A 230,686-nucleotide genomic window follows, 5' to 3' on the forward strand; every position below is an offset into this window, starting at 1 on the left:
GGAAAGTCGTTGATCTCGTTGGTGGAAGACCACGAAGCGACGACGATCCATTCCCTTGACATCGATCCCCAAACGAAGGTTGCGACGCTGAAGTTCACCTACAACGCGCCCGTCCGCCCGGCCGACACGCTGGTTACCGGTGGCACGATTTGCCTGGCGACCGATGACGACTGGCGGATTCTTTCCTACGACTGCGAGACGCGCTGGGGCACGCTCGCGGGACACGTTCAGTATCAAACGTTTCGCAGTAGCGTCGTTCCGAGTCACGTGACGGTGACCGTTCGGCCAGGATCGGCGATGCATGTCGGCGTCAGCACGTACGAGCTCGAATCGATCGAGCCGCTTCAGGCGGGCCAGCTTAAGAACTGGCTGAAAGACTATCGCCTGGAAGAGCCGACGCCGTAATCGATCCGCGCACGAAAAAGGACCGGCGGTTGGGCCGATCCTTGATCGTTTGTTTTGTCACTTCCACCAGGCTTAGAACTGGCGTGGGCCACCCGAAACTGGAGGCGTAGCCATACGGAAGTAGGTGTGCTGGGTGGCGTCCCAAGGTACATTCGACTGGTGAGCCGAGTAGCGGTACATCATTGGAACTGCATTGGCCGTTGGGCGAAGGTTGTTGATGCCGTACCACTGCTGCGAGAACATCCGCGAACGACGAGCGGCGGCGGTCAGTTCCGCACGACGACGGCGAGCCGCCGATGGATCTTCATAGCGTCGCAGTTCTTGCAGGTAGAACCACATCTCCGGAGTGGCGTTGCCCAGCGACGGCATTTCTTCCACCGTCGGGGTCTCCGGCTTGTCGTGATCGACAACCTTCAGCTCTTGAGCGTTGACCTGCGAGGTCAGGGCGACAATCGCCAAAACAAAGGTGAAGGGGATCAGCTTGGTCATTCTGTACGTACTCCAGGATGATGGTTGTCGTCGCGCAGTCTCGGCGCGTTTCTGGTCGCGTCGATTCGGCAACCTGACACACTTACGTCTTCTAGAGTCGGCCAATTGGGCCTCGGAAAATCGGCAAAATCGAAATTTCGCCCCATACCGTTCCGACGGCCTCGTCAAGCTCTGACCAGCTTTCCTACATCACCATGCATGCGGCAGCAGTGCTGGCACGCAATCGCTTTAAGATGCCCCTTTCTTGGGGCGCGGGATCTTGCCGCCACCGCGGGTCCGACGTCCCTTCTTGCGGCCTTTACCGCCATCTTTGACATCGACTTCGCTCTTCTTTTTGCCGATTGAATCTTCCATCTTCGAGATTCGGTCACGAATGGCGGCGGCTCGTTCGAACTCAAGATTCTCGGCCGCGTCCATCATTTCCTTTTGCAGCTCGGAAATGTATTCCTGGGTGATGATCTCGGAATCGTCGGTCAAGCCAACAGCCTGGTTCGCTTTGCGATGGGCGTCCGCTTCCGCCTCGATCCCCCGGCGAATGTTCTTTTTGACCGTTTCCGGCGTGATGTTGTGCTCTTCGTTGTATGCCTGCTGGATCTCGCGACGACGGGCCGTTTCATCGATGGCACTTTGCATGGCGGCCGTAATCCGGTCGGCATACATGATCACCTTGGCATTCACATTACGAGCCGATCGACCGATCGTCTGAATCAGCGACGTTTCGCTACGCAAGAAGCCTTCCTTGTCGGCATCCAGGATCGCCACCAAAGAAACTTCCGGAAGGTCGAGACCTTCGCGCAGAAGGTTCACGCCGACCAGGCAGTCGAACTTGCCTTCTCGCAGGTCACGCAGCAACTCGACACGCTCGAAGGCGTCGAGCTCGCTATGGAGCCACTTGCATGGAATTCCTTGTTCCGAGAAGTAGTGCGAAAGGTCTTCCGCCAGGCGTTTGGTGAGGGTCGTGACCAGAGTTCGTTCACCGGCTGCCACGCGTTCCCGAATCTGCTCGAGCAAGTGCGGCACCTGACCACGAGCCGGGCAGACTTCCACCACCGGATCAAGCAGCCCAGTCGGACGAATGATCTGTTCGACCACTTCACCGGCGGTCTTTTCCAGCTCGTAATTGGAAGGAGTCGCCGAGACGAACACGGTTTGGTTGAGGATGTTTTCCCATTCCGCAAACTTCAGCGGGCGATTGTCCAGAGCACTTGGCAAGCGGAAACCATGTTCGACCAGGTTCATCTTGCGGCTGCGGTCGCCGTGATACATGGCTGAAATCTGCGAGACCGTCACGTGCGATTCGTCGACGAACAACAGGAAGTCGTCGGGGAAGAAGTCGTACAGCGTGCTTGGCGGAGCCCCCGAAGGACGGCCCGAAAGGGGCTGGCTGTAGTTTTCGATCCCAGGGCAGAAGCCGACTTCCTGCATCATCTCGAGATCGAAGCGGGTTCGGGCATTCAATCGCTGGGCTTCCAGCAGTTTGCCGGCCTGTTTCAGCTCTTCCAGGCGACCGTTCAGTTCGGCTCGAATCTTTTGAACCGCCTTCTCGATCCGCTCTTCCGGCATCACAAAGTGCTTGGCCGGATAGATAAACAGTTGTTCCTGGTGCGAAATGATCTCGCCAGAGGTTGGGTTGATGATCGCCAACTGCTCGACTTCGTCTCCCCATAACTCGATCCGGTAGGCGAACTCTTCGTACGATGGCCAGATCTCCAGGCAGTCGCCGCGGACACGAAACTTCGAGCGTTCAAACGAGACATCGTTTCGTTCGTAAAGAATGTCGACCAGCTTGGAAAGGATGTCATCGCGATCGACGATCTGTCCTTTCCGGATGCTGACCATCATCTTCTTATAGTCGTCTGGCGAACCCAAGCCATAGATACTCGAGACGCTGGCGATGATCACCACGTCGCGACGGCTGACCAGAGCACTGGTCGACGCCAGACGCAACCGGTCGATCTCGTCGTTGATCGAGGCATCTTTTTCGATATAGATGTCTCGCTGCGGAATGTAGGCTTCCGGCTGGTAATAGTCGTAATAGCTGACGAAGTAATGGACCGCGTTATTGGGGAAGAACTCTTTGAACTCGGAATAGAGCTGCGCGGCCAGGGTCTTATTGTGCGAGATCACCAGCGTCGGACGCTGCATGTTTTGAATGACGTTCGCCATGGTGAACGTCTTACCGGAACCCGTCACCCCGAGCAGACACTGGTGCTTCTTGCCCGATTTGATCCCTTCGGTCAAAGCCTCGATCGCGGCAGGCTGATCCCCGGCTGGTTTGAACGCGGACGCTAGCTGGAATTGCACTCCGACTCCCTTTTCTCTGCTCGCTTTTCTCGGCTCGGCAGGACGAGACCGGTTGCCAGCGTCTTGTTGGATCGCTGGACCTGGCTGCCCTCGGCTTGGATGCCCCAACGCAACCAGCCGATTCGTTTTATTCTAACCGGTTTACCACCTGGGCGTGGAGTTACTCGCCGAAACTCCCCAGCGATGCCAGCAATTCGCCCATTTCTCCGGCGGCATGGGCATCTCCTTGCTGGCGAGCAATTTCGATCCCTTCGCGGAGGACAGTTCGGGACTCTTCAATTTCGTCCATTTCGGCCAACATTTGCCCACACATGAACCAGGCCGCCACGTGCGGCGGATTGCCACGCATCAGCTTTTCAAACTCGGCCCGAGCCTCGGGATAACTGGCTTCTTTGCGGAGTTCCATCGCCAGCCCGTACCTCAAAAAGGCGTCATTTGGGTCCGATTCCAGCAGGCTGAGGATCTGTTCTTTGCGTGAAGTGGTCACGAAGTAGTTGCTTTCAATGGAGTTACATCAAACCGGAACATCCGGAAAAGGGTGCCCAAACCATCCATTTTCCAAAATCCGAACAATTTCCTAAACCGGTAATCTCCGAATAACCGATACCGAGAGTGGAATCCAAATATTGTTTTGACGGACGACAGGAAATTCAATGATGCATCGTAGCGCAATTCTGGGAACCGCGGGACTGATTGTCCTGGCTGCCCTTGGCCACGTTGTCATTTCAGGTTTGATGCCCCAGCGGGAAGTTGCCGCCGAAGGCAAGCAATCTACCGTTCACGACATGTCGTCCCCGGCGCCAAGTCGCTTCAGCGCTCCCGATAGCTCGGTACCGCTGCAACCGATGCCGGCTCGGATCGATTCCGCCACGGGCGATTGGCCCGAAACGGAAACGATTCTAACCTCTGGCGAGTCGGGCGCACGTCAATCAAGCCGTCGTCGGTATGGCCAGCTGACCAGTCCCGCTCTGGAACCTGTGCCATCCAGCCCCAGTCCCGCCCCAACAGGGCTTCCTTCGTCGCTAGATGAAGCACTACGTCGCCTCCGCACCAATCCACCAGCCGCCGCTCCGGAAGAAGCACCTCAGCAATCTCCGGAACTGGAAGCTCCCCAGTCGCATCCACAAGCGATGCCGAATCAGCCAACCAACTCGGCTGCCGCGGCTCCGTTTCGTTATATGCCAGCATCGACCACGCCAGCCGCCAACGGCGCCGCATCGATTGGTTCCGGCCCGAAGCCCAGTGAAGCTGGCAGGCCTCAGCCATGGCCATCGACCGAACCAGCCGCTCCGGCACGCACCGCGATGCCACAACGCTCGCCAGCCACGACCAGCGTAGAAGCAACGCTACCAACCGCCCCCAGTGGTCCGGTTTCGGCGAATAGCTTGTTCGCTGTCAACAATCCAGCCGTGGCCATCGAAACCACCGGTCCGAAAACCATGGTGCTGGGCAAACCAACCAACTACCGCATCTACGCTCGCAACTTGGGCAAGGACGATGCCCGCCAGTTAACCATTCATGTCCCACTGCCGCAAGGGATTCAACTGCAAGATCTGCGAGGCACCTTGGGTTCGCCTCGACAAATCGCCACGCAAAGTGGTGGGCAGGCAGTCGAATGGGACATCCCCGTTCTACTCGGGCGTAATGAAGGCTACCTCGAACTGACCCTGATCGCGACGCAGACGCGTTCGTTTGAACTGGGTCTGGAAGTTGCCTTCGCTCCATTGCAGATGAAGTCGCAACTCTCGGTTCTCGAACCGAAGCTGGAAATGGTGATCGAAGGCCCGAACGATATTTTGTTCGGCGACTCGCAGATCTTCAAAGTCATCGCTCGCAACGCGGGTAGTGGCCCGGCCGACAACGTTTCGATCACGATCATGCCGATCAAGAAGGGGCAGAACCCAACGGTTATCGATTCAATTGGCACCATCGGTCCTGGCGATCAGAAAGTTCTGGAACTGGAACTGACCGCCAAGCAGGCCGGCACTTTGTCGCTGCGAGCCGAAACGGCTGCCGAGAACGGGCTCTTTGCTCAGGCTCAGCATGACGTGTTGGTCCGTCGCGCCGAGTTGGCTGTCAACGCTCAGGGGCCAGCCATCAAGTACGCCGCTACCACGGCCAGCTACGCCGTGATCGTTGCCAACGCTGGTAACGCTCCGGCAAGTGCCGTTCAAGTTGAAGCTCGACTGCCAGAAGGCTCGAAGTTCCTGTCGGCCTCGCATGGTGGTGAATATGACGAAGCCGCCGGCAAGGTGGTCTGGAGCATGCCAACCTTGGAACCAAATTCCGAGAAGGCACTGCAGATCATCGCGACGCTGATGACCGAAGGGAACAACGTTCTGCAGGTCGCTGCCAACGCCGATCAAGGCCTCAATAGCCAGCATGAAATGGTGACCCGTGTCGAGTCGGTCGCCGACTTGAAACTGGCCGTCAACGATCCAACCGGTCCGATCCCAGTCGGACAGGAAGTGGAATACGAATTCCGCCTGAACAACCGCGGTACGAAAGAAGCCCGCGGCGTGATGATGACGATCAGCTTCGGCAACAGCATCGAACCGATCGCCATCGAAGGCGGGAAGGGGACCATCCAGGGCGACGTGGTTCAGATGAGCCCTGTCGCATCGGTCAACGCCGGCCAGGAAGTGGTCGTGAAAGTGAAAGCTCGCGGTCGCAGCGAAGGCAACCACACCTTCCGTGCGGAAGTTCGCTGCGAAGACCCAACGACCCGATTGGCCATCGAAGAATCGACCCACTTCTATGGTGCGGTTATTCAAACGGCCTCGCCGCAGATGCCAGCCCAGTCGCAACGGTTCCAGCCGCCAGCTGGTGGCCCGGCCAATCCGCCGGCCAGCCCCAGCCCAGCACCGCTGAGCCCAACCCCATTCAGCCGCTACCAATAAGCTTCGCTTCGCGAACCTGACGAGATCCAACCAAGGCCAGGCCCCTCGAGCCGATCGAGCGGCCTGGCCTTTTTTCGTGCGCAATCATCCCAATCGGCAAGCAGAGGAACGAATGATTGACGACCGCTGAAATCGGAACGATATTTGAAGCGTCGCGGCGACGCGGCAAACGGTTGGTTGGCCCGCTTGTGACGCGGGCCCTCTGGCTGCAGCCAAGGCAAGTCGTGACCGGCGTCTGGCTTGGCGTCGCTGATGTTCCCTCCTGGACGCTTCGGTCTGTCCGGCAACGTAGCGTTGTCCCATGGTATGCGAGAACTAATGTACGCCTTGCCAACCATCGTGATTGTGGCCATCCTCTTCGCGACTATGGCAGCGATTGTCGAGATCGGCTATCGCTGCGGTCGTAAGTACGAGTCGGCCGTTTCGGAAGCAACCCGCGGCCACGTCTCTTCGATCCAAGGCGCGATGTTGGGGATCCTTGGCTTGCTGCTGGGGTTCACCTTCTCGTTATCGCTCCAGCGGTACGACAACCGTAGCGTGGCAGTCGTGAAAGAATCGAACGCGATCGGCACTGCTTACCTTCGCACCGAGCTTCTGCCAGACGATATCCGTGATTCGGCACGGGCCAACATTCAGAACTACCTCGACCTGCGTATCGAGGAAAGCACTGTCGACCTCTCGCACGGCGATGTCCGCAAGGAGCTGACCAAAGATATCGCCGACGCTTTCGAGGCGACGTGGAAGCAGGCCACCGATGCGGCCAAGGCGAATCCGAATCCAGTGCTGACGGGACTCTATGTTCAGTCGCTGAACGATGTCGCCGACTCGTTTGGCGAACGAGACGCGGCGCTCGGTCGGCATGTTCCTGAGTTGGTCTTAATCCTGCTGTACATGACCTTTTTGATGACCGGGCTGGTCGTCGGATTCTCGGCCGGCCTATCGGGCACGCGAGCCTCGATCGCCATCTATGTGCTGACCCTGTTAATCGTGCTGCTGGTGTTCATTGTCGTCGACCTCGATCGACCACGTCGCGGCATTATTGAAGTCGATCAGCAGCCGATGCTCGACCTGCAACGATGGATGCATACCAATCCGCTTGACTAGACCGATCCCAGAAAGAGCAGGCCGTTACGGAGCGTGGCGGCCAATCAGCGGGCGAAGATCGTATCGATAGATTGCTTCTTTGCTGGGGATCGACATCAGTAAGGCGTCTTGCCACAACGTCAGACCGAACACGCGATCGCTGCCGCATGGGATCAGCTCCAACAACTTGCCGCTGGTAGTATCGATCACGGCAATCTCGCCTCGATCCCACAAGGCGACATACAACCAACCACGTCGGTCAAGCGTTACATGCCCGAGACGACCAATCTCTTTGGCGTTGTCAACATCGAGCATCACGGTCAGAAAGTAGGTGGCGATCTTTTCAGCCGAGGCATCGTCTTTAAATTGGAAGACCGCGATACGGGCCTGAGCCGACTCGGCCACGAGCAGCGACTTGCCATCCGACGAAAGCACCATGCCGGTTGGCTGATGCAAGCCATCCGCCAGAAGCTGCGGACGATTGGTGGCGACATCAAAGCGGTATAGTGCGCCGTTGGCACCATCTCCGGAAGAACGCTCCGGCTCGGTGAAATAAATATTTCCGCCAGGCCCGACGTCGACCGCGAACAACGAATCGAAACGGCGACCCTGATATCGATCAGCCAGGATGCCGACCATCTTGGTTTCGGGGTTCCAACGCAATAGCCGGCCATGCTCCGCATCGAGCGTCAACACACGCTGGTCGTCGTCGATCGCCAGTCCGACGAGAGGGAAGGGTTCCTCCTGGTCGGCATTCGCTTTAGGAGCATCCCACAGAACCAGAGCGCCGAGTTCGGTACTGATCTTTCCGACCGAACCGAGATGGCGATAGTTGGTCACTAGGACGTTGCCATTACCATCGCAGCACATTGCACTGTGCCCGGCCAGCCCGGTGGCAAACAGCTGCAGCGGCGGCTGGCTGGTCTCGACGGCTTCGTCCGCGGCGAATACCACAGAAGCAAGGCAGCATCCAAGGACGAATGCCAGGGCCGGGAAACATACTAATCGAAATACAGACATTGGCTCAGGAAGATCGTCGGGGGCAAATCACGACAATCCTTGTCCTTCACAGTCCAGCCCTGGAAATGAAACGGCTTCTCTATTCAGCCTGATTGGAGTGCTGCTCGAATGCCAGTGGTTCGTCGGCCCGAGGGTCCCCAATTTTGACCACCAGGGTCCCATCCAGCAGGTCTTCAAAGGTGCGACCGATAACTTCGGCACGCCACCCCTTCGCCAGGGGAGGTACCTCACCCGCTCCATCTAAATGATAGGCCACCAAATCGCGCACATCTTGAATGGTACATGCGAGACTTGGGGCAATCCGGGCTTCGCGGCAGATACTACCCAGAGCGGCGCTGAGAAACTGCCCCAGAACGGTGTATTGCGAACTGGCCGTCCCACGATGATTCACGGGGCATTGATCGTCTGGAAGTTCGATCGCCCGGCGAACGCAGTCAGCGAGATCTTCAATGTAGGGGTCGAGGTCGCGACGGTTCATGCCGCGCAGGGCTTTGATCTGCGAAACCTTGGCCGACTTTCGCTTCGCCAGTTCGACCATCAGGTCGTCGCGAAGGATGCGGCGTGGTGGCACGTTCTGCGACTTGGCGTGGTGATCTCGCCAGGTCCAGATTTCACGGACGATCGCCAGGGCGCGACGATTCAAGTTGCCGATGCCAGAAACGCTCCGCCAGCCAGGCCGGGTCGAATAGTCTTCCCACGCGTTCTGGAAACGGTTCATCTCGTCGGTCATCCACGACATGCGGCCGAGGCTTTCGAGCTGCTCGACCAACTGCCGGTAGATCTGATCGAGGAAGATCACGTCGTTCAGGGCGTATTCGATCTGCTGTTTCGACAGCGGTCGGCCACGCCAATTGGTGCGAGTTTCTCCCTTGGGCAAGTGTTCACCCAGAAGCCGCGTCAGCAGATTGCTGAGCGAAACAGGGAACTCCATCCCGATCAGTCCGGCAGCAACCTGGGTATCGAATAGCCGAGTCGGCCATTTTCCGTTTGCGCGGAAACAGAACAGAAACTCTTCGCGGGCCGCATGGGCCACCACCGTCACCTGGTCGCTGGTAATCAGATCCCAAAATGGGGTCAGATCGATCATCCCTTTCGGGTCGATTACAGCAAGACCAGAGCGGCTAGCCACTTGGATCAGGCACAAATCGGGCAGGTACACATCCTCCGAGATGAACTCGGTATCGAAGAAGATGTGCTCGTCCGAAGCCAACGTTTGGCAAAGAGCTTGTAAGTCACGGTCGTGACGGACGTAGGTGTAGTCCACCGTCGGTATCGCTTCTCATCCGTGGAAAGTCATCGAAACTACGCGGTCCGGTCCTCGCAGCTACCGTCCATAGTATCGGATAATCTTCCCCACGCCGCAAAGGGTGAACTTTCCCAATGCGGCGTTTTCTGCCAGTCCGCGTTTTTACAGCAGGAAGACCAGCGAGACGATTGCCAGGATCGGCAACAGAATCGGGATGCTGAAAAACAGGATGTAGCCGAAGAAGCTTGGCATTTTCACGCCACCTTCTTCTGCGATTGCCCGGACCATGAAGTTTGGACCGTTGCCGATGTAGGTCATAGCCCCCATGAACACGGCCCCCAAGCTGATCGCGACCAGCTCGAAGTGATTCTTGCCGGAAGCATCGGCCAAAGCGGCCTGGATCATGCTGGCATCCATATTCGGGAAGGCGGTCTTGAAGAACACCAGGTAAGTCGGGGCGTTATCGAGCACCGACGAGAGACCACCGGTAATCCAGTAGAACTTCATCGGGGTGTCGATCCCCAGGCTTGGGCCTTGTTCGTTCAAGATTTCCAAAGCTGGCTGCATGCAGATGAAGATACCCACAAACAAGGCAGCCACTTCCACGATGGCGTGGTAATTGAAGCGATTGGCTTCGCGAATTGCTTTGCTACCAAGCCAGACGCTCAGACCGACCAGTGCCAACTGCACGACTTCCCGCAGATAAACAAACGGGTACCAACCGATGCCAGGCAGTGGCTTGGTTGGATCGAGCAGCGCGACCGAGAAGATCACCCCCAGAAGCAGGAGAGCGTTCGGCATCAAGCCGCGAATTTGCAAAGGAGTCGTCCGGAATTCATCCTGCAGGACGTCTTCCTTCGATTCTTTCGGGTAGTAATAAAACTTGTCGAGCAGCAGGTAGACAACCAGCAACAGGAAGTTGGTCAACAACCAAGGCTTCCACAGTGCCGTCATCGTCCACAAGAAGTCGACCCCCTGGAGATAACCCAGGAAGAGTGGTGGGTCGCCGATCGGCAGCAAGCAACCACCACAGTTACACACCACGAAGATGAAGAACACGACCGTGTGTTGACGGTAGCGACGTTCTTTGTTGGTTTCAAGCAAAGGACGAATCAGCAGCATCGCCGCACCGGTCGTACCGACGAAGCTTGCCAGCAAACCACCCACCAGCATAAACGCGGCGTTGGTCGAAGGATGTGCTTTCAAGTCGCCGGAAATTCGGATACCGCCCGAGATCACATACAGTGAAAAGAGCAGCACGATGAACGGAATGTATTCGCCTAGGATGGCGTGATCGATCCGATGCCAGACAGCCGACAGGCTCGCCTCTTCGTAGATCGTCATGTAATAGAACAAGGTGATACCGGCAAGAACCACCGCCACAATCAAGCGATTGGTGTTGCTTTCCCACCAATGCTCGGTTGCCTTGAGCAGCGGGAAGACCGCGATCGCTCCGAGCAACATCACAAACGGGGCCACCGCCCAAACATGTGGCAAAGCATGATGTGTGCCATGACCACCGCCATGTTCGGCAACGGCATGTTCGCCATGCTCGTCATGGTGTTCTTCTGCATGGGCCCCCTCGTCGTGGGCAGCCGCTGCTGCTTCCGGCCCGGCGATCGCTTTGGGCGAAGCTGTCCACCCAAGGGCCGAGGCCACCACGTAAGCCACCAAGATAACAACGATGCCGATCAGCAAAGGTTTGTCCGAACCTGAGCCGCCTGAATGATGATCGCTCACCGCCGGGTGTCCTCCGAGAATCCCTGGAATGTCGTCAGTAGATTGAATTTCAGCCTGCCCCATTTTGCACCTATTTGCTCGACTCAGAGGGATGCTCTGGCCTTGCAATCCTGTTGACCAAACGTGCGAAATCGCCGTTAAACGACGGGAATGGTACGAGTGCCAAACGGTAGGTTATGCTGAAGGGATTTAGGCTATCAGAGCCAAGTTTTCGTGCCAAGGTGGCACGGCCGCGGGAACCCGGTGTCAATCGAAACGAATGTGCCGGTCCTTCGTGTGTGCAATCGAACCCATTTCTTTACGTTTTCGCGAGTTGCGTCGCTGCCGAAGAAGCCTGTCATGCAATTGCTGGTAAGTGTCAGAAACGAGAAAGAAGCGACTATAGCGGCTCAAAATGGGGTCGATCGCATCGATTTGAAAGAACCGAATCAAGGCTCTTTAGGCGCGACGACCAGCGTTATCTGGCAGCAAGTCGTGGAGCAGTGGCACCAAGGCTTCCCCATCAGTGTTGCGTTGGGGGAACTGCATGAAGCGACCTACGGCGATGTCGTGCCGGCCGAAACCAACAGTGTAAAGGTCGGCCTTTCACGCTGTCGCACACGCAATGATTGGCAACAAGAGCTGAAGAACGTCTACGAGCGCATGCCGGCGTCGATCACGCGTGTGATGGTCTATTACGCCGACGAGCACCTCGCCGAGTCGCCTGACTTTGTCACGCTGCTGCGACTGTCGCAACAACTGCTATGCGGAATTTTTTTGATCGATACCTTCGACAAGTCCGCCGGCAATGTGTTCGCCCATCTGTCCATTACGCGGCTGATCGAAATGCGAAAACAAGTCGCCGATATCGACACTTCCTTCGCACTTGCCGGTTCGCTTCGAACCACGGATTTACAACTAGTGGCGAGAATCAATCCAGACATCGTGGCTGTACGGGGTGCCGTTTGTCATGGTGAACGTACTGGCGAGGTCTGTGCCGGCGCGATCCAAAGCTTTCAAGCATCGTTACGCCAACAGTCGATCTGCATTAGTACGCAGACGAATTGAGATCGACACCAACGACTCGTCCAGTTCCGCCGAACGACGATCCTCGATTTCGTTTGACAACTTGCTTGACTTTTGCAAATTGGGCTTCGATACTGGCGGATCGTCTGGTGCGGCTTATCCCGATACTGCCGGACACAATCGACGTTTAGATTGCTCTTGTTGCCTCCCAGGAGAATTCGACCGTGCCAAGTTCCGTACTCGATGCGATTCGCTTAGGTATTTGGGATTACGAACCGGAAAAGGTAGATTCGCAGCGATTTGATCCAACGGGTGCTCTCCCGGGATCGAACGAGAAATTGGACATCTTGGCAAGACGTCTCGCCACGGGCCTTCCACTGTGGCACCCTGAAGATCGTCGCTCTTACGACGACATCGTCCGCATGGAAGACTAGTTTCTTTCGTGCCTTAGGGCGGCGGGTTGAAATCTGGGGCCAATCGGCGAAGATTGGCTTAGTGCAATTGCCACCCTAAGTCCTTTCACGAAGAGAGACATCATGCCTGGATTCAAGGTCGAAGTTCCCCATTCCCTCGGTCAAGAAGAAGCCGCAAAGCGGGTTAAGGACTTGCTCGAGCATTTGCGCGGCCGCTTCGAAGGCCAGGTCAAAGATATGCAGCAGACCTGGACCGAGGACGATGTGATGCAGTTCTCGTTCAAGACCGCTGGCTTGACGATCAAAGGGGAAATGGACGTGCAGCCAAGTTCGGTGGTTGTGCATGGCGATCTTCCGTTCGCCGCCATGTTGTTCAAAGGCCGGATCGAAAGTTCGATCAAAGAAGAACTGGTGAAGTGCCTCGCTGGCTAAGCCACACGGCAGGCTCGCATTACTCGAGCCACACTTTCACTTCCCGCTGGGCATCGACCAATCCGAAGACGTCGCCAGGCACATAGCCGCGGCGTCGCACGTTGCGGACGATCTCTTTCAGGTCGATTTTTTCCTGCTCAATCCGCTCTAGCGTTTCGGGGTCGAGCAAGGTTTCTAAGCGTTCGATCGCGGAAGCTCCCAGCACGATGCTGGCCTTCACCATGCCATCCCGTTTCACTTCCACCTTTAAGTGCCGTGCGAGCGAACTGAAGTCCTGTGCCGGCAACTTTGGCACCGCCAGTCGCGCGGCTTGAGGTTGGTAGCGTGCCAGGTAAGGCTCGACAGCGCGCCCCCACATTACCTTCGCATCAAGTCCGCTCAAGTACTGGATGATTGCCTGAAACGACCGCAGCAAGTAAACCAACTTCGGCGGTCCTGCCATGCGGAAGTTCATCCGGTGGTCGGCCAGCAAGTCGTTCAGTCGCGTGCCAAGTTGCCACTGCTTGACGTCATAAGGAAACTCGGCCTGAAAGGGTTCGAAAAGCAAACGGCACATCGCCGGCAAACGTTCCGACATCGGTTCCAGCAAATCGAAACGGAACCCCAGCGAAACGAACAAGGGAAGGGGGGCTTCGCTTTGATCGCGCGTGGCTTGGATCAATCGCAGCAAAGCCCACCGCTCGGTGTCCTCCATGCGATAAATCGAACCGAAGTCGTACAACACGATCTTCGGACCATCGCTTGTACGAAGAAAACGAATATTGCCAGGGTGCAAATCGGCATGCAGTTGTCCGTACTCGAACAGGCAATCAACAAACCAGAACAATAGTCGGCGACCGAGCTCCTGCTTCTCGTCCTGACTCCAGGTCGCTTGCACTTCCTCCCAAGTATCGCCATCGACCCAATGCGAAACGAGGATATTCTCGGTCGACAATTCGGCTTCGACGGCAGGCACGACGATCCAGGGATGTCGGCCAGGACCTTCAGCGAACGCATGCTGAGCGGCCGCTTCGCGGCGATAGTCGAGTTCTTCTTCGAGTCCGCTGAGGATTGTCTGCCGATAGCCATCCAGATCGAAGTCGCGCGAAAGACTGCCAAATGGACTCGCCAACCAACCGAGCGATTTCAGGTCGCTCATCACGGCATCGCGGATGCCCGGGTATTGGATTTTGATGGCAAGCTTGCGTCCATCTTGCATCGTGGCGGCATGCACCTGGCCAAGGGACGCCGCTTTCGCGTTGGGATCGATCTCGCGGAACAACTCTTCCGGATCGATTTCCCAGGCCGCCGTCAGAAGCGGACGCATCGTTTCCCAGGGCAGGGGCTCGGTCGACTCGTATAGCTCCGAGAACGACTCGGCTGTGGCAGGGTTGGCTCGGAAGGCAATCATCTGGCCTACCTTCTGGGGCAAGCCTCGCATCTTTCCGAGTCGCTGGGCAACCATCTTTTGCGCGGCCTCGCGCGATTTGTCATCGCGTGACCAACGCAGCTTGAGTGAGTCTTTCGCCAGTTGGGCGTAGTCCCATGTTCGCTTGATAGCCTGAGATGCCATGCCATTCGTCCCGCGTCGTAAATCAGAGCCAGATGGGAAGGCAAACGAGATCGCCCCGAGCGATCATCGACGTCTGCCAGGCAGGCGTGTGAATCGCGGGGCGACAATTCCGAATCTACCGATGGTAGTGGCGTTACTGGGCCGACTGCAGGGCGTCGCCAATTTTTGGGTTCGGGATGAACAGGATATGCCAGTTCAGCTTCTCTTCCCCTTTAAGGAAGGTCGTCTGGCAGATCAAAACATCGTACGAGCATTGAGCCTGAAGCATCAAAGCCTGTTCGAGGACACACGGGCCATAGTCCTGCAGGAAGGCAGGGGGCGACGGTACGAATTCGGCCTGAACCAGTCGAGCGATCGCATTGAAGTAAGCACATCCGAGGATGTTGCCGGTCTCCATCAAGGCCGACTTTTCGGTTTCCGTCCATTCAGGATCGGTCGACACTTCTTGCTTGAACAAGGAAGCCGCCAGGCCGCGGCCGTTCTCTTCGTCGAACGTGAGGATCATCGTGCCGCCAGCATCGCCATCGATTGTCAACACGACCATCGTCAGCGGTTCCATCCCAAGGTCGAACTCTTCCGAGATCGATTCGAGCGGAACTTCTCGCACGCAGTCGAGCGTGAGCGAGATTTTGCCGCCGGTCCAAACGCTCATGGCCGACGACGCCTCGTAAGTGGCGGCCGTCAGCACGTCGTGAAGCACGTGCAAATGCGGCGAGTGATTGGTACTAGCAGTATCCATGAAATCATTCCTTAGCAAATGGCTTCTTCCACTTGGCTGCGGACAGCCAGATCGATGACGGCTGCAGGATCGAGGATCAGGGCAACCCGACCGTTCCCCAGCACACATGCTCCCGAGATACCTTCGACGTTCTGGTAGTTCTCGGCCAGCGATTTGACGACCACGTCTTCTTCGCCCAGAATGCCATCGACCACCAAACCCATCTCGCGACTGTCGTTGCGGATGATGATCATCGTGACATCGTTACTTTGGACCGTGCGAAGCGACGGTTGTCCCCATGAAAACGTATCATGCAATTCGCAAATCGACACCGGACGGCCACGAACCAAGGCAGTTCGTTTGCCATGCACGGTCGTAATGTCGTCGCGACGGAAGCATACAATCTCGACAATCGATTCAACCGGAATCGAGAACAGGTCGCCGTCGATCTTGGCCATCAGGCTTGGCAAAATCGCCATGGTGAGTGGCAACTTGATCGTGAAGATCGTTCCTTGGCCCAGCTTGCTATCAACTTCAACGACGCCGTTGATCGATTCGATCTTGGCTCGGACGATGTCCATCCCCATGCCACGACCTGAGATCTCGGTGATCGCTTCGGCCGTGCTGAAGCCAGGCTCCCAGATCAGTTGATAGATCTGCTGATCGGTCATGCGTTCGAGATCGGATGGCGTTGCCAGGCCTTTCTCGATCGCCTTCTTGGTGATCTTTTCGCGGCTCAAGCCTCGACCATCATCGGTGACCTGAATCACGATGCTGTTTCCGCGATGGAACGCATTGAGCGTGATGACACCGCACTCGGGCTTACCGGCGGCCTTACGCTCGCTTGGGGTTTCAATCCCGTGATCGGCCGAGTTGCGAACCATATGGATCAGTGGATCGCCCAGTTCGTCGATCATTCGCTTATCAAGTTCGGTCTTCTCGCCGAAGATCTCCAGCGTGATTTCCTTACCGTTGGTGCGCGAGATGTCGCGCACAACACGACGGAAGCGGCCAAACAGCGGACCGATCGGAACCATGCGGGTATCCATGATCGTCTTCTGGATGCCATCGGTCACTCGGTCGAGTTGATGAACGGCATCGAAGAAGCTTGTCAGGCCGGTCCGGATCGAATCGATACGCTGCATTTCCTTGCCGATCGAAGCCAGGTTCTGCTGCATCTTGCGGATCTGGCCATGCATGGTGGCCAACTCTTTGTTGGCGATGCCATCTTCCGCTTCCCGCAACATCTTCTGACAAGTCAGATCAATTGCTTCCATCCACTGATGACACTGCTTGTGCGGGATGGCGTCGCGAAGGTTTTCGCCCAACTGGTTGAAGCGTGCCTTGCTGATCACCAACTGGCCGGCCAGGTTCATCAACTGATCGAGCCGTTCGATATCGACCCGCAGCGTTTCCGCTGGCTTGGCGTGGGCCTCGACTTGCTTGCTGGCTTCTGCGGGAGGTTTCGCAGCAGCGGCCACAGGTGCCGGAGCAGCCTTGGCGGCTGGCTTCGCAACCACCGGGGCAGGTTCAACTTTGGGCGGCGTAGCAATCACCGGGACAGGTTCCGGCGGCAGTGCGACAACGGGAGCCTCAATGACCGGTGGCACGACCATCCCAGGTGCTTCGGCTTCCGCGACCTCTTCCGGCATTTCTTCGTTGATCAGCGACTGAACCAGCTCTTCGGCCTGGGTAACCGCTTGTTCGACTTCTTGCTCTGCCGTTGGCTCGGCGACCGATGTAGGCAGGCTGCCACCTTCACGAGGCAGACGATCCAGCTGAACATTGTTCACGCCTGAGACATTCAGGACGCTGCCTAAAGTGATATCTTCGGCGGCGGTAACCATCCCGATGACCACTTCCGACAGATCGCTCAGGTTCTCCAACATTTCGCGCGGGGGTTCGGTCAGTAAAACCACACCTTGGCGGCTCAACTTTTCGCATAGCAATTGAGCTTTCAAGCCAACCAGCGGAGTCGCTGGGTTGAGGGCGACCCGAGCCAGGACCAGGTGGTCCGCGTCGGTCTTGTAATGGGCGTTGGCCAACTGTTGCAGTTGGGCCAGATCAATTCCGCCCGATTTGTTTTCCTCGGCAGCCGCAACAGGCTCGGCTGCACCGCCATCGGTCGATTCACAAGCTGCTTCCGCGGCGAGCAGTTCGCCGGCGAAATTTGGAAAGTCGACGTCGACCGGTTCGCCACTCCGCAAACCCTTGAGATAGGTCCGCAAGGCATCGGCACAGCCGAGCAGGGCGTCGATCAACACGGGTACGAGTGCCTTGCCGGCATCGCGATGCTGCTGCAAGACATCTTCCATCAAGTGGGCCAGCTTGGCAGGTCGGTTCAAACCGATCGATGCCGCGGATCCTTTGATTCGGTGAGCGGTGCACATCATCGTGCGAACCGACTCTTCCTGCTGGGCACTATCATTACCCAGCAACAAGTCGACCATTTCGTCGAGAGACAATTCCGTCTCGTCCAGGAAAATGGCCAGGTACTTGGCAGGGATCTCCGATTCATCGTGAACATCAGCGAACATTTCGCGACAGTCGACTTGAACCGGAGAAGAGGCGGAGGCACTGTTCGATTCAGCAGGTTCCATGATCGGCTCACTTACGCTGGATTGGCTCGGCTGGGTGGATGACGAATCGGGCACATCACTGAAAGCTGACTCGACGTCATCTTGGGCTCCCTGCTTCTTCAGAGCGCCGCCAGCTTCTAAGATCTCGGTGATGGCGTTTAGCTGCTTTTCGCAATCTAAGTCGTCATTTTGATTGTCACGCAGATGATCGATGATTTCGCTAAGGCGATCCACGGCGACGTAGACCACCTTCACGGCTTCATGATCGATATGCAGCTGGCCTCGACGAGCTGCATCAAAGACATTTTCGATGTTATGCGTCAGTTCGTTGATTCGCGGCAGCCCCAGCATGGCCGACAGGCCTTTGATGCTGTGGGCCGAGCGAAACATGTCGTTCAGCAACGCCTCGTCGATGGGAAGGTCGCGTGTCTCTTCGTTGCGAGTCCACTCTTCCAGCTCCATCAGACGCTCGTTGATTCGCTCGATCAGCTGGTTAGACTCATCGAGAAAATCCGCCAACAAATCGTCGGAGCAATCGTCGCGTGTAGCACTGTTGTTGTTCATGTTACTGCCCCAGTTTCACTGCGGAGGAAAACGCCTCCACTCCTTGGCAATTAGGTTCGTCGGTAAAGCCAAGGATGGATACGTTCGAATCCGTCCATCAGATCACTAATTCCTTCCGCGGCACCAGCCACCAGGAAACTACCTGGCTTCATGGCCTTCTGGATGTTGGCAATCACGCGTCGTTTCGAGTCCGCGTTGAAGTAAATCAAGACGTTCTTCAGGAACACCAGATTGAACGGTCCATCTGGCATGCGATCCAGCAAGTTGTGCTGACGGAAGCGGGTCATGGCTCGCAGTTTCGAGTTCGGCTCCCAAATGTGAGCGCCACCCATCTGGTTGAAGTGCTTCTGCTTCAAGTCGGCCGGAACCAACCGCATGGAGCGTTCACCAAACTTGGCCTGTTGAGCCTCTTGAACCGCACCGATGCCGATGTCAGTTCCCAGGATGTCAATTTTCCAAGCGGCTGGGTTTCGCAAACCGTCCGCGGTACAGCAAGCGATCGTGTAGGCTTCATCCCCGGTGCTGCACGCGGCAGACCAGACTTTCAACGAACCCTTCCCATCCTTCTGTAACTGCGGCAGAAACTCTCCACGAAGCCATTTCCAATTCGACTCATCGCGAAAGAGATAGGTCTCGTGCGTGGTAACTTCCTGCAGAAAACCGTCCCATTCCGGGTGCGACGTCGGCAGCTTGCTCAAAAACTTAAAGTACTGTTCGAAGTCGGCGATGCCAGTTTCTTTCAGACGACGACGAATTCGGTTGGAAAGCAATTGCTTCTTGGCCGGCGAGATTTCAATCCCCGCGACTTCGTAAATCATCTTGGCGTAGCGCCGCATTTGATCGTCAGTAACTTGCGATGTTGCGGAGAATGCGGTCATTCCTGCCTTCCTTTTCCTGTCGGTCTTTCCTGAGAAACACGAGTAACGCGTCGTCCCGTGCGACCAGGCAAGGGACGACCGTAGATAACTTGTCGTTCCGATTTAGATGCGGAACCGGCTTACCAGTTCGCGAAGCATGGTTGCCTGGGCTCCCAGTTCTTCGCTGCTGGATGCCATCTCTTCGGCAGCGGCCGCCGACTGTTCGGTGACACCAGAAACCTGCTGGATGGCACCAGCGACTTCGTTGGCGTTCTGAGCCTGTTCGACTGTCGAGGTCGCGATCTCCGAGATCTTGTTGGCGGTCGAGCTGACGCCGGCGATGATCTTCTCGAGGGCCGCCCCCGTCTGAGCACTGAGCATTGAACCGTCCGAAACTCGTTGCGTCGATTCTTTGATCAACGACGAGATCTCTTTGGCAGCTTCGCTCGAGCGTTCCGCCAGCTTGCGAACTTCGTCGGCGACAACGGCAAACCCCAGACCATGTTCACCGGCACGAGCGGCTTCGATGGCGGCGTTCAAGGCCAACAGGTTGGTCTGGCTGGCGATCTCCGAAATGACCTGGATGATTTCGCTGATCTGCTCCGAAGAGGTCTTGATCAGTTCCATCGCTTCGATCGATTTCTGAACCGCGTTGCCACCGTCTTGTGCCATGCGGCTGGTGTCGCCGGCCATTGCATTGGCTTCGCTGGCGTTGTCTTTGACCGAGTCGATACTGCGGGTCAATTCTTCGATCGACGCACTCATTTCTTCGACCGAGGCACTCTGAGTCTGGGCACCACTAGCCATCGACTGCGAGCTTTCCGCAATCACGGTCGCACCTTCAGCGAACTGCGAACCACTGTCGACCACCTGGCTAATGATGTCACGCAGGTCGGCGATCATGCGATCGATCCCTGCAGCGAGCTGACCGATTTCGTCGGCACGTTCGATGTTGGTGCGTTTGGTGAGGTCTCCCTCGGCAGCAGCGCTGACGACTGTCAGTATGGCATCGACGCTATGTTTTAGTTCGGCTTGTTCTTCACGTTCGCGGACGGCACGAGCCTGTTCGGCCTTTTCCGCATTAATGCGATCCGTAATCAGCGACCAGGCCACCATCGGACCGGTGTATTTGCCTTGTTTGTCGTAGATGGCACTCGCCTGCAAGTCGAGGTATTCGCCTTCCAGTTCGATCTGCGTCTTGATCGGCAAATTTGCCGGGTCGGCCAACAAGCTACGCTGATGGGCTGGGTTTTTGTGGAAGATGTCGTACGTGTTGCCAATGATTTGGGCAGCCGGAACAGGCAGAACATGTTCGATGGAACGCAGCGTTTTTTCCGAAGCTGGGTTCATGTAGGTGATAACGCCATCGAGATTCGCCAACAGGATGTTGATCGGAGCGTTCTCGACGATGGCGGACTTTTCGGCAGCGGCTTGTTCCAGGGCCTGCTTTTCCGTAACCACTTCCCAGGTCACCATCGGACCGAGGTAGTTGCCATCGTGATCGTAAGTGGCCGAAACGAGCAGGTCGGCGAGTTGATCGCCAACATTGATCAGCGTGCGGACCGGCAGGTTATTGGGATTCTCCAAGACGTTCCGCTGCATTGAGGGGTCTTTGTGAAAGATGTCGATCTTCTGGCCGATCACTTCCTCAGGTTTGCAGGGAAGGTAAGCAGCCAGGCTTTTCAAAGTCGTGAGGCTGGCTGGATTAACGTAGGTGATCGTCAGATCTTTGTCGGCCATCATGATGTTGACGGGCGAGTTCTCGCTCATCGCGCGGGCGACCGACAGTTCTCTCTGAAGGTTCTGTACGTTAGCTGGCTTGCTAGTTGCTTTGGTCGAAGTCATGGTCAGATATCTCGTAAAATTCAAGGAACGTATTATTTGAAGCTGCCCCCTCCAATGAATTTCGTCTGCTCCATGCATTCGTGTCCTGCCAGGCGTGCGTGGCAGGACTCCCCTTTATCGATCGCCGAGCCGAGACTCTTTCCGAACCTTAGCTGGTTCGAGATTCGAGCATTTCGACGTCTGCTTTGCCGAGAATCTTGTCGATGTCGAGCAAGATAAGCAGGCGTTTGTCGAGCTTCACCAGGCCGGTGAGGTACTCGCGTCCCAGACCGGCAACAGTCGGAGGTGGCGAGGAAATCTGGTCTTTCGAGATACGCAGGACTTCGCTGACCGCGTCGACAATGATGCCGACCGTCTTGCCGCCAACGTTCATGACCATGATGCGGGTTTCGTCGTTTGCGTCCTGCACCTGCAGGCCAAAACGGAGCCGCAAGTCCACGATCGGGATGACCGTGTTGCGGAGATTGATCAGCCCCTTGATATAATTCGGAGTTTGAGGAACACGGGTGATTTCGCCCATCAGGATGATTTCCTGAACGCGGGTGATCTCGATCCCATATTCTTCCTTGGCCAGTTGGAAACTGACCAGTTGCATTGAGTTCAGCCCTTCGCGCCGCTGTGATTCGTGGCCCGAACGTTCTTCCTTCTGCAGATCTTCAGTTGTGACGGACAAAGCTCAGTCTCCCGATCAGTGTGCTGGAACGAATATTTCGATCCGATCCGCTGCCCCGAGAAAATCGGGCGGGACGACCTTGTCCCTATGGAGTGCTCCGTCACTTTCGGATTTACGTCTTTGGTCAAAAGGTGCAGCCAGCCAACTGCGTACCTGCGACGTTCACGTATAAAGGTCGGTCTGTGTTAGCGAGAATGTTTGCCCAGGTGTCATTTTTTCTTCAGGTGTTTTCCACATCCTGCGTAACCTAGACGTAACAAACCGAACAATCGCACCACGCAAAGGTGCTTAACCGCACCACACTATCTCAGGGGAAATCGAACCGGCTGCGGCAGGCCCGCAATCCGGCCTTTGACCTTCTTATTAGCGGTCTGAGCGAGCCAAATCTATTTGGCGAATTTTTTAATCAGCACGTTTGACCGCACCCCGGAACAACCTATCGTTCGGTAGAAATTTTTATTTCCAATCGGCAATCTCAACCGACCACATCATGGTCGTGAGGGCAGGCTACTAAGAGGAGCTATACGAATCATGGCTGTACGCGTTCTCGTCGCCGACGACTCCAGCACAATGCGAAAAATCATCCTTCGATCCTTGCAAGCGGTCGGTGTGCCGAGTGCTGTCGAAGCGGCCGACGGCGAAGAAGCCGTCAAAATCTTCAAGCCAGGCGAGTTCGATCTGGTTCTGACCGACTGGAATATGCCAGGCAAGAGTGGCCTGGAAGTGATTCAGGAGATTCGCAAGATCGACAAAGACGTGAAGATCATGATGGTCACCACGGAAGCAGAAAAGTCGCGCGTGATGGAAGCGATCCAGGCCGGTGTTTCCGACTACCTGGTGAAGCCATTCACGGCGGACACGCTTCGCGAAAAGCTGGAAAAGCACGGCTGCTAAGCACGAAGGGCATCCCCACGGGAAACCCTCACGAACTTTGCAATGCGACGAAGTCCATTATTGGCACTTCGTCGCATTTCGCTGTTTCGAAAGGTGGCCAGGCATGGCCACTATTCTTTTTTCGACACGACGATCTTGTCGCCATCGATCTCGTAGGTGAGCGGCGAGTCGCTGAACACGGCATCGAGCAGCGCCGTCAGATCGGCTTCTTTGACGTTGTAAGAGATCCGCGTCTTCATTTGCTCGCCGAGACCGCTGGGAATCTCAAACTCCATTCCCAATTGTTGCCGGAGCGAGTTCACCACAAGTTGAAGTGGCAACTGCTCGACCTTCATCGTGTACTGTTTCTTACCTGGCATCACGACCGTGCTGCGGGCCGTGCCTCCCTTCAGCAGCTTGGCGACTTGTTCCTGGATCTGCTGCGATCCAGTGACGGCCAGTTGGCTCTTGCCATCGGATTCGACCTTCGCGTCGGGGAATAGTTGGCGAATCTTCTCGATCGCCTCGTTATGTTTGCCAGCAAAGCGATAGACGCGGGTCAGCGTCAGCTCTTCCGGGATCGGCACCAGAATCATCTCGACGCCATCGCCTGCTTTCGCCAATCGGTACGAAGCGTGATAGCCAGCAAGGACCAGCGTCAGATAGTCGGTCGTTCGCATCGCCGGAAAGTCGGCCGCTGGCCACAAGTCGTTCTTGATCGCCGCGTCGAGATTCGGAATCGTCATCCCGGCCTGCTGGGCAACCGACGTCACAATCTCGGAAGGCTTCGACAAACGTTCCCAGCTACGTGGCTTGCGATCCAACAGTTCGAGCGCCGCGGGCAAACCGCAAGTCTTCGCGAACTCGGCCTGCAACTCGGCAACGGTTGGCAATCGTGAAGCGGTTTCTTCCGGCCCGAGATAAATCACGTCCCCCACACGCGACATGCCGACACCCACGGTCGCTGCGATGCGCTGCAGCCCAAGGCCAAGCTGCTCGTTGCTGAAGGTCATTTGAATCGGCTGGTCTGGGTCGATCCGACGATCGAGAAAGATTGCCACGCGATGCGTCCGCGATAGACGTGTTAGTCCATCCCGCAGCGGCACCTGATCCCACGTCAAATCGAAGGTCGACAAGAGCTGCTTATCGAGATCAGCTTCGGTCCGCCAGTCAACCCTTTCTTGCCCCAAAATGGGCCCCGTTAATAGCCAGAAACTGGCTGTCAAGAGTGCAAAAAAAAGGTTCGGAACTTTGTATAGAGAGAGGGTCATCGAGGGTTTGCTCCCGGGTACCTCGTGATTACACTCGGAACTTATTCAATGGATTGACCATAAAGGATTTTCGTACTCAGGACGAGTGGAATGTGCCCCAATTGCTTTAAGATCGAACTGTGAGCGAGAGCCCGGAACGTAAACCTGTCCTGCTTTCTATCTTCCAAAAGTATCTTGCGGAAGAAAACACCGCCTTGTTTATTCATCGGGTCGCTGCGGTCTATACGTGTGGCACTTTGGAACGACTTTCATTGCATGGCTCGCCCGAAGTTCGTCGGGCCGCGGTGATGGCACTGTGTTTTGTAAGCGACTACTCCTCGAACCATACCGTAGGCATGGCCCTGAACGATTCCGATCGTGGGGTTCGCTTGATTGCCGAGAACGGGATCCGCTCGCTGTGGATCCGCGCCGGCACGCAAAGCCAACGGCATCGGCTGCGTAAAGTCATGTCGCAAATCCAAGGCAACTCGCTCGAGTGTGCCCTGGAGGAAGCCGATTCTTTGATTGTCGATGCTCCCTGGTATTCGGAAGCGTACAACCAGCGAGCCCAGGTCCACTACAAGCGAAAGAACTTCGAGCGGTCGCTGCGAGACAACCACCAGACGCTGGAAATCAATCCGTATCATTTTCCCGCCGCCATCGGCATGGGGCAGTGTTACTTGCGTCAGGGGGAAAATGTCATGGCCCTGGATAGTTTTCGCCGAGCTTTGCGTTTGAATCCGAACCTGGAATCGATCCGAACTCAGATCAGCTACCTGGAACGCCAGTTGGAAGAAATGTAGCGGTCACCAGCACCACAACCGCAGGCCAGGGGGGCTGTTCGTTGTGGAAAGCTGGCCATAGCGTGCAATAATAGAGAGACATCTCACCCTTTGCATGCCGCCTTGGCAAGGACTGCGACTATGCCCCCCCAGATTAACCCTGTTCTAATCCTTGGGGCCGGTATCAACGGCGCGGCCCTGGCTCGCGAGCTTCTGCTGAACCATATTCCGGTGGTTCTGGTCGATCACGCCGACATCGCTTCTGGCACGACAAGCTGGTCGACGCGTCTGATTCATGGCGGACTTCGCTATTTAGAGCATGGCGAAACGTCGCTCGTTTACGAATCTCTCGCGGAACGGGAACGCTTTCTGCGCAATTCCCCGGAGCATGTCGCCCCTCTCGAACTCATGATTCCGGTGAAGTCTCAGTTTGCCGGACTGGTTTCTTCCGCAGCGGGGTTCTTTAACTTGCCGATCTTTCAGTCTGGCAATCCGTCGCGTGGCTCTTGGGCGATTCGCAGCGGGCTGACAATGTACGACTTCCTGGCGGGCAGTCAGCAGCTTGGCAAACACAAACGACTCAGCAGCCAACGCTGGAAACCTATCGGCTTCGATCCAAGTTTCATGGATGTGTTCAGCTACTACGATGGTCAGATTGAATTCCCGGAGTTGTACGTCTCGACGCTGATTCGCGATGCCGAAACGATCGCTCAGCAGAATAGTGTCCGCTTCACGCTTCGTACCTATCGACGACCGAAACCCAATGGCGAACACTTTGAATTCGAGAACTTGCTCGACTTCGACTCGCCGACCGATCCGATCACACCGTCGGCACTCGTGAATGCCTCGGGACCGGCAGGAGACGAAACGCTCGAGCAGTTGGGCATTCCTTCCAATCGTTTGTTTGGCGGCACGCGTGGTTCGCATCTGATTTCGCATAAGCCCGTCCTGGTCGAGAAGCTCGGACGAACTGGCATCTATGCCGAGGCCTTCGATGGACGCCCGGTCTTTATCTTGCCGTGGAACGGCGGAGCGTTAATTGGCACGACCGACCTTCGCCACGATGGCGATCCTGAAGTCGCCACGGCCACGCCAGAGGAAATTGATTACCTGCTTCGCTGTGTGAACTCGGTGCTCCCCGACGTTGAACTGAAGCATGAAGACATCACGCAGCATTACAGCGGCGTGCGACCTTTGCCTTTCGTGCCCGAGGGCTCGACCGCATCGATCCCGCGCGGCCATTGGCTGCATACGCACGAAGGCACACCTTGGCCGTGCTACACGATTGTTGGTGGTAAGCTGACGACCTGTCGTTCGCTGGCAGAGCATTCGGCCGAAACGATCTTGAAACAACTCGGTCAGAAGCAGGTTGCCAATTCGCAGGATCGGAAGACCTACGAAGGGGAGAAGCCGCAGATCTCGCCCGGCGGTCGCGCCCGTTTTGTGCTTCAGCACCTGACTGGTGTCGCCCCGGAAGCCGATACAAAAACGGCAGCGGCCGCTTCGATCGAAAAATTGAACGCCAAGACGATGGCCGACGTGATCGAACGTCGTTTGATGCTGGTCTTCGATCCGACGCTTTCAGTCGCGCATCTGGAAGCGGTGGCGGACGCCTTAATCGAAGCTGGCAAGCTTTCAGCCGATGCCCGGCAAACAACCATCGACCAATACATTCAGCGGATGGATACCCGATTTGGCAAACAGGTTCTTCCCGCCTAGCCCCACCTGAAGGACTTTTTCATGGCCCAGTATATTCTTGCCCTCGATCAGGGCACGACTTCCAGTCGCTCGATTCTGTTCGATCGTGACGCCAAAATTGTCTCAACCGCCCAGGAAGAGTTTCGCCAGATATTGCCGACGCCTGGCAATGTTGAGCACGACCCGAACGATATCTGGACGAGCCAACTGAACACCGTGAAGGGAGCAATCGGCAAAGTCGATCTCGCCCAGATCGCGGCGATCGGGATTACCAACCAGCGCGAAACAACCGTCGTCTGGGACAAACGCACCGGCGAACCGATTCATCATGCGATCGTCTGGCAAAGCCGTGTTTCCAGCTACATCTGCGATCGACTTCGCAGCGAAGGGCTGGAAGACACCATCCGCCAGAAAACAGGTCTGGTGCTCGACGCCTACTTCTCGGCGACCAAGCTGATGCATCTGCTCGAAACGGTTGACGGGGCCCGGGAAGCGGCAGAGCAGGGGCATCTGCTGTTCGGTACGATCGACTGCTATCTGGTTTGGAAGCTGACCGGCGGCAAGCGTCACGTTACCGACTTCAGCAATGCGTCGCGCACCATGATGCTGAATTACGAAACGCTCGATTGGGACGACGAACTTCTCGCTGCCTATCACATTCCGCGCGGCATGTTGCCAGAGATCGTCGACTGCAGCGGCAAGTTCGCCGAGACCGATCCGGCCGTCATCGGCCATGCAATCCCAATCGCAGGCATGGCTGGCGATCAACAGGCGGCTTCGTTCGGGCAGACTTGCTTCGATCAAGGGATGGTGAAAAACACCTACGGAACCGGCGCATTCGCCTTGATGAACATCGGCGACAAACCTGTCCTCTCGACAAACAATCTATTGACCACCGTCGGTTGGAAAATCGGCGATCAGGTCAGCTACGCGTTGGAAGGTTCGATTTTCATCGCCGGCGCGGTGGTGCAGTGGCTGCGTGATGGGCTGGGAATCATCGAAAGCTCGTGCGAAGTCGAACCGTTGGCCGAGACGGTTTCCGACAATGGTGGCGCTTACTTCGTGCCCGCCTTCGTCGGCTTGGGTGCGCCCTATTGGGATCCGAACGCTCGCGGAACGATCATCGGCATCTCTCGTGGCACGACCGCCGGTCACATTGCCCGGGCAGCCTTGGAAGCGATGGCCTTCCAAACACGCGATCTGATTGAAGCGATGCAGCGCGACTCAGGCGTGCCGCTGCAAGTGCTGCAGGTCGATGGTGGTGCCAGCGTGAACAACGCCTTGATGCAGTTCCAAACCGATTTGCTGGGTACGACCGTTCGCCGACCGAAGATCAGCGAAACGACTGCCTTGGGCGCCGCCTTCCTGGCAGGCCTGGCCGTTGGCTTCTGGGAATCGCAGGACGAACTGCGTAAACTGTGGAACCTCGACCGCGAATTCACACCCCAAGGCGATCGCGAATCGATCGACCGCATGTATACGAAGTGGCTGGAAGCGGTCAAACGAAGCCAGAACTGGGAGGGAGGAGCCTCTTAATGCTGTTGAGCGAATGGATCATGACGATCTTTACCGGGCTGATCGGTATCGGAGGCATGTGGGCCGCAATTTTTGACGTGCCGGCCGTCTTTCAATCGAATAAGATCGGGTTTCTTGATCGTCGCCTGGGGCACTCCGCGACGCGGCTTGTCGTTGGCGTCGCTGGATTCTTGATCGTGCTGCTGGCGATTAGTTTCGTCCTGATTCCGCCGAGATAGCGCAGCGATTGGGAAGAACGCCAGACTTTCTTGAGCTTCCCGCCAAGATCGCCCCCCGAACGGCGAATACCCGTTCAACCTTCCTGCTCCTCGTTCCGCATGGCCCCATGGTATTCATCCCTCACGGCACCGACGCCCCGATCTACCATCCGCCGATCGCGACGCTCACGATCGTCGTGCTGAATGTCCTGCTGTTCTTCGCCACCCCGCTGGTCCATCACTACCAAGAGTTCGATCAGGCACATCGCCGCCTGGGGCATACGATCGTGGATTGGGCGTTTGAAGGGGGTGGCTACGACGGGCCCGACGCGTACAAACTTCAATATGGTGCCGGTCTGAAGCCTTGGCAGGGGATCACTTCGACCTTTCTGCATGCAAACATGATCCACCTGCTGATCAACATGGTCTTCCTGTGGATGTTCGGCATGATCGTCGAAGGCAAGATCGGCTGGCCGCGTTTCCTGGCAATCTACTTTGGAATCGCGCTTTTGCGTGGCATTCTCGCACAGCTTTTCTGCATCATCTTTTTACCCAACCTGCACACCGCCTCGATGGGTGCATCCAGTGTTGTATTCGGCCTGATGGGGATCGCCTTGGTATGGGCTCCTCTCAATACAATTCAAGTCACATTTGCCGGCAATCGATATCGTGTTCAGCATGAGGTCTCGGAAGTCGATATCCCGATCTACGGCTTCGCAGGCTGCTTCCTATTGATTGAAGCGATCTACACGCTGGCCATGCTGCAACGTCACGGCATAATCGCCCCCACGGCGCACACGCTCCACCTTCTCGGAGCGATCCTGGGCCTGGCAATTGGCGTGGTGATGGTCAAACGCAACTGGGTCGATTGCGAGCACTACGATATCTTCTCGGTCTGGGCGGGTCGCCACACGATGAAACCGGAGGAACGTGATCCAGAAGGCGTTGCCCGGAAGCAGGCCAAAATAGTCGAGCGAGGCGTCAAGCAGATTCAAGAGATCCTGGCCGCAGGGGACAACCCGCAACTCGCCTATCGGGCTCACATCAGCATGCGCGAGAAATACGCCAGTTGGAGTTTGCCCGAGAAAGAGTTCCTGCTCATCATCAAGCAACTTTGCGACCACCAGCACGACAACGACGCCGTGACCGCGATGGAAGAATACTTGAAAACAGGCCGGCCCAAACAAAACCAGGTTCGCCTCAAACTTGCCTCGATGCTTGTTGGTTCGATGGCCCAGCCAGGCCAGGCGATGCGAACCCTGGTCGCGATCAATTACGATAAGCTAAGCCATCGCGAACGTCAGATCTATGATCAGATCTCGGCGAAAGCCAAAGCTCGCAGCATGCACAATGCCGCCGAGAACGAACTCGAATTCTAGACTCATCTTTCCCTCCAACTGGTCTGCCTCGTGTCTTTCGATCTGTTTGAACGTCGTCGTGGGATTCGCATTCCGCACGACATCTACCCCAGTGCCAAGCATCCACCGGTGATCTCGGTCGCGATCATTGTGCTGGTCGGCCTTTGCGTGATCGTCGATCCCTATCTGAACTTTCGCCTGCCATCGCAGTCGAACTTTATTCCGCCGTTAACCGAAGCGGAAGAAGCGAGACTCAGCGACCTGCAGTTTCATGTCGCGAGGCTTCAACAGAACCCTAACGCCACCCGAATGCGTGATCCTTCCGGCGTTGGGCAGCTTTCGCTGAAAGAGGCAGAGACACAGCTCGATGCATTGAAGAAGCAAGCCCGCGAGCATGAATCCCACAAACCGATGCATCCCTTCACGCTCCATCTGGGCAATGGGCTGCATCCGGTGCAGTGGTTCACCGCGCCCTTTCTGCATACCAGTTACGTCGCTTTGCTCTTCAACTTGTACATGCTGTGGATGATGGGACTGATCGTCGAAGGAAAGCTTGGCTGGTGGAAATTCGGCTTGCTATTCCTGCTGCTGGAAGCAATCAGTAACGGCCTGATTCAATGGAACTCGTTGGGCGTCACGAATCCCATTCCGCCGATGACCTGCGGTATGACCACAATCATCTTTCTGCTGATGGGAATCGCGTTCTTTATCTCACCAAGCCGCAACATCCTGGTCGCGACACTCACGCGCAGTCACTGGCGGGACGACCCAATGGATGACGACGTCACCTTCAGCTTTCAATCCCCCTTCTTCCATTTCGGGATCCTGATCGGGTACGGCTTTATCCTGTATCTGTTCGACGTGAGAGCGACTTGGTGGATCGTTACCCCAATGCTCGGCTGGTTTGCCTTGGGCATGGCGATCGGCGCAATCATCTCTCGATTGAATATCCCTGGCGATGACGAACCGGACTTGCTGGACTTTGTCATCGGCGCATGAAAAAAGCCCCGCTTTTTACATGCGAGGCTTTTTCGTGGAGAATGATCGGTGGTCGTCGACTAGCGGTGCATATTCTGCGAAGCCATGGCTTGCTGAACCATCGACGAGTAACGCTGTGGATCGCCCCAGAAGGCCTGCAGGCTTTCTTCGCTGCTGAACAGATAAAGCGTGCCGCGATAGGTCAAACCGAAGCGACGATCGCCAGGAACGACTTGCCCCTTGCCGAGGTAAGCGACAGGATCGATCCCCGACATGACCGGGCTGAACTTGTTAGGGTTCGACAGAAACTTCTGCTGATCGGCTTGCGACGAGAACAGGTAGACCTGACCTTGGTGCTGAGCACCCCAGCGTGGATCACCCTTCTGCCACTTCATCTGCTCGACCAAAGTCACTGGGCAGTAACCATCCATGGCGAACTTTGGCTGGCCTGGCTGAGCAGCCGGTGCTGCAGCAGGAGGAACCGATGGAGCAGGGGCCGACTGGCGTGGTGGCATTGCTGGCGGAGCGACTGGCTGCTGGTTCGAGGCAAACTGCGACGAAGCGGGAGCAACTGCCGGGCCTGGTGCCGAGGCGGCTGGATGGGCCGGAGCAAAGCGACTTTGTGGTGCCGATTCAGCTGGCATGCTTGGCTGGGCGTTGCCGCCATTGGAAGCGAATCGCGAGTAGTTCGACTGCGGAGCCGCTGGCTGCTGAGGAGGAGCCATGCCATTAGGAGCGGCCGCTGGTGGTGCGGTGCTGTTGCCCGAGAAGTTCGAGTAACGTGAACCGCTGGCAGCGTCAGCCGCAGCAACACTAGGTTCTGGGTGCTGTGGTGGTGCTGGCGAAGTGACCGGGGTGGTGTTCGCGGCCTGGGCAATCATGCGGTCCGCTTGAGGACCAGCATTGGGATTCATCTTGGCGGAGACTTGAGCCAGAACCGCCGTGTAGCGATTCTGATCCTGAGGGCTGATCATGCGATAGACGATCTGACCGGCAGGCGTGATCACCACGTCTTGCGGCCAACGATCGACGCCGAATTCTTTGGCGACTTCTGGCTCGCTGCTGGCGTTCACCTTCACTGGAATGTAGTTACGTTCCAGTTCTTGTGCGAAGCTGGCTTGCGAAAAAACATTCGCTTCCAGACGACGGCACGGCGGGCAGTTATCCCCGTAGAAGTGAATCAGCACGAGTTGATTCTGAGCCGCGGCAACACGCTTGGCCAGATCAACACTCGGTGCCCAGCGAACGGCGTCCTCGGCGAGAATCGTCGTCTGCATCGCCAACAAGAGGACGAGGGCGGTATTTCGGATAATGGACGACATGAATGAACGAGCCCCGGTAAGCGAGTTCCAAAGATTGGCTTGGTTCGGTTTTCCATAGGGTGATATCGGGACGGTTGCAAAGGGAAATGCATCGAAAATGCCGGTTTTGCGGAATTTCCTGAATGAAATTGCCGAGACAGTCGCGTGGTAGCTACCAGTTAGGGAAACTGGCGCGGCGATAAGTCACCTGAGCACAAAGGTTTGCTACGACTCCGCAAAAATGCTTGCAGAAAAAGAGAATGTATGTCGATGGAATAAGAATGATAGCTTGACAGGTTCTGGTAAATCCTTATGATTCCAGTAGTTTGATCGTCATTGGTCTTTCCACGAAACTTCGCGTTTCACCCCTACTGGAGCCAACGACCATCCTTTCTGCTCAACGGCGTGGAACTGAAATGATCAGTTAACGTCAAGTTCTTCGAGCAGGTACGGTTTTCTTTTTGCGGCCACGGCGTTAGGTGGCTAGTTTGAGAACCAAGGAAGCTTTCAGTTCTTCAGGGAACTGTTTCGGTTACCATTCGACCTCACTAGGGTAACTAGCTCTTGCCAGGCAACTAGCAACGGCTTCTCCGATGTGGGCTTTGAGTAGCCACCAATTTTTCATTTGTGACTCGATTGGTAACGGAATTACCTCTCGGCAATCATACATGGCCAGCCAGCTTGCTCTCGGGCACACGGCTTGGTCGTAAGTCGCAATTCTCACGAGCAACTTCGCTTTCGATGAATTGCAACTCGGATACCTCTCACGCAGCGACATTCCAGGCGGAATGTTCCGTCCCCAGGCTGAGAGAGGTTTGTGGGCAAATTCGCCACCGTCAGATGCCGAACCTCGGCGATGTCAGTGCGAGTTTTTCCAGCTCCCAAGGCAAAAGGAATCTTTCAAACACGTTCAGGTCGTAGTCCCTTACCAGGGATGCAACCTCAGGAATCTGTACCCGCGATCCGGTCTACTTTCTAAAGTCCCGGGTCGAACCTGACTTCTGTGATTAGGTAGTTTTCATGTCAAACAAACGGCAGACCCGCTCGAAATCGGGTGGGCGACGGCGCGGCAACAGCGGCGGTTCTCAGTCTGGATCCGGAACGGGCCCGAAGGGTCGCGGACGATCCGGAGGAGGACGTCGCCGATCTTCTCCGCCAAGCTCGAATGTGCCACGTAACAATCTCGACAACGAAGAATTTGAACCAGGCGAACCAATTCCATTGGAACCTGGCTATGGTCTTCTCGAGATGCACCCTAACGGCTACGGGTTCCTCCGCAGTCCCGCCAACAACTATGCTCGCGAACGCACCGATCCATTCGTGCCTGGCACGATGATCGAACGTTACGGACTTCGCGAAGGGGTGATGATTCGCGGCATGATCCAGCGGTTCCGCCGCGGCCAGGGTCCTCGCCTGCGAGACGTCTTCGATGTCGATGGCATGCTGCCAGAAGACTATTTGAATGTGAAGTCGTTCGACGATCTGACTCCGGTCAATCCTTCCCATCACTTGAGGCTGGAATTCGACGGCGGCCCACTTACCAACCGCATCGTCGATCTGTTGACTCCGCTTGGCAAAGGCCAGCGTGCGTTGATTGTCGCTCCGCCACGTACCGGCAAGACGATGCTGCTGCAGAATGTCAGCCGCGGTATCACCGCCAACCACCCCGATGTGAAACTGGTGGTACTTCTGATTGACGAACGTCCGGAAGAAGTCACCGATATGCAGCGTAGCATCAAGGGCGAGGTCATCGCGAGCAGCCTCGACCGCGATATCGAAAGCCACGTTCGCTTGTCGCAACTGGTGATCGAACGTTGCAAACGTCTGGCCGAAGCAGGTCAGGACGTCTTCTTGCTGCTCGATTCGATTACGCGTCTGGCTCGTGCTTTCAACAAATGGGTTGGCGATAACCGCGGCAACAATGCCATCATGTCGGGCGGTATTAACGTCAAGGCCATGGACATCCCGAAGAAGCTGTTCGCAACGGCTCGTTCGTTTGAAGAAGGTGGTTCGCTGACCATTCTCGGTACGGCCCTGGTCGACACCGGCAGCAAGATGGACGAAGTGATCTTCCAAGAGTTCAAAGGAACCGGCAACATGGAACTGGTTCTCGATCGCAAGTTGGCCGACCGCCGTGTCTGGCCGGCGATCGACATTTCGCAGTCGGGCACCCGTCGCGAAGAACTGTTGCTTGATCCAGAGACTCATAACGCCGTGATTGCTCTGCGTCGTACATTGACCTCGATGCACCACATCGATGCCATGGAACAACTGACCAAACAGTTGACCAAGTACGAGAATAACGACCAGTTCGTGAGCTTGATCGCCAATAGCCGCGATCGGTATCAATAGGCTTGTTCAGTAGCGCCGCGGCGAGAACGACTTCACCGCGGCCTTGCCGGCACAAAGCAAATCAACGAGAGCCGTCCGATATGGGCGGCTCTTTTGCTAGGGCATCCAGTTGCTGCTGATCGCGCCAGATCAGAAACGCAAACAAAGGAATCGCCGCAATCGCTGCCCACTGATAAGCCGTCAATCCCCATGCAAACGTTGGTTCTGGACGCAACCATTCGGTGAAGAACCGAAACGTCATGTAGGCGATCAGGTAGATCTTAAACAACTGCCCCGGGAAGCATTTCTTCTTCCACAGCACAAAGAAGACCGCAGCGCACGTCAGGTGAAAGATCGATTCGTAGATCTGCGTTGGATGACGGAGCAGGGTGCCGCCATCGGGTGCCAAAGGAAACGTAAAGCTCCAAGGCAGATTGCACTCTTTCCCAAAACAACAGCCCGCCATAAAGCAGGCCCAGCGTCCGATGCCAATCGAAACGGCCACCGGCACGACGAAGCTGTCGCCCGTTTTGGTGCGGATATCCATCACCCACTTGGCGAGTTCGACGCCGAAGTACCCGCCCAGCAGTCCGGCAATGATCGTCTTGCCATGCGCGAACCAGGCCGTGCCGTCGATTAGCCCGTTGTAGTCGTACAAGGCGAAAGGAAGCTTCGCACCGATCATAGCGCCGCAGAAACCACCGACCGCAATCCCCAGTTTTTCCCACCGAGCCAGTTCGAGCTTCTCTTGAAACAACCGCAGTAGCACAAAGCCGACCGTAATCGCCACGCCCATGATGGCCATGTAAATGAGTTGATTCATCCAGAGATCTCAGCAGTCGACTTGAGAGGCGGGAGCGGCACGTGCCCATCGCGATAGAGCACATTGTAGGCACAAAACGGAACGACATGTCCGCTCGGCAAAAGATGATGCACGCAGCATTTCATCACCCGGCGGACGTCGAAGTTGTAGACGTCGAGGAACGAGGTGATCATGATCCGAAACACATCTTCCGCACCGATCTGTTCCTGCATGGCCCGGGTAAAGAAATCGACGGCCGCCTCGGCATAGTGAGGATCAGACGTGTTCAACGCGCCGATCAGTTCTTCGAGCGGGCTCTTGGAACTTAAAACGGTCAGCGGCACGCCACTACTCTCGGACGACGAGGGCGGGGCACAACTGCCACCCGGGCAACAGGCCTCGCGAACCAGGTAACGTTCGAGCAGGTCCTTCACCGCACCACGCTGGAAGGAAATCCCACCGGAGAGCAGATCGAGATGCTCAGCCGCTTTGATGAATCGCATCAGCGGAACGAGTTCCCCCTGGCGACGATACGCATACGACATTTGATGGCAGTTGGGATGAGCACACGGGAGCGGCATGAAGTCGGCCTCGGTATACATGCCACCAGTTTGCTCGACGATGCCGCGAATCACATCAGGAAACGTGATCCGGTTCTCCAGTTCTTCCGGTAACACGTGTCGCCCGGAATAGGTTGCCGGCTGTAGGCTCAAGCCAGTGATCCATGGCCGGGCCGCACAGTACTCGACCAGCTTGCCAAGTTCGTCGTCGTTCACGCCTGGCTGCAATGTCGCAACCAGATTCACATGCAGGCCCGCTTCGCCGCAGTTCTCGACCGCCTTCAATTTGGTTTCGACCAAGGCTTCGCCACGAAGCTGGAGCGACGTCGACTCGCGGAAACCATCGAACTGCAAATAGACCTCGACCCGGTCACGCCTCGCCGCGAGAAAATCGATCAAACCAGGATCGTGCGCCAGGCGAATCCCGTTGGTATTGATCATCACGTAGTCGATCGGGCGAGAGAGAGCGTAATCGAGAATTGCCCGGAAGTCGGGATGAATCGTCGGTTCGCCGCCCGAGAGCTGCAGCACTTCCGGCTTGCCTTCCACTTCGACGTAGCGGTCGATCGTTCGTTGGCATTCCTCCAGCGTCAAATGCTTCCCGCCAGGACCACTGGCGGCGTAGCACATTGGGCATGCCAGGTTGCAGCTTGAAGTGATCTCGAGCAAGCCGATACACGTATGCTGTTCGTGCTCGGTACAAAGCCCGCAATCGAGTGGACACCCTTTGGAAGGCTCGACACCGAAGTCCCGCGGAATCTTGCCCGGCACGTTGAACTGAGCCTGGTCGTACCAGGCCACGTCCGAGCAAACAAAATCATCGCGTTGGCCATGCTCGGGGCATCGCTTGCGAAAGTAAACCCGGTTACCGCGCGTGATGATCTTGGCCGGCACAACGCCATGACATTCAGGGCACAAGCTTTGTGTGATTCCCAAGACGGTGTAGTCGCGGAAGTTGTAGTTCATCAAAGGATCTTTCTTGGTCCCAGGCTTAAAGCCAATCAAAGCGATTGGTACTGCGACGCGCAGTAGAATAAGGCAATGACAAACGCCATGACGACTAGCCCCAACATTCCAGCCGCTACGCCAAAACTAGCCAGCCCTGAAATCATTCTGCCTGCCGGCGTATGGATGCGACGGCTATAGACGACCAGCCACCACAAATTCAGCAGCAAGACTGGCGTTAGCAACAGGACGATTCCCAACCGAACCGGTCGAATTGTGCTTGAGAATGCGATGAGCCCGACAATCATCAGCGCCCCGCAAATGCCAACACCCACAGGGAATCTGGCATACAAGGGTGGATCAATCCGAGTTTCTTGATCGGGGTCGAGCGACCCATCCTCCCCAGGACCACCTTCGAACGGTTCCATGATTTATCTCCCAGCCAGCCCAGTGAATAGCATCAAGCAGAACGCAAACAGTGCGATAATCCCAGCGATACCCAGCAAGATCATCGCCCCCACCGTGACGATCAACGTCGAGAAGATCTCGGAGATCGTCCGGAAAGCTTTGTTTTCACTTTGCGAGCCCTGGTAAATCACGACGCCACAGGCCACCGCAATCGGCAGCACAAAGATGGCGAAGGTTATCAACGCTCCGGCACTATCCGACGACACCCCCAGCGCAACCAAACAGGTCGCGACGATCAACAGAGCCAATGCCAGGTTTGGTACCCAAGGTCGACGCGTCGCCGGCATCGGAGGTGGTGCCAGCAATTCTCTCTCGATTAGTTCGTCATTCTGATGCAGCGGATGTCGGCAGATCCAGCAGTTGTTGGCGAACGAGTTGTTCTCTGCACCACACTCGGGACAAGTCACATGAGGCAAATCGGAACGCATCAGGTGGTCTCCTTTGCCTCGGCACGTTCGACGCGTGCATGGAATTCTTCAGCCAGCGGCCGACTCAGTCGCACCATCTGTCCGATGACCAGTCCGGTCGCGGCCAGGCAGACGAGCACGCCTTGCTGATAGATCACCGGTACAACATGATCGGCATCGAACCAGCTTGGGTCCTGCATCCCAACGGCGGCCATGAACCCAGCCATGCTTCCCAAGGTAGCGAACCAGACCAGCCGCAAATCGAAACGGAGGCCTGCCATCGCGACCACGAGAAAGAAGCCGCCCAGCAGCGCCGATCGCATCGGGCCACCGGTCGACGCGATGACGGCCGTGACGGCCAGCAGATCAACTGCAGTCGTCAGGAACGCAAGCCAGCCAGGCAGCACCCGCTTCAAAATCAAAAGCAGGGTCAGCAGCGAGACCACCAGCATCAGCACCGAAATAATGGTGAGCCGACGATGCATCTCTGCGAAGGTTTCTCGAACTTCCGGCGACTCTCCGAAGTGGGAGGCCAGATGGAAGCCATACAGCACCACGACCGAGACGGCTCGAATCACCAACGCCCGAAGCTCGCCGGCATAGGCCTGCCAGCGCCGGACAATGAACCATTGCCGATCCTCGACATCCTTCGACACATCCGACGAACTGTTCATGAGGTCGTGTCTTTCTTGGCAGACCAGGCGAAGCGAACGTTACTCGACATCCTCTTCCTTATCGACACGTCGGCGCGGTCTGTCCGGAATTACTTTCATCGTATATCGATAACAAACCACAATCATGGTGATCCCAGCCGCCAACCCCAAAGGCACGCCACCAATCAAGGCCGTTCCGATGCCGTAGTCGTCGGACTTGGGAAGGGTAGCCGTAGCAATCAAGGCGCCGCCGAAACAGACCGCATAAAACGCGATGCCAGCAGCAATCACGACGGGGACGGTCATCAAGACCGAAAGGATCACTAGCCCAAGCTGATGCCCAATGGTTGGCCATTGTCCGGAATACTCGGCATCGCGGCCTAGCCTCAGGAAGAAGCGGATATTTGCCGGTACCAACACCAACGCCACGAGAACCGCCACGCCCGGCACCAGGAAGAGCAGCAACGTGATCACTGCGATCGTCAGTACCACCGATAGGTAAAAGATGGCGTATGACCGGCGACCATCGACTGCCGCGATTTCCCCTTCGGATTGGGGCGATTGAAACGGATTGGGATCGCGAGAGGGCTCGGTCATGGTCTGGCTAAGATCGGTTTCGCAAGAGGAGTTCTCCACAAGATCAGGACTTGCCCGACCATCATACGCGAAAAGGGCCCCCATTGCGGTCAATTTCCTCTGCCGCTATTTTCTAAAATCAGTCGATCAAGTAAGATGCACCGTGAACCTAGAGCCCCCGTCAGGCTTCCCTTTATGGGATGCTTCACGGTGTATCTGCTGGAGGGTAAGCGAATGGTTAGCGGTCACATTGGAAATGTGATGCCCCGTCAGGGGTTGCGAGTTCGAGTCTCGTGCCCTCCGCTCTAAGCAAAAGCCGTCAACGTAAGTTGTTGATGGCTTTTCTTTTGCGCCGACTGCAAGGTTCAGTCGGAACTTCTCGGGGCCTTCACCCGCCTGCCGGCGGATGGTCAAATGCTTTGCCCAGCAATAGCAAGAGCCGGCCACCATTTCGTGCCGGCTCTTTCATGAAAATTGCTTGAAGACGCTTTTGGCTTCTCAGGCCAGACAAGGCTGTTGGGCAGGCTGAAAGCTTTTCTGTGGCGATACCGCTCGGGTTGCCATGGCTTTTGGCGTTTCGCTCACCTGGAACTTGGCCACGTTCGACAGAAGCTCTTGAGCAGTCAGCACCAGCGAATCTCCGCAGGCTTGGGTATCGAGGGCGCCGTCAGCGGTTCGCTTGGCGGCGTTTTCGGTGGCGACGATGTTGCGTGCCAGGTCCTCGACGGCAGCGATCGTATCGCGTGCGACCGAAGCCATCTCGTGCGTCATCGCCGAAGAACGAGTCACATCCGAATCGATCGTGGCGATCGTTTCCTTCTGTTGATCGACGGCGGCGGAAATCGAAACCGAGACCGACTTCACCTCGGAGAACACCTCTTGAATCCGGACGATCTCTTGCACTGCCTTCTGGCTGGAAGTGCGGATACCGGTTGCGTTGTTCGAGATCTCGACGGTGGCGGCCGTAACCTGGCCGGCGAGTTCCTTGATTTCGCTGGCCACGACCACAAAGCCTTTGCCTGCTTCACCAGCCCGAGCCGCCTCGATGGTCGCGTTCAATGCTAATAGATTCGTCTGATCGGCGATCTCGCGAATCAGATTCACGATCTTACCGATCACCTCGGCACCTTGTCCCAGTTCGTCAATCGTTTTGCCGCTGTCGAGGGCCAATTGATTGGCATCGTCGACGACACGCAGTGCATTGGAAGCATTCACGGCGACATCGTCGAAACTGGTCGACAGATTCCGGATCGATTGGGCCACTTGCTCCACCGATTCGGCAACCGTTTCGGAAGAGTTGCGAATTGAATTCATGCTCGCCGAAAGTTCTTCGGCGGTGCTCGAAGTACTCTTCGAGACTTGATTCGTTTCGTTGGCACACTGCGTCAATCCGGTCGCCGTGCTCAACAACGTCGTGGCAGAACCATTGACAGTATTGGCTTGTTTTTGCACCCCGAGGATCAACTGCTGCATGTCTCCCAAAAACAGGTTCATGCGGTCGGCCAGATCGCAGATTTCGTCGTTGCCATCGACCTCGATTCGGTGGGTCAAGTTGTCTTCGATCTGGCTCAATTGGTGAGCCACGCGGCGGACACGGCTTCCGATCCACTTACCGGTCAGCCAACTGGAAAGCATCGATAGGCCGAAGACCCCGACCATCGATAAAATCAGCCCCCAGTGGACGCTGCTATTCACCGCAGCGACCGCGGAGGCCGAAGCCTCGGCTTGTTGCTGCGAGGCAGCCATGGCACCTTCCAACTGGGTTTCGATTGCCTGACTTTGGGCAGCAGCCGTGTACGCGACCTGGTTGGCCTGCAAGCGATCGCCGGCAACCTGAAACTCGACCGACTTGATCATCGCCGATTGAAATTCTTGAACGCGCTGCGAAAGGGGAGTTTCCCCAGGGGCCAATTCCTGATCGAGTTCGCTCAACAGTTGGTTCAATTCGCCAGCCGCCACTTCAGAGTTCTGCAGTGCGCGATCCTCCCAATTGCGGGAAAACTCGCCGAGCCAGTACCGAAGCTGAGTGAATTTCGAGAAGACCTGATCGACTTGTTGTTGTCGATGGAGAGCCTCTTTTTGCATCGCCAGAGCCTGGTGCGAGCCATTCAACCGCGACACCAGGAACAAGGTTGTCGCTGCCAGCGCTACCAGAAAGACCACATTGGCCAGGATGATCTTCTGCGTGATTCCGATTCGCATCGATTTGCTAGACATATCTCAATCCACCTTCGTTGAGCTGTGATTCAAGCGTTAGGAACGGGGGCGAATCGCGCGACTGGCTTGCTGCGACGGGGCACTGACTTCGGTCGTAAGTGCCTCGAGAATGTAGCTGGCCCAGAAGGCTTCGTTATAAACTTTCGCCGGCGTCTTACCGGAGAAAACGTTGGTTGGCGGAGTCGGAGCCGTCGTGCCGGTGGTGTACTTCAGCAGGTTCAGCTCTGCGATCAAGATCTGCGTCTGTAGGAACACGTCGGCTGGAATAATCTTCTCGCCAATGGCACGCTTCGGCAGAGGCATCCCTGTCCGCCCTTGAGACTTCCAGATTTGATTGACCGTGGCCCGAGCGTTCAAACAGGCATCGAACGCATCTTGCGGAGTTCGAATTGCCGAGTTGTCGAGCTGCAAATGATTGCCGTCACCACTTAAGCCGAAAGCACGAGCCTGTAGGTGACGCTGCTCCGTGAAGGAATCGCTGTGCTGCTGTGCCATATGCGATACGATTGCCTGGGCATCGATGCGGGCACGAATGATCTGGGCGTAGACGTCGTTCGGCGTGAGCTTTTGAATCTTGTTCAGGGCCAAGAGACGACAGAAGACCGGCACGATCATCTCGTAAACGTCGGTCGGCGTTTTCCCATCCACTGGCCGCAGGTCGCTTGGGAGTGGCCCATAGCCTTTTTCCGCTGCAAATTGATCGAGGCGATTGGCCAGCAGCGAAGTCAACTGATAAACGTCGCCGGGCTTGTAATCGACTGGGCTGGCGATGATCAGTGGGACGGCAACGACACCCTGCTGGCGTTCAAACGTCCGAAGCTGGTCGAGGCAGGTCAGATGCAATTGATAGATATGCATCGGCTTGACTTGCTGTTCGCGGGCTTTGATTTCAATCAAGTCGTCGCGGTCGAGCTCCATCTTCGTCGACAAAACGTCCAATTTGCGCTGAATCAGTTCGAGTCCAGCATAGACGTCGGAAGGCGTCAAAGGCCGACCGGTCGTTTCTTTTGCCACGGGCCGAGAAACCTTCGCATCGACGGCAGGGGCGACAACCGGCTTTTCCTGTGGGGTCGCCTGCGTTGTAGGTTCGTTCGCAGGGGCAGGTTCGACGGCGGCTTCCTTTGGGGGCTCCGTTTTTGGTTCTTCCGTAACGGAAACCGAGAGAGTTGATTCTTCTTCCTGCGACTGCTCTGGCTGAGGATCGTCGGCAGTCTGGCTTGCCGCAGGCGACGTGCTCTCAGGCAATGTCTTGGCCGCGACCTGAACTCCATCAGGATGCTGAGCGACAATCCGCACGCGGGCTAGGGCAGGGTACGCGCATTCAACTTCGGCACCGGAAGCAGGCATCAGCACTGCCCATAACAGGACAAATGCCGAGATCGCCATCATCGTCAGACGGTAGGTAGGAACCGAGGACATAGCCTCCTCCTCATTCGGATTCAGGTAGGCAAGGAAGGAGCCTGGCAAGCGGGTTGCTGCTGGGCGTTCGAGGTGGGGCATAGGGATATAGCCCAAAACAATGGTGCCGAAAGCGCCCAGCCGGCGATGTTGCCTTTTTTCATCAAAGTCCCCCACCTGCTGCGGAAAGCCGCACTGCAGACGGGCATTTGCCATGCACGGGCTTCCACTTCAAAGAAGCGGAAATCGTCGGCGATATGGCAGAAACCTGGACTCTCAAGAGCTCAGTTCCAAGCCCTCTACCATTCGGGTCGCCGCACTCAAGTCGACTTTCTCAGGTTTCCCTCTTTTTTATCTTGAACCACTGCCGCTATAATTTTTATATTCACTTGGTTTTTTTGCGGCGCCGCACTAACGTCTTGCGCGTTGCATGAAATCGATGAAGCCTTATCTATTTTGCACTCTTCCTGATCTCGTCGATTTTCGCGACTCGGACGCCTCCTTGGGGAAGTCCATGGCGATTCCTTTTCATCATCCGTCATCTTTGCGAGCGACCCTATGTCTAAGTCTTTTCCTACGTTTCGACGTTCCGGGTTTACGTTAGTGGAACTGCTGGTGGTCATCGCCATCATTGGCGTTTTGATCGCGTTGTTATTGCCAGCCGTGCAACAAGCGCGCGAGGCGGCTCGGCGTATCGAATGCAACAACAAGCTGAAGCAACTCGGCCTGGCGCTTCATAACCACCACGACACCTACGGCCAGTTCCCGGCAGGGGCCCTGATGGGTGACGGCGAAACGACCGCATGCAACACAAACATCTCGCGGCGTCGCCCGTGGACTGTTTCAATCCTGCCATTTCTGGAACTGGGCAACTTGTACGATCGCGTCGACTTGAACTCGGACTTCGTTTGCTCGAATGCGGAAGGTCCGACCAGCGGCAACAACCGCGACGTCTGGAAGGCGAGCGTCGAAGCGTTTCAGTGCCCTTCGTATCCAGGCAGTTCGGTCGACAAGAACCACTCGAACTATTACGGCGTGATGGGTGGCGGTGCCAGCAGCCAGGGTAATTGCCAGTCGAGCAATGTCGGCCGCCGCTTCTACATCAATGGCATCTTGTTCCAGAACTCGAAGACGAATTTCGCCAGCATCACCGATGGTTCGTCCAATACGTTCCTGGTGGGCGAAACCCGTTACCAGTTGCTCGATGGCGGTCGTGGCGACTCGCATTGGCTCGGCTGGGCTTCGACCAATCGCGGCGGTGGCTCCTCAGTTACCGGGGTCTTGTCAGCAGCCCAGTTGGCCATCAATGCCTGCGGTGGTGATTGCCACGGCGATCGCTACGACACATCCTTCGACAGCGCCGGCGGTTCTTACAGCGTGCCTGGCGGGCTGGGTCAAGGTTTGCATCAGCGCACGTTCGGCAGCTTTCACCCGGGCGGATGCTTGTTTCTGCTGGGGGACGGATCGGTTCATTTCCTCAGCGAAACGATGGACCTGACGATTTATCAGAACCTGGCCATTCGCGACGACGGCAACGTGGTTTCGTTGAGCAACTAGTCACGTTTCCTATTTCCCGGTCGAGCGCGGCGACCGGGTTTTCGCTGAAAGATTGCCCCATGAAGTTTCGCTACACCTCTCAAGCTTTTTCGATTGCTGTGATCCTGTTGCTAGGCGCGACCATTGGCTGCGGACAAAGCACCTCTTCCGGAGTCTATTCGGTTTCCGGCAAGATAACTTACAACGGCAAGCCGATCCCTCGGGGCAGCATCACGTTTTCGCCTGACTCGAAGAAGTCGAACCAAGGCCCAGGCGTCACGGCCGAAATTAAGGATGGCCAGTACGAAACGTTCGCTGGCAAAGGGACCACGGGCGGCCCCTATATCCTGCTGGTCCAGGCCTACGACGGCGTCCCAATCGCCAGCGGAGAAGGGGGCATGGACCTGCTCGGCAAGCCACTGTTCAGCCCGATGGAACTGGAGGTCGATCTGCCCAAACAGAACGCCACACACGACATCGAAATCCCCAAGCAGCGGTAAAGTTCACCGCATTGAGAACCCCCTCAAGCCCCGGCCAACCCGCCGGGGCTTTTTTCATGAGAACGACTTTTCGGCCGCGAACATGACGCCACCGAAGCCCGTCCCCACAAACAACGACTCCGCCCCTTCCAATGCCCCCGCAGATGACCTAAAACAAGACCATTCAACGATTTGCCCTCGTAGCTCAGGGGGTCGCAATTCTGCGTGCCATTTTCAGAGAGAAAACCCCGTAAAAACCAGGGTTGTCTTCATTCTTCAGAGAGTGCCGCGTTGCCCTAAAATGGCCCGTTTTGGCCCTCTTTTTCCCGTATTTAGTGCCCGATTTGGTGCCAACAATGAAATAGGCTAAATCCCCGATTTCTCGAAAGTTTCGCCACTTATGGCAGGATAGCCCGAGACTACCCCGAAGTAAAGGCTTCGCGCAGCCTAAGAACAGGGTTTCGGCAACGGGCACTTTCTTTTAGTGCCAGTTGTTCGGATATCCGATATGCCCATATTAGGCTGAGACTACTGGCAGCGGGGCCTTACCTCGGTAATTGATTAGGGGAACTCCGATTCAGAAGCTTCATCCTTGGCGTCTGGCTCCAGTTTTCCCGTGCAAGGATGACTTGGCGAACACCGTTCAGGATGTGGTCCCGTCATCGCCTGATTGTTACAAACGTCGCCTACCGAAAGACCAAGGTTGTAAGTGGACTTGTCAGTTGAGTACCACGATCCACACTCTGGACATCTCAGCCCCATACTAAATCCTCCATTGGGTTTGAAGAAAAACAATCTACTCTGACTCATCCGACGGACTAGGCAAAACCGGTTCCGCCTCCGGTGCCTCTGTTTCGCCTTCAGGTAGATCAACCGTTACCTGACTTTGACCGCTAGAGGCTGGCGGACTGGTGTCCGCGAGTTGAGGCTCTTTCGATGGGAGCACCGCATAGTCACGAAAAACCTCATCCGTGTAATGCCGAAAGTATTTTAGGTAGCGTAGAAATAAGCCAATCGCAACGATGAATGCCCCCAACGCCCACCAGAGCTTACCCGTGTGAAGGCCCGTCAGCGTCTTCCAGTTAACGTCAACTAGTCCTGCGAAAAGAAGCACTCCACCTGCTAACAGGCATGCCATCGAGACGTTTCGGCAAAACCCGTAAACGGTCAGGAACGACGCCAACCGCTCCGACGTGGATTTATCTCGCTTTACTGTGGCAAAGCAATGATAAAACAAACCTCTACCCGGTCCCCCAATTCCTTCCCCTCGGGCCTTTTCAAGGACTCGCTTCCGGGTTTCGGGTGGAAATGGCTTAAAGAAATTAGTGAGGATGTAGGCTCTCCAGCCCTCTGCCTTTTCCTTGAAAATGTGCTCCTCAGGTGATCCCAAACAGCCCCGGAGTAAGACATGCTCGGTTAGGAAACTGGCCAGGTGGGCAACGAGGTGCCCCAGGATGTAACTGGCAACAACGAGGAAGATGATCACGCCCGGCGGAACTTTCTCAGCCTGCATCCAATTGAAGTCGAATGCATAATCTGCGGCGCAGAGCAATACGAAGCCTGTCGCAAGAAACGCAAAGAAATCGTAAACCGAAAATGGAATTTTCACGTTTGCCCTAGCTACTATCGCTGCCTAATTAAATCCCAGTCTCCCAGCCACCACTTCGCAACATCTCTCCTAGAAACCAAGCAGTAACATCAAACTCCCCTGCGATGGCCATCAAGGCCGGAAGGCCCGCTTCATTCATGTGTTCCGTCAGCCAGGCGAAAACCTTGAGGTCATCTTCACTCGGACGAACTGCGCATCCATCTGGGTGCGAATGCCATTCGCCTACGTATTCAAGTTGCCCGTCGGTTTTCCTCCGAACCTCTTCGAGTTTCGATTCAAGTCCCCGGCTACCCCGAATATACAGAGTCGGCCACTCCTTGCTATCGGGTGGCGAAGGTAACGTGTCAACAACATAAAGTATCTTCCGGACAAGATCATATGACCCTAGGAGAACACCCCCGGTTTCAACCGGAAGCTTGCCCCTACGCATTGCGGCAATCTTGGCAACTAGGTGGCCGTCAATTACGAGCCTCCATTGGCCTAATTGCTCAGTCTGAATCGGTGATGGAACAACACCAAACTGCTTGACCTCGCAGGTTTGGGAATCGGACTTCCAAATGCTTATAAGGCCCTGCTGCGATTCACTTACATCTCTGATTGATTTGCAGGCAATAGCTCCTAGCATTGCAACTGCGTGATTTGGAATCTGAGAAGTAACGTCCCTACAAGAACGCGCATAAGGTAACTGCCCATTAGGTTTCGCCAGATGATCGGCTAACGAGTCCTCATCAAGAAGCAAGCGATAATACTGCATTTCTAAGCAATCGAGCGGAATACTCCTCTCGGCGTCCTCAGCAATGACGACGAGGTCCGTGCCTTGAGGATTCATGAAAGTGGAGAAACGTCGAGCGTCACTAGTCACGTCTAGTGAGAGATGGCGAGACACCGGAATGGAGGCCGCGACATCGACAATCAGGTCACAATCTACGAGTTGTTTATCGATCTCGACTTTCGCAGGACCCGGGCGGATTATATCGGCCTCAAAACTTTTGACCTGAATCTCATCCGGGTAATACCCCTCCAACAACTGTTCCCCCAACCGTTGGGCTTTCGGAAAGCCAACAGAAGAATCGTACAACGTATGCCGGGCGATGTTATGCGGTAGTAACCTATCTTCATCGACCAGCGTCCAGTTGCCGAATCCAGATTGAACCAACAATTTGACTACGTGCGAACCGAGCGATCCCGCACCAATCGCGACACAATTTCGGGCGTCCGGCACAACCCCACTTGCAGCTGCTGCCCTCGCACGCGTCAACCTGAATTGCGGGCGCACAGTCTCCAACTGGATCGATTCACCATTCGCATTTTCATCATGATGCCCAGGTAGAACCAACCCAGACCCGTGAGAATCGGGCCAAACGTCAATAGCAACTCCGACCTCGTGAATTGTCATTGGAGTGAGAAAGGCCCAGGTGTCGGTCGCCTCAATAGTCGTGTTGCCATCACGAACCATTGGAACGGCTACAAGGAGTAGTAGCCTCCTGTCTCGATTCCCTGTCGAAGCCGCATCGAACAGTCGTTGGCGCAGTTCTCGGATTAGGTCGATCCCAGCCGGAACTAGGAAGTCGTGGAGTTCCCGGAGATTTTGGGGCGGGAATTGAATCGCGTGTTGATGCTGAGGACTTGCTTGAAACGAGTAAGCAAGGATAGGAACACCGGCGTCCTCTTGCCCTTTCAGGGCCAGCAAGACTCGCAAGTCGTCCTTGGCCGTAATGAACACCGAGAATTCCTGGACCTTACCAACGGCTTCATCCGCAAAAAAGTCGGCGGGTAAAATGAGCGTCGGCCCAACATTCATCAAAAGTGCTTCCAAGGGCTGGTCATCTTGATGTAACGTACCCTTCGACGTCTCGGTTAACCAGTTGCGAATCTGTTCAAGAAAGGCGACCGGCGTCCAGCGTAGCACAACATGCGACCATGCTTGGTCATAGATGCATAGAACACATGCCAGCCCCTTTCGGGTTGCATTGGTGTGCGAGACTCGTGGAAAATCCTCCCGCATCGCCATTACAACCGGGCTTGAGTCGTCCCCAGCGGTGAATGATACGGCAATGCGTTCCTCCCGCTTGATGTCGTTCGCGATTCGCTGTGGTCGCTCTACCTCGACATCAAACACGACAGCTTCGAGGACATCTATGTCTTTCCCCTCAATGCGTCTACACTCGACAAGTTTCACGTAGGGATGAGTTCCCTTTTCGACCACCGCAGCGAGTGCCAATGCGCGAGGAATCCGAAGGCTGGAAGCTTCGATAATCTCCCCGCTCAGTTTGACAAATTCTTCGCTCATTTAACCTGCCCGGGGGGCATCCCGTGAAACGAGAGAAGCAGCGCCGAGCGCAGCAGCCTTCTTCAGCGTTGCACCATTGGAATCGATTTCGATCGCGATAGGCTCGGGCTTTCCTTTCGACGGATGTTCCATTGTAACCTTCCATTCGCCATCCTTTGGATTTACTACTTCTTCGCAGTAGTACTTCTTCGCCTGTCGATGAGGAGGTTGCGGATCGTCGTCTTCATCAGTTCCTTTCACGGGGATCGGCTTACTCGGTGAAACAATTATGCAGCGATCATTCCCCTTCGTTTCGAACAACCACTCGACGTTCTCAACCGGGGCAGTTTTGTCTTCACCTTTTTCGGGGCCAATGGACAAATATGAGCAATGATGCGGCAGCTTAAAAATGTCCCATTCGAGGCGGTATTCACGGTTGTGATATTTCGTGATGTCCACAATTTCGGTCCAGGCATTGTGGTCTGCATCCGAACCCAGGATCGCCTTTGTTTGCGCTCCGCCGATCTCGAACGTGGCCTGCATGACGAGCGAGTCACGATTCCTGTCGAACAAGGCACCGTTCTGTCGTGTGGCAAATGGGCTATGTACGAAGAATTCGATTCCATCACCAAGTAAGGTAAGTTCCTCGGCGACGTTTCCAGCATCCGTGATCAGGTGTTCCCGCTCTTCAATGGTAAGGTCGTTGTCCTCCAGCCAGTCCTTCAGGGCAGCAGGGCGAGAAAAGACCCGAATGCCGTAACCCTTCTTAAGACGATGGCGGGCTTCCGCCTGTAGAGCTTTGGCACCATCTCCTAAGCCATTTCGAGTTTCCGTAATGACACCAGCAGGCACCCAAAGAACTTCGATCTTGAAGCGACCTTCGCCTTGATACTTTTTTGCATAGTCGAGATGGAAGAACGTGTCGGCTTTGCACGTATGGTCGTCATCCAAATGCGTGATTGCAACTACGTCGTACGTGTCCTTCCCTGCATCTTCCATGTTCTTTCGCAGAGTCGCACAGAGATCAATTCGCTTATCGTACAGGTCGTCTGGGTCACCTTGGTCTCCGAAGTCGAAGAGAATCTTCTTCTCATTCTCCAGATCAATCAGGCAACAATCGGCATTACCCAGCGGGTAGAAAGTCATCCGGTGCATTTATATCTCCGTAAATGATGACAAAGAAATGAGTGTTCCCACCTCAAGTCGCCCCGTAGCTCGATGCCGGGACTTGGCAATCCCCTCCTACAGGCAAGGTTCGTGCCAGCAAAAGGTTTGCCCCAAAATTTGGTGGCTAGACCTAGTTTTTCCGGTATTTTTGACTTACATCGCACTGCCAATCTAACAGTCCTCTTCGATATAACTAAGAAGTAGGCTGCCATTATGGCAGGATGTGTTGGTATCTGTCCAAATCGTTCGCGGTGGCCTGATGTGTCAGAAAAGGCCCCCACCAGTGATCGTTAGTTGACAAGTGTACCGCTTGCGATAGATCATTGGCTGCCACACTCGGGTGGCTCTGACCGGAAGGATTTCAACAGGCAATGACGGAAAACCGGCACACCGAATGGAAAGAGTCCTGGCGGGACGAATACCTCAAATGGCTTTGTGGTTTCGCCAACGCCGAAGGGGGGCGTGCTGATTATCGGCATGAGCGACAAGGGGAAACCGGTCGGCATCGCGGACGCCAAAAAGCTGCTGGTAGACCTGCCGAACAAAATCCGAGACGTGCTGGGCATCCTGGCCGATGTCCGCCTTGTGCGGAAAGAGGGCAAGGATTTGGTGGAGATCCACGTCGAGGCGTATCCCAACCCGATCAGTTACAAGGGTGAATACCATGTTCGGAGCGGCAGCACCAAACAGGAACTCAAAGGGGCGGCTCTCGACCGCTTCCTGATGCGGAGATATGGCCGCACCTGGGATAGCGTACCGCTGCCTGGCATTACCGTTCGCAAGCTCTCAGCAGATGCGTTTAGCACGTTCAGGAAACTGGCGAAGCTCAGTGAGCGAATGACGGCCGCCGACCTAAAAGGCTCGCGGGAAAGCCTGCTGGAAAAACTACGGCTGGTGGAAGGGAAATACCTTACCCGTGCCGCCGTGCTGCTCTTCCACCCTGACCCGCAACAATTCTTTACCGGTGCTTACGTGAAGATCGGTTTCTTTCGCAACGCGAGCGATGTCGTCTATCACGATCTGGTCGAAGGGGATCTCTTTTCCCAGGCAACTGAGACGGTGGGAATGCTCCGAGCCAAGTACATGAAGGCGGCAATTACGTACGAAGGCATTCAGCGGGTCGAAACGTATCCCGTACCGTTTGAGGCGTTACGCGAGGCGATATTGAACGCTATCATCCACAAGGACTACGCCACGCACACGCCGATCCAGATCAAGGTGTACGAAGATCGCATGACAATCTGGAACCCCGGTCACCTCCCCGAAAACTGGACGCCAGAAAAGGTGATGCAACAGCACTCCTCGAAGCCATTCAATCCCGAAATCGCGAACACGTTCTTTCGCTCCGGCGAAATCGAAATGTGGGGTCGCGGAATCGAGCGTATCATGGACGAGTGCCGCACCGCAGGCTTTCCCGACCCACTCATCCAATACGACGCTGGCGAATAGCGGACGGAGTTCATCTACCCTAAAGCGGTTTTGGAGCGACTGGGAGGAGATCCGGCGGCAAGTGGTGAGCCAAAAACTACGGGGAAAACTACGGGGAAAAAGCTCAGCAAGACTGCTGTGGCTATAGTCGACAGAATGCGACAAGACCCTGAGATTACCATCCCCGAACTTGCTGAACGCCTCGGTCGATCAGTAAGCGCGATTGAAAAGCAGATTAGGCAACTCAAGGACGAAAAATTAATTAACCGTGTAGGATCCGCAAAGGGCGGCCACTGGACGATTCTCGAATGAGCCGCACGATCTCGTCCAACGATTGCGGAATGCCTAAATAACATACGCGCGGTATTAAAGATGGCCCTAGTCCATGCGTTCAGCCTCCGCCGATCGGCCATAACATTCTTCAAATTCAATATAGACGTCAAACAATTGGCTGTTTGCCGTAACCCTTGTAATCCGTCCAACAATCCAAATCGGACCTTTTTGACGAACCAAATCTGCTTCAAAGTTCCCTCGAAAGACAAACTCACAATTGATTGCGTGCTCACAAGATTCCGGATGAACAGACGTTCGGAAGTAAATTCTGGAAGTAGTCGAATTCTCCCCTACAGCCACTTTCACTTTCGACAGTCCACCATCGACAACTTCGGATTCTATCGCTGACATATTGCGAGAGCACGCGGAATCAGCGACATCCGTCGCCAAAGCTTGTGCATCTCTTTCAATGACGCGTTCAGGAACGACCAGGCAGTAAATGGCAGATAATGGTCTCAAGCCCCAGTATTGCGGGTATATGTACGATGTAATTTCAGAGGTGACCGACGTAAAAATGATGATCGCACAAAGCATTGCCGCGATGTGACAAAGAATCACTCCGAAGCCTCTTTTTCCGCACTGACGAAGCTCCCTTTCTTCGGGTTCACATAAGTCGCTAGGTCCACCTGATTGCTGAATAATCTGTCGAACTGCGGTACTAATGTCATTGGGAGATGGAGAGGCGACAACTCTCTCACCCAATGAAGCCTCGCAGACAGCAGCTCCGTGGATAATGAGAGCATACAACTCTGCCCAACTCGGTTGGTCAAGATCTGTGCGATAACCAGTCAGTTTAGTAACAGCTTGAAATGACAGGTCGAATCCATTTTGAGTTCTCTTCTCAAATTCTAGCAATCTCGATCTCTTTCCCAACTGCTTCGCTGCTGTCTTCCCCGCCTCCGAAAGAGCAGTGCCCTCAGCAAAGAGCGCGGCTAAAGGGCCACTACCTGGCTCCTCCGCTAAACCACACTCCGCAATACATACAAGAATTCTACGAGCCTCGATCACCCGTTGACCTGAAAGGTGAATCAGTACCTCAATCCCTAAGTTTCCACTGACGCCACCGTCCATGAGATTCAGCTCTTCAGGAAACTCCCCGAATCTCAGTCCAAGATGGCTATAATTTAACAGCATGCGATTGAAGACAGGCGGAAAACAAGATGAAGCAGCGACAGCAGTCGACATCCTAGTTCCACTCGAAAGAATTGGATCCCCAATAATATTCCCGTTGAACTTAAAGCGAAAAATCTCACGATTCGTCATAGCAACGCGATGCTGCAACTTGGTGTCCGTAGCAACGAAGGCGAAAAACGGTAATTTCGGTGTGATCGGGATATCGCCCATTGTTTTTTCACCGAAGAGCTTCGAGTACTCCTCTTCTAGGAAAGAGACGCGACTAAAACGGGGCATAAACCATGAAAAGACTAGCAGACGCGACCACAGCCAACGGACCATAGAAGAGTTTCGGATATCTCCTCGAGCAAACCTTACTAGTTCCGATGCGACAACCTGAAAACCGCTGTTGTCTTTTATCGCGTCCTCCCATCTCATTGCCATATGTGCCGAAAGAATGCTTCCACCTGACACGGAAACGATCGCCCGAATGTTACGGAGCTCGTCGGCCATGGAAAGATAAAGCAATATACCTAGTTCAAAGAAAGTTGCTCTTAGCCCCCCGCCAGACAGAGCCAGTGCAATGGAACTCCACTCCAAAACAACTTCGTCAGAAACGGAAATGACATCTTCTTCTATCCCACTACGTGAACATTGTTTCTCAACAACTTCCTGAATTGACGTATCAACGTGCCCTAGATCTTTCAAGGACATGTCCGCCAGATGTAGGGGGATGGACCACACATTATCCTGCAACTTTCCTTTCGATTTAAGGATCCACGCTAAGTCAGATAACAGATCTGAATTCTGATCAGCGGAACCAAACATCTCTGAGGACTCGCGGTTCACTTTCTACCTCCATGATTCTTTCTGGTTATCCCGACTCGCTGATTTCGGATGATCTTGGCTTCATCGGGATGAATCCCTGAGTGGGAACATCTAGCTGCTGTCCCCACTTAAGCAAATTGTCGAGAACATTGAAACGAGACTTATCGGGCGGCCTCGATTTTGCGTTCGAGATCCAACAAAGAAGGGCTCGGGCCAGGTTGAATGGCTTTTAATTTGCCCTCAATGTCACGAAGTTTGTCCAAGACCTCATCAATCGACGCACCAGGAGCTCCATAGGTGGGCTCAGCAGCAAATGTCCCGTCTTCTCCCAGTCCTTGTCCCCAGGCTTCCGTTCGCTCATAGACTCGCCATGCTCCATTAGAAAAACGCAGAACGGAATATTTTCCACACCGTGGCTTTCGTGCAAACGCCCACATCTTTGTGGACGGATCGCCGTTTGACACAGGCTTATAAAGCCACCAATTCGGATCCGGATCAGAAACAACTAGATCCGCAATATACCCTTTTCCTCCGATCTTATAGGCTGCGGTGCCAAGTGGGCCCAAGATCGTAAAACTGCCACATCTGCCGCTAAATGCGCATCTCCGCTCCGGCTTTTCCGCCACATCGCCATCCCCCTCTCGATCTTTCACGATCGCATTTACAACCTGGGCTTTCGATTGTTTATCGGATATTTCTGTTTGCGACAGATGATTGTGTGGATCTGCCATTGCCGTCTCGAAATATCCAAATGCGATAAACGCGACGATGCAAGTTGCAATTTTCATGGTCTATCGTCTCCCAAATTCAACGTGTGAATATTGCAAATCATACTTGTGACTAAGTCAGGCATTTTAAGTGTAGCATTCGGATGCATCCAATCCGAGTGTGCTGAGACATATTGAGAAATCACAGATCAGTAGCTCGTCACGGAAATGCCCCTTACAGCATTGAAATGTCCTCTGGCGAGATGGGAGTCCGAAAAAGCTGGTACGTGTTCTCTGCTAACATTTTTTGGGCGTTTATTTTGGTCTAGTCGGATGGGTTGGCTCCTCCCTCTTCCTGCATGCCAATTCGGACATTGTGCATTCCTCAGACGGGAATGGCTTGGAATTCCTATCCACTCAGAGACTTATCCACAGGTTTTGACTACTCGTCGTGCTCTTGGAAACTGATGTCCCCTTCCGACGCCTTCGCCAGCGTGCTGGAGGCGCGCTCAGGCGTCGAAATCAGGAGGTGGTTTTAACTATAAGAAAAGGAGACCCCGTAACCCATTGTTTTTTCGCGATGGGAAACGACATATTTTGGAGGTCGACCGACAAGATCGTGCGGTAGACCGTCAAAAAACGCTTGAGCTTTTGTCGTTGTTGTGCCAGTGTCGTGTCCGTCTAGTGACAAAACGGGAGGTACAAAATGACGGAAGAACGCCAAGTTCCAGAGCGAAACGGCAATCAGATCACCACCAAGCGGGGCTTTCCCGTCTATCGCACCAATCCGAGTATTCCCTCTTCCAACGGCATGGCGACTCGCAGTAAGCGATTCCATGTCCCCGGTGGCAAGGCCTCCATGATTGTCGATCACAGTACCGGCGAAATTGAAGGCATCGGCGGCATGGGTTTCTGGTGGGAAGAAGAGGTCGATACCACGCGTTTTGTCAAGCTGTTTCTGGATGGTATTAAACAGGCCGCCGGTCTTTCCAAGACGGGGATTCAAGTGTTTGAGCTCGTCTATCATCAGATGCGAGCGAATTCAGGCTCCGATGAAATCAAGCTGAATCTGTACGCCGCGAAAGACCATGGCTTGAGTGATCGGACCTACCAGCGTGGTGTGCGGGAACTGCTGGAAAAGCAATTCCTCTATCGCAGCCCCAGCGACGGCGTGTTCTTTGTCAACATTCGCTTTATGTTCAACGGCGATCGCCTGGCGTTCGTCAAATCCTATCATTTGAAGGATGCTTCACGCCAAGCCGAACTGCCGTTACTCGAACAGCCAAGTTTGCCAAAAGATCACGGCTAAGTTCAATCCAGATAGCCATGCTTCTTGAGCCATGGCTCCACCGCTTCTTCCAGAATCTCGGTAAGCGTGTTCGGCTCGACCTTTTCCAACTGCCGTTGCAGCGAGGCCCGCTTAAGGGATTCCGCCAAGTCTGCCCGCATCCGGGTGCTAAGAGCGACCCTGCCAACGGTTGGCGTCTTTACGGTTTTGGGAGATTCCGCGATCGCTTCTTGGGACGACGCCTTATTGCCAAAGACAAATTCCTTTTCGATTTTTGGATCGACGGAAGGGGTGGCTTTCAATCCTTCTACCAAGCTTCTACGTTCTGCCATGCCGTCCCTCCCCTAAGCCCGTTTCCGTTTGCCGGATGCCGTCGCAACGGCCTCTGGAACCAACTCACGAAACAGGGCGTCGATTTCCCTGGCGGCTTCCTTGGCCCGTGCCCCCAACATCTCTACCACCGCTCCCTGTCCGGGAGCATCCGCATAAATCTGCCGTAAAATCAAAGCCGTGTGAGCCATTGGCAGTCCCAGTGACTTGGCGGCTGCTTTCATGTCTTGCGTTAGGCGATAATTCTTTCCGACCATGCTCAGGACGATCTTCGCCTCAGGATGCCCATTTCGTATATCTTGAGCTTGCCGCAACGCTTCCGTGGCCTTGGCCAACGCCCTCACCTCCAAAATGCTGGCCTTGCAGGGAACGATGGCTTTATGTGCTCGAAGCAGAAGAGCAAGACTTGTTTCTGACTGGCTGCCGGGACCATCGGCGACGACGAAGTCGCACTCCCCATCCAAGGCTGGCAGTTCGTTAAGAATGGCGTTGGCATAATCAAAGCAGACGGTGTGAACGCCTGGTGCAGCTTCCTTGATCCATTGCATCGAGGAATGCTGCATATCGCAGTCAGCCAGAGTGACGCGATGCCCCTGTCGGTGAAGCCAGGCGGCCAGGTGAACGGAGACGGTCGATTTTCCAACGCCTCCTTTGCTATTCGCTACCGCAATGATCATGCGGGGGACGCTATCAGCATTCCATCTATCTGGCAAGCATTCTTTCCAGAAGGCTTTCCATCTGGCGTTCTGCCTGTCTTTCCGGAAATCCAGCCATCCTTCTGGACATCTTGCGGTCATGAAGGAAAGAAAGCTTTCAAGCAAGATGGAAATCTTGCCCACAAGAAAGACGTCATGCATGTAGGCATGATAGCCGTCAATCCAGCAAGCATGAATGCCAGACGGCAAGACTGAAAGATTGCTAGAAAGCCCGCAAGAAAGATGGCATGAATGAAAGCTGGAAATCATTTTCCCGGGGAAAATGATCCTATGCCGTGCATAGGGAAGAAGTCTGTAGAAAACCATCATGGCAGGGGCATCATCAATGGAAACAGGAACGCCGATTTGGTCAGGTGACTGACGCAGTGCTGGCAGGCCTGGCTTTGGGGATATGGCTGATAACTGCCAGCACGCTTAATTTCAAGAATAGATCATGGTGACTCAAGAACCGCGTCGCCATCCACCGAAGAAAGATGAAAGTGGATTCCGGTTTTCGCGATCAAGGGACTGAAAGCGAGGCAACCAATGCGCCCCTGTGACTCTTGCGATGATGAGATATATTTCAAAACACGCTATGATGGCGTGACGATTCCGATGGATCGGAATGGACAGCATTTCTGCAAAGGAAGAAGGCGGCGAAGCTCAGACCGTCGTAGCGTGCCATCCGTTTCCACGACAATGGCGACAGCAACGCCCGCTTCTATTCCCATGGCGAAAACAACGCGATACACCTCAACGCCAATGTATGGGCAGACTCCACAATTCAACCTGGAACGCCTCATCCTTGCAGGTCACATCCTGTTTCTGCTACTCGCGCTGTTCATTATTTGGCTCGCCATGCAAGCCTTTGAGTATGTCTTGGAAAGCATCAACTGGCTGTTTGGCGGGTAGTCTCCGATGCCGGGTTGCGACATCGGAGCGAAGAACTGCATCTAACCAGTTCGGCCACGGATTCTTGCCAGCACTTCTTCGGCAAAGCTGCGGGAATCGAAGTCGCCGATGCATTCCAGTCCCTGGCCGGGAATATGGCCATAGAGGCTCCAGAACTGGGCCTCGGCATCGGGAACCTGCTCGCAGAAACGCTGCTTGCCCCGACCGAATTCACGGACGCCATGAATCTCGTAATCGTCGAACGGAGTAAGCTTGGCCTGCGAATCGCTGGCGGTTTCCGCCTCGTAATGCTTGCGGGCCATGGCATACGCTGCTTCAAAATCCCGATCGTTTCGGTCTGCCCAGTGCATGAGATCGGCCAGCAGGTCGATCAAGGCATTGAGATCGTCAACGCCGGTCACACTTTGAAAAGCAACCACGGCATATTCAGCCCAGTTGGCTCGGTCTTCATTCCTGCTTTCGGAATCGGCGGAAATGTTAAACTTCGAGGGATCGACTCTGGTCATCGCTGCCTCCCTCAATAATCCGAGGGAAGCAGGATGGTCGTCACCGAGCGATCCGCTTCGGTAATGATCCAGAATCGTCGATCACCTTCGCCATAGGCAGATAGCAAGCGATTGCCAACGTCGAGGGCATCCTGGTTGACTTGTGCATCATGGAGATCGACGTTGCCCCAGTCGCCGGAAGCGTCTCGTTGCAGGCCTTCCGCGATTTCTTCAGGTGTCAGATGATCCAGGGCGTTGCTCGTTGCGAGGATCTGGCCGAGTGGAAAGAGTGCATTCATTGGAATGATAAGCATTGTTTTAGTCCTCCTGTGAGGAGCGGGCTTCCATGCCCGCCCCGGTGGTTGATTACTTCTGTTCTTTGACATCACGCAGAGTGATGCGGCCATCGAGCGGCAACGATTCGAGCTGAACGCTAAATCCCTTGCCGTCGGAATGTGCCCAGGCGGAACCGATGCGGGTCCAGATGGATTTCTTGCCCTCGCGGTCGCGGACCTGGTAGACGGCATGGCTGGGGGCCTTGCTGGTGTTGTTGGCGTTCGTATCAGACATAATCTTTCTCCTCTTGGTTTGTGTTTCGGGCCACGCCCATCGCGGCCTGATGGCCACGTTCGAAGCAGCCGGACCAGCCGGACCAGCTGGGCGCAGCGCACCGGGCAAGGGGAAAAATTGGGGGCGACCTTCAGGGGGAGCCGATTTTTCTCCCTTGCGCGGACGGCGATGGCTGCGATAAGTGCCATCCAAAGGACGACGTGGGAGTTGGCCAGCAAACGAAAAGAGGAGGGGGGCAGGTCGCGAACTGCCAGTTAGAAAGCAGTGATCCGCCAAATGCCACCTGGAGGAACGTCGCGAGGCGAACTCTTGCAAACCCGCAGCCAGCCGCACAATCGCAATTACGATTTTGCGACTTTCAGTATTTGCGACGCTCGTCTCGCAGCATCAGCGTGATGGCATATACTCTTGGACGCAAACCACCGGGGAGATGGGCAGGGTGCCCTTCGCATCGGTATGAGGACGTCGAAGCTTGATCGTTGACAGAGGAGGGCCTTGATGCTCGATTGGCTGAAGTGGCAGGAAGGATCACGGGGCGAGCATGCATCGATTCAGGAGAAAGAGGAGAGGCGGGCGGAGACAATCGTCACTGCACCTGCTAATGGCAGGCGATCGGCGTGTTGAGTTCCTCATCGTGACAGGGGTATTTGTCGTGGCCTATCTCGTTGGCAGCTGGCTTGAGAATGATGAGTTCATAACTACCGAGCATGAGTCTAAGTTGATTCAATGCATGCGGCCTCGCATCATTGAAGGGGATACGTTCGATTGCCAGGGTGTACGGATTCGACTTGCCGGAATCGATGCCCCGGAGATGCCAGGGCATTGCAGGCAGGGCAGGGATTGTACGCTGGGCGATCCAATCGCCTCGCGGGAATACCTCAGATACTTAACGCACGGCCTCACGAAGTGTGCGGCGATCTCCGTCGATCATTACGGCAGGACGATAGGCCGCTGTGAATCGGAAGGAAGGGAGCTATCCTGTGCCCTGATTGCCGGTGGCCATGCCGTGGCTCGCTATGGCAGGCTTGATTGCAACTAGCGGTCAGGATCACAATCGCAATTACGATTTTGCGACTTTCTGCCATCCCAGGACGTTTCGTCATTAAATAGCCCGTAGCATCGGTCGATGTAGCCGAAGCGAATTTCTCAACGGTTTATCGGGCGAGAGCTAATCTCTTCCGGGAGTGCTGCCAGCGTTTCACGACGTTGGAACGAGCAATCAGGGTAGGTCAGCAGTTGCTGTCCGGCGTATTTGCCGACTAAAATTGGGAATTTGTCGCGAGAGTCAAGCCGCCGGGGCCAATCAAGCAATGAAGAAGTACGCAATTATTATCGCCGTCGAACAGTACTCGGACCCGAACATCGACGACGTCGCCTACGCAAGGCGGGATGCCGTGGAGTTCTCGAACGCGCTTGAACTTCACGGCTTCGATAAGGCTGGCCAGTTGATCCTCATCGACAATCAAGCCACGAAAGGTGTAATCGAATCTCGGGTACGAAAGGTCATCAAGCGATTGCAGAAAGGAGACGTTCTCTATTTTTACTATGCCGGACACGGATTCTCTAAGGGTGCAAAGAACTTCCTGACGTGTCATGACACCTTAGACGCGGACTGGGATGGAACGAGTGTCTCACTAGCTCCAATCTTCAGCGAGATGCAAGCGTCGGACTGTGATCGAATCGCGTTCTTCCTCGACTGTTGCGAAAGTGGAATCAAAGCCACGTCTGGACTTCGTGGCATTTATGACAATCTGAAGGAACATGAACTTGAAGAATTTCTCGACGCTGCAAAACACTGTGTCTGTTTTGCAGCTTGTCGTTCTGACGAAAGCTCGTATTCAAGTATGCACCTTCAGCATGGCATTTGGACATATCACATTATAGAAGCGTTTCGAGGCGATGCTCCCTTAGCGCTCGAACGCGGCATGCTTACCGGGAACTCGCTGCAGAACTACCTAAAGGGCGAAGTGCCGCGAACTCTGAACAAGGCGTACACCACTAAACACGATCAAACACCTTGGATGTATGGTGCCTTGAGCGGTGACTTTCTCCTTGCTGATCTAAGGCCCGTTCTCGAAGAACGCCGCGAGAAGGCGAGTAAGGGTAGCAATGTCATGGCTGAGTTGCTATTTAAGATCGAGGAGTCCGAAGGGTTGAAAAGCCTGTCCGGTTGGAAGAAAAGTTACCGAGTCCCCGACGGATACAGCGACACTACTCGTTTATTCGCGGCCGGCTGTGGTTCGGATGACCTAAAAACCGACCTCGATGCAACCTATGACAAGTTAAGGAAGGCATTTGGCTTCGCACGTCGAGATCTGGATGTTTCAGAGCCAGGGGATGGTACGGGCACGATCGTCACTCCTTACTTCAATTACTCAGTCAGTCTCGAGTTGAACCCAGACGAGCTAGGCGAAGTCGTTTGGACGAAAACCGTTGATGCAATCAAGGCCCCGGACCAGATTACCTGCGCGGCATTTGCCGAAGTGTTTGACGACGTATTCGACACACTCGAATTCTCGCTTCCCAATTGGCTCGAGATCGATGACTTCATCGATGCCGTTGAGGCTGCGAAGATTCCTGATCTGACGATCACCTACGACCGCGAAGCAACGTACTGCGAACTGCAAATTACAGGAGCAGTTGGTACGATAACCCTTACTTCCCATAGCCTTTCGATTTGCCACGACCGGCCAGAGGACACTCAATTGCTTATCGAGTCGTTCGTCACTGCGCGCAAGCTGATTCAGAAACACGGAGTACCATTGATCTCGTTCACTCCTAAAAAGAAGCTCCCACCGCCTTAAACGTTGCCGCCCAAAATAAAATGCTGAAGCATCTGCATGCGTAAGAACTAGGAGCTGGGTTGGGCTCACCACACTACACGTGTTCGTTAAAATCGCTGACTAATTGTTAGTCCTTTTTCAAGCTGCAGGGGATTGGCTTCAACGATGGGGAACATGTCGGACTTTGTGGGGTGGTCGAATATTGCTTTCCGTTTTTCAGCTCTGTACGAGCATTCGAACTAGTGCCCATTGAGGCCGTTCGACGTATCGAACGCCATTACATTGTCGATAGAATGCACAAGGACGGGGTGACCGATTCACGCTGGAATATCTAATCGAGTGATCGGAGTATCCTGAGAGTAAGGGCCCGAGAGTCCTCGGTGTTGGGCAGCGTTCCATGCCGTCCACTACTGATCAAGTATAAATAAAGCGTCACGGCAACGGCATACCAGAGCTGGTCTTTGTGTTCATCATTCATGCCAGCATATTGATCAACATATTTATCGAGAAATTCTTGCAATCGCGTTACGGGATCCGGATGCGAATCACCCCCTGGCCTGCCCCAATTTTCTGTACCAAGCGTTATGAAAGAACAGACTGGGAAACAGGTAATGATTCACGAGGCTCGCTGTGCTGCTGCAGCGGAGGGAGCGGAGCGACTGGAGTGGAAGCGGCACAGCGACGCGCGAACTCCAACGGCGTCTGGTAGCCCAGGCTACTGTGGGGGCGTCGCTCGTTGAAATCCTCTCGCCAGGCACGAGCCTTGATCCTCGCGTCCGCCTCGCTCAGCAGGTCGGTCTGGTGCAGGTATTCGTCACGCAAGCGGCTGTTGAAGCTTTCGCACAAGCCGTTTTGCCAGGGTGAGCCTGGCTCGATGTAAAGTGCCTCCACGCCGATCCGGTCGAGCCATTGCTTGATCGCCGTCGAGATAAACTCGGGGCCGTTGTCGCAACGAAGCCGCTTCGGCACGCCGTACATCGCGAACAGCTCGGCCAGCGTGTCGATCGCATCTTCGCTTGTGATGCTGCGGCCAACTTTGATCGCCAGGCACTGACGTGTGTACTCGTCAACGATGTTCAAAAAGCGTATCGTCCGGCCGACGATTGTCGACGACTGGATGAAATCCCACGTCCAAACGTCGTGCATGAAACCGGCTGGCTGCACATGACATGCGTTCGTCGAGACGCCGGTGGCCCGCTTTTTCCGGCGTTTTTGTGGAACTTTCAGCCCGGCCGCTTTCCAAAGTCGGTACATCTTTTTCATGTTTAATGACTCCCCCTCGCGTCGCAACAGCTGACCGATTTGGCGATAACACCAACGAGGCCGCTCGCGAACCAACTCCAAGATTCGCTTGGTCAGGCGAGCGTCTTCGTCTTTCGGCTTTCCCTCGAATCGTTGGCCCGACCGGGGCTGATCGAGCACCCGGCAGGCCCGCCGCTCGGAGACCGAATAGTTCTCTTGAAGCTGCTTGACCGCTTCGCGCCGCGACTGAGGGGTCGTCAGTTTCCCTTGGCGATTTCCTTGAGCATCGAGATGTCCAAGGCCTGATCGGCGACGATTTTTTTCAGCCGAGCATTCTCCTCTTCGAGCGACTTCAGACGTTTCGCCTCTTCGCTCTTCATCCCGCCGTATTGCGAACGCCAACGACTGAGCGTCGCCTCGCTGATCTCCAGGCTCTGCAGCACCTCACCGACGCTCTTGCCAGAGGCCAACATGGCATCCGCGTCCCGCAACTTCTTGATAATCTGTTCGGCCGAATGCCGCCGTCGCTTCTTACTCATGAGAAATCCTTTGCCGGAATGGGCTCTGGATCTTTCATAACGGATGGATCAGGATTTGGGGAGCACTCCAGGCTAATGCGAAGAATGAATGTTGCTGCCGCTTGGCCAGTTGAAATTGAATACCCTCAAATGGCAAATGTCAGCCAAGACGACTTCGTAATGATGTGGGCAAAAGGAAAGGGTGTCGTCGGAATAGGCATCGCGGATTCCAGCCCATTTGAAATTCTCGATGCTGGATCTACTGAGCAAATCTGGGAAATCGGAATGCGAAAAGAAAAAAGGGCAAACAGTCATCACCTTGACGAATGGCGAGTTAGAATTTCACGATGGCTCTTCTGGGACGCGAATACACCCTTCAAATACAAAGGTCAACAAAGAGCGTTCGACGCAGCAAATGCGGCAGAAGTTGACAATCTATTGCGGCAAGTTACCGTGAGAATTGGTTACCAATAATCAGTTAAACATTAGGTCTCTCTGTAGGCAATTTGCGTGCACCGATCGACCATTGGCTTTACGTCACTCAAGGTTCAATTCGTCTTTATTGGCTGGCTTGGTAGTAAAGAACACTCCCTTTTTCTCTGCCTGCTCAATGATCCGCCGACGAATTGTCGGAACTAACTGTCGAACCGCAAGGGAATACTCCTCCCAGGATGAGAGGAAGCTGCCATTTAGCTCGTCACTTATCCATTTAATATTATCATTCTTAATAAGATGGCCGTACTCCTGCACGGCGTAGAGTCGAATCAGCACGACGTCTCTCTGATAGCCGTCCTTAAGTTGCTTGAATTCATCTGGCGATATTTCGTAGCGAAAATCAGCAACCTTGAGTTCAATGGACTCTAGAAGATCCTGAGTCACTGCAAGAATCAAACGATAGTTATCGACACTGCTCCCGCAATTTGAGATATACCGTCGGACTAGACATGACTGTATTAAATTGATCACGGGATTACGAGAACCCTGTAAGGCTTGGAGAAAGACCCACCTCTTGCGGGTTTTATAATAGATCGCGACGTCGTGCAGTCTCTGATCAAAATCATTCGTCTGCCAAGCGTGCTTCTCAGAATAGCGTCTCTTCTCGTGCTTTACTTTACCGTAGTAGAACACTATCCCTGACGTATCTTTAAACTCCTCAGCATGCTCGAGTTCAGACTCCTCAGCAACAAAGCTTGGCAAGTCTTTTCTGCGTAAAAATCGACAGGTGGTATGCGAGGAGCTTTTCAATAAACTATTGTGCTTCAAGCAATACCCTACAGTTGTCCCGATATCTTGATATTGCGATGGATTGAACACGCAATTATCACATGTAAATGGATTCTTCATTGCTCATGCACGGACAAAAAACTTCTGGATTTGAGATGCGCTATGCGTGATTCGATCTTTTCTCGCGACGCCCTTGAGATCAAACTTCCAATCGATTAACGCTTCTCGAGCTCGCGTTGCCAATTGGAGTGCTCGCTCCGCCTTTATTTTCTCTGCTCTCTGTGCCCCCAGCGCAGTTGTTCTCAATAACATGAGCAAATCTGCGTGCAACAATACCTCGTGTCCCTCGCTGACGATTTCGCTGCTTTCACAACGGTAGCATTGACCACTGAAGTGGCGAATAGAATCCTCCGATTCAGACACTGAAGTATACTGCGTTTTTTTTCCTCGTGCCTTCGTAATATGATCAACTGGGGAAACCGAAACATCCGGATTCGGGGGCGTGATTCCATTCGGACTGTCTTTTCGAAAATGCAATGCCATAAATGATCCAATGCTGAATCGAGGCCAGGGCCCATTTTTCGGAAGTCACTCTCACTCAAATGTCACGCATCGAGAAAGAACATGAGAATAACAGGCTAAACTATTAGGCTACATTGCGTCTATTGGCCTAACAAGCTGCCCAAAGCTGCTCAGTATACCTCTGATCCCAAGCCAAGTAGTGCTCGCGGCAAATCTCAACAGAATTTCCCATCAGCTTCGACAGCGTCTCGACGCTGATCGGCTTCCGCGTCCAATACCCGTCTAGGCACCGTTTGGCATAGGTATGCCGGAAAGAATAGACGCAGGCGTCTTTGTCGAGAGCGATTCCTTTCTTCTTCAGCTTGCGTCGAACTCGGTCGAAGGATGGCCGCAGGCCCTCTATGGTCCAGGGGTTTCCACGGGTGTTGCGAAATAATGGGCCAGTGGGATGGCGTTCGATCTGACGGCGTACGATCGCCATGACATGGGGATCGATCACGTAAATGATCCGCTTCCGGCCTGTCTTGGCTTCCTCGGCCTTGAACACCCATTCCATCTTGTCGCCGTGGTCGGTGACGTGGGCAGCCGTCAGGCTGGCGAATTCGATTCCTGGCCTGGCTCCGGTGCGGATCAGGATGCGAATGGCCTCGCCGAAGGCTTTGTTGGTGTTCGCAATCATTGCCTCCTCCTGTTCTGGCTCGATGTACGTAACGCGGCCATTTCCCTTAGGAGCCTTGAAACCCTTGATCGGGTTTCGGGGGATCATCTCCTGCTTGGCCGCGTAGTTGAACGCTCGCTTGAGGCCCTGGATGTGGGAGCGTTTGGAGCCGTTCCAGCCGGGATGGGCCTGGAGCCATTGGTCGACGTGGATTGGCTTCAGGTCTTCCACTGGCATGCCTCCGAAGCCGTCGTGGATGCGATCCTTGGGATTCCGCTTTCGCCCGTCCCGGTATTTCCCCGGAAAACCGGAACAGAAATCGAACAGGCTGGTCGAACGCATCACGAAGGTGGCTGGGGAGTCGTTCGCCTTGCAGTTGGCCAGATAGGCCTCACAGACTTCCTGAACGGTAACGCCGGTCACTAGTTGGACCATGGCCTGCTTTTCTGCTGCCAGAAAGCGGGCGTAGGCTTTTTTTTAACGACCGATTCCTTGATTTCCGGGTCTTTCAGCCGGTTCCCGTTTTCATCCGTCAGGGGAGTGAACCTGCCGCCCTCTTTTGAGTACCAACCTGTGCCGCTACGATAGAAAAATCCTTTGTTCCGACTTCCCCGTTTTCGGCCGAAGTGCTTGCGAGCCATGACGATGTTCCCGGAATGCCAGTCCAGCGAAGCCGCGACTTGCAGCCCCCGACTAGTCATTCGCAATTTAGTGCCAAGATTTGGTGCCAAGGCCCAAAAAAATGGCTAAAACACGGGGAAAACGGCACTTGCCCTCGTAGCTCAGGGGATAGAGCGACGGTTTCCTAAACCGCAGGTCGGAGGTTCGATTCCTCCCGGGGGCACTTGGCTTCGATGGGTAGAGGCGGGCGGAGCTTTTGCTGGGGTGCTGCCTTGCTGGCATCTGAGTAAATTCTTCGGACTTGTTCCCTAGAATGTGGCAACCAACCTTGCGGCTTGGTAGTAAGACACGTACGTTTCAGCTACTTGTTTCTCAGTAACCACCCCCTCTTGTTTCGATCGCGAGCATTCTCCTGAAGTTCATCTTGGCCCTTTTGAATCTGATCGCGGCATATCTCTTTGCCGCGATGCTCTGGCTGCTGTTTCGGACGCTGAAGATCACCATCCTGACGCAATCGCCAGGCACCAGTCCTTATCAACTCGATTGCCCTGACCGATTCTTGTACGCCGTCTGGCACGACTCGATGGTGTTGCCGGTCTTCGGTGGTCGCCATCGCTTTACGACCGCGCTGACCAGCTTGCATCGCGATGGCTCGTTTGTGGCGAATGTCCTGCGAAGCCGGCAGATCCGAACCGTGCGCGGGTCGACGCGACGCATCAGCATGGTTGCCATTCGCGAATTGGTCGAAACCCTGGCGGGTCGTCACCTGGTGATTACCCCGGATGGCCCACGCGGCCCGAATCGTACGATGAGTTCAGGCATTGTGTTCCTGGCGTCGCGGACGGGACGCGAGATCGTCCCCACCGGCGTCGCGTGTTCGAATTGCTGGCGTTGGAAGGGAACGTGGTCTTCGCTGCTGGTCCCCAAGCCGTTCTCGAGCATCGTCATCATGGCAGGGGAGCCGATTCCTGTGCCACCTGGCCTGAAGAAGTCGGAGCTAACTCCGTTTGTAGCCAAGATTCAGGAAGCGATGGACCAACTCGACCAGAGTGCCAAGGCATCGATCGAAGGGAGAACGCAACATGGAGACGCAGCACGAATTAACGCTCATTCTAATGGCGTTTCATGAACTACTTTGGGCTTATCTCGATTAAATGCACGATTTGCCCTATCTAGTTTGCGGGGGAAGGTGTAAATTGCTGGTGGTTGGTCAGTCGATCGTGACAAAAGCTTTCACCCCTTCTCTAAGGGTTGGTCCCCGACGCTCTTTCGCCCGTCCCACCTGGTAAGTCGATATGTCGACTACCTTCTTTTTTCTTTCGGGCGCGGCAATTGCCAGTCCCTGATGTCCTCAACCCAGGAGATGAATGTTGGGTAAGAAACTCTATTGCGGTAACCTTTCGTACGAAACCACCAGCTCGGACCTCGAACGTTTGTTCGGTAATTACGGTTCTGTGCAAGAAGCGATGGTCGTTATCGACCGCGACACCGGCCGTAGCAAAGGTTTTGGTTTCGTCGAAATGGGCAGCGATGCCGAAGCGCAAGCCGCGATCGATGGCCTCCACGAATCGATGCAGAATGGCCGTAATCTGACCGTCAACGAAGCTAAGCCTCGCGAAAATCGCAGCCACGGTGGTGGCGGTGGTGGCGGTGGCCGAGGCTACGGTGGTGGCGGTGGTGGTGGCGGTCGCCGCTATTAATCGCTTCGTCTGACTTCCCGTAAACGGGAACTCTGAGAATTATCAATAGGTGTCGCACGCAAGTGATTCACTCGCGTGCGCGCCCTATCTTTTCTTGCCATCGGAGCGCTGTGGCTAAAAACCAAAACACCGTCGAAAAACGCCGTAGAGAAGTTGAGAAGAAACGCAAAGCAGAAGAAAAGCGAAAGAAGCGGCAAGACCGCAAAATACAACCGGACGCCTGAGAAATAGTCGCCTTCATGGCTGAAGGTGGGAACGAAGACTGAAAGGAATCAGCCTCTATGTCGAATTCCGTCACTCACCTTCGAGGCCCTGATCATGCTGTCCGATCGAGAAAAATCTGTGCTGCGAACGTTCCGCAAGTTCTATATGGAACCAGGCGAGATGCTTTGCTTCAATGGCATCGATCTTGATACGAAGACGCCTGCCCTCAACAGCCTGGTCGCCAAACGGTTCTTAATCAGAGAACGATTCAACGGTGCCTTCTCGCTAACGACCACTGGATACGCCCAGATGCGTCGATCCGGTTAACACTTGATCGAGCTAGTTCTCTCGCTCTGTCGAACGGTTACCGATCTCCTACGTGATAAATATCACGCGATTCTCACTTGGCATTGTGATCTTCATGCCATTCACCAAGCTGGCTGACGAATTGTCGTCTTTCATCGACAACTTCCTGATTCAAGCCCGCTCTTGAAACCAGTAAACCATCGCGCATGTTAGAAATTGGCGAAAAACCACGCCTTCTACGAAATTTGCGTAGAAAGCCAAATCAGGCTCCTCTCTAATTCGCATTGAAGCTCATCTAAGAGGGGAACGCTCGTTCCCTGCGAATTCGCGCCCAGATAAGGAATTGGGAGACAACCATGAGATGGTTAAGATCCGTTCGTCATTCCGTTGTGGCAATCGCCGTAGCCATACTCTCCACTGGCATTTTTACCCTGCAAGTATCCGCGGAAGATACAACACGCCCCAACATTGTTCTGATTTGGGGCGATGATATAGGGCAGTCAAATGTCAGTGCCTATTCGATGGGCCTGATGGGTTACAAGACGCCCAACATCGATCGGATTGCTAAGGAAGGCATGATCTTCACCGACTACTATGCCGAGCAAAGTTGCACGGCTGGTCGGGCTTCGCTGATTACTGGTCAACATGGCTTGCGCACCGGGATGACGAAAGTCGGTCTGCCAGGAGCAACGTTGGGACTGCAGAAAGAAGACCCCACGATCGCAACCCTGCTAAAACACTATGGCTATGCGACCGCTCAGATCGGCAAAAATCACCTGGGAGATCGCAACGAGTTCCTGCCCACGGTGCATGGGTTCGACGAGTTCTACGGCAACTTGTACCACTTGAATGCCGAAGAAGAGCCAGAGCATCCTGACTATCCCAAAGACCCTGCGTTCCGTGCGAAGTTTGGTCCGCGTGGCGTTCTCGACTGCAAGGCGACCGACGTCGACGATCCAACGGTCGATCCCCGATTTGGCCGGGTTGGCAAGCAGACCATCAAAGACACCGGTCCGCTGACGCGCAAGCGAATGGAAACGATCGACGACGACATCGCTGCTCGTTCGGCAGAATACATCAAGCGTCAAGCTGCCGCAGGCAAGCCGTTCTTCCTGTGGAGCAACTTCACGCATATGCATTTCCGGACTCACACCAAGCCGGAAAGCGTCGGTCAGGCAGGCGAATGGCAAAGCAATTATCACGACACCATGATCGACCACGATAAGAACGTGGGGACGATTCTTCAAGCCATCGAAGATGCCGGCATCGCCGACAACACGTTTGTCATGTACAGCACCGACAATGGCCCGCACATGAATAGCTGGCCCGATGCCGCGATGACGCCGTTCCGCAACGAGAAGAACTCGAACTGGGAAGGGGCTTACCGCGTGCCTTGCATGGTCCGCTGGCCCGGCAAGATCAAGCCAGGCTCGGTCTCGAACGAGATCATCGGTCACCACGACTGGTTCCCAACGCTGCTGGCCATGGCCGGAGCGCCAGACGTGAAAGAGAAGCTGATGGAAGGTGCCAAGTATGGCGACATGACCTACAAGGTGCACCTCGACGGCTACAACCTCGTTCCTTATCTCACCGGCGAAACCGAAGAGAGCCCACGCAACTCGTTCATCTATTGCAACGACGACCAGCAGGTCACCGGCGTCCGGTACGACAACTGGAAGCTGGTTTTCATGGAACAGCGTGCCCCGGGGACCTTCAAGGTGTGGTCGGAACCTTTTGTCACGCTGCGTGTGCCGAAGATCTTCAACCTGCGAATCGCCCCATACGAACGTGCCGACATCACGTCGAACACGTACTACGACTGGGTCTTGGAACGTTCGTTCCTGCTCGTTCCGGCGCAAGACTATGTGGGTAAGTTCCTGGCAACGTTCGAGGAATTCCCGCAGCGTCAGAAAGCAGCCAGCTTCAACCTCGACGAGGTGATGGAGAAGCTGCAAATGAGCGTCGGCAGCAAGTAAGCTTCCGCTTCCTCTTCGATCGGATAAGTCAGGGCATATCTGCAATTACCCTGACTTTTGACAGAGTCAATCTCGACAGCGACGCATGAGAATACAGCGTACGCGGGACTCTGTAGTTGGTACGAATCGCCTGATGCGTTCGAGGCGAAATCGATCCCGTTCTGAGAACACCCTTCTACCCGGCAGGAAAAAAACTTCCCCGGCGTGTGAAGAGGCACGCCGGGGAAGTCCTTGGAGATGGCGTGCAGCAAACCGACAAAGTTTGTCACGCTTGCCCCTGCCAGCTCGTTTCCCCTGATAAAAGCCTACCGTAGCCCTGGCGGGGTACCAGGAACGCTACCAGAACGCCCAGCCGCAAGGTGGAATGAAAACATGGTCCATTACAAAAAAATTTGCGGACAAATTTTCGGATCAAAATTGTGCCTTGTTATTGTCCACCCATTTCCGATTTAACGCGTAAGCATAGGAGCCGACGGAAAACACCCGCAAAACGACTAGCATTTCAAATTGCCAATGCGCGTTTAAGGATTCCCCCTCAGGGTGTCATTGATGGCAACGAAAGACGCATTGCGAGCGGCCACGCTGCCTCAACCTCGAAATACCCTGGTTGCCCCGCGGTATGCGAGGTGATGGCCAAGAAACCAAGTCAGCGGCCGCAGATTGATCGAAGTTTATATCTAGTTGCGAGGTAACAGTTTATGTCCCCCTACTAGCAGAATGGTTCTTTTTGTATCTCTGAATATGGTAGCTGTTAGATCGTCGGAGACGACTCTGCCGTTGCTATCCCGACGATACCCCCACGACTTGAGTGTCACAACAAGCAGAAAATGAATCGCACATATCCATGTAATCGCGACTTCCTACGACAGCTACGCCTCCGCAACGGTTGGACCCAAGCCGATCTGGCGAAGCGAGCAGGCTACAGCGAACGACTGATCAGCAAGGCAGAGGCAGGCTCACCAATCGCGCTCGATACGATCGTCGACCTGGCAGATGCCTTCAGCGAAGAGGAAGAGCAGAAGATCTTCTGGGAAGATCTGGCCTGCGATCCGGTTGGATTGGCACAGCGATTTATCCACGCCGTGTACACCTATCAGCAAGACACGATCAGTCACATTCGTGACTACATTGCCGAGGATTGCGTATTTCGCGTGGCAGGTAATCCTGAAGAGATCCCGTTCGCGGGCGAGCACATCGGAATTGATGCGATGGACCGCACCTTTCGGATTTTCTTCTCAGTGCTCGAGGTCCCCAAAGGGCACGATTACACGAAGCACTATCAGTACTTTTGCCAGGGGCCCAATGCGGTCATCTGGGGTGACTCGTGGATTCATCCGATCGGTCGTCCTATGGAGACGCCCATTCGGGTATCGAACCTGCTGATGTTCAAACGAGGCAAGCTGATGCTGTGGGACGACTGTTACGACACGGCTGCCGGAGCTGCCTGTTTGCGTGACAACTCCGACCCGCCTCCCAAGTGAAGGCTCGCTTACTTGCCTTCCAGTTCTTCGCGCATTCTCCGTTCGTTTTCCAGCAACTCGCCGGTCGGATCGATTTCGGCGAAATCTTCCAATTCATAAAACGGACGGATCTCGATCACCGATTCGCCTTCCATCGGAGGAGGGCACTTTTTGACCCAAGCGATCGCGTCGGCCAGCGAGTCGACCTGCCACACCCAATAGCCAGCGACCAGTTCTTTCGTTTCTGCGAAAGGGCCATCGGTGACAATTCGCTCGTCGCCAGAAAACGTCACGCGAGCACCGGCCGAACTTGGCTTCAGGCCATCGCCAGAAAGCATGACGCCGGCGGCAACCAACTCTTCATTAAACTTGCCCATCGCTTCCAATAATTCCGTCGAAGGGAGCACGCCGGTTTCCGATTCCTTGGTGGCTTTGACGATAACCATAACTCGCATGATTCGACACCTTCTGTTGAGGTTTAAAAGTTGGTGAAAGCATTTTAACTTCACCCCTTAGTCGTGCCAGCGACACACAAATCGACAGGGTCCCCAAAAAACTTTGGAAAATCATCATGCGAGTTCGATTCCTTCCCGGACACTCGATGCGATAAACTACGAAATTCATCCCTTTCACCAGCCTGCCAAGCCGGAGCCGTCATGCCCAAACCATTCAAGCCAGAAGGCTATAACTCGCTGTCCGCTTATCTGCTGGTTCCCAGTGCCGCGCAGACGATTGCCTTCCTGAAAAAAGTGCTCGATGCAGAAGTGCTGCGGCAATTCGATGGCCCGGACGGCCGTGTGATGCACGCGGAAGTTCGCATCGACGATACCGTCTTGATGTTGGCCGAAGGAAACGAACAGTGGCCACCGATGCCAGCCAACATTCATATTTATGTTCCCGATGCGATCGAGACTTATCGCAAGGCGATCGAAGCTGGGGCCGAAGCAATCATGGAACCAGTACAGCGCAGCGAAGATGACGATCTGCGTGGGGGAGTGCGGGATTCCGGCGGAACGATGTGGTGGTTTGCCAACCAGGTATAAGCCACACCCGCTAGGCGTACCACCAAGGGATGAGCACAACGCACATCGCCATCACAATCAACGTGAAGGGAAGTCCGATCTTCATGTAGTCGCCGAAGCGATACTGACCTGGGCCCATCACTAGGGTGTTCACCGGCGAAGCGACGGGAGTCATGAACGCCGCCGAGGCCGCGATTGCCACGGTCATCACGAATGGGTAGGGGGAAACATCCAACTGCTTCGCCATGCTCATCGCGATAGGGGCCATCAAAATCGCTGTCGCCGTGTTCGAGATCACCAGGCTGAAGCCAGTCGTCAGCACAAACAGCACGGCGACCAGCACGTGCACTTCGGCTCCGTCGAGCACTCTCATCAGAAATGAAACCGCCATTTCGATGCCATGCGTCTTCTCGAGTGCGATGGCGAAGGGCATCATGCCGACAATCAAAAAGATGCTTTGCCAGCGGATCGATTTGTAAGCGGTCTCGATATCGACGCAGCGCGAAGCACCTAAAAGAAAACAAGCGATCAATGCCGCCAGCGCGTTGGGCACCCAGCCGCTGACCATCAACACGATCATTACGGCAACGCTGGCCAACGCCCATGGAGCCTGACTGATCGCTGGTGCCACGTCGTCCATTTCCACCGGCAACGACAACACCAGGAAGTCTCGCTTTTGCGATCGCAACGAATCGATCTGCTTCCACGGCCCGATCACCAGCAAGATGTCGCCAGTTCGCAGCTTCTCTTCAGCGACGTTTCCGCTAATCGCTTCGCCGCCTCGCCGGAGGCCAATCACGCTCAAGCCGTGCTCGGTGCGAAACTTTCGATCGACCAGCGATTTGCCTACCATCGCCGATTCCGGCAAGACCGCCACTTCCGCCATGCCAACATTCTGCGAGTGCTGGCTGAAGTAGGATCCCTCCAGCGGCAAGACCGACAGCCCTAGCTCTTCGACAAACTTCTGCAGGTCGTTTTCTGGGGTGACCAGATCGACGAGCAAGATATCGCCGGGCCGAATTTCCGTTTGCGAAATTGGATTCAAGAGTCGCGGCTGACCACGTCCCATCCGCTCGATACCAATCAGGTTCACGCCGTTGCGTTGGCGGAGATCGAGTTCTCCCAGCGTTCGTCCCACCAGATCGGAAGAGTAGGGGACCTGTAGGCGGAAGGCTCGCTGTTCGAGACGATACTCTTCGATAAACGAAGCGAAGGTCCGCCGACGTTTGTTCGCCCCGGCCACGGTTGTTCCAGTGGCAAGCCAGTTTTTTGCCACCAACATATACAGCGTGCCGGCGATCAGAATCGAGAGCCCCATTGGGGTGAACGAAAAGAAGCCGAAGCCTTCCACGCCTTCTGATTCGAGGGCACTATCGACGATCATATTGGGAGGCGTGGCGACCAGCGTCATCATGCCACTGATCAGGCCGGCAATGCTAAGCGGCATCATCATGCGGCCTGGGTGAATCTTCATTCGCGACGTAACGTTCAGCACGACCGGGATGAAGATCGCCACGATCCCGGTGGAACTCATCACGCTGCCCAGCAAGCCAACGCTTAGCATCAGCAGCACAATCAAGCGGGCTTCGCTGTTGCCCGCTTTCCTCGCCAGCCAGCGTCCGACTTGTAAAGCGATGCCGGTCCGAGTGATGCCTTCGCCGATGATGAATAACGCCGCGATCAGGACGACGTTCGGGTCGGAGAAGCCTGCGAAGGCCTCGTGCGGGGTAATGATCCCCAGTACAGGCATCGCCACCATGGCGCCTAGGGCCACGATATCCATCCGGGGCCAATCCAGGATGAACAAGACAATGCAGGTCACCAACAATCCAAGTACGATCGCCAAGTCTGCCGGCATTGCCTGATATCCCTTTCTGCTTTCCGACGCCTTATCGTAAGGCCGCCGCGATTAACCCTGGTCGACCGGAGGCATGATCTTGGTGTGGAAGTGCACATCCTGTTGAGGGAATGGAATCGAAATGCCTGCCTCGTCAAAGCGGCGTTTCACTTCACGGATGACCTCGGTTTTCACCTGCCACCAGTCCTCGGTACGTGCCCATGGTCGGCAGACAATATTCACCGACGATTCGCCAAGGTCGTGCGTGATGACCTGCGGCTCCGGCTTCTTGAGCACCTTCTCGTGGGCGTTCACCACATCGAGGATGATTTGTTCTGCCTGCTCGAAATCGTCATCGTAACCAATTCCGAATTCCATATCGACGCGGCGGGTATGGTTCGCGGTGATGTTCGTGATCACGTTGTTCCAGATCGAGTTGTTCGGCACATGGATCGTCTGGTTGTCGAACGTTTTGAAGGTGGTCGAAACGAGGTTCATCTGATGAATCACCCCAGTCACTCCGCCGGCAGTCACCACGTTGCCGACATCAAACGGACGATTGATCAGAATCATCAAGCCGCTGGCGAAGTTACTCAACGTACCTTGCAGTGCCAAACCCACGACCAGACCCGTCGCACCAATCGCCGCCACGATCGGCGTAATATCGATCTCGAGCGCTGTCAGTGCGATGGCGAAACCGACAATCATCACGACGTTCTTGATCGTTCTCGCAATCAAACTTTCGGCAAGCTGGCTTAGATGCAGCTTCTTGGCCAGCAACCAGTTCGTGACGAATTGCACAAATTTCGCAATCAGCCAACTGGCGATCAGAATCAGGATGAATTCGCTTACATTCCAGCCAATGCGTTGACCACCTTCCTTGGAAACGAGCCAACCGACCAGCGTCGCCCAGGTCGCGGTCACGTCCGAAGTGTCGACTTCAATCGGAGAAACTGCGCTGATGTATTTACGATACTCGGCGCCATCGCCACCCTTCAGTTCGAGCGAGGTCAGCACGATATTCAATCGGTTGATCAGCGAAGATCGTTCGTCTTGCAGCACCGTGACGTCAACGAGCAGTTGCCCTTTCGTATCGGCGACTGCCTTTTCCGCTTCGGCCGTTTTCTCGGCGGGCTTTTCTTCGGCAGCCTCATCCTCGGCTGGGGCTTCTTCCGCGACAGGCTCTTCAGCCGGCTCTTCTTTCGGTGGGTCGCCGACCTTCATTCCTTCCAGGCCCAGTTCTTTCTGAGCGGCCTCGGTAATTTGCTGCTCGGCCTTCTTGGCGTCTTCTTCCGCCTTCGCTTTCACCGCTTGAACTTGTTCGAGCGTGTTCTTGGCCGCCTCTTGATCATTGGTAGCCATCGCCTCGTTGGTCTTTTTGATCCCCAGTTGAGCGGCGGCGATCTGGCGAGATTTATTGCGAAGCAGTTCGAACCAGGCCTTCGCTTCCCCCTCCAGCTCTGACTTGGTCAGCGGCTTGACGATGATCTTCAATTGATCCGTCGGGATGTTGGGATTGATTGTCGTGACCGGGACGTACTCGGCTGGTTTCGCCGGGGCGGCTTCCTCTTGCGCCAGAATGGGGCAGATCATTACTACCCACAACAACAAACCGATGGTCAACCTAGGAAACATCATCACGTGGCCCTCGTCTTCTGAATTGCAGCGTTAACTTCATGTCGCGCGGCAAATTTCGGCGGAAATTCGCCCCGTGCATATTCATATTCCAAGGATAGGACACATCTGGCAACCCTTCGCGTGGTCAAGCCATGCCAGCATAATTCGTCCCAAATCGACGCTTTTCATGCAGAAAATAGGGACCGAAACGGTCCCGCGGCTTAGCTTTCCACCTGCGGCGAGCTACCTTTCCAGAGCGGTTCGTTCGCCGAGAGCAAGGCCGTAACCCAGCGGGTATAAGCGAACAGATAGTCGCTCAGGCGATTGGCATAAGCTAATACCCACGGCTCGATTGGGGCATGTTCGTGTCGTCGGACCAGGACACGTTCCCACCGCCGACAAACGGTTCGAGCCACATGGGCATGGGCACTCAACATGCAGTCGCCAGGGATCGTAAACCCATCGATTGCCGCGAAGCGATCCCGATAGGCATCGATCCGCTGTTCGAGGAACTTGACCCGGGCATCATTTTTGGGATCGTACTGGACAGCCTCGGCGGAGGGTGGATTGGCCGAGGCCAGCACGGCCCCCGCTTCGTACAGCGTGTTCTGGATCTTCAGAAAGACCTCGTCGGTCTCGGAAGCAATTTCGGGATGAGGGCTGGTTGGCAGCTGGGTCGCGAAGGCACGCACCACCCCAAGGTGGCTAATCAGTTCGTCCGATTCGCCATACGACTCGACTTCGAGCGAAGACTTGGAAACCTGAACGCCACCGGCCAGGGCCGTGGTGCCACCGTCGCCGGCTCGGGTATAGATTCGATGGATGTGAATCGACATGGAAATGCTCCGCGGTATAAACTGATCCGTCCGAAGTCCCATCATCGCAAATGCGGCCCTAACAGCAAATGAGGGTCGCCCATAGGAATTGAATCCCTTGTTGGACCTTCAATCGTTAACCATCGTCAGCGTTCTGGTGACCATCACGCATATTCTGGGGCTTTTTGCCGCGATCGATGCGATTATGAAGGCCCGGACTTCGCAAGGCGCGATTGCGTGGCTATTGCTGCTGGTCCTGGTGCCCTACGTTTCGTTGCCATTTTATTGGATCTTTGGTCGCAGCAAATTTCAGGGCTACGTCAACACGCGGCGGATCCGTAGCTTGAACATGAAAGAGCACACCCAGACTTTTCGCGCGGTTGATCCGAAGATGGTCGCCGATTTTGAATCGCGTCCTTCGATGATGGTGCTCGAACGATTGGCCGATTTCCCGTACACGCACTCCAATTCGATTCGCCTGCTGGTCAACGGCGAGGCCACCTTCGACGCGATTTACGAAGCGATTTCCAACGCCAAAGAATATGTCCTCTTCCAAACGTACATTTTCCGTGAGGACGGGCTAGGTGAACGCTTCCGCGAGTTGCTGGTTCGGAAGGCGAAGGAAGGGGTCGGCATCTACTTTTTGTACGACGAAATCGGCAGCTATCAACTGACGCGTCGGTTTCTGAACCACCTTCGCGAAGAAGGCATCCACGTCCGGGCCTTCCACACGACTCGCGGCAAAGGGAATCGCTTTCAGCTCAACTTCCGGAACCATCGCAAGATTGTCGTGGTGGACGGTCACTTGGCCGCGGTCGGGGGACACAACTTCGGCGACGAATATCTCGGGCTGTCTCCCAAGATTGGTCCTTGGCGAGACACGCACATCATCATTCAAGGCCCTGCCGTGCAAGCGGTGCAGTGGTCGTTCCTGGAAGACTGGTACTGGGCAGCTGGCGAAACCCCGGAAGTGAATTGGACCGAAGCTCCCGCCACGGATGCCGACGAAGTCGCGGTCGTTGTGCCGATGGGCCCCGCCGACACGATCGAAACGTGCGGTTTGTTCTTCGTGCATGCCATCAATTCGGCCCGCAAACGGATCTGGATCGCTTCCCCTTACTTTGTGCCTGACAAGCAAGTCATCTGTGCCTTGCAGCTAGCAGCACTTCGTGGCTGCGACGTTCGGATCATGCTTCCAGAGCGGCCCGACCATTTGCTGGTTTACCTATCTAGCTTCCACTTTATCTATGAAACGGCAATCGCGGACCGGATCCGGTTCTACCGCTATCAGCCTGGCTTTTTGCATCAGAAGGTCCTGCTGGTCGACGACGAAATTGCCGCGGTCGGTACCGCCAATCTCGATAACCGCTCGTTCCGCTTGAACTTCGAGATCATGGTGGCGGTGGTTAGTACCGACTTCGCCAAGTCGGTGGAAGAGATGCTGCTGGCAGACTTCGAGCACTGCTGCGAAGTCGATCCGAACGAAATCCAGCGCCGGTCGTTCTGGTTCCAGTTGGCGGTCAGCGGATCGCGATTGATGTCGCCGATCCAATAGGCTGCTAGCGGCAGTACCATCCGCAAGATCGGCAAAGTTTACTTAACCGGAACCAGTCTGGTGACCGAAAACGAAAAGGACGCTTTGTCCATTTCGGTTCGGGGCATGGCGTCTTGCTCGAAACCTGTGGACCTGCCACATAGCCCAGCGGACGAATATCATGCCAGCAGCCCCTCGCCCCAGCTTCCTCGCGACTCTCACCCTCGCGACGACCGTCAGCGTGACTGGTTGCATCTTCCCGTTTACCCGCGGCAACGACTCGAAGCTCGACGAAATCGTCGCCGCCGAGTCCGCACCCGAACCCGAAATCGCCGGCGCTCCGAAGGCCAACCAGCCCAAGAAACTGCCACCATTCGCGCGGTTTATCGGAGGGATGTTCGGCAAGAAGAGCGAACCGGAAGCTCCCCCCACTGTCGAAGCACCAATCGCTGAGATGCCTGCCCAGGCCTCGCCCGCCCCGAGCATTGTTCCTCCGGCTCAAAAGCATGCCGCGGAAGTTCGCCCGGCCGAACAACTAGTTGGTAACCCAGCCGCACCGTCCGCTCCAGTGAAAACCCCAATGCCGCAACTGCCCGAGATTGTCTCGGCACCACCGCAGCAAACACCAGCCGCCCAGCCTGACGTGGTCAGCAGCTTCAGCCAGAAGGCAACGCAGCAAATGGCTTCCACACCGGCCGCCGCCCCGACATCGACACCGGTTGTCCAGCCTCGGCCTGAACTGATGTCCGGCTCGACGCAGGAAGTTGCCAAGCAGCAACTGGAAAACTACACCAACACACCATGGGCCGACAAAGCGTTGCTCGACAAAGCGACCAAGAGTAATTCGAGCTCGTCGCCTACGCTGACCAATTCGTTGAACCTGGCACTCGAAAACGTTCGCCGCGAACGTGAATCTGGTGCTTCGGCCGAGCCAGCGCCAGAAGCGAAGGCGCCGTTGATGGCCAGCACGCCGACGCAAACAACGCCAGTGCAAACCACTCCGACCGCTCAGATCGCGACGCCTGCTTTGGAAGAATCGACCCAAGTGGCCTCGAACCCGCTGCGATCGACCCGCCGCAAGACCGACTGGTCGGGCAGTTCACTCCGTTCGGCCACGCCAGCAACGATTGTCAATAACTTGACCGCCACCGAGGCCGAACCAGCCGTTCCCGAGCCAGCGAAGCCTCAAGCGACGATGTCGCCGACCGATCTTGTCGCGGCCGAACGCCCGCCGGTTACGCCGTCGATGACGGTCAATCCGTACTCGATAGAAGCGAAGCCAGCGGAGGTCCCTTCTCCGGCAGAAGTACCGCAGATGATGGCCAATGCTTCGTCTACCAAGCCGCAGATCGCCCAGGGCAAACCGGTCTCGACCGATGTGATCCACTTCCAATCGTCGGTGCTTCGCAAATTGCAGGCAGCCAACGGATCGGCCGTGTGGGAATTCAAGCAGCCGGCAGTTCCGACCGAAGTCGCCGCGGCACCTAAACAAGCAGAACCATCGTTGCCACAGATTATGAACGGGGAAGAAGCAAACGAGCCGACGCCATCGCTGGCGGCTACGACGGCCGAGCCAGCCCGTCAGCCGGAGCGTGTCGCTGCGTTAGAACCGATTCAGCAACAGCCGCTGCCGCAAGTTGCCCAGCCTGTGCGTGCACCGCAGCCACAATCTGCTGCGGTATCAGCTCCGATCCAGCCACCTGCGGCTCCAATCAAGCCGTTCGTAATCGAGACGCAAGATCCTGCCAGCGTTGCTCGATCTGCGGTCGTTCGCCCCGCCGAACAAGCTCCACAGTTCTACGGTAGCGGGGCAGGGGAGCCACGAGCGCTGCCACCTGCAAGCCAGCCAGGTTTGCCACCAGTGATTCGCGCGAACGACTACCAGTCGCAGGCCCCGTCGACTTCCGGCACCAAGACTTATATCGTGCAGTAAGAGTCACAGGGCCGAACGATTACAGATCGGCCCAGTCAATATCGGCACGGGTCAAAAGACGATCAGCAACCGGCACGTAGTCTGGCCGGTTCTCGATCAGCAGTCGCGCTGCGTCTCGCAGTGGTATGTTGCCGGCCGATTCCATCCAGATCACCTTGGGCAGCTTCGTCCCTAACGGCGAACTGCCGGCCAGGTGCGGAGCGGATGCGGTCGCTGTGCCGTTTTCGGCAACGGATTCCGGCAGGAACATTAGCCGCGAGACGGTCGGGCCCAACTGGGTCAGTCGGCACTCAGAAGCGGTCACACGCTGCTTCCAGTCGGGACCTTCTTCCATCGAATTGAGGAACTGACTTTCGTTGCCTTCTTCACTTGCGCAACGACGAGCCAGATCTTTGCCGCAATCGAGCATCACGCCGATCAGCTTGTTGATGCCGTTGCGATCTTCATGGAGCAAATGGCACAAGCCGCCATGGTCCGCATTCAAGATGTCGTCGATGTTCCGTTCCAGCAGCAGAAGCTTCTCGAGGAACTTCGGATCTTCGATCACCGACTGATCGTCGATGGCCAGGTGTTCACGCACTTCGGTTTCGGCCATTTCCAGGCTGACCACCGTTTGCTTGATCCACATGTTGTCTCGCATGATCGCCGTTCGCAGATGCTGGAAGACCTGGCAGGTCGCCAACACCATCACGCTGTGGGTTCGCAGCAACGCATAGTTGAGCCACAACGACCGCATCTCCGGCAGGGTCATCCCCTGTTCTTTTCCTTGATAGCCACGTTTCGTCGATCGCTGCATCACGGGGAAGAGTGCCGTGCGGACCTTCTCGATTTCGACATCCGTCCGTTGCCCCATTGCCCGAGCCTTTTCTTCCAGTTCGGCCAGGCGGGCATCGACCGTGGAGGCCAACTGTTTGACGCCCCGCACGCGGAAGGTGGGCTCGTTAAGGATCGAATGAATCTGCTCGAGTATCGTCGTTTCGTAGTGCTTCGCGATCTCGCGAATGTGCGGAGCAATCTCGGTATGCAACGACACGGCGATCAGTTTGCCAGGCTCAGCTTCCATATTCGAAGCGCCAATCAGTTGATCGAGCGAATCGAGCACATGAAACGTCATTTCGGCCGAGGTCGGCGGAATCCGCGAACTGCCCATTTCGTTGATGAAGCGGCCGATCGTTTCGTTGAAATAGTCTTCAGCCGAAGCGCCGATTTCATCCTCGACGACTTGCGTCACCATATCGATCACGGTTTCCAGGCGGAATTCAGCATCCTGGAAGATCTTGGCGGTCCGCATATCCAGGATGCGGGCATACTGCTCGGCCCGAGCCGATACCTGTTGATCGTTGTCGTTCAGATGGGCCAGTTTCCGTTGCTCTTGATTGCCATTGGAGGTACCGTGCCAGCGTTTGAGCAGTTCCATTGCATAGCGAGCAGCCGCCAGGTCGAGGTGACCGCTCGAGCAGAGTGGCTTGCCGGCGAACGCCCATGACGACACCGCGGGACCAATGTTCTCGGTACCGGTTTCGGCCTGACGAGCACGCTGAGCGACTTCGCGACCTTCGTACACATTCATATACAGCAGGTCGGCAATGTCGTTGATTTCAACGGGAATGTTGCGAGTTTCCGCCTGGCGTCCGGTTTCAAACAGCGTGATCTGCTGGCTGATCTTTTCAGTCCAGCTTTGCGGCGGAATCTTGGTGATTACATCGCCTGGGTACGCGCCGGTGATCTGGAAGTGGAGGAGTTCCCGCAGGCAAGCATACGTATTGCATCGAGCCAGGTCCTGCTGTTCGACACCGTTAGGCGTGGCATGAATGAGCCACAGCGAAACGTCGTCGACGCTGCCACCATGTTCCTGGACGACTTCCTGGGCGAGGGCGAATGCGTCCCACACCATGCCACTTCCGGTTCCGCCGCTGCTGCTCATGACGAGCACCACGCGCGGCTTTCCTTTCCACGAATAGTTCTCACTGCGTGGATCGATGTTCCGCTGGGCGCCATAGATCGCGTCCGACACGGCGGCACGTAACTGCTCTCGCAGGCGGCTAGCATGGTCGGCGAAGGCAAGACGCCCCAAAGGACGCATCCCTTCGGTCTTGAGCGACAAGGGAATGTTATAGAGCCAACGGCGACTCATCGACTTGGTCAACTGTCGCGATAGATTTCGATACGCCTGGGGACGACGCAGCGGCATTTCCACAGTGGCCAAGGATGGCGTTGGCGACGCGGCACCGATCATACCGGTGCTGTGCATCAGGTCGCTCGTATCGGTATCTACCGCGACACATTGGCACCAATGCTGTTCCGCTTGGGTGCCGACCAGTTCCAAGCGACGATCGACGACGTGTCGCACGATTCGGTTGCCCAAACCGCCGATCCCGACGATCACGCTCGGACGAAGTTCTCGCTGGGTGCGATCATCCGCGACGGGAGGCATGACGTCCTGCTTGCGCGGCTTGATGTCTTCCCAGACACTGCTTTGACGAGCCTGCCACTGGCGGCTGTCGCGGTCCATGCGGATCGTTTCCGGATCGGAAACCATGCCGGCACCATCGACTACGCTCGACTTGGTGTCGTTGCAGTTAATCGTTTTGGTGTCGGTCTTCGACGATTCGTCCTGACCAACGGTTCGAATCTGGGGCAGATGCGCGGCGCTGTCGGCAGCGATCAGCGCTTTCACCATTTCGGCACAGTTGCGATATCGCTCGTGCGGCTTTTTGGCGAGAGCCTTGGACAGGATGTCGCGATCGCGCGGTGGCAGGGTGTTGAGACGCGGCGGACTGTTGAGATGTTGTGCGGTGAGTTGGGCCAGGTTACGACCAGGGAAGGGGAGTGTGCCGGTCAGCATTTCCTGATAGACGATCGCCAGGCTGTACTGGTCGCTTTGACGCGATGGCTGATCGTTGAACACTTCGGGAGACGCGTACAGAGGAGTCAATCCAGCCATCATCGAGGCGGTGACATCCTGAATGCTTTTCACCAGGCCAAAATCGGCCACTTTAGCATGCGTGCCGACGATCAGCAGGTTTTCTGGTTTAACGTCGAGATGCTGCAGCGAGTGCACCTCGGTCATATAGTCCAACGCTTCCGCCGAGTCCGCGAGATACTGCAATAGTTCGTCGCGAGGAATGCCCGGCATTCCTTCTTTGCGGCAGATGTCGAAGCGATCTTTTAAACAGCAATCGGCCAGTTCAGTCACAACGACCAACTGGGCATCGATCACTTCAATTCGTTCTAGCGAAAGAAGAAAAGGATGACGGAGGTTTTTGATTCGGTTAAGAGCCTTCAGCTCGCGCGAAGCCCGAGCCTCGTCATGAAAGCCGAAGACCAGCTTGACGGCCTTGGAGAGCCCGCCCGGTGCATCTGCCCGCCAGACTTCGCCGTAGCCACCGGCTCCGATTCGTTGTACGAGTCGGTATCCGTCTACCTCTCGTACTGTGGCACTTGTCTCGATCGACACGATTCAGGACCTTATTCCGGGTCTGCGATTGCGATCATCGCAAGGAAATACCCAAGTGTTTATAGGCACGCAAAACTGCGTTCAGCTTTCGCAATAAACCTCGTCCGAAAATATTCGAACGAGGTGTCGGGGGCGGACATCTTGTCGCAATTGAAAATCAGGCAGATCACTAGGCCGGTACACGCACAATCGCGTTGAAGCCCATCTGTTGCAGTGCCTGATCTTCCGGTGCGGTTGGACTGGCCACGGCAAATGCCTGGCAGCCGCTCGCGCCAACTTCCTTAATGAACTCTTGAATGCTGTTGCCAACCGCCGGGCTACGCGAAGCAGCCGACAGGGCACTCGCTGAAATCCCTACCATCGAAACCTGCTCGCAGACTTCGGTGACGATAGGCTGTTTGACTTGTTCAATACCGACGGCAGCCAGGTGAACACCCATCGCGCACAGGTCTTCAACCAGCGGATTGCCCGCGAGATTGTCTTTCCACAACTCGCACGATCCCCCGAGTAGAATCATGAGTTCTGGGCCGAACTTGGTACGCATCCAACCGACGGTCTCTAGCAGATCAGGCCGCTGCAGATCGGCCTGATCTACTTCCAACACGAGCAAGCCTCCTGCGGTAGGCCGCTCCATGAGTGAGAACATGGCGGAAACGTGCTGCAACATTCGCAGCGGTTTCTCGAGTACGAGTGAGTTTTTGAGTAGCTTGGTTTCTTCGTGGGCCTGGTAGGCCTTGCGGAACAAGGGACACCAGTGGCCAATCGTCTGCTGCGAGGCGAGTGACTGAACGGTCAACAGCCCAGGGTCGATCCGATTCAAACCCGACCATTGATTGACAGTCCGCAGGGCTTGAATAAGTACTTGTGGATCTTCTACTTCAGATGCGGCCTGCAATCGGTCTTCCATCTGCAGCGTGACCGTTTCACGCGAGGTGGCCGAAGCCGGGCAGTGGAAGTCGAATTCGAAGTCGGCGATCGATACGGTATCGCCATCGACCAATACGTGCTCGGTGATTTGTTCGCCGTTGACGTAGACGCCATTGGTGCTGCGCAAATCGCGAATCAGATAGCCGGTCCCATGCCGTACTACTTCGGCATGTTCGCGCGATACGCGCCCCGACTCGACGGTCAGATTGCACGTCGCATTCCGCCCGATGATGAACGGAAATTCGTCGATTACTGTTTTGTTGGACCGCCCCGTGGATTGATCGAGGAACTCGAGAAAGATCGAGTCGTTCCCAATTTTCGGAAGCAACTGCGTCTGCATGCGTCCTACCTTCGTGCTGGCTTCGTCTCTGTTGCCGATCGAGCAGTCAAACCTGCTACTCCGGCGGGATAAGATCTTGGGAAAAGTCGCCGCGTTGCGCCGTCACCGCCGCCCCGCGAAGGTCTGCGGAAAAGTCATACCCATCTCAAACGTAGGTCAAACTTGTTCTGCGTGATGGCGAATTCTTTTAGAGAGAATCGCAAAATTTCCCGGCAGAGGGGGACGCCTCTTCAGAAAAACAGAAATCTAAGCACTTTGTCCCGCTTTCCCCTCGCGGTCGTGACCTATGTTTTCGATGAGGCGCATCGCACCACATGCGTCCCCATGCATGAATTCTCTTCTACGGGTAGCAGGTAGATCCATGGTAACACGTGCGTTACGGGTAGTTGTCGTATCGGAAGACCGCCAACATCTACGCGATTGTTTCGACTTCTTCGTGGCTTGCGGCTACGAAGTGCAAACCCGTTGCGATGCGACCTATCACGAATCAGATACGTCTTCCAAAAACGATGTCTTAATCTACGATCATAAAAGTGGTCAAAACACTGTTTCTCGCGGGAATATCTTCAAAATCGCGATCGTCCCCCCCAGTGCCCCCAACCTTGTTCAAGACGCAATTACCGCCGGGGCTGACGATGTCGTCCTGAAACCAGTGACGCCTGCCAAGCTGTTGGTTCGCGTGCGAGCCGCCGCGGCGATCCTGGAAGCTCGTGTTGCCATTTCGCAACAATTCGGACGTGATCCTCATAACACATACCCTGGCGAAGGTGCATTTCTGGGAACGCTGCAGAACACGATCGAACAAATCACGCAGCATCACATGTGTGTCTGTGCGGTGATGTTTGCGGTCTCGAATCGCAACTCGCCACGTTACGCCCCTTGGCTGGCAGAACTGGAAGCAACCGCGCTGCCTGACTCGCGGCTCTTTGAACTTCCTGGCCAACGAGTTGCCGTGGTGACCGCGGCAACCTCTCCCGAACAAGTCTCTGGGTGGGCCGCCGAATTGATGGCTCAAGCTTCCGTTCGCGATACCACGCATGCCGATCAAAAGCCGCTGGAAGTATGCGGTAGTTTCGTCAGCACACGCAGCGATTCGACATCGAGCCAGCAAATGGCTTTGGTACTGGGAGATCGCTTGAACCTGGCCTTGAGCCTCGGCGAAGGACTGCTGATCGACGATGCCCTGGAAAACCAATGGCTACCACAGCATCCGACCGGAAGCATCTTCGACGGCATGAGTGCCCAGGACATCATGCGCCCGACCACAATTCACCTGGCCGATCAGGACACCGTCGCCCAGGCCCTCGAAAAGATGCGGCTTTGGAACGCGGAGATCGTCCCGGTCTTTCACCAGGATGGCTCGCCATGCGGGTTGATTCGTACGGATGACCTGATGGAACAAGAGGACACGCAGCAGGCCATCGGCCGCTATTGCCTGCCCAACGTACCGCAGGTTCGCTGCGATTCCACCTTCGATGAATTCGTCGCCTTATTCTCTTCGCATGACTCGTCGTGGCTGCAAGTCACACGCGACGGCGTGCCGGTCGGCGTGATCCACTGCGACGACCTGACATCGATGAACAGCCCTGTGATGGTCGCCTTGCCATAGCCATCCAGGCAGCACAACTAGATGCTTTGCGGACGACTCGCCGCACAAAATATGGGAGAGGTCAGCCTCTCCCGTTTTTGTTTCTTGCTGACCATCATCAAGGCACAAAAGAAGACCTCAGGCCATGCGAACCCAAGGTCTTCGTCTGAATCAATTCGCTGGTGGACCAGCCTAGTCGTTACCGGCGACCACGGTGAAGTAGCTTCCGACCACCAGGTCGAAATACTCCGGTCGCATTTCCATGGGGAAGCCTTTGTAGACGCAGTAGTTGCGAATCTGCGTCAGCAAATCGCGCGGCTGGCAACGACGCAGCGGCCGATTGGTCGGAACGTAGTGATTGTCGATCAGATGCTTGATCGAGTCCTCGTCGTAGCGGCAATTAAACTGCCGCGAGAATATCTCGAACAGCTTGTGGAACTCCTCTTGCGAGGCATCTTCCACTTCAATCTTGTAGGGGATACGACGCAGAAACGCATCGTCCGTCAGGTCGGAAGGCTCGAGGTTCGTCGAGAAAATAATCAACTGCTCGAACGGGACCTGAATCTTCTTACCGTTGGGCAGTGCCAGGTAGTCGACACGATTTTCGAGAGGGACGATCCAACGGTTGAGTAATTCCTGGGGCTGCATTCGCTGACGACCAAAGTCGTCGATCAGCAGGCTGCCGCAATTGCTCTTCATCTGTAGCGGTGCTTCACAGATGTTGTTGATTGGATCGAAGCGAATTTCCAGGCTGTCCATCGTCAGTTCACCACCCACCACGACGGTTGGCCGGCGAATCTTCACCCAGCGATGATCGAAGTTATCGGCCTTGATGATGCTGTTTTCTTCCACATCGACCGCTTCGTGGAAGGCAGAGTCGTACAACTTAACGAACTGCCCATCTTCAACGATCGTGCGTGGAATCCAGATTTCCTGGCCATAACAAGCGGTAATACGCTTAGCCAGCGTCGTCTTGCCATTGCCGGGGGCACCGTAAAGAAAGAGGCCAGCCCCAGAGTTCACTGCCGGCCCCAACCGATCAAAGAGGCCTGGTTCGACCGAGAGCCCTTCGAATGCTCGCTGCAGGTCTTCTTCCCGTGGCGTTTCGTTACGTACCGACTGGGCTTCGACTGAAGTGATGTAATCGTCCAGCGATACCGGTGCTGGTCCGAAGTAGGCACACGACTGCATATAGGTCTGGCCGCGGCTACGTCCTTGGTCGGTCAAGGTATAGGTGTAGTCGTTCAGCGGTGCGGAACCACAGTGCGTGATCAACTGGCGGGTACGCAGCGAAGTAAGGATTCCTTCGACCACACCAAACGGCAAACAGATGTGTTCGGCCGTCTTGCGCCCACTCATCGAACCGATGTTCAGATAGAGCTTCAGGATGATCGATTCGACCAATGTTTGTGATAACTGAGTGTCCTCTAGAGTTTTTGGTTCCTCGGGACGGAACCCATCATCTGCTAGCAAAGCTGCCAAAAGGCCTGTTTTCAGTTCGCTACCAGCCATCGTATATATCTTTCGCAAGGATCTTCAGGAGGGATAACTGGCCGTAGTATTGGGCGCAGTCTCTGCGAAAGCTTAGGCCGAAAAGGTCTATTTAGCCGGTAGAAACAACCGTTTCAGCCTATTTTTCATATTTCTGGCGAGGGGGTAGAAACCGCTAGCGCCAGGGCTATTCAAGGGAAAACAACTATATCCCCTCGAATTGTTCGCGCTAGCATTCAACATGTGGTGTCTTATGACCTAGGCTTGACCCTGTGACGATAATAACACATGCAACAAGCTCGCAGGTTCATATTTCTTGCCGAGCGGATTCATGGTAGGTTCTGCAAAACAAACCTTCACGCGAGTCGATCCATGGCCAACGAAAAAGCCAAGTTGTTGTTAGAAAACGCGACCAATTACTTCGAACGCATCTCCGCGGTGCAGTCGGCCCTACAATTGGGGATGCCGATGGAAGATATCGAAGACTATATGGACTGGCTGCGATTGCTTCGCGCGGAACATTGCCAGATGGCGACCGCTGGGTCGACTGAAAGTTCCGGCAACTAACAGCCACCAGGTCTGCGCTCAGAGATTACGCACAGGGTAGAGTTTGCCGCCTGAGGGCTTCTTTTCTGCACCTACTTCTTACTGCTCGAGCTTCTTGAGCATCTCGATCGCTTGACGGGCATTCTGCATTCCACCGATGCGTTGAATGAACAATTGGACGCCCAACAGTTCGCTTGGTGATAGCAGGTCTTGCCCGAACTCCAACAGGATTTCTAGCTCGTGGGCAGGCAGGTGTTCAATCTCGACTCTTGACAGCATGGAAGTATCCGATCCGTGTCCAAATCCTTTTCGTTGACTACGAGGGTTTGTATCGGAACGAAATCGATTTGTTCTTAGGGCTCGCCGGTCGCCGGAGGCCGGGAAAGGTCAGATTCTCGAATTGCAATACACACTTTTCGGATTGACCGGTAAAACCTGTGCTTCCTGATAGCATATGCAGGTAGCTGTTGGTCCATTTTCAGCCCTTGTTTTCCGTCTGTTCCCTCTTTGCGGCCCTCTCGGCACCATGTGACTAACCTGTCCAACCCTTGCAATTCTGCCTTGCAGCAAGCAGCGATGCCTAATACTATCGCCCACCGCAACTCTTCCGCGAACGAAAGGAATCGATCGAAGTGAGCTCTCCCGAAGTCCTAGGCCAGTTTATTCCGCTGCACTATCACTACGACATGCTCCGCGACAACTACCGGATGACGTCGTTTCAGCAGGCGATCGCCGCGACCGTTCAGCCAGGCATGACCGTTGTCGACCTGGGTGGTGGCACCGGCGTGCTTTCGTATTTCGCTGCGATGCAGGGAGCCCACGTCTATTACGTCGAGCGCAATCCCGAGCTGGTCGAAGTCGCCAAACGCTTTCTGACGATGAACAAAGTCAGCGATCGCGTGACCATCGTGCACGAAGACGCCGCCAAATTTGTGCCGCCGGTTCCCGTCGATGTGGTGACCTGCGAGATGCTGCATGTGGGGCTCGTACGGGAAAAACAGACGCTCGTGATCGAGCAGTTCAAGCAGAATTACGTCCAGGCTCACGGCACGAAGTTACCTCGCTTCATCCCGGAAGCTTCGCTGCTGGCAATCCAACCGGTAATGCAAGCATACGAATTCGCTGGTTTCCATGCCCCGGTTCCGCTGTTTCAGCCACCGGTAGCGACCGTCGACGGAACGACCGAGCTCGGTCTGCCAGCGATCTATTCGACCATCGTCTACGACGAAGCGTACCCACAACGGATCGACTGGAAGGGTGTGCTGACCATGCAATCTGCCGGGACGCTGAATGGCTGGCGCGTCGTCACCAAGAACGTCCTAGCCGTGCTGGTCGAAGAGCAATCCGAAATCTGCTGGCACAATCAGTACCTGGTGGTCCCCATCGCCCAGCCGCTGGAAGTCAATGTCGGCGATCGGATTGAAGTCGCGCTGAACTATGAATTTTGCACAGAACTCTCCCACATCTGGGATGGTATCTCGCAGCGAGTCTGCCCGAATTCGCTCACGAAACGTCTCGCAGCATAGGTCAGCGTTCGCCTGATTCCGGTTGTGACGATTGTGTGCTCCGTAGGCATCGCCCCATGTGATGCTGGGTGAATGGACTTCGTGTTGATCTGACCTAGGTTTTTTTAGCTTTCCCGTCCCCTCGGCCTCCGAACCTGTTATATGCAGCGGCCCAGGGTGACACCGGACTTGTGCTGAAACCTATTGCAGATTGACGTGAACCATGCCCGTTAACCGATCCGGAGCCTCATCCGTATTTGCCTGGCTATGCCCGATTGTGCTTGTCATTGCTCTGGCTGCCACCGGCGTCATGCTGGTGCTTTACGGCACCACCGCACCTTATGCCGCGTACATCTCGATGGCCGGCATGGCCGTGGCGTTGGTCCTGGGAGGTCTCTATCAAGCCTCCAACGTTCAGGTTTCGCGCAGTCTACTTACGCAATTGGCGAAGCTCTCTTCGCTGCAAAACGAATACATCGAGCCCGAGCAGTTCGAACAGCAGCTCCATCAAAGCAAGCTTCCGCCTCAAGCTCGGCGGATGATCCTCGAGATCTATCAGACCCTGGAAAGCGACCAGGATTCGATCGGCGCCCTACAGCAGAAGTCGGCCCGTAGCGAGGTTCGTGCCCATCTGGCCGAATCGCGCGTTTCAGAGATCAACTGCGTCATCGAAGGCCTGACCGAGCCGGTCATTATGGTCGACCAATATGGCGAGCTGGCCCTGATAAACCCAGCCGCGGTCACGCTGATGGGTATGCAGGATGTTGCTGTCGGTACCCGTATCGACGATGCCTTGCCGTGCGATTCGATCGTTCAACTGCTCAACGAAACACGTCGTCGCAAGCTGAAATCGAGCCGCGTCGCCGAGATCGAACTGGCAGATCCTGCCGGCGAGAAGCATTGGTACCGCATTACCGTCAATACGGTAGCCGACGACGACAACGAATCTGGCGGTGAGTCGAATTTCGGTGCCGTCGCCGTCATGCGAGACATCAGCGGATACAAAGCAATCCAACGCCGCAATGCGGAATTCGTTTCGGCAGTTAGCCACGAAATGAAAACGCCTCTGGCCGGCATCAAGGCCTACACCGAACTGCTCGCCGATGGCGAAGCGGAAGATGAAGAAACCCGGGACGAGTTCCTCGGAGTCATCAGCGGCCAGGCCGATCGCCTGCAACGCTTGATCGACAACCTGTTGAACTTGGCACGAATCGAAGCCGGCGTGGTCAGTGTCAGCAAGAAGCCACGTTCGCTGAACGATCTGCTGGACGAAGCCGCCGCGATCGTGCAGCCGACCGCCGAACAGAAGAACATCACGCTGAACGTCGAGCTTAGCCCGATGTATCTCGGCGTGCTGGCCGATCGCGACATGATCCTACAGGCCGCGATCAACCTGCTTTCAAATGCTATCAAATACACACCCGATGGCGGCAAGGTCACGTTGCGAAGCCGTCTGTCCGACCGGGAAGTTCACTTCGAGGTGGAAGATACCGGCGTCGGTCTGAGCCCAGAAGACTGTGAAATGGTCTTCGAGAAGTTCTATCGCGTCAAGAAAGACCAGAAGATGGCCTCCGGCACCGGTCTTGGCCTGCCGCTGGCAAAACACATTGTCGAAGACGTGCATGGCGGCACGCTGACGGTGAAAAGTGAATTGAACCATGGCAGCACCTTTATGATCGCGTTGCCAACCGTTCAAGTGATCGAGCATGCAAGTTAGCACTCGATCCGAATCAACCTAAAGGAGCCAAAGCGATGGCAACAAAAGTTCTGATTGCCGACGACGAAATGCATATTCTGCGAGCCGCCGAGTTCAAACTGAAACGAAGTGGCTTCGACGTGACCTGTGTCGAAGACGGTCAGGAAGCCTGGGAAGCGATCCAGGTTGAACGCCCCGACATCTTGATCACCGACTTCCATATGCCACGCATGGATGGCTTGATGCTGTGCCGTACGGTTCGATCCAACGAATCGACCGCCACGCTGCCGATCATCATGCTGACCGCCAAAGGCTTCGACCTTTCCGGGGACGATGGCACGTCGGAACTCGGCATCGCGGCGGTGCTGGCCAAGCCATTCAGCCCACGCGGCCTGGTGCAGTGCATTCAAGAGGTACTGGAAACCGGCACCTATGTTCCCAACGTCGCGACCTTTTAGCGAACGACTTTCCCTATGAACCTGTCGACTGAAATCTTTGGTGCCGTCATGGTGATCCACACTCCGGAAGAGCTCGGAGAGGATCAAGCGGACAACGTGCGCGACTTCCTGCAGACGCGAGAACGCAACAAGCTGATTCTCGATCTCGACGGAACCGAAACGATCGACAGTGTAGGCCTGGAGACGCTGCTGGACGTCCAGGACCTCATGCGTGAACGAGGTGGTGACTTGCGGATTGCCACCACCAATCATGCCAATCGTAAGATCCTGGAAATCACTCGCCTCGATTCGATGCTCGAAGTTTTCGATAGCGTCATCGATGCGGTAAAGAGCTACGCCTGATCCGTGCTGAAAGGATGCCCATGGAATCGATGATGAACACAACGACGAGTGCACCGCCACGGCTGGGTAATTTGCTCATTCGCCGCGGCTACGTCACCATCGAACAGCTGGAGCAAGCCCTCGCTTATCAAAAAGTGAAAGGGCGCGGTAAGCTGCTGGGCGAAATCCTGGTCGAGCTCGACTTCTGCTCGGAAGATCACGTGATCGAGTGTCTGGCGACCGAATATGGTGTGCCGCATGCACGTCTGGAAGCTCGCTTGTACGATCCGAAGGTGGTCGACCTGCTTCCTCGCGAATACATCGAGAAGCATGGCATCTTTCCGCTCTTCAAGATTCGAGGCGTGCTGAGTGTCGCCATCTCGGAACTTTCGAACCTCTTCTTGATCGAAGAAATTAAAAACCAAACCGGTCTGCAGGTGCAGATCGTGGCGGCGTCGACCAAAGACATTCGCCGGATGATCTCGCAGTTGCCTGACTCGCGAGTGTTCGTCATCGACGACATCATCGAAGACAGCAACGAAACCGAAGTCACGCTGATCGAAGATGCGATCGAAGACATCGGTGACGTCGAAGAGATCGCCGGCCAGTCGCCGGTGATCCGCCTGGTGAACTACATCGTCTACAACGCGGTGAAAGAAGGAGCGAGCGATATTCATATCGAGCCGGCCGAACGCTGCATGCGGGTTCGCTACCGTATCGATGGTCGCTTGCACAAATCGCTCGAAGTTCCGATCCATCTTTTGAACGCGGTCAGCAGCCGTATCAAGATTATGGCCGGGCTCGACATCAGCGAACGTCGTTTGCCACAAGATGGCCGCGTGAACGTGATGCTCGATTCTCGCAAGATCGACCTTCGTGTGAGTACCTTCCCAGGCAACCGTGGCGAGAAGACGGTGATTCGTGTTCTCGATACCAAGAAGGTCACGCTCGTCCTGAAGAACCTCGGCTTCGCCGAAGACATTCTCACTCGGTTGACGGCCAACGTGCATGCCCCCAACGGCATCGTCCTGGTGACTGGGCCAACGGGTAGCGGTAAGTCGACGACTCTCTACGCGGCGCTCAACGAAATCGCCACGATGGAAAATAACGTCTGCACGGTCGAAGACCCGATCGAATACCACTTGCCGTTGATCAATCAGTTTCAGGTCCAAGAGCGTGTCGGACTGACCTTCTCGGTCGCTTTGCGAACCCTCCTTCGCCAAGACCCTGACGTGATCATGGTGGGTGAAATTCGTGACGAAGAAACGGGACGCACCGCGATTCAGGCCGCACTCACTGGTCACCTTGTGCTCAGTACGCTTCACACGAACAACGCGTTGTCTGCCGTCACGCGACTGGTGAACATGGGCGTCGAGCCTTACCTGATCGGTGCCGCCCTCAACATGGTGCTGGCCCAGCGACTGGTTCGCCGTATCTGCCCTAAGTGCAGCGAAGCTTACGAACCAGATCGCAACTTGCGTCGTGCCTTGGAACGCATGGGCTACGACATCGACTCGTTCCGCCGCGGTGTTGGTTGTCGCGCTTGCCGCAACACCGGCTACAGCGGGCGTATTGGTGTTCACGAACTGCTTACCATTTCGGACGAGCTGCGCGATGCCATCGTCAATGGAGCCTCGCTGGCCGACATGCGCAAGATCGCGACCGCGAATAACTCGATGATCGGGATGCAACTGGATGGCTACCGCAAGGTGAAAGAGGGAATCACAACGATTGAAGAAGTGATCCACGCGACGGGAGATATCGTTTACTAACGTCTAACGAGCCAAGCCATGCAAACCTTCGCCTACCAAGCCAAAGACAAACTCGGCAACCTGCACGACAGCTCGATCGATGCTGATAGCATTGACGAAGCCCGCGCCGTGCTGGCCAGCGATGGCTTGCAGGTGATCTCTCTGGAAGAAGAGGGGGGCGGACTCAGTCTATCGCTGGGTGGCAATCGCATCTCGCGGAACGACATCATTTATATGACAAGCCAGTTGTCGGTGATGATCGAAACGGGCATCAACCTTTCAACCGCCTTATCCGGGATCGCTTCGCAGGAAAAGAACGAAGCGCTCAAGAAGCTAATCCTCGACGTGAAAAAAGAAGTGGAAGGGGGTGAAGACTTCTCGACCGTGCTGGCACGTTACCCAAAGTACTTCGACCAGACCTACGTCGCCTTGATCCGGGCCAGTGAACAAACTGGCTTGATGGGTGAGATGCTCGAGAAGATCGCGCTCTATCTCCGCAAAGAAGCTGAAACCCGTGGTAAGATCCGCGCGGCACTTGCTTACCCATGCGTGATGATTGTGCTGGCATGCAGCGTGACGATCTTTCTGCTGACGTTCGTGCTGCCAAAGTTCGAGCCGCTCTTCAACCGCAAAGGGGTGAAGCTTCCTGGCCCAACGATCTTCATGATGGCTGCCTCGGACTTTCTGCTGAATTATTGGATGTACTGGTTGCCAACATTGATTGCCCTTGTGGTCGCATTCCTGTTCTTCCGCCGCAGCGAAACAGGACGAAAGTTCATCGACGGGGCCAAGCTGAACATTCCGATCATTGGTCCGATGATCCGCAAGGTGACCATCGCGCGAAGTCTCAACACGTTGGGAACCCTCGTTCGCAGCGATGTGCCGATGCTGCAGTCGTTGGAACTGACATCGCAGGTCTGCAACAACTCGAAGTACTCGCAGCTATGGCTGAACGTGATCGATTCCGTCACGTCAGGCAGCCAGATCCATGAATGCTTGCGAAAGAGTCAGCTCATTCCGGCAACCATCATTCAGATGATTGCCGCCGGCGAAGAAACCGGGCGACTGGACGACGTGCTGGAAAAAGTAAGCTCTCACTACGAGCACGACGTCGATCTCTCGATCAAGACGACTACCAGCCTGATCGAACCGATCATGATCGCCGTGATGGGGGTCGTGGTGGGTGGGATCGCGCTGGCACTGCTGATGCCGATCTTCTCGCTCAGCCGGAACGTCTAAACGCGCAGGCGATGCCAGCACGCGTGCACTTGCCTGGGGGTATCCGAGCAGGCTCGGTGCAGGAACAGCCACCGCGACCGTTACAGTTTAACATTCGGCCCCTGCTGCCAGCATCGCAGGGTCAATTTCAGGATGGAGAACGATCGTAGCGAATCCGATCTCTTTAGGGTCGAAGCCATTTCCTCAAGCAGGACCCATCCATGAGCACATCGGTTCGAATTGCGAACGTCGTCGACGAGCTTTGTCGCCGCCAAGATCAAGTTCTCCTGGAACTCGACAGCCTCGATCGTCGCATCGAACAGGTTCTTAAATCTCTCGCTCCCCAGCCGGAAGTCATTCCGATTCCGGTCGTCGCTCAACCGGAACGCAAAGCGGCTTAGGCTGCTACTCTCGATCGAGCTTCCCGGAACGATTGATCGCCATCACCAGGCGAAATCCGAGGGCAAAGCTGATTACCAGCCCCAACGCTCCGGGAATCGAAATGTTCTTCATCTGCAGGAACGTTTCTTCCTTGAAGAGCAGGGGAGGGACATCCGAGCTGAGCATCTGCGACGAGCCCATGAACAGTGCGGCCGTCATGATCCCCATCACCATTCGGTTGACCGACGGTTCGAGACGCCGGTGATCGAGGTGAATGTCGAACTTGCCGACCCGAACCAGCTCTAAGATTTCGCTGATTCGCCGCGGCATCACTTCCGCCAGGCGTTCCAGTTCGTTGTACATTCGCCACAGCTTTCGCAGCCGTCGTGAAGGCGAGAAACGCTTCATCATGATGCGGCGTCGATGCTTCTGAAATAGCTCTCCCAGACTGAACTGCGGGTTGAGCATTCGTCCGGTGCCATCCAGCATCATCATGGTCTTCAGCAACATGGTGACCTGAGGAGGCAACTGAATCCGATAGTTCCGCACGATCTTGAACATCTCGTTGACGGCATCGGCGAAGTTCAAGCCGTCGAGCTGCTGATTGGCGAAGTCGGAAACATAGTCGTTCGCATCGCGGCGCAAAGCTCGTTCGTCCAGGTCTGGCGGCGTGCTGCCGATCCGCATGATCGTCGCGGTCAGCAGGTCGGCGTCGCGACTGGTGATCCCCATCAGCAGGTCTTCGATATCTTCCCGCAGGCGATCGTCGATACGGCCCACCATGCCGAAATCGATCAGCCCGATCACATCCCCTGGCAGCAGAATCAAGTTGCCGGGGTGAGGATCGGCATGATAGAAGCCGGTGTCGAAGATCATGTGCATGTACAGTTCAGCACCGCGCCGGGCGACTTCGCTCTGGTCGATCCCAGATGCCAGCATCTTGTCGGTTTCGGCCAACTTGATGCCTTCGATGTATTCCATCGTCAAGACGCGCGGCGTGCAAAGGTCGGGGTAGACCGTCGGAATCCGTACCGTTTCGTTGTGCTCGAAGGCGGCTTCAAACTGCAGAATATTTCGTTCTTCGCGGCCAAAGTCGAGTTCGCGGCGGAGGGCTCGCTGAAACTCGGCCACGGTTGCCTTGGGGTGATAATCGCGGAATTCCGGAACGTTCTCGGCGAGTGCCGCCAGGCCGGTCAGGATCTCCAGGTCTTCGGTCACGGTCTTCTCGATCCCGTGATGTTGCACCTTCACAACGACCTTCTCGCCGGTGAAGAGCCGGGCCAGGTGAACCTGACCAATCGAAGCAGACGCCAAAGCTTTGTCTTCAAACGTCGAAAACAACTGCTCGATCGGCTGGCCTAGTTCGGCTTCGATCAGCTTGCGAACTTGCTCCGGCGGATCGGCCGGGACGTCGGCTTGCAGACGTTTCAGTTCTTCCGCCAGGTCGACGCCGACAATATCGGGTCGGGTACTCAGGATCTGGCCAAGCTTGATGAAGGTCGGACCGAGGTCCTCGAGTGCCATCCGAATGCGTGCTTCGCGCGTATAGCGTGCCAGCACTTCGCCATCTTTATCCTTCAGGAACCCTTTGGCGAAATCGAGTTGAAAACGTTGGATCCAATCCGCCAGCCCATACCGGCTGAGCACCGAGAGGATCTCGGTCCAGCGATTTACATTGCGATAAAGCTGGGGAATGTTGGTCAGTCTCATGAATCTTCTCAAAGGAGTTGTTTTCACTCACTTTATTTTAGTTCAGGCAACTTCGGACCTGCGAACGACGCAAACTCTTGACCGCCTTAACATAATGCCGCAAACTTTCCCTGTCCGCACTTCCCGGGCCAAAATCTTGAGGTCTGATGTAAGTCGTTCCGATTCGGCCAATTTTTTGGACGAATCGCCCTTATAATACGGGAAAACCTACCCCAGCCCGTCCCATTGGATTCTGACGGAACTTCATCCATGAAAACGATCCCGCCCACGCTGTTTCTTCTCTTTACCATCATCGCCGCTCCTGCCTTGGCCGAAAACTGGCCATCGTGGCGAGGCCCTGAAAATCAAGGCATCAGTTCCGAAACGAACGTCCCGGTCGAATGGGGCACTGAAAAGAACATTGCCTGGCGATTGCCATTGCCAGGCGCCGCTGGTTCGACCCCGGTCGTTTGGGGAGATAACATCTTCCTGACGTCGGTCGCCGAGAACGACCTGGTGCTGCTATGCATCTCGACCGAAGGGGAAGAGAAATGGCGTCGCAAGCTGGGCAGCGGTAACCGCGATGTCCGCGGCGACGAAGGCAATTCGGCTGCTCCTTCTCCTTCGACCGACGGCGAACATGTGTGGGCGTTTTTCGCGAATGGCTCGCTTGGCTGCTTTGACTTCGAAGGGAACGAGATCTGGCAGATCAACGTTCAAGAGAAGTATGGCAAGTTCGATATCCAGTTCGGCCTGACTAGCACACCGGTCCTGCATGGGGACAAGATCTATTTGCAGTTAATCCACAGCGGCGGAGCCAAGGTGGTCGCACTCGACAAGGCGACCGGCAAAGAAGCCTGGGCAGTCAGCCGTCCGAGCGATGCCCGGCAAGAGTGCGAGCACAGCTATGCTTCGCCGATTGTTTACGACGGCAAAGAAGCGAAGTTCCTGCTAACGCATGGTGCCGACTATTCGATCGCCTATGACCTGGATAGCGGAAAGGAACTGTGGCGTGTCGGCGGACTGCATCCTCCAGGCCGCTATGACGTGACGCTTCGTTTTGTTTCGTCCCCCGTCGCGAAGGATGGCATGGTGATCGTTCCTTCGGCCAAACGAGGGATCACCGTCGCCGTAAAAACAACCGGCGAGGGCAACATCACCGAGAAGCAGGACAACTATTTCTGGACCCATGAAGTGACCCCAGACGTGCCATCGCCGCTGATCGTGGGGGATTACGTCTATCTGTGCCGAGAAAATGGCAACCTAATCGTTCTGGAACGTGAGACCGGCAAGCAGTTGTACGAAGAGCGGACCAACCGTATCCGTCACCGTTCGTCCCCGGTCTTTGCGGAGGGCAAGCTCTATTTGACCGGTCGCGACGGGGTTGTCACTGTGGTGCAAGCAGGCCCAGAATTCAAGATCTTGGCCCAGAACGAGATCGGCGAAGCGATTGCGGCTTCCCCGGTCTTCAGCAATGGTCGAATCTACCTGCGAACCTTCGACGCCCTGTGGGCGATCGGAAGCGAGTAGATTCTTCCCCTGTGCCAATCAACGTCGGTCAGGGGTAGCATGTGCCGGTATTTTCTGAACAATCGTTACCTTAGGGCCGATAAGAGCCCTAAGGGTTCCCCTGATTCGTACGAAATACCACCACCGCCACCAGCTAGCAAAGCCGATCATTCCATGCGTATTTGCTTCGCGTTTCTGTTTGTGTTGTCTCTCTTCACGACGTCGACTGTTTGGGCCCAAAATCCAGTCGTCCCTGGCCAGGGGCAACGGATCTGGTTCGACGACCTGGAAGACGAAGAATGGGAATACACCGACAACCATCCCAAGTCGAGCCACGAACAAGACAACAACGTTCGCCTGCCGGGTGGCATCTCGAAGAACAAGCTGTGGGCGGAAAGCAGCAAGCGTGGTCACCCAGACTACATCCGCCGCGTCGAAACACCTGAAGGTGGAATCCCTGGCAGCAAGGGTGCCTTGCTGATGATGACGCTGCAATCGAACGTTCCGTTTCGTGCCAGCAACGAACTGGGCCAGGACGATCTGATCTGCCGCGTGCCAGGTCGCTACTCGGTGAACCAATATCCAAGCGCCATGACGCGGGTCTACTTGCCACCGTTTGATAAATGGGAGCAGCACGCCGGCGCCGCAACGTTCGGTTTCCGCACCACCGCGATCGGTAGTCGCTCGAAGAAGAAGGGGGGCGGCCTGTTCAGCTACAACTCGACCGAAACGGAAGAGAACTGGCCCGGCATCTTCCTGGAATTCCAGCCAGCCAAACCAGGCTCGGACAAAGAACCAACCGCCCAGTGGATCATCCGTGGTGCACCGCATGGTGACGTACGCGGCCCGAAAGTTACCGCCGAACAACTCGGCTGGTGGACCATCGGCATGTCGTTCACGCCCGATGGCCGGTGCCACTACTTCATGTCGCAAGGTGCCGACGCCCTGACCGGCAAAGACCTGGTCGCTTCGTACTTACCTTACAACTACAAGATCGAATCGGTCAGCGGCATGTTCTTCAACGTCTTCAACTACGACAACGGCAAGAGCTGGTCGACCCCATGGGTGATCGACGATCCTGGCTTCTACGTCGGTCGTCGTTAATCGACCGCTAACTGGCCGGCTGAGCAGAGGCATCCACGGCGATCGCCTCTGCCTGCGGCATTGGTAGCAGAAAGTCTCGCAGCGATTCAACCGTCCGCGGGCCGATGCCCCGGACTCGCTGCAAGTCGGAGTGATCGAGAAAAGGTCCCTGCATTTCTCGCGACTCGACAATTCTCTTGGCCAGCGTCTCGCCAATGCCCGGCAACTGGGCCAGCTCTGGCCAATCGGCCTGATTTAGATCGACCATGAAGGCATAGTTGGCGGCCGGTGCTTCGTCGATATCGATGAATTCCACCGAACGCATCCGCTGCACGCCGTAATAGATGCCACCCAGCGAGACGGCGACGAGCAGGATCGACGCAACCAAAAGCTGGTCGCCACGGCGCAGCACCCACCGCAGAAACAATCGCTCTTTCGGTTTTTGCGTCCGCTTGCCCATGGCACCCCTTGGTGGTCTCGCCTCGATTATCGACAATGAAGCGAGCCGAAGCGAGCGACTTTCCTGCCTCGCCATCCCCATTTTGCCCCGAAAAAGTACGTGATCTATGGCCAAGGAATTTCACCAGGTCGCATGGGACGACCTGATTCAAGACGATTGCCGACAACTTCTGGCACTGGCCGTTCGCGAAGATCTGGGTCGAGAGCACGACTGGTCGACCCTCAGCCTGATTCCCGAATCAGCGACCGGCGAAGTCCACATCGTGGCACGACAGGAAGGGGTTCTCGCCGGCTGCCCGATCGTCCCGCTGATGATCGAAGAACTGGAACTCGAGATCGAAGCGACCTTCCACCGCGAAGACCGCGCTGCGATCGAGCCAGGCGATCGCTTGATCACGCTGAAGGGATGCGTTCGCGATCTGCTGACCACCGAACGGGTCGTGCTGAACTTCCTCGGCCGGATGGTCGGTGTCGCCACGCTGACCCGGACTTACGCTCGCCAGGTGGAAGGGACCAAAGCCAAGGTCTACGACACTCGCAAGACAACGCCGGGCTGGCGCCGTCTTGAGAAGTACGCGGTGAACTGCGGCGGCGGAACGAATCATCGCAATGGCCTATATGAGGCCGTGATGCTGAAAGATAACCACCTGGCCTGGTACACCGAGTCGACCGGCAAGTCGGCGCAACTGGGGGACCTGGTCGGCATTGTTCGCCAGTTTCTGATCGATCAACTGGGCGAGGCCGAAGGCAATCGCCGCATTATCGAAATCGAAGTCGACCGACTCGAACAGCTTCAGCAGGTTCTACCAAGCCAGCCAGATATCGTGCTGTTGGATAACATGGACTGCGAAACCCTGACCGCAGCCGTTCAGCTTCGCGACCAGGTGGCTCCCGAAGTTCAACTGGAAGCCTCCGGCGGCATCAATCTGAAAACGATTCGTGGCATCGCCGAAACGGGCGTCGATCGGATTAGCGTCGGGGCACTGACCCATTCGGCGGTGAACGTCGACCTGGGCTACGACTGGGCTTGATCGGCCTGGATGTTGCATTTTCGCAACATTCCCCCCAACAGCACCTCTCATTTCCCCAATATTCGTCGCTACTGGCAGCGTACGAATTGACGGACCTTCGGGCGAACCTACGTTTTCAGCGGAGCCTGCGCGCTCTGAAAGCCTCCACGGACAATGGGGCTTTCTGAATGCTTTCCTGAAACGTTTCGATGTCTGTTGTGGTTGCCAATTCGATCATTCGCCGGCACGGCTTTTCCCTGGTGGAAGCGGTCGTCGCGATGTCGATCGTTGCGATCGCCAGTAGCGTGCTGCTGTTGGGCGTCGAAGCCACCATTTCTTCCGTGGAAGAGCAGGAAGAAATCACCATCGCCGATGGCATGGCGCGGCAGATGCTCGATGAGATTCAAGGGCAAAGCTGGGTCGATCCGTCGCTTCGTTCGCAGCCGTATCAAACGTCCCTATCGGCTTCGCCCGACGAACGCATTGGCCCCGGCCGCTCCCGTTTCGACGACACCGACGACTACAACGAATACTCTGCTTCGCCGCCAGTTCGGATCGATGGCAAGACGCTTTCGACCTGCGATACCAGTGGCGACACACTTCCGGTTGGTTTCCGGCCTCGCAGCAGCTTTTTGACCAACTGGCGTTGCGAGGTCGAAGTCGCGTATCTCAGCGAGAACAACCATTCCATTCAAGTTGCCGACAATCAACCTACCAACTACCGCGTCTTGATTTGCCGAGTCTATCGCCGAAACCTGGATGGCAACTGGCGGCAGATCGTACAGCGTGAACGTGTTATCTCGTACATCCCAGCTCATGGCTAAGCGTCGTTACAACTCGAAGCCTGGTTTGTCGCTGGCGGAACTGTTGGTCGCCACTGCGGTGATGGGCATTATTTGCCTGTCGTTTGGCTCGCTGGCCATGTCGGTGCAGATGGCGAATGCGTACTCGCAGGAAAAGAACCTGGTGGGACAGCATGCTCGCATCATTCTGCAGCGAATGGAACACGCCATGCAGAGTGCGCACGCAACGGAACAGTTCCCTGGCATCGTGCCGATTCGTTATTACGATTCGATCTACGATTTCCCTCAGGCCGTTGCCATCTGGTCGCCAGAAGGGCTCGCAACTTCCGACTATCCTCAGATCGACGAATTGTTGATCTTCGCTGTCGATCCTGATCAGCCGAACCGCCTACTCGAGATTCGTTCTGGAACCGATCCCGGATCCGCCCCGGCGGCGGGGAGCGATTCTGCCTGGCGAACGCTCATTGAAAGCCTGATCGACGACTCCGATGCCGATGTGATCGAAATCAGCGATCTCGTCCGAGCCGGTCAGCATCAGACGCATTACTACAGCACTCTACGGTTTCGCACGCGTGTCGTTCCGTCCGATGTCGAAATTGCCGAGGCTCGAGCCGGCAGTTCCGATTGGGAAGATCTGCCATGGGCCACCAGCATCTATTCGTCGAAGGCAGGCGTACGGCAGGTCTGGTGCTACTTCGAGTTTCAACTGGTCCCCGACGACAACATCACCCAGCATGGTGCGATGCAGGATGAAGCGGTTCCGTTCTTTGGTTCCTCGGCGATCTATCACCAGGTGACCAAATGACGAATCCTCGCTTCCAACCGAAAAAGATTCGGCGTGATGGTTTCGCCATTGTGATCGTTCTGGCGCTGCTGTCGGTAACGTTGGCGTTGTCGTATTCAATGATGCGTGTTCAATCGACCACGCACCAAATTCAGAGCAATATGAGCCGTCAGGCCGACGCCCGCCAGGCGGCGATCTCTGGCATTTCAGCCGGCGTGCGCGAGATGTACGAGTCGGACTGGGCCGGGATCGATGCCACCCTGGCGATGAGTCTTGGGAGCCATCGTTCGTACGCGGTTCGCTATGAAACGGGCGACCCGTGGCTGCAACCAGGCGATTCCGACTACGCCGAGAAGCCATTCCGCGTGACCGTTATTTCGACTGGGTATGCCTTCGATCCGGTCTCGCCGACGGTTCGCTCTCAGTACACGATCCGAGCCGTTGTTCAATTGGTTCGGCGGAAGCTGCAAACCAATCCTAGTTCCTACCAGGCCGCGACCGGCCACTCGCTGTACAGCTATGGCACCGGCGACTCTCACCTTGAACTTCCCAACCGCGTGCATGGCAAGTCGTTTATTAACGGCACGCTGAACTTGTGCGAAGACTGGCAGAAGACCAACCGGCCATTTTCTGGTTTGATTGATGAAATCGTCATTCATAACCGCGCGATGTCTGGGCTGGAAGTTTATACCATCAACCTAATCGGCAACTTGTCCAGCTCGAGCATGGCAAGCGTGCTGTCGTCCTACGGTATCCGCCACTGGTGGCGATTTAACGAATCCGATTCGACGGCGACCGTTGCGATAGACTCGGTGGGCGGACGCCACGGAACGTATCGCGGAGGTGTCGTTCCTGGCTACGACGTTGGAGGAGGCAATAAGGCGGTTTATCTGGATGGTGTTTCCGGACGCATCGATCTCGGCGGCTTCGACTTGCCCAGCAATACTGACTTCACGATCAATGCCTGGATTGCTCCGACGAGCATGACCGGAACCAATGAAGATGCTCGAATCATCTCGAAAGCTTCTGGCACGGATTCGAATGACCATTGGTGGATGCTAAGCACAACACTTCGTGGTGCAAATGCCTACCCGCGCATTCGTTTGAAGACGACCAGCGATCAATACGAGAAGATCCCCAGTAACGGAAAGATTTACGCCAACCGCTGGATACTGCTCACGGTTACGTTTAATTCCAGTGAAAACTCGCTGAAGATCTACATCAATGGCGTACAAGCCGATTCATGGAAAGTTTATGGAGATGCAAGATCAACCAGTTCCGTGTTGACTTGGATCGGCGACAATCCACCAGGCACGGCTCGATCGCGGTACCTGGAAGACATCGCTTTACTGGCCGCAGCCAGCGACGAAGACTACCGCCCGATGGCGGGCGAGGTCACGTTGTCGAGTGATCGCAACGATATCAGCACCGCGTTGACGCTCAACCGTCAGCTCAACTGCACGACGAACTATCAAGCCACGTCGGCAAGCGCACCGAGCAACACCACCGGCGGAACCGGCTATCGCCTCTTTCCGGGTGGGAAGGAATACACAATCCCCCTGGTCAGTTCTTCGCTGCAGGACGAAACGCTATCACCCGACATCGATACCAATCCGCTCGGTATCTTTCGTGTCCAGGGCTCGGTTACGTTGCAGAACAATGTGAACATCGAGGGAACCCTGATCGCGCAGTACCACGGAAGTGATATCCATTTGCGTGGCTCGAACGTGATGGTGAAGGGGGTCGACCTGCCAGCATTGGACGGGGACGAGACCCGTTACCAGCTTCCGACTTTAATCGCGAACGACGACATCGACGCCGCTCAAGGCACTCAGGTGCAAATCGATGGTGCCATCGCCGCGTTTGGTGACTTCGAGGTCGAACCACTCTACAGCAATGGACAGGTTCAAATCGCCGGCCAGGTTTTCGCCGACGAATTCAAGCTGGAAGCCGGATCGGACTGGTCGTCGTTGGCCTACTATTCGTACTATTACTTCATCAATTTCGTGAATGCCGTGGGCCAGACCAACACGTCGGCGAACTTCGCCACGTGGCTCGATGATATCTGGGTCGGCCGATTGATCGATAAAGTCAAAATCAAACTGCCGGATGAAGTCCCGACGTATCAATGGCTTGATCCAGGCCAGCCGATCTATCAGGTCGGTGATGGCGACGTCGGACTGGTCTGGGAACTGGTCCGCTGGCAAGACGATGGCGGCCGGTAATCCTCTTTGAAAGGTACCGTAATGAACGAATCGCGAAACCGTTGGCAAGTGCTGATTGCTTTCAACGTATTGTGCCTGGCCGTGGGCTGGTGGTACTCGCAGAGCGATGCCGCTCCGCCGGAGCCACGCCAGCCCTTCGCCAACCCGGTTCAGCAGCGAGAACAAATGATTCGTCTGCTGCAGGAATCGAACCAACTTCTGCGCGAACAGAACGAGTTGCTGAAGTCTGGCAAACTGAAGGTCCAAGTAACCGCCGCCAAATAGGCACAAGATGGTCACGCCCAACATAATCCTGAAATACGCTGCACCGACTCGGCCTGACCGAGCCGGGTTTACGTTGATCGAACTGCTGATCACCGTGGCGATTCTCGGCATCTTGGCGGCCGTGGTCATCCCTCAGTTCGGGGCAGCGGCCCCCGACCAGTTACAAGGAGCGGCCCAGATTATCGTGGCCGATCTCGACTACACCCGGTCGCTGGCGATCTCGAACAGTTCGACCTATCGCCTAACCTTCAACGAAGCCCAGAACCAGTATGTTCTGACCCATACAGGGGCGAACAATACACTCGATACGTTGCCCAGCAATCCATTTCGCAAGCCATCCGAAGATCCGACTTCCCTCATCGTCTCGCTGGACGAATTTCCCCAGGTCGGCACACGTGTTTCAATCGTTGCCATCGTTACAGATGAATCGACGCCGGAGGCAGTCACGACGATTGAATTCGACACACTCGGACAGACCACGCGAGAGGAACCTACACTTATCTGGCTTTCCTCCACCGCAGGGACCGAGGAAATCTATTTACCGATCTCGGTGAACCCCGTTACTGGGCTGGCAACCATCGGTGAATTCACGACGCAGGCTCCTAACATACTCGGTGCCGACGGTTCGTCTTGATCCTGGAAGGTTGAACGCGTTTCGGCCAGCCAGAGAGCAGACACCTCTCGGCAATGGCACGACCAATGATTCGGCTTCCACTGTTTCGCTACAATCCGATCGGAATCGACATCGGTTCGAAGAGCATCAAGATGGTGCAGTTTTCGAAGGACTATAAGTCGGTCCAGGAAGCTGCCGTCGTCGACCTGCCTGAAGATATCTCACCCGACAAAGACTTCGATGGCTATCTGGCCGCGTTAGGCCAAACACTTCAGAATGCACGTATCGGCCGCAATTTCCGTGGACACGATGCCATCATATGCATCCACCAGCGAGACCTGTTCTTACATAACATCCGCGTCGGCAAGAGCGACTCGAAAGCCCTGGCCAACATCGTCCATCAAGAGGCCGCCGACCGTATCCCTTATTCGATGATCGACGCCGAAATCCGCTTCCTCGAGTCGGAAGAAATCCGCCAGGGCGAGCAACTGCTGCGAGAAGTGATCATCATGGCCTGCTATCGGCCAAAGCTGGAGGCAATCCTCGATCAATGCGAGAAAAGCGGGTTCCGGCCCGTTTCGGTCGATGTCGAGCCGATGGCAATCCTACGATCATTCACGCGTCAGTATCGCCGTGAAGCAGACGACGAAGATCGCGTTTTGTACATCCATGTCGGCTATACCAATACGTTGGTGATCATCGCCCAAGGGGGCCAGGTGCTGTTTGTGAAGTACATCGATGTCGGCGGTCGCCACTTCGATGAAGCAGTCGCCCGGCAGCTCGACATGAGCCTGACCGATGCGATCAACCTTCGCAAACACAACGCCGACCGCCGTCGAGGCCAACAAACGCCCGAAGTGGAACGCAGCGTGTTGAACGCAATGCGTGACGAACTGGAACGGTTGCAAAACGAACTGGCGATGTGCATTCGTTACCACAGCGTCACCTTCCGCGGCAAACCTCTGGTGCGTGTGGTGCTGTGCGGCGGCGAAGCAACCGAATCGCTACGAAACGAAGTCGAACGCCTTTCGGGCATCGAAACCGTACTCGGCGATCCACTCCGCATTTACGAGTCCACGCAAAGCTTCGGACGACGTAGCCAATGGGACGTCGCCGTCGGGCTTGCAGCTCGCCAAGTGGGAGCCGCCAAATGACCCTGCACGAAATTGAATTTCTACCGAAAAAGTATCGCGAAAAACGGACTCGCAGCTCGAGCAACATCTCGAGACTGGTTTTGGCCGCGGTCGTCGTCGGCGTGATGGTCACCGTCGTGATCTTCCAGCTCGCCAAACTGCATACGCTGAATGTTCAGGTCGCTTCTCTCGACAAGCAGCATGAACGGATCTCGCAGTTGATGCAGGAAGTTGATCGCAAGCGGGCGGAAGTTACGGCACTGCGACATCATGCCAACCTGCTCGCGTTTATGAATCACCCGTATCCGAAGTCGCAAGTGATTGCTTCGATTACCAATCCGCTGCCAGCCGAGATCGTGCTGACTCGCATTCAAATGACGACCCAGCAGACTGGTCAGCCGGTTGTCCGGGGAGCGAAGGAAAAAGGACCGGTCGAGCCGAAAGGCGATCCGCTGAAAGGGGATCTCGAGAAGCTGATCACGGAACTTCGCAACGAACGCTGTTCGATCGAACTGGAAGGAACAACCCGCGACTCGTCGCTGCTTTATCAATTTCTGGCCGATCTCCACCAGTCGGAAGTGGTCGAGTCGGCCAAGATCGAATCGATCGATCCGCACCAAAACCCAGATGGCAGCGAGTCGTCGACCTTCACCGCTCATGTGCGGATCAAGCGTGGCCATTTCGCCGCCTTCGAACACTTGCTGGGCCAAGCTCTCAGTACCGCTAACTCGTCGGAAGGAGCCCTTTAGTCATGAAGATGCCAAAGAGTTCGACACCATGGCTGGTAGCTGGCCTTTGCCTTGTGGCAGCGTTTGCCGTGCTGGTTTATTTACCGATTAGCCGTTCGATCTCGGCCAAACGCGACGCCTTAAACCTGAAGCTATCGCTGGTCGGCCAAGAGCAATCACTGCTAGCCCAAATCGATAAGTACCAGGCCGAAGTGGAAGAGGTGCAAGCGTTCTCGTCGACCTGGCCAGAGGTCACGAATGTGAACTTTGAACTCAGCCAGCTTCTGGGCGAGGTCTCGACTCAAGCCAAACAATCGGGCGCCGATTCATTACGCCTGGAACCAGGCCAAATCGAATCGCTGCAGGCCCTGCAGCGTATTCCGGTTCGACTCGGCTGCAAAGGAACATTCCAAGAGATTCACGACTTGATTCGCCGCATCGAAACCATGCCGCAGCAAATCTGGGTCGAACGCATTGAGCTAGCACCGAGCGACGACACCAACCACGAGCTATCGTGCGAGGTAGAATTTGAGGCTTTTATGGTCTCGGTAAAGAATTCGCATTAGGAAGACTATTCCGTAAACCGATAACACGAAAGACGAGACCCCCTGGTGTCTCGACCGAACCGTGAAATTAAAGAACGTAACCACCCAACTTACCAAAGAAATCAAGCGGAACCCGGGCAAAGCTGCCGTCCTTGGTGGCTTGCTGGCTGTTGCCATCTGGTTCTGGTATCCGCTGATTCAAAAGTGGGTGGGCACCTCGAATAATGTGGCGACTCCTGAAAAGGTCGAGCCGCTGGTGGTGCCCCAGCCAGGCGCATTGACGACGGCCAGTCCGTCAGTCGCTGCGTCCTCCGGCACCGCTAAGAGCAACTGGAAAGAGATCAACGAGCAGATCGCCGCGGATCCATGGATGGAACCAGGAACCCTCAATAGCGAGGGCTTCGATCCGTTCTATCCAACACCGCTGGCCACTTCGGTGACCTCGGCACCAGCCGAACCAGATCAGCCAGGGCAACTTGACGTTTCTCCGGAAGCGGCCGGCCTGGCAGTGACGTCGGTCATTGTCGGCAGCAAGCCGATTGCCCGGATCAATAATCAAAACTATCGCCTAGGCGACAGAGTTAGTGGCGAAGGCCAGGTGGCCACCTTCACGCTGCTTCAGGTTCATCCCTGGGGAGTCACGCTGAGAGGGACCACGCAGAACTACGAGTTGCACTTGGATCAGACCAGCCTACAAGGACGTAGCAAACTGGTCCTGCGAAACGGGACGTTGCTTCCCCCAGAGAACTGAGCTCCGCTATCGACACGGAAGTCGAATGAAGAAACTCCTGATTCTATCGCTGCTGCTCATCAGCACGCTCGGCGGGATTGCCCTGGCAATCTTCCTCGAGTCGTGCGATCTCTCTCAATGGAATCTGCCCACCTTCCTGGCTCAGGCAATTCCGCAACCTGTCGTCGCAGCCGAACCGGAGCCTGCCCCGACGACGCATCTGACTTCCAACGTCAACATCGAAGCACAATCAACGGCCCCGAGCACCATTCCGCTGGAACCCAATTACACCCAGCAGTTTGACCTGGATGCCATCAAAAAGACGCTCGAGCGAGCCGAAGCGACCCAGCAGCAAATGGCTGAACAGCAAAACCGCTCGTGGGATGTCGTCAACAAAGCACTCGACTCGATGAAAGAGGTCGCCACGTCGAAGAACGACCCGACCGGTGCCGCTGCTTCTGCAGTGAACGTTGCTCCGCCTGCACTGCCAGCCGCGACTCCGCCTGTCGAGCCCGCCTACCAGCCTTCACCAGAACCGATCGACTTGCCCAGTCCATCGCAGCCACGCATCATCCCCGACGAAGGGGACGACAAGCTGACGATCGTGATTCAAGACAGCGATATCCGCGAGGTCATTGAACTGCTGAGCGAACAAGGTCAGCTCAATATCTTGCCGAGCCAAAACGTTCAAGGACGTGTTTCCGCATCGCTCACCAAGGTCGATGTTCGCACGGCACTTGCCGCGATCTTGAAATCGACCGGCTACATCATGCATGAAGAAGATGGCTTCATCTTCGTCGGGACCCCGGCGGATATCCAAGGCATGCAGGTTCTGCAGGACAAGATGGGAACGCGAATCTATCGCCTCAAATACATTCAGGCCTCGGAAGTCCAGACCCTGCTGACACCGCTGCTGACTGAAGGTGTTGGCTCGATCAGCATCTCGACCGCCTCGAAGGTCGGCATCGGTGCAGATTCGACCGGCTCAGGCGCGAACGACTACGCCGGCGAAGAAACCGTGATCATTCGCGACTACGAACAAAACCTGAAGAAGATCGATCAGGCCGTTCTCGAACTCGATTGCCGCCCACTGCAGGTAGCTATCGAAGCGATGATCCTGAGCGTTCAACTCGAAGACTCGCTCGACATGGGCGTTAGCTTTGAGGCCCTTCGTCAAAACAACACGATCCGCATCATCTCCGAATTCCCATCGAACACGCTCCCTTCCGTCGACATGGCCGACGGCGGGCTGAAGCTGGGTTACCTCGATGCCAACCTGGCGTTGTTTGTCGAAGCACTGGAAACGATCGGCGAAACCAACGTGATCGCCGCCCCACAGCTTTTGGTGCTCAACAAGCAGCGAGCCGAAGTTCTGATTGGTGAACAAAAGGGCTATATCAGCACGACTGTCACCGAAAGTGCTTCGACGCAAACCGTTGAATTTCTCGACGTCGGTACGCAGCTTCGCTTGCGGCCTTTCATCACCAGCGACGGCATGGTGCGACTCGAAGTGCATCCTGAAATCTCGACCGGCGACGTCCGCGTTGAAGAAGGCCTGACAATTCCGAACAAGAAGGTCACCCAGGTCACCACCAACATCATGTGCCCCGATGGCCGTACGGTCGTCATCGGCGGTCTGATCAAAAGCGATCAAAAGACGAGTGGTTCGCAGATTCCACTGCTGGGCAGCCTGCCAGGCGTAGGCGTGCTGTTTCGCTCGAAGCTGGAAGACCTGGAACGCCAGGAACTGATTGTTCTGATCACGCCCCGCATCGTCGATCCAGGCAACATCCCGCAAGATGGCGAACAAGCACGCGACCTGTTCGAGGTGCAGCATGAATACAGCGCTGACAAGATGAGTCCGCTCAGCAAAGCCCACATCGGCCGAAACTACTACCGCCGAGCGACTGCGGCCTGGGCGACCGGCGATGCTTACTCGGCACTGCGATACGTTAACCTGGCGATCCATTACGACAACACGATCCTGGAAGCAGTCGCCCTTCGCGAGAAGATCGTTGCCCAAACAGGCCTCGGAGATCGCTCGGTTCACACGCACCTGAAGGAAGGCCTCGCCCCGTGGAATCATCCGCACGGCGTCGAGGTTTCGCCATGGCATCTCGATCGGATCGATCCCGCGCCACCGCTCTATCCCGAGCAACTATTTCCTTCGCCAAACCCTGTGATCAATCCTCGGATCGAAGCCCATCAATAGTCGAACTACCATGCGCTGCATTCTTTTCTCGTTGTTTGCCGCCTTGCTGCTGATGAGCAATTTCACCGGCTGTGCGATCTCGCCCACGCTGCGTGAATCGATCATGGATCCCGGCAAGGAAGGACGCCAGCGTAAAGAAGAGATCCGTAGGCTGGTCGACGAACGCCACATCAAGACAAGGCTCCAAGCCGCCTCGACCATGCTTGATTCTGGTCGCTACAACGATTGCCTGCACGCCTTGTCGGAAGTTGAGAAGCTCGATCCAGACTGCAAAGAAATGTTCCTCATGAAGGCGGAAGTCTACATGTCGCAGAACAAGTTCGACCAGGCTGCAGCACTCTATGCGGAACTGCTGAACGATTTCCCGAACGACGCCAACCTGCATCACTTGCATGCGATGGCTCTCGAATTTTCAGGTGACTCCGCCGGGGCAATGCTTGCCTTTCAGCGAGCCGCCGAGATCTCGCCAGACAGCTCGCTGATTCAGCTCAGCCAGTTCGACCGCCCCGAGACTGGTACGATCGTGCGCTAGGGACTAAGCTACGGAACAAATGACCTTTTGCTTCGCAGCTTAGCTTTCCGATCGCCTGCATGAAGATCCTTGCCCTCGAACCTTATTATGGCGGAAGCCATCGTGCTTTCCTCGATGGTTGGAGCCAGGCAAGTCGGCACGACTGGACCTGCCTTACCTTGCCGGCCCATCACTGGAAGTGGCGAATGAGGCACGCGGCGATCACCTTCGCCCAGCTGCTTCATGAAACGCAGAGCAGCGACTTCGATCTTCTGTTCTGCACCGACATGCTGAACCTGGCAGCCTTTCGAGGCCTCGCCCCGAAAGCGATCAGCCAACTGCCATCGCTCCTCTACTTTCACGAAAACCAGCTGACCTATCCCGATCAGTTCCGCACGCAGCGAGACTATCACTACGCCTTCGACAACTTCCAGTCGATGCTCTCCGCCGATGCCATCTGGTTCAACTCGCAGTACCATCGCGACGAGTTCCTTCAGGCAACCCGGCAGTTTCTGTCACGCTTTCCGGACTACCAGCTCGATGACCAGATCGACCTACTTGCTCAGCGATGCACGATCGCCCATCCAGGCCTTCAGGTTAGTCCCAAGCGAGAGACCCAGCCCCGTTTCGATTGTCCGCATATCGTCTGGGCGGCGCGTTGGGAGCAAGACAAGAACCCGGAAGACTTCTTTGCCGCACTCCAGCAACTGAACGATCACGGCGTGAGCTTTCGCCTGAGCGTGGTGGGGGAGAGCTTCCGCGATAGCCCGAAGATCTTCGCCGAAGCCCAGGAGATGTTTTCAGATCAGATCGAGCAGTGGGGATTCCTGCCGAGTCACGCCGACTACCAAACGCTTCTACGAACGGCCGACCTATTCGTGTCGACCGCGATCCACGAGTTCTTTGGCATCTCCGCCGCCGAAGCGATTCTGGCAGGATGCATTCCCGTGCTCCCCAACCGCCTGGCCTATCCCGAACTGGTCGAACACCAGACGCATCTTCTCTACGACGGAACGCCCAACGGCCTCGCCAGCCATATCCAGCATCTGACCCAAGACCAATCTTTCCAGCAGCAAGCCCAACAACAATCCCACCAGGCCCAACAACGCCTCAAGAACCTTCAATGGCCAAACCTTGCCCCCAGCTACGACACCGCAGCCGAACGAATCACCCCCCAATAGGTGATCACGCGCTAAGCCTAGAAGTTAGAAGAGCCAGTATTGAAAGCGACTTCTTTTCGTTTTGAAATATGACGGTTCTGGCTCTTGAGCCACTCAGCGATCCGCGATTCCATCGATTCAGCTTTGGCGTCAAGCTTGATGTAATGTAAATCTCGATGGAAGAAGCGACCGTTGCTGCCGAGCGGTGCGCGGCAAACGTTCTGCGTGCGGTCGCGGCCCAACTTGGCTCGCTGACTGAAATCGAATCGGTCGTCCGCATCACTAGGCATGGCTCAGCTACCTCTCGGGGCAGCGTCGAATTCGAAATGATTCTTCGTCGGAACTAGCTTTTCGCCGCGTCGATGGCCCCTCTAGCCGTAGCGTTGGTATGCACGCAATCGCCACCACTGCCGTTGGCCAGAATGGCGAACGTTGACCTGGGCTCTGTAGCGGGGGATACTGAGATTTCCTACCTCACCTCCTACCGAGCCCAAAGTCCCTGGAGTCATCGTGAATCGCATCATGCCCACGCATCTCTCGCCCTCGTCCCGTTGCTTGCCGCTCTGCCTAGGCTTGCTGACAGCCGCTGTTTCTTATTGCCTGCCGAACCCTACGTTCGCTGCTGAAGGCAATCGCCCGCCGAATGTGGTCGTGATCTTCATCGACGACATGGGCTATGCCGACATCGGGCCGTTTGGCGCGAAGGCTTACAAGACGCCGCACCTCGATCAAATGGCAGCCCAGGGGCGGACCTTCACCGACTTCTATGTCACTCAGGCGGTTTGCTCGGCCTCGCGTGCCGGGCTGATGACTGGTTGCTACAACGTTCGCGTCGGCATTCAAGGAGCGCTCGGTCCGAATTCGAAGATCGGCATCAACCCGGACGAGATGACGATGGCGGAGCTGTGCAAACAGAAGGGTTATGCGACGGCCTGTTATGGCAAGTGGCATCTCGGCGATCGCCAAGAGTTCCTGCCGATGCAGCACGGGTTCGACGACTACTTCGGCCTGCCGTACTCGAACGACATGTGGCCCTATCATCCTGGCGTGCGTCATCTCTCGGAAGAAGAACGCATCAAGCGCTGGCCTCACTTGCCACTGTACGATCGCAACAAGGTAATTAACCCGAAAGTGAATGGCGAAGCGCAAGAGCAGCTCACCACGCAGTACACCGAGAAAGCGGTCTCGTTCATCGACGAGAACAAAGATCGCCCGTTTTTCCTCTACCTGCCTCATAGCATGGTGCACGTGCCGCTCTACGTGTCGGATAAGTTCAAGGGCAAGTCGGGCGCAGGTCTGTTCGGCGATGTGGTGATGGAAGTCGACTGGTCGGTCGGGCAGGTGCTCGATGCCATTGGTCGCAACAAGATCGAAGACAACACGCTGGTCATCTTCACTTCCGACAACGGTCCCTGGCTTTCCTATGGCGAGCACGCCGGTAGCGCTGGTCCGCTGCGGGAAGGGAAGGGGACAATGTGGGAAGGAGGTTGCCGCGAACCGACCATCATGTGTTGGCCAGGGCATATTCCGGCAGACACCGTTTGCAGCACGCCTGCCATGACTATCGATATCTTTCCAACGGTTGCCAAGCTGATCGGGGCTGACCTGCCGGATCACCCCATCGACGGCAAAGATATCTGGCCGTTGATGGCGGGTGACGAAGGTGCCAAGTCGCCGCACGAAGCGTATTACTTCTATTACGGAAGCGGCTTGAAAGCGGTCCGCAGCGGCAAATGGAAACTCGTCTTCCCACACGAGTATCGCACGATGGCGGGACGTGAAGGAGGCAAAGATGGCTTGCCGGCGGCTTACTCGCAAGCGACAACCGATCTGGCTTTGTTCGACCTGGAAAAAGACCCTGGCGAAACGACCAATGTGCTGGCCGATCATCCTCAGGTGGTCGAGCAGTTGGAGAAGCTGGCCGACGGCATTCGTCAGAAGCTAGGGGATTCGCATCGTAAGATCAAAGGAACCGAGAACCGTCCGGTCGGGCGAATCTAGTAACAAGAAACGCGAAGGCCGTGGTAGGGATGGTAACCTTACCACGGCCTCGTTGTTGTCTCTTGGCCGGAAGGTTTACTTGCGGCTTTGACGTCGGCGATCGGTTTCTTTCAGCAAGATCTTTCGCAGACGGATGTGGTTCGGCGTCACTTCGACCAGTTCGTCATCTTCGATGTACTCGAGAGCGACTTCCAGGCTCATTTCTCTCGGTGGACGCAACACGATGTTTTCGTCCGAACCGGAAGCTCGCATGTTGGTCAGCTTCTTTTCTTTGGTCGGGTTCACCGTCAGGTCGTCGCTACGCGAGTTCTCGCCGACGATCATGCCTTCGTAAACTTCGTCGCCGTGACGAACGAACATGTCGGAACGTTCCTGCAGGGCAAACAGAGCAAAACCGACGGCCTTACCAGAAACCATCGAGATCATCGCACCGTTGGCACGACGAGGCACTTCGCCCGACAGCGGACGGTATGACTCGAAGCGATGGTTGACGATGGCTTCGCCCTGGGTCGAGTTGAGCAACTTGGTTCGCAGCCCGATCAGACCGCGCGATGGGATCGTGAAGATCACCTGGCTGTAGTCACCGCGAGGCTGCATTTCGACCAGCTCGCCACGGCGTTCGCCAACCAGTTCCATCACCGGGCCCATCTTTTCGGATGGCACTTCGATGACGAGTTGTTCGTAAGGTTCTTCCTTGACGCCGTCAGTGGTACGCATGATCACTTGCGGCTTGCCCACGGCCAGTTCGTAACCCTCACGACGCATCGTTTCGATCAGAACTGCCAGGTGCAACACACCACGGCCACTCACCAGGAAACTATCGCCGGAATCGCCAGGACGAACACGCAGGGCGACGTTGCGTTCAAGTTCCTTTTCCAAACGATCTCGCAGGTTACGCGAGGTGACGTACTTACCATCCTTACCCAGCAGTGGCGAGGTATTGATGGTGAACATCATTTCGAGGGTCGGGGCATCGACCGCCACGCGTGGCAGCGGCGTTGGGTTATCGACGGCACAGATCGTATCGCCGATGTCGATGTCTTCGATACCGGTCACGGCGACAATGTCACCCGCGCCCACTTCATCGACTTCCGCCCGACCGAGGTTCTCGAAGACGTGCAGGGCAACCACGCGGCCACGTTCGAAGGTATCGTTCGCCTTCGAGATCATCACCGACTGGCCCTTCTTGATCTTGCCTGACTTGATGCGGCCGATCGCGATACGACCGGTGTACTCCGACCAGTCGAGGGTCGTGACACGCATCTGAAGGGGACCGTCTGGATTGACGTCGGGGCCCGGGATGTGCTTCAGCACCAGGTCGAGCAATGGACGCATGTCCCCTTCGCGAACCGTTGGATCTTCCGAAGCAAAGCCCGCCTTGGCACTGGCGAACAGGTAAGGGAACTCGGCGATCTCGTCACTGGCGCCCAGCGAGAGGAACAAGTCGAGCACTTCGTCGACAACTTCGTGCGGACGGGCATCGGGTTTGTCGATCTTGTTGATCAGCACGATCGGCTTCAAGCCAACTTCCAACGCCTTCGACAACACGAAACGCGTCTGTGGCATGGGGCCTTCCGCGGCGTCAACCAGCACGACGGCACCGTCGGCCATGCTCAACACGCGCTCGACTTCGCCACCGAAGTCGGCGTGCCCAGGGGTATCGACGATGTTGATCTTCACGCCGTTGTAAGGGAGGGCGATATTCTTCGCCAAAATCGTAATGCCGCGTTCCTTTTCCAGATCGTTCGAGTCGAGGATTCGCTCGCTCGAAAGCTGGCTCTCTCGGAACTGACCGCTCTGGTGCAGCAGGCAGTCAACCAAGGTCGTTTTACCATGGTCGACGTGGGCAATGATCACAATGTTCCGAAGGTCGTCGCGTCGCATTTTGAGTCTGGTGCTTATAGAACAGGCCTAATCTTCCGTTCACGAACCGAAAATCCTATCAGATTCACCTGTTTTTGGGGTAGGGGAGCCGCCCTTACATTCGCAAATCCACATGAAAGGGTGATGAAATTGCCATCCTTTCTGCTCTCAGAGGCCACAAAGTTTCCAAATCATGAAGCTGCGTCGAGTTGGCCTTCGCCAAAAACGAGCCTCGAAAACAACGAATCTCCGCAGTACCACCCGCCAGCAGGGAACCGATGAACCTAGTTCGATCACATGCTGCCAGACATCTTTCCTCTACACTGGACCAGGAATTGCATTAGTGAACGCCAACGTTTTGATACCCCATATTTCTGTTCCTTTCCCATAAAGTGAGTTCGCCATGCGGACCTTTCGCTGCCAGTGTGGTCGCAAGTTGTTCTTTGGAAGTACGCGATGCGTTGCCTGCGATGCGACGGTTGCCATGTGCCCCTGTTGCCGAAACGTCGCGGCAATGGCTCCGCAGAAAGATGGCTCTTGGAAATGCACCGCCGCTGGCTGCGGCCATGTGCTGAAGATGTGCCAGAATCGGGTTGATCACGAGGTTTGCAATCGCGGAGTCGAGATCGAAGAAGAAGATCAGCCACGTTGCACCTACTGCCGGCTGAACCGCGTTATCCCTGACTTGAAGGTTCCTGGCAATCTGGAGAAATGGCGTCGACTTGAAACGGCTAAGCGCCGCGTGCTCGATGGCATCGAATTGATCGGGCTTCCGATTGGCACGCCGTCACAAAACGAACTGCTTCCGCTTTGGTTCGAGTTCAAAGCGGACGACGTCCAGCCAGTTTCGACCGGGCACGCCAACGGGGTGATCACCATTAATGTAAAGGAAGCCGATAGCGTGCATCGCGAACAGACGCGTGTCGAGTTTGGCGAACCGCAGCGAACGTTGGTCGGGCACTTTCGCCACGAACTGGGGCACTATTACTGGGACCTGATCGTGAAGCCTAAGCTTCTGAGCGAGTTCCGAGATCTGTTTGGGAACGAAGAAGACCCGACATACGCCGAAGCCCAGCAGGCTTATTACAAGGATGGGCCTCAACCTGATTGGCAGCAACAATTCATCTCTGGCTATGCGACGATGCACCCGTGGGAAGATTTCGCCGAAAGCTTTGCCGCGTATCTCGATATGACGGCGATCGTCATTACGGCGCAGTCGTTTCCTCGGATCGAGGCGGAGGTTCCGGCTGATGATTTCGATAAGTGGCTGCAAACCTATCGCGAAATTGGCGTGATGGCGAACGAGTTCAATCGCGATATCGGTCTGCTGGACCTGGTGCCAGAAGTTTTCACCCAACCGGTCGTCGAGAAATTGCGGTTCATGGCCTCGCTGGGCCATCCCAGTAAGTTGGCACGACCTGCTCACGTTCGGTAGGATGAAGATCCCCGGCGATACTTCACCTCCCTTTTCAGCGAACGCCCCATGTCGGATCGGATTGCCAACTTGTTCGCCCAAAGCCCCTCAGCCACCAGAGCCACGACCCGGTCGGTATGGTGTCCGCCAACCGAAACGGCGATTCCGCTCGAGTCGTTAATTCTGGCGGCCCAAAACGGATCGAGCATCGGTTTGCTGTCGTACGATTCTTCCAGCGAAAAGCAGTCGCCGATCGGCGAGGTCAACTACGCTTCCAGCGGCGACGAGAATGATCCGCTGGACTGGTGCCTGGCTTGCCTCGTGGGAAAGGCAACAGCGCTAACGGCATTCGCCGAGCAAAGCTCGCCGCAGACGATTCAGCTTTACTGCGGTGAGATGCCTCGGGGTCAGCTGAAGGCGTTTGCCATCGACGAGTCGCAACATGCGGACGACTCGAAGTCGCTGTTTCAGCGCGGCATGGCATGGGCCGAGTGGATGCTGGGGTTCCGTCCGTTTCGGATTGAAATTCGCCGCGACGAACAAGCGCTCGGGCACATCGACGTCCCCTTCGCCCCCAGCACCACGCATGCAACGTTTGCCTGGTGCCGGCCTGGGCAAAACGACATCCCAATCTTCGCCAGTCGTTATGCCAACGTTCAGCATCGGGCAACATCGCCCCGTGGGGATGCCGACTTTTTGCTTGCGGACGAGGCCCTATCTTTGAGCGAAGAGGATCGCGAAGTTTGTATTCTGCTGCAGCTTCTTTTTCGGCTACACTTCTTTTCGCTGGGTATTGAAATAAGCTAAAGTCCCGCCTCGCGAAAGGCCGCTTTTTGATGGTCAACGTTGCCGAGATCGCGCCCGATCTGTATCGACTGTCGCTTTTCGTGCCACAATTGAACATGCAGTTCAATCACTTTCTTGTGAAGGACGAAGAGCCGCTGCTCTTCCACACTGGCTTGAAAGCAATGTTCCCGCCGCTGCTGGAAGCGGTCTCGAAGATCATTGATCCCGCCTCGTTGAAGTACATTGCCTGGAGCCACTTCGAGTCGGACGAATGCGGCGCTTTGAATCAATGGCTCGAGGTCGCCTCGAATGCCGAGCCAGTCTGCACGCTCGTGGGGAAGCTGGTCAGTGTCGATGACTTTTCCGATCGGCCAGCCCGAGGCATGCTGCCGGACGATGTGCTTTCAACCGGCAAGTATCGCTACCGGTTCTACCCTTCGCCCCACATTCCCCATGGCTGGGATGCCGGCGTGCTGTTTGAAGAAACGACGAAGACACTTTTCTGCTCGGACCTGTTTCATCATTTTGGCGACGTGGCCCCACTGACGACCGACTCGCTGATCGAGCCAACGACCAACGGGATGCAGCTACTGCGGCAAGGTCCGCTGGCTGGCTACATGCCGTATACGTCACAAACCGAAGGTGTCTTGCGGAAGCTGGCCGACCTGAAGCCAGAAACCTTGGCGGTGATGCACGGAGCTTCGTTCCAAGGGGCAGGGGACCAATTGCTGCTTGATCTGGCCGAAGTGATCCGGGTCAACTTCGACGGCGAATAAGAGAACTCATCACTTCTTGCAGGCACCCGCGATCGCACAGCTGGTGCAAGCACCGCCGCAACCGCCTGCCTTTTCGGCGGTCCCGCAACCATGACCACACCCTGTTTCCAGCAGGTCCGAGAACTGGCTGATGCCGGCCGCTGCGTTGTAAGTCTCGGCCAATTGAGAAGTTAAATCGGCAACCTCTGCGGGAACGTCTCCCAAGAAGTAAAAATATAACGAGCTTCCGTCGAACAACTGCTCGACTTCCAGGAGGGGAATCTGAATCCCCCGGCTGGCCAATTCTTGCTGACAAGCCGCAAACGCCTCTTGGCGATTGCGTTCCAGACGAGCAATCAGCAGATCGTCTTCGACCGTAACGCCTCGCAAAATCGAGCCGTCCGAGTCGTGCGATTCCGCCTCGCTGGCAGGCGACAGGATCTCGCCGACCTCTAATCCTCGGGACGTGCGGCAGATGACGCGCATGCCTCGTCCGTAAGCAACAGCATCGACCGATGTGAATCGGCCCACGTGGCCTAGTACGCTGATACGAACGAAATGATGGCGACCGACGGGCGTTTCCTGGATCAATGGCTTCTCCTTGCCTGCATTCTTCCCCAAAACCACCCTGCTGCCAAGTCGCGATAGGGGCTCACCTTACAATTCGTGCCCAGGCGTTTTAGAATGTCAGGCTGGCCTTTTGGCCGGTTTATTGATGTTCTGTCCGATTGTAATGAAGAGAACGCCGCCGATGTCGATATCGACGCTATCCTGGTCCGCTCTGGCCGACGAAATTCTGCGTGGCCATCAATTGACGCTCGAAGAAGGTCTTTCGATCCTCCATTCGTCCGACGATGAGTTGCTGGATGTGATGTCCGCCGCGTTCAAGATTCGTCGACAGCACTTCGGCAAGACCGTCCAACTATACCAGTTGATGAACGCCAAGAGCGGCCTCTGCCCGGAAGACTGTGGTTACTGCTCGCAGTCGAAGGTCTCGGACGCCGAGATCCCCAAGTACAACTTCCTCAGCCGCGATAAGTTGATGGAAGGTGCCCGGATCGCTGCCGAACGGGACGTGAAGACTTACTGCATCGTGATCTCGGCTCGCGGTCCGAACGAACGCGAAATGAAGGCGGTCGAAACGATCGTGCCCGAGATCAAAGAAAAGTACGACCTGAAGATCTGTGCGTGCCTGGGCCTGTTGAGCTCGGAACAAGCCGATCGCTTGAAGGCTTGCGGTGTTGATCGCGTGAATCACAACGTGAACACCAGTGCCGAATACTACGAAAAGATCTGCTCGACCCACAGCTACGCCGACCGCATCAACACGCTGAACGCCGTTAAAGACGCCGGCCTCGAAATGTGCAGCGGTGGGATCGTCGGCATGGGCGAAGCAGATGAAGACGTCGTGAAGATGGCTCTCGAACTTCGCGACCTGGGCGTCCACTCGATTCCGGTGAACTTCCTGAATCCAATCGACGGCACGCCACTGCAAGGCCTGGGCAAAGACCTGAGCCCGCGTCAGTGCCTACGAATCCTGGCACTCTACCGCTTTGCGAATCCTAACAGCGAACTTCGCATCGCTGGCGGCCGCGAGATTCACCTGCGAAGCCTGCAGCCGATGGGCTTGTACGCTGCGAACTCGATCTTCCTGGGCGACTATCTCACCACGCCAGGTCAGACCGCCGAAGACGATTACAAGATGCTGGAAGATCTTGGCTTCACCGTCACCAAGACCGAAGAAGTCTCGGTCGGCTCGGCTTAGTCGCCGCCAGTAACCGGTATTCCAAATAGAAAAGGGCACGGCCATCGGTCGTGCCCTTATTTGTTTCTTGATCGCGAATTACAAACCTTCGCCGATCTTCAGCAGCTTGCCGGTCGCTGGCGTCTTGCTGGTATCTTTACCGTCGCCATTGCCAAACAGCGTGATGTACAGTTCGCCTGCTTGATTGAAGGCCAATGCGGTTGGCTGATCCAAGTCGATCAGCTTGGTGGCTTTCACCATTTGCTGACCATCGCGACGCACCGCGTCCAGGCGATACAGACCACCTTGCTTCGGATCGGCCCAACTGTAATCGACGGCGTACAAACGCCCTGTCTTCGGGCTGTAGGCCAGACCAACGACGTCGTAAAGTTCTGCCGGCAGACTCAGCAGCAGGCTCTTCGACTTCTGATCGTAGAAGGTCAGCAGGCTATCTTTCTGATCGTTGATCTCGCCCATCTGGCCGACAACCACTTCCCGGCGCGGGCTGATGGTGATCGCGGCAGGAGCATCGACGTCGACGCTGTCTTTCGTCGGGATGTAACGGGTCAGTTCGCCCAGGCCATCCTTTTCGAGCGAGGCCCGTGCGATCCAGCCCTTCTTGTCGTCGCCGTTCGAGGTGACGTAGACGTTGTCGATATCGACCGCGACGCCGTAGAAGTTTCCTTCACCAGGCATCTCGCCTTCGGCTTCCAGTGGGTTAGTCTTCTTACCGGCGTCCGCCTTTTGGACTTCGGCGCCATTTTCACCGATGGTGTAAACGCGAACGACTTCTTCGCCATCCTTCAAACTGCCATCGCCCACCACCAGGTGTTCTTTGTCGAGGAAGGCGAGTCCCAAGGGACCAATTTGATAGGTCGGGCCTTTGCCGTATTCGTCGGCGGGAAACTCCGATACGACGACCTCGGCCTTACCATCCACCACGCGAATGATCTGTGATGCGGCCGTTTCAGCGACGAAGACCGTTTCGGTCTCTGGCTGAATGGCGACGCCGCTGGGGCACTTCAAACCTTCGAGTATCACTTCCGGTTTGATCTCGGCCTGGGCGACCATTGCGGAAAGAAAGAGCAGGGGAGTGGAAAGCAAAAATCGACTTAGCATGATAGTTCTCGTTCTCATGTTCGCAGAAGCAACTCTTCTATAGTTTGGCGAAGCAATGCTACGATTCCAACCATGGGCGCGTAAAAAAAGGCGAACCGAAGTTCGCCTCAATTTATGCTTGCAGGGTGCGTGTTTTAAGCACCGATGCCATGAGCTTGCTCGTAGGCGGCGATCTTTTCTTCACGGCTCAGAGTCAGGGCGATATCGTCCAGACCGTTGAGCAGCTTGTGGCGACGAAACTCGTCCAATTGGAATGGAATTTCGAGGCCATCACCATCGGTGATCTTCAAGGCTTCCAGATCGACGGTCAGCTTGTAGCCCGGAGCCTTGTCGGCACGCTGGAAGATCTCTTCGATCTGATCTTCGGTCAGGGCGATCGGCAGGACGCCGTTCTTGAAGCAGTTGTTGTAGAAGATGTCGGCGAAGCTTGGTGCCAGCACCGCGCGGATACCAAAGTCGTCGATCGCCCAGACAGCGTGTTCGCGGCTCGAACCGTTGCCGAAGTTACGACGAGTCACCAGGATTGAAGCCCCTTCGACTTCTGGCTTGTTCAGTTCGAACTCAGGATTTGGAGTCGAACCATCTTCCAGGTAACGCCAGTCGAAGAACAGAAACTGGCCGAAGCCCGTTCGTTCGATACGCTTCAAAAACTGCTTTGGAATGATCTGATCGGTGTCCACGTTGGCCCGATCCATGGTGGCCACGAGGCCGGTCTCTTTGATGAATGGTTGCATGATCGTTTGCTCAAAAAGATTTGCTTGGAGTCAGGACCGGAGACTATTTGAAGTCCCACTGACGGACGTCGACGAAGTGACCGGCAACGCCAGCGGCGGCGGCCATTTCAGGGCTGACCAGGTGGGTACGACCACCACGGCCCTGACGTCCTTCAAAGTTACGGTTGCTGGTCGAAGCACAGCGTTCGCCTGGTTCCAGCTTGTCGGGATTCATCGCCAGGCACATGCTGCAGCCAGCTTCACGCCATTCAAAGCCCGCTTCGGTAAAGATCTTATCGAGACCTTCTTCCTGAGCTTGCTTACGAACCTGACCACTGCCAGGAACGACCATTGCATGGACGTGATCGGACTTCTTGTGACCTTTGACCACACTGGCCGCGGCACGCAGGTCTTCAATTCGACCGTTGGTGCACGAACCAATGAAGACGCGATTGATTTCGACGTCGGTGATCGGAGCACCTGCCTTCAAGGCCATGTAGTCGAGTGCCGCTTCGGTAGAGCGACGTTCGGTCGCGTCGGCAAAATCGCCCGGCGAAGGAATGTTGCGATCGACCGCACAAACCTGACCTGGGTTGGTGCCCCAGGTAACCTGAGGAGCGATGTCCTTCGCCTCGAACTCGAGGACCTTGTCGTACTTGGCACCTGGATCGGATGGCAAGTTCTTCCAACGCTCGATGGCAGCTTCGATGTCTTTCGGGCTGAACTCGCGACCACGCATGTACTCGAAAGTGGTCTCGTCAGGCGCGATCATACCGGCACGCGCACCTGCTTCGATCGACATGTTACAGACGGTCATACGCTGTTCCATGGTCAAGTTGCGGACCGCTTCGCCGGTGTATTCCAGCACGTAGCCGGTACCACCAGCGGTAGTCAGGTGACCGATCAGATACAGCACCAGGTCTTTCGCCGTGACGCCACGCGCCAGTTTGCCGTTAACGCGAAGTTCCATCGTCTTCGGACGCGACTGAATGAGCGTCTGCGTGGCGAGGACGTGCTCGACTTCGCTCGTACCAATACCGAAGGCCAGGGCACCGAAGGCACCGTGGGTCGCCGTGTGACTGTCGCCACACACGATGGTCGCCCCAGGCTGCGTGAGGCCGAGTTCCGGCCCGATCACGTGCACCACACCTTGCTTGATGTCGTGCAGGTCGAACAGTTGAACACCGAAATCTTCGCAGTTCAGACGAAGCGTATCGATCTGCTGCTTCGAGATCTGATCGACAATCGGTAGCGAGCGATCGGTGGTGGGGACATTGTGGTCCGGCGTCGCCTTGGTGAGTTCCGGGCGGCGAACCTTACGACCCGCCAGACGCAGGCCTTCGAATGCCTGCGGGCTGGTCACTTCGTGCACCAGGTGCAGGTCAATGTACAGCAGTGCCTGCGAAGCAGATTCCGCATCGACAACGTGGTTGTCCCAGATTTTCTGGAACATGGTACGGGGGGCATTTTCCGCGATCATTCGTTCTTCCCCTAACGGCAACGGTCAGGTCTATGAGAGAGATTCACGAGCGAGATAGGGCATCGCTCGGATTGCCTAATCCCCAGCAAACTACTTGGCTGGCAAGGCATAAGGATAGTCCAGCATTATATCTGGATTTTTTGGAAACGGGGAGGGGCCGCGGCCAACCACCACTTGAGGGGACTATTTCGCGGACCACTCAAGCCCAATGACACCCGGAAGGATGCCCTGGTTCTGGCAAAATCAGCAAGACCAGGGGAAGAAATGACGGAGACCGTCTTAACCGCGAATCTCTGCGATTCGGGTCTCGGCCTGCGAGTGCTCGTCCTCGGGCTGAGGGCATTCAGCAATCGTTTCGTTCTCGGTCCACCACTTCACAGCGTCGGCCTGTTTCCAGGTACCGCTTGATTCGCACTTATCGAGGGCGTCGGCCATGTCGAGGATCGACTGGAACCGGTCGTCCGGATCCTTGGCCAGACATCGCATCACGATCGCTTCCAGATCGTGCGGGATCGACGAGATCTGTTCTGACGGTGGCACTACCGCTTCGTGAGCGTGGGCGATAATCACCTTGATCGGGCGGTCGTACTCAAACGGGGCATGCCCCGTCAGCATGAAGTAAGCGAGGATGCCGACGGAATAGATGTCGCTGCGGGCATCGGGTTCGCCTTCGCCGCTGGCCTGTTCCGGAGACATGAACAACGGCGAACCGGTGATCATCCCTTCCTGGGTCAACTGCGAGTCTTCCGTCGAAGCGATCGGCTTGGCCAGACCGAAGTCGAGCAGTTTGGCAACGTCGTAATAACCACCACGCTTCGCGGCGAACACATTCGCCGGCTTGATGTCGCGGTGAATCATGCCTTGCGAGTGAGCTTCGTTCAGGGCATCGCAGATCTGACGCAGCAGGTGAATCACCCGCCCGGCTGGCAGCGGACCAAAGCGATTTACCAGGTCCGAGACATTCAAACCCGGCAGATACTCCATCACGTAATAGAACGTGCCATCTTCGGTGCGGCCGTAGTCGAAGATGTCGATATTGTTCCAGTGCGAAAGCTTCGACGAAGCATGGACTTCCCGCTCGAAACGGGCCAGAACGTTCGAGTCCCCCGCCTTTTCAGGACGGATGATCTTGATCGCACAGGGACGCTTCATCAGGTAGTGATGAGCCAAGTAGACTTCGCCCATGCCGCCCGCACCCAGGCTGCGGCTGAGGCGGTATTGCCCCAACTGCTTGGCATGGAACGCTTCGGTCCGCAGCACGTTGATGGTGTAAACACCAAAGATCGCCACGGCACCGCAGATCACCATCTTCAGACCAATCTCACCGAGCATCTCGGGATTGCCATAGATGATGTCGTAGCAAAGGCGATCGGTGGCATACGCGTACGCCAACAATGCCAATGGAGCGACTACCATTGCCGAAATGACCCCGGCGGCCCGTTGCCAGGTATTCGGGATGAACAAAGCGTAGATGAAGATCAACAGCAGCCAGCCCGGGGCCGGATTTTGGAACATGCCATATTCACGGACGCATAGCTGCATCGAGTGATATTGTGACATCAACAGGAATACCGCCGGCAATCCGAAGACGACCCACTCTTGCATCCGAAGCACACCCCGCCGGGCATCACATTTCGGACAGAGCAAATAGCCTGAAAGCGCCAGAACGACCAACAGCCCCGCATGAAAGCCAAGCAAGGTCGAGTTCTTTTCAGCGATGTCTCCACCCCAGAAGTACTGGTAGAGATGCCATACGAAGTAGACGGCAAAGATGCCAAACATCGTGATCGTGGCAACCCGCAGACGAAATCGCAGCAGCGACTGGGTCACCCGCGAGAAGTGAGGACTCGACGAACCTTCCACCAAGGCAATGTGTGGCGATGAAGACGTGGTTCGGTCGACCGCGGAATTCCCGGGCGCAATCACCGTCTCCTCGAAATGCCGGTCCATCGAATTAGGTGGAGTTGCGTTGCTCATACAGTGTTTTAGAAAGCCTCTCGCAATTCTAGCGGAGCATCCCTCCGTCGATTTATATTAACGTCTTCGACTTCAATAGGCGAATCTTAAAACGCCGCACGATATTAAATTGTGATACGTGGGCTAAGCTCGAACTGCCCAGGCAACCGGGGGGATCAAAAATCATCCCCGTTGATGCAGTATTACCGGAAGCGATTACCCCCTCAAGGGGCGAACGCCGCCGAAGCCTGGTGCGGACCTATTCCTTTTAGTAACGCTTACTCGAAAAGACACGCCGATGGTTCAAAATGTTCCTCCTTCTTTCGAATCTCTCCGCCAGAAACTCGAGGATCAAACGGCCATCGTAGGTGTCATCGGCATGGGATACGTGGGGTTACCCCTCGTAAAAACTTTCGCCAACTGTGGTTATCGCTGCCTTGGATTCGATACCGATCCGGCCAAGGTTGAAAAGCTGACACAGGGGGAAAGCTACATCAAGCACATCGCCGGCGAATGGATCGCGACAAATGTTAAAATGGGGCGTTTTTCGGCAACTACCGATACTGTACGCATGGCAGAAGCGGATGTTCTATTGATTTGCGTACCAACCCCGCTGGACAGTTCTCGCGACCCAGACTTGAAGTATGTCGAACGAACTGCGGAAGCGATCGCCCAATCACTACGGCCAGGGCAGTTGGTCGTTCTCGAAAGCACGACCTACCCGAGTACGACGAAGGATGTCGTGCTGCCGATTCTTGAAAAGTCTAGCCTGAAGCCCGGAATTGATTTCTTCGTCGCCTACAGCCCCGAGCGAGAAGACCCTGGCAATCCCAAGTTCACCGCCGCCAACATCCCCAAGGTGATTGGCGGGCTCGAAGAGTACAGTTTGCAACTGGCTTGTCAGCTTTATCAGAAGGCGATCGTCGAGATCATCCCCGTCAGCAGTTTGGAAGTTGCCGAGGCCTGTAAGATCCTCGAGAACACCTATCGCGCCGTGAACATTGCGATGGTGAACGAACTGAAAGTGCTCTTCGATCGCATGAACCTCGACCTGTGGGAAGTGATCGAAGCAGCAAAGACGAAGCCATTCGGGTTTCAGGCCTTCTATCCTGGGCCTGGCCTGGGTGGCCACTGCATCCCAATCGATCCGTTCTATTTGAGTTGGCTCGCCCGCAAGGAAGGGATGCCGACGCGATTCATCGAACTCGCCGGCGAGATCAACACCAGCATGCCGCAGTTCGTCGTCCAAAAGCTGATGCTGGCCCTGAACGAACAGGAAAAGGCGATCCGCGGCAGCAACGTTCTGATGCTGGGGGTGGCGTACAAACCGAACGTCGACGATCCCCGCGAAAGCCCGGCCTTCGCCATCATGGAATTGCTCGAACCATTGGGCGCCAACATCTCTTACAACGACCCCTACATCCCGCAGTTACCGTCGATGCGAAGCTTCGAGTTCTCGAAGAAGCAAAGCGTCGAGCTGACGCCAGAAACGCTGGCGGCGGCGGACGTCGTGCTGATTGTCACCAATCACAACGACTACGATTGGGAGTTCATTGCGAAGCACTCCAAGCTGATCGTCGACACCCGGAACGCGCTGGTCGATATCGCCGACCGCAGCAACATTCGCAAAGCTTAGTCGCAAATACGGGTCAGCGACGGGCGGGGATCGGTGACCAATAAATCACTTCGACTCCGTCGAACCAGGGGAGCATTGATCCCCCTGGGATGTATACTAAAGAACTGCCTGCTTCACTTGCTTTGGTTCGGACGCTGGGAATCCGCACGATGAAACGAACGAAGATTCCATTCTCGACGACGCTTTGCCTGGTTCTGATTGCCTTCGGCGGAAGCGTCGCCATGGCTCAGACCAGCACGTTCAACCAGCGACAGACGAGCCATGTCTGGAAGAGCAAGCACGGCAACTTTCAATTCAACGGCAAGGCGACCAAGAAGGAAGGGAACTACGTCACCTTCCGCACGACCGACAGCTTCGAGATCACGCTGCCGGTGAAGTACCTCAGCGACGAAGACCTGGCGTATCTTAAGTATCTGGAAGGAAGCGGTCCGCTGCCGCCAGGCATCACCGCTGCCGCTGGGAGTTCTTCGCCAGGCACGACCCCTCCGACCGGCGGCATGGCTAACAACCAAGGTCCGTCGACCGACGATACCGCCATGAACGAGGGCACGACCGATCCAGCCGAGCCGATGCCAACCGAACCCGAAACGGGCGACCCTACACAGTCGTACGCGCCCGGGGCTTCGGTCGATGTGATGGTCGATGGAAAGTGGTATCCGGGCAAGGTGATTGTGGTCCGCCCAAGCGACAACCATTACTACGTAACGTTCAACATGAACGGCCAGGGACGCCCGGCCTGGATCGCTGCGTCGGAGCTTCGTCCACAGAAAGCAGCGACCACATCCGACACTTCTCCCATGCCTGGCAGCAGTGACGAACCGCTCGAATCGTTCGACTTCAAGGGGATCCCCGTCACCGCGAAGAAAGAGATCGGCTACGACGTCGGTCCCATGCGAGAAGGGGACACCCTCAAACTTCGCTACGTCTCCGGCAAATGGAAGTCTTGGGGCAACCTGGCTTCGGAATCGCCTGACGCCGACGCGCCGGCCGGCGGTGACAAGGTCCGCCTGGCAATCTGTTCGGTCAGCGGGGGCAATCAGGCCCAAACACTGACGCTGGTCCCTGGCGGAACGGCCGATACGCCGTTCATCTGGCAGGCCGATAAGGATTACGAGAAGATCATTCTGCAGATCAACGACCCCGACAAAACGTTTGCGGACAATCCCGAACGGGGCGTGACGTACGCCATTGCGATCGTACGGGCAGGGCCGTAGCGTTTCCGATCGTATCGCGTTTGAGCAAAGGCCCTGCCTGTTAACGGGCCTTCAGTGTGATCGGATCGAGCGAGTTCTCACCTTCGTGGATTTCAATCTTGGCAACCGGTTTCTGCGGATTCCGGTAGCGACCTTGGAATCGGTCGTCCCCTTCGATTAGCGCACCATCATCCATCACCTTCTTTGGCCACATCAGCGTTACCAGGTAATTGCCTGGCGTGGCGACTTCCAGCTTGAACGAACCATCGTTGATCGTTCGGGCCGAAGCGGCAGCGACCTCAGTTGCCTGTCCTTCGTTGTAGAGCAGAACGTAGGCACCGTCGGCCTCTTTATCGTTGATCAGGACCTTGCCAGTCACCAGGATCTTCTCGGGCGGGCTCGAACAGCCTCCCAGAAAGATCGTGACCAGAAGGACAACTGCCGCCGAGACCGATGCCGGGGCGGCCCAGTGCTTCAGGCTACTCTTCACCGACCACCTCGCCACTGTCGCGGGAAGCCATGAAAAGCAGAACGCGCGGGGGAGTGCTTTCCGTGAAGAACCGGACGCTGCCATCCCCCATGCCAACATTGGCGCCGCTGGGATGGAACGCAAACAGTCCCTGCGAGTTGTTGCAGTTGACGGCACACTGCGAACCCGCAGGCGTGGTTCCGGTCGGATAGGTCGTCGGCGAGTAGTTGTCGTAGGTCTGCAATCGGAACGCACACCAACCGAGCCACGAACCCCAGGCCCCTGGCTGATCCATCGTGCGATCTGTATCAGGCATCGGCATGCCGACACCTTTCACATAATGCTTATCCCAGCCGGCGTGCTCCATCAGCATGGTGGTGTTCGACAAGCCGTCGGTGACCTGGGCCATCTTCGGGAAACTTCCGGCGAAGATCGGCGTGGGGGATTCGCCACTGGTCGAAACGAGGTTATAGGCCGCTGACCAGATGATGTGGTTCACCCAGTAATCAAGTGCCCGTCCGGTGAGAATGTTCGGGTCGGTCTCGTCTGATGTATCCCCGGACGTGGTGAAGAAATTGCCGTAGCTGGAATTCCGCAGCTTCACCAGGTCGTTGTTGGGATTCGACGGACAGTGAATGATCGGAATGTCGAGGTTCTGAATCGTCTGATGTGCCGGCGCGGCAAAACCACCTTCCAGATCGCGATCGAACATGTTGTCGACGTTGCCTTGCTCCAGGAACGCCAGCAAGCCAACCATGTGGCCAAACTTCTTCGTCCCGCTCGAAAGGCGAGCAGTCGGGAACGAGCCAAACACGTCGTGATAGTTGTGGCAGGCCAATGCCATCTGACGCAGATTGTTCGAGCACTGCATCCGGCGAGCTGCCTCGCGAGCTTGCTGCACGGCAGGCAAGAGCAGGGCGATCAAGATTCCGATGATCGCAATTACGACCAACAGTTCAACGAGGGTAAAACCTCGGGCTTTTTGCATCTGTCTGTTCCGGGGGAGAGAGTTGCCAAAGAATCAGCCCGCCTAGATGCAATTTGCATACCGGCACGGCCGCAAAAATTCTCAACGACAAAACCCCGAGAAAAGCCATACGTTCGAGATTCGGAGCAACAGAACCATGTCGCCAGATGCGACACCCCTGTCGCACGGAGCGACACTCCGATGTATCCGGTGGAAATACACCCCGCTGAGCAATGACTCGTCAAGCGATCGGCTTTGAAGCCAGTGATCTCTTCAGGAACGGCGGGCGAAACACCGCTAGCACTCCGGCATTCGCGCAGCAAAAGGGCCGCGCGAGGTAGCGCGGCCTTTTCGTGAAATTGGGCGAAGCCAGCCAGCGAATGCTTAGGCAGCGCGGCGAACCGTGCTGGTAGTCATCGCTTCGATCTGAGCCTTCCGGTATCGGCCGAAGCTCAACGAACCGTTGGCGGCCTGGACCTCCCACAGCACGAGACTTTGCTCGTTGAGCATGCGCGGAATCCACGAGATCGCCTGGCGGATGCTTTCGGCATCTTGATCAGCCGAGATGATCATCAGGTGGACGTCGCGGACGGTATTCGCCACACGGGGCAGGGCCATCGCCGCATCGCCAGGCACCAATTGGATCTTGGCACCCATGGCGTTGAGGGTCTTATGAGCGGTCTTCAGCGCGATGCCGTCGCCGGCAGGTCGACCCTCGAACATGTCGATGCCGAGATACTCGATGCGCTGACCCTCAGCGTAAAGCTGAGCAAACTCGATGATTTCTTTCGCCCGCTCGATTTTACCGAGGCCGATTTCGGCGATCTTGACCACCGGAGCATTTTGGCGGATCCAAGAATAGATCTCGCGTTGGTGGACCGGCTTCGAAAACCAAGACTTCAGTAAATAACGGAGAACACGCCCGGCAGCCAATTTTGATTCCCTTCAAAACGACGCCCAGTTTCCTGGAAGTTATTGAGATACGAACGTCTATTCGGCAGATGGTGGCCTCGGTCCGCAATTTTTTCCCCCGATCGCGGGCAGCATATGGGCTGATGGCGGTAAGGCTTCTCTGACTTACCTAACCCGAACCTGCCTGCATGAAAGACGCAGCCCATGAAAGGGGCAGGGAAATGACCGAGCCATTTCGGTCCTCAAACCCTCCAGATTGGGGAAATCGTTCGGCAGGGTATCGCACATTTCTCGGAATTGATAAGCTTCGAGGACCCCAAAAGTTGCGCCAAGTCGCCCCGGGGCAGGCCTTTGCAAGCTACTCCGATTTAAGGCCAACGCCCGCAGTCAATTCCGTAGTGAAGAGTGTCGTTTGTGAAATACGCATCCATCGGTCCCATCTCCACTTTCCTCCCCCAAAGGATTGAGACCAACCAGCAACTGCAAGAAGAATTCCCTGGTTGGGACATGGATCTGATTTTTACGAAAACCGGGATCGCCGCGCGGCACATTGCCGAGCCAGCCGAAACGGCTTCCGATCTGGGTGTCCAGGCTGCGCAGCGACTTTTTGAAGAGCACAACGTCGATCCTCAATCGATTGACTTCCTGTTGTTCTGCACCCAGACGCCAGACTATCCGCTGCCAACGACTGCTTGCTTGATGCAAGAACGGTTGGGCCTGCGAGTCTCGTGCGGGGCTCTCGATTTCAACTTGGGTTGTTCCGGCTTCATCTATGGTCTCTCGCTCGCCGAAGGACTCATCCGTGCCGGCATCGCCCGCCGAGTGCTGTTCATCACGGCCGAGACCTATTCTAAGTACATCGACGCCGACGATCGCAGCCTGCGAACGATCTTTGGCGATGGTGCCGCGGCAACGCTGATCGAGGCCAGCGACGAACCAACACTTGATGGCTTCCAGTTTGGAACGGATGGCACCGGAGCCGACACGCTGATGGTGACCGACGGTGGAGCTCGTCGTCCTGAAGACGCTCATACACCGCGGCATCGCAAGCGTTGGGACAGCCGGCTGTACATGGATGGTCCCGCCCTGATCAACTTCACCGTGGGTGCAATTCCGCAGCTCGTGCAGAACATTTTCTCGGCCGCTGGAATTCCTAATTCCGCCGTCGATCTCTATCTATTTCACCAGGCGACCCGTAAAATGCTGGAGCAGTTGCAGGAGAGCCTGGGGGTCGATAGCGACCGCATGCCAATCGCCCTGGAAAACGTGGGCAACACGGTATCGGCGACCATCCCTTTGTTAATTCACGACTTGCGGAAGCAAGGCCGCTTGAAGAAGGGCTCGAAGCACCTTTTGGTTGGCTTTGGCGTGGGCTGGTCCTGGGGTGGCTGCATCTGGCACGATCACTACGGCAGCGAGGCCTGACGTTTCGGCTCGATCACGAGGAGTTCGCCACCATGCCATCTTTGGCCGGTCAATTTCTGATTGCGTCTCCCTATCTCCCTGATCCGAATTTCCAGCGGACAGTCGTGCTGATGGTGCAGCATGACGAAGAAGGGGCCTTAGGCCTGGTGCTGACTCGGCCGATCAATCTGACCGTGCAGCAAGTCTGGAAGAACGTCTCGGGCGAGCAAATCGACGCCCCGGAGTTTGTCCTGCAAGGTGGTCCGGTAGAAGGCCCATTGATGGCCATCCATCAGGAAGAAGAGCTGAGCGAGCTCGAGATCCTGCCGGGCGTCTACTTCTCGAGTCAACGCGAGAACATCGAGCCACTCATTCGCGAAGGTCGCAAGGCGTTCCGCCTCTTCCTGGGTTACTCGGGCTGGGCCGCTCAGCAGTTGGAAGACGAGATGCAGGTCGGTGGCTGGCTTACCTTGCCGGCGACGCAAGAGCAGGTCTTCGAGACGAACAACGAAGCGTTGTGGAAGAGCGTAACCGGAGAAGTGGGATCGAACATCATGCGAGAGTCGCTCAATTTGAAGCGTATGCCGCAAGATCCCAACATGAACTAACCAGGTCCAGCCAGCCAGGACGCGAGAAACGATCCTGGCTGACGGCCTAATTCTAAGACGACCGAACTAAGCCAGTTCCATCTTGAATGGCGAGAGATTCTCGACTCCGGTTTCTGTCACCAGGTAATCATTCTCGAGTCGCATGCCGAACTTCAAGCGGGCATCGTACAGACCTGGTTCGCAGGTAAACACGTCGCCGACCTCAAACTTGTCGTCCCAGCACGAGTTCAAGTGCGGGGCTTCATGCGGATACAAACCGATCCCGTGTCCCAGGTGATGCGGGAACTCGCCGATCGGAGCAGCCTTCAGGATATCTTGAACTTCGAGGAACAGTTCCTTGCAGCTCTTACCCGGCTTCACAACCGACTCGAGGTGAGCGAAGACCTTCATGATGTAGGTCCAAGCTTCCTGCTGTTCGTCGGTAGGCTTGCCGTTGACCGCGATCGCACGGCTGTTGTCGGCGAAGTATCCGCGGAAGGCAGGGCCCAGGTCGAGGATGTACAGTTCGCCATCTTCCACCTTACGATCACGCGCCGGACCACCCATTTCGCCACTGGCGTAATCGTTACCGGTTCCGGTGAGTGCTTCGCCGTACTGAGCGACAGCAGCCGCTTGAAGCTGGTTGAAGACTTCCAGTTCGTTGATGCCGGGACAGATGATCTCGCGAGCCTTCTCGTACATCTTCTCGGTGCCGCTGATCGCCATGCGAATCTTGGCGATTTCGTCCGCATCCTTCTTACGACGCTGGCGATAGATCTCTGGCTCGATGTCGACCAGCTCTGCAGGGAATTGGCTCGAGACGTGAACCGGGTAGCTCGAGTATTCGACGCCCAGACGCTTCAGGCCGCCAGCTTCTTTCAAGATCGCCAGCACGACGTCGCTCGAGGCTGCTCGCTGATCGTTTCGCAGCGTAGAAAGCCACTGGGCTTCGTAGGTACGCACGTCGTCCGCAGCGGCGGTTTCTGGTGCTTCGTTTGGAGCGACCAGCGCCACGCGGCCATCGGCAAACAAGACAGCCGCCGGCGAGAACTTGAACTCGTAGCGCGGGCCAACCAACCACTGCACATGTTCGTTCTGCGTCACAACGATCGCGTCGAGCGATTGGCCTTCCAGGGCCGCTAACAAACGTTTCTGCCGACCTCGGCAAGCTTCGACGTCGATTCCCAGCATGATGTCTTTTCTCCGCAATGATAGTATCGGTGGGCGTGGGCATGCATTGCCCCGGTCAACCTAACAGCCAAGCACCGCGATGAAAAGTACGGCCAGCCCGCAATTCGCCCACAACCCATCCCATCGGGGAGGGCGCATAAGAAGAGCCGCCCCCGGGAAGGCGCGGCTCTTCAGAAGATCTTGAGGGTCTATCACTTCCGTCGAGCGATTAACCTTCCAGATCCGAGTTAAGGTCCCAGTCGGCGAACAGGTCGTCGACGTTGGTGGATTCTTCTTCGATTGCTGCGTAGTTGACGTCTTCCACGGCGTCGGCCAGCAGCAGCGAGGAGTCGTCGATGGTCAGCGTGGCGACGGCCGAGTCAATCTCGTCCATCTGCTGCTGAACTTCAGTCGACGACGAGGTGGTTACTCGTACACCGTTGCGTACCAGTTGGTCGAACACAGCCGGAGTGATCGGGGCTTCGACGCCCGTGCGGCCACTGACCGTTTCGACATCGACCACGTCGTTGAAGACGAAAGTCATTGGCTGGTTGGTGATGATGGTCGCTGGAGCATCGTTGACGATCGTTTCACTCGAAACGGAAGCAGCCGTCAGGGCAGCACCGCCAAGGTAAACGGTCGAGCTGGCCGTGGCCGAAGCGTAAGCCGTTTCCAGGATCTGAACATCCAGAGCCGAGATCGTCTTGCGTTGACCTGGTTCCAGAGCGGCGTTCATCACGTCGCCGTTGTGTTCGATGTCGTCCAGGTGATGAGCGTAGTCATCCAGCATCGCGACGAAGTCCGCCCCGATGTAAATCTGGTTGCCATCGAAGTCGGTTACGACGTTCTCAGCGAAAGCACTGTAGTGCGACATGAAGCCGTACAAGTGTCCCAGTTCGTGGAGGATCACGGTGTACAGGTCGTACTGACCTTCCGCCGGTCCACCTTCCAGGTCGGTGCTCCAACCCAAACCGGCACCGTCGTCGTCGATGGTCAGCACACCAAAGGCTGGCATGCCATCTTCGTCGAGTTCCAGCAATTGGGCTTCACCCAGTTGGGAGTCGCCAAAGTTCTTGACGACCAGCTTCACATCGATTGGTTCTTCCCAACCCAAAGCGGTCTGCCAGTCGCTGACGGCTTGATCGAAGACTTCCTGCAAGGTGTTTGGCCCGGCAACATCGACGCTCGATCCGACCCAGCTCTGCGTGAACGCTTCTGGGTAAATGATCTTGGCACCGTTGTCGCGGCTACGGCCCATGTTCTGCTGGAAGTAGCTGAAGTCCTGAACACCGACCTTACCGTCGTTATTGAAGTCCATCAGATCGACAATCTTGCGATTGTCGGTCACCGACGAGCGGCCCATCATCTGGGTCAGGATGCTGAAGTCCTGCACGCCCACCTTGCCGTCGTTGTTGGCATCGTAAGCGACGCCCCAGACGTCCAGGTTTGGCGTGACGGTGACGGTCGCGTCGCGTTCGCCGATGGCCGTCAGCATCAGCTTGGCACTTGAAACGGTCAGGTCGAGCGATTCCGACAGTTCGCCATCTTCCAGCGAAACGTCGATTCCATCGCTACCGATCGATTCCAACTTCACGCGGCCCAGCAGTACAAACTTGTCGCTACCCAGCGTCATGTTGCTCGACTGGCTACCCAGTCCGCTGATCGTGCCGGTTGCATCGTCGATGGTACCGGTACGATTGAGCGACATCGACGAAGCGTATTCGATCTCGGTCGCGGTGTAGAGGTCGGTGTTGTAACCGAGGTCTACCAGGCCGCCGAAGATGCCTGCCGCGTCAGCCGTGTTGCCCCAGACTTCGACCCACAGCGAATCCCATTCGGTGGCAAACTTGGTGTTGGTCGGCAGTTCGGCAACTTGACCATTGGCGTCGGTCGCGGTGCGTTCCTGGTTGACCGTGACGAAGACGCCCGAGCCATCTTCCAGGACCTGGCCGTCTTCTTCGTAAACGGTACCTCGCAGAGCAACACCCGAACCACCACCGTAGGTCGCGGTAATCGTGATGTCGGTCAGCAGGTTGTAAAGCACGTCGGCCGTCAAGCCACCGGCGGTAGCACCGGTATCGACGGTCAGCACTTGGTTCAACAAGGTGCGGAACAAGTCGATTTCCAACGTGAAGGCCGTACCATTGGCATTCGACGTCAGCTTACCGGTTTCCGTGGTGTTGGCACGGCGATCAAGGGCCGTTCCACCGACACTGACGCGGGTCTCAGCCGTATCGAACTCGCTGCTAAGTCGGAAGATATCAATCAAGCCGCTTCCGATTTCAACATCCATGTCGTTGGTGGTGAACGAGGCACCAGCAGTCGTCGAAGCGGTTCCGCTGAGCGAAATCGTTTCGCCAGCACCAAACCGCAGGGTCAGTTCGCGTGCCGCGTTGCGGAAAAACGTACCTTCCGAATCAGTCACGTTGAAACCGAAGTTCCCTGGATCGGTGCTGTTGCCGCTATTCGGGTCGCCGGGGCGAAAGTTATTGCTGGAGTCTTCCAGAATCAACTCGCTACCGATGATGGTCATCTCGGTTGGGTTCGATGGGTTATCGAAGACCACGTAGATGTTACCGGTGACACCCACCATATTGTCGTTGGCGAATTGCAACACAATGTTGGTGTTGTTGACCGTGCTACCGTTGGCACCGTAAAGCAGCGATGCCTGGCCGCTCGAAACGGTGAAGGTGTAGGCATCGACCACTTCGACACTAGGAGCCGTGACCGTCAACTGAGCTGGATTCAAGTCTTCCAGGCTGAGGAGAGGCTGATTAACTGGTTTGCCGCCGGTGTCACCGGTGTCGGCTGGTTCCATCGTGATCGAGGTGCTACCGCTGTAGTCGATCGAGATCAGATCGTCGATCTGCGAACCGCCCGAGTCGATGCCTTGCTTGGCAGTGAACTGTAGGTAACCGAAGCGAACGTATTCGCCGTTGTAACCAATCGACTCGAAGTCATCCGGAGCGTCGTCGATGCCGAAGTAGGCATTGAACAACTTGATTTCGCCGGTCGTGTTGTTGACCGTTGGTGGATCCGAGTTGTTACCGGTACCGAATGGCAGGACAACACTGCTCGAGTCGGCGATGGTCAGGTAGGTGGTGTTGAACGTGAAGTCGAGCAACACGTTGCGGAAACCTTCCAACCAGGCGTTGACGTAGTCGTCAGTCTCAGTGACCGATTCACGTGGAACGAAGCTGGTACCCCAGATTTCGACGAAGAATGTTTGGCCATCGGCGATCTGCGCTAGGGCAGTCGGCAGTTCGTTTACCGAAATACCGGCTGTTTGCAGGGCACTATTGGTTGGGCTGGCCACCGGGATGAACTGGAAGTCGACCGTGTTCTTCAAGGTGATGTCGACGCCAACCCAGAGTGGGTCGCTGGCCGACAGCATGCCGCTGGAGGTTTCGGTCGCGGTGATTTCCAGGAAGAAGGCCTGGCCAGAGCTCTTCAATGCTTCAGGCAAACCGACCTGGTTGTTGAGGTCTGGCGAACGATCCTGGGTCGCATCGTAGTGACGGAAGACGATGATCAGCTCGTCGGTGTTGTTGTCGTAGACAACGGTTTCGATGAAATCGAGCGACTGAAGGTAAGCCGCGTTGGCAACCGTCAGCGTCAGATTGTCGTCGTCCTGATCGGTGAACTGCGAGCGGAACTGGGCTCCATCGTAGCGTACTTCGTAGAACGCATCAGCCGTACCAGCATCGATCTGGTTGGTGTCCGATTCGTCGACCGTGCCGAGATTGAACGTCGCACCGGTGAATTCTGGAGCGTCGTTCTTATCGTTGACCGCGATGATCAGTTCCAACGTGTCGGTTGCTCCGTCAGCGTCTTCGACCTGAACGGTCAGGGTGTAGGACGAGACGGATTCATAGTCCAGTACCGAAGCGTCCGGAACCGTGATTTCGCCCGTCACGGAATCAATCACGAAGACACCGACCCCGGTACCACCGATGATCGAGTATTCGGCCGTGTCGCCAGCGTCTTCATCGGTCGAAACCACGGTACCAACCGAGACGTTGTCCAAGGCATCTTCGTCGACGCTGAAATCGGTGGCACCGGTCGTGATCACAGGGTCTTCGTTGACGTTGTTAATCGTCACGGTGATCAACTGTTCGACGTCGTTCCCGGCCGTATCGGTTGCAACGACTGTGAAGGTTAGTTCGGTATTCGTCTCGTAGTCGAGAGCAGCCGAATCGATGATGCGAATTTCGCCGCTCGCCGAATCGATCGAGAAGGTCGTGTTCGGATCTTTGAAGGCGTAAGTAACCGTTTCGCCATCTTCGTCGGTCGCATCGACATCGAAGATCACGTCGCTGCCATCAGGCGTGTTTTCGTCGAGATCGAAGTTGTCTGGCGTCTGGAAGACTGGAGCTGGATTCTTGCGAACCAGGATGTTCAGCACGATCCCGTCGGAGAAACCGAGGTCCGCATTCGAGAACAAGGTGCCATCGTTGTAATCGAAGGCCAACTGGAACAGCTTCTCATCTTCAGGGAAATCGACCTCGCTGATCAGGGTCAGGTTGCCAGCCGAGTCAAGGGCGAAGAAAGCTTCTCCACTCAGCCCGTCGGTACGCTGGCTGAAGACGATCGTCGAAAGATCCATCGTTTCTGGATCGACGTCGTCCAGCAGCGAGAGAATGCTACCGAGGTTCGTCGTGTTGTCAGCCGTATCGGTATCGACAAACTTGTAACGAACGTCGAAGTTGTCGGTCGGGCTGCTGAAGATCGGCAGCTCGTCCATTGGGTTGATGGTGATCGTGATGTTATCACTGACCGACTTGCCGCCTGGATCGGTGGCTTCGATCGTCAGAGTGATCTCTGCGTCACCGTTGACCTGCAGGGCTTCGTAATCGAGCAGGGTTGGATCCTTGATCACCAACTGGTTGCCAACGATCTCGAAGGCTTCACTGCCGGGGGTATTTGCCAGAGTGTAGGTCAGGTAGTTGACCAGGGCCGTCGTGTTGTCTGCGTCGGCGAACGAGTTGTTCAAGTTGTAAACAACGTCGCCAGCTTGAATGTTGTTGTCGTTATCGTTAGCGTGCTGAACCAATTCGTCAACCGAGACTGGCGAAGCAGGATCGCTGAAGGTTGGCGTGTCGTTCAGGTTGACCACGGTGATCGTGATCGCTCGGCGAACTTCGCCACCCAGAGCATCGCGAACGACCAGGTCGACGTCAAAGGTACCGTTCGAGGCACCGAAGCTGTTGACGTAGTTGAACCGCAGGTTGTCCGCATCGGCGACGACCAGCGTGTACTCGTCATCAACCATGTCGGCGTCGTTGGCCAGCACAACGTTGAAGAGAGCAGCTAGTTCAGGGTTCGTGAACGAAGCATTCGGTTCAACCGTGTAGACCAGCGGGTTATCCCCTTCCAGGTCGGTCGCCAGGATGTCGAGGTCCTCGTCAATGACGTCACCCACACCCAGGTTATTAGCACCGCCATCTGGCAGGTTTTCGTTCACGGTGATGACCGTGCCTTCGGCCGGCGAATTCGCCACGAACTCTGGAGGCGAGTTGACCACCACCTTGAAGGTGACGGTGATCGTCTTGAAGGCACCGTCGTTGTCCGTAACAACGACGTTATTGAGCGTGATTTCCAGCTCGTCGTCGACCAACTCTCCCGAAGGGATTTCATTGGTCAGAACCACTTGGCCAAACTCGTTAACCGTGAAGTATGAGTTGGCCGAGAAGTCTTCGTAGGACAGCGTCCCATCGACATCAGGATCGACCAGGCCGATCGTCTTGACGACGCTTCCAACTTCACCAGATTCGTCGACCGAGTTGTAGCGAACCGAACCCAAGTCGACCGAATTTGCGGCTGGCAGTTCGTTGACGTTGGTGACGTCGACCGTGACCGTGCCGGTGACGGTACGAGCTGGATTGCCGGTATCGGTCGCCTCGATCATGAGCGTGTAGCTCGACAGGGCAGGCGTTTCTTCGTCAAAGCCGCCCAACTGATTCACAACGATATTGAAGCCGCCATTGCCATCGGAAACGATCGCGAAGTAGTTATTCGGATCGCCACCGACAATCTGGTAGCTCAAGGTCTGGCCAGCGTCTTCGTCCGCGAAGAAGGCATTCAGATTAGCAACGGCGCTACCATTCGTCGTGACGACATCGCCAACCTGAGCATCTTCAGGAATCTGGAACGTGCCCGACAGCGTGGTGGTCGGAGCATCGTTGATGTCGTTGATGTTGACCGTCACCATTTGCGTGGCAGTCAGAACGATGCCGGTCTCTGGGCTGACCACCTGGTCGTAAACTTGGATTTCCAGCGTATAGCTGGTGACGCCACTCTCGTAATCGAGAATTGAGTTGTCGAGGACCGAGATTTCGCCGGTCGCTGGATCGATGGCGAAGTAGGCCTGGCCGGTACCACCAATGATGGTGTAGTTCAGGCTGGTGTCGTCGGCGTCTTCATCGGTTGCGGTGACGGTGCCGAAGACAACGTCGTTTTCCGTGTTTTCGTTCACAGAGAACGAATTGCCGCTAGTGATGACTGGGGCTTCGTTCACGTCGCCCAAGGTGATGGTGATGTCAAACGTATCGGTCAGCTCGAACCCGGCACCTTCAGGACCACCCTGGTCGGTCACGGTGACGGTGACATCGAAGCTGTTGTCGGTTTCGTAATCGAGAACCGCACCCGTCTTCACGGTGATCACACCGTCGCTGTCGATCTCGAACAGATTCGCATCGGCACCCGACAGGCTATAGGCCAGCACTGTGTCGGCAGCGTCGACGTCGGTTGCATCGATGTCGACGATCACCGTGCCAGGGGCACTGTTTTCTGGGATTTCGTATTCATCAACCGTGTTGCTGATGACCGGGGCTTCGTTCACGTCGGTGACGTTGACGACAACCAACTGGGTAACCGAGAGGCTACCATTGCCGGTGCCGTTACCGTACGAGTCGGTCACGCGGATTTCGAGGTTGAACTGATGGTCGCCGTTGGCTGGGTCTTCGAAGTTGAGGTCAGCGTTCGCAGCGACAGTCACTTCACCCGTGGTTGGGTTGATGACAAACAGCGAACCGTCGTAGGTGACGCCGTCGATGCTGACGATCTCGAAGGTCAGCGTTTCATTGCCATCGTCACCATCGGTGGCCGAGACATTCGACAGGGAAGTCCCTTCCGCCGAATTTTCTTCGACGTACAGGTTTTGATTCGGTGGAATCGTTGGCAGCGTGTTGCGATAGACGACAAACGCTTCGGTCGTCGTGTTGCCGGCGGTGTCGGTCGCACGGAAGACGAACGAATTGACCCCCAGGTCCAACGTCAGGTTGTCGGAAGCCGAGAAGCTGAATGCACCGGAGCCATCAGCCGTGGTCGAAGCCAGGACGTTGCCATCCTTCAAAATTTCGACCAGCACGTTTTCTTCCGTTTCGCCACTGAAGGTCGCCACGGTCTGATCGGTCAGGTTATCGTCGATCCCCGAATCGTTCGTCAGGTCCAGGTTCGAGAATGGAGTTGGATCGAGATTGTCGATCGTGATCGTCAGGCCATTCGAGGCAACGCTTTGGTTACCAGCCACGTCGGTCGAACGCACGGTGACGATGTAGGTGCCTTGGGCGATACCGACGGTTGGGGTATATGTGGCGACTCCGGCAGAGTCGGCGACAACGGTGGCACGCAGGATGTTGTCGAAGTAGAAGCCGACCGCTGCACCTGGTTCGGTGGTAACCGAGATCGTTGGCGTCGAATCGTTGGTGATGTTGTCGCTGTCGCTCGCACCTGAGTCGCTGCCAGCGTCCAGATCTGGCGCGGCAGGCTGCGCTGGTGCGGTGGTATCGAAGGTGAAGTCGAGCGAGAACGGGGTGACGCTGACGTTGCCCAGTTCATCTTCAGTGGTGATCAGCAGCGTGAAGGTGCCACCGTCAACAACCGAGCCCGAGGCGAGCAGCGTATCAAGGTCGGCCGTGCTGAGGGTGAACGTGATTTCGCTATCGGTTTGGGTCAGAGCACTGATGGATGGCGGCGATACGATGTTGGCCAGATCGATGCTGCCCGAACCACCTTGAATCGATACGACCGCCGATACGATGCGGCTGAAGTCGGTTACGGTACCCGAGATGCCGGTCGTGTCGCTGGTGATGTTGTCGATGGCCGAGGTGCCGGTGTCGACCACAACCGCGGCTTCGACTTCCGGTGCTTCGTTGTCGCCGATCAGGTCGACGATGACGGTTCCGCCACCCTGCATGTTGTTCTGAACGTAGCCGACTTCGAAGCCATCGACCTTACCGTTCAAGTTCGAGTCGAACGCGACGTTGTACTGCGACTCGTTGAAGTTGATGCCGTAGGTCGCCATGAAGTAGGCGGCCGTGTTGTGGTTACCGACGCCACGTGCTTGCAGTTCGGCGGCAACTGCTTGCATGTATTCGTACTCGGTGACGGTCGCGGTCGAGTCGGTCGAACCGAACAGCATCACCTCGGCGGTGAAACCACCGGTGCCGGACGAACCGCCAACCTGGATGGTGAACTTGTCACCCGGAGCCACCTCGAACAGCACATAGCTGTCGGCCGTTCCGTTGACGTCGGCCATCGCCGAGATCAGCGGAATGTGATTGGCTGGATTATTGCGATCGGCGTCCTGGATAAAGACGAGCGGCACATCTGGGTTCAGTGAACCGCTGGTGCCGTGGATTCGCAAGGCCACGATACCTGAACCGGAGGTCGGATCGACTTCCAGCTGCAGGTCGCGAGTTCCGCCGACGGTGTCGATGTCCAGATTATCGACGATGTCGAGCGTATTCGCGGCCAGCAGATCGCGAATCTCTAGCGTCTCAAGATTCATCGCACGCGAGCGACGGAGCGACTTGCGAAGCTTCTTGGAGACGAGGTTATTGTCACGGACAGGAGTAGTATTCTTCATGCTTTGCACCAACGGCCAATCAAAGTTCCCGGGGAATGGTCGGTTTGCAGTCGAGTGGAGATTGTGGATTTACGAAGGCTAGGGAAGAGGGGGAGAGCCTAGCCCTGAGATTCCGTTTTCTGAACAGACAGTCCACCTGGGTTAGAGAGGAAAGCTCGGATCAGGTAGTTCCATTAAAATCAGGGGTTGTATCAAATTCAACGAATTCTTAGACACCTAATTGCCCATTCTCGCCAATTTGCCCTTTTGACGTAGCAATTCTGAGCTAAACGTCAAATTCCTCCTGACTCGCTCCCTCGACAAGAAGCCGGCACAAAACGCAACTCTATGCGGATGAAGCACTTACCAAATACACGTTCTCTACGTGATGCAATAAGTCAACGATCTCGCAAAACAGGCTATCTGGCGACTTTGCTGATTTTAGCAAATATAACTCCGGGCAATTGCGCAAAACAAGCACCAGGGGAGGCTTAACCCTCTAGTTCTGGGGTTTTCGTCGGATCGAATATCCTGATGGTGCCAATTTCCCGGCCTACGCGACCGTAAAAGTCGCCTGCCAGCATCGCTTCCAGCAGCGGTTTAAGATGGATAGTTTGCGTCGAGTTTGCGCCCGGGATTTCTGTAAACCAAGTGATATCCGGCACTTCCGTCAAACTTTTGGTGGTCAGCCTACCGAATCCAATACAGACAATGCGTTCGTTCGTTTCCATACGGAAAATGCGACTATCGCCGACGACCGCCGCCATTGGACGACACTAACTGTTGTACTTCACTTTGGCCGCCCGCACGTGCCACCATAAGTACAAGGAATGGGACATATGCTCCGTCGACTGACGACTGCCTCGCTGGCCATCGGTCTCTTGGCAGGACTGACCACGACTTCGCTTCCTGCCCAGGAACTAGTCGGCACTGAAATGACCCAAGCCGGTTGGGAGATCACTCCCACCCACTTCGAGGAAGCTTCGGCCCACGAGATGGCTGCTGCGCAGGCCATTGATATGCAAATGGTCGACTATGTAACCTGCGATACCGGCTGCGAGAACACCTTCTGGAACCGATGCTGCGGGGGCGACTGGTTCCTGGATGGCTGGCTCGACCAAGGTTACACGGCCAACGCCGACCACCCGGCCAACAACTTCAACAGCCCGATGGGCTTCAACGATCGGGCTGATGACTACCAATTGAACCAGCTTTACCTGGCGTTTGGTAAGAACATCGACGAAGATTGCTGCGGCTGGGACTTCGGTTTCCGAACCGACCTGCTGTTCGGTTCCGACTACTTCTTTGTCGAATCGAATGGCTTGGAGCGGGAACGCAATGGGGACCGCAAGTGGAATGGTTCTGGCCCACGCCAGGCAGGTACCCGAGCGCTGAACGGCCTGGCAATGCCCCAGCTGTATGCCGAAACGTTCATTCCGGTTGGATCGGGCTTGAAGGCCAAGTTTGGTCACTTCTACTCGATCCTGGGCTACGAAACGACGCCAGCACCCGAGAACTTTTTCTACTCGCACTCGTACACGTACGTTTACGGTAACCCCAAGACGCACACCGGTTTCCTCACCGAGTACAGCCCCACGACCTGTATGACCCTGCAAGCAGGTATGACCAACGGTTGGGACAACTTCGAGAACATCAACGGAGCCTATGGCTTCCTGTTTGGTGCCAACTGGAACAATGGTGTCTCCGGCCTTTCGTTCGCCATGCACACCGGCAGCGAAGATCCAACCGGCAAACAGAACCGCTACAGCCATACGCTTCTGTATACCCGCAAACTGAGCAGCCGCTGGAACTTCGCCCTCGAGCATGACTTCGGCGTGCAGAACGATGCGTTCCTGACTTCGAACTTCACCGAAGAGAACGCCTTCTACTACAGCTTTGTGAACTATCTGTATTACCAGTGGTCCGACACGCTTTCGTTCGGGGGACGCCTCGAATGGTTCCGCGACGAAGACAACTGGCGAGTCTTGCAGGTGCCGATCGAAACGGCCTTCACCGGTGGCAACTACTACAATGCCACGCTCGGTGCAAACTGGAAGCCTTGCGATCACGTTCTGGTCCGACCAGAAGCTCGGTACGATTGGTCCGATCTGAACCCGACCGGCCAGAACGGCGTGTTCAACAACTTCGACAAAGACGATCAGTACACCTTCGCTGTCGACGTGATTTTGTTCTTCTAAGGAACAATCTGACGAGGTAACCGAGCCTGACCAGCTACGCTATCAGCTTCGTGCTATCAATCGTGCTGTCGCAATAATCGCGCAAATCCATTTAATTGGTATCAACCGGTTGGGGCTGGGCGACCGATACGAATCATACGATTTGTAGGATCGCCCCCCCAAGGTTTGCGCGGAACCGCAACCGGCAGAAGTACCATGAAGCACAAGCTATATCTCCATGTCGTGGCATGGTCGTTCATTCTGGCAAGTTTGCCAGTCGCTTCGGCCATTGCGCAGTCCCCCCAGGGGATGCCGGTGCGGCGTGCTGGTTCAATTGCTGAACCGACCTCGGCACTGATGCCCACCTCGGCCGTTACGCTCGAGCAAGATTATGCCTCTATGCAGGCAGCGATGCCGGCGTGTGGCTGTGGCAGTTCAGACTGTCTCGGCTGCGAATCGGTCTGCAGCGCACCTTGCTGGAACTGGTGTGATCAGTGGTTTTTCAATGGCTGGCTGGAACAAGGTTTCACCGGCAATCCCGATTCCGATGGCGGCCTGCTTGGTCCTGCCGGAACGAATGGTCCGCTGATCTTCAACGACCAGGCCAACGAGTACATGCTGAATCAGTTGTACCTCTCGTTCGGCCGCAGCGTGAATCAAGATAGCTGCGAGTGGGACCTCGGTGGTCGAGTCGATGTTCTGTACGGTACCGACTACTACTTCATTCAAACGACCGGTCTGGAAACCTACGACGATAACGGACAGAAGTGGAACAGTGGCAACGGCCCTCGTAATGCTGGCACGGCTGGCTTGTACGGGCTCGCTCTTCCGCAGTTCTACCTGGAAGCCAACGTTCCTTGGGGCAACGGCCTGAACGTCAAGGCAGGGCACTTCTATACCATCATGGGCTACGAGTCGGTGATGGCTCCGGAAAACTTCTTCTATTCGCACTCGTACATGATGCAGTACGGCGAGCCGTTCACGCATACCGGCGTGCTGGCTTCCTATCCGACTTCCTCATGCATGACCTGGTACGGTGGGGTGACCCGCGGCTGGAACACGTTCGATCAGCCCAACGGTCAGGTCGGATTTCTCGGCGGTTTCCGCTGGGTTAGCCCTCACGAAGCAACCAAGTTGAGCTTCACGCTGCATACCGGTAGCGAAGATCCAACTGGCGAGAACAATCGCACGACCTACAGCCTGGTGTTTCAGCAGCGAATCAACCAGTGCTGGACCTACGTGATGGAACACAACCTGGGCGTCGAACAGGATGCCCGGCTCACCACCTCGAATACCTTGGCTCAGGCCACCTGGTACGGGATCAGTAATTACCTGTACTACACGGTCGATCCGTGCACGGACCTGGGGGTTCGCTTCGAGTGGTTCAACGATCCCGACAACGCTCGCGTGTTCGCTTTGCCGAACGATAACATCACGACCGGTGGCAACTACTTCGAGCTGACGCTTGGTGCCAACTACCATCCCACTTCGTGGTTCATTCTGCGGCCAGAAGTTCGTTGGGACTGGAGCGACGTCCAAGCCCCGGGGATCAGCGGCGTCTACAACAACGGCACGTCGGACAATCAGTTCACGATTGGCTTCGACCTGATCACCGTCTTCTAGAAAACGATGGCAAGAATCCGAGGACGCGTACTAGTCGTCCTCGGAGAAGAACTGATCGACCGCTGCGATATAGAAGGTTTCGTCCAGCGGATCGCTTTGCCAATCGAGCAGACGCTCGCCTGGCATGATCACGCTGCTCATCAGTCCTTCATCGCTATGAGCAAGCCCAGCGATGTGGCCAAGTTCGTGCATCAGCACTGAAACCAGGTCGATCTTACTCGCTGCGGTGTAAGCGATCAGACGATTGCTTTCCGAGTCGTATTGGAACTCGGACGAATCTCGTGGCGTTGAATCGACGAACCAGCCCCAGCCGGCAGCATTGTGATCGAGATAGATCGTGTTGCCGACCGTCTTGGCCAGTTGACTGCCATCCAGGTCAACAATCTGAATCGTCACGACCTGGGCGTCGCTGGTCAGCGATGGTGAAACCACGCTGTTCGGCAGGTTGACGGTGACTTGTTCGACATCTGACTGCGTCAATGACTGGGTGACGGGAACTGAGGCCTGAATCGGAGCCAGGATCATGTTCGAATTCACGGCATCGAAAACCGCCGACACCATCTGAAAGCTGTTGTTCAGGCTATCGAAACGCGAACCCATCGCCTGTCGAAACAGCGTGTAATCGTCCGAACTGGCGGTGGCCGAAAGGTCGAAGTCGACAAAGGCGGAAGCATTGTCGTTGCCGTAGCTTTGCCAATAGATACTGAAGTCGGTCAGGCCCACCTTACCATCGTCGTCCAGATCGTAGATCATCGGGACCAGCTTCGTCGCGACATCGGTATCCAACGAAGGAGTCGCGACGCTACCCACGCCATCCACTGTCAACGACACATTCGTCATCGACGTGAGAAAGTGGTCGAAGTCGACACCAAGCGATTCACCTACCGAGGCAACATCGATCCCGTTGGCAACCGGAACAAATTTAATTCGACCAAGCAGCACACGTCCCCCGACACCAAAGTCGTCGATCGACGAAGTCGCGTCGAGGCGAACGTAACCGAGGTTGTTACTCAGCGTCGTCGCGCCGCTATTCTGAAAGCCTTCGCCAATGATCAACGTGCTCGCGCGGTAGACCGTTGGATCGAAGTTCAACTGGGCTGATGCGGCGGTAATGCCATTGCCACCGGTACCGTCTGGAGTCACCCAGACTTCCAGCCAGAACGAATCCCATTCGCCAATTACTGCATCGCTTTGCGGCAGGCTATCGACGAAGCCATCGACCTCGGTCTCGGTAGGCGAAGTAACTGCGGAGATCGAGAAGTTCGAGACTTCTCGCACGTCGACCGTCACGGTGGCCGTCGAGGTGAACTCGCCGTCATGAATCGTGTAGGTGAAGGTATCGGTGCCGGTGAATCCATTTGCTGGAATGTACTGCACCTGATCGCCCGAAACGGAAACCGTTCCGCCAGCATTCGTAGTCAACGAAGGGAGCGAGATGATCAACGCATCGTTTTGCTCGTTGACCGTGCCGCGATCGTCATTCTTCAAAACCGGCAGCAGCGTTGCCCCCAGCGGATCGGCGTAGAAGAAGTCGGCGTATGCTTTCCCTTCGTCGTTCACCGGTGCCACGATCAAGCTGACGGTCGCCGGCGAACCATACAGGCCCAGCGTGTTCATGACTCGATACTGGAAAGTGACCGTGCCGTTGAAATCTTTGGCTGGTGTAAAGGTGAAGTCGCCGGTCTCGCGATCGATGGTCAGTTCGCCGTTGGCTGGCTGTGACAAGACCTGGACGCTGGAAGTAACGATCGTTCCAGTGCCGCCGGTGTCGTTCGACAGCGGATTGAACGTAATCGGCTGATCTTCCGTCGCGTTGATGGTGTCGTTGTTCAGCACCGGGTTATTGCCGACGTAGACCATGATCTCTTGGTAATCGAGAATGCTGGTCGTCGGCGATGCGACTTCATCCGAAACCGCGACGTAGACCGAGTAAGTCCCGGGAGCGAGCGAAACGCTGGTGTTGATCTGCAGCACGCCGGTCGTTGGATTGACCGAGAACGTCAAACCGGTTGGGGGTGTACTAGCCGTGTAGAAGGTGACCGGGTCGCCATCGACACTGTTGGCGGTCATCTGGTAGGTGTAGCTTCCGCCTGGGTTCAACGTGACGTCTGGGATCACATCGAGGAAGGCGTTGTAGTTCTGCGTATCGGTGACGGCACTGACCTGGAAGGTTCGCGTCAGCGTATAGCCATGTCCGTCTGATACAGTCACGGTGACCGTTCCCGAAGCCAGTGCTTCTGGAATCTTCAGACGCAACACGCCGTTTTCGGTATCGGTAAAGATCTCGACCTTGTCGAGCGTCACATCATAGCTCGGACGATAACCGTTTGCCGCGGTCGATGGTGTCCCGCTGATCGCCTGGCGAACCGCTTCCCCTTCGGTTAGAAAACCGAACACCGAGTGATTGAAGTCGAGGTGGCTCTGGTCACCTTCGGTGATGAAGAACTGCGAGTTGTTCGAGTCGTCGTAGTTTGGCTTGGCGAACGAGAGCATCCCGGTCGTATTGTGCCGCAGATCGGGATCGAACACGTCGTCGAACTCTGGCAAGTCGGAGCCGCCAGAGCCATCCGGGTTGCTGCCCGCATCACCACCCTGGATGACGAAACCGTCGACAATCCGGTGGAAGATCGTTCCGTCGTAGAAGCCTGACTCGGCCAATTGAATCACCCGCGAAGTCGCCAGGTTGGCCTCATCTTCAAACAGGTAGAATTCCATCGGACCAAAGCGATTGGTCGTAATTCGTACACTGCGATTACCAGTCAGCACTTGAGCCTGGATGTCGCCTGACGAGGTCGAGACGGTGTAGGTCAGATCGTAACCTTGCGGCGAGTAGCCATCGAGCGCGATGTGATATGACTGGCCAGCCTTCAGATTCAACTGGTCTGGAATCTCAGCGAAGTAAAGAGGCTCGGCTTGTGGAATCGTCACACCGGATCGCTCGATGATGACATCGAGATCTTGCGTATCGATCAGCCGGGTTCCGTCCGGGAAGATCCAGGTCGGATAGCCGGTGATATTGTAGATGATCCCAGCGGTCGATCGCCCATGCGCAGGTGTCGAGGCTTCAACGTAGGGTAGGTAGGCGGCACCGTCGCCAAACATCTCTTTCTGGTTGGCACATTTGGGACACCAACTGGCACCAAAGAACAGCGTGCCGGTTTCGGCGATTGCCTTGGCCAAGGCAATCATGTCGACGTTTTCGTAAGTCACATTGCCGACCGTGATCGATTCGCCTTCCAGCGTTGCCGCCTCGCTTGCCGCTGCCGCATCGAGCATCTGACGGGCTTCCAACTGCTGGCCGTAGTACTTTCGATCGGCCTGTTTACGGCGGGCCAGGGCAGGTCGCAGGGCGAGCTTTTCGGCCACGAAACGAGACAGAGCAACGGCGAAAAGCAGTAGCCCCAAGACGATCATCGTGGCAGTAGCGAGAGGGAGCAAAGCGTCGGTCATAAATCAGAATCGCCGTCGATGCGAAGCAGGGAATATGTCGGTCTGGCGAGCCTTAACCCGGCCAGTGGTAGTGATATATGGCAGTTCAACCAGGAACTTCCATGGTAGTTACGCCCCTGGAAGAAACCAACCAAATTGGTGCACATTCCCCAGAGACAGACCTTCCCGCGAAGGATTTTGACGCACTAGCTTCCGATTCCGTTCCCACTTGCGCATAAAAAAACGCGGAACCTGTTTTCAGATTCCGCGTTAGCAGTTCGTGTGACCGCGTTTCAACTAGCTTCCGGCAGGACGCTGGGCCGAAGGGATGACACGCTTTTGGATGTCCGTTTCCAGGTTGCCGAAGGCTGCTTCATGACGTTGAACGGCCATGTGCAGGGCACCCAGCATACGCTTGGCGGTGTAGTAGTTCAGAATGATTCGCTGCGAGACTTTGATCTTCTCTTGCGACTGGGCCATTGGCTGAGTATTCAGACCGAAGTCAATGATCAACTCTTCTGGGGTACCGGTCACGCGACAGAAGTTGGCGTAACACGCAATGGCATCCGATTCATCGAGTTCGACCTGCTTCGGAGCAGTTGGTTGAGTAGGTTCAGGGGCGTCCGACATGAACAATGTCTCCTAGAGATTGAAAAGTTACCTTGACGGTATTGGGCTAGTTTAGTCAGGGCCCCCGTCCATGAAGCTGTGCAAATGATAGTTTGGCACATCATCTGTGGGCATCAACCGGCCCTAATCGACAGAATCGAAACAACCGGACGAATCTTCGCAACAATGCGCAAGATGGCGACTACAGGTAGAAGTGGAACGTTCGCGAGATGTATCGCCAGGCGCGAATCCCCAGCGGCTCCCACTGAACCCACACCTTCGCCCGACCTCGCATCCCCAGCTTCAAGCCTTGCTCTCCTTCGGCCAATGGAACCTGGGCCGGGAAGGTGGCGTTCTGCGGACGGAGTCGACCGGTCTCTTGATCGGAAATCGCGGGCAGGTCACCCCCTTGCTGCGTGCTGAGAGCCGGTGGAATGAATTCCACTTCTTTGCTACCCATCACGGCGATGCGTCCCTGGAAGGTTCGACCAGGAAAGGCATCCAGCTTGATCTCGACCTCTTGATCGAGGTTGACCAGCTCGATGTGATCTTGATCGATGTACAGCACTACTTCCATCTCTTCCGCGTTGCCAATCTGGCAGATTACGTCGCTACTCGAGAGGTGAGCGCCTTGATTCTTGGTTTCAAAGATCGAGCCCGACCATTCACCCAGGCGGCCGTCGTTTCCACCATGTGCTGACTTGTCGGGAACCGGGAACACCGTTCCCTCGATCGGGGCAGGCACATCGATCAAGGCAACCTGTTGGCGTTTCTTTTCCAACTGCTGCTGAACCGACTTCAACTGCTGAATGACTTCGACATAGGCCTGTTCGATTTCCGAACTTTCCGCTGCTCGTAGTCGCTGGCCGTTGAGCGCCTCGGACATATAGGCGAGGCGTTCTCCTTCATGTTCCAGCTCGGTCAGTTCCAACAACAGATCGATGTTGGTCACGCGAGCCAGCTTGGTTTCTTTGGTGACATACTGACCTGGCTGGACCAGCATCTCTTCCAGTTCGCCGGGCACAACAACGAAAACACTTTCGGCATTGCGAGGTTGCACTTCCACCGGGCACTTCACCCATTGAGGGACGGGAATGTAAATAATTCCCGCGATCAACGCCGCCACGGCCGAGGCGGTGATCAAAACATTCTTCCGCTTCACCTGTGACATTCTCCCAGGGACATACAAAAACTTGCAAAGCTGATAGATCGGCATCACCACCAGGCCATACACACCAGCCAAAGCGATCATCTGACCGATCACCTTCAAACCGTACGGCTCAAAGACTTGATTTAAGAACAACATGATCGACGCGGTCACAATCAAACGATAGATGTTCGACGCGACCGTGTACAAACCGAAGAAAAACTGATTGCGTTCCGGCAGAAAAGGATCTTCCGGCAGTTCCATCCCAAGGAAGTACTTCGACATGTAGCGATGCAGCACGCTGCTGGCCTTCTGACGAAGGTTCGGCACTTCCATGATGTCCGACAAGATGTAGTAACCGTCGTAGCGGAGCAGGGGGTTACCGTTGAAGATCACCGTGCTGACCGAGCTGACGAACATCACTTGCAATGCCAGGTGATTCAACAAGCCAGGCTCGCTGAACCACCAGATGAACGTGGCAATCGACGCCAGGATCACTTCGATATACATCCCCGCCGCACCGATCATCGCGCGATGCCACTTGTTGGGCAGCATCCACGAGTCCGACACGTTGCAGTACAAGCAAGGCGTCATCACCAGAAACATCACGCCCATTTCGTGACATTCGCCGCCATACCTTTTGCATGACAGACCGTGACCGAATTCGTGACAGACCTTGGTGACCGCCAGTACCGAGCCCAGCAATAACCAGTTGGAAGGGCCGAAGAACTCTTGGAACGAGGGAAGTCGTTGCCGGAAGACATCGTGCTGAACCGAAACGAGCGTCACCGCAGACAAACAGAGCAGTGCCACCAGAATCATCGCCGGTGTGGTAAACAGCCAGCGGGTGACCGGGTTCATCGCGGTCAGCAATTTGTCGGGATCGATCCCCTTGAAACGAACCGCCAGGATGTTCGACATCAACTGAACGGTTTCTTTCCACTTTCGTTCGTCCCGACGTGCCTTCAGTTGGCGTCCCTGTTCCATGGCCCCGGTAATCACCAAGCCGCTGCGGTGCAGGGTACCAATGAAATGCTGCAGGTCGGTGAAGCTGATCTTTTGTGGAGCGAACTCTTTCTCGAATCGCTCTTTGATATCTTGCAGCGACGTCTTGCCGTCGAGCATGTTCAGGATCGCGTACTCTTCTTCCTGAAAACGGAAGTAGTTCAATCCCAACGGCTCTTTCACCACCCAGTAGCCGCGTCCCTGATAGGTATGTTGCCGGGCCGTCAAGTCAGGCCGCACCCGTAACGGGAGCGCTCGACTACTACTGGCAACCAAGCTGTCTTGAAGACTGACCAACGTTTAAATCTCGGGGAGAGGAGAGGGGTGAAGATCGACGACCACTGCCAGGCGGTTTACTTACGTTCGGCGTCGAACAAAGCACCGATGGTCGATGGACGATCCAGGTGCACCGTAACCGTGGCCACGTCCCCTGGGAACAACATCCACGAGGTCGACGAAGGACGGTTCTGGACTTCGGCCGTGAAGTCGAAATGTCCAGTCGCGTCGATTTCTGGGCTGGCGAAGACTACCGTTCCCTCGAACGTGACCATCCCGCCAGGGGTGGAAGCTTCAACCGTCACAGGCTTACCAATCACCATGCCAGGGACGAACTTGTCGGAATCGAGTGAACCGTCGACCTTCAAACGCTTCAGGCCAACCACTCGCATCAGCGGATCGCCCGGGCGAACCCATTCGCCGGCGTGGCGATACTTTTGCACGACAACACCATCAATGGGGGACGTCACTTTGCACTTGTCGATGACCATCTGGGCAGCTTCCATTTCGGCCTGAGCTTCGCCTGCGGTCATGCCGGCGACTTTGTAGTTCATGTCGGCCTGATCTGCTTGCAGGATCGCTTTCTCCCACTGCAGCTTCGCTTTGCGAATGGTGATCTCAGCAATCGCGCCTTTCACGCCTTTGTTGGCCGCTTCGAGCTGTTCAAATTCAGCCTTCGAGACTTCAGCCGCTTTCGCAGCGTACTTGATATCGACTTCGTTGGTCGCTTGTTCGGTTGCCTTGTCCCATTTCAGCTTGGCGATCTCGCGCTGCTTGACCGGGATGGCATCGTCGATCTGGGCGATTTCGAAACCCTTGGTGACATAGTCGCCACGTTCCACAGGGATCTCGATCAACACGCCGGTTTCTTGAGCCGGAACATTCACTTCGTCGATCAACGAAACGAGACAATGCTCGACGACCACTTCCGACATGGGCCTATTGGCCGGCGTCTGAGCGGATACTTGTCCGGTGATCAGCAGCAGACTGGCGATCGAAAGGGTTGCGAACTTGAACATGGCTTCTTACCTCGTGCAGTACAAAGCCCGCGCTCGTGTGCGGGTCGAAAAATATCGGTAGGTCGTATCGGGGCGATGCGTTGTTTAGAACAGGACTCGCGATTCAACAAACTCGAACAGTTCATGGAACCAGGTGTAGCCCAGCGGGGCCGTGCCACAATGAACCTTGGCCGTGGCCGTCGCCCCGGCTCGGAGGTGTTGAATGTCTTGCTTGTCGATCGCCACCTTCAGCTTCACGATCTGCCCTTCGGCTTGGTCGGGCTGGGCCAATCGTTGAATCTCGGTGACGTGACCGGTCAGCTGACGACCAGGATCGCTGGCCATGATGTACGTCACTTCCAACTGTTCGGAATCAGGCTGATGCTCCAAGGCATACTGGATGTGCTGGATCCGTTTCTCAGGCATGCGGATCTCGAGAATCCATTCCTGCTTCGGGTCGATGACGGTCATCATCACCTGACCTGGCTGAACCGGTCGCTGCATCAAATTATCGCGAACATCCCAGGTCACCACTTCACCTTCGATTGGGCTGAGCACTTCCAGACGCTTCATCTTCTCTTCCAGCAGTAAAACCTGATCGTTCAGGTTGTCGTACTTCTGGCGAGCCTGTCCCAGATCGATGGTCAACTGCGTGGCGTCGGCTGCATTGCGCATCGTTTCGGGACGACGCTTGCGGAACTCCAGAGCCTGGAGGGTCGAAGCGGTCTTTTCACGATCGCCGATTAACTGTTTGTACTGACGCTCAAGTTCGGTATTGCGAAGTCGCGCGACGAGTTGCCCTTGAGCAACATGGTCGCCGTGGTCGACCGGTACTTCAATCACTTCACCTTCGACATTGACGAAGACGTCTCGCTGCACGACAGGTGTCAGCGTTGCCGCGCCCGAGACTTTAAATGGTGCCGGAATCAAAAACAGGGCCGCGATCACTGCCGCGACGGCTGCAATCACCAGCACGGTCTTGGGCAGATTGCGTGCGGTCACCAAGACCTTCGATCGCCCAAGCAGACGCCAAACCGGCGTGAGAGGAATCGAATTGTAATCAATTGCGTTGGCGAGCGCTCGGCTGCTGTGCTCCGAGATCAGCTCGACCCCCTTCGAGAATTCTTCCTGCTGCGAGCTGTCTTCGATCTGCTCGACCACCAGGGCACCCAGGATCTCGCCCTGGAACTGGCGTTCGAGTTCTTCGTCTTCACGCTTCAGGTTGTCGGTGGCATGCTCTGGACGTCGCAGCGGAATGACGGCGATCGTTTTGGTATGCGATTCGTCGACGTAGTTATGAACGGCGGTTTCCAGCTGCGGCGAAAGATCTTCGGTATGACCGTTAAACCAGAACGGTTCGCCCGTTTCGATCACGCGCGAGGCAAGCTTGCCAAGTAGCTGCACCTGGCTGGATCGAGCGTCGAAGACGTCCTGACCACTAACGGCTTCGACCTTCCAGCTTCCGCGACGCAGCACCACCGAAACGCGGTCGCAGCCAATCAGGCGACGCCCTTCGTTGGCGATAGTGTAAGCCGTCTGACGGAGATCGAGGTTTTCGTGAACCGCTCGGCTGAACTGTTCGATCTTCGACCACAACGACTGACGATCGTTGAAGTCGGCCAGTTTGCGTGTCTTGAACCAGTCGGTCGCCAGCCCACACATCTGTTCGAGAAAACGGAGATAGCCCCGTTGGCTATTGGGTGCCGAGTTCGGGCGCTGAAAAATTTCGATCACCCCTTCGACTTTGTTCTCGACTTGGATCGGGGCAATCACCAGCAGTTGATTGGTCGGGTTACCGGCCGAGCCTTCTTCGGCGCCGCCCGACTGAGGTGCGAGCAACTGGGCTTCGGCACCTTTGAACATCGAATCGATCAGACGAAGGTGGCGAACACCTTCTTCACCATTCGGATCGACGAGTCCCCGGCTGAGATTGATTTGGTAAATCAGTTGCGGACGACGCTGATCGTCGTAAATCCAAGCCGCACCACCGACGGCAGCCAAGGCCGACACCACCTTCGGCAATACATCTTTGAAGTACTGCTCGGGGGGAACGTCTCGTTTGGAAAGCTGCGCAATCTCCTGAATCAGACCTCGAATCTGCTTCTTGGTGCTTTCGAGGGTCTCGGGATTCACGGAAGAGGGCTCAGTGGACATGCCGGGACTATTCATATTGAGATTTGATGGTTAAAGGCCGATCGATTTGCGATCGTAGAATCCTACGTTTCACCATAACAAGGGACATCACAATCGAAAATCTTGAATGCTGAAAAGGGGTAAACCGGCGACGCTCTGCGGCAGGATATGACGATTGGTGCGGTCGTATCGCCGTTGAACTGTACTCTGCCCGAGGCTCATTTGTTCGCGACGGGGTAAGAAGTTACGTTAAGAAACCAGTGGTCACGCGCAGGCATTTCGTTGTTGGTAGGCAACATTCGACGGATTCCGATGCTTCTTCGTTCCATCACGTCGTAAACGTGCATCACACTGGCTAATCTGGCGAATCCAGATAAGGATCTTGTCCCATTTCTCGGTGCATCTTCTTTCGCTGCTTCTCGTGATAAAGCAGCACTTTACGATCACCGAAGTGCTTCCGCTCGATCTTGCGTTGGGCTTTGCGGAACAGGTTCGCGTACGAAGGAAGCTCGCCCTGGCGATTTTTCCCATACTCAACCATTTTTTTGTAGCGCTTCGGTCCTAGCCCCACGAGCAAACAATCGTCGTCCAATGCCATAAACTGCCGTGTGCTGCCTGGGTCCCCCTGACGTCCGCAACGACCGACTAACTGCCGGTCGATACGAGCTGAGTCGTGCAGTTCGGTGCAGATCACGTGCAAACCCCCAAGAGCGTGGACACCTTCTCCGAGCTTAATGTCGGTACCACGCCCCGCCATGTTCGTTGCGACGGTGACTTTGCCTGGCTGGCCAGCTCGCGAAACGATTTCAGCTTCGACAGCGACCTGGTGAGCATTGAGCACTTCATGTTCGATGCCAGCTTCCTCGAGCAACTTCGAAAGGTGTTCGCTCTTTTCAATCGTTCGGGTACCGACCAGAACCGGCCGTCCCTTGGTATGCACGTCGCGGATCTCGTCGACGATTGCCGTCCACTTCGCCTCGCCATTCCCAAACACGCGATCTGGCAGCAGCTTTCGCTGCGGAATGCGGTTGGTCGGGCACTTAATGACGTTCAGTCGATAGATCTTCTTGAACTCCCCTTTGGAACTTGCTGCCGTACCCGTCATTCCGCCCAGGTGCCGATAACGGAGGAAGAGGTCCTGCACCGTGATCCGGGCTGCCTGGCCAGTGGCCACCGTGACTTCGACTCCTTCTTTCGCCTCGATTGCCTGGTGAATACCGTAGCTCCACTTACGACCTTCCGCGATACGTCCGGTCGACTCGTCAACAATCACCACTTCGCCATCGCGAATCACGTAGTGCTGACCGGAATGGAAGTCGCGTTTCACTTTGATCGCGCGTTCGACGTAGTCGTACAAGTCGACCAGGCCCACCGTATCGAGCAGTTTCGGCTTCGGAATCTGTCGGACCAGCATACGACCAGAAACGTTCAGCTCGACAGCCTTTCGGTCGTGTTCATATTCATAATGTCGGTCTTCTTCGAATTCGCGTTCGGCGAGGGCCGCCCATTGGTGACATGCCACAGCCACCTTTTCCGCTTCGCCAGGGATCGAACTGATCACCAGCGGCGTACGAGCATCGTCGATCAACACACTGTCTGCTTCGTCGACCAGGGCAAAGAAGTGTTCGCGTTGGACTGGCTCTTCGTTCTTCTGAGACTTGCCTGCTAGCAAAGGTCCGAGAACACCGAGCCCTTGTTCACGCGTCTGGCGAATCAAAAGGCGATCGCGGAGGAAATCGAAACCAAATTCTTTCGATGTCCCATAGGTGATGTCGCATTGGTAAGCTTTTCGGCGCTCGTCAGAAGACATTTGGGATTCGATGATCCCGACCGACATCCCCAGCATCTTATAGACCGGCATCATCAGCTCGGCGTCACGAGCCGCCAGGTAGTCGTTCACCGTGGCAACATGCACCCCTTTACCTGGCAGTGCATAAAGATAGGTGGGAAGGGTAGCGGTCAGCGTCTTGCCTTCCCCGGTCTCCATTTCCGCGATCGAGCCATCGAACATGATCATTCCACCGATCAACTGCACCTCGTAATGACGCATGTTCATCGTGCGGGCACCGGCGATTCGCACAAGTGCGAACGCCTCGGGCAGAAGCTTGGCCAGCGATTCGCCACTTTTCGCCCGATGCCGCAAACCAAGACTGTGTTTACGGAGATCGCGATCGGAAAGATCTTTGAGCTCGGCCTCGAATTTATCGATTAGTGGCAACTTCGAGATATAGCGAGCCAGCCCGCTGCGGGTGACCTGAGAACAAATCGACCGAAGCGAATCGGTTCGGAATGTCCGTGGCGCACCTCGCTTAGGAGGCTGCGGCGATTCCGGCGTCGAGGTTTCGGGGGGATCCAAGGTCTGCTGCTCAGTTTCCAACGGGACGGTTCCTACGGTTTCTTGGCCACATCGTATGCGGGTTCAGGCCCTCTAATGATAGACCCCAACAGATTTTAGTATGAAAGACAACCCTTGCCGTTCCCAACAATCCGCTTGTTGAATCGACAGAATTGCCAAAGTTGATGCCACAGGCCTGACGAACAACCGTCAAACTTTGCGCAGCTCTCCTATTCACTGTGATCGAACCATTCAAACGCCACTCTGGCTCTATCGATTGGAGAATTCCGTTTATACGGATTGCACCCGGCTTTTTGCTTAACCGGCACACTACGAATGGCCGACATTCCTAATACGTCCGGAATAATCGTACGCGGACCGTTGGAGCGCAGGGCTAGCGTCCTGACTACAGAAACCACTCCGCCCGTGGAAACCGGTCTCGTCCCGAGGCCGTGCTCTTCGTTGGCTATTCGATTTTGGATGTCCATAAGACGCAAGCGGTAGCTCTTGTTACTCCTTCCGAACTACGGAACGAGGCAGGGCCTTGGGAGCGACAGCATTAGTTTGCGAGCACACAACATGAAGCTTAACTACTCCACCCTAGCTTTCTCGATCGTCGCAATGGTTCTCGGAACCGGTCGATCCTATGCCCAAGAGGGTTACGCGCCGATGGGATACCCTTATCCCACGGGCAACCCCGCTCCCTACGATCCTGCTGGAATGCAACAACCAGGCATGATGCCACCCGGCATGCAGGCTGGTTATGCTCCACCGGCGATGATGGGTGCACCGGGTGCCATGCCTTACGCTCAAATGGCTGCTGCCCCTGGTGGCGGAACCATGACGCCAGGCATGCAGTACGCGGGCATGGATCCTGCCTCGATGTACGAGCCTGCTGGCGATTACGTTCAGTATGAAAACGTTGCCGGCATGCCATGCGACGATTGCGGAGACGGTTGTGCTCTGCCGCCGCGAGCTTACGGCACCTTCGACGCGATGATGGTCTGGCGTAAGGGTGGCAACTACCCAGCGATCCTGACCACCAGCGATCCGGCCGACCTCGGTGTTTTGGGTCAACCTTCGACCCAGGTCTTGTTTGGTGCCGGTAATGAAACCGATGGCCCAAGCATCGGCGGCCGTATCACGCTCGGCTTGTGGCTGGATGATTACCAAAACTGGAGCGTCGGTGGCCGTTTCATGGCTTTGGAAGAACAAAGCCTGGGCTACACCGCCACTTCGGCTCAGTACCCAACGCTGGCCTATCCATTCTTCAATACCAACACGATGATGCAGGACTCGAATCTGGTGGCTTTGCCCACCAGCCCGAACTTTGCCAACAGCACGGTGAACATCGAGAACCGCAACTCGATTTACATGGGCGACTTCTTCGTCACCAAGCACATCTATACCAACCACGGCAATCGCTGGGACTTCGTCACCGGTTATAGCTACGCCAAGATCGAAGACAACTTGTACAACAACGCTTCGTTCGAGGTTGTCGCGGCTGGCGGCTCCGGTTTCACCAACGGCGACATCGTTGCCTATAACGACGCGTTTGAAGCAACCAACGAGTTCCATGGTGGTCAGTTCGGTTTGATTGCTGAATTCCAGGACGGCCCGCTCAGCTGGCGAGCCATGGGTAAGATCAGCGTCGGTAACATGCGACAAGAAGCGACCATCAACGGCTCGCGTACCATCAATGGCACGCCGGTCGCCGGTGGCGGTGTCTACGCTTTGCCGTCGAACATTGGCTCTTACGATCGCGACCAGTTCGCTTACATCCCAGAAGCCAACGTCGAAATGCTGTACGCTTTGAACTGCAACCTCGACTTCAAGATCGGTGCGACCTTCATCTACTTCAGCGACGTGGTCACTGGCGGAACGATGATCAACACCAACATCGATCCTAGCTTCGGTGGTACCGACCCGACCTTCCAGTTCCTTGAACAGGAATACTGGGTTCTCGGCATGACCCTCGGTGTTGACTACCACTACTAGTGGAAACGCTCTTCAACGAGCTTGGCAACGAACAAAAAAAGCCGGCGTCCTGATGGACGCCGGCTTTTTTGATTTCGAAGGTTGGCGATTGTCGATTACAAGTCGGCAAACGCTGCGTCGACAGCGGCCAGATTCGTCATAACCGTGCCGCCCGAGCCGTTGATCCGGATGATGATGCCATCAGCCGTTTCAGCAATCACGGTGTAGCCAGAAGTCGAACGCGAGAAGCCTTGAACCACCAGGGCATTCAGGTCTTCGTTGCTGGTATTGACCTCAAAGGCGATCTGAGCCGCGTAGTTGTTCAGGTTCAAGTAGGCATAATCCTGCTGAATCTGATACAGGCGTTCCCAACCTTGATCGACCATGTACCATTCGAGCGTGGCAACGCCGTTGCTCTTCGAGAACGCCAGGACGATGCTGTCGTCGACGCTCGAAGCGACCGTGTCGCCGTAGCCGATGTAGTTGTAATCGCGGCCCTTATAACCGAAGTTCAAGCCGGTTGCCTTGGCGGCATCGCCCGATCCAATGACGATGTCGTTGATCTGGCTACCGTTGGCAGTGAAGCCGCCCGACGAGGTGATTCCCTTGCGGGTGAACGGTGGGTCGACAATCACAACACCATAGGTGCCTGCGTCGATACCAGCGAAGCTGTATTCACCGTTGGCGTTGGTACGAACTTCGTATGGTTCGTTGGTGGTTGGGTTCATGACTGGGTTGCCCGAACCATCAACCAACTGGATCAGAACGCCACCGATTCGCAGTTCTGGAATGCCGGTGGTACCCGCGTTATCGTCGACGATACCGTTGTTGTTCGGATCGAAGTAGACGACACCGGTGATCAGGCTATCGAGCAAGGTCTCGAACTCGATGTACGCTTCTGCCGACTGACCTTCAGGATCGGTCACGCGGTAGAGAACACGCTCGAACAGGCCTGGGACGTCCGATTCGTAGGTGAATTCACCGGTGAATCCGCCGTTGCCGTCATCAACTGGGGTGAAGGTACCCTGCAGATCGCTGGCTTCCAGCGTGTCACCGTTTTCGTCGAAGAATTCGACGATCAGTTCTGAGTTCGGCGTATCGGCGTCGGTCACGTAGTTGAGCACGTTATCCGAAACAGGACCGTTTGGATCGGATGGAATGATGACCAGCGGAATGTCCGAAGCTTCCGGAGCGAACTCGATCGCTTCGATGAAGATGACCACTTCCGCGGTGTCTTCCACAATCGGGTTGGTCGCCATTGGATCGTCGATGATCGAATAGCTGAACGAGGTAGTCACATCGCCAACACCCGCAGGAACTTCGTACAGAATGACCTGGCTCGAAGTGATACCGGTAGGAGTGATTTCGTCGTTATTGATGTCGGAACGGGTATAGATCTGAACCGTACCCTGATCTGGCTGGGTCAAAGTCGATGGATCGATCGTGAAGTAGTCGACCGAATTGCCGGCACCATCAAGATCGTTGGCCAGCACGTCAAGGACGTAGTACTTCACGCCGCCGATTTCGACCACGGGAGGCAGATCCGCAGTGTCGTCGTCACCGAAGTTCTGTTCGACTTCGTAATAGTCGAAGTTGGCACCGTTGATTGGATCGGCTTCTTCAATCACCAGGCGGACCGAACCACCGTCGAAGTTCACCACTTCGCCAGTCTGACCACCGGTGTTGGCACCCACCAGCAACGTGGCATTCAGGTTCTGATCGTCGCTCACCATCTGGCCATCACGCAGCGTCTGGTTGAACGCGACTTCTTCCTGGCTGATATCGCTGCCCAGTTCGTAAGGACGAACGTCGATAGTGAAGTCGATACCAGAAGCCGAGGTTTCTTTCACGGCCTGGAAGGTAATGCTGGCCAACAAGATTGGGCCCGAAGTTGGGACGGCACCGGTGTCGAAGCCACCAATCCACTTCAGCACACCATCTTCAACAAACTGGTTGTCCGTTCCCGGTACGCGAGCTCCCCATGGGGTGACGTTGCTTGGCACCGAAGCGGCGACGTCGTCGAACGTTGGGCCGAATTGAATGTCGGTTGTCGGATCGGCGATGATGAACGAGCTAGTGTCCAGATTAGTCGTTCCACCTTCGTACATCCGAATGTCGACGAAAGCCTGCAAGATACCGGTCAGGTTCGGCGAGTTGTCGACATCGCTGACCGTCGAAAGGTCTTCGACGTAGATATTCAGCGTGAAAGTATCGCCAACCTTGATCGTGCCGGTGCCGCCTTCGCCGGTCGTCGACGACGTGGTTTGAATTTCAACATCGTAGTTGATCTTGAAGTTGCTCGGAGCCGCTTCCCCCTCTAGTGAGAGAGCGTTGACCGTCGAGATCAAGTCTTCGTTGGTCAAGCGACCGTCGTTGTTGACGTCGAGGAACAGGCTCTGCTCCCCTTCCAGAGAGGCACCCGAACCCGACTGCGAGGCGGAGCGGGCTGCCTTCATTTCGCTGACCATGATCTCGAGATCGAGGCCATTCAACATCCCGTCGCCGTTCACGTCGTTCGGGAAGTATTCGTTGTGGACCACATTCCCGGCCAGCATCGAGCGCTGTTCCAAGGATTCCATGCGGCTTTGCCGTTTGGCGCGTCGGATCGAATGGGAAGTGGAGCGGTGCTGGCGGCTCTTGGATTTCTTCATGGCGACCTACGGCAACCTATCAATTTCGATTAGGCAAGTTACAAGTTGAGGAATCTGGGAAGACCAGGGGGGTATCACCCGCGTCGTCCAGACTAATTAGGGCAAATGGCGTTTGCAAACTTTTTCTTCCGGTCGTCAAACCCGGAAAAACAGGGCTATCTGCCCGGATCCGCAAAATTTCCTATTTGCCTAGCCAGTTGGTCGCACCCTCTGGGGAATAAGTTCCCAGTCATCGCCGGAAATCGATCCAATTTTTTCGATTTTGAGTTCTCGCTTGGAACTAATGGTCAGGCCGTTCGTCCAAATCAGAGGTTAATCGAGGCCAGAAATGCGTGAATTATCGAAACAATCGATACGACCCGCAAAGCCTAACGCTCTCGGCTAGTTACGCAATTGCGTTCCCTTCGGGGCCAATTAGTCTGAGACCTAGTCATTCCCGGTTTATCTGGCCTGACGGACAAACTCCCTCTATTCGCGAAACTTGACGGGTTCTTCCTTTCGGACCACTGAATCAGCTCATGCACATCATGAATACCGATCGCCTTCGTTCGTTCCGCCGAAAATCTGCTGGTCGCCAGTGGAACCGCCAGGCACGTGTCGAAATGCTGGAAACCCGACAGCTACTGGCCGCTGATGCCCAGTTCGCTTCGGTTCGCCTGGTCGCGACCGACCTCAATGGCAACCAAGTCAACGAAGTCGCCCAGGGCGAGACCTTCCTGATTAAGGTCCTGGTCGAAGACCGCCGGGGCGATGCAGGGGCCCCAACCCCCACTACCGAGGACAACTTCACTCCGCTGCCCAGAGGTTTCGCCTCGTTCTTTATGAATTTGGCGTACAACCGCGACGGGTTCGACTTCAAAGAAGGATCGGCCCTCATGGTTGGTCCAACGGTGACGACCTTCGACACTTTTGTGCCCGACGACACGATCGATGGCTATCTGACCCACATCGGTTTCGTGAACACGCGCGTTACGAGTCAAACCTTCCCGAACGAAATCGAGTACATGTCTTTCCGTATGGTTGCTGAAGCGACCGGGACCTATGGATTCACTCCGGAACTGAACACTCGGGTCGTAGCCACAGACGATGATCCAAATATTGCCCCCGAGGATCGAGGCCCGGAATTTCTCAACGGGTATCCTGTGACGCGAGAAATGACAAACAACGAAAGAGTACTTTTCGAAGATAAGGCCGAGTATATAAGTTTGATTGGAAGAGACGACATCCTCGATACCACTGCCGAGGTTTACTTCCAGGGGCTGAACCTGACCGTGACTGCCGCCACGCCGGAAGTCGACTTCGAGGTACGCTTCGTCACGACTCCTTCGCAAACGCTGCCAACCTCGCGTGGTGAAATCGACACACCGGTCAGCAACACTGAAATCATTGACGAATGGTCGCACGTCTACGTCGAGCTTTACGCCCAGGCCGAAGTCGGGACTTCGATCACCGGCGGCGTCTATCAGATCGCCTACGATCCGACTGAATTCGCTTACGTGGGCGTCATCGATACTTCCGACGACGTCACCAACGTCAAATACACCAACACGATCACCACGGTCGATTCGACCAATGGCCTGATCACGGTTTCGTTCAACACGCTTCGCTCCGACCTGGGCGACGACAACTTTGCCTTGCTCGGCCGCGTGCAACTTCGGTCGTTGATTGAAATCGATATCGACGACAGCCAAGGCAATTACCAGCCGGTAACTTCAAGCAGCATTAGCTTGGTCGATGCCAATGCGACCATCTCGACCCAGGGCGTCAAGTCGATCGTCGTTGGGAACCTGAACGATGCCAGCCAGAACTTCGAGGTCTGGCCGGTGATCTTCGACCTGGGCGATGGTGGCGACCGCAAGATCGGCGTGATCGACTTCAGCCAGTTGGTCCAGCAGATGGGTCGGCCACTGAACGAATACCCAGACGCGGTCACCTTCGACTTCAACCGCGACGGCAAGGTGGGCGTGGCTGACTTGAACATTCTGGTGCAGAACTTCGGCGTGAAAGCGACTGACCCAAGTCCTCGCAATTATCCGACCTGGTACACCGACCTGATGTTCGGAACCAGTTCGAGCAGCTTTGCCTTCGAGGGGGAATCGACCGGCAGCGAGCAAACCACGTCGACTTCCAGCACGACCTCCGGCAAGCAATCGAATACTTCAGGCAGTTCCGACTCCGTTTCGGGAAGCGGCATCTCGTCGAGCAAGTCGAACACGTTCCTGATTCCATCCGCCTCGACTTCTAGCAGTGGATCGTCGACGACGACTCCATCGGAAGAAGGCTCGGAAACGATGAATCCTGATTCGACCGATCAGATCGTCTCGGACTGGAATGACCAGTCAGACGTGATCATCGCTGCCAGCAGCAGTGGCTCCGACACAACCGTTGGCGAAGAAGACGACTCGTCCTTCGCGAACGATACCGACACGATCCTCGCCCTGTGGGACGACGAAACCGATCTGTAATCGGCGCTGAGGTCAACGCGAACTTCGCCTGGGGCGACTCTTCCTTTCACAATTCCGTAGCCGGCAACTGTCCTGCATGTCTCGTTTCACCGCACATCGACGTCTGACGAGGCGTGTTGGCCGCAAGCCGACACGCGGCGGGTCGCGTCGGCCTGTGGGATTGGAACATCTGGAATCGCGGCTCGCTCTTTCGGCCGTGCCCTACAACGCGACGGCGCTCGACACCGGCGAATTCATGCTGGGCGATATCACCGTGACGGTGGTCTTCTTCGAGTCGGTCGGCAGCGACAACACCGAAACCTGGACGAGCCAGCACCGCACCGAGGTCAAAGGCAAGATCGAAGAAGCCTTGCAGTGGTGGGAAGACACCCTGGCTCTGCAGTCTTCGGTGCATACGCTCAACTTCGAGATCGACTACACCTACGCCGACAACCCGATCGAGGTGAATGTCGAACCGATCTCGAACCGAGCCGACGACCTGGAAGCTTGGGTCGGGCCGTTTCTCAGCGAAGTGGGTGTCTCGCGATCAGGCATCGTCGAAAACGATGTCCGCCAGTTCAACCACACGCAGCGTGTGACGCACGATACAAACTGGGCGTTCACGATCTTTGTGGTCAACTCCGACAACGACTCCGACGATTTATTCCCCTCGAATAGTTCGGTTCGTGGAGCATTCTCGCTCGCTGGTGGATCGTTCCTGGCAGTCCCATCAGGTCGTCCCGCGTCGACCATCGCACACGAGATCTCGCACCAATTCTGGGCGATGGACGAATACGCCTCGACAAGTTCGACCTACGATAGCACGCGTGGCTACTACGACACGCAAAACACCAACGCCGTCACTGGCAACCCGGATGTCAACTCACGTGAGTCGACCCTGTTGGGCAACCAGACTGAATTGGCCGCGGCCTACGCTGCCCACACCAGCAGCACCTCGTCGCTGGAATCGATCGGCTGGAAAGACTCGGACGGCGACGGGCTGTTCGATGTCTTCGATGTGCCGATCGCGTTCTCTGCGGAGTCGAGCTTCAACGCCGAGACTTCTCAGCTACGGATTACCGGTATGGGCGAGATTGGCGTGCTGCCGAATCAGAACTCTTGGGGCCAGCAAACTTCCGTCACCATCAATCGCCTCGACCGGGTCGAGATCCGCGTCGATGGTGGCGAGTGGCAGACCGCTCAAGTCATCGACGACTACACGGTGAATCTCGATCTCACGTTGACCATGCCCGATAGCGGCATGCATGTCGTCGAGGCTCGACTGGTCGATGCGACCGGTCTGATCACCTCCGACATCTTCACCGCTTCGACGGCCCACATCGACAGATCGATCGTCGATGGTTTCAGCGGCTATCTCTCGTACGATGCGAACGGCAACGGTGTCCACGACCAAGGCGAGCAGGGCCTGGCCGGGTGGACCGTGGAACTGGTCAACACCCAGGGCCAGGCGGTCGCAACGCAGGTTTATGTCGAACCTGACAACTATTACAACACGGCGACGCTTAGCAATCCGATCAATGGCGTCACGCTGCGAGTCCTGGGCGACGATCTGCCGGAAGGCTATGACCTGGCTGCGACGATCACCAGCTCGCTGGCATCAACCGGTACACTTGGTTTCGGCAACTATAACAACGGTAGCTGGAGCAACCTCTGGTCTTACGAACGTCAACTCGAGATTACCTTCGATTCGCCCGTAAGCCGCGTCGCCATTGATGCGATCGCGAGTGCCAACGGCGACATTGGCTATCTCGAACTGTACGACGCGAACGACAACCTTCTGGCTCGCTACAGCACCTCGGCCATGTCGGCCGGGGAAGTCAAGACGATGGTGGTCGAACTCGAAACGGCCAATGCCGCCTACGCGATCGCTCGCGGGGCACTCTCGCCGACGACCAACGACCGCTCGCGAACCGCCAAATATATTGGGCTCGACAATCTTGTTGTCGGCCGGCCCAACATGACCACAACCGATGCTTCCGGCGCGTTCTCGCTGCCGGTCGATGTCGATGGCAACTATCGCCTGATGGTGACGCCTGCCAGCGGAGAGGAATCGTTCTATGCAATTCCTGCTGAGATGAATGTCGTGTTAGGGGGTGCCTCGGCGACCAGTCGACTCGCCTTCTCCACGAAGATTGCGTCGACTTCCTGGCACAATCCGATCGCCCAAGGCGACATCAACGGTGATGGGGAGGTCGACTCGAACGACCTCGATCTGTTGCTGGACGAATTCCGAACCCCCTCGACCGGAACGATTATTTCGCGTTCGGTTCGTGAATTGACCGATGCCCATCAGTCGAGCGATTTGTACCTCGACATTGTGGCCGATGGCTACCTCAACAACCGCGATCTAATCCGTCTGCTGAACATACTTTCGTCGCAGCAATCGCCTGATGCCAGCTTCGATGGCGAATCGACGCAGATCCATATCTCGGCTAGTTCTTCTTCGCAGTCGAACAGTTCGACCGGTGGTGGGAACATCGTGGTCGAATCGGAACCGGGCATCTCGTTTGATTCCGAGATCGAAAGCGATTTCGCTGCTTCGTCGTCGACGATGATTGTCTTGACCCCGCAGCTCAGCTCTTCCGCTTCGACTTCGATCGGGGCAGGGGAGGGGCAACCGGTGGAAGCCGCCCAGCCGATTGGCAGCATTATCCCTCAGACCACTCTCTCGCTCGATCAGCTTCTAGCCTTCTCTGAAGACGCTGACAGCGATGCAGAGGGATCCTTCGACGACGATGCCGTCGACACGCTGCTCGCCGATCTGGACGTGGCCTGGGCCCTGGAAGACGACTTCAACTAGTCGCTTCCATTCTGAACCGCACCAGGCAAAGTTCTGCAGGGGAGTTTCTTTCCCACAAGCTGGCGTTGCCTTTCGTTATTACGATCAACCTATCCGCGCATGAAAAAGCCCGGCGGGTAATTACCTGCCGGGCTTTTTGGATTCTAACGTTTGTCCCGCGGCGAACTAGCTGCTGGAGGCTTCGCTGATCAGGGTGAGCAGGTCTTCCAGCTCGTCCGCATCTTCCGATTCACCTTCCGCTTCGTCGTCGAACAGCTTGCCGTCCCAAGTCGTGCTCAGGTCGTCGGCGAGGTCACCCATCAGGGCGTCGAACTGATCGTCGTCCGACAGGCCGTCCAGGGCGATCGCACTGTCAACCAGCGTACCGTCGACATTCGATACGGAGCTGGAGCCAACCGTCGTCAGGCCCATCAGGCTGGTCGCCGGCTTCATCTGCAGTTCCGAGTAGGAAGATGAGAAGACGTCGATCGACGAGCTGACCATCGAATCGGTCTGCAGGCTTTCGCTTACCGAAGACTGACTCGACGAGGTCACTGGGCTGGTAACAACCGGCGAAGTGACCGTTGGCGACTGAGTCGTTCCCGACGAGTCGGCTTCCGGTTCCGATTCCGAAATACCGCCGAGGTAAGCTTCGCCCATCTCGATCTGACCGATCGCTTCTGGCGATGGCGCGAATGGATCTCGCAGGTAATTCAACAACGCCAGAACGTCTGCGTTGGTTACCTTACGGTCGTTGTTGACGTCAAAGTAAGCTACGACATCTGCATCAGCGACGTTCTCTGGTCGGTAGTCTATGCCGCTTGTCGACTGAGTGTCGCTGCGGAACTCGCCGGTAGGATCCAGGGTGTAAATTCGATTTCGCAGTTCCGAAATCAGAATCGACAGATCCAGGCCAGTGACAATGTTGTCACCCTTCGAGATCGCATAGGGGTTGTTGGAGTTGTGCCATGGGTTCGGACCGGCATCGGCGATCGTCACCAGGTAATCTTCCACTTCCCCGTCTTCCGCCAGGCCGGTGGCCGACAGACCGATCGTCGAACTGTAGCGGAAGCGAGCCATCGTTTCACCTGCAACCGCTCCGTTGAGCATTTGCGAGGTGATCGGAATCAGTTGCCCCAGACCATCCATCGTCGAAGCAGGATCGATCGCTTCGATCGTCAACGCTTCGCTGATAACCAGTTGTTCCGAATCCTGGAACACACCGTCGCGGTTCAAGTCGATCCAGACATCCAGGAAACCATATTCGGTGCTACCTGCTGGGACGGTTGCCGTGACGAAGATTTGGTTGTTCACACCACTTCGCAGGACGAAGTCGAGGAACTGACCAGAGTTTGCCGGGTCTTCGCTACGGATGTAGATACCGTCGTCGCTGTCGCCATCGCCCGAGGCATCCGCGGTCGGCTGACCGTTGAGTTCGGCGTCGATGCTTTGACCAAGGTAGAAGTCGGTTCGCAGTTGGTGACGTGCACCATCCGATTCGGCGGTCGTACCGTACGAATCTGGAGCATCACCGTAGTCGACCAGACCGCCCACCTGAATCAGGAAGCGAGTTTCTGGAATGAGCACCTGGTTGCCATTGCCATCGTCGCCCAGGTACTGGTTGTTGTACTCGATCGAGTTGCCAGCCAGGTCGCGAATAACATCTGGCGAATCAGGATCGCTGACCAGGGTGATCTTGTAGAGCACACCTTGTTCAAACACACCCGAGATCGGAACCAGACGAATGATATTGTTCGTCGCGTCGTAGTCGAATGTGTAGTCGACGCCGATCACCAGTTGCGTGGTCACGCCGCCAGCGATTCGTTCCAGGATGACCGAATTGGCGGTCACCGTGTTGTCATCGATACCGGCACCTTCGATCTGATCGGTGATCTCTCCCTGATCCAGTAGCTGGATCGAGATGTTGGTCAGCGGACCGTCGATCCACTGAACCTGGTTCGGATTTTCATCCAGATCGCGACCATCCGAGTCGTCGTCCTGAGGATTGGTCAGGTAAGCAGTCGGGCCGGTGAAGTCCGATCGGTCGTAAGCACCGATGTCGACCAGTGGCGAAAGACCGCTACCATCCGAGACGGGGCTCTGGTAGTCGTCCGAACGCAACTGACCGGTGATGTCGCGGGCAGGTGCCTGGAGCGAGCTCCCCTTGATACCCAAAGCATTGAGCACTCGGCGAACTTCGTCACGTTCTGGCAGCGAGGTACGAGCCGCGTTGATCGCACGCGAGCCTTCTGCCAGGTAGAAGTTTCGATTCGCCGCATCGATGAACAGCGTTTCACCCGATGCCAGCAAGATCGAACCGCTTTGGACCGAGACGCCAGTCGTTGGCGTGGTGTTGTCCTGGAACAAGTTGTTGACCAGAACGGTGCTGGCGGACGAAGTCGCACCTACCACCTGAACACCGGTGCCGAAGTTGGCGATGATGTTGTTCATCAGGGTTGGGCCAGCACCTTCTTCAACGCGGACACCAACATCGGTGCTGCCCGTTCCGTAGAAGGTATTGTTGATGATGCGACCGAATGGAACCGCACCGTCTGGTCCGTTACCCGTGTTGCTGTCGCCGCTGTAAAGCAAAGCACCGACGGCACTATCGTAGATCACGTTGTTGGTGACCGTCACACCCGTAGCGTATCGCTGTTCGTTCAACGCACTTGGGATGTTAATCGGCGCACCCTGGTGAGGTCGGTTGCCGTTGGACAGCGTGTCGGCGATCGTCACTCGCGAACCAGCATCGATCAAGATACCGTAGTTCGACGAATTCGAGATCTTGTTGGAGCTGATGATGATCTGCCCCTGATCTCGCATGCGGTTTCGATCTCCGATCAACTCGAAGTCGTTGCCACCAAGCTGGTCGTAGTCGATGAAGATGAAGTCGCCCCGCAGAGCCGAACGTTCCGCATCCGCACCACCCGTGTAACGGCGGAACGTCTGTACGTCGTAAAGGGTCACGTTTGGCCCCGGCTCGGTCACGTTCACCTGAAGGACGTAATCCCCCTTGTAGGTTTCGACCTGGCGAGCCGGGTCGGTTGAACCGTACTTGTTGGGGTTGTAGTGCAGCGGAGTGTCTGCTCCACCTGCGGCTGGAACCTTATCTCCAGCAATCGCGACGTAGTAGACCCCATCGGCAGTGGCGGTGAAGGAGAATTCACCAGGGCTGCCACCGGCGACTAAGGTCAATGCATTGCCGACCACACCGGTTGGAATACCAAACTCGTTGCTACCTTCCATGAACAGCTTCAAAGTGGCACCCAACCCGTTAACCGACCCGAGGGCGGTCGACAGATTGAAGGAAACTACCTGACCAGCTTTCATCACGAAGCGGTACATGTCGACATCGGCTACGTTCGCCAGGATGTCGCGTGGGTCGTTGTCGCCCAGCTCGCCCTGAATCGTACGAACCATCACACTGCCGTTGACCGAGTTCTCGATCACAGCACCGTTCAGGTCCAGGTCGAACGCAGTACGGACCGTGTCGTCCGAATCGAGCGAATCTTCCAGGATCACCACGTCTGACACGCTCTTGGCGGCCAGATCGACGCGGTTGCTTTCCTCGGTATTGGTTCGCGAGTTGAGCTGAGCGTAGACGCCCAAGCCACCAATCGAAGTGCTGAGCAAGCCTCGAGCGATTTGCCCTTCGTGGTCGTTGATGGCATTGATCAGTCTCTCGGCAATTTCGGCGGCCGAATCCGTTGCCGAGTAGCCGATGCTGTAGTAACCAGCAGCCTTGTCATATTCGATCAGGCCATCTTCTGGATCGGTCGACAGACCACTGTCACGCTTGAACTGCTCGATGCTTGAGGCGAGATCATAGAACCTGAAGGTAACGAAGTCGGTACCATCACCAATTCGGATCTGGTCGCCAGTCTGCAGGTTGGCACCCGCCACCGCGATAATCGAGTAGCCCTGGACCAACCGATCGTTGGTATCGAAGCTGAAACCGCTATCGAACTGCAATTGGCGACCGCTGGAAGCGCCCGTTGGGGTACCATAGTCGACACCACGGCGGATTTCCAACTGATAGGTGCCGGTCAGGTTCTGGCTGTTTGGCAAGCCGAGTGGCAACGATGGATTGCGGATGAATCCGGTCGTACCCGAATTCGATCCGGTCACCATTTCACCACGTTCGGCGAAACCGACAATGATGTCGTCGATGAACGCCCCGGTGAAGCCAGCGTTGTCTAGACCAGGTGCGGTACCGAATGGCGTTGCCGTATTTGTGGTCACGATATTGTTAGCACCGAAGGCGTCCCCAGTTCGGTGATAGCCGATCTGGGTATTGCCGACATTTGCCGTGTAACCCGACATGTAGACGATGTTTTCGTATCGCTCGAAGACCATGTAGCCTTGTTCCGAAGCGTCGAACGCCATCATCACGTTCAGAGCCGTCTGAATCTTCTCGGCAACTTCTTCTGCCGTGTCAGACGAACTGATTCGGATAATGTTGGCGTAAGCCGGATCGTCGTAGTCAGCTGGATCGATCGAGAAATCGAAGTTACCGGTGACATGCATGCCCAGTGGCAGATTGCTCTGGACGATGTTCTGGACACCCTGGATGTTGAACGAGTTGAGGTCCTCGCCTGCAATGATTACGCCAGGGATGTTTTCTTGATTGATCGCGAAGGCAGTTGCGGCAGCAATTTCAGCAGCCGAATCACCCTGCGAGACACGGATTGCACGAACGCCGGATGGCGGCAACGTTGGATCGGTGTCGAGCATGTAGAGGAATTCGTATTCGATTCCATTGACATCGAACAGCGAGAAACCGCTGGTCAGTGCATCGGTCTTCGACACCAGGTGATCGAAGAAGCGGGCACCACTGTCGAACGACAGCGACTGGCCCTTCTCGAAGACGAAGTTCACCGTGCCACCGTCACCGAGGTAATCGGTAACCGAGAAGGTGCTTCCATCTTCAATATCGGCACCCGTCACGGCACGCAGTTCCGCCACGCGAACCTGCTGACCAACGTATGGGTTTGCAGAGTCGAGTCCCGACAGGGCGACACCCTGGAAGTCGATCCCTTCACCGGTAGTGAAGTCGAATCGCAGGCGAATATTGTCTTCACCCGCGAACCGATCCAGAGCGACACGGGCCTGGCGCCATTCGTCGGCACTGAAGGTATTGGCACCCAGGCGTACCCAATTGCCGTTGTCGGCCGAAGCGTAGACCTGGAGCGAGTCGCCTTGGCCACCATCCAGCATGTAGTTGAAGTACAACGTCGGAGCATCGGCAGCCGAGTAACCTTCCAGGCTGAAGGTATCGGTGATCACCGAACCGTGGGCACCGCCTGGGAAGTCGTAGGTGTACTGGCTGGCGTTACCATTGGCCGTGTTGCCCGACTGATAAGTTCGGTCGAGATTACCGAAGTAAATCGTGGTGTTGCCGTCATCGATGGTCGCATTCCGCGAGACGTCGACCGGAACGCTGACACCGTGACCTTGCGAGGTGTCTTCCAGCGTGCTCTGGATGTTCCAGAGGTTCTCGGTCAGCGTACCGAACTCGATACCGGTGATACCGCTGACACCAGTGCTGATCATCGAACGCCCACCCTGGAACAGGTGCTGAGCTTCACCATCGCCATCGACCGCGTAGATATCGCCGTTCGACGCAATCATGAACAACACACCGTTGAGGTCTTCGACCCCGTCGTCGCCAGGACGATCTGGACCGGCCGAGAGCCCTTCAAACTGGATCGGGTTACCGGTGACTGGATCGGTGTAATTACCAATGAATGTCAGATTAATGTCGTCGTCAACATCGGTCGTAATGACACCGTTGTTCGACAGACGGTAGAGGTCACCCCGGTCCGTCACTGCATATAGTTCATTGTCGCTCCAGGCGATACCAGTGACAAAGCCACCGTTATGATCATTCGTGTCAACACGTCCCTGGATCGCAGCACCGCTGGCATTGGTTTGACCCACGTTGTTCAGCGAAGCATTGATCTGATCCTGCGGCAGCGTCGACGAGATCTCACCGATATCATCCCCAAAGCCATCCATCAAAAACAGGACGTTGGCATTGGTACTGGCCGCGGTGTTGGCACCGTTGCGGTTACCGATGGCATACAAGGCGGTCCCTTCCGGGTTGCCTGAACCCGAGCGACGGAAGGTCGTACCGTTGTAATGGAAACCGACATTGGCAACCGCGGCATTGCCGTTGTTGTCGAAGTAGGTGATCAGAGCGTCGTCGTTAATGACCGCCGTCGCTGCATTACCGGTGTTGATCGAAAGCAGGTTACCGTTCGATCCATCGGTAACTGGCGAGATCTCGTCAATGTTGTACGCGTACAGCGTTCCATCCGGAGCCATCGCTAGGTCGTAAACGGCACTGCCGAAACTACCGATCAGCGTTTCCAAAGCCCCCGTGAATGGATCGACCTGCCACAACTTCGAGGTCTGCACCCCTTCGTCGGTGACCAGGAACATGCTGAGGTCGGCGAGCGTGTAACCCTTGACGTTCTCGGCAGCGACGATCGAGTCGTCCCGCGGAGGCGTCGGAGTCGAGTTGGTGGTCGAGTTCGGGTTGTATGGCGTCGAGATGTGATCTTCGACGATACGAATCACGGAGTTGACTGGCTCGAAACGAACGTTGGCGTTCGACGAACCGGCGGTGAAGTACTGATCCATCTGGGCTGGCAACTGACCGTTCGAGCTGACCGCCACATAGTAGACAACCGGGTTGTCCGGGGTACCGGCTGGCAGCATGATCGATCCGATGTAAGGATCGTTCACGCCTTCCGAACCGCGGGCCGGGTCGTAGTTATCCGAGTCGGCCTGATTTTCTGGGTTCACCAGATCGTCGTTCACCGAGCTGCGATCACCGAAGTAAACCAGCGTGCCATCCGCGGTATAGACCGAGATCACGGTGTTCGGACCACCAGCACCGGCGGCGAAGTCGAGGTCGATCACCAGCGAGGCATACTGGTTGGTGTTCGACTGACCGGCGATGGCCTGGATACCGTCGAAGTCGAGCGAGAACTGGTACCAGTCGACGTCGGTACCTTCTTCGTCGTCGATTTCACCAGCGACGCTGATTGCACCACGATCCGAGTTCAACACGTTGCCCAGGTTCTGAGCGCTGCCCTTGGTGTCGTTGTCTTCGACGTCGGCCGATTCACCCAAGACTGGCGAGTGGCCTGGCTGACCGTAGATCGAGATACCGTTTTCGGCGTAACGAATGTCCGCGAACTGAATCGTCGAACCGGCGAGTTCGTCGACTTCGCTCAGGCGGATGTTCAACTGGTAAACACCGCTCGTCAAACCGGCACCCGCGTCGTCGGTCGCACTGCGAACGCGAATCAGGTATTCGCTCAACTGACCGGCAGCACCCGACAGGACGACTCGCATGCCGGCGTCGCGTGGGTTGGTCGACCAATGGTCGGTGTTGTAATCACCCGACTTCTGCAGCGGGTTGGTGACTGCCAGAGCAGCACCCTGACCGTAGAAAGTGTTGTCGATCGAGTTATCGGAAGCGGCGATCACGTTGCCGTTGTTGTCGATCAGTTCCAACACCACGTCGAAGTCGTAGCTGGTGCGATCGATATCGAACCAGACTTCGGTGCCGGGCTGAGCTTCAAAGCGGTAGACGTCGATGTCCGATGGGTTGCTGATGTAACCGTTGACCTCGAAGCCGAGACGCTGGTTGTCGTCGCCGCCGTATTCGTCGGTCGCCAGAATACCAAGGTTCTGCGAGGTTTGCGGAGTACCGTTGATACCGGGACCCGACAGGCCGTTATTTTCGGTTTCGACCACCACTTGCACGTTGCGGTCGTTGGCGAACTCTTCGATCGTCAGACCTTGCCATGCCCCTGGGACTGGATTGGTCGTCGAACCGTCGTTGCTGGTGTCGTTCTGCGGACGACCATCCTGAGTGAAACCAGCACCAACCGTATCGTCGTAGAGGCTGGTGAAGATCACTGGGTAGCCGGCCTGACCGATGACGTGCAGCATGCCGCCGATACGATCGTCGATTGCCATTTCATGACCGGTTGCCACGAATCCAGCCGACGAGCCCAACAGCTTGACCACCAGGCTCTGCGTGGAAGAGCTTTCCAGGCGGATACCACCGTAAGTATGGAAGTTGTCGGAGTAGATGGTGTCGTAGACGACATGAACGATGTCGGTATCGTCCCACACGCTTTGCGTGGTCAGCACGCCACCACGGACAACCATACCGTTGATATTGTTGTCAGTCAGCAGGTTGTTGCGGATCAAAGCACCCTGGTTGTCGCCCAGACCTGCCTGCAGATTGGCACTGCCGGTCGAACGGCCCCAGTCGTCGATCAGTTTGTAATCGAGCGAGCTGGTATCGACGCTCAACACGCTGGCTTCGTTGTAGCGGAAGTTGTTACCAACGATGACTGGCTGAGCACCGCGTACGAAGACCACCGCGTCGTCGTTCGACATGTGACCAGCACGGGTCGCACCACCGGTGTTGCTACCCTGACCGTCGTCGTTGTACTCGAACGTGCTGTTGGTAATACGAACGTGAGCCTGGTGAATTTCAACCGCATTGAAGTTGGCCAAACCACCAGCAACCGTCGAGTCACCACCACCGTAGGCGATGATGACATTGTCGAGGCTACCTGACGACACGTGAGCGAAGTAGATACCGCTCCAGTCGCCTGGGGTTGGAACACTCAGGTCGCCGTTGTTGTTCGTGTCGAACGTGCCACCGAACCCGAATCGGTCATCCAGCAGCGAAGTGAAGACCACTGGGCGGCCAGGAGCACCTTCGGCGATCAGGTTGGCACCCATTCCGACTTCGATACGGGCGTTGAACAGCTTGACCACCACGTTCGGGTCGACCACCAGGCTGGCGTCGAAGCGAGCATGGTAAAGCTGTTCGATTGCGATGCCACCATCTGGGTTGACGGTGGACATGCTGTAGGTACCCGAGATTTCGACCACGTTGCCCGTTGCCGTGGCAGCGATGTCGAGGATCGGGCCTGGCGAACCGGAGTAGAGTTCGGCTCGACGGAAGTAATTGATCAACCGGGCGACTTCACCGGCGATGTCGGCTTCGGTGTGGAAGACGCTCAGCGGGATTTCGTAGGTCGCGCCCGTTGGGTTGTTCGTGAAGACGATATTCAACGTACGAATCTGGTTCGTCGAAGAAACCGCGTTCACAACAATCCGGTCACCGACCTGAATACCCTGCAGCTGATCGATCTTGATGACCTCTTGATTGCTCGAGGTCATGCCGCCGGGGGTCGAGGTAACGTAAAGCGTGTCCTGGATGACGTAGACGATGTCGGTATCGTCGAAGCGGCCAGCCACCGTCAACGTGTCCACTGGCTGCCCTGGAGTCGTGCTGATACGGACCTGGATACCGTTGGTCGAGTTGTCGACGATTCGGTTGCCGAAGATATCCGGACCAACACGGGTCACGTCTGGCGTGAACAGCGCGACCACGCCGTCGTAAACGGTGTAGCGGCTTTCTTCAAAGCTGTTTGGGTCTGCCGACAAGGCCGAGTTCGAGCTCAGGTGAATCACGTTGTAATTCACCGTCGGACGAGCTTCTTCCATGTAGATTGGCGACATGTTGACCGAGGCACCGTTCACACGCACCACACCACCGGCGTAGCGAATGTCGGCACCAATGATCGAGTCGAGGAAGATACCGGCGTCTTCGTAGCTGCCGCGACCTTGCTGCTTATCGACCTGCTGGTTGAACAGAATACCGCCCCAGTTACCTGCTCCGGCGTTGGCCTGGGTGTTGCTGGCGTGACCAACCTTGTCAGTCGATCCGGTCGAACCGTTGAGGTAGGTGGTTTCGCGGTACGAAGTCATCGTGACGCGAAGATTCTTACGTTCGGTATCCTCGATCACGTTACCATTGGCATCGGTGTACGCGTCGAAACGTTCTGGAATACCGAGAACCTGCAGCGACGAGAAGCTGTTGTCGCTGGTCACCGTGGTGCTACCGACCTGAATGCTGGCATTCGAGAACTTCAGGATCGCACCCGCATCGATCATCATCGTCACGCCCTGCGGCAGGATGATGTCGCGGCCATCTTTCAGGGCCTGCGTGGTGTTGAACGGGTTCTGACCGATCAGGTAGGCAACATTGTCTGCCAGTACGTTCTGGTCGTCATCTGGCTGAATACCGACAACGCGGATCACGTCACCACGACCGGAAGCAGTCGCAGCGGCAATGGCAGCGGCGATTGTCTTGAACGGCTGCGTCAGCGAGCCCGTTTCACCGACACCGTTGTACGAAGCATCGACGATGAACGTACGAGGCGTTGCGTCATCGAGGTTGGCGTCCTGGGTTGGTTCAGCACGGAACCAGAAGTTGAAAGCCCCGCCAGCGACACCATCGAGGTCGCCGTCCAGTGCGGCACCTGCCGAGGTACCACCAGTGATCAGCAGAGCCTTGTTCTGGATGATGCCCGACGACAGCGAGATGGGCGACGTCGCGCCCAGGTTGCCCAGTTCGATGCGGTTGTCAGTAGCATTGGCATAAACGGTAAAATCAGCCGAGTTGATCGCGCTGACCAAGGCGGCAACCACTTCGCTCCGACGAGCGTTTGCTAGGAACTGCACCGCAACGTTGTTCGGATTGTTCAGGTCGACCGGATCGCCTTCCGTCGCGACGATGTCGATCTCGAAGGTGATTGTCTTGGTGCCATCCTTCAGCGTAATGGTGTCGCCATCTTGGAAGCCTTCACCACCGGTACGGACAACCATCGTGCTCAGTTCCGAGACCGAAGCACCCGTGTCTCGCAGGGCATCGTTGGCGGTTGGCGTGAAGCGAATCTGGAGGTTGTAAGCACCTTCGCTAGTACCGCCGAAACCGGAGTTTTCGATGTTCGGATCGTAGACGTTATTACCACTGGCCGAAACGCCAATGAAGTAGACGCCAGGTTCCAGGGACATCTGCAGGAACGAGTCTTCGCTGAAGTAGTCGTCGTTGCGACCGATCACCGAGTAGCTGCCGTTACCGTTCAAACGGTACAAAGTCAGAGCGGCATCCAACTGGCTGGCGTCGGCCAGACGTTCGGCGACGATTTCCGCCGACAGCGTGCCCGTTTCGCTGATCTCGAAACGGTACATGTCGATATCGATGACGTCTGGACGATAGAGGTGCTGCAGGTGGTTGATATCGAAATCACCTGGCAACAACGATTCGACACTGGTGACGTAGCTGTAGTTGCCATCTGCTTCATTGTCCGCTCCCATGAGCGTTCCTGGTGGCAAATCGTAGGTGTGATCCAGCCCCAGCAAGTGGCCAATTTCGTGGAAGGCGGTCGACTGCCATGCAGCGCCCAGTTCGTCGTCGCCAACACCGTTATGGTCGGCCAATTCCATGATCGCCAGACGACGACCATCCGGCAGGTTCGAGTTACCGGCCAAACCGGCAACACCACCTACACCTGTGATGATGTTCGCGGAAATCGCACGCAGGTCACCGGTGACGATACCGTAGTCCGCTTCGATGCTGTTCGGGACTTCGACGAACGTCACGCCAGCGTAGAAGCCGTAGATCTCGAAGATCTCGCGAGCGCGCTGCTTCTGAGCTTCGGTGATCTGGTTGTACAGCGCGGTCTGGCTGGTGCTACCAGGATCGTAGCCGTAGATGTCTGGGAAGTTGTAGGTGATGACTTCAACGCCGTAGCCGTTGGTGTCTTGAGCACCATCTTCCAAGTGCTCTTCACCACCCACTTCGATGTCGCGGTGACCTGGTTCGTCGTTACCGCCTGGCAGTGTGAGGTCGTACGAAGTGTTGTTGCGAATTTCGCTGGAGATGATGATCGACTGCGATCGATCGACGATGATACCGGTCGACTTCGTTCCGACCGTCATGGTGACGCGGTTTTCGACAGTACCACGCAGCTTGGTGCGAGCTTCGCTGTAACCCGTGACTTCGGTTGCGGTGGCGTTCAGCCCGGAGTTAGTGATCGCAACGCGGATCGCGGCCGCCAGATCGACCGATGTCGGACCGATCAGGCTCATGTTGATGATCGTGTTACCGCTGGTGCCGGTGCCATCGATCGAGAGCTCGAAGGTGACCGAGTTCGTGCCATCGTTGATGGTGAACGTGGTGCCATGCAGTGCGGCACTTGGTACCTGCGTTACAAGGAACTCGTGGTTGCCGTTAAGCAGGTTGGCATTGGTATAGTCTTCAATCCCTTCAGGACCTTGCAGCGTGCCGCTCGAGTTCGACAAGTCGTAAGCGGTATCGAAGCTCGTGCCTGGGTTCGCTGCCCCTGGGATGGTCAGATCAAGAACCTGGGCGTCCTTCGAGATGATACCGCGAACGCCAATCTGCAGACGGAACACCGTGGCGAAACCAGCATCGGCGTAAGCAGGATCGACCAGCTTATCGATGTCGTTGGCGAAGGTCAGAATGGCCCTGTCCAATTCGGCATCGTATTCCACCGTAGTCGGATAGAAGGCTAGTTCACCTTGGGCATTGCCCAGGTCAGCATTGGTCGAGTTCGCGTCGACTGGCTGCTGGAAAGTCAGCTGGTAGTAGTCTGGATTGTTGGCCAGTTGGGGATCAAGATCGTCGTTGTTGAAGTAGACGTAGATCTTGTCGGTCTGCATCACCAACTCGCCAGTGACATCGTCACGTTCGATTGGCTGTGGAACGACCGACATCACCTGAGGTGCCAGGTTCAGCTCGAAGTTGCGGGTGAACGGAGCGGCCGTTTCGCCGGCCAGATTCTGCAATGCATCGGTGATCTCAATTCGGTACAAGTCGTCTGGCAGTGCTTCCCCGAATCGCACCACGACCTGATTCGGCTGATCGCCAAAGCCGATGAAGCCTTCAAAGTTCGAGCCGGCACCGGTGATGATCACATCGTCCGCCGTTCCCAACTGACCATCCTGGCCAGCTCGCGTGATGCGGATCCCATCGGCCAGAGTCGACTCGTCCAGGAAATCGGTTGCGATCACTGGATCGGCGAAGTTGAACGTCAGCGAGCGTGGGGAGATGCCACGAATGTCCCCTTCTTGCAGCAGTTCGCCACTGTTGGGCTGGATGCCCACAAGCTGCGGAGTCGTAAGCAACTGACGCGTTTCCAACGCTTCATGCTGCATGACTCGCTTCTTGGTTTGCCGAAGCATTCGGTTCTTTTTATTGAGATCGCGGCGTTGAGCTCGGGTTAGCTTACTCGCATGACGAACGGTCATTTGGCAAACCTTTTTATCTTCAGTTAAAGCTGAACTTGTATGTTGAGTTGGTACAGCGACTTCGTGTCGCAATTCGGGAGGGAAGTCCCGGAATCAAAAATCGGGGTAGGCAAACGCAAAGTGGCGAAATACCCGACATTTAGGATGATCCATGTCGGATTATAATTACCCAAATTAACACAGCAACTTCTATCGGGGGGATCCAATCCATTTCCCCCATACATTGCAGCCCGCGGGTTCCTTAGAGTCCTGGCTTACCTCGATTTACGAGTTGCCCTCAGGATTTCTACTTAACTTACTGACTTGAAATGACTTAGAAGGTTGCCCTTAAGCCCCCCACTCTCGATGCAGTCCGAGTAGAGAAGGACCCTGTCGACGTTTTGACGCGGGCACCCGGCAGCTAGTTCCCGTATTTCCCCTAGAATCTGGCCAATCCAATCAAATCGCGCTAATCTTCCAGCACCACCTTGGCCGAGAGGGGAAGTCAATCCTGACGCCGGATGTTTCGCGCAAGCGCATGAGAAGAGCCTCCCCGGTCTGGGGAGGCTCTTTTGATTTCTGAATTGGGCAAATCTGCCTGAAAACGAGCGATTAGAGGCTAATTAGCTCGTTCTGCCATTCGTCGTCAGCGAACAGATCGTCGCTGGCATCCGACGAATCTTCTTCCAGCAGATCGACTCCGTCATCATTCGACCAGAGCAGATCCGACTGATCTTCACCAAAGGCAGCCAAAGTCTGATCAGTGATGGATGGCTCGAAGGACAATTCGCCTTCACCTTCCAGAGTTGCACCGGTCGATGGAGACGAACCGTCGTTGACGATCGGCTGGATCGTCACCAGATTCGAGGCGGAAGCCGAGCTCGACTTGCTGCTGGAAGACGAGGTCATCGCGGCCGAAGTCGAAGAACTGCTCGAGGTCCATTCCGTCATCGTTTCAATGGCCGAATCGGTCGAAGAGGCCAAATCGGAATCGGACTCACCTTCTGTTCGCGTGATTGGCTGACGCATCAGGTTCAACAAGCGAATCAAGTCCGCATTGTTGAAGCGCCCGTCGCCGTTCACATCGATGAATCGCTTGAACCCAGCGGTCGCTGCCCCCATCTCTGGCAAGTCGCGAGAACCAACCGTTCGCAGTTCCGAAATGACCGAAGCCAGGTCCTGGCCGGTCAGCACGCCGTCGTTGTTCACGTCGCCAGGGCTTGCCCCTGCTGAATTGAAGAACGTTGCCACCGACGAACTGGTAACTGCATTCACGGGGAGTGCCGAAGTATCCAAAGCAGTCACCAGAGTGACCGTTGCAGTTGCCGTATTGCCGGCGGTGTCCTGGACGGTGTACTCGAAGGTGATGTCTTCGGTCAGATCGATCACGCCCGTGGCGTCGAACAAGATTCGCGTGCCATCTGGCGACACGGTGATGTCGAGACCAGGCGTCAGAACTGGACTGATATTGGTCACGCTACCTGGAACGATCGTCAGCGTACGGTTGAAGTGGCTGCTGTCGTTGGCCAGGACGTTGAAGTACTGTCCGGCGGTGTCGTCTTCGTATTCGAAGATGTCGTTGCTGGCGTACAGACCCGGATCTGGATCTTGCGAGATGAAGATCTCGTAGTCTTCGATTTCACCGAAGATATCGTCGGCATCAGGAGCGATGTTCAGCGTTGGTCCAACACGGAAGCGTATATCAACCGCCAGGCGAGCTTCTTCTGGCAGGAACGAGTCGTCGAACACCCACGATGGAATCACAAAGGTGTAGTCGTGCGTTCCCAGTTGCATGTGAACATTCTTGAAGATCTGTTCACCGGCGTCGTTGAAGTCGCCATCTTTGTTCAAGTCGATCCAGGCATTCAGCACCGTGTTCGAGTATTCGACACTCGAGGTGATGCTGATCGTGTTGGTACCGATCTGAATACCGTTGCCGAAGAAGACACCGTCGTCAACAACCGGGCTATCACCCAGGAAGGCACCATCGGCGATTGGAACGGTACCACCGATTCCGCTGTCGCCCGAGTCCGTTCCGGCGATCACGCCAAAGCTGATTTCGGAAGACGCTTCTGCGGAACCATCAGGATTGATCGTGACCGTAATCGGTGTGTCGGTCGTGACGACATAGCCTGCGGTGGGCACCGGCAGAATCTGGAACTCACCCGAGAATGCCGATCGCATCACGAAGCGACCAAGATCATCCGAAGTGGCGGTTGGTTCGCAAAGACCGATCTGGCCGTCACCGTTGTAGTCGATGAAGAACCGGATTCCGGCGATCCCCGCTTCACCAGCGTCCTGAACACCGTTGAGATTCAAATCCTGGAAGGCAGTCCCCAGAATGCCAGAGGTCACGCCACCAACCACGTCGGAAGCCAAGACCAGTTGGTCACTGTCGAAGGCGATGCCTTGGGCACCAACCGAAATGAATTCGTCGTCGTTACGGACTTCAAAGCGGAACAAGTCCGAGTCGTAACCGGTGAAGTACTGTCCGGTCGCAGCCGCTTCTGCCATAGCATCGGTGATGCCAACCATGCTGCCTTCCGCGGTGATCATATAGTTCTGCGGTGGAGCAGCGTTGACGAAGTCAGCCGAGGCGAGCGTGCCAGTTGGCAGGAAGTCGTAATAGGTGTCGTCGCCGCCGGAAGCACCAACCCATAGATCGAGGCCCAGATGATTCACGGCTTGCGTGATCGCCGATTCAGCGTCGGCCCAGTACTGCATCTGAACGGCAGTCATACCGTTGGTCACGGCATTTTCGCCCGACAGCACGATCACCAGGTCGTGCGTCAGCAGTTCTTCAAAGTCGCCGATACCGAAGTAATCGATATTGTAGAAGTCGGTTCGTTCGTAACCGGTGGCCGAAGTCGTACCATCGGAGAACGACCAGCTCACCAAGCCATTACCAACGACAGCGATCGAGTAATCTTCCTTGGCGATTTCCGCCAGCGTTCCCTTACCACGCAGGTAATCGAGGATCGCGTAGTCGTAGCCAAGCTGACCTGGCTGGTCGCCATCAAGGATCGCATGCGTGCTGGCGAAGAAGTTCGCACCCACCGCGCCGGCGAAAGACGTCGTTCCTTCTGGCAGAGCGACACCGCAAGCGTCGGTCGAACCGGACGAACCACCATCACCACCGCTGCCGCCCGACCCCGCGCCAGGCGTGGCATTCACGGCTGCCAGGGCGTTGATCAACCCATACCCTGTCAGGATATCGGGACCAGAAGTTGCCATGTCGGTCGCCGTCGCGCCAAGGATGTCGTAGACATTCCAGGGCGTAAGGGCGGAATTCTTCTGCAACATCAAAGCCGCTACGGCAGCGGCATGAGGTGCGGCAGCCGAGGTTCCGAAGAAGTTTGGAAAGGTATCCGCATCTTCAGGCACGTCACTGCCAAAGAACGTTGTATTAGTACCATCGGGGGCAACAAAGTCAGGAGATTGACGGTATTCAAATGTTCCTAAGCGATTGCCGGACGTATCGAAATATATCGCCACGCTACCGACCGAAGAAAAGTCCTCTTTGGTCGCGCCATTCGCTCCGAATGCAGGCGTGTCGTAAAAAGCCGCCGCCCCGACCGAGGCTGCACCATTGGCTGCCGCATGGCCAACCGCTGTACCACTTGGCAAGAAGTGCTCAGTAACCACGCCGTCCTGCGCACCCCAGTACTGGTACTTAAGAACGCGAGCATCTTCTCCGAAGTTCTTACCAATGACGATACTAAATTCTTCAGAACCAGTGGTATTTATGAATTGGAGAAACTCAAAGGCATCGCCACCAAAATTAGGATCGTCGGCGGTGCTCACGATTTCACCGTCTGCATCAAGCAGATAGATGCCGTAGTCACTCTGCGAGCCTGAAGAAAGCCCGGAAAGGTCAGAAGAAATAAACGGTTGATCCCACTGTAACGCAATCCGCAGCAAGCCACCGACTGGAATTGTCACCGCTTGTCTCGTATCAATTTGTGCCCCGAGATCAAAGTCGTGCAATTGGCCCATCGTATCATCGTTGATGCCACTATTTTGATAGGCCGCCTCGTAGCTTTCATCTCCTGAATTTCCGGCAGAACTAAAGTAGGCTACCCCTTGTGCAGCCACCATATCGATCGCCTGGGCGAGGATACCATCTTGGAACCACGATTCGTTGGCAAAACCTACGTCATCAACAATGATGTCGGCCCCTGCCTGCGCCAGTGCGAGAATCCCAAAATACATGTCGACCTCTCCATACATTGCGGTATAGAAGAGAATCGACGCGCCTGGAGCGACATCGTGGATAAGTTGTGCCATCGCCCGACCCTCATCAGGAGTCGAGAAACCCAAATCGGCTAGAGGAGCGTCCTTGAGAATGGTGATATCGGCTGGCAAATCATCATTGAGAATGTCGGCATCCATTTGTCCTAAAGCGTCAAATGAATTCGAGATCACACCGACGCTGACTCCAGTCCCATCGAAACCAAGGTTCGCGCGAACCTGGTCCGAGTACATTGATGCATCCCCTTGGCTGGTAGTCTGACCGACACTGAATGTCGGAGCAGTCGCAGCAGCAATGGAATGGATGCTTTCGAGCGAGTTAAGCGATTCGACGAGATCCAATGAAACACGCGCCGATACAAGTCGACCTACCGTTTGGATTTCGGTCGCGCCCAAAGCGGACAGGTCGTTGACCAATGCCGTCGAATCCGCCGCCGAAGCAATCGCTCGAATCAAAACGGTTTCACTATTCACAATCGCGTAAGGAACATCGATGGTCACAGCGCCCCCATCGTAGTCCGGATCGTTAACTTGCGAATTGTATTGAGAAACAATGTTGACAAGGTTGTTGCTGAATTTGCTCAGCCCAGAATCCGACCCGGAGCCCACACCTTCAGAGAAGGACGTTGTGACATCCCCAGCTAACAGATCGCGAGTCTCCAATACCTCGACCTGCTGACGTCGGGCTCGTTTTTGGCGTTTGATTCCACGTTTCATGGAAACACTCCTCACCTACGATGAATCTCAAGTTGTTCTGATGAAATGGACGGGAGACCAGTCATTTCGATGAGCACAGTACCCGGTCGGCGATCTTGCCTTCCGAAACCGCTTCGGGAGCGAACCAATTGCCCCTGTCTTGGGCCGCTCACACCACTCACCTGTTGGCTTATCCCCGCCATATAGGTAGTTCTGCGGAATATACTTAGACTGACATTAGTTGCGAATGTTCCGTTTTTCTACCCATTTCCCCAGAAATCGACAAAAACGATTCCCCCCGACAGAGCCGTCTCTTCAGGAAGAACCGTTCTAGATGTCCACCGGGCGCAAAAAAATAGGGCCGGCAAAATGCCGGCCCTATTAGTTTTTCTGATAGTCGAGCTTGTTGGTAGGTCTTACCAGGTGTACTCGAAACCGACCGTTGGACCATGGTAAAGAGCGTTACCGTTGTCGTTGATGTTCGCAGCACGACCCGCCAGAGCGGTATTCAGCGGAACGGCTCCACCGGTCTGGAAGTTGAAGGAATCGCTACCCAGTGCCACACCGTCGATGTAGACGATCTGGTAACCGGCTCGCAAGGTACCGCGAGGAACGATGCGGAAGGTACTTAGGAAACCTGCTTCCAGAACCATCGAGGCTCGACGCTGGGCGGTCGTTTCCTGGATGTTAATACCACCAAAGTTGATATTCGATTCCTGCGTTGCACGGTTGCCGTAGACACCGATCTCGCCGAAGAGCGACAGCGTCCATCGGGTGGTCAGCTTCAGAGCCGAGTCGGTACCCCACTGCACACCGAACAGGTCGTTGTCAGCGTCGACGATATATTCGAGGGTGCCACCGCTCCCCTGAGTGTTCAGGACGGCGTCGTCGTCAACTCGGACGTAGCGGATACCCACCCACCACGAGCTTTGCCACCAGCAGTTAGCCGAGGTGAAGAAGCGGCGGTAGTTCAGCTCGAACGAATCGAAGCGGTTCGACGAGGAGTAGAGCATCAGGTCGCCACCGTCGGTTTCAGCGTAACCACCGACCGGATCGGTACCGAAGTCCGAGAAAGGCGAGAAGAGGTTACCGTTACCGTAAGCACCTTGCTGCGAAGCCCAGTTGCCCATGCCCATGTAGCTGAACTCGAGGTTGCCACCTGGGGTGAAGGCTCGATTGAGCGACATGCGGACGCCACCTTGGTTGGTGAAGTCAACGTCATCCGTATCGAGAACCGGATTATTCGCACCACCCTGGGAAGCCAGAACGATGTTGTTGTTCCCTGGTTCGTAGATAAAGAAGGTCGCGTCAACAACTACGTCGGCCCAGCGTGGAGCACAACGGCCACCGAAGGCCGATAGGTCCCAGGCATTACCGATACCGCGGCTGAAACCGCAGTAAACGCCGCCACCGGTTAGGCCGCAGCAGCCGCCGCAACCGGCTCCGCCACAAGCACTGCAACCGTTGCCGAGACCACCGAGGTGACCTCCACGGCAGCTTTGGCAGCCTGCACCGCCACACGACTGACAGCCGTGGCCGCCGAGGTGACCTGCAGGCATGACATTCGGATCCATCATTGGCTGGCCAGGTCCGGCCATGCCGTACCCCGGACCCATCGGCATGCCATAGGCAGCCGGCGACACTCCGTTCGGAGCGTATCCTGCAGCCATGCCTGGCATCATCATCTGGCCGTAAGGATCCATGGCCACATAGGGGTTCATCCCAGGCTGCATCTGCGGCCCTGGCTGGCCTTCAGGATGACGTTCGACACGCCAATCGCCGCTAGCGATATGGGTGACGGCAGACGTTTCCTGACCGATCGTCTTTTGACCGGTTTGGTTGGCATAGGTTGTCTTGGCAGCGTTCGCCTGGCCGGCAAAAAGCACTGTGGACAACGTTAAGGCAGTCCACAAGGTAGTGGCTCTCATGGGTTCCTCTTTCGCAATCGAAAGGCAACTGGATGGCCCAGTGGTCGACAACGGTTGGTGAATGAGCGGCCGGAAGTCAAATAACAGACCTCCAGCGTGTATCAGGTTGAGTTTTCGATACCTTCAACACAAACGATCGGCACGGAAACGCAGGCAAAACCAACACTTTCAGCATGAGCCGCAGATATTTTGCAAATTAACAAGATTACCAATCCTGCTAGCAAGAGGGGCCGTCGGATCATCGCGGGCTGATTTATAGGGAAAGCGGCGCTTACCCTATAATTTCCAGGGAATTTGCATACTTCCGAGTCCCTTCCGGAGGCTCGATTCACTTGACTGGCTTACATCTCTGCGGGCTGATCGATCGGGCTTCTCCGAGCTGTTTTCGCCTCGTCTGCCCCTGATTCCATGCCCGAACGCATCGATTTATTGCGAACTATTTGCTTTCATGGCGCAGTACCTATGGATTACGACCCGGAGTCCAAGATCCCTCCCTAAGCCGTGGGCAGTTCATGAAAGGGGAAAGAAGCAGAAGGCTCGATTCTCTTCTCCACCGGGCACCCCCTCTCCATGGCTGCCTCAAACGCCAATCTGGGGAAAGGTGGCATCCGTACCATTAGCAAGCTAAGCGGAATGCCCGTTTCTATAACCGCGAGTCGCGCAAAAACAAAAGAATTTGATTTTACTTGAACATTTCACTAGACTCCTGGCCTCTTCGCATCACTCTTCTTCTCTAGCCACGTAAGGAGTCTCGTCATGCTGGCGAAAAGAGGGTTTACCCTCGTCGAATTGCTGGTGGTCATTGCCATTATCGGAGTGTTGATCGCCTTGTTGTTGCCAGCCGTTCAGCAGGCCCGGGAAGCGGCCCGTCGGATCAACTGCAACAACAACCTGAAGAACCTGGTCATTGCTCTGCACAATCATCACGATACCTATGGCTATTTCCCGCCTGGGGGCGAGCATACGAATGACGACAATCGACAAATGTGGGGCTGGGGAGCCCGCATCCTTCCGTTTGTAGAACAAACGAGCCTTTACGATCGCTTGGAAGTCTCTCAACAGGACCTGAAAGTCACGCTGGACGACACAAGCCTTCGTCCGTTGGTGCAAACCCGACTCGATGTTTTCATCTGCCCCTCCGATCCAGCAGGCCATCTGATGGATGGTGGGAAGATGAACGGCGGCACTGGCCGTCATTTCAGTGGTGATGCCAATATTGGTACCAATTTCCGTTTGTCGAAGTCCAACTACATTGCCGTGATTGGGATGTACGACGTCAACCATCTGAAGAATAACGGCATCTTGTTCCGCGGCAGCAAGACGCGTCTGGCAGACGTTACGGATGGCACTTCCAACACGTTCATTCTGGGTGAACGAAATCGTCGCTGTGCCCAGGGAACCTGGGTCGGTAATCGAAACTTGCCGGGAAGTGGCCCCCAAGGCGCCGACTACACGCATGGGCGGATCACACGACCGCTGAACGATCCCTTAAACGGAACGCATCAGTGCATCGAAGGCTTTGCCAGCGATCACCCTGGCGGGGCACTGTTTGCTTATGCCGACGGGTCGGTGCATTTCATTGCGGACACGATCCACTATCGCAACGCCGGTGTGAATGGACAGGACTACCAAAACACCGCGGCACCTCCCACCTTCAATCCAGTGAATCTGGGAGTCTATCAGCGTCTGGGCGTTCGTAACGACGGTCAGCCGATCGACAATTCTTAATTCTCACCTGGGGCACGATCCGGCGTCTTAGGGGGCAGACGCTGGCTCGTGCCTTTCTTGAAGGGAAGCTAAATCTATGAAACGACGTTGCACACAGCTCTTACTGCTTGGCATCTTTGCCATCACCGGCTGCGGATCAGGCAACACGTCGACTACAACCGGGACAGTGACACTCGACGGAAACCCTTTGCCAGACGCCGAGGTGGTCTTCACGCCGGAAGGTGGCGGACGGCCAGCAGTGGCCGAGACGAACGAGCAGGGCGATTTCGAGCTGATCTACACCGTCGGGCAGAGCGGGGCTCCGCCAGGCAAGTATGTCGTTCGTGTGCGGACAGCAACGACCATGGTGAACGACAATGGCAAAGAGGTGATCGTCGAAGAGAAGGTGCCTCCCCAGTACAACGATCAAACCGAATTGGTTTGCGAAGTAATTCAAGGCGAGAACAACCACTTCGAGCTCGCTTTAAAGAGCGACGACTAACACCACGTGTCATTGGCACGCTCAAGAAACAATGGAAGGGCAAGCCTGGCATGCAGGCTGCCCTTCCGGTCCAATCGCTCCCAGTGGGAAGTGAGCAGTTTAGGGGATCCAGTAGATCGCCCCGAGCACGGCTCCAGCCTGAGCGGCTGCGGCACGAGCACTCAGTGGAATTGGCGGAACCAGGTACGGTGCACAGTTGCCAGGGCGGTAGTAACCCAAGGCATAGCGGCACTCGGTTGGCGGGTTCAGCCCCATCTTGTATGGCAGGACAGCGACGCTTCCGAAGAAGTGGGCACCCGAGATGATCGGCTGCGAGATCGGTCCGGTCGTGTGACCGTAGCGTTCCAGGGCACGTTCTTCAAAGTACAGCGGCTTGTGGCACAGAGCCGAAGCGGTCCAGTTGACTTCCAGTGGAGCCCAGTGACGGCCCTCGAAAGGCTGATCGGTCCAACCACATTCGTATGGCAAGTTCCAATAAGCGGTCAGGAAGCACTTCTCATCGCTACCCAGATCCTGGATGCGAATACGCTTGATCTCTTCACCCGTGTCGATGCTGACGCGGCGATCGCGGATGTCGATCATACGACCGTCGGCGACAACCACACCTTCGATGTTTCGCCATTCGCGAGCTGGTGCTTCCTGCATGGCCTGAGCTTGCGACGACTCTGCGATCGCCGGATCGTCTTCGTCCGGAGCGAACGGCGACGAGATATCGAGCGAGATCTGCTTGATGCTGAAGCGACCGAGTTCTTCGCGGATTTCCTTGCAGTTATCCGACTCTTCGCAGCAGTTACGCTTCTGGTAGATCTGACCGCAGTTTGGATCGGCGTTGTTCGGAATTTCTGGCTGCGTACGGAACAGCGGTGGTGGCAATGCGTTCGACGAACGTGGAGGCGAGCTTGGCTGAACCGGAGCCATTGGCTTCACGTCAGGCGTTGGCATTTCGTCCATCGGGACGATGTCCATCGGCGAGCTTTCCATCGGAACGGAAGGCATCGGACGCGATGGCTGCAGGCTAGGCTGCATCGGGGTTGGTTCCATTGGCTGCGGAGTGCCAGGCTGCTCCAGCATCGGCTCTTCAGCCATTGGCTGACCAACCGGAGGGGCAGGAGGAGCCGAGAAACGGCTCGGTGGCGTCGCCTGCTGTGCGGTGTAATGAGGGATCTGATCGCCAAACGGATCGTTGAATGGATCGGCTGGCGGCAGGGTCGAAGCGTTCTGCACAACCGAGCGGCCATCGGCCGAAGTCAGTTGGACATGTGAAGCCGGCTGAACGTTGCTGACCGGCTTGGCTTCCGAGCGAACCTTAGCAGAAGGTCGCCACTGCAGATGGCTTTGCGGCGTGCTCGACTGAATCGGGGCCGCGGTGTTTTGAGCCGAGGGGAGGGTACGAGGCGATTGGGCTTCAGCCACTGGCATCAAACCGCCCAGCACCACGCCACATTGCACCATCAAGGTGGCGAGCAGCTTGATGCTATTCGTTTTTGTCGTGTGTCTCCGGGCTGTAGTTAGGAGACTCTTGAGTGATGGCGATGTCATGAGGATGGCTTTCCCTAACACTAGCCGAGGTAACTCGGATAAAGGTGGCGTCCTTGCGCAACTCCTCGATGGTCCGCGTTCCGCAGTACCCCATGCCGGCTCGTAAACCGCCAACAAGTTGGTACACAAACGCGTTCAAATGTCCTTTAAACGGCACACGACCTTCGACCCCTTCCGGGACCAGCTTGCCACCATCGGTGACACTGCCTTGTCGGTACCGCTCCTTGGAGCCTTTTACCATCGCACCGAGGCTGCCCATCCCGCGGTAAACCTTGAAGGTTCGACCTTGGTAAAGGATCACCTCGCCAGGGCTTTCAGCCACGCCAGCGAACAACCCGCCAACCATGACCACACTAGCACCTGCTGCGATCGCCTTGGTAATGTCGCCCGAGAACCGCACGCCGCCGTCTGCGATGATCGGAATTCCGTGTTTCTGGGCAACCATGCTCGTGTCATGAATCGCCGTAATCTGCGGAACACCAACCCCGGAGACGACTCGGGTTGTACAGATCGAACCAGGTCCGATGCCAACCTTAACCGCGTCCGCGCCCGCTTTGATCAAGTCTTCGCATCCTTCCGCGGTCGCCACATTGCCGGCGATCACGTCGATGTTCCAATTCTTCTTGATCTCGCGAACGGTCTCGATGACGTTCTTGGAGTGCCCGTGAGCACTATCCACTACCAACACGTCGACGTCGGCATTGATGAGACTTTGAACTCGGTCGAAATCCATCACACCAACGGCGGCTCCAGCCCTGAGGCGTCCCATCGAGTCTTTGGACGCTTCGGGGAACCGGTTCATCATGTCAATGTCTTTGATCGTGATGAGACCCGTTAGTTTGTAATCTTCGTCAACCAGTAAAAGTTTCTCCACCTTTTTAGCCGTTAAAATTTGCTCAGCTTCCGCAAGCGTTACGGTCCCCGTTGCTGTCACGAGGTTGTCTTTCGTCATAACCTCTGCAATAGAAAGGGCATTCGACTCAAGGAACCGTAAATCGCGGCGGGTGATGATACCAGCTAGCTTGCCATCAGTTCCGATGATCGGAACGCCGGAAACGTGATGCTGATCCATCAGACGCTTCGCTTCGTCGACAGGTGCTGTCGGTGGTAGCGTGACCGGGTCGACGATAATGCCGTTGGCCGACCGCTTCACCTTGGTGACTTCTTCGGTCTGCACTTCGGTCGAGAGATTCTTATGGATGATGCCCAGGCCACCTTCTTTTGCCAGGGCGATCGCCATCTCCGATTCGGTGACGGTATCCATTGGCGAGCTGAGCAGCGGAATGTTCAGCGAGATGTTCGCCGTCAGGTTGGTCTTCGTCGTAACATCGGCCGGCACGAAGTCGCTGTAGCGAGGACTCAACAAGACGTCATCGAAGGTAATCGCGACCTTATTGAAGCGATCTTCCATGGACATACAAACTCCTGTCGGTAATGGGTGCTGGCAAATGCGAGGGGAGAAACCCTGTATTATGCACCAAACCGCCCCACCTCGGCAACGCGTGGAACTTTAACAAAAACGGGAGCTTTAGGAGATTTTTCGCCCGATATTTGCCCCATTCGCCACCCGCTACGGGCAAATCGTCTTCCAACCTCGGCTTCGGCAGACAGGCCTTGCCAATTCTGGCTTCCGATCCAGGTAAGAAAAAAGGAGGCGTCCCGATTGGAACGCCTCCCCCGTGTGTTATTCCGGCAAAGAGAATTCGCGCGTCGAGCCGGCTGCTGGTTGAGATTTGCCGTGACTCGACGACCTGGTTAGTCGCGCAACTCGATCACGAGGTCCTGGTTTCCTTCAGGACCGATCGTTGCTGTCAGTCCGGAAGTCTTGTAGCTGATGTACTTCTCTGGCAGGAACGAGCGGGCAATCGACTTGTCGGCGTCGGGGTCGGTTGTTTCGATCTCGATCACTTCGGTCTTGACCGCGGAAACCTTGTATTCCGCCGGAACCATCCCGTCGTGCGTCGGATAGGCCTGCAGCACGAAACGTCCATCCATGTCGGTTCGAGCCGAACCACCTGGGAAGCCAGCGTGCTCGTCAACCGGTGTGAACACGATGATGGCCTCGGAAACGGGCTCGTTGTTATAGAGCAAAGTACCCGAGGCAGGCACTAACGCCATGGCACCATCAGGAAGAGCACGCCCCCCAAAACCACAACCAAACTGCCCCAGCATCAACACGCCTAGGACTGCGATGAATGCAATTCTCATGGTTTGTCTTTTTAACTCCACCAATCACACGGCCGAAAGCGGTCGACCGTGTGGTAAAAGCCAATAGGGAAGAATGCCTTAGTCGTTGCTGACCGTTTCGCCAGCGGCTCGGGTACCCAGGGCACCCCAAACGCCGTAAGGCGAAGCATAGCCAGCGTTATAAACCGGGTGAATCTGCGACTGGTCGCCGGTGTCGATCGTATCGGTAATGAACCGAGACGAACCATCAGCGAAGGTGCAGACGATACCGCCAGGATGCTTGCTACCGGCACTGTACAGCCCGACATACACGTGACCCATCTGCGGCTGCGTGAAGCAGGATGGCGAGTTCGGCGGGACGTTGGTGTGGAAGCCGGCGAAGAATTCAGCCCCATCCGCCCAGCGATAACCACGTAGTTGCTCGCCTGAAGCGACCCAACCATCGGCGTAATATTCGTTATTGTTGTAGTCGTACAACGCCTTACACGCGGCAGGATTATTGATCCGCGAAGTGCTGGCAACCATACCGATGTGACGACGCGAGGTTGGTCGCGAGAGCTCTGACAAGGCAATCGTGTTCGAGGTACCGTCGGTGATGTCGCGGAAACGGTACGACATGTACGAAGCGAACATACCACGCGAACCACGCACGGTTGGCGTCGTCACCGAAGTGCTGATCGCGGTGCCGTTGGCGCTGTCGCCACCACACATCACGTAGTTGTTCATACCGATCGCGGTGTTGGCTGGCGGTGGACCTTGGCCGTCCGAAGGACAGAGCAGGGCATCGACCACCGCTTCCGCGAACGTTGGACCGGTGATTTTCGAGGAATCCCATGGTGGAGCTTCGACACCACCCACGAAGTGATCGTAGAGTGCCTGCTGTTCGTAGAACGGAGCCAGGAACAAGAACCCGCTCAGGCGACTACGCTGACCACCGACCGACGAACTTGGAGCCCCCGTACCGCCATTACGAAACGGGAACGAGCCGAAAGCGTCGTGGTAGTTGTGCAGTGCCAGGCCCAACTGCTTCAAGTTGTTGGTGCACTGCATACGTCGTGCGGCTTCGCGAGCTTGCTGAACGGCTGGCAGAAGCAGAGCGATCAACACGCCGATGATCGCGATCACCACAAGCAGTTCCACCAAGGTAAAACCGCGCAGACGATTGCGGTTCAGACCCATTTGCATAGATACATCCTTATGAAGACGAAAAAACTGGTAGGCGTCAGACGACCATCCATCGCGCAATGCACGACGTAACCGCCGTTCGACGGAGGGGGAAGGCTTAAGCCTGGGAAGTTTAAGGATGCATGATTGGGGTAAGACTCAAACTAAAAACCGTTTGCCGAATCCGTCCATCCTTATCGCTGGGGGTGGCAATTAGTCGAAAAACACTCCTTTGCAGCAACAGAACTTGGTCTGCGCTAGACGAGCAGTGATAGCAAACGGGAGCGTTTTGCGCTTTATCCCACATTCACGCGGACATTCAGGCATTTATGGTCCCCATGCTTTGAATGGCCTACGCGACACGGGACTTAAGATTCGTTAGCCACCTAAGAACACGTCCGTGCAAATTGCTAACTATTCTGCGCAAAGAGATACGAAGAGTTTTGCCGTTTTTCGGCAGCTCGATGCCGGACCAATCGAGCTGCATTCTGAAACCGCTCTGGCGGGCACAGATTATCGCCGTTTTGAGTCGGCGATTTTCCAAAGCGGCGGCGTGTTGACGAAGCCATACTGCTTCGCGAAACCATCATCCCGAACACGTCGAGTCTCGGCGTGCGAAACCGCGAAGAGGGGCAAAATCGGAGTGCCATCTTCCCGCTTCTCGTACTCGGCGTCCTTCTTCTGACACATCAAAACACCACCCATGCGTCCGCCAGGGGTCTCGCCGATGAGGATGTCGATCTTCACAGGGCCTTTCAGCTTGATCCATTTGCCAGCATAGGCCGTACGAGTCGTGATGACCTTCGGGCCGCCGAACTCCTGTCGCAGGGAATTGTCGTAAGGACCATTCCCGACGTTCACCATCGGTTCCCACGAACCATCCAGTACCGGCTTGTTGTTGATATAGACCATCAGCATGTCGTCGAAGAACCCGACAAACCGCCATTCGCCATCTTCCGGCGGCGAGACCACTCCGGTGTAATGCACGAACCAGCCACGCGGCTCGACTTCACCCTCGACGTTGAAGGCTTTCGGGGCGTCGTTGGCATCCGCGTTCGGAATCATCAACTGCGATAGCTGCAATTGCGTGCTCGCCTCGAAGAACCTTTGCGTGGCCTGGTCCGACATGCCCGCCGCCACCAGGCGATTCATCGTGGCAATATAGTCAGGAAAACGACCGGTATAGTTGAGTGGTCGACGTGAGCGATCTTGCTTCATATCGAAGAAACGCCCCACCAGACCTGGACCATACATCCCGGCACCTGCTCCGGCACCACCGCCCCCGGAAGATCCAAAGCGACTGGCACTGTCGCCGCCGATCTCCTGCATCAGCGAATCACTCGACAACATCGACTCGAAGCTATCGACCACTTCCAGCGAGCTATCCATCATTTCGGCAGCTTCGACCTGAACGATCGGCGTTTCCTGCGCCTCGATCGTCAACGCTTCCGCCATCATCTCATTCAGCTCGTTTTCCATCTCGGAGAGATCTTCGGCGAACTCGAATTCCTCGAAGCTGTCCATTTCGAGCGACTCTTCCGAATCGTTGACGGCATCGATCACCATCATCTTCGGCTTTTCGTCCAGATCGACGGTCAGAACCACCAATAGAACGATCAGCATGAAGTGGACAAAGGCACTGGTCAGCATCGGAACGACGCGAAAGAACTTGTTGCCCGAGTGCGACGATTCAGTCGATTCCGGAGATTCGTTGTCCATAGAAACTATCTTGGCCAAGGGGAGATGCGGAGCAGGGATGGCGCGATCGTCTAAGCGCAATCACCGCCTTCGCACACAGAGTGCCAGCGAGTAGAAGACCGCTTAGATGATGGATATCCGCGAACCATCCCGAGAACTGTTCGGGGAAAGATTCGCAGTAGTTTAGACGGACTATTCCCGATCCGACGCCGCAGAAGGAAGAAAGATCGACAGAATTTTATACTTACTCCCTCCCGCTGTTTCTCGTGATATCTGAGACGACAACCGCGTCGTTTCAAACGACACTGCCCCCGCCTGATGCCCGTGAATCAGCCGTTAAGAAAATCAATCGAATTGAATGAGATTGGAATCGACCTGCACGGCCCGGATCGGATAGCCTTGCCGTACCTGCCAACTATTCTGCCGAGGAGCCCATCGGATGACTCGCCTTCTTCTGACAATCGCACTTTTGACTTGGCTACCCACGACTAGCTTTGCTGAAGAAAAGCCAGTGGAACCTCCGATCGAGTCGTACGTCGCTCTCGAGATCAAGCTAATGGAGCAGCGGCCAGGACGGGAAAAGCCTGTCTGCTTAGGACGGCCGATGGTGATGTGCATGCCAGGCTTCGAGTTCTCGATTCAGGTCGGCGGGGGGACCATGCCCTCGAAGTACTGGCCCGAGGAACAACGACTTGGATTCAAGTGCGTAGGCATGGTCACCGGCTATTCCGAACAGGGGTACGAAGTGAAGTTGTCGTACTCGAACGCGAATGTGCGCAAGTCAGACCAGGATCCCCACACCGAGATCTTCACCGAGACCACGACCAAACTGCGAACGTTACTCCAGCCAGAGAAAACGAAATCGATCCAGGTTGATCCGATTCACTTCCTGGAACTCAAACTGCAGAAAGCTCCACCGCGAAGCGTGGAATCCAAAGAGACCGCGGCGAACGAGTAGTCCGCGGAAAGAATCGACCAGGCAAAAAGCTGCGGCTTAGTTCTGCTGCTCGTCGAACACGCGACGCTGGTTTCGCTTGTTGCGAAAGATGCCGGTCTTGGTAGTCGCCGGCACCATTTCCTGGGCTGCGACTTCGTAGTTGAGAAGTTGAACGGTGGTCTTCGATTTCAACTTGCCGTTGGCATCGTAAGCGGTCATCCAGGTTCCGACCACAAAGCCTGGGACGTCGGCACATTGGGCTTCGACCGTTTCGGTCGTTTCATCGGAAGAGGTGGTCTTCTGGACGATGAAGGCAACCGTCTTGATCTCGGTCAGCACCGGGTAAGGCTTATTGAGGGCGATCACTTCCGACACCATTTGCTTCTGAGGTGTCTCGGCGCCAACTGGCGTAAAGGTGTACTCGCGACGCAGAATGTAAGGTGGCGTTTCTGGGTTATAGAAAACCTTGCCTACGATCTTGGTAGGTTCGTCGAGGACTTCCATCTGGCGTACTTCGCATTTGAAGGGCTTGCCGAGGATCGAAATCTTTTGCTCACCGGCTGGGGTAATGCGAACCCGCTGCCCGCCACTTTGCCCATTGATCCCGCTACGGAATTCGCGGATCGGCTTCTCGAAGACCTGACCACTGACTTCCGACTTGGCTTCACGTTCGAGAACGATGTAGTCCTGGCCGACTTCTTTAAGACGAATGGTCAGCGTGGTGGTCATCGACGAAACGAGTTCGCCATCTTTGAAGGTCTCGGTGACCTGCTTGACCTGCTTCCACGATCCTTCTGGGAAGCTTGCCCACTCGTGGTGCTCGTGCGGGACCAACAGTTCTTGCGCATGCCCCACGCAGGGAAGCAACAGCATGAACAGAAGAGCAGCGACACGAAGCATGGAAAGTTTTTCCAGTGAGGGCGACGGACACACTAGGATAGGTTTCCCTGCCAGTGCTGGCAAACCCTCCGGACGTATCTTGCCTAAGCTACCTTATCTTGGCTGAAGATGCATCCAAGAGGGTCGATTTCCCCCTTCGAGAGTTGCTAATTTCCATCATTTTCGCCAACAGACCCCTCAGTGGAGTCATTTTCTGGAACAATCTTACCCACCAATTGCGCATCGTCGCGTGGGAATAAAGTGCGCACGTCGAGCAGCAGTTCGTTGTCGCTTCCCTGGGCCGCAACCACCATCGGGAAGCCATGCAAGTGAGCGAATAGCGCTTCTTTGCCTTCGGCAGTCGGCTTGATAACGACTTGGCGCGTCGGCAGTTTCACGCCGCCTGGCAGTACGAAAGTTTCCGCTTCGCGCGTTGTCACCTCTTCAATCCAAGGCGAAATAACGAACTGCTCCGCCAGGCGAGTTGCCCGAAGATCGAGGTTTTCGATCGGCGTCGACAACAACGACAACACCGGAATCCGGTCGTCGACTCGTTCGCCTGATTGATGAATCCGAAGGCAAACCTCCAATTCCGCAAACGCTGGTGCGGAAGCTCCTAAGTAAGCGGCGACCGGAACGGACCGCAGTTTCGCGATCGCCTCTTGCGAACCGATGATGATGCCGCATTCCGGACCACCCAACAGCAAGCCGCCGCCGAGCGTCACCAGGTCGGCTCCACTGTCGATCGCTTGCCGAGCATCGCACAGCGCGAGCGATGGCTCGAGCCCTTCCGCCGTCAGACCCGCGATTCCGAGATCAGCCCAGATCGCAGCACCGGTCGACTTCAACGTTTCGATGGCTTCGCGTGTGCTCGGGATGGCCGCACTGCCGGCTCCGTCGAAGTTGGTTCGATCGAACCACAATAGCCGCTGCGCGTTGCCTTGCAGATCGTTGGCCATTTCCGCCAACTGAACCTGATTGCTCGAGCCGATCTCTTGCACGTCGACTGCTTCGAGCAGTTTCGGAAGATCAATTCCATCGAACGTGGCTGACATCTGGCAGCGTGGCACAAACACGCCACCGCCGGTCGAAGTGGTCGCGACCAGGTAGATCGCCGAAGCGCGATCTTTCACGACCATCGCGGCCTGGGCTCCGGTGATCTCGCACAGAAGTTGTTCGATCGCTTGCCGGAAGTTTTGCTGGGCTGATGCGAGTCGGTAGTCGTGCCGGCGTGCATGGGCTTGTACCACGATCTCGTCCGCCAACGGACCAACCGGAAACTGCGTTCCGAGAATCTGCCCCGAAGCGTTGATCACCTCAGGTCGGCTGAGTCCCCGCTGCCCGAGGATCCAATCCGAGATTTCGCTCGCCAAACTTTGCAGCGAAGCATAGGGCAGGGTAGGGGCCGCTTCCATCGCCAGCTTCTGATATGGCTGCAGGTAGGCTTTGATGCCGGCAGCGACGGTGCTGCTGGAAACCTTGTGAGCCAGATCTTTCAGCGGGCGCAGTTCCATCAACTGCGAGATGGACGGAATTCGATTCACAGGGGAATCCGACATGTGGCAACCTTTCATGCGTCTTAGGGTTGCCTTCTATTATGCCCCGCCGCGAAGCTTTTTTCACGGGGCCCTCATGTGCGCCCCGCGCATCAAAAAGGCCTCCCAGTTGGAGAGCCTGGGAGGCCTTCGGGAATTGGCTTGATGGCGGGAGCTTAAAACTCTGGCCGCGGTGCATCCAGGAAATCGCTGATCGTCTCGGCTGGGCGAGGTTCCGGATCGCTTTGGAACCACGAACCAAACCAGGAACTTTCTTCCTTCTTCTTCGACGAGCGGTAGCCGCCGTTGTATTGATAGCGGGTATTGGTCTTCTTCTTATCATCCGCATCGTCAAACGGATTCAGGAAGTCGGCCGACTTCGAGAAGAAGTCCTTCGTCCCCTGATTGAACTTCTGGAGAGTGCTGGGTTCTTTCGACTTCTTTTTGCTACTCGCGGACGAACTGGTCCACGAAAGCGGGTTGTACCACTCGGCCGAAGCAGCGGCTGGCAGCGACAAGCATGAAATGCAAACGAGTGTCCAGACGAACAGCGTTTTAGTGCGAATCATTTCTTCGACTCCGTTAGTGGAAACATAGCAGGGGCGAATAGTTTCAATTTCGCGAGACCCTGTCCAGATCAATCCGCTTAAAAAAGTGACGTATTGCGACTTTTCTTGCCGATTGTCGCCGCCAGTAATTTTCCTTAGAGTGGCACTTCCCCAAACACCTAACAGGATGCATTCATGTCGAGCGAAATTCCCCGTATTGGCTTCCTTGGCGCCGGGCAGATGGCCTTGGCCATGGCTCATGGTTTTGTCACGAACGGGGGGATCCCAGGCGGCCAGATCGTGGCCTCCGATCCATTTCCTGAAGCCCGAACTCGCTTCGAGAACCAGATTTCCGGCGCGAAGACGACGACCTCGAATCAAACGGTGGTCGATCAAAGCGACGTCGTTTTCCTGGCGGTCAAGCCGCAGATGATGGCCGAAGCTGCTGCCACCATCAACGACATCCCTGATAGCTGCCTGTTTGTTTCGATCGCTGCGGGACTGTCGATTACCAAGCTGAAAGAGTTGTTCCCGACGAAGCGGATGATCCGCGTCATGCCAAACACACCTTGCCTGGTTGGCATGTCCGCATGTGCGTTCTCGGCTGGCGAAGGAGTCGAAGCGGCCGACATCGACGTCACGCAGAAGCTTCTAAACGCAACGGGCCTGGCTTTGCAGGTTCCTGAAAAGCAGTTGGATGCGGTGACCGGTTTGTCTGGTTCCGGTCCGGCGTTCATCTACATACTGATCGAAGCGATGAGCGACGCAGGCGTTCGCGAGGGACTGCCGCGAGGCATCGCTTTGCAGTTAGCAGCCCAAACCGTCAAAGGGGCCGCTGAGATGGTTCTGGCGACCGGAGAGCACCCGGGTGTCCTTAAAGACAAGGTGGCCAGTCCCGGCGGAACGACCATCGCGGGAATCCACGAATTGGAGAAAAAAGGCTTTCGTGGGGCAATTATCGACGCGATTTCGGCTGCAGCGGGGCGTTCTCGCGAATTAGGGCTGGATTGACAACCCAAACAGCCGATGCGAGTAATATAATGAAATGGCTAAGAGAGACAGCCTGAATGATAAGGAGTCGCCCATGAGTTCGCTCTTTTGCATCATCGACGACAAACACGTACCGATCTATCGGATCCTTTGGATTTCCGCCGTGCCGCACTTCTGCGGTGAAGAGGATTGCCAATGTGAAGGGCGGTATGAAGTCCGCCTGGAACAAGGCGAATCGCTGTGGACCAATCGCGAAGAACGCGACGATGTCCTGCAAGCGTTAGAAAAGTGGCACACCGGGGACGACCTGGATGCCGGCGGCCAAGACTTCGAGAGCTGGTCGTAAATGTAACCTTCGCAATCAATCTTTAACTACATATGCAAAGAGCCTGGTCGGAAACGACCAGGCTCTTTGTTTTTTGATACGACGCGATTTTACCGAATCTCGGCCACGCGGCAGTTTCCCCGTTACTTCTTGGCGGCTTTCTTTTTGGCCGACTTCTTCTTCGGGGCGGCGGCACTTGCCTTCTTGGCGGTAGCCTTCGCTGCCGGCTTGCTCGATGCTTTCTTGGTTGCGGACTTCTTCTTGGCTGGGGCTGCGCCGAAGGCTGACTCCCATCCGGCTGAGTACTTTTCGGTGGAGCCCACACGAATGATAGACACGGTAAAAACCTCCTGGAAACGTTAGTGTCCCTGATTTCAGATCAAGAACGTGAATCTTCGTTTAGTTAATAACGTATTTCGCATACAGGTCAAGGACCAAGCCGCTAGCGAGCCAGCCTCTTGTACTTGAACCGATGCGGCTCATCCGCGCTAACGCCCAGACGTTCCTTCCGTTGTCGTTCGTACGCGTCGAAGTTTCCTTCGCACCAGTGCACGTAGCCGTCCCCTTCAAACGCCAGAATATGCGTGGCGATTCGATCGAGGAACCAACGGTCGTGGCTTGTTACGACCACACAACCAACATAGTTCAGAATCGCTTCTTCCAGGGCACGAAGCGTGTCGACGTCCAAGTCGTTCGTTGGTTCGTCCAACAGCAACACGTTGGAGCCACGACGCAGCAGCGTTGCCAGGTGAACTCGATTGCGTTCACCGCCGGAAAGCACACCGACCTTCTTTTCTTGGTCTGGGCCTTTGAAATTGAAGCGTGAAACGTACGAGCGGGCATTGACCTTTCGCTTGCCCAGTTCGATCAAGTCGTGACCGCCACTGATCTCTTGGAAGACCGTCTTTTCCGGATCCAAAGCATCTCGCGACTGATCGACATAACCGAGTTCGACCGTTTCGCCCATAACGATCTTGCCCGAGTCTGGCGACTCTTGCCCGGTCAGCATGCGGAACAAGGTGGTCTTACCGGCACCATTCGGTCCGATGATGCCCACGATACCACCAGCCGGCAAGCGGAAGTTGAGGTTCTCGACCAGCAGACGGTCGCCATAACCTTTGTTGACGTTCTGGACGTCGATCACCAGGTCGCCCAGACGCTTTCCAGGCGGGATCTGGATTTCGAATTCGTCTGGCTGATCGTCGTATTGTTCCGCGACCAACTTTTCGTAGGCGTTCACACGAGCCTTACCTTTGGACTGCTTTGCCTTGGCAGACGAGCGAATCCATTCCAGTTCGCGCTGGAGGGTCTTCTGGCGGGCTTCGCTTTGCTTCTCTTCCACGGCCAGACGCTTCTGCTTCTGCTCGAGCCACGACGAGTAGTTGCCTTCGAATGGAATCCCCTTACCGCGGTCGAGTTCCAGAATCCAGCCGGCGACATTGTCCAGGAAGTAACGATCGTGGGTCACGGCGACGATTGTGCCGGCGTACTGAGCCAGGTGATGTTCCAGCCACAGAATCGATTCGGCGTCCAAGTGGTTCGTTGGTTCGTCGAGCAGCAGCAGGTCAGGCTTCTTCAGCAGCAGTTGGCAGAGGGCCACGCGGCGACGTTCACCACCAGAGAGGTTCGTCACGCCCGATTCGGCATCTGGCAGGTTCATTGCGGCCATTGCGATCTCGATCTCGCGGTCGAGCTCCCAACTGTTGGTCGCTTCAATCTTGTCTTGCAGCGTCGCCATCTCTTCGTAGAGGGCGTTCATCTCGTCTTCTGGCAGATCTTCGCCCAGCTTGCCGGTGATCTCGTTGAAGCGAGTCAGCAGCCCGCGACGCTCGGCCACGGCTTCCTCAACGTTCTCCAGAACGTTCTTATCCGGGTTGAGCTGCGGTTCCTGAGGAAGATAGCCCACCGTAAATCCATTACTAAGACGGGCTTCTCCGTCAAATTCCTTGTCGATTCCGGCCATAATCTTGAGCAAGGTACTTTTACCTGCCCCATTTCGGCCCAGAACGCCAATTTTTGCGCCCGGATAGAAGGCTAGGTAAACTTCCTTTAATACCTCGCGAGGACCAATCTTCTTGGTCAGTCGCTCCATCTGGAAGATAAAATTCTTGCTTATAGCCATCGCCAAATCCCTGTTTAGGGGAACACTTCTAGTCCTTGCGCCATTGCATACAGTTAAGAAACGCTACCACTCTATGTAAAAATGGTCACCGCAAACCATTTCCTGCTGGAAAAAATCCTTCCGTCAGGCGGATTTTATGGTTGCAAGCATGCGATTCTCTGGTACGATCCGAAGTGTTGGAAGCACACTCCAACCCTTACTAATCTCATCTCTTGTCGGTACGAATGAATTTGGTTTCGAGGATTCCCATCCCCATTCCTCGCCCCGCCAAAAACTGAATTCTTCTCGCACCATCCCGATCAACAGCGTGGCTAGTCCCCCTAGCCACGCTTTTTTTATTGCCTCATCCCGCTGACCGGCAGCCCGAAGGCAGCGGTCAGCCGCGTATTCTCCGAGGCTTTTTCTTCTATTCCCACTCGATCGTTGCCGGTGGTTTTGTGCTGATGTCGTAGCAGACGCGATTGACCCCTTTCACCTCGTTGATGATACGGGTCGAAATGCGAGCGAGTACTTCGTAGGGGAGGTCGCTCCACGTCGCGGTCATGAAGTCGTCGGTGTCGACACAGCGGACACAGACGGCATTGTCGTAGGTTCGGGCATCGCCCATTACACCCACGCTTTGAACTGGGAGCAGCACGGCAAAGCACTGCGATGTCGATCGATATAGTCCGGCCGACTTGATTTCGTTGACGACGATGGCGTCTGCTTCTCGCAGGACGGCCAATTTGTCTTCGCTGACCTCTCCCAAGCAGCGAACTGCCAGACCTGGACCTGGAAATGGATGCCGCCAGACAATGTCTTCGGGCAGCCCCAGTTCAATACCCAACTTACGGACTTCGTCTTTGAACAAGTCCCGCAGCGGTTCGACCAGGTCGAATCCAAGTTCGGCGGGCAAACCACCCACGTTGTGATGCAGTTTGATCACGGCCGCCGGACCGTCGACCGCGGCCCCACTCTCGATCACGTCAGGATAGAGCGTTCCCTGGGCGAGGAATTTGGCATCCTTAATCTTGGTCGCCTCTTCCTTGAAACACTCGATGAATTCGTAACCGATTCGCTTCCGTTTCTCTTGCGGGTCCGACACACCCTTTAGCTTCTCCAGGAAGCGTTCGCGGGCATTCACCACGTGCAAGTCGGTTTTGAAGTGCGAAGAAAACTCGGCAATCACCGCAGCTTCTTCGTCTTTTCGGAGCAGGCCGTTGTCGACCAGGATGCAGGACAACTGATCGCCGATCGCACGATAGAGCAGGGCGGCAACCACCGACGAATCGACACCGCCGGAAAGGCCGCAAATCACGCGAGCATCGCCCACTTCTTCTCGGATACGGACAATCGTTTCGCGAGCGAAGTCACCCAGTTTCCACGTTCCTTCGCAGCCGCAGATCGAGATCACGAAGTTCCGCAGGATTTGGCTACCCAGAGGCGTATGCGTGACTTCAGGATGGAATTGAATGCCGAACTGCTTCCGATCAACGTGACGCATCGCCGCCACCGGACAAGTACGCGTCGAAGCCAGCGGGCGGAACAGCCCGCTGATTTGCTCGACCTGGTCGCCGTGGCTCATCCAGACGTCGGTTTCGTCCGGCAAGCCGGCCAACAAGTCGGTTGGATCGCTGATACGGATATGAGCGTGTCCATATTCCCGAGCCGATGCGTTGCGGACATTGCCACCAAAACGCTCGCACATCAACTGCATGCCGTAGCAGATGCCCAGGATCGGAATGTCGAGATCGAAGATCGCGGGGTCGCATTTCGGCGCGTCTGGCTCGTAAACGCTGGAAGGACCACCAGATAGGATGATTCCCTGCGGAGCCAACTCTCGGATGCGTTCTGCCGTGATGTCGTGTCGGACGATTTCGCAGTAAACGTTCTGCTCTCGAACCCGGCGAGCGATCAGTTGGGCATATTGCGACCCAAAGTCGAGAACGAGAACCCGTTCCGAATAGATGTCGGTCATACCAGGGGAGCTGACGGAGGCGGTATCAGGCATAGTTTCCGTCCGTGATCGTCGAGCCGTGAAAGGAGGCTCGGGAAATGAAAAATCCCGCCAAGCAATGGGGCGGGAAGTGGAAACGGGCGATTATATCGCGACTTTTCACTGGTTCCAACCGGCAAGCCTCTCGCAAATGGGGAACTCGCGGGATTCCCGGGCTTTTCGGCGTTCGAGCGGCTTCGCCGTGATCACGAGACTCCATTCCCAGTTCAATCGTCGACCTACGAGCCCCTCGAAGGCCGATCGTTTCTTGGGCTGGCGATCAATGGAAGCTCAGTCCGCGCAATCTCAAAGGGACTCGATGGCTGTTCTTAACCGACAATCGCTACGAATTGCGCAATCCCCAAGGGCAGTAGACGCAAATCACCAAATAGGTGGTTTGAATGCTCCCAATTGGAATGAGGGCTCGGTAGACTGAGAACTCTCTTAGCGAGCTATCGAATTCCCCCGTTCGTCCAGCCGAGATCTTTCACCCATGCGAACCTCTCTCTTTCTCTCCGCAATGTTCGTTTCCCTTTCTGTTGCTGCCGGCCCTTGCCACTGTCAGGCCGACGATCCGCAGCCTTCCGCACAGCAATTGGCGGCCGAGATCGATGCATTGACTCGGCGGGGCGGCAATGCAGACTTCCCGGCGCCAACGGTCTTCGACCTGCAAATCGAAGACACCAAGATGCAGGAGTTCCATTTCTCGCGCGACATGAAGACGCTTGTGGCGACCGATACCGGTCCCAACGCCCACGTTTACGACATGGAAACGGGGAAGCGCATTCACCGGTTCCCGCTCAGAAAAGACCTTCGTCGTGGCAGCTGCGAATACGTGATCTCTCCCGATGCGAAGCTCATCCTCGTCCACCAGCGAACCAATCAAATCGACGTTGTCGACAGCCATTCGGGCAAAGTGTTGCACACCCATGCAGTCTTACCCGAGACAACCTCCCAGATGGGGTTTTCAATCGATGGCAAGCAAATCTACATGGTCGACATCAGGGGTAACTCGGCAATAACGACCCCGCTGGAAGACGCCACCGAAGTCCATAAGAGCGAAATCGAATTTAAGACCCGGCATATCGCAATGGCGATGGGGCCGCAAAACACGTGGTGGAAACGAATTCAAGGAATCGATGGCGAGACGAAGCATTGGTTCTTTACGGGCGAAAAGATCATGGAAGACTTGATCGTCCTTCCGGAACACTACGCCGTCGACGCGAACGAAGGTGGCTATTGCTGGACCTTGGGAATCAAAGCGATTTTCGGGCACTTCAACACCGGCAAAAGGGCCGGCACGTTCACCGGAGTTCATGTGGAGTCGGAATATGGCAGTGGCCGGGCCGCACTTTCGACCGACGGACGGCATATGTCGATGTCTGGTCGCCACTATGTCGAAGTTTATCGCTACAACGACCCAAGCTACCGCGTCGCCTTGATCAAGGTCCCGTCCGAGTTCGAGCATTCGGTCACCTATACCTACCCGGACCACCAATGCCTGGCAGGTCTCAGCCAGGACCGCCAAAGCCTCTTGATCTCGAAAATCGAAGGGAACTGGCTCGATACGGACTATGCAGTCCGTGATGCGATCGAACGTTTAATCGATGCCAAACGCTTCGATGCGTTGGAAGAACTGGGACGGATGTGGGATGGCAAGATCGACCACTTCCGTGAAGTCGAGCATGAAACGCCCGGCAGCTTCCTGGTTTCGCGAATCGCCCACTACGTGCCGGAAGGTGTTGACCTCGACGTTCGCAATCAACGGTATCGCGAGTGGATCGAGAACCATCCCGACAACTGCAACATGATGCGACTTGGCTTGTTCTACCATCACCGCTGTGCCGCTTACGACGCACGTGGAGGTGGCTTCGCGAACACCGTGACCGAAGAAGGCTGGAACGTCTACCGAGAAGAGATCGTAAAGTCGTGGGAAGTCCTGGAACCGATGCTCGAACAGGAAAAGATTCCGGCGGAAGGCTATACCTGTTTGATCATGACCGGCCGCGATTTGCAGTGGGAATACGAGGACATCAATCCGCTGCTGCGCAAGTCGGTGGTCGAATATCCGATGTACCACCGCACCTTCGCCGAAGAAGGGGTGGCCCGGCTTCCTCGCTGGGGAGGTCGTCCGGCCGATACGCGTAACCTGGCGAAAACAGCCGCCGACAAGGTCGGAGGGGACGACGGCGATATGTTGTACGCTCATATTGCTCGCCATGTGGCACGCTTCGTTTCCTATCCCGGGCTGGTAACGGAATGCCGTTTCGATCCGGACCGGGTTCTGCGGGGGTTTGTCCTCATCTCGAAGACCTCTGACGATAAGAAATTGCTGCGTAACGCCTTGAACTTCGCTTCCATGATGGACGACGTTGAAGCAGGCAAAGTCATCGCGCAGCGGATGCTCGATATCGACAACATGCTTGTTTACCGGAGCGCGACCCCCGTCTGGAAAAACGCCTGCATCGAGGTCCTGGAAGAGGCGATCGCCAAGACCGACGATGGTTCGCGAAAAGAAGAACTGAGCAAGCTGCTGGAACGAATTCGTAACATGGATGACGACCCGGAAGAAAAAGGCGAAAAGATCCGAGCCTTCCAGGAAGCCCTGGCGGAAGAGAACGCGATCTAAACTTCCCGCCAACCATCGAACGTTCATCAAGCCTGCGTGACGTTGGGCGTCGTGAAGCGAATCTCGCTTCCATGTCGCTATTCACGCGGGCTTCTTTGTTGGCTGGTCAATTGCTCCATCATTTCCATTTGCACTTGCTGAATCTCGAGCAGGCGTTGCCATTGGTGCGACAACAATTGATCGAGCTTTGCATGCAGTAAGCGGATCTCGAGCTCGGCCCGAAAGTTCACCTGGAAGTCGTATTCCGACCGCATTCGATCTTTCGATTCCTGTCGCTTCTGGCTCATCAAAATGACCGGGGCCTGGATCGCCGCCAGGCAGGAAAGCACCAGGTTCAGCAAGATGAACGGGTAAGGATCGAACGGGTGCGACTGCAGCCAATGGCTGTTAATCATCATCCAGATTGCCGTGGTCGCCATGAACAAGGTCAGAAAGCTCCAACTGCCTCCGAAACTGGCCAACCAGTCGGAAAGTTTCTCCGGCGTGGTTAGTTGACCTTCAAACGTCTCGTTAACGTTTGCCGCGATCGACTCTTGCTCGCGCATGGCATCGAGAACCTGCAGTTCCAACACTGAAAGTTCCCCCTTTTCCTGTTCCAGCAGGTGATGGAAGTATTCCGTTCGGAAGCGGTTCAAGCATTCCAGGCAGATCGATCCCTCGGTGCTCCAATCGGGGCGAGCCGCCTGGATCTCTTGGACGATCACATCGCGAAGCGAATCGCCAGGAACCATCTCGGCACAGGGCTTCATCTGGGAACAAAAAGAACAGGGACTCGCCGCATGTTTTCGCCTGGTCATTTCCGCTACTCGTCACGAAAAGAAATAATAGGATCCGCCGAACTCTGGCAGAATCATACCGTGGCCGGCAATCTTCTCCCTAGACGTCCCGCCACGGTTAAGCCTTCGGGCGCCTCGTTTACGGACGTTGGAATTGCCGTAAGATGGAGGAAAAACCCGAGGTGGAACCACGATGAAAATCTTGCTGGCTAACGACGATGGCATTTACGCTCCTGGGCTCGCCGCGATGGAAAAGGCCCTGCGAGAACTGGGCGACGTGACCGTGATTGCTCCGGCAACCGAACAGAGTGGCGTTGGCCACTCGATTACCTTCCTCAGCCCGCTGGTCTGCAAAGCGGTTTACGATGGGGATCGCCGGCGCGGATTCGCCGTGGAAGGGAGCCCGGCCGACTGCGTCAAACTGGGCGTGGTCGAACTGCTGGACGAACGCCCCGACCTGATCGTCAGTGGCATCAATGGTGGCCTGAACGCAGGGATCAACGTTCTGTATTCCGGGACGGTCGCCGCCGCGATTGAAGGGGCATTCTTTGGGATCACCAGCATCGCGGTCTCGCTGGAATGGAACGAACATGCCCGCTTCGATCGGGCCGCGGCGATGGCGCGACAGGTCATTTCGCAAATTCTAAAGCGCAAAACGAGTGCTCCCAGGCTGTATAACCTGAATATTCCGACTGCCGCTACAGAGCTACCTCCCGGGGAGGCCGAGCTGAAAGTGGTCCCCATGGGCGTTGCTCGTTACGGAGAGCATTTTGTCAAACGGAAAGATCCCCGAAACCGGGACTATTACTGGGCTACCGGCGATCCGCCGCCGGAACATGGCGAAGAAGAAACCGACCTCTCGGCGCTCGAAAAAGGCTTTTTGACCTTATCACCACTGCACTTTGATATGACCGAACGTGCGCAAATTAATGAAATGAAGCCTTGGAATCTTCGCGTCTCTGACTAGGGTAGAAGTACCCCGATTCACTTTTCAATTTAAATTCCGGCACAGAGCGCCGGCGTCGAATTGCGCATCCGCCGCACAAGGGACCTGTGTGGCTGCGTCTGACTGATCGACATTGCTATGTTTGTACGAAAAGTGATTCTCCTCGGAGTACTGTCCGTAGGGCTTGGCGCGCTGGTCGCCTCCCCGGCAACGGCCAACGATTGGCTTCTGGCCCCTAGCTTTTACAGCCACGATCCAGAAACGGGTCAAAGGGCCGTCCAATACACGCAGCCTCAACCAGCGTATGTTCAGGAAAACCCGTCGTACCTGAAATCGGGCTACCATCATCGCCGCTCGACCATCCGTGGCTTTGACGGAAGTCTCGACCAATTGCATATCGTCGAAGAATGGGGACGTCCGGTTCGACCGTATGGCGAATGGGAACGACCTTACCGTCCTTACTCGGTGCCGTATCAACTGTGGGGACAACCTTACGGCGGTCTGGGACCTGTGTTCCAGAACAACTTTGGCGGCCCCAACAATCCCAACTTCCGACCGGGCGGCGGCCCAGGCGGGAATGGACCAGGCGGTTACGGCCGTCCCGGTGCCCCTCAGGGTCCGGTCTATTAATCAACCACCACCGCGGTCACTTCGCTTCGGAGAACCAATCCGGAGCGTTGGCCGTGGCGGTCGCATACTTGGCGAGCAAAGCCTTCTTCAGTCGAGCGACCACTTGCGGATGCTGTGAGGCGACATTCTCTTTCTCGCCGATATCTTCGGTCACGTTGTAAAGCTCGAACTTCGTGAACTTTGCCCCAGCAATCAGTGGGTAGTCTCCCTTTTTGTAAGCCGCACCAGGCTTTACCTCGCCTTGGTCCCACAGGGCAACCAGCTTCCAGTCGCCATCGCGAACGGCCACCTTGCCATCGCCGTACGCTCGGTAGTAATGCCAGAACAGCGGCTTGTCGCGCTGAATTGTCTTCCCCTCGAACATGCCCACCAGGCTCGTCCCATCGAGCTTCGACGTGTCGTTCAATTCGACGCCTGCCAGTTCGCAGCAGGTCGGCAGAATATCGAGCGAACAGACCGGCAGATCCGATTCGATCCCGACCGGCACATGCCCAGGGAATCGAACAATCCCAGGCACGCGAATCCCGCCTTCATAGATGTGCAGCTTCATGCCACGCAGCGGCCCCGACGAACCATGCGATCGCCACGCGTTGGGATAACGATCGAGCGTTTCCGGGCCGTTGTCGCTGGTGAACAGCACCAGCGTGTTGTCCTGCAGCTTCAATCGCTTGAGGGTTTCCATTAAACTGCCGACCGCGCGATCCATGTTGGTAACGTTGGCATAGTACAACGCCTCTCCCTTCTTATCCGCATCGGGATAGGTCTCGACCAGTGCGGCTGGCGAAGCGATCGGTTCGTGCGGCTCGTGGAAAGTGACCAGTGCGAAGAATGGTTTGGCAGGGTCGCGATGTTCGAGCCACTTGCTCGCTTCGCCGGCAACGACCTGGCACGAATACCCTTCGGTCGGGCCAACTTCTTTTCCATTGCGAACGAAGTTCGTCGGATTTGCGTGCGTGGGTGCCGCGTTATTCTGCGTTGCGAACCAATAGTCGAACCCCATGTCGCCTGGCTGCGGCTGCTCTGCCGAATTGAACTTGCCGTTGCAGTGCCATTTGCCAAACAGGCCTGTCTGATAGCCGGCATCCTTCAGTAGCCGGGCCACCGTTGGTTCCTGCTTCTGAACATGCATCGGCGAGCCAGCCGGAATCCAGTCATAGATGCCAAGCTGCGTCGGTGTTTGGCCGGTAATCAATCCTGCCCGCGATGGCGAGCAAACCGGGGCCGCGCTATAGCACGAAGTCAATCGTATGCCTTCGGCCGCCAGTTGATTGAGATGCGGCGTCTTGATTGAAGGGTGACCGAAACATTCCAGATCGCCATATCCCAGGTCGTCGCAGAGGATCACCAGAACGTTGGGGCGATTGTCTGCCCGAAGCGACGCAGGCAACCCGAGCAGAATCAACAACAGCAAGAACGAAGTCCAGCGCATGACGGAAAGCCTTTCCACGGAGAGGGGCAGGGGAGGAGGAGGCGAGGTACCGACCAACCTTAACAGGTCCGCAACGTGAAAGCTACTTTGCGGCGGGCTTCGCCGGCGCTGCCTGCTTGGTGACTTCCGCGTGGGCGATACGAGCCGTATTCCACATGTACTCGCTGATACGGCTCGAACCTGTTTCCAGCAGTTTCTTGTCACCTGCCTGGGCCAGGTAGTCGGCCGCCTTGGCCTTATCGTCTTGCGCCAGGTAATACAGGCCAACGTAAAGGAGCGTGTAGAAACGATAGCCTGCCTCGGCTTCGCCATTGAGTTCCGTCTGCTGCATCTTTTCGAGCGTTTGCTGCGGCGTCAGTTTGCCTCGATACAGTTCCAACACTTCCATCAAGCCAGGCCGCGAATCGCGTTCGATTGGCAACAAGGTCTCACGGGCAGTGGCGACGCCTTTCGACTTGGCCAGACACAGGTATCGCCAAACTGAGTTCTCGACGTCCTGATCGTGGTAGTTCTGGTAATCGAGAAATTGCTTCGCCCCTGCTTCGTAGTCGCCAGCGAAGTAGCACGAGATGCCACGTTCCCAAAGTTCGTCGCTGCGGCGTGGTTCGAGTTTAATGAGTTGGTCGAAGTCGGCGACCGATTGGCGGAAGTTGCTCACCTCGAAGTTCGCCACGCCCCGCAAGTAATAGAGTCGCGGGATTTCAGGACGAAGCTCGATCATGCCGTCCAGGGCCTTCACCGCCCCGGCACTATCCGATTGAGCCCAAGCCTTTTGAAGCTGAGAGCTGAACTGCGTAAACTTCTCTTCGGAGTCTTCCTGGCCAAGTGCCATGCTCGAGAGACCGAAAAGGAGGAGAAAGAAGCTACACCCCGTCAAACAGCGGGAGATCGTCATTAAAGTCGCGATGCACATCGTGAACAATCCGTTGGAGGGGCTTTCGGCGAATGCGACGCTGAGCCTCTTCCAGAAGGCACCAGCGAGACCGAAAGTCGTTGGCAGGAGGACGTGTGGTCACCGGACCAACGTACTGAAAAGCATGGGCTCGCAGGATGCCAGGCTCTTCATTCCGAGAGCGGCGAAGCGTTGCCACAGGCTCTGATGCTAACGGACGTACCCGCAGATTCCAATGGTTTTCGATATGCCCCAGCAGTGTTTCCGGCATCTCCGCCGGAGGCATTACGAATGTCGGGAAGCCCCAGCGAGCAGACTGCGGATCGGTCTTCAGCCAGAACTCCATTCCAAACGCAGTCCTTCGCACGACCACTGCGCAGATCCATTTTCTGTGGGGCATTCGAGGTCGATTGGGCGAAAGTACACGACAAAGCAGTAAACACAACCAGTCCCGCAGAGGGACCCTCTACGATGGTACTGGAGATCTACCTTATCGGCAACTAATTGGACAGGGAATGAAGGGTTTTATCCGTAGCGGCCCCCATTCGAGCGAGAACATGCCGCCAAAGCGGTGACGCGACGGCATTGATAGCATCAATTTCGCAAGTGTCCTGTATGTGGCTGTTTTTCGCTGGTTTCTTAACAACCGAATTGGTAGAGCAGCGCCCATTGCCCAGTTGTCTCATTATTTGCCCACTGCTATCCCGCAATCGCCATCACGGCGATGCCTCTGCAATCAGCCACCGCTGTCCCCTCCAAAGAACTGGTTTTACGCAAAAATCGGAATGAATTGACCCGATATGGTCACGTTTTCGCGTAAACGGAGCAGAACCGCCAGGCAAACCGGGGACAACTACCCCACAATTAAGGTAGGTGTATCATCGTGATTTCATCTCAGTTTGACCGGCAGTTCTCAAATCAAGACAGAACGTCGGTAAACCAGTGATTTTTCTTGAGCCAAAATAAAGAATTTTCGCAATCCGTAAGACATTGCAAACGAACAACTTACAAAATCATCCAACTCAACCCAGTTCGCTTTCCCAAGTTCTGGCCCCTGAGTTGCACTAACCGACTGCCACACAGAGGGACTCAGCACAGTGAGTGTCGAGACCTCATCAAACGGCAAATTACCCGGTCAAGACGATCTAATTTAAATCCGCCACGGAGGAGTTGAGGTCATGTTAGTTCTGAGTCGTAAAGTCGGTGATTCGATCAAGATTGGCGATAACATCGAAATCGTGATCAATCGTATTTCAGGCAACCGAGTCACCATCGGGGTTGAAGCTCCGAAAGATGTCCGGATCCTTCGCGGCGAAGTTGAAGTTGATCTCGACGATCATAGTGACGCTGTCCTCGCTTTGAGTGGCCTGCTGAGTGCAGCCCAGATTGACTACAGCCACTCGGCAAGCTAAACCAATTCACCCGACGCCGCGTTTCGTTGGTCGCGGCATCAGGGTGAAGTCGTATTTGTACCGTCGCGCTTCAGGGTCTGGGAAATTGGTGTTCCAGTTCTTCCGAGATCCAATGTGCCAACCGGTCAACGATCTCTTTGTCCCGTAACAACACGGGGTGATGCAGAATGACCGTTTGTTCGCTCGCATCCTTTGCTGATTTAAGCCTTCCCACCTTCCGAGCTTGGCTCGCTGGGCGTTTGGTGAATCCACGGAATCCCTCTGCCAAGGGAACTCCGTCTCTCTGAGCGTTCGCGATCAGCCACCGAGCAGTCTCTGTCGATTCGCATTTCCACGCATGCTTATAGAACGCTGGCTCTCCCAAGGCGTTCCATGCGACGGGGGCCAATATGCCATTGAAACTGTGTAGTGCCGCGCGCAGGCGTTTGATATTCGACAATCGCGTTTGATTCGCTGCTTCCAGAGTCTGCCATTGCGGAATCAGAACAGCGGCTTGCAGTTCGCTCAGCGGGAAAGCATGATTTCCCCGCTCGCAGAAGACCTTTGCCCGCTGCATCACATCGGCCCGGTTGGACAATATCGCGCCGCCACGCCCGGCAGTGATTAGCTTACTGCCACCGAAGCTCAAAACGCCTACATCTCCCAGGCTTCCTAGCCGCTTGCCGTTGAGCCGCCCGCCGGTCGACTGACAAGCATCTTCCACAATCGCCAGGCCGTGCCGATCGGCGATTTCGCGAATCTGTTTCATATCGGCGATGCCACCATGCAGGTGAGAGACGATGATCGCCGAGCTCTTTTCGCTGATCGCTTCTTCAATTTGCCCTGGATCAATACACCAGGTCTTCGGATCAATATCCACCAATACCGGGAACAGCCCCACGTCCTGGATCGCTCGGAAGTTACCTGGAAAGTCGTACGCAGCGAGCAACACTTCGGAACCCGCCGGCAAATTCAATCCCTGCAAGGCGATTTGGACTGCGATCGTGCCTGAAGCACAAGTCAACGCATGATCGACCTGATGAAAGGTGGCGAGTGTGGCTTCCAGCTTCTCGACATTGGGGCCGTGATAGCGTCCCCAACTGCCATCTTGATACGCCCCGAGGAGCGCATCGCGAATCGCTTCGTTGTTGTTCGTAGGCCAGGCGTTCCAGTCCGGATTCCAAGCCGGTTCCACTTCGTGATCGCTGATAGCTAGCTCCTCGCAATTTCCGCTCGGCTGGGTGGTTTTTGAGTCGATCTTCCATTGACGAACTTTTCTCAATCTTTGTATTGTCTTCCGGCCTATTGCCCTGTCCAGCGTGGATCAAGGGTTCTTGGCAGCGAGTCTCTGGAGCCACCAACAACCAACGTCGAGATCAGTCGTATGATCCGTTCGATAAATCGCACCATGATTGAACCCGATCAGGGACGCTTGTTCGTTCGAACTAACGGCTGCCTTCTTCTTGTCTTGCTGATTCTGGTTAGCGGTTGCGGTACCCAGAAATGGGCGAGTGTTCGCAAGACTCCGAGCAATCCGCTGGCAGGCCCACTGCAGTTGATGTCGAAAGATGGGCCGGCGGTTACCAAACGCACCCTTCAAACCCTTCGCCAATTGAACCTCGATAAGTATGCCCATGGCAACTACGAAGAAGGTTTGACGAAGCTCTCGAAGGTGATCGAGAAAGAGCCAACCGGCGAGAACCTTTACACCTATGCCGAGCTTTCGTACGTTGCCGGTGCCCGTGCCGATGCCGTCGGCCGTGATGCCACCGCGCTGGAAATGTACGCCGGCAGTGTTTCGCACGCCTATTACTACCTGTTTGAATGCCGCGATGGCGTTCGTGCGGATGGCTACGATCCTCGCTTCCGCCAGGCTTGCGACATTTACAACAAATCCCTGGAAGGCTCGCTCCGATTGGTCAAAGCCCAGGGACGTTTCCGGCAGGGCGAAACCTATCGCATCCAAACGCCGAACCAAGAGTTCCACGTTTCGCTCGATACCGTGGGCCGCTGGAAAGACACGAAGTTCCAAGACTTCAAATTCACTTCCGACTACGAAGTCGAAGGTTTGAAGAACCAGCATCGTCAGTATGGATTGGGCGTTCCGCTGATCGCCGAATGCAAAGACCAACCGCCTGAAGCGCCTGGCTCGGATTACTTCCCGCCGAATCTCACGTTCGCGCTGACGGCGTTTTTGCAAGTCGAACAAGACCCAACCATCGACCCGAAAACAAAGAAGAGCATCCACTATTGTAAGATCTTGCTCTACGATCCTCTGGAAGAACCCGAGATTGCAATCAATGGGCAGAAGATCCCGCTGGAAGCGGACATCAGTACACCGCTCGCCTATTTGCTTGATCAAGGAAAGGTTTCGCAAACCTACCTGGCGACGCTGGGGATGTTGACGCCAGGCGCTCAACAAGATCGCCGCGGGGTCTATATGTTGGAGCCTTACGATCCCAAGAAGATCCCCGTGGTGATGGTGCATGGCTTGTGGTCCAGCCCGATGACCTGGCTCGAAATGTTCAACGACCTGCGGGCTCAGCCTGAAATCCGCGACAACTACCAATTCTGGTTCTACATGTATCCGACCGGTCAGCCGTTCTGGATTTCAGCGACGCAGTTCCGTTCGGACCTTGATGGCCTTCGCCATCAACTCGACCCGCATCACACCGCCTTGGCCCTCGATCAAATGGTTCTGGTCGGGCACAGCATGGGCGGGCTGGTCTCGCGCATGCAAACCATTGAAAGTCAAAGCGAGTTCTGGCACCTAGTCAGCGATCGGTCGCCGGGCGAACTGCATGGCAGCAATGAAGACACGCAAGCACTCAAGGATGTGCTGTTCTTCCATCCGAGCTCGTCGGTCCGCCGGGTCATCACGATGGGCACGCCGCACCGCGGAAGCGACTTTGCAAACTCGACAACGCGCTGGCTGGGCAAGAACCTGATTGAACTGCCAACGTTTGTCACTGGTAGCAGCAATCGCCTGGTGGCAGCGAACCCGGGCTACTTCAAGAACAAAGACCTATTGGAAATCAGCACCAGCGTCGATTCGCTGGCACCAGACTCACCTGTTCTACCGGCGATCCTGGAAGCCCCCAAAGCGCCGTGGGTCAAATACCACACGGTGATCGGCGTGGTCGATCAAGAGACGTGGCTGGGTTATTTCTCGGGGCGCAGTGATGGCATCGTGAAATACGATAGCGCCCGTTTAGACGAGGCTGTTTCCGAGAAGATTGTGACCGCGGATCATAACACAGTCCATCGAAACCCAGAGAGCGTGCTCGAGGTTCGGCGTATCCTGCGGGAACACATTCAGCAGTTGCGGCAGGAATACTATAGTTCTCTTCAGCAGCCGGCGATCGCTCCGATGCAAACGCCTGAGATCATGCCGGCCAGTCATCTGGCCCCGGTAGAGACACTGCCACCTTCGCAGCCTGTAAATACCTTGAGGCCTAGCGTTTATTCGACTCCCCCGTCGCCCAATTAGAACGAAGTCGAGGGAGTCGCTATCCTTCGACTAGCCAACGGAATTGGCGGCCCGAGCGGCAATGAACTCTCGCATGCTGGCAGCACGTGGCGAGTTGTTCTGATTCTTGGCTTCGGCTTCTGGATTCAAGCGAAACGAGATGACGCGATAGTCCTCATTGCCTTTCGGCTTGCCACCCAACGAAACAGATTCCATCTGATCGATACGTGGTGCAGCGGCTTGAGGCTCGGCCTCTTCGGCAGGAGCAGCTTCTTCTTCAGGTTCCAGTTCACTACGGACAATCTTGACGTCCGAAGGGGCTTCGATGCCGATGCGAACCGTGTTGCCCTTCACCTTCAGGATGGTGATGGTGACGCCTTCGCCGATCTGGATCTGCTGCTGCTGCTTACGAGTCAGAACTAACATGGTTTTTTACACTCCGTTGCAAAAGGGAAAATCCTAGGGTGGTTGTTTTGGTATCTCAGAGCATTTGCAAAGGGGATGCCAAACCACTTTAAAAAGAGCCCAGATTCCTCCAAATGGTTCATTCAGCGGGATTTAGTGCAAATCTGTTCACCACCTGGACTGCCAAGTAGTGTACAAATTTTCAAAATGAAGGCAAGCAACTTTGTCGAAATGACAAAACGGCAGGGAAAAATTGGCCAAAGTGGGGCCAGCATCCGAAAGAGGGTCGTTCGCCAGAGATGCGACGAGAATAAAAAAAAACGCCCAGCCACATGACCAAGGGCAGCATGTCGCCATAAAGGCGACTCAGGTCATATGGCCGGGCTGGGGCTTGGAAATGTACGCGTCGGCCAGCAACCATTCGTAATGCGCTGGTCAGCCCCTGAATTGCAAATCGAATATAACTTGTGGAAAGCTACGGCATTTACCGTATTTCGCCTAAGTCGCAAAAAAATTCAAAAACTGGGCACTGCCACCGCAGATATTGGAGGGGTTATCTCACCTGCTTGTTCCCCTCGAGGATCAAAAAACTGGTAAGAAATCAGGCGCCACTCTCCATCGGGATCCTTTTGGAAGGTCAGCACGAGGAACGTCGCAAAATCTCCATCCCATGCCTCATTGTTCTTTAAATGCCCTTCCATCTTCACGTTCAGCTTGGCAACCCCAATGATCGGTGTCGAGCCGGTCATAATGGTCACTTCCAGGTTGCGTTTTAGTTTGATGTGTTCGATTTGCACGTAGGCCATTTGTCGTTCGGCGACCGACTTGATCTGTTCGGCATCATCTGAGATGAAGCCTTTGACCCGTTCAACGTCGTTGGCTTCCAGGGCGGCGGCAATCTGATAGACCACCCCTTCGATGCGTTCCCCTTCGGTGACCACCACATATTCCAGGGCGAGCGCGAGCGAGCAGAGAGCGATCCAGCCAATCAGCAGGTAAAGAAATAGCTTCTTGCCGGTCTGCATCATCGTGCCGGCCAGAATCGCCCCGCCGATCACGGCGATGATGATGATCGGTAACGACTGTTCAAAGATCCACATGCGCGGGTCACCGTTTATGTTGATGGCTCTTCCGGTGGAGGTGGTGTGCGAAAGCGGAGAAACCACAGACGCCCCCAACCAATCGAGACCAGGATGCCAAGGATGGCAAACAAGTAGTTCAGGCCGATCAGCGTGTTGCCTGGGGATGAAACCGCGACTGCATCTGTGTCGGGGCTGCCAGAGGCCTGATTGGCGATTTGACGAGCCTGGTGCTGCCGCTCGATGTTGGCCTGACGGATATCAAGCTTGCCGCGGAAGAACACCAGCAAAATGAGCGCGACCGTGGCGAACAGATAGAGCCAAAACCAAGGAGAATCGGTGATCGGCTCGCGCTGCGGCGAAAGGGGCTCGCTCATGATTGTAGTCTAACTGAACCATCCAGAATGGTCGAAAGAAAAAACAAGGGGCCACCAATAGGGGCCCCTTGCCATATCTTCTTCACGATCGAGCCACCTCACATGGACCAGCCAGAAGAGGGGCTCGTTGCTCGTCAGCAAGCTTACTTGCCGCGACGCTTCAGCAGAGCTGGACCGCCGTACAGAGCCAGATCGCCCAGTTCGGCTTCGATGCGAAGCAACTGGTTGTACTTGGCCATACGATCGCTACGCGAAGCCGAGCCAGTCTTGATCTGACCGGTGCCCAAGGCAACCGCCAGGTCGGCGATGAAGGCATCTTCGGTTTCACCGCTGCGGTGGCTGGCGATGCTGGTGTAATCGTTCGCGTGAGCCAACTGGATGGCGTTGATCGTTTCGGTCAACGAACCAATCTGGTTGACCTTGATCAGGATGCTGTTGGCGATGCTTTCATCGATACCACGCTGTAGACGTTCGGTGTTGGTCACGAACAGGTCGTCACCCACCAACTGGCAGCTATGGCCGATCTTGTCGGTCAGCATCTTCCAGCCTTCCCAGTCGTCTTCGTCGCAACCATCTTCGATCGAGACGATTGGGTATTTGTCGGCCCAAGAAGCGAGGAAGTCGACCATGCCGGCGGAATCAATTTCCTTGCCGTCGATGGTGTAGGTCTTCTTTTCCTTGTTGTACAGCTCGCTAGAAGCGACGTCCAAAGCGATGTAAACCTGTTCGCCAGCCTTGTAACCAGCGGCGTCGATCGATTCCATGATCAGGTCGAGGGCTTCGATGTTGCTGCCCAGGTTCGGGGCGAAACCACCTTCGTCACCGACAGCCGTGTTGAGGCCCTTACCCTTGAGAACCTTCTTCAGGCTGTGAAAGACTTCGACGCCACAGCGAAGAGCATCGCCGAACTTGTCGAAACCGAGTGGGAAGACCATGAACTCTTGAACATCGACGTTGTTGTCGGCGTGCGAACCACCGTTGACGATGTTCATCATCGGAGCGGGCAGGGTGCGTGCACCAACGCCACCGAGGTAGCGGTACAGCGGCAGACCCGAAGCAGCGGCGGCTGCCTTGGCAACGGCCAGCGAAACACCCAGGATCGCATTGGCACCCAGCTTGGCTTTGTTGGGCGTACCGTCCAGTTCGATCATCAATTCGTCGATGTGCGTCTGGCTGGTAGCGTCTTCACCGATCAGGGCGTCTGCGATCACGTCGTTGACGTTTTCAACAGCCTTGGTAACACCCTTGCCAAGGTAAACGTTCTTGTCACCGTCACGCAGTTCGAGGGCTTCGTGAACACCGGTGCTGGCACCACTAGGAACTGCAGCGCGGCCAACCACGCCATTGTCCAGAATCACTTCGACTTCCACCGTCGGGTTACCGCGGCTGTCCAGGATCTGAAGTCCGCGAACGTCGACAATCATGCTCATGGTTTTGGCTCGTCTTCTAATAAGTGTCAAAAATGGGAGTGTGTATTTCCGAATTCCGCACGCATGGGGCAGAATGCGGAGAAACTCGAACGCACTAGGCATTCAAGCGGTTTTTCAAAAATCGCCGCCATTTTGACCCATATTGGGGCCGCTTGCCAAGGATGGGACGGGTCGTTGTGGGGAATTTTCCCTACCGTTAAATTCGTGAGTAGCCCAAGCTTCACCTGTTCCCGCCCCATCGAGGGAAAAATGAGGAAATCATGTTCACCGGCTTAGTTGAAACCCAAGGAAGAGTCGTCGCCCTTAAGCCCGAGGGACCGGGGGTTCGACTTTCATTAGACAGCCCACTGATCGCTGGGAGTGCCAGCCTGGGGGACAGTATTGCCGTGAATGGATGCTGTTTAACCGTGGTCAGCATTGCGGAAAATGTTGTCGACTTTGAAGCCGGGGAAGAAACCTTAAAGCGAACCAATCTTGGCCAACTTGCCACCGAAAGCGTGGTGAACCTCGAAAGATCGCTGCAGTTGGGCGATCGTTTGGGGGGGCACCTGGTGACAGGGCACATCGATACGACCGCCCAATTGGTCGAACGAAATGACGATGGCGAGTGGTGCACGATGTGGTTTGAAGTGCCCGCCGAGTATGCTCGTCAGATGGCCAGCAAGGGCAGCGTTGCGATCGACGGAATCAGCCTGACTTTGGTCGATGTGACCGATACTCGGTTTAGCGTCGCCCTGATTCCGCATACGCTGGATGCTACGACGCTGGGTCAACGTAAGACCGGCGACACAGTCAACATCGAGACCGATTTGCTGGCCAAGTACGTCCAGCGACAACTGGCAACCGAACCGAAGTAACCCACCGTACACGCTCTTTAGCAGAAACCGATTTCGCGCATGCCTGAAATTCGTAATCAAACGATCTCGTACCTGACGAGCAAATTCCGCGAAATCGGAATCCGCCCTGTCTCGAAGCACGGGCAAAACTTTCTGATCGATATGAACCTGCTCGACCTGCTGGTTCGGTCCGCCGATCTGCAGAAAGATGAAGTCGTGCTGGAAATCGGCACCGGCACCGGCACCTTGTCGACGCGTATGGCGAACGAAGCAGGGCACCTGGTGACGGTCGAAATCGATCCGCACATGGCAACGTTCGCTTCGGAAGAACTCGACGATTTCGAGAACGTCACGTTGCTGAACTTCGATGCGCTGAAGAACAAGAATAACTTCCGCCCGGAAATGATCGAGACGATCCAAGAGAAGATGACCGAACTTGGCACCACCAAGTTCAAGTTGGCGGCCAACCTTCCTTACAACGTCGCCACGCCGATCATATCCAACCTGCTGCGAACCGAGATCACGCCTAAGAGCATGACGGTGACCATCCAGAAGGAACTGGCCGAACGAATCGTCGCCGAGCCAAGCACGAAGGATTACAGCGCCTTATCGGTTTGGATTCAAAGCCAGTGCAAATGCGAACTGGTTCGCATCCTTCCGCCACGCGTCTTCTGGCCAGCTCCGAAGGTTCACTCGGCGATTCTGCACATCGAGGTCGAACCGGAACGCCGGGCCCAAATTCCAGACCTCGAGTTCTTCCACGAGTTCAACCGGTCGTTGTTCTTCCATCGTCGCAAGTTTCTGCGGAGCGTGCTGCACAGTGCGTTCAAGGGCCGGCTCGAGAAGGCCGAAGTCGACGAAGTGATGCAGCAAGGCAATCTCGATCCAACCAGCCGCAGCGAGTGCTTCACGGTCGACGAGATCCTGGCGATGAGCGAATTATTCCGCCAGCGTTTGGCTCAGTAACTTTCCGAGCGAAATGATCCAAACATAAAAAAAACGCCGTCGAGCTGACGGCGTTTTTTCGTTTCGATTGGTGCTTCAGCCAGGTCGTCTACTTCGAGCGGTTCAGCTGGGCCGAAATCGGGAAGTGATCCGACGGAGTATGACCGTCGCGGTTGTTTCGCAAGATCGAAGCCTTCACGACGTTGAAGTTCTCAGAGACGCCAATCCAATCAATGCGATCGCCGCTGGTGGCGGAAGGCTTGAAGCCGTTGAAGGTTCCTTCTTCGGCGGATCGCTTTGGAGTCGCGATGCGGTACGAATCGCCGAACACCGACTCTTTGCCGTCGGCCTGGGCGAACATCGCTTTGTAAGGAGCCGAGTCTTCACCGGCGTTGAAGTCACCGGTCAGCACCAGATCGCAGTCGGCGAACTTGGCAGCCCAGTTGCGGATCTGCTTGGCCGATTCGATCCGGGCTTGTTCGCCGCGATGATCGAAGTGCGTGTTGACGTAGAGGATCGGGCGATCGCTCTTCGACTTCTTATCTTTCAGCTTCACCCAGCTCGCCATCCGAGGCAGGCTGCTGTCCCAGCTTTTGCTGCCAGGAACTTCGGGCGTTTCGCTCAGCCAGAAGTGGCCACCCTCGAGCTTTTCAAAGCGATCGGCGCGGAAGAAGATCGCACACATCTCACCCTTTTCTTTGCCATCTTCGCGGGAAGCGGCGTGGACTTCGTAGCCGGGCAGATGCTTGGCAATGAAGTCGCGTTGGAAGTTCAAACATTCCTGCGTTCCCAGCAGGTCAGGCGAGACCTCCTGAATCGTTTCGGCAAGGAACTCTTTTCGATTGTCCCAGACGTCGTCGCCATCTTTGGCCGAACCATAACGGACGTTGAACGACATCACCGTCAGTTGATCGGCCGGTTTCGCTTTCGCGTCGGCGTCGGCATCGGAACTAAACAAGGTCGCGGCGGCAATTCCTGCCAGCAAGGACAGGGCACAAAGCCAGATCGTGCGCATTAGCTATCTCATCAACAAATCGCGGGGGAGGGGGAAGGTTGGATGCCAGAGCTGGATCGGCGCTGGCATCCTTTGTTAACCGGCCATTTATAGGTCTTAGGCCAATTGAGCACCCGGCTTGCCACTTTCAACAACGTACGAAGCGCGGGTCACTTTCGGTGCGCCCGGCTTGTCGACAAATTCGACCACCTGGTAATCGCTGCGCCACTCGGTTGGAGTGACCGTGCAACTCACGTAACCACGCTGAGCGTTGTAGAACTTGACGTACGGGTTCTCGCGTTTGATTCGGTCTGCGTATGCGTCCGACTTCTGCAGGCTGCCATTGCCGCCTGAGGAAATCGACGTGCACACAAACTCGGTTCCCATGATGGCGGCCTTCTCGTCGGAGAAGTTCGCCTTCAGGTCATTGACCCAATTGTTATGGATATCTCCGGTCAAAACCACTGGGTTTGGAACTTTGCGGTCTTGCATAAAGGCCAACAGGCGATCGCGCGAGGCGGTATAGCCGGGCCATTGATCCATGCTGTAGGCCTGTTTGTCACCCTCCAGGCGATCGGCAGGGGCCATCATCACCTGTTGTCCCAGGACATTCCAGTTGCTTTGCGAGGCGATCAGGTCTCGCATCAACCAATGTTCCTGCTTTTCGCCCAGTAGCGTGTTTTTCGGGTCGAGAGCCGCCTCGTTCATCGGTTTCAAACCGTCGCCATTCGGCTGATCGGTGCGATATTGCCGGGTATCGAGCATCTCGAAGTTCGCCAACTGGCCGTAAGGAATCCGGCGATAGAGCTGCATGTGCGGCCCCTTTGGCATGCTTCGCTTACGGAGCGGCATCGATTCGTAGTAGGCCTGATAGGCATTGGCTCGACGCAGCAAAAAGTCGGCGGGATTGACGTCGTCTTCTTCCGAAATGTCCGCGGCACAGTTGTTGTCGAACTCGTGATCGTCCCACACCACCAACCAAGGGCACTTCGCATGGGCGGCTCGCAGGTGCTCGTCCGAGCGATACAACGCATAGCGATTGCGGTAATCGGTCAGCGACTTGATCTCCGAACCGGTATGCTGACGAACCGCTTTCTTGTTCTCGCCATATTCGTAAATGTAATCGCCGAGGTGCAGCACCAGGTCGAGGTCTTCTTGTGCCATATGCTCGTAGGCGGTGAAGTAGCCATGCTCGAAATGCTGACACGAAGCGAATGCGAACCGCAGTTTGTCGGCCATCACGTTGAACGCCGGCGTCGTGCGGGCTCGACCGGTCGGACTGACCGCGTCACCACACTGAAATCGGTAATAGAACCAGCGATCGGCCGGCAATCCGGCGACTTCGATGTGAACTGAGTGCCCCAATTGTGGCGTCGCCAGGGTTTTGCCCGACTGCACGATCTTCCGAAAGCCTTCGTCTTCGGCCAGTTCCCAGGTGACCTGGAACGCATCGTCCGGCATGCCACCGCCGTTTATTGGATCTGGTGCCAGGCGCGTCCACAGCACAAACCCGTCTGGACTCGGATCGCCGGATGAAACGCCGGAGGTGAAAGGATCGCTGGCGAAGCTTGCGTTGGTCTTCAAAGCTCCCTGAACACATTGTCCAAACCAAGGAAGCAAGGTGAGGGAACCAGCCCCCAGCACAAACTGACGACGGTCCGAAAGAAAGGCCTGGGCAGCCGATTGGAAGGAAGGAGAGGTCACCTGGGGGGACTCCTAGGCAAAATTGTTGCTGTCAAATGGGGATAGGTTCAGGGTACAGCGAATGCCTTGTAGAACAACTAGGATGCCCGATCCGGAGACCGATCTCAACACGATCTTCATTTGATTTCGGGGGTCCGACATCCTCTTATCCCCCGATAAAACTATTCCAACCATCCTAATCCCTCCCCCATAGTACTGGTTTTCCGGGGGCAAATCTCATTCTCAGATACTCCCCCCGAGGCTTGTTTACGTTATCATGAGGGTTTGCCCATTTCGGGGCGGAAAGCGTCATAAGCTCATTCATAGCCGAAAGTTTGCAAGCCATGCAGTTCATCGAAATGACAGGCAAAGAATTGATGGATGCCTTGCACGACGACGAATTGACTCCCGATGATCTGCGAAAGTCGCATATTACCGAGACATCCATCGTGCGCATCAATCGCCAGGGCGACATTGAAGTCCGTCGACCGGAAGGCTGGGATGTTGTGGGTGGATTGATCGGCGAATACGAAGGCCGAATTCTCAAGAGCTGTGGTCGCACGTGGGCTTAAGCCCCGTCGCTGGCCTTGCATTTGAATGATTCATGCAAGTACATAACCCCTTACTCTCGTCCCATTCCCAATGCACGGCGTCCTGTCGCCGCCTGCCACTGCGAGCCTGGACGCGCTAACGCCGCGCCGCTCGGAAACCAGATGGCCGTTTGCGAATTGCCAATCGGAGAATGAAAAACTCGTGACTCCAGAGATGCTCAACTCGTTTACCCCTCCCTCGACGAACATCGTGGATCGCTTGCGCCATCGTGCCGAGCACCTGGGGTCGCAGGTTGCTTTCACCTTTCTGGTCGATGGGGAAGACGAAGAGGTCAAGCTGACTTACGAACAGCTCGACCATCGCTGCCAGGCGATCGCTGCAGAACTGCAAGCCCGAGGCATGGAAGGGGAGCGTGCGCTGCTGCTGTTCCCGCCGGGGCTCGATTTCATTGCCGCCTTCTTCGGTTGCCTTTACGCCGGTGTCGTTGCCGTGCCGGCCTATCCGCCGCGACGCAATCGCAACATGGTCCGCATCCAGGCCATTGCCGACGACGCGCAGGCCAAGGTCGCCCTGACCATCTCGGACGTGTACGACCGCATGGTCCCCATGTTCGAAGAAACGCCAGGCCTGAAGACAATCGATTGGATCCGTACCGACAAGGTCGAAGACCAACAAGCCGATGCCTGGAACCAGCCGCGCATCACGGCCGAAACGCTCGCCTTTCTGCAGTACACCTCGGGCTCGACCGGAACGCCCAAGGGGGTGATGTTGTCGCACGGCAACATGATGCACAACTCGGCGTTGATCTCGTACGCCTTCGAACATACCCGTAGCGTTCGGGCCTGCTTCTGGCTGCCGATGTATCACGACATGGGTCTGATCGGCGGTGTGCTTCAGCCCATGCAGATCGGCCAGCCGAACGTGCTGATGTCGCCGATGGCTTTCCTGCAGCAGCCGTATCGTTGGCTCCGCGCGATCTCGAAGTATCAGTGCAACATCAGCGGTGGCCCGAACTTCGCCTACGAGCTGTGCGTGCAGAAGGTCACCGCGGAACAACGTGAAAAGCTCGACCTGAGCAACTGGGAACTCGCCTTCAACGGGGCCGAACCAGTCCGACCAGAAACGATCGATCGCTTCTCGAAGACGTTCGAATCGTGCGGTTTCCGCCGTGAAGCGTTCTATCCGTGCTATGGGATGGCAGAAGCCACGCTCATCATCTCCGGCGGTATGAAGAAGAGCCCGCCGGTAATTCAGGCCGTCGATGGCTACTCGCTCGATCATCACCAGGTGGTCGACGCCGATCCCGATGATGACGGTGCCCGTTTGATCGTGGGCTGTGGCAACACGCTTCCCGACCAGAAGATTCTGATTGTCGAGCCCGATACGCTCGTCAAACGTCAGCCCGATGAAGTTGGCGAAGTCTGGGTTCAAGGCCCGAGTATCGCCAAGGGTTACTGGCGAAACGAAGAATCAACCGAAACGATCTTCAACGCCTTTACTTCCGATACGAAGGAAGGTCCGTTCCTGCGAACCGGCGACCTTGGTTTCATGAAAACCAATGGCGAACTGTTCATCACCGGTCGCTTGAAAGACATGCTGATCGTGCGTGGTGTGAATCGATATCCGCAAGACATCGAGCAAACCGTCACACAGTGTCACGACCTGATGGAAGGGATGACCGCCGCTGCCGTCGTCGCGGAAGTCGCTGACAAAGAACGCTTGATCGTCGTGGCCGAAGCGCCGCGTGCCAAGCGAAAAGACCTGACTGACATCATCGCCGCGATCCGCCGGGAAGTGGCCATCGAACATGAAGTCTCGGTCGATGGCGTCGCCCTGATTCGTCGCGGCTCGATCCCGAAAACCTCCAGTGGCAAGATCCAGCGACACGCGTGTAAGGAACACTTCCTGACGCATACGCTGCCGGTCCTGGAACGCTGGGTCGCTTGGGACGAAGTCCAGGTCTCCGAAGAGATTCAACGCGTCAAGCTTCGTCGCGCCCAACTGGAAGCAGCTCGAGCCGACGCCGAAGGTCTGGCGGTTTCCGATCCGATGGTTCGTCAACGAACCGTGCAGATGGTGATCGACAAAATCCGCGAGATCGCCAAAGATCGCGGCCGAACGATTGAACCAGAAACCGACATCCTGGAACTCGATCTCGACTCGCTCGAACGGATGGAAATCATCGCGTCGATCGAAGACCAGTATGGTGCCCGCTTCCCCGACGACATCTTGCCTTCGATGCGAACCGTCGCCCAGGTCGCCGATTGCATCGAGATCTATCTCGCATCGGAAGACATGCTGCCTGCGGCACCGAGCGAGATTCCGCAAGAGATGTTCGGGTTCTCGGCTCTGCCGGAGTATCGCCAGGTCCGCCAGATGGCGGATCAACTGGCCGAACTGGGACTGCCCAATCCCTACTTCCAAGTCCTCGATGGCCCGACCTCGGCAACGGCGGTGGTGGAAGGCAAA

174 protein-coding genes and 2 tRNA genes (2 of these 176 running past the window's edge) are annotated in these 230,686 nt (G+C 55.9%); 84 read left to right on the top strand and 92 right to left on the bottom strand.

Going from position 1 to position 230,686, the window contains the following annotated elements; translation table 11 throughout:
* On the top strand, positions 1 to 405 hold the 3' portion of the coding sequence (locus ABD890_RS02700; protein WP_345085596.1) for a hypothetical protein. 429 nt of this gene lie to the left of the window's left edge; 405 of the gene's 834 nt are visible here — the last part of the coding sequence; its start codon lies off the left edge, out of view; it ends in the stop codon at positions 403 to 405.
* A 72-nt stretch (positions 406 to 477) separates the two neighbouring features.
* Here the strand turns inward: ABD890_RS02700 and ABD890_RS02705 are convergent, their stop codons facing one another.
* The 3 genes from ABD890_RS02705 to ABD890_RS02715 form a co-directional block, all read right to left on the bottom strand.
* Complete coding sequence (locus ABD890_RS02705) at positions 478 to 894, bottom strand: hypothetical protein (RefSeq protein ID WP_345085599.1); 417 nt, start codon at positions 892 to 894, stop codon at positions 478 to 480.
* Between the two features lie 228 nt (positions 895 to 1,122).
* Positions 1,123 to 3,198 carry an excinuclease ABC subunit UvrB gene (uvrB, locus tag ABD890_RS02710; protein ID WP_345085602.1) on the bottom strand — a complete coding sequence of 692 codons (2,076 nt, stop codon included), beginning with the start codon at positions 3,196 to 3,198 and terminating at the stop codon, positions 1,123 to 1,125.
* Between the two features lie 160 nt (positions 3,199 to 3,358).
* On the bottom strand, positions 3,359 to 3,685 hold the full coding sequence (locus ABD890_RS02715; RefSeq protein ID WP_345085605.1) for a tetratricopeptide repeat protein: 327 nt from the start codon (positions 3,683 to 3,685) through the stop codon (positions 3,359 to 3,361).
* Between the two features lie 166 nt (positions 3,686 to 3,851).
* On the opposite strand from ABD890_RS02715, the gene ABD890_RS02720 reads away from it, so the two are divergent.
* Complete coding sequence (locus tag ABD890_RS02720; RefSeq protein WP_345085608.1) at positions 3,852 to 6,098, top strand: COG1361 family protein; 2,247 nt, start codon at positions 3,852 to 3,854, stop codon at positions 6,096 to 6,098.
* A gap of 252 nt (positions 6,099 to 6,350) precedes the next feature.
* Positions 6,351 to 7,202, top strand: a complete 852-nt coding sequence (locus ABD890_RS02725; protein ID WP_345085611.1) for a bestrophin-like domain — start codon at positions 6,351 to 6,353, stop codon at positions 7,200 to 7,202.
* Positions 7,203 to 7,226: 24 nt separating this feature from the next.
* On the opposite strand, the gene ABD890_RS02730 is transcribed toward ABD890_RS02725, so the two are convergent.
* The 3 genes from ABD890_RS02730 to ABD890_RS02740 all read right to left on the bottom strand — a co-directional run bounded on the left by ABD890_RS02730 (position 7,227) and on the right by ABD890_RS02740 (position 11,187).
* Positions 7,227 to 8,135, bottom strand: a complete 909-nt coding sequence (locus ABD890_RS02730) for an SMP-30/gluconolactonase/LRE family protein (protein WP_345085614.1) — start codon at positions 8,133 to 8,135, stop codon at positions 7,227 to 7,229.
* A 145-nt stretch (positions 8,136 to 8,280) separates the two neighbouring features.
* On the bottom strand, positions 8,281 to 9,465 hold the full coding sequence (locus tag ABD890_RS02735) for a ribonuclease D (RefSeq protein ID WP_345085617.1): 1,185 nt from the start codon (positions 9,463 to 9,465) through the stop codon (positions 8,281 to 8,283).
* 144 nt (positions 9,466 to 9,609) lie between these two features.
* Positions 9,610 to 11,187: a sodium:proton antiporter gene (locus ABD890_RS02740; protein ID WP_345085620.1), complete on the bottom strand. Its 1,578-nt coding sequence runs from the start codon at positions 11,185 to 11,187 to the stop codon at positions 9,610 to 9,612.
* A 339-nt stretch (positions 11,188 to 11,526) separates the two neighbouring features.
* Here ABD890_RS02740 and ABD890_RS02745 point away from each other — a divergent pair, with 339 nt between their 5' ends.
* The 3 genes from ABD890_RS02745 to ABD890_RS02755 all read left to right on the top strand — a co-directional run bounded on the left by ABD890_RS02745 (position 11,527) and on the right by ABD890_RS02755 (position 13,037).
* On the top strand, positions 11,527 to 12,234 hold the full coding sequence (locus ABD890_RS02745; protein WP_345085623.1) for a (5-formylfuran-3-yl)methyl phosphate synthase: 708 nt from the start codon (positions 11,527 to 11,529) through the stop codon (positions 12,232 to 12,234).
* Positions 12,235 to 12,416: 182 nt separating this feature from the next.
* A complete protein-coding gene (locus tag ABD890_RS02750) occupies positions 12,417 to 12,626 on the top strand; it encodes a hypothetical protein (protein WP_345085626.1) in 210 nt (69 codons plus the stop codon).
* 102 nt (positions 12,627 to 12,728) lie between these two features.
* On the top strand, positions 12,729 to 13,037 hold the full coding sequence (locus ABD890_RS02755; protein WP_345085628.1) for a polyhydroxyalkanoic acid system family protein: 309 nt from the start codon (positions 12,729 to 12,731) through the stop codon (positions 13,035 to 13,037).
* A gap of 19 nt (positions 13,038 to 13,056) precedes the next feature.
* On the opposite strand, the gene ABD890_RS02760 is transcribed toward ABD890_RS02755, so the two are convergent.
* From ABD890_RS02760 to ABD890_RS02785, 6 genes are all read right to left on the bottom strand, one after another.
* Positions 13,057 to 14,589 carry an ABC1 kinase family protein gene (locus tag ABD890_RS02760; RefSeq protein WP_345085631.1) on the bottom strand — a complete coding sequence of 511 codons (1,533 nt, stop codon included), beginning with the start codon at positions 14,587 to 14,589 and terminating at the stop codon, positions 13,057 to 13,059.
* Positions 14,590 to 14,722: 133 nt separating this feature from the next.
* Positions 14,723 to 15,328 carry a chemotaxis protein gene (locus tag ABD890_RS02765; protein ID WP_345085634.1) on the bottom strand — a complete coding sequence of 202 codons (606 nt, stop codon included), beginning with the start codon at positions 15,326 to 15,328 and terminating at the stop codon, positions 14,723 to 14,725.
* Positions 15,329 to 15,339: 11 nt separating this feature from the next.
* The gene (locus ABD890_RS02770; protein WP_345085637.1) at positions 15,340 to 18,450 is read right to left on the bottom strand and encodes a chemotaxis protein CheA; all 3,111 of its coding nucleotides are present in this window, start codon (positions 18,448 to 18,450) and stop codon (positions 15,340 to 15,342) included.
* A gap of 50 nt (positions 18,451 to 18,500) precedes the next feature.
* Positions 18,501 to 19,328, bottom strand: coding sequence for a CheR family methyltransferase (locus ABD890_RS02775; protein ID WP_345085639.1), 828 nt, complete (start codon positions 19,326 to 19,328; stop codon positions 18,501 to 18,503).
* Positions 19,329 to 19,430: 102 nt separating this feature from the next.
* A complete protein-coding gene (locus ABD890_RS02780; RefSeq protein WP_345085641.1) occupies positions 19,431 to 21,152 on the bottom strand; it encodes a methyl-accepting chemotaxis protein in 1,722 nt (573 codons plus the stop codon).
* A 148-nt stretch (positions 21,153 to 21,300) separates the two neighbouring features.
* Positions 21,301 to 21,825, bottom strand: a complete 525-nt coding sequence (locus tag ABD890_RS02785; RefSeq protein WP_345085643.1) for a chemotaxis protein CheW — start codon at positions 21,823 to 21,825, stop codon at positions 21,301 to 21,303.
* A 531-nt stretch (positions 21,826 to 22,356) separates the two neighbouring features.
* Here ABD890_RS02785 and ABD890_RS02790 point away from each other — a divergent pair.
* Positions 22,357 to 22,719, top strand: a complete 363-nt coding sequence (locus tag ABD890_RS02790; RefSeq protein ID WP_345085646.1) for a response regulator — start codon at positions 22,357 to 22,359, stop codon at positions 22,717 to 22,719.
* A gap of 110 nt (positions 22,720 to 22,829) precedes the next feature.
* Here the strand turns inward: ABD890_RS02790 and ABD890_RS02795 are convergent, their stop codons facing one another.
* Positions 22,830 to 23,834, bottom strand: a complete 1,005-nt coding sequence (locus ABD890_RS02795) for an STN domain-containing protein (RefSeq protein ID WP_345085649.1) — start codon at positions 23,832 to 23,834, stop codon at positions 22,830 to 22,832.
* A 329-nt stretch (positions 23,835 to 24,163) separates the two neighbouring features.
* Between ABD890_RS02795 and ABD890_RS02800 the strand changes: the two genes are divergently transcribed.
* From ABD890_RS02800 to ABD890_RS02825, 6 genes are all read left to right on the top strand, one after another.
* The gene (locus ABD890_RS02800) at positions 24,164 to 24,751 is read left to right on the top strand and encodes a tetratricopeptide repeat protein (RefSeq protein ID WP_345085652.1); all 588 of its coding nucleotides are present in this window, start codon (positions 24,164 to 24,166) and stop codon (positions 24,749 to 24,751) included.
* A gap of 120 nt (positions 24,752 to 24,871) precedes the next feature.
* Positions 24,872 to 26,449, top strand: coding sequence for a glycerol-3-phosphate dehydrogenase/oxidase (locus ABD890_RS02805; RefSeq protein ID WP_345085655.1), 1,578 nt, complete (start codon positions 24,872 to 24,874; stop codon positions 26,447 to 26,449).
* A gap of 21 nt (positions 26,450 to 26,470) precedes the next feature.
* Positions 26,471 to 27,964: a glycerol kinase GlpK gene (glpK, locus tag ABD890_RS02810; RefSeq protein WP_345085658.1), complete on the top strand. Its 1,494-nt coding sequence runs from the start codon at positions 26,471 to 26,473 to the stop codon at positions 27,962 to 27,964.
* A complete protein-coding gene (locus tag ABD890_RS02815; protein WP_345085661.1) occupies positions 27,964 to 28,182 on the top strand; it encodes a hypothetical protein in 219 nt (72 codons plus the stop codon). Before glpK ends, ABD890_RS02815 begins: the two co-directional genes overlap by 1 nt.
* A 107-nt stretch (positions 28,183 to 28,289) precedes the next feature.
* Positions 28,290 to 29,540 carry a rhomboid family intramembrane serine protease gene (locus ABD890_RS02820; RefSeq protein WP_345085664.1) on the top strand — a complete coding sequence of 417 codons (1,251 nt, stop codon included), beginning with the start codon at positions 28,290 to 28,292 and terminating at the stop codon, positions 29,538 to 29,540.
* 30 nt (positions 29,541 to 29,570) lie between these two features.
* The gene (locus ABD890_RS02825) at positions 29,571 to 30,518 is read left to right on the top strand and encodes a rhomboid family intramembrane serine protease (protein WP_345085667.1); all 948 of its coding nucleotides are present in this window, start codon (positions 29,571 to 29,573) and stop codon (positions 30,516 to 30,518) included.
* 59 nt (positions 30,519 to 30,577) lie between these two features.
* Here the strand turns inward: ABD890_RS02825 and ABD890_RS02830 are convergent, their stop codons facing one another.
* Positions 30,578 to 31,819, bottom strand: a complete 1,242-nt coding sequence (locus ABD890_RS02830; protein WP_345085669.1) for a thioredoxin domain-containing protein — start codon at positions 31,817 to 31,819, stop codon at positions 30,578 to 30,580.
* A 999-nt stretch (positions 31,820 to 32,818) separates the two neighbouring features.
* Here ABD890_RS02830 and rho point away from each other — a divergent pair.
* Entirely contained in the window at positions 32,819 to 34,150 is a 1,332-nt protein-coding gene (gene rho / locus ABD890_RS02835) for a transcription termination factor Rho (protein ID WP_373356842.1), read from the top strand.
* A gap of 61 nt (positions 34,151 to 34,211) precedes the next feature.
* On the opposite strand, the gene ABD890_RS02840 is transcribed toward rho, so the two are convergent.
* The 6 genes from ABD890_RS02840 to ABD890_RS02865 are packed head-to-tail and all read right to left on the bottom strand — an operon-like array spanning position 34,212 to position 38,561.
* Positions 34,212 to 34,952, bottom strand: coding sequence for a prolipoprotein diacylglyceryl transferase (locus ABD890_RS02840; RefSeq protein WP_345085673.1), 741 nt, complete (start codon positions 34,950 to 34,952; stop codon positions 34,212 to 34,214).
* The gene (locus ABD890_RS02845) at positions 34,949 to 36,457 is read right to left on the bottom strand and encodes a radical SAM protein (protein ID WP_345085675.1); all 1,509 of its coding nucleotides are present in this window, start codon (positions 36,455 to 36,457) and stop codon (positions 34,949 to 34,951) included. The genes ABD890_RS02840 and ABD890_RS02845 overlap by 4 nt, the downstream gene beginning before the upstream one ends.
* 35 nt (positions 36,458 to 36,492) lie before the next feature.
* Positions 36,493 to 36,864: a hypothetical protein gene (locus tag ABD890_RS02850; protein WP_345085677.1), complete on the bottom strand. Its 372-nt coding sequence runs from the start codon at positions 36,862 to 36,864 to the stop codon at positions 36,493 to 36,495.
* Positions 36,865 to 36,867: 3 nt separating this feature from the next.
* On the bottom strand, positions 36,868 to 37,332 hold the full coding sequence (locus ABD890_RS02855) for a hypothetical protein (protein WP_345085679.1): 465 nt from the start codon (positions 37,330 to 37,332) through the stop codon (positions 36,868 to 36,870).
* The gene (locus ABD890_RS02860; protein WP_345085681.1) at positions 37,332 to 37,985 is read right to left on the bottom strand and encodes a hypothetical protein; all 654 of its coding nucleotides are present in this window, start codon (positions 37,983 to 37,985) and stop codon (positions 37,332 to 37,334) included. Before ABD890_RS02860 ends, ABD890_RS02855 begins: the two co-directional genes overlap by 1 nt.
* A 39-nt stretch (positions 37,986 to 38,024) precedes the next feature.
* The gene (locus tag ABD890_RS02865) at positions 38,025 to 38,561 is read right to left on the bottom strand and encodes a hypothetical protein (RefSeq protein WP_345085683.1); all 537 of its coding nucleotides are present in this window, start codon (positions 38,559 to 38,561) and stop codon (positions 38,025 to 38,027) included.
* Positions 38,562 to 38,761: 200 nt separating this feature from the next.
* Between ABD890_RS02865 and ABD890_RS02870 the strand changes: the two genes are divergently transcribed.
* A tRNA-Ser gene (locus ABD890_RS02870) sits at positions 38,762 to 38,843 on the top strand.
* Positions 38,844 to 39,038: 195 nt separating this feature from the next.
* Here the strand turns inward: ABD890_RS02870 and ABD890_RS02875 are convergent.
* Both ABD890_RS02875 and ABD890_RS02880 read right to left on the bottom strand, forming a co-directional pair.
* Complete coding sequence (locus tag ABD890_RS02875; RefSeq protein WP_345085685.1) at positions 39,039 to 40,757, bottom strand: methyl-accepting chemotaxis protein; 1,719 nt, start codon at positions 40,755 to 40,757, stop codon at positions 39,039 to 39,041.
* Between the two features lie 36 nt (positions 40,758 to 40,793).
* Positions 40,794 to 42,176, bottom strand: a complete 1,383-nt coding sequence (locus tag ABD890_RS02880) for a hypothetical protein (protein WP_345085687.1) — start codon at positions 42,174 to 42,176, stop codon at positions 40,794 to 40,796.
* A gap of 537 nt (positions 42,177 to 42,713) precedes the next feature.
* On the opposite strand from ABD890_RS02880, the gene ABD890_RS02885 reads away from it, so the two are divergent.
* Both ABD890_RS02885 and ABD890_RS02890 read left to right on the top strand, forming a co-directional pair.
* A complete protein-coding gene (locus ABD890_RS02885; RefSeq protein ID WP_345085689.1) occupies positions 42,714 to 43,712 on the top strand; it encodes a DUF1559 family PulG-like putative transporter in 999 nt (332 codons plus the stop codon).
* A gap of 59 nt (positions 43,713 to 43,771) precedes the next feature.
* The gene (locus tag ABD890_RS02890; RefSeq protein ID WP_345085691.1) at positions 43,772 to 44,191 is read left to right on the top strand and encodes a hypothetical protein; all 420 of its coding nucleotides are present in this window, start codon (positions 43,772 to 43,774) and stop codon (positions 44,189 to 44,191) included.
* A 775-nt stretch (positions 44,192 to 44,966) separates the two neighbouring features.
* Here the strand turns inward: ABD890_RS02890 and ABD890_RS02895 are convergent.
* From ABD890_RS02895 to mblB, 3 genes are read right to left on the bottom strand one after another with little or no spacing between them, the layout of a single operon-like run.
* Positions 44,967 to 45,779: a hypothetical protein gene (locus ABD890_RS02895; protein ID WP_345085693.1), complete on the bottom strand. Its 813-nt coding sequence runs from the start codon at positions 45,777 to 45,779 to the stop codon at positions 44,967 to 44,969.
* A gap of 28 nt (positions 45,780 to 45,807) precedes the next feature.
* Entirely contained in the window at positions 45,808 to 48,069 is a 2,262-nt protein-coding gene (gene cap2-3 / locus ABD890_RS02900; RefSeq protein ID WP_345085695.1) for an anti-phage 6A-MBL system cap2_3 protein, read from the bottom strand.
* Positions 48,070 to 49,203 (bottom strand): anti-phage 6A-MBL system MBL-fold protein, encoded by a 1,134-nt coding sequence (mblB, locus tag ABD890_RS02905; protein ID WP_345085697.1) that lies wholly within the window; start codon positions 49,201 to 49,203, stop codon positions 48,070 to 48,072.
* Positions 49,204 to 49,650: 447 nt separating this feature from the next.
* Between mblB and ABD890_RS02910 the strand changes: the two genes are divergently transcribed.
* Both ABD890_RS02910 and ABD890_RS25490 read left to right on the top strand, forming a co-directional pair.
* Entirely contained in the window at positions 49,651 to 50,664 is a 1,014-nt protein-coding gene (locus ABD890_RS02910) for an ATP-binding protein (protein WP_345085699.1), read from the top strand.
* Positions 50,665 to 50,694: 30 nt separating this feature from the next.
* Positions 50,695 to 50,955 carry a winged helix-turn-helix transcriptional regulator gene (locus ABD890_RS25490; protein ID WP_444542282.1) on the top strand — a complete coding sequence of 87 codons (261 nt, stop codon included), beginning with the start codon at positions 50,695 to 50,697 and terminating at the stop codon, positions 50,953 to 50,955.
* A 66-nt stretch (positions 50,956 to 51,021) separates the two neighbouring features.
* Here the strand turns inward: ABD890_RS25490 and ABD890_RS02915 are convergent, their stop codons facing one another.
* Together ABD890_RS02915 and ABD890_RS02920 are read right to left on the bottom strand one after the other, a co-directional pair.
* On the bottom strand, positions 51,022 to 52,938 hold the full coding sequence (locus tag ABD890_RS02915; RefSeq protein ID WP_345085701.1) for a patatin-like phospholipase family protein: 1,917 nt from the start codon (positions 52,936 to 52,938) through the stop codon (positions 51,022 to 51,024).
* A gap of 140 nt (positions 52,939 to 53,078) precedes the next feature.
* Positions 53,079 to 53,705 (bottom strand): hypothetical protein, encoded by a 627-nt coding sequence (locus ABD890_RS02920; protein WP_345085703.1) that lies wholly within the window; start codon positions 53,703 to 53,705, stop codon positions 53,079 to 53,081.
* A 625-nt stretch (positions 53,706 to 54,330) separates the two neighbouring features.
* Here ABD890_RS02920 and ABD890_RS02925 point away from each other — a divergent pair.
* The gene (locus tag ABD890_RS02925) at positions 54,331 to 54,933 is read left to right on the top strand and encodes a hypothetical protein (protein WP_345085705.1); all 603 of its coding nucleotides are present in this window, start codon (positions 54,331 to 54,333) and stop codon (positions 54,931 to 54,933) included.
* Positions 54,934 to 54,935: 2 nt separating this feature from the next.
* On the opposite strand, the gene ABD890_RS02930 is transcribed toward ABD890_RS02925, so the two are convergent.
* Complete coding sequence (locus ABD890_RS02930; protein WP_345085707.1) at positions 54,936 to 55,244, bottom strand: hypothetical protein; 309 nt, start codon at positions 55,242 to 55,244, stop codon at positions 54,936 to 54,938.
* A gap of 12 nt (positions 55,245 to 55,256) precedes the next feature.
* Positions 55,257 to 56,267: a nucleotide-binding protein gene (locus ABD890_RS02935; protein ID WP_345085709.1), complete on the bottom strand. Its 1,011-nt coding sequence runs from the start codon at positions 56,265 to 56,267 to the stop codon at positions 55,257 to 55,259.
* 399 nt (positions 56,268 to 56,666) lie between these two features.
* Between ABD890_RS02935 and ABD890_RS02940 the strand changes: the two genes are divergently transcribed.
* The gene (locus tag ABD890_RS02940; RefSeq protein WP_345085711.1) at positions 56,667 to 56,849 is read left to right on the top strand and encodes a hypothetical protein; all 183 of its coding nucleotides are present in this window, start codon (positions 56,667 to 56,669) and stop codon (positions 56,847 to 56,849) included.
* A 41-nt stretch (positions 56,850 to 56,890) separates the two neighbouring features.
* On the opposite strand, the gene ABD890_RS02945 is transcribed toward ABD890_RS02940, so the two are convergent.
* The 3 genes from ABD890_RS02945 to ABD890_RS02955 are packed head-to-tail and all read right to left on the bottom strand — an operon-like array spanning position 56,891 to position 57,904.
* Positions 56,891 to 57,355: a hypothetical protein gene (locus ABD890_RS02945; protein ID WP_345085713.1), complete on the bottom strand. Its 465-nt coding sequence runs from the start codon at positions 57,353 to 57,355 to the stop codon at positions 56,891 to 56,893.
* An 11-nt stretch (positions 57,356 to 57,366) separates the two neighbouring features.
* Positions 57,367 to 57,648, bottom strand: coding sequence for a type I restriction endonuclease subunit M (locus tag ABD890_RS02950; RefSeq protein ID WP_345085715.1), 282 nt, complete (start codon positions 57,646 to 57,648; stop codon positions 57,367 to 57,369).
* Between the two features lie 52 nt (positions 57,649 to 57,700).
* Positions 57,701 to 57,904: a hypothetical protein gene (locus ABD890_RS02955; protein ID WP_345085717.1), complete on the bottom strand. Its 204-nt coding sequence runs from the start codon at positions 57,902 to 57,904 to the stop codon at positions 57,701 to 57,703.
* A 1,310-nt stretch (positions 57,905 to 59,214) separates the two neighbouring features.
* On the opposite strand from ABD890_RS02955, the gene ABD890_RS02960 reads away from it, so the two are divergent.
* On the top strand, positions 59,215 to 60,708 hold the full coding sequence (locus ABD890_RS02960) for a caspase family protein (protein WP_345085719.1): 1,494 nt from the start codon (positions 59,215 to 59,217) through the stop codon (positions 60,706 to 60,708).
* A 561-nt stretch (positions 60,709 to 61,269) separates the two neighbouring features.
* Here ABD890_RS02960 and ABD890_RS02965 read toward each other — a convergent pair.
* Together ABD890_RS02965 and ABD890_RS02970 are read right to left on the bottom strand one after the other, a co-directional pair.
* Positions 61,270 to 62,190, bottom strand: a complete 921-nt coding sequence (locus ABD890_RS02965) for an IS3 family transposase (protein WP_345090815.1) — start codon at positions 62,188 to 62,190, stop codon at positions 61,270 to 61,272.
* Positions 62,187 to 62,468, bottom strand: a complete 282-nt coding sequence (locus tag ABD890_RS02970; protein WP_345085721.1) for a transposase — start codon at positions 62,466 to 62,468, stop codon at positions 62,187 to 62,189. Before ABD890_RS02970 ends, ABD890_RS02965 begins: the two co-directional genes overlap by 4 nt.
* Before the next feature lie 84 nt (positions 62,469 to 62,552).
* On the opposite strand from ABD890_RS02970, the gene ABD890_RS02975 reads away from it, so the two are divergent.
* Positions 62,553 to 62,921, top strand: coding sequence for a hypothetical protein (locus ABD890_RS02975; protein ID WP_345085723.1), 369 nt, complete (start codon positions 62,553 to 62,555; stop codon positions 62,919 to 62,921).
* A 63-nt stretch (positions 62,922 to 62,984) separates the two neighbouring features.
* On the opposite strand, the gene ABD890_RS02980 is transcribed toward ABD890_RS02975, so the two are convergent.
* The 3 genes from ABD890_RS02980 to ABD890_RS02990 all read right to left on the bottom strand — a co-directional run bounded on the left by ABD890_RS02980 (position 62,985) and on the right by ABD890_RS02990 (position 65,492).
* Positions 62,985 to 63,761: a hypothetical protein gene (locus ABD890_RS02980; protein WP_345085725.1), complete on the bottom strand. Its 777-nt coding sequence runs from the start codon at positions 63,759 to 63,761 to the stop codon at positions 62,985 to 62,987.
* Between the two features lie 580 nt (positions 63,762 to 64,341).
* Complete coding sequence (locus tag ABD890_RS02985; RefSeq protein WP_345085727.1) at positions 64,342 to 65,274, bottom strand: tyrosine-type recombinase/integrase; 933 nt, start codon at positions 65,272 to 65,274, stop codon at positions 64,342 to 64,344.
* Positions 65,274 to 65,492 carry a hypothetical protein gene (locus tag ABD890_RS02990; protein WP_345085729.1) on the bottom strand — a complete coding sequence of 73 codons (219 nt, stop codon included), beginning with the start codon at positions 65,490 to 65,492 and terminating at the stop codon, positions 65,274 to 65,276. The genes ABD890_RS02985 and ABD890_RS02990 overlap by 1 nt, the downstream gene beginning before the upstream one ends.
* Before the next feature lie 130 nt (positions 65,493 to 65,622).
* Here ABD890_RS02990 and ABD890_RS02995 point away from each other — a divergent pair.
* The 6 genes from ABD890_RS02995 to ABD890_RS03020 all read left to right on the top strand — a co-directional run bounded on the left by ABD890_RS02995 (position 65,623) and on the right by ABD890_RS03020 (position 71,139).
* Positions 65,623 to 65,695, top strand: a tRNA-Arg gene (locus ABD890_RS02995).
* Between the two features lie 201 nt (positions 65,696 to 65,896).
* Positions 65,897 to 66,601 (top strand): lysophospholipid acyltransferase family protein, encoded by a 705-nt coding sequence (locus tag ABD890_RS03000; protein WP_345085731.1) that lies wholly within the window; start codon positions 65,897 to 65,899, stop codon positions 66,599 to 66,601.
* A gap of 238 nt (positions 66,602 to 66,839) precedes the next feature.
* Positions 66,840 to 67,172, top strand: coding sequence for an RNA-binding regulator (locus ABD890_RS03005; protein WP_345085733.1), 333 nt, complete (start codon positions 66,840 to 66,842; stop codon positions 67,170 to 67,172).
* A 318-nt stretch (positions 67,173 to 67,490) separates the two neighbouring features.
* Positions 67,491 to 67,703, top strand: coding sequence for a hypothetical protein (locus ABD890_RS03010; protein ID WP_345085735.1), 213 nt, complete (start codon positions 67,491 to 67,493; stop codon positions 67,701 to 67,703).
* A 335-nt stretch (positions 67,704 to 68,038) separates the two neighbouring features.
* On the top strand, positions 68,039 to 69,658 hold the full coding sequence (locus ABD890_RS03015; protein WP_345085737.1) for an arylsulfatase: 1,620 nt from the start codon (positions 68,039 to 68,041) through the stop codon (positions 69,656 to 69,658).
* An 827-nt stretch (positions 69,659 to 70,485) separates the two neighbouring features.
* Positions 70,486 to 71,139, top strand: a complete 654-nt coding sequence (locus ABD890_RS03020; protein ID WP_345085739.1) for a helix-turn-helix domain-containing protein — start codon at positions 70,486 to 70,488, stop codon at positions 71,137 to 71,139.
* An 8-nt stretch (positions 71,140 to 71,147) separates the two neighbouring features.
* On the opposite strand, the gene ABD890_RS03025 is transcribed toward ABD890_RS03020, so the two are convergent.
* Positions 71,148 to 71,573: a YciI family protein gene (locus ABD890_RS03025; RefSeq protein ID WP_345085741.1), complete on the bottom strand. Its 426-nt coding sequence runs from the start codon at positions 71,571 to 71,573 to the stop codon at positions 71,148 to 71,150.
* Positions 71,574 to 71,774: 201 nt separating this feature from the next.
* Here ABD890_RS03025 and ABD890_RS03030 point away from each other — a divergent pair, with 201 nt between their 5' ends.
* The gene (locus tag ABD890_RS03030) at positions 71,775 to 72,161 is read left to right on the top strand and encodes a VOC family protein (RefSeq protein ID WP_345085743.1); all 387 of its coding nucleotides are present in this window, start codon (positions 71,775 to 71,777) and stop codon (positions 72,159 to 72,161) included.
* Positions 72,162 to 72,171: 10 nt separating this feature from the next.
* On the opposite strand, the gene ABD890_RS03035 is transcribed toward ABD890_RS03030, so the two are convergent.
* The 3 genes from ABD890_RS03035 to ABD890_RS03045 form a co-directional block, all read right to left on the bottom strand.
* The gene (locus ABD890_RS03035) at positions 72,172 to 73,998 is read right to left on the bottom strand and encodes an SLC13 family permease (RefSeq protein WP_345085745.1); all 1,827 of its coding nucleotides are present in this window, start codon (positions 73,996 to 73,998) and stop codon (positions 72,172 to 72,174) included.
* A gap of 51 nt (positions 73,999 to 74,049) precedes the next feature.
* A complete protein-coding gene (locus ABD890_RS03040; RefSeq protein ID WP_345085747.1) occupies positions 74,050 to 75,615 on the bottom strand; it encodes a mechanosensitive ion channel family protein in 1,566 nt (521 codons plus the stop codon).
* 200 nt (positions 75,616 to 75,815) lie between these two features.
* Positions 75,816 to 76,430 (bottom strand): cob(I)yrinic acid a,c-diamide adenosyltransferase, encoded by a 615-nt coding sequence (locus tag ABD890_RS03045; protein WP_345085749.1) that lies wholly within the window; start codon positions 76,428 to 76,430, stop codon positions 75,816 to 75,818.
* A gap of 97 nt (positions 76,431 to 76,527) precedes the next feature.
* On the opposite strand from ABD890_RS03045, the gene cls reads away from it, so the two are divergent.
* Both cls and ABD890_RS03055 read left to right on the top strand, forming a co-directional pair.
* Positions 76,528 to 77,964 (top strand): cardiolipin synthase, encoded by a 1,437-nt coding sequence (gene cls, locus ABD890_RS03050; protein WP_345085751.1) that lies wholly within the window; start codon positions 76,528 to 76,530, stop codon positions 77,962 to 77,964.
* 160 nt (positions 77,965 to 78,124) lie between these two features.
* Positions 78,125 to 79,876, top strand: a complete 1,752-nt coding sequence (locus ABD890_RS03055) for a hypothetical protein (RefSeq protein WP_345085753.1) — start codon at positions 78,125 to 78,127, stop codon at positions 79,874 to 79,876.
* Positions 79,877 to 79,895: 19 nt separating this feature from the next.
* On the opposite strand, the gene ABD890_RS03060 is transcribed toward ABD890_RS03055, so the two are convergent.
* Positions 79,896 to 83,333: a protein kinase domain-containing protein gene (locus ABD890_RS03060; RefSeq protein WP_345085755.1), complete on the bottom strand. Its 3,438-nt coding sequence runs from the start codon at positions 83,331 to 83,333 to the stop codon at positions 79,896 to 79,898.
* A gap of 169 nt (positions 83,334 to 83,502) precedes the next feature.
* A complete protein-coding gene (locus tag ABD890_RS03065; protein WP_345085757.1) occupies positions 83,503 to 84,600 on the bottom strand; it encodes an FHA domain-containing protein in 1,098 nt (365 codons plus the stop codon).
* A 361-nt stretch (positions 84,601 to 84,961) separates the two neighbouring features.
* On the opposite strand from ABD890_RS03065, the gene ABD890_RS03070 reads away from it, so the two are divergent.
* Positions 84,962 to 86,209 (top strand): CBS domain-containing protein, encoded by a 1,248-nt coding sequence (locus ABD890_RS03070; RefSeq protein WP_345085759.1) that lies wholly within the window; start codon positions 84,962 to 84,964, stop codon positions 86,207 to 86,209.
* A gap of 171 nt (positions 86,210 to 86,380) precedes the next feature.
* Here ABD890_RS03070 and ABD890_RS03075 read toward each other — a convergent pair whose 3' ends face one another.
* Positions 86,381 to 87,700: an ATP-binding protein gene (locus ABD890_RS03075; RefSeq protein ID WP_345085760.1), complete on the bottom strand. Its 1,320-nt coding sequence runs from the start codon at positions 87,698 to 87,700 to the stop codon at positions 86,381 to 86,383.
* 351 nt (positions 87,701 to 88,051) lie between these two features.
* Here ABD890_RS03075 and ABD890_RS03080 point away from each other — a divergent pair, with 351 nt between their 5' ends.
* Positions 88,052 to 88,246 carry a hypothetical protein gene (locus ABD890_RS03080; RefSeq protein ID WP_345085762.1) on the top strand — a complete coding sequence of 65 codons (195 nt, stop codon included), beginning with the start codon at positions 88,052 to 88,054 and terminating at the stop codon, positions 88,244 to 88,246.
* A gap of 78 nt (positions 88,247 to 88,324) precedes the next feature.
* On the opposite strand, the gene ABD890_RS03085 is transcribed toward ABD890_RS03080, so the two are convergent.
* A complete protein-coding gene (locus ABD890_RS03085) occupies positions 88,325 to 88,504 on the bottom strand; it encodes a hypothetical protein (RefSeq protein ID WP_345085764.1) in 180 nt (59 codons plus the stop codon).
* A gap of 353 nt (positions 88,505 to 88,857) precedes the next feature.
* On the opposite strand from ABD890_RS03085, the gene ABD890_RS03090 reads away from it, so the two are divergent.
* The 7 genes from ABD890_RS03090 to ABD890_RS03120 all read left to right on the top strand — a co-directional run bounded on the left by ABD890_RS03090 (position 88,858) and on the right by ABD890_RS03120 (position 95,575).
* A complete protein-coding gene (locus ABD890_RS03090) occupies positions 88,858 to 89,751 on the top strand; it encodes a methyltransferase domain-containing protein (protein WP_345085766.1) in 894 nt (297 codons plus the stop codon).
* A gap of 202 nt (positions 89,752 to 89,953) precedes the next feature.
* The gene (locus ABD890_RS03095; RefSeq protein ID WP_345085768.1) at positions 89,954 to 91,447 is read left to right on the top strand and encodes a sensor histidine kinase; all 1,494 of its coding nucleotides are present in this window, start codon (positions 89,954 to 89,956) and stop codon (positions 91,445 to 91,447) included.
* 35 nt (positions 91,448 to 91,482) lie between these two features.
* Complete coding sequence (locus ABD890_RS03100; RefSeq protein WP_345085770.1) at positions 91,483 to 91,884, top strand: response regulator; 402 nt, start codon at positions 91,483 to 91,485, stop codon at positions 91,882 to 91,884.
* A 15-nt stretch (positions 91,885 to 91,899) separates the two neighbouring features.
* Entirely contained in the window at positions 91,900 to 92,226 is a 327-nt protein-coding gene (locus ABD890_RS03105; protein WP_345085772.1) for an STAS domain-containing protein, read from the top strand.
* A gap of 20 nt (positions 92,227 to 92,246) precedes the next feature.
* Complete coding sequence (locus tag ABD890_RS03110) at positions 92,247 to 93,977, top strand: GspE/PulE family protein (protein ID WP_345085774.1); 1,731 nt, start codon at positions 92,247 to 92,249, stop codon at positions 93,975 to 93,977.
* A gap of 18 nt (positions 93,978 to 93,995) precedes the next feature.
* Entirely contained in the window at positions 93,996 to 95,195 is a 1,200-nt protein-coding gene (locus tag ABD890_RS03115; protein ID WP_345085776.1) for a type II secretion system F family protein, read from the top strand.
* 200 nt (positions 95,196 to 95,395) lie between these two features.
* A complete protein-coding gene (locus ABD890_RS03120) occupies positions 95,396 to 95,575 on the top strand; it encodes a hypothetical protein (RefSeq protein WP_345085778.1) in 180 nt (59 codons plus the stop codon).
* A gap of 4 nt (positions 95,576 to 95,579) precedes the next feature.
* Here ABD890_RS03120 and ABD890_RS03125 read toward each other — a convergent pair whose 3' ends face one another.
* Positions 95,580 to 97,265: an ABC1 kinase family protein gene (locus tag ABD890_RS03125; RefSeq protein ID WP_345085780.1), complete on the bottom strand. Its 1,686-nt coding sequence runs from the start codon at positions 97,263 to 97,265 to the stop codon at positions 95,580 to 95,582.
* Between the two features lie 249 nt (positions 97,266 to 97,514).
* Here ABD890_RS03125 and ABD890_RS03130 point away from each other — a divergent pair, with 249 nt between their 5' ends.
* Positions 97,515 to 98,774 (top strand): outer membrane protein assembly factor BamB family protein, encoded by a 1,260-nt coding sequence (locus ABD890_RS03130; protein ID WP_345085782.1) that lies wholly within the window; start codon positions 97,515 to 97,517, stop codon positions 98,772 to 98,774.
* Between the two features lie 153 nt (positions 98,775 to 98,927).
* Positions 98,928 to 99,857, top strand: coding sequence for a hypothetical protein (locus ABD890_RS03135; RefSeq protein WP_345085784.1), 930 nt, complete (start codon positions 98,928 to 98,930; stop codon positions 99,855 to 99,857).
* Positions 99,858 to 99,864: 7 nt separating this feature from the next.
* Here the strand turns inward: ABD890_RS03135 and ABD890_RS03140 are convergent, their stop codons facing one another.
* Positions 99,865 to 100,296, bottom strand: a complete 432-nt coding sequence (locus ABD890_RS03140; protein ID WP_345085786.1) for a ComEA family DNA-binding protein — start codon at positions 100,294 to 100,296, stop codon at positions 99,865 to 99,867.
* A gap of 106 nt (positions 100,297 to 100,402) precedes the next feature.
* On the opposite strand from ABD890_RS03140, the gene nadC reads away from it, so the two are divergent.
* From nadC to ABD890_RS03205, 13 genes are all read left to right on the top strand, one after another.
* Positions 100,403 to 101,326 carry a carboxylating nicotinate-nucleotide diphosphorylase gene (gene nadC, locus ABD890_RS03145; protein WP_345085788.1) on the top strand — a complete coding sequence of 308 codons (924 nt, stop codon included), beginning with the start codon at positions 100,403 to 100,405 and terminating at the stop codon, positions 101,324 to 101,326.
* A 188-nt stretch (positions 101,327 to 101,514) separates the two neighbouring features.
* Positions 101,515 to 102,129 carry a type IV pilus modification PilV family protein gene (locus ABD890_RS03150; protein ID WP_345085790.1) on the top strand — a complete coding sequence of 205 codons (615 nt, stop codon included), beginning with the start codon at positions 101,515 to 101,517 and terminating at the stop codon, positions 102,127 to 102,129.
* Complete coding sequence (locus tag ABD890_RS03155) at positions 102,122 to 102,913, top strand: PilW family protein (RefSeq protein WP_345085792.1); 792 nt, start codon at positions 102,122 to 102,124, stop codon at positions 102,911 to 102,913. The genes ABD890_RS03150 and ABD890_RS03155 overlap by 8 nt, the downstream gene beginning before the upstream one ends.
* On the top strand, positions 102,910 to 105,117 hold the full coding sequence (locus tag ABD890_RS03160; protein WP_345085794.1) for a LamG-like jellyroll fold domain-containing protein: 2,208 nt from the start codon (positions 102,910 to 102,912) through the stop codon (positions 105,115 to 105,117). The genes ABD890_RS03155 and ABD890_RS03160 overlap by 4 nt, the downstream gene beginning before the upstream one ends.
* Before the next feature lie 21 nt (positions 105,118 to 105,138).
* Positions 105,139 to 105,381 carry a hypothetical protein gene (locus ABD890_RS03165; RefSeq protein ID WP_345085796.1) on the top strand — a complete coding sequence of 81 codons (243 nt, stop codon included), beginning with the start codon at positions 105,139 to 105,141 and terminating at the stop codon, positions 105,379 to 105,381.
* Positions 105,382 to 105,388: 7 nt separating this feature from the next.
* Positions 105,389 to 106,015, top strand: coding sequence for a pilus assembly FimT family protein (locus ABD890_RS03170; RefSeq protein ID WP_345085798.1), 627 nt, complete (start codon positions 105,389 to 105,391; stop codon positions 106,013 to 106,015).
* 65 nt (positions 106,016 to 106,080) lie between these two features.
* Complete coding sequence (gene pilM / locus ABD890_RS03175; RefSeq protein ID WP_345085800.1) at positions 106,081 to 107,148, top strand: pilus assembly protein PilM; 1,068 nt, start codon at positions 106,081 to 106,083, stop codon at positions 107,146 to 107,148.
* On the top strand, positions 107,145 to 107,876 hold the full coding sequence (locus ABD890_RS03180) for a hypothetical protein (protein WP_345085802.1): 732 nt from the start codon (positions 107,145 to 107,147) through the stop codon (positions 107,874 to 107,876). The genes pilM and ABD890_RS03180 overlap by 4 nt, the downstream gene beginning before the upstream one ends.
* A 2-nt stretch (positions 107,877 to 107,878) precedes the next feature.
* On the top strand, positions 107,879 to 108,421 hold the full coding sequence (gene pilO, locus ABD890_RS03185) for a type 4a pilus biogenesis protein PilO (RefSeq protein ID WP_345085804.1): 543 nt from the start codon (positions 107,879 to 107,881) through the stop codon (positions 108,419 to 108,421).
* Between the two features lie 61 nt (positions 108,422 to 108,482).
* Positions 108,483 to 109,151 (top strand): hypothetical protein, encoded by a 669-nt coding sequence (locus ABD890_RS03190; RefSeq protein ID WP_345085806.1) that lies wholly within the window; start codon positions 108,483 to 108,485, stop codon positions 109,149 to 109,151.
* A 25-nt stretch (positions 109,152 to 109,176) separates the two neighbouring features.
* Positions 109,177 to 111,342 carry a type II secretion system protein GspD gene (locus ABD890_RS03195; RefSeq protein ID WP_345085809.1) on the top strand — a complete coding sequence of 722 codons (2,166 nt, stop codon included), beginning with the start codon at positions 109,177 to 109,179 and terminating at the stop codon, positions 111,340 to 111,342.
* A 10-nt stretch (positions 111,343 to 111,352) separates the two neighbouring features.
* Positions 111,353 to 111,874, top strand: coding sequence for a tetratricopeptide repeat protein (locus tag ABD890_RS03200; protein WP_345085811.1), 522 nt, complete (start codon positions 111,353 to 111,355; stop codon positions 111,872 to 111,874).
* A 59-nt stretch (positions 111,875 to 111,933) separates the two neighbouring features.
* Positions 111,934 to 113,034: a tRNA-queuosine alpha-mannosyltransferase domain-containing protein gene (locus ABD890_RS03205; RefSeq protein ID WP_345085813.1), complete on the top strand. Its 1,101-nt coding sequence runs from the start codon at positions 111,934 to 111,936 to the stop codon at positions 113,032 to 113,034.
* A gap of 17 nt (positions 113,035 to 113,051) precedes the next feature.
* Here the strand turns inward: ABD890_RS03205 and ABD890_RS03210 are convergent, their stop codons facing one another.
* Positions 113,052 to 113,303, bottom strand: a complete 252-nt coding sequence (locus tag ABD890_RS03210) for a hypothetical protein (RefSeq protein WP_345085815.1) — start codon at positions 113,301 to 113,303, stop codon at positions 113,052 to 113,054.
* Between the two features lie 220 nt (positions 113,304 to 113,523).
* On the opposite strand from ABD890_RS03210, the gene ABD890_RS03215 reads away from it, so the two are divergent.
* Positions 113,524 to 115,014 carry a sulfatase family protein gene (locus tag ABD890_RS03215; protein WP_345085817.1) on the top strand — a complete coding sequence of 497 codons (1,491 nt, stop codon included), beginning with the start codon at positions 113,524 to 113,526 and terminating at the stop codon, positions 115,012 to 115,014.
* Positions 115,015 to 115,089: 75 nt separating this feature from the next.
* Here ABD890_RS03215 and typA read toward each other — a convergent pair whose 3' ends face one another.
* Positions 115,090 to 116,898 carry a translational GTPase TypA gene (gene typA, locus ABD890_RS03220; protein ID WP_345085819.1) on the bottom strand — a complete coding sequence of 603 codons (1,809 nt, stop codon included), beginning with the start codon at positions 116,896 to 116,898 and terminating at the stop codon, positions 115,090 to 115,092.
* A gap of 382 nt (positions 116,899 to 117,280) precedes the next feature.
* On the opposite strand from typA, the gene ABD890_RS03225 reads away from it, so the two are divergent.
* The 3 genes from ABD890_RS03225 to ABD890_RS03235 are packed head-to-tail and all read left to right on the top strand — an operon-like array spanning position 117,281 to position 119,853.
* Complete coding sequence (locus ABD890_RS03225) at positions 117,281 to 118,312, top strand: zinc-binding metallopeptidase family protein (RefSeq protein WP_345085821.1); 1,032 nt, start codon at positions 117,281 to 117,283, stop codon at positions 118,310 to 118,312.
* A 48-nt stretch (positions 118,313 to 118,360) separates the two neighbouring features.
* The gene (locus ABD890_RS03230; protein WP_345085823.1) at positions 118,361 to 119,098 is read left to right on the top strand and encodes a hypothetical protein; all 738 of its coding nucleotides are present in this window, start codon (positions 118,361 to 118,363) and stop codon (positions 119,096 to 119,098) included.
* A gap of 29 nt (positions 119,099 to 119,127) precedes the next feature.
* The gene (locus ABD890_RS03235; protein ID WP_345085825.1) at positions 119,128 to 119,853 is read left to right on the top strand and encodes an oxygen-binding di-iron domain-containing protein; all 726 of its coding nucleotides are present in this window, start codon (positions 119,128 to 119,130) and stop codon (positions 119,851 to 119,853) included.
* A gap of 9 nt (positions 119,854 to 119,862) precedes the next feature.
* Here the strand turns inward: ABD890_RS03235 and ABD890_RS03240 are convergent, their stop codons facing one another.
* Complete coding sequence (locus ABD890_RS03240) at positions 119,863 to 120,423, bottom strand: PSP1 C-terminal domain-containing protein (protein WP_345085827.1); 561 nt, start codon at positions 120,421 to 120,423, stop codon at positions 119,863 to 119,865.
* Positions 120,424 to 120,583: 160 nt separating this feature from the next.
* Here ABD890_RS03240 and bioB point away from each other — a divergent pair, with 160 nt between their 5' ends.
* Entirely contained in the window at positions 120,584 to 121,597 is a 1,014-nt protein-coding gene (gene bioB / locus ABD890_RS03245; RefSeq protein ID WP_345085829.1) for a biotin synthase BioB, read from the top strand.
* Between the two features lie 78 nt (positions 121,598 to 121,675).
* Here bioB and ABD890_RS03250 read toward each other — a convergent pair whose 3' ends face one another.
* The 4 genes from ABD890_RS03250 to ABD890_RS03265 all read right to left on the bottom strand — a co-directional run bounded on the left by ABD890_RS03250 (position 121,676) and on the right by ABD890_RS03265 (position 126,865).
* Positions 121,676 to 122,695, bottom strand: a complete 1,020-nt coding sequence (locus ABD890_RS03250) for an NHL repeat-containing protein (protein ID WP_345085831.1) — start codon at positions 122,693 to 122,695, stop codon at positions 121,676 to 121,678.
* 134 nt (positions 122,696 to 122,829) lie between these two features.
* On the bottom strand, positions 122,830 to 123,429 hold the full coding sequence (leuD, locus tag ABD890_RS03255; RefSeq protein WP_345085833.1) for a 3-isopropylmalate dehydratase small subunit: 600 nt from the start codon (positions 123,427 to 123,429) through the stop codon (positions 122,830 to 122,832).
* A gap of 43 nt (positions 123,430 to 123,472) precedes the next feature.
* Positions 123,473 to 124,888, bottom strand: coding sequence for a 3-isopropylmalate dehydratase large subunit (gene leuC / locus ABD890_RS03260; RefSeq protein ID WP_345085835.1), 1,416 nt, complete (start codon positions 124,886 to 124,888; stop codon positions 123,473 to 123,475).
* Between the two features lie 279 nt (positions 124,889 to 125,167).
* Positions 125,168 to 126,865: a serine/threonine protein kinase gene (locus tag ABD890_RS03265; protein WP_345085837.1), complete on the bottom strand. Its 1,698-nt coding sequence runs from the start codon at positions 126,863 to 126,865 to the stop codon at positions 125,168 to 125,170.
* 277 nt (positions 126,866 to 127,142) lie between these two features.
* On the opposite strand from ABD890_RS03265, the gene ABD890_RS03270 reads away from it, so the two are divergent.
* Together ABD890_RS03270 and ABD890_RS03275 are read left to right on the top strand one after the other, a co-directional pair.
* Positions 127,143 to 128,480 (top strand): nucleotide sugar dehydrogenase, encoded by a 1,338-nt coding sequence (locus ABD890_RS03270; protein WP_345085839.1) that lies wholly within the window; start codon positions 127,143 to 127,145, stop codon positions 128,478 to 128,480.
* A gap of 149 nt (positions 128,481 to 128,629) precedes the next feature.
* Positions 128,630 to 129,694, top strand: coding sequence for an MYST family histone acetyltransferase (locus ABD890_RS03275; RefSeq protein ID WP_345085841.1), 1,065 nt, complete (start codon positions 128,630 to 128,632; stop codon positions 129,692 to 129,694).
* Between the two features lie 40 nt (positions 129,695 to 129,734).
* On the opposite strand, the gene ABD890_RS03280 is transcribed toward ABD890_RS03275, so the two are convergent.
* From ABD890_RS03280 to ABD890_RS03290, 3 genes are all read right to left on the bottom strand, one after another.
* A complete protein-coding gene (locus ABD890_RS03280) occupies positions 129,735 to 130,163 on the bottom strand; it encodes a hypothetical protein (protein WP_345085843.1) in 429 nt (142 codons plus the stop codon).
* The gene (locus ABD890_RS03285) at positions 130,153 to 131,130 is read right to left on the bottom strand and encodes a DUF1559 domain-containing protein (RefSeq protein ID WP_345085846.1); all 978 of its coding nucleotides are present in this window, start codon (positions 131,128 to 131,130) and stop codon (positions 130,153 to 130,155) included. The genes ABD890_RS03280 and ABD890_RS03285 overlap by 11 nt, the downstream gene beginning before the upstream one ends.
* Before the next feature lie 363 nt (positions 131,131 to 131,493).
* Positions 131,494 to 131,943 carry a hypothetical protein gene (locus ABD890_RS03290; RefSeq protein WP_345085848.1) on the bottom strand — a complete coding sequence of 150 codons (450 nt, stop codon included), beginning with the start codon at positions 131,941 to 131,943 and terminating at the stop codon, positions 131,494 to 131,496.
* Between the two features lie 492 nt (positions 131,944 to 132,435).
* Between ABD890_RS03290 and ABD890_RS03295 the strand changes: the two genes are divergently transcribed.
* Entirely contained in the window at positions 132,436 to 133,446 is a 1,011-nt protein-coding gene (locus ABD890_RS03295) for a ketoacyl-ACP synthase III (protein ID WP_345085850.1), read from the top strand.
* Between the two features lie 32 nt (positions 133,447 to 133,478).
* Positions 133,479 to 134,033, top strand: a complete 555-nt coding sequence (locus ABD890_RS03300) for a YqgE/AlgH family protein (RefSeq protein ID WP_345085852.1) — start codon at positions 133,479 to 133,481, stop codon at positions 134,031 to 134,033.
* A gap of 66 nt (positions 134,034 to 134,099) precedes the next feature.
* Here the strand turns inward: ABD890_RS03300 and ABD890_RS03305 are convergent, their stop codons facing one another.
* The 3 genes from ABD890_RS03305 to ABD890_RS03315 form a co-directional block, all read right to left on the bottom strand.
* On the bottom strand, positions 134,100 to 135,203 hold the full coding sequence (locus tag ABD890_RS03305; protein WP_345085854.1) for a M24 family metallopeptidase: 1,104 nt from the start codon (positions 135,201 to 135,203) through the stop codon (positions 134,100 to 134,102).
* Between the two features lie 208 nt (positions 135,204 to 135,411).
* Entirely contained in the window at positions 135,412 to 144,051 is an 8,640-nt protein-coding gene (locus tag ABD890_RS03310; RefSeq protein ID WP_345085856.1) for a cadherin domain-containing protein, read from the bottom strand.
* Positions 144,052 to 144,521: 470 nt separating this feature from the next.
* A complete protein-coding gene (locus ABD890_RS03315; protein ID WP_345085858.1) occupies positions 144,522 to 144,797 on the bottom strand; it encodes a hypothetical protein in 276 nt (91 codons plus the stop codon).
* 72 nt (positions 144,798 to 144,869) lie between these two features.
* Here ABD890_RS03315 and ABD890_RS03320 point away from each other — a divergent pair, with 72 nt between their 5' ends.
* Both ABD890_RS03320 and ABD890_RS03325 read left to right on the top strand, forming a co-directional pair.
* Complete coding sequence (locus ABD890_RS03320) at positions 144,870 to 146,228, top strand: outer membrane beta-barrel protein (RefSeq protein WP_345085860.1); 1,359 nt, start codon at positions 144,870 to 144,872, stop codon at positions 146,226 to 146,228.
* 195 nt (positions 146,229 to 146,423) lie between these two features.
* On the top strand, positions 146,424 to 147,830 hold the full coding sequence (locus tag ABD890_RS03325; protein WP_345085862.1) for a porin: 1,407 nt from the start codon (positions 146,424 to 146,426) through the stop codon (positions 147,828 to 147,830).
* Between the two features lie 30 nt (positions 147,831 to 147,860).
* On the opposite strand, the gene ABD890_RS03330 is transcribed toward ABD890_RS03325, so the two are convergent.
* From ABD890_RS03330 to ABD890_RS03355, 6 genes are all read right to left on the bottom strand, one after another.
* Complete coding sequence (locus ABD890_RS03330; protein ID WP_345085864.1) at positions 147,861 to 151,280, bottom strand: peptidylprolyl isomerase; 3,420 nt, start codon at positions 151,278 to 151,280, stop codon at positions 147,861 to 147,863.
* 276 nt (positions 151,281 to 151,556) lie between these two features.
* Positions 151,557 to 151,889, bottom strand: coding sequence for a DUF3467 domain-containing protein (locus ABD890_RS03335; protein WP_345085866.1), 333 nt, complete (start codon positions 151,887 to 151,889; stop codon positions 151,557 to 151,559).
* A gap of 181 nt (positions 151,890 to 152,070) precedes the next feature.
* The gene (locus ABD890_RS03340) at positions 152,071 to 154,248 is read right to left on the bottom strand and encodes a hemolysin D (RefSeq protein WP_345085868.1); all 2,178 of its coding nucleotides are present in this window, start codon (positions 154,246 to 154,248) and stop codon (positions 152,071 to 152,073) included.
* 125 nt (positions 154,249 to 154,373) lie between these two features.
* Positions 154,374 to 155,315, bottom strand: coding sequence for an efflux RND transporter periplasmic adaptor subunit (locus tag ABD890_RS03345; RefSeq protein WP_345085870.1), 942 nt, complete (start codon positions 155,313 to 155,315; stop codon positions 154,374 to 154,376).
* An 84-nt stretch (positions 155,316 to 155,399) separates the two neighbouring features.
* Positions 155,400 to 157,448 carry a GAF domain-containing protein gene (locus ABD890_RS03350; RefSeq protein ID WP_345085872.1) on the bottom strand — a complete coding sequence of 683 codons (2,049 nt, stop codon included), beginning with the start codon at positions 157,446 to 157,448 and terminating at the stop codon, positions 155,400 to 155,402.
* A 334-nt stretch (positions 157,449 to 157,782) separates the two neighbouring features.
* Positions 157,783 to 159,804, bottom strand: a complete 2,022-nt coding sequence (locus ABD890_RS03355) for a preprotein translocase subunit SecA (RefSeq protein WP_345085874.1) — start codon at positions 159,802 to 159,804, stop codon at positions 157,783 to 157,785.
* Positions 159,805 to 160,431: 627 nt separating this feature from the next.
* Here ABD890_RS03355 and ABD890_RS03360 point away from each other — a divergent pair.
* Positions 160,432 to 161,760 (top strand): BBP7 family outer membrane beta-barrel protein, encoded by a 1,329-nt coding sequence (locus ABD890_RS03360; protein ID WP_345085876.1) that lies wholly within the window; start codon positions 160,432 to 160,434, stop codon positions 161,758 to 161,760.
* Positions 161,761 to 161,855: 95 nt separating this feature from the next.
* Here the strand turns inward: ABD890_RS03360 and ABD890_RS03365 are convergent, their stop codons facing one another.
* A complete protein-coding gene (locus tag ABD890_RS03365) occupies positions 161,856 to 164,318 on the bottom strand; it encodes an SdrD B-like domain-containing protein (protein ID WP_345085878.1) in 2,463 nt (820 codons plus the stop codon).
* 590 nt (positions 164,319 to 164,908) lie between these two features.
* Here ABD890_RS03365 and ABD890_RS03370 point away from each other — a divergent pair.
* Complete coding sequence (locus ABD890_RS03370) at positions 164,909 to 166,855, top strand: hypothetical protein (protein ID WP_345085879.1); 1,947 nt, start codon at positions 164,909 to 164,911, stop codon at positions 166,853 to 166,855.
* Positions 166,856 to 166,931: 76 nt separating this feature from the next.
* A complete protein-coding gene (locus tag ABD890_RS03375; protein ID WP_345085881.1) occupies positions 166,932 to 169,655 on the top strand; it encodes a hypothetical protein in 2,724 nt (907 codons plus the stop codon).
* A gap of 165 nt (positions 169,656 to 169,820) precedes the next feature.
* Here ABD890_RS03375 and ABD890_RS03380 read toward each other — a convergent pair whose 3' ends face one another.
* The 3 genes from ABD890_RS03380 to ABD890_RS03390 form a co-directional block, all read right to left on the bottom strand.
* A complete protein-coding gene (locus ABD890_RS03380; protein WP_345085883.1) occupies positions 169,821 to 182,792 on the bottom strand; it encodes a GEVED domain-containing protein in 12,972 nt (4,323 codons plus the stop codon).
* Positions 182,793 to 183,383: 591 nt separating this feature from the next.
* Positions 183,384 to 187,739, bottom strand: coding sequence for a S8 family serine peptidase (locus ABD890_RS03385; protein ID WP_345085885.1), 4,356 nt, complete (start codon positions 187,737 to 187,739; stop codon positions 183,384 to 183,386).
* 395 nt (positions 187,740 to 188,134) lie between these two features.
* On the bottom strand, positions 188,135 to 189,646 hold the full coding sequence (locus ABD890_RS03390) for a hypothetical protein (protein ID WP_345085887.1): 1,512 nt from the start codon (positions 189,644 to 189,646) through the stop codon (positions 188,135 to 188,137).
* Between the two features lie 756 nt (positions 189,647 to 190,402).
* On the opposite strand from ABD890_RS03390, the gene ABD890_RS03395 reads away from it, so the two are divergent.
* Together ABD890_RS03395 and ABD890_RS03400 are read left to right on the top strand one after the other, a co-directional pair.
* A complete protein-coding gene (locus ABD890_RS03395; RefSeq protein ID WP_345085889.1) occupies positions 190,403 to 191,374 on the top strand; it encodes a DUF1559 family PulG-like putative transporter in 972 nt (323 codons plus the stop codon).
* 76 nt (positions 191,375 to 191,450) lie between these two features.
* Positions 191,451 to 191,855: a carboxypeptidase-like regulatory domain-containing protein gene (locus tag ABD890_RS03400; protein WP_345085890.1), complete on the top strand. Its 405-nt coding sequence runs from the start codon at positions 191,451 to 191,453 to the stop codon at positions 191,853 to 191,855.
* A 99-nt stretch (positions 191,856 to 191,954) separates the two neighbouring features.
* Here ABD890_RS03400 and ABD890_RS03405 read toward each other — a convergent pair whose 3' ends face one another.
* The 5 genes from ABD890_RS03405 to ABD890_RS03425 form a co-directional block, all read right to left on the bottom strand.
* Positions 191,955 to 193,394, bottom strand: coding sequence for a hypothetical protein (locus tag ABD890_RS03405; RefSeq protein ID WP_345085891.1), 1,440 nt, complete (start codon positions 193,392 to 193,394; stop codon positions 191,955 to 191,957).
* The gene (guaB, locus tag ABD890_RS03410; protein ID WP_345090817.1) at positions 193,330 to 194,805 is read right to left on the bottom strand and encodes an IMP dehydrogenase; all 1,476 of its coding nucleotides are present in this window, start codon (positions 194,803 to 194,805) and stop codon (positions 193,330 to 193,332) included. Before guaB ends, ABD890_RS03405 begins: the two co-directional genes overlap by 65 nt.
* Before the next feature lie 344 nt (positions 194,806 to 195,149).
* A complete protein-coding gene (locus ABD890_RS03415) occupies positions 195,150 to 195,602 on the bottom strand; it encodes a hypothetical protein (protein WP_345085892.1) in 453 nt (150 codons plus the stop codon).
* Positions 195,603 to 195,680: 78 nt separating this feature from the next.
* Positions 195,681 to 196,766, bottom strand: a complete 1,086-nt coding sequence (locus tag ABD890_RS03420) for a DUF1559 domain-containing protein (RefSeq protein WP_345085894.1) — start codon at positions 196,764 to 196,766, stop codon at positions 195,681 to 195,683.
* A gap of 492 nt (positions 196,767 to 197,258) precedes the next feature.
* Entirely contained in the window at positions 197,259 to 198,464 is a 1,206-nt protein-coding gene (locus ABD890_RS03425; protein ID WP_345085895.1) for a hypothetical protein, read from the bottom strand.
* 418 nt (positions 198,465 to 198,882) lie between these two features.
* Here ABD890_RS03425 and ABD890_RS03430 point away from each other — a divergent pair, with 418 nt between their 5' ends.
* Entirely contained in the window at positions 198,883 to 199,401 is a 519-nt protein-coding gene (locus ABD890_RS03430) for a hypothetical protein (RefSeq protein WP_345085897.1), read from the top strand.
* A 36-nt stretch (positions 199,402 to 199,437) separates the two neighbouring features.
* Here the strand turns inward: ABD890_RS03430 and ABD890_RS03435 are convergent, their stop codons facing one another.
* From ABD890_RS03435 to ABD890_RS03445, 3 genes are all read right to left on the bottom strand, one after another.
* Positions 199,438 to 200,280 (bottom strand): hypothetical protein, encoded by an 843-nt coding sequence (locus tag ABD890_RS03435; RefSeq protein WP_345085899.1) that lies wholly within the window; start codon positions 200,278 to 200,280, stop codon positions 199,438 to 199,440.
* 146 nt (positions 200,281 to 200,426) lie between these two features.
* Complete coding sequence (locus ABD890_RS03440; RefSeq protein ID WP_345085901.1) at positions 200,427 to 201,818, bottom strand: hypothetical protein; 1,392 nt, start codon at positions 201,816 to 201,818, stop codon at positions 200,427 to 200,429.
* Positions 201,819 to 201,970: 152 nt separating this feature from the next.
* Complete coding sequence (locus tag ABD890_RS03445; RefSeq protein WP_345085903.1) at positions 201,971 to 202,363, bottom strand: hypothetical protein; 393 nt, start codon at positions 202,361 to 202,363, stop codon at positions 201,971 to 201,973.
* Between the two features lie 174 nt (positions 202,364 to 202,537).
* Here ABD890_RS03445 and proC point away from each other — a divergent pair, with 174 nt between their 5' ends.
* Together proC and ABD890_RS03455 are read left to right on the top strand one after the other, a co-directional pair.
* Positions 202,538 to 203,353, top strand: coding sequence for a pyrroline-5-carboxylate reductase (gene proC, locus ABD890_RS03450; RefSeq protein WP_345085905.1), 816 nt, complete (start codon positions 202,538 to 202,540; stop codon positions 203,351 to 203,353).
* Between the two features lie 73 nt (positions 203,354 to 203,426).
* Positions 203,427 to 203,678 carry a hypothetical protein gene (locus ABD890_RS03455; protein WP_345085907.1) on the top strand — a complete coding sequence of 84 codons (252 nt, stop codon included), beginning with the start codon at positions 203,427 to 203,429 and terminating at the stop codon, positions 203,676 to 203,678.
* Between the two features lie 122 nt (positions 203,679 to 203,800).
* Here ABD890_RS03455 and ABD890_RS03460 read toward each other — a convergent pair whose 3' ends face one another.
* The 3 genes from ABD890_RS03460 to guaA all read right to left on the bottom strand — a co-directional run bounded on the left by ABD890_RS03460 (position 203,801) and on the right by guaA (position 207,769).
* The gene (locus ABD890_RS03460; RefSeq protein ID WP_345085909.1) at positions 203,801 to 203,995 is read right to left on the bottom strand and encodes a hypothetical protein; all 195 of its coding nucleotides are present in this window, start codon (positions 203,993 to 203,995) and stop codon (positions 203,801 to 203,803) included.
* A 104-nt stretch (positions 203,996 to 204,099) separates the two neighbouring features.
* The gene (gene ettA / locus ABD890_RS03465; protein WP_345085911.1) at positions 204,100 to 205,779 is read right to left on the bottom strand and encodes an energy-dependent translational throttle protein EttA; all 1,680 of its coding nucleotides are present in this window, start codon (positions 205,777 to 205,779) and stop codon (positions 204,100 to 204,102) included.
* Between the two features lie 406 nt (positions 205,780 to 206,185).
* On the bottom strand, positions 206,186 to 207,769 hold the full coding sequence (gene guaA, locus ABD890_RS03470; RefSeq protein WP_444542281.1) for a glutamine-hydrolyzing GMP synthase: 1,584 nt from the start codon (positions 207,767 to 207,769) through the stop codon (positions 206,186 to 206,188).
* 478 nt (positions 207,770 to 208,247) lie between these two features.
* Between guaA and ABD890_RS03475 the strand changes: the two genes are divergently transcribed.
* Complete coding sequence (locus ABD890_RS03475; protein WP_345085913.1) at positions 208,248 to 210,383, top strand: YncE family protein; 2,136 nt, start codon at positions 208,248 to 208,250, stop codon at positions 210,381 to 210,383.
* A 77-nt stretch (positions 210,384 to 210,460) separates the two neighbouring features.
* Here the strand turns inward: ABD890_RS03475 and ABD890_RS03480 are convergent, their stop codons facing one another.
* Positions 210,461 to 211,132 carry a DUF1003 domain-containing protein gene (locus ABD890_RS03480; RefSeq protein ID WP_345085915.1) on the bottom strand — a complete coding sequence of 224 codons (672 nt, stop codon included), beginning with the start codon at positions 211,130 to 211,132 and terminating at the stop codon, positions 210,461 to 210,463.
* Positions 211,133 to 211,352: 220 nt separating this feature from the next.
* Between ABD890_RS03480 and surE the strand changes: the two genes are divergently transcribed.
* Together surE and ABD890_RS03490 are read left to right on the top strand one after the other, a co-directional pair.
* Positions 211,353 to 212,126: a 5'/3'-nucleotidase SurE gene (surE, locus tag ABD890_RS03485; protein ID WP_345085917.1), complete on the top strand. Its 774-nt coding sequence runs from the start codon at positions 211,353 to 211,355 to the stop codon at positions 212,124 to 212,126.
* Positions 212,127 to 212,243: 117 nt separating this feature from the next.
* Entirely contained in the window at positions 212,244 to 212,735 is a 492-nt protein-coding gene (locus ABD890_RS03490; protein ID WP_345085919.1) for a hypothetical protein, read from the top strand.
* A 16-nt stretch (positions 212,736 to 212,751) separates the two neighbouring features.
* Here the strand turns inward: ABD890_RS03490 and ABD890_RS03495 are convergent, their stop codons facing one another.
* The 3 genes from ABD890_RS03495 to ABD890_RS03505 form a co-directional block, all read right to left on the bottom strand.
* Positions 212,752 to 214,164 carry a sulfatase-like hydrolase/transferase gene (locus ABD890_RS03495; protein WP_345085921.1) on the bottom strand — a complete coding sequence of 471 codons (1,413 nt, stop codon included), beginning with the start codon at positions 214,162 to 214,164 and terminating at the stop codon, positions 212,752 to 212,754.
* Positions 214,165 to 214,246: 82 nt separating this feature from the next.
* Entirely contained in the window at positions 214,247 to 214,996 is a 750-nt protein-coding gene (locus tag ABD890_RS03500) for a tetratricopeptide repeat protein (RefSeq protein WP_345085923.1), read from the bottom strand.
* 31 nt (positions 214,997 to 215,027) lie between these two features.
* Positions 215,028 to 215,402, bottom strand: coding sequence for a hypothetical protein (locus ABD890_RS03505; protein WP_345085925.1), 375 nt, complete (start codon positions 215,400 to 215,402; stop codon positions 215,028 to 215,030).
* Positions 215,403 to 216,234: 832 nt separating this feature from the next.
* On the opposite strand from ABD890_RS03505, the gene ABD890_RS03510 reads away from it, so the two are divergent.
* On the top strand, positions 216,235 to 216,468 hold the full coding sequence (locus tag ABD890_RS03510; protein ID WP_345085926.1) for a carbon storage regulator: 234 nt from the start codon (positions 216,235 to 216,237) through the stop codon (positions 216,466 to 216,468).
* A 70-nt stretch (positions 216,469 to 216,538) separates the two neighbouring features.
* On the opposite strand, the gene ABD890_RS03515 is transcribed toward ABD890_RS03510, so the two are convergent.
* Positions 216,539 to 217,642 (bottom strand): DegT/DnrJ/EryC1/StrS family aminotransferase, encoded by a 1,104-nt coding sequence (locus ABD890_RS03515; protein WP_345085928.1) that lies wholly within the window; start codon positions 217,640 to 217,642, stop codon positions 216,539 to 216,541.
* Between the two features lie 189 nt (positions 217,643 to 217,831).
* Here ABD890_RS03515 and ABD890_RS03520 point away from each other — a divergent pair, with 189 nt between their 5' ends.
* A complete protein-coding gene (locus ABD890_RS03520) occupies positions 217,832 to 219,937 on the top strand; it encodes an esterase/lipase family protein (protein ID WP_345085930.1) in 2,106 nt (701 codons plus the stop codon).
* Positions 219,938 to 219,967: 30 nt separating this feature from the next.
* Here the strand turns inward: ABD890_RS03520 and ABD890_RS03525 are convergent, their stop codons facing one another.
* The 4 genes from ABD890_RS03525 to eno all read right to left on the bottom strand — a co-directional run bounded on the left by ABD890_RS03525 (position 219,968) and on the right by eno (position 223,207).
* Positions 219,968 to 220,342, bottom strand: a complete 375-nt coding sequence (locus ABD890_RS03525) for a carbon storage regulator (protein WP_345085932.1) — start codon at positions 220,340 to 220,342, stop codon at positions 219,968 to 219,970.
* 494 nt (positions 220,343 to 220,836) lie between these two features.
* Complete coding sequence (locus ABD890_RS03530) at positions 220,837 to 221,487, bottom strand: hypothetical protein (protein WP_345085934.1); 651 nt, start codon at positions 221,485 to 221,487, stop codon at positions 220,837 to 220,839.
* Positions 221,436 to 221,777 carry a hypothetical protein gene (locus tag ABD890_RS03535; protein ID WP_345085936.1) on the bottom strand — a complete coding sequence of 114 codons (342 nt, stop codon included), beginning with the start codon at positions 221,775 to 221,777 and terminating at the stop codon, positions 221,436 to 221,438. Before ABD890_RS03535 ends, ABD890_RS03530 begins: the two co-directional genes overlap by 52 nt.
* Positions 221,778 to 221,920: 143 nt before the next feature.
* On the bottom strand, positions 221,921 to 223,207 hold the full coding sequence (gene eno, locus ABD890_RS03540) for a phosphopyruvate hydratase (protein ID WP_345085938.1): 1,287 nt from the start codon (positions 223,205 to 223,207) through the stop codon (positions 221,921 to 221,923).
* Positions 223,208 to 223,467: 260 nt separating this feature from the next.
* Between eno and ABD890_RS03545 the strand changes: the two genes are divergently transcribed.
* Both ABD890_RS03545 and rsmA read left to right on the top strand, forming a co-directional pair.
* The gene (locus ABD890_RS03545) at positions 223,468 to 224,064 is read left to right on the top strand and encodes a riboflavin synthase (RefSeq protein WP_345085940.1); all 597 of its coding nucleotides are present in this window, start codon (positions 223,468 to 223,470) and stop codon (positions 224,062 to 224,064) included.
* Positions 224,065 to 224,103: 39 nt separating this feature from the next.
* Entirely contained in the window at positions 224,104 to 225,009 is a 906-nt protein-coding gene (rsmA, locus tag ABD890_RS03550) for a 16S rRNA (adenine(1518)-N(6)/adenine(1519)-N(6))-dimethyltransferase RsmA (RefSeq protein ID WP_345085942.1), read from the top strand.
* An 88-nt stretch (positions 225,010 to 225,097) separates the two neighbouring features.
* On the opposite strand, the gene ABD890_RS03555 is transcribed toward rsmA, so the two are convergent.
* The gene (locus tag ABD890_RS03555; RefSeq protein WP_345085944.1) at positions 225,098 to 226,003 is read right to left on the bottom strand and encodes an endonuclease/exonuclease/phosphatase family protein; all 906 of its coding nucleotides are present in this window, start codon (positions 226,001 to 226,003) and stop codon (positions 225,098 to 225,100) included.
* A 96-nt stretch (positions 226,004 to 226,099) separates the two neighbouring features.
* Positions 226,100 to 227,686: an alkaline phosphatase D family protein gene (locus tag ABD890_RS03560; RefSeq protein ID WP_345085946.1), complete on the bottom strand. Its 1,587-nt coding sequence runs from the start codon at positions 227,684 to 227,686 to the stop codon at positions 226,100 to 226,102.
* A gap of 323 nt (positions 227,687 to 228,009) precedes the next feature.
* Here ABD890_RS03560 and ABD890_RS03565 point away from each other — a divergent pair, with 323 nt between their 5' ends.
* Positions 228,010 to 228,237, top strand: a complete 228-nt coding sequence (locus ABD890_RS03565) for a hypothetical protein (protein WP_345085948.1) — start codon at positions 228,010 to 228,012, stop codon at positions 228,235 to 228,237.
* Positions 228,238 to 228,466: 229 nt separating this feature from the next.
* On the top strand, positions 228,467 to 230,686 hold the 5' portion of the coding sequence (locus tag ABD890_RS03570) for an aminotransferase class I/II-fold pyridoxal phosphate-dependent enzyme (RefSeq protein ID WP_345085949.1). It continues 1,086 nt past the right edge of the window; the window shows 2,220 of its 3,306 coding nt (coding positions 1-2,220); the start codon lies at positions 228,467 to 228,469; the stop codon falls past the right edge of the window.

The organism is Bremerella cremea (assembly GCF_039541315.1).
GTDB classification, from domain to species: Bacteria; Planctomycetota; Planctomycetia; order Pirellulales; family Pirellulaceae; genus Bremerella; species Bremerella cremea.

Excerpts from the sequence above, each read along its gene's own strand:
- ABD890_RS02705 (WP_345085599.1), bottom strand. The coding sequence starts at position 894 with ATGACCAAGCTGATCCCCTTCACCTTTGTTTTGGCGATTGTCGCCCTG.
- ABD890_RS02720 (WP_345085608.1), top strand. The coding sequence starts at position 3,852 with ATGATGCATCGTAGCGCAATTCTGGGAACCGCGGGACTGATTGTCCTG.
- ABD890_RS02725 (WP_345085611.1), top strand. The coding sequence starts at position 6,351 with ATGTTCCCTCCTGGACGCTTCGGTCTGTCCGGCAACGTAGCGTTGTCC.
- ABD890_RS02745 (WP_345085623.1), top strand. The coding sequence starts at position 11,527 with ATGCAATTGCTGGTAAGTGTCAGAAACGAGAAAGAAGCGACTATAGCG.
- ABD890_RS02755 (WP_345085628.1), top strand. The coding sequence starts at position 12,729 with ATGCCTGGATTCAAGGTCGAAGTTCCCCATTCCCTCGGTCAAGAAGAA.
- ABD890_RS02760 (WP_345085631.1), bottom strand. The coding sequence starts at position 14,589 with ATGGCATCTCAGGCTATCAAGCGAACATGGGACTACGCCCAACTGGCG.
- ABD890_RS02765 (WP_345085634.1), bottom strand. The coding sequence starts at position 15,328 with ATGGATACTGCTAGTACCAATCACTCGCCGCATTTGCACGTGCTTCAC.
- ABD890_RS02770 (WP_345085637.1), bottom strand. The coding sequence starts at position 18,450 with ATGAACAACAACAGTGCTACACGCGACGATTGCTCCGACGATTTGTTG.
- ABD890_RS02775 (WP_345085639.1), bottom strand. The coding sequence starts at position 19,328 with ATGACCGCATTCTCCGCAACATCGCAAGTTACTGACGATCAAATGCGG.
- ABD890_RS02780 (WP_345085641.1), bottom strand. The coding sequence starts at position 21,152 with ATGACTTCGACCAAAGCAACTAGCAAGCCAGCTAACGTACAGAACCTT.
- ABD890_RS02790 (WP_345085646.1), top strand. The coding sequence starts at position 22,357 with ATGGCTGTACGCGTTCTCGTCGCCGACGACTCCAGCACAATGCGAAAA.
- ABD890_RS02805 (WP_345085655.1), top strand. The coding sequence starts at position 24,872 with ATGCCCCCCCAGATTAACCCTGTTCTAATCCTTGGGGCCGGTATCAAC.
- glpK (WP_345085658.1), top strand. The coding sequence starts at position 26,471 with ATGGCCCAGTATATTCTTGCCCTCGATCAGGGCACGACTTCCAGTCGC.
- ABD890_RS02815 (WP_345085661.1), top strand. The coding sequence starts at position 27,964 with ATGCTGTTGAGCGAATGGATCATGACGATCTTTACCGGGCTGATCGGT.
- ABD890_RS02820 (WP_345085664.1), top strand. The coding sequence starts at position 28,290 with ATGGTATTCATCCCTCACGGCACCGACGCCCCGATCTACCATCCGCCG.
- ABD890_RS02830 (WP_345085669.1), bottom strand. The coding sequence starts at position 31,819 with ATGTCGTCCATTATCCGAAATACCGCCCTCGTCCTCTTGTTGGCGATG.
- rho (WP_373356842.1), top strand. The coding sequence starts at position 32,819 with ATGTCAAACAAACGGCAGACCCGCTCGAAATCGGGTGGGCGACGGCGC.
- ABD890_RS02840 (WP_345085673.1), bottom strand. The coding sequence starts at position 34,952 with ATGAATCAACTCATTTACATGGCCATCATGGGCGTGGCGATTACGGTC.
- ABD890_RS02845 (WP_345085675.1), bottom strand. The coding sequence starts at position 36,457 with ATGAACTACAACTTCCGCGACTACACCGTCTTGGGAATCACACAAAGC.
- ABD890_RS02850 (WP_345085677.1), bottom strand. The coding sequence starts at position 36,864 with ATGGAACCGTTCGAAGGTGGTCCTGGGGAGGATGGGTCGCTCGACCCC.
- ABD890_RS02855 (WP_345085679.1), bottom strand. The coding sequence starts at position 37,332 with ATGCGTTCCGATTTGCCTCATGTGACTTGTCCCGAGTGTGGTGCAGAG.
- ABD890_RS02860 (WP_345085681.1), bottom strand. The coding sequence starts at position 37,985 with ATGAACAGTTCGTCGGATGTGTCGAAGGATGTCGAGGATCGGCAATGG.
- ABD890_RS02865 (WP_345085683.1), bottom strand. The coding sequence starts at position 38,561 with ATGACCGAGCCCTCTCGCGATCCCAATCCGTTTCAATCGCCCCAATCC.
- ABD890_RS02875 (WP_345085685.1), bottom strand. The coding sequence starts at position 40,757 with ATGTCTAGCAAATCGATGCGAATCGGAATCACGCAGAAGATCATCCTG.
- ABD890_RS02880 (WP_345085687.1), bottom strand. The coding sequence starts at position 42,176 with ATGTCCTCGGTTCCTACCTACCGTCTGACGATGATGGCGATCTCGGCA.
- ABD890_RS02885 (WP_345085689.1), top strand. The coding sequence starts at position 42,714 with ATGTCTAAGTCTTTTCCTACGTTTCGACGTTCCGGGTTTACGTTAGTG.
- ABD890_RS02890 (WP_345085691.1), top strand. The coding sequence starts at position 43,772 with ATGAAGTTTCGCTACACCTCTCAAGCTTTTTCGATTGCTGTGATCCTG.
- cap2-3 (WP_345085695.1), bottom strand. The coding sequence starts at position 48,069 with ATGAGCGAAGAATTTGTCAAACTGAGCGGGGAGATTATCGAAGCTTCC.
- mblB (WP_345085697.1), bottom strand. The coding sequence starts at position 49,203 with ATGCACCGGATGACTTTCTACCCGCTGGGTAATGCCGATTGTTGCCTG.
- ABD890_RS02920 (WP_345085703.1), bottom strand. The coding sequence starts at position 53,705 with ATGAAAATTGCAACTTGCATCGTCGCGTTTATCGCATTTGGATATTTC.
- ABD890_RS02925 (WP_345085705.1), top strand. The coding sequence starts at position 54,331 with ATGACGGAAGAACGCCAAGTTCCAGAGCGAAACGGCAATCAGATCACC.
- ABD890_RS02930 (WP_345085707.1), bottom strand. The coding sequence starts at position 55,244 with ATGGCAGAACGTAGAAGCTTGGTAGAAGGATTGAAAGCCACCCCTTCC.
- ABD890_RS02935 (WP_345085709.1), bottom strand. The coding sequence starts at position 56,267 with ATGATGGTTTTCTACAGACTTCTTCCCTATGCACGGCATAGGATCATT.
- ABD890_RS02940 (WP_345085711.1), top strand. The coding sequence starts at position 56,667 with ATGGCGAAAACAACGCGATACACCTCAACGCCAATGTATGGGCAGACT.
- ABD890_RS02945 (WP_345085713.1), bottom strand. The coding sequence starts at position 57,355 with ATGACCAGAGTCGATCCCTCGAAGTTTAACATTTCCGCCGATTCCGAA.
- ABD890_RS02950 (WP_345085715.1), bottom strand. The coding sequence starts at position 57,648 with ATGCTTATCATTCCAATGAATGCACTCTTTCCACTCGGCCAGATCCTC.
- ABD890_RS02955 (WP_345085717.1), bottom strand. The coding sequence starts at position 57,904 with ATGTCTGATACGAACGCCAACAACACCAGCAAGGCCCCCAGCCATGCC.
- ABD890_RS02960 (WP_345085719.1), top strand. The coding sequence starts at position 59,215 with ATGAAGAAGTACGCAATTATTATCGCCGTCGAACAGTACTCGGACCCG.
- ABD890_RS02970 (WP_345085721.1), bottom strand. The coding sequence starts at position 62,468 with ATGAGTAAGAAGCGACGGCGGCATTCGGCCGAACAGATTATCAAGAAG.
- ABD890_RS02975 (WP_345085723.1), top strand. The coding sequence starts at position 62,553 with ATGAATGTTGCTGCCGCTTGGCCAGTTGAAATTGAATACCCTCAAATG.
- ABD890_RS02990 (WP_345085729.1), bottom strand. The coding sequence starts at position 65,492 with ATGGCTCGCAAGCACTTCGGCCGAAAACGGGGAAGTCGGAACAAAGGA.
- ABD890_RS03005 (WP_345085733.1), top strand. The coding sequence starts at position 66,840 with ATGTTGGGTAAGAAACTCTATTGCGGTAACCTTTCGTACGAAACCACC.
- ABD890_RS03010 (WP_345085735.1), top strand. The coding sequence starts at position 67,491 with ATGCTGTCCGATCGAGAAAAATCTGTGCTGCGAACGTTCCGCAAGTTC.
- ABD890_RS03015 (WP_345085737.1), top strand. The coding sequence starts at position 68,039 with ATGAGATGGTTAAGATCCGTTCGTCATTCCGTTGTGGCAATCGCCGTA.
- ABD890_RS03020 (WP_345085739.1), top strand. The coding sequence starts at position 70,486 with ATGAATCGCACATATCCATGTAATCGCGACTTCCTACGACAGCTACGC.
- ABD890_RS03025 (WP_345085741.1), bottom strand. The coding sequence starts at position 71,573 with ATGCGAGTTATGGTTATCGTCAAAGCCACCAAGGAATCGGAAACCGGC.
- ABD890_RS03030 (WP_345085743.1), top strand. The coding sequence starts at position 71,775 with ATGCCCAAACCATTCAAGCCAGAAGGCTATAACTCGCTGTCCGCTTAT.
- ABD890_RS03035 (WP_345085745.1), bottom strand. The coding sequence starts at position 73,998 with ATGCCGGCAGACTTGGCGATCGTACTTGGATTGTTGGTGACCTGCATT.
- ABD890_RS03040 (WP_345085747.1), bottom strand. The coding sequence starts at position 75,615 with ATGATGTTTCCTAGGTTGACCATCGGTTTGTTGTTGTGGGTAGTAATG.
- ABD890_RS03045 (WP_345085749.1), bottom strand. The coding sequence starts at position 76,430 with ATGTCGATTCACATCCATCGAATCTATACCCGAGCCGGCGACGGTGGC.
- ABD890_RS03055 (WP_345085753.1), top strand. The coding sequence starts at position 78,125 with ATGCCAGCAGCCCCTCGCCCCAGCTTCCTCGCGACTCTCACCCTCGCG.
- ABD890_RS03065 (WP_345085757.1), bottom strand. The coding sequence starts at position 84,600 with ATGCAGACGCAGTTGCTTCCGAAAATTGGGAACGACTCGATCTTTCTC.
- ABD890_RS03070 (WP_345085759.1), top strand. The coding sequence starts at position 84,962 with ATGGTAACACGTGCGTTACGGGTAGTTGTCGTATCGGAAGACCGCCAA.
- ABD890_RS03075 (WP_345085760.1), bottom strand. The coding sequence starts at position 87,700 with ATGGCTGGTAGCGAACTGAAAACAGGCCTTTTGGCAGCTTTGCTAGCA.
- ABD890_RS03080 (WP_345085762.1), top strand. The coding sequence starts at position 88,052 with ATGGCCAACGAAAAAGCCAAGTTGTTGTTAGAAAACGCGACCAATTAC.
- ABD890_RS03085 (WP_345085764.1), bottom strand. The coding sequence starts at position 88,504 with ATGCTGTCAAGAGTCGAGATTGAACACCTGCCTGCCCACGAGCTAGAA.
- ABD890_RS03095 (WP_345085768.1), top strand. The coding sequence starts at position 89,954 with ATGCCCGTTAACCGATCCGGAGCCTCATCCGTATTTGCCTGGCTATGC.
- ABD890_RS03100 (WP_345085770.1), top strand. The coding sequence starts at position 91,483 with ATGGCAACAAAAGTTCTGATTGCCGACGACGAAATGCATATTCTGCGA.
- ABD890_RS03105 (WP_345085772.1), top strand. The coding sequence starts at position 91,900 with ATGAACCTGTCGACTGAAATCTTTGGTGCCGTCATGGTGATCCACACT.
- ABD890_RS03110 (WP_345085774.1), top strand. The coding sequence starts at position 92,247 with ATGGAATCGATGATGAACACAACGACGAGTGCACCGCCACGGCTGGGT.
- ABD890_RS03115 (WP_345085776.1), top strand. The coding sequence starts at position 93,996 with ATGCAAACCTTCGCCTACCAAGCCAAAGACAAACTCGGCAACCTGCAC.
- ABD890_RS03120 (WP_345085778.1), top strand. The coding sequence starts at position 95,396 with ATGAGCACATCGGTTCGAATTGCGAACGTCGTCGACGAGCTTTGTCGC.
- ABD890_RS03125 (WP_345085780.1), bottom strand. The coding sequence starts at position 97,265 with ATGAGACTGACCAACATTCCCCAGCTTTATCGCAATGTAAATCGCTGG.
- ABD890_RS03130 (WP_345085782.1), top strand. The coding sequence starts at position 97,515 with ATGAAAACGATCCCGCCCACGCTGTTTCTTCTCTTTACCATCATCGCC.
- ABD890_RS03135 (WP_345085784.1), top strand. The coding sequence starts at position 98,928 with ATGCGTATTTGCTTCGCGTTTCTGTTTGTGTTGTCTCTCTTCACGACG.
- ABD890_RS03140 (WP_345085786.1), bottom strand. The coding sequence starts at position 100,296 with ATGGGCAAGCGGACGCAAAAACCGAAAGAGCGATTGTTTCTGCGGTGG.
- nadC (WP_345085788.1), top strand. The coding sequence starts at position 100,403 with ATGGCCAAGGAATTTCACCAGGTCGCATGGGACGACCTGATTCAAGAC.
- ABD890_RS03150 (WP_345085790.1), top strand. The coding sequence starts at position 101,515 with ATGTCTGTTGTGGTTGCCAATTCGATCATTCGCCGGCACGGCTTTTCC.
- ABD890_RS03155 (WP_345085792.1), top strand. The coding sequence starts at position 102,122 with ATGGCTAAGCGTCGTTACAACTCGAAGCCTGGTTTGTCGCTGGCGGAA.
- ABD890_RS03160 (WP_345085794.1), top strand. The coding sequence starts at position 102,910 with ATGACGAATCCTCGCTTCCAACCGAAAAAGATTCGGCGTGATGGTTTC.
- ABD890_RS03165 (WP_345085796.1), top strand. The coding sequence starts at position 105,139 with ATGAACGAATCGCGAAACCGTTGGCAAGTGCTGATTGCTTTCAACGTA.
- ABD890_RS03170 (WP_345085798.1), top strand. The coding sequence starts at position 105,389 with ATGGTCACGCCCAACATAATCCTGAAATACGCTGCACCGACTCGGCCT.
- pilM (WP_345085800.1), top strand. The coding sequence starts at position 106,081 with ATGATTCGGCTTCCACTGTTTCGCTACAATCCGATCGGAATCGACATC.
- ABD890_RS03180 (WP_345085802.1), top strand. The coding sequence starts at position 107,145 with ATGACCCTGCACGAAATTGAATTTCTACCGAAAAAGTATCGCGAAAAA.
- pilO (WP_345085804.1), top strand. The coding sequence starts at position 107,879 with ATGAAGATGCCAAAGAGTTCGACACCATGGCTGGTAGCTGGCCTTTGC.
- ABD890_RS03195 (WP_345085809.1), top strand. The coding sequence starts at position 109,177 with ATGAAGAAACTCCTGATTCTATCGCTGCTGCTCATCAGCACGCTCGGC.
- ABD890_RS03200 (WP_345085811.1), top strand. The coding sequence starts at position 111,353 with ATGCGCTGCATTCTTTTCTCGTTGTTTGCCGCCTTGCTGCTGATGAGC.
- ABD890_RS03205 (WP_345085813.1), top strand. The coding sequence starts at position 111,934 with ATGAAGATCCTTGCCCTCGAACCTTATTATGGCGGAAGCCATCGTGCT.
- ABD890_RS03210 (WP_345085815.1), bottom strand. The coding sequence starts at position 113,303 with ATGCCTAGTGATGCGGACGACCGATTCGATTTCAGTCAGCGAGCCAAG.
- typA (WP_345085819.1), bottom strand. The coding sequence starts at position 116,898 with ATGCGACGCGACGACCTTCGGAACATTGTGATCATTGCCCACGTCGAC.
- ABD890_RS03225 (WP_345085821.1), top strand. The coding sequence starts at position 117,281 with ATGCGGACCTTTCGCTGCCAGTGTGGTCGCAAGTTGTTCTTTGGAAGT.
- ABD890_RS03230 (WP_345085823.1), top strand. The coding sequence starts at position 118,361 with ATGTCGGATCGGATTGCCAACTTGTTCGCCCAAAGCCCCTCAGCCACC.
- ABD890_RS03235 (WP_345085825.1), top strand. The coding sequence starts at position 119,128 with ATGGTCAACGTTGCCGAGATCGCGCCCGATCTGTATCGACTGTCGCTT.
- bioB (WP_345085829.1), top strand. The coding sequence starts at position 120,584 with ATGTCGATATCGACGCTATCCTGGTCCGCTCTGGCCGACGAAATTCTG.
- ABD890_RS03250 (WP_345085831.1), bottom strand. The coding sequence starts at position 122,695 with ATGCTAAGTCGATTTTTGCTTTCCACTCCCCTGCTCTTTCTTTCCGCA.
- leuD (WP_345085833.1), bottom strand. The coding sequence starts at position 123,429 with ATGCAACCATTCATCAAAGAGACCGGCCTCGTGGCCACCATGGATCGG.
- leuC (WP_345085835.1), bottom strand. The coding sequence starts at position 124,888 with ATGATCGCGGAAAATGCCCCCCGTACCATGTTCCAGAAAATCTGGGAC.
- ABD890_RS03265 (WP_345085837.1), bottom strand. The coding sequence starts at position 126,865 with ATGAGCAACGCAACTCCACCTAATTCGATGGACCGGCATTTCGAGGAG.
- ABD890_RS03270 (WP_345085839.1), top strand. The coding sequence starts at position 127,143 with ATGGTTCAAAATGTTCCTCCTTCTTTCGAATCTCTCCGCCAGAAACTC.
- ABD890_RS03275 (WP_345085841.1), top strand. The coding sequence starts at position 128,630 with ATGAAACGAACGAAGATTCCATTCTCGACGACGCTTTGCCTGGTTCTG.
- ABD890_RS03285 (WP_345085846.1), bottom strand. The coding sequence starts at position 131,130 with ATGCAAAAAGCCCGAGGTTTTACCCTCGTTGAACTGTTGGTCGTAATT.
- ABD890_RS03300 (WP_345085852.1), top strand. The coding sequence starts at position 133,479 with ATGCCATCTTTGGCCGGTCAATTTCTGATTGCGTCTCCCTATCTCCCT.
- ABD890_RS03305 (WP_345085854.1), bottom strand. The coding sequence starts at position 135,203 with ATGCTGGGAATCGACGTCGAAGCTTGCCGAGGTCGGCAGAAACGTTTG.
- ABD890_RS03310 (WP_345085856.1), bottom strand. The coding sequence starts at position 144,051 with ATGAAGAATACTACTCCTGTCCGTGACAATAACCTCGTCTCCAAGAAG.
- ABD890_RS03315 (WP_345085858.1), bottom strand. The coding sequence starts at position 144,797 with ATGGCGGCGGTCGTCGGCGATAGTCGCATTTTCCGTATGGAAACGAAC.
- ABD890_RS03320 (WP_345085860.1), top strand. The coding sequence starts at position 144,870 with ATGCTCCGTCGACTGACGACTGCCTCGCTGGCCATCGGTCTCTTGGCA.
- ABD890_RS03325 (WP_345085862.1), top strand. The coding sequence starts at position 146,424 with ATGAAGCACAAGCTATATCTCCATGTCGTGGCATGGTCGTTCATTCTG.
- ABD890_RS03330 (WP_345085864.1), bottom strand. The coding sequence starts at position 151,280 with ATGACCGACGCTTTGCTCCCTCTCGCTACTGCCACGATGATCGTCTTG.
- ABD890_RS03335 (WP_345085866.1), bottom strand. The coding sequence starts at position 151,889 with ATGTCGGACGCCCCTGAACCTACTCAACCAACTGCTCCGAAGCAGGTC.
- ABD890_RS03345 (WP_345085870.1), bottom strand. The coding sequence starts at position 155,315 with ATGTTCAAGTTCGCAACCCTTTCGATCGCCAGTCTGCTGCTGATCACC.
- ABD890_RS03350 (WP_345085872.1), bottom strand. The coding sequence starts at position 157,448 with ATGTCCACTGAGCCCTCTTCCGTGAATCCCGAGACCCTCGAAAGCACC.
- ABD890_RS03360 (WP_345085876.1), top strand. The coding sequence starts at position 160,432 with ATGGGATACCCTTATCCCACGGGCAACCCCGCTCCCTACGATCCTGCT.
- ABD890_RS03365 (WP_345085878.1), bottom strand. The coding sequence starts at position 164,318 with ATGGAATCCTTGGAACAGCGCTCGATGCTGGCCGGGAATGTGGTCCAC.
- ABD890_RS03370 (WP_345085879.1), top strand. The coding sequence starts at position 164,909 with ATGCACATCATGAATACCGATCGCCTTCGTTCGTTCCGCCGAAAATCT.
- ABD890_RS03375 (WP_345085881.1), top strand. The coding sequence starts at position 166,932 with ATGTCTCGTTTCACCGCACATCGACGTCTGACGAGGCGTGTTGGCCGC.
- ABD890_RS03380 (WP_345085883.1), bottom strand. The coding sequence starts at position 182,792 with ATGACCGTTCGTCATGCGAGTAAGCTAACCCGAGCTCAACGCCGCGAT.
- ABD890_RS03385 (WP_345085885.1), bottom strand. The coding sequence starts at position 187,739 with ATGAAACGTGGAATCAAACGCCAAAAACGAGCCCGACGTCAGCAGGTC.
- ABD890_RS03390 (WP_345085887.1), bottom strand. The coding sequence starts at position 189,646 with ATGAGAGCCACTACCTTGTGGACTGCCTTAACGTTGTCCACAGTGCTT.
- ABD890_RS03395 (WP_345085889.1), top strand. The coding sequence starts at position 190,403 with ATGCTGGCGAAAAGAGGGTTTACCCTCGTCGAATTGCTGGTGGTCATT.
- ABD890_RS03400 (WP_345085890.1), top strand. The coding sequence starts at position 191,451 with ATGAAACGACGTTGCACACAGCTCTTACTGCTTGGCATCTTTGCCATC.
- ABD890_RS03405 (WP_345085891.1), bottom strand. The coding sequence starts at position 193,394 with ATGACATCGCCATCACTCAAGAGTCTCCTAACTACAGCCCGGAGACAC.
- guaB (WP_345090817.1), bottom strand. The coding sequence starts at position 194,805 with ATGGAAGATCGCTTCAATAAGGTCGCGATTACCTTCGATGACGTCTTG.
- ABD890_RS03415 (WP_345085892.1), bottom strand. The coding sequence starts at position 195,602 with ATGAGAATTGCATTCATCGCAGTCCTAGGCGTGTTGATGCTGGGGCAG.
- ABD890_RS03420 (WP_345085894.1), bottom strand. The coding sequence starts at position 196,766 with ATGCAAATGGGTCTGAACCGCAATCGTCTGCGCGGTTTTACCTTGGTG.
- ABD890_RS03425 (WP_345085895.1), bottom strand. The coding sequence starts at position 198,464 with ATGGACAACGAATCTCCGGAATCGACTGAATCGTCGCACTCGGGCAAC.
- ABD890_RS03430 (WP_345085897.1), top strand. The coding sequence starts at position 198,883 with ATGACTCGCCTTCTTCTGACAATCGCACTTTTGACTTGGCTACCCACG.
- ABD890_RS03435 (WP_345085899.1), bottom strand. The coding sequence starts at position 200,280 with ATGCTTCGTGTCGCTGCTCTTCTGTTCATGCTGTTGCTTCCCTGCGTG.
- ABD890_RS03440 (WP_345085901.1), bottom strand. The coding sequence starts at position 201,818 with ATGTCGGATTCCCCTGTGAATCGAATTCCGTCCATCTCGCAGTTGATG.
- ABD890_RS03445 (WP_345085903.1), bottom strand. The coding sequence starts at position 202,363 with ATGATTCGCACTAAAACGCTGTTCGTCTGGACACTCGTTTGCATTTCA.
- proC (WP_345085905.1), top strand. The coding sequence starts at position 202,538 with ATGTCGAGCGAAATTCCCCGTATTGGCTTCCTTGGCGCCGGGCAGATG.
- ABD890_RS03455 (WP_345085907.1), top strand. The coding sequence starts at position 203,427 with ATGAGTTCGCTCTTTTGCATCATCGACGACAAACACGTACCGATCTAT.
- ettA (WP_345085911.1), bottom strand. The coding sequence starts at position 205,779 with ATGGCTATAAGCAAGAATTTTATCTTCCAGATGGAGCGACTGACCAAG.
- guaA (WP_444542281.1), bottom strand. The coding sequence starts at position 207,769 with ATGCCTGATACCGCCTCCGTCAGCTCCCCTGGTATGACCGACATCTAT.
- ABD890_RS03475 (WP_345085913.1), top strand. The coding sequence starts at position 208,248 with ATGCGAACCTCTCTCTTTCTCTCCGCAATGTTCGTTTCCCTTTCTGTT.
- ABD890_RS03480 (WP_345085915.1), bottom strand. The coding sequence starts at position 211,132 with ATGAAGCCCTGTGCCGAGATGGTTCCTGGCGATTCGCTTCGCGATGTG.
- surE (WP_345085917.1), top strand. The coding sequence starts at position 211,353 with ATGAAAATCTTGCTGGCTAACGACGATGGCATTTACGCTCCTGGGCTC.
- ABD890_RS03490 (WP_345085919.1), top strand. The coding sequence starts at position 212,244 with ATGTTTGTACGAAAAGTGATTCTCCTCGGAGTACTGTCCGTAGGGCTT.
- ABD890_RS03495 (WP_345085921.1), bottom strand. The coding sequence starts at position 214,164 with ATGCGCTGGACTTCGTTCTTGCTGTTGTTGATTCTGCTCGGGTTGCCT.
- ABD890_RS03500 (WP_345085923.1), bottom strand. The coding sequence starts at position 214,996 with ATGGCACTTGGCCAGGAAGACTCCGAAGAGAAGTTTACGCAGTTCAGC.
- ABD890_RS03505 (WP_345085925.1), bottom strand. The coding sequence starts at position 215,402 with ATGGAGTTCTGGCTGAAGACCGATCCGCAGTCTGCTCGCTGGGGCTTC.
- ABD890_RS03510 (WP_345085926.1), top strand. The coding sequence starts at position 216,235 with ATGTTAGTTCTGAGTCGTAAAGTCGGTGATTCGATCAAGATTGGCGAT.
- ABD890_RS03520 (WP_345085930.1), top strand. The coding sequence starts at position 217,832 with ATGATCCGTTCGATAAATCGCACCATGATTGAACCCGATCAGGGACGC.
- ABD890_RS03525 (WP_345085932.1), bottom strand. The coding sequence starts at position 220,342 with ATGTTAGTTCTGACTCGTAAGCAGCAGCAGCAGATCCAGATCGGCGAA.
- ABD890_RS03535 (WP_345085936.1), bottom strand. The coding sequence starts at position 221,777 with ATGAGCGAGCCCCTTTCGCCGCAGCGCGAGCCGATCACCGATTCTCCT.
- eno (WP_345085938.1), bottom strand. The coding sequence starts at position 223,207 with ATGAGCATGATTGTCGACGTTCGCGGACTTCAGATCCTGGACAGCCGC.
- ABD890_RS03545 (WP_345085940.1), top strand. The coding sequence starts at position 223,468 with ATGTTCACCGGCTTAGTTGAAACCCAAGGAAGAGTCGTCGCCCTTAAG.
- rsmA (WP_345085942.1), top strand. The coding sequence starts at position 224,104 with ATGCCTGAAATTCGTAATCAAACGATCTCGTACCTGACGAGCAAATTC.
- ABD890_RS03555 (WP_345085944.1), bottom strand. The coding sequence starts at position 226,003 with ATGCGCACGATCTGGCTTTGTGCCCTGTCCTTGCTGGCAGGAATTGCC.
- ABD890_RS03565 (WP_345085948.1), top strand. The coding sequence starts at position 228,010 with ATGCAGTTCATCGAAATGACAGGCAAAGAATTGATGGATGCCTTGCAC.